General features: G+C 61.1%; 201 protein-coding genes, 6 tRNA genes, 3 other RNA genes and 1 riboswitch (2 of these 211 running past the window's edge). Of the genes, 101 read left to right on the top strand and 109 right to left on the bottom strand.

Going from position 1 to position 226,720, the window contains the following annotated elements; translation table 11 throughout:
* Nucleotides 1-252: the 5' portion of an iron response transcriptional regulator IrrA gene (gene irrA / locus CRO18_RS02415; protein WP_076485270.1), read on the bottom strand. 165 nt of this gene lie to the left of the window's left edge; the window shows 252 of its 417 coding nt (coding positions 1-252); its start codon is at nucleotides 250-252; its stop codon lies beyond the left edge, outside the window.
* A 154-nt stretch (nucleotides 253-406) separates the two neighbouring features.
* Here irrA and fabA point away from each other — a divergent pair, with 154 nt between their 5' ends.
* The 3 genes from fabA to CRO18_RS02400 are packed head-to-tail and all read left to right on the top strand — an operon-like array spanning nucleotide 407 to nucleotide 2,973.
* Nucleotides 407-916: a bifunctional 3-hydroxydecanoyl-ACP dehydratase/trans-2-decenoyl-ACP isomerase gene (gene fabA, locus CRO18_RS02410; protein WP_097080926.1), complete on the top strand. Its 510-nt coding sequence runs from the start codon at nucleotides 407-409 to the stop codon at nucleotides 914-916.
* 23 nt (nucleotides 917-939) lie between these two features.
* The gene (gene fabB, locus CRO18_RS02405; protein ID WP_076485272.1) at nucleotides 940-2,169 is read left to right on the top strand and encodes a beta-ketoacyl-ACP synthase I; all 1,230 of its coding nucleotides are present in this window, start codon (nucleotides 940-942) and stop codon (nucleotides 2,167-2,169) included.
* A gap of 15 nt (nucleotides 2,170-2,184) precedes the next feature.
* Nucleotides 2,185-2,973, top strand: coding sequence for an enoyl-ACP reductase (locus CRO18_RS02400; RefSeq protein WP_076485273.1), 789 nt, complete (start codon nucleotides 2,185-2,187; stop codon nucleotides 2,971-2,973).
* A gap of 28 nt (nucleotides 2,974-3,001) precedes the next feature.
* Here CRO18_RS02400 and CRO18_RS02395 read toward each other — a convergent pair whose 3' ends face one another.
* Entirely contained in the window at nucleotides 3,002-3,604 is a 603-nt protein-coding gene (locus CRO18_RS02395; protein ID WP_076485274.1) for a hypothetical protein, read from the bottom strand.
* A gap of 61 nt (nucleotides 3,605-3,665) precedes the next feature.
* Between CRO18_RS02395 and CRO18_RS02390 the strand changes: the two genes are divergently transcribed.
* On the top strand, nucleotides 3,666-4,508 hold the full coding sequence (locus tag CRO18_RS02390; RefSeq protein WP_097080925.1) for an alpha/beta fold hydrolase: 843 nt from the start codon (nucleotides 3,666-3,668) through the stop codon (nucleotides 4,506-4,508).
* On the opposite strand, the gene CRO18_RS02385 is transcribed toward CRO18_RS02390, so the two are convergent.
* From CRO18_RS02385 to CRO18_RS02350, 8 genes are all read right to left on the bottom strand, one after another.
* On the bottom strand, nucleotides 4,498-7,833 hold the full coding sequence (locus tag CRO18_RS02385) for an efflux RND transporter permease subunit (RefSeq protein ID WP_097080924.1): 3,336 nt from the start codon (nucleotides 7,831-7,833) through the stop codon (nucleotides 4,498-4,500). The genes CRO18_RS02390 and CRO18_RS02385 overlap by 11 nt on opposite strands.
* A gap of 13 nt (nucleotides 7,834-7,846) precedes the next feature.
* Entirely contained in the window at nucleotides 7,847-9,325 is a 1,479-nt protein-coding gene (locus CRO18_RS02380; RefSeq protein WP_097080923.1) for an efflux RND transporter periplasmic adaptor subunit, read from the bottom strand.
* Between the two features lie 97 nt (nucleotides 9,326-9,422).
* The gene (locus CRO18_RS02375) at nucleotides 9,423-10,466 is read right to left on the bottom strand and encodes a sugar-binding transcriptional regulator (RefSeq protein WP_249275969.1); all 1,044 of its coding nucleotides are present in this window, start codon (nucleotides 10,464-10,466) and stop codon (nucleotides 9,423-9,425) included.
* Nucleotides 10,427-11,899 carry an FGGY family carbohydrate kinase gene (locus CRO18_RS02370; protein WP_097080922.1) on the bottom strand — a complete coding sequence of 491 codons (1,473 nt, stop codon included), beginning with the start codon at nucleotides 11,897-11,899 and terminating at the stop codon, nucleotides 10,427-10,429. The genes CRO18_RS02375 and CRO18_RS02370 overlap by 40 nt, the downstream gene beginning before the upstream one ends.
* 276 nt (nucleotides 11,900-12,175) lie before the next feature.
* Nucleotides 12,176-12,748, bottom strand: a complete 573-nt coding sequence (locus tag CRO18_RS02365; protein WP_097080921.1) for a membrane integrity-associated transporter subunit PqiC — start codon at nucleotides 12,746-12,748, stop codon at nucleotides 12,176-12,178.
* A 3-nt stretch (nucleotides 12,749-12,751) separates the two neighbouring features.
* Nucleotides 12,752-14,860, bottom strand: coding sequence for an MlaD family protein (locus CRO18_RS02360; protein WP_143128589.1), 2,109 nt, complete (start codon nucleotides 14,858-14,860; stop codon nucleotides 12,752-12,754).
* Complete coding sequence (locus tag CRO18_RS02355; protein WP_097080919.1) at nucleotides 14,857-15,489, bottom strand: paraquat-inducible protein A; 633 nt, start codon at nucleotides 15,487-15,489, stop codon at nucleotides 14,857-14,859. The genes CRO18_RS02360 and CRO18_RS02355 overlap by 4 nt, the downstream gene beginning before the upstream one ends.
* Nucleotides 15,462-16,115 (bottom strand): paraquat-inducible protein A, encoded by a 654-nt coding sequence (locus CRO18_RS02350; protein WP_097080918.1) that lies wholly within the window; start codon nucleotides 16,113-16,115, stop codon nucleotides 15,462-15,464. The genes CRO18_RS02355 and CRO18_RS02350 overlap by 28 nt, the downstream gene beginning before the upstream one ends.
* A gap of 121 nt (nucleotides 16,116-16,236) precedes the next feature.
* On the opposite strand from CRO18_RS02350, the gene CRO18_RS02345 reads away from it, so the two are divergent.
* From CRO18_RS02345 to CRO18_RS02325, 5 genes are all read left to right on the top strand, one after another.
* Entirely contained in the window at nucleotides 16,237-17,160 is a 924-nt protein-coding gene (locus CRO18_RS02345; RefSeq protein ID WP_143128588.1) for a DUF6635 family protein, read from the top strand.
* Nucleotides 17,161-17,271: 111 nt separating this feature from the next.
* A complete protein-coding gene (gene lsrF, locus CRO18_RS02340) occupies nucleotides 17,272-18,150 on the top strand; it encodes a 3-hydroxy-5-phosphonooxypentane-2,4-dione thiolase (protein ID WP_097080916.1) in 879 nt (292 codons plus the stop codon).
* Nucleotides 18,151-18,314: 164 nt separating this feature from the next.
* Nucleotides 18,315-20,876 (top strand): bifunctional diguanylate cyclase/phosphodiesterase, encoded by a 2,562-nt coding sequence (locus CRO18_RS02335; RefSeq protein ID WP_097080915.1) that lies wholly within the window; start codon nucleotides 18,315-18,317, stop codon nucleotides 20,874-20,876.
* Nucleotides 20,873-21,862: a sugar-binding transcriptional regulator gene (locus CRO18_RS02330; protein WP_170952533.1), complete on the top strand. Its 990-nt coding sequence runs from the start codon at nucleotides 20,873-20,875 to the stop codon at nucleotides 21,860-21,862. Before CRO18_RS02335 ends, CRO18_RS02330 begins: the two co-directional genes overlap by 4 nt.
* A 122-nt stretch (nucleotides 21,863-21,984) precedes the next feature.
* Nucleotides 21,985-22,061, top strand: a tRNA-Asp gene (locus CRO18_RS02325).
* A gap of 44 nt (nucleotides 22,062-22,105) precedes the next feature.
* Here the strand turns inward: CRO18_RS02325 and CRO18_RS18560 are convergent.
* Nucleotides 22,106-23,308 carry a leucine-rich repeat domain-containing protein gene (locus tag CRO18_RS18560; protein ID WP_143128587.1) on the bottom strand — a complete coding sequence of 401 codons (1,203 nt, stop codon included), beginning with the start codon at nucleotides 23,306-23,308 and terminating at the stop codon, nucleotides 22,106-22,108.
* Between the two features lie 106 nt (nucleotides 23,309-23,414).
* On the opposite strand from CRO18_RS18560, the gene CRO18_RS02315 reads away from it, so the two are divergent.
* Nucleotides 23,415-23,491 (top strand) — tRNA-Asp (locus tag CRO18_RS02315).
* A gap of 73 nt (nucleotides 23,492-23,564) precedes the next feature.
* The gene (locus CRO18_RS02310) at nucleotides 23,565-24,830 is read left to right on the top strand and encodes a glutamate-5-semialdehyde dehydrogenase (RefSeq protein ID WP_097080912.1); all 1,266 of its coding nucleotides are present in this window, start codon (nucleotides 23,565-23,567) and stop codon (nucleotides 24,828-24,830) included.
* A gap of 108 nt (nucleotides 24,831-24,938) precedes the next feature.
* Here the strand turns inward: CRO18_RS02310 and CRO18_RS02305 are convergent, their stop codons facing one another.
* The gene (locus CRO18_RS02305; protein ID WP_245826515.1) at nucleotides 24,939-25,574 is read right to left on the bottom strand and encodes a histidine phosphotransferase family protein; all 636 of its coding nucleotides are present in this window, start codon (nucleotides 25,572-25,574) and stop codon (nucleotides 24,939-24,941) included.
* Between the two features lie 25 nt (nucleotides 25,575-25,599).
* Here CRO18_RS02305 and CRO18_RS02300 point away from each other — a divergent pair, with 25 nt between their 5' ends.
* The 3 genes from CRO18_RS02300 (at nucleotide 25,600) to CRO18_RS02290 (ending at nucleotide 27,565) form a co-directional block, all read left to right on the top strand.
* Nucleotides 25,600-25,779 carry a DUF3553 domain-containing protein gene (locus CRO18_RS02300; protein WP_076485026.1) on the top strand — a complete coding sequence of 60 codons (180 nt, stop codon included), beginning with the start codon at nucleotides 25,600-25,602 and terminating at the stop codon, nucleotides 25,777-25,779.
* 149 nt (nucleotides 25,780-25,928) lie between these two features.
* Nucleotides 25,929-26,714 carry a GNAT family N-acetyltransferase gene (locus CRO18_RS02295; RefSeq protein ID WP_097080911.1) on the top strand — a complete coding sequence of 262 codons (786 nt, stop codon included), beginning with the start codon at nucleotides 25,929-25,931 and terminating at the stop codon, nucleotides 26,712-26,714.
* The gene (locus CRO18_RS02290; RefSeq protein ID WP_097080910.1) at nucleotides 26,711-27,565 is read left to right on the top strand and encodes a 1-acyl-sn-glycerol-3-phosphate acyltransferase; all 855 of its coding nucleotides are present in this window, start codon (nucleotides 26,711-26,713) and stop codon (nucleotides 27,563-27,565) included. The genes CRO18_RS02295 and CRO18_RS02290 overlap by 4 nt, the downstream gene beginning before the upstream one ends.
* On the opposite strand, the gene CRO18_RS02285 is transcribed toward CRO18_RS02290, so the two are convergent.
* Both CRO18_RS02285 and CRO18_RS02280 read right to left on the bottom strand, forming a co-directional pair.
* Nucleotides 27,547-27,765 (bottom strand): ribbon-helix-helix domain-containing protein, encoded by a 219-nt coding sequence (locus CRO18_RS02285; protein WP_076485023.1) that lies wholly within the window; start codon nucleotides 27,763-27,765, stop codon nucleotides 27,547-27,549. The genes CRO18_RS02290 and CRO18_RS02285 overlap by 19 nt on opposite strands.
* Nucleotides 27,762-27,947, bottom strand: a complete 186-nt coding sequence (locus CRO18_RS02280) for a DUF4169 family protein (RefSeq protein WP_076485058.1) — start codon at nucleotides 27,945-27,947, stop codon at nucleotides 27,762-27,764. Before CRO18_RS02280 ends, CRO18_RS02285 begins: the two co-directional genes overlap by 4 nt.
* A gap of 111 nt (nucleotides 27,948-28,058) precedes the next feature.
* On the opposite strand from CRO18_RS02280, the gene CRO18_RS02275 reads away from it, so the two are divergent.
* Nucleotides 28,059-28,502 (top strand): GNAT family N-acetyltransferase, encoded by a 444-nt coding sequence (locus tag CRO18_RS02275; protein WP_097080909.1) that lies wholly within the window; start codon nucleotides 28,059-28,061, stop codon nucleotides 28,500-28,502.
* An 81-nt stretch (nucleotides 28,503-28,583) separates the two neighbouring features.
* Here CRO18_RS02275 and fumC read toward each other — a convergent pair whose 3' ends face one another.
* The 11 genes from fumC to CRO18_RS02220 all read right to left on the bottom strand — a co-directional run bounded on the left by fumC (nucleotide 28,584) and on the right by CRO18_RS02220 (nucleotide 42,803).
* Entirely contained in the window at nucleotides 28,584-29,978 is a 1,395-nt protein-coding gene (fumC, locus tag CRO18_RS02270) for a class II fumarate hydratase (protein WP_097080908.1), read from the bottom strand.
* A gap of 89 nt (nucleotides 29,979-30,067) precedes the next feature.
* Nucleotides 30,068-30,649 (bottom strand): hypothetical protein, encoded by a 582-nt coding sequence (locus CRO18_RS02265; protein WP_097080907.1) that lies wholly within the window; start codon nucleotides 30,647-30,649, stop codon nucleotides 30,068-30,070.
* Between the two features lie 40 nt (nucleotides 30,650-30,689).
* The gene (locus CRO18_RS02260; RefSeq protein WP_076485019.1) at nucleotides 30,690-31,157 is read right to left on the bottom strand and encodes an SspB family protein; all 468 of its coding nucleotides are present in this window, start codon (nucleotides 31,155-31,157) and stop codon (nucleotides 30,690-30,692) included.
* A gap of 254 nt (nucleotides 31,158-31,411) precedes the next feature.
* Nucleotides 31,412-32,158 carry a phytochelatin synthase family protein gene (locus CRO18_RS02255; protein ID WP_097080906.1) on the bottom strand — a complete coding sequence of 249 codons (747 nt, stop codon included), beginning with the start codon at nucleotides 32,156-32,158 and terminating at the stop codon, nucleotides 31,412-31,414.
* Between the two features lie 111 nt (nucleotides 32,159-32,269).
* Nucleotides 32,270-32,623: a transfer-messenger RNA gene (ssrA, locus tag CRO18_RS02250) on the bottom strand.
* 20 nt (nucleotides 32,624-32,643) lie between these two features.
* A complete protein-coding gene (locus CRO18_RS02245) occupies nucleotides 32,644-33,087 on the bottom strand; it encodes a YaiI/YqxD family protein (RefSeq protein ID WP_076485017.1) in 444 nt (147 codons plus the stop codon).
* A 130-nt stretch (nucleotides 33,088-33,217) separates the two neighbouring features.
* Nucleotides 33,218-33,691, bottom strand: a complete 474-nt coding sequence (locus CRO18_RS02240; RefSeq protein ID WP_076485057.1) for a YbhB/YbcL family Raf kinase inhibitor-like protein — start codon at nucleotides 33,689-33,691, stop codon at nucleotides 33,218-33,220.
* Between the two features lie 194 nt (nucleotides 33,692-33,885).
* On the bottom strand, nucleotides 33,886-35,553 hold the full coding sequence (locus CRO18_RS02235) for an alpha/beta fold hydrolase (RefSeq protein WP_097080905.1): 1,668 nt from the start codon (nucleotides 35,551-35,553) through the stop codon (nucleotides 33,886-33,888).
* Between the two features lie 183 nt (nucleotides 35,554-35,736).
* A complete protein-coding gene (locus CRO18_RS02230) occupies nucleotides 35,737-37,623 on the bottom strand; it encodes a cation:proton antiporter (RefSeq protein WP_097080904.1) in 1,887 nt (628 codons plus the stop codon).
* Nucleotides 37,624-37,795: 172 nt separating this feature from the next.
* A complete protein-coding gene (locus CRO18_RS02225; protein WP_097080903.1) occupies nucleotides 37,796-41,353 on the bottom strand; it encodes a hypothetical protein in 3,558 nt (1,185 codons plus the stop codon).
* A 166-nt stretch (nucleotides 41,354-41,519) separates the two neighbouring features.
* Nucleotides 41,520-42,803, bottom strand: coding sequence for an O-acetylhomoserine aminocarboxypropyltransferase/cysteine synthase family protein (locus CRO18_RS02220; protein WP_170952532.1), 1,284 nt, complete (start codon nucleotides 42,801-42,803; stop codon nucleotides 41,520-41,522).
* 199 nt (nucleotides 42,804-43,002) lie between these two features.
* Here CRO18_RS02220 and CRO18_RS02215 point away from each other — a divergent pair, with 199 nt between their 5' ends.
* Nucleotides 43,003-43,629, top strand: coding sequence for an outer membrane protein (locus CRO18_RS02215; protein ID WP_170952531.1), 627 nt, complete (start codon nucleotides 43,003-43,005; stop codon nucleotides 43,627-43,629).
* 18 nt (nucleotides 43,630-43,647) lie between these two features.
* On the opposite strand, the gene CRO18_RS02210 is transcribed toward CRO18_RS02215, so the two are convergent.
* Nucleotides 43,648-44,643: a hypothetical protein gene (locus tag CRO18_RS02210; protein ID WP_097081097.1), complete on the bottom strand. Its 996-nt coding sequence runs from the start codon at nucleotides 44,641-44,643 to the stop codon at nucleotides 43,648-43,650.
* An 81-nt stretch (nucleotides 44,644-44,724) separates the two neighbouring features.
* Between CRO18_RS02210 and CRO18_RS02205 the strand changes: the two genes are divergently transcribed.
* Nucleotides 44,725-45,138 carry a hypothetical protein gene (locus CRO18_RS02205; protein WP_249275968.1) on the top strand — a complete coding sequence of 138 codons (414 nt, stop codon included), beginning with the start codon at nucleotides 44,725-44,727 and terminating at the stop codon, nucleotides 45,136-45,138.
* Nucleotides 45,139-45,195: 57 nt separating this feature from the next.
* Here the strand turns inward: CRO18_RS02205 and CRO18_RS18755 are convergent.
* Nucleotides 45,196-45,279: transfer RNA gene (locus tag CRO18_RS18755), tRNA-Tyr, on the bottom strand.
* Between the two features lie 110 nt (nucleotides 45,280-45,389).
* On the opposite strand from CRO18_RS18755, the gene rlmB reads away from it, so the two are divergent.
* Both rlmB and CRO18_RS02195 read left to right on the top strand, forming a co-directional pair.
* On the top strand, nucleotides 45,390-46,175 hold the full coding sequence (gene rlmB, locus CRO18_RS02200; RefSeq protein ID WP_097080901.1) for a 23S rRNA (guanosine(2251)-2'-O)-methyltransferase RlmB: 786 nt from the start codon (nucleotides 45,390-45,392) through the stop codon (nucleotides 46,173-46,175).
* A 186-nt stretch (nucleotides 46,176-46,361) separates the two neighbouring features.
* Entirely contained in the window at nucleotides 46,362-46,781 is a 420-nt protein-coding gene (locus CRO18_RS02195) for a CoA-binding protein (RefSeq protein ID WP_097080900.1), read from the top strand.
* A gap of 34 nt (nucleotides 46,782-46,815) precedes the next feature.
* Here CRO18_RS02195 and CRO18_RS02190 read toward each other — a convergent pair whose 3' ends face one another.
* The 11 genes from CRO18_RS02190 to CRO18_RS02140 all read right to left on the bottom strand — a co-directional run bounded on the left by CRO18_RS02190 (nucleotide 46,816) and on the right by CRO18_RS02140 (nucleotide 57,411).
* Nucleotides 46,816-48,000, bottom strand: coding sequence for a DegT/DnrJ/EryC1/StrS aminotransferase family protein (locus tag CRO18_RS02190; protein ID WP_097080899.1), 1,185 nt, complete (start codon nucleotides 47,998-48,000; stop codon nucleotides 46,816-46,818).
* A gap of 92 nt (nucleotides 48,001-48,092) precedes the next feature.
* Nucleotides 48,093-49,400 (bottom strand): FAD-binding oxidoreductase, encoded by a 1,308-nt coding sequence (locus CRO18_RS02185; protein ID WP_097080898.1) that lies wholly within the window; start codon nucleotides 49,398-49,400, stop codon nucleotides 48,093-48,095.
* Nucleotides 49,401-49,403: 3 nt separating this feature from the next.
* A complete protein-coding gene (locus tag CRO18_RS02180) occupies nucleotides 49,404-50,771 on the bottom strand; it encodes a glutamine synthetase family protein (protein ID WP_076485007.1) in 1,368 nt (455 codons plus the stop codon).
* A gap of 38 nt (nucleotides 50,772-50,809) precedes the next feature.
* Nucleotides 50,810-51,430, bottom strand: a complete 621-nt coding sequence (locus CRO18_RS02175) for an FMN-binding negative transcriptional regulator (RefSeq protein WP_097080897.1) — start codon at nucleotides 51,428-51,430, stop codon at nucleotides 50,810-50,812.
* Between the two features lies 1 nt (nucleotide 51,431).
* Nucleotides 51,432-52,109 (bottom strand): type 1 glutamine amidotransferase, encoded by a 678-nt coding sequence (locus tag CRO18_RS02170; protein WP_097080896.1) that lies wholly within the window; start codon nucleotides 52,107-52,109, stop codon nucleotides 51,432-51,434.
* An 87-nt stretch (nucleotides 52,110-52,196) separates the two neighbouring features.
* Nucleotides 52,197-53,528, bottom strand: a complete 1,332-nt coding sequence (locus tag CRO18_RS02165; protein WP_097080895.1) for a glutamine synthetase family protein — start codon at nucleotides 53,526-53,528, stop codon at nucleotides 52,197-52,199.
* A 3-nt stretch (nucleotides 53,529-53,531) separates the two neighbouring features.
* Nucleotides 53,532-54,365 carry an ABC transporter permease gene (locus tag CRO18_RS02160; protein WP_076485003.1) on the bottom strand — a complete coding sequence of 278 codons (834 nt, stop codon included), beginning with the start codon at nucleotides 54,363-54,365 and terminating at the stop codon, nucleotides 53,532-53,534.
* A complete protein-coding gene (locus CRO18_RS02155; protein ID WP_097080894.1) occupies nucleotides 54,362-55,243 on the bottom strand; it encodes an ABC transporter permease in 882 nt (293 codons plus the stop codon). The genes CRO18_RS02160 and CRO18_RS02155 overlap by 4 nt, the downstream gene beginning before the upstream one ends.
* Nucleotides 55,244-55,287: 44 nt before the next feature.
* Entirely contained in the window at nucleotides 55,288-56,010 is a 723-nt protein-coding gene (locus CRO18_RS02150; protein ID WP_097080893.1) for a transporter substrate-binding domain-containing protein, read from the bottom strand.
* A gap of 27 nt (nucleotides 56,011-56,037) precedes the next feature.
* Complete coding sequence (locus CRO18_RS02145) at nucleotides 56,038-56,826, bottom strand: ABC transporter ATP-binding protein (RefSeq protein ID WP_097080892.1); 789 nt, start codon at nucleotides 56,824-56,826, stop codon at nucleotides 56,038-56,040.
* A gap of 135 nt (nucleotides 56,827-56,961) precedes the next feature.
* Complete coding sequence (locus CRO18_RS02140) at nucleotides 56,962-57,411, bottom strand: TerB family tellurite resistance protein (protein ID WP_097080891.1); 450 nt, start codon at nucleotides 57,409-57,411, stop codon at nucleotides 56,962-56,964.
* A 127-nt stretch (nucleotides 57,412-57,538) separates the two neighbouring features.
* Between CRO18_RS02140 and CRO18_RS02135 the strand changes: the two genes are divergently transcribed.
* Nucleotides 57,539-58,165, top strand: coding sequence for a TetR/AcrR family transcriptional regulator (locus CRO18_RS02135; protein WP_076484998.1), 627 nt, complete (start codon nucleotides 57,539-57,541; stop codon nucleotides 58,163-58,165).
* Nucleotides 58,166-58,307: 142 nt separating this feature from the next.
* Here the strand turns inward: CRO18_RS02135 and CRO18_RS02130 are convergent, their stop codons facing one another.
* From CRO18_RS02130 to CRO18_RS02110, 5 genes are all read right to left on the bottom strand, one after another.
* Complete coding sequence (locus CRO18_RS02130; protein ID WP_097080890.1) at nucleotides 58,308-59,150, bottom strand: cytochrome c1; 843 nt, start codon at nucleotides 59,148-59,150, stop codon at nucleotides 58,308-58,310.
* A gap of 18 nt (nucleotides 59,151-59,168) precedes the next feature.
* Complete coding sequence (petB, locus tag CRO18_RS02125) at nucleotides 59,169-60,482, bottom strand: cytochrome b (protein ID WP_097080889.1); 1,314 nt, start codon at nucleotides 60,480-60,482, stop codon at nucleotides 59,169-59,171.
* An 11-nt stretch (nucleotides 60,483-60,493) separates the two neighbouring features.
* Entirely contained in the window at nucleotides 60,494-61,054 is a 561-nt protein-coding gene (gene petA / locus CRO18_RS02120; protein WP_076484995.1) for a ubiquinol-cytochrome c reductase iron-sulfur subunit, read from the bottom strand.
* A 217-nt stretch (nucleotides 61,055-61,271) separates the two neighbouring features.
* Nucleotides 61,272-61,982, bottom strand: a complete 711-nt coding sequence (locus CRO18_RS02115; RefSeq protein WP_097080888.1) for a response regulator — start codon at nucleotides 61,980-61,982, stop codon at nucleotides 61,272-61,274.
* The gene (locus tag CRO18_RS02110) at nucleotides 61,979-62,479 is read right to left on the bottom strand and encodes a MarR family winged helix-turn-helix transcriptional regulator (RefSeq protein ID WP_076484993.1); all 501 of its coding nucleotides are present in this window, start codon (nucleotides 62,477-62,479) and stop codon (nucleotides 61,979-61,981) included. The genes CRO18_RS02115 and CRO18_RS02110 overlap by 4 nt, the downstream gene beginning before the upstream one ends.
* Before the next feature lie 146 nt (nucleotides 62,480-62,625).
* Here CRO18_RS02110 and CRO18_RS02105 point away from each other — a divergent pair, with 146 nt between their 5' ends.
* A complete protein-coding gene (locus CRO18_RS02105; protein ID WP_076484992.1) occupies nucleotides 62,626-63,495 on the top strand; it encodes a branched-chain amino acid aminotransferase in 870 nt (289 codons plus the stop codon).
* Nucleotides 63,496-63,638: 143 nt separating this feature from the next.
* On the opposite strand, the gene CRO18_RS02100 is transcribed toward CRO18_RS02105, so the two are convergent.
* The 11 genes from CRO18_RS02100 to CRO18_RS02045 all read right to left on the bottom strand — a co-directional run bounded on the left by CRO18_RS02100 (nucleotide 63,639) and on the right by CRO18_RS02045 (nucleotide 72,232).
* Complete coding sequence (locus tag CRO18_RS02100; protein WP_076484991.1) at nucleotides 63,639-63,833, bottom strand: hypothetical protein; 195 nt, start codon at nucleotides 63,831-63,833, stop codon at nucleotides 63,639-63,641.
* A gap of 99 nt (nucleotides 63,834-63,932) precedes the next feature.
* Nucleotides 63,933-64,853 (bottom strand): DMT family transporter, encoded by a 921-nt coding sequence (locus CRO18_RS02095; RefSeq protein WP_308811418.1) that lies wholly within the window; start codon nucleotides 64,851-64,853, stop codon nucleotides 63,933-63,935.
* Between the two features lie 70 nt (nucleotides 64,854-64,923).
* Complete coding sequence (gene queG, locus CRO18_RS02090; protein ID WP_249275984.1) at nucleotides 64,924-65,961, bottom strand: tRNA epoxyqueuosine(34) reductase QueG; 1,038 nt, start codon at nucleotides 65,959-65,961, stop codon at nucleotides 64,924-64,926.
* Between the two features lie 33 nt (nucleotides 65,962-65,994).
* Nucleotides 65,995-66,660, bottom strand: a complete 666-nt coding sequence (locus tag CRO18_RS02085) for a glutathione S-transferase family protein (RefSeq protein ID WP_076485054.1) — start codon at nucleotides 66,658-66,660, stop codon at nucleotides 65,995-65,997.
* Between the two features lie 73 nt (nucleotides 66,661-66,733).
* Nucleotides 66,734-67,072, bottom strand: a complete 339-nt coding sequence (locus CRO18_RS02080; RefSeq protein ID WP_097080886.1) for a TfoX/Sxy family protein — start codon at nucleotides 67,070-67,072, stop codon at nucleotides 66,734-66,736.
* The gene (gene recR, locus CRO18_RS02075; RefSeq protein ID WP_097080885.1) at nucleotides 67,072-67,683 is read right to left on the bottom strand and encodes a recombination mediator RecR; all 612 of its coding nucleotides are present in this window, start codon (nucleotides 67,681-67,683) and stop codon (nucleotides 67,072-67,074) included. The genes CRO18_RS02080 and recR overlap by 1 nt, the downstream gene beginning before the upstream one ends.
* 1 nt (nucleotide 67,684) lies before the next feature.
* A complete protein-coding gene (locus tag CRO18_RS02070) occupies nucleotides 67,685-68,029 on the bottom strand; it encodes a YbaB/EbfC family nucleoid-associated protein (protein WP_076484986.1) in 345 nt (114 codons plus the stop codon).
* Nucleotides 68,030-68,045: 16 nt separating this feature from the next.
* A complete protein-coding gene (locus CRO18_RS02065; protein ID WP_097080884.1) occupies nucleotides 68,046-69,824 on the bottom strand; it encodes a DNA polymerase III subunit gamma/tau in 1,779 nt (592 codons plus the stop codon).
* Between the two features lie 496 nt (nucleotides 69,825-70,320).
* Nucleotides 70,321-71,244, bottom strand: a complete 924-nt coding sequence (locus CRO18_RS02055) for an alpha/beta hydrolase (RefSeq protein ID WP_097080882.1) — start codon at nucleotides 71,242-71,244, stop codon at nucleotides 70,321-70,323.
* Between the two features lie 154 nt (nucleotides 71,245-71,398).
* Nucleotides 71,399-71,495, bottom strand: an RNA gene (ffs, locus tag CRO18_RS02050) — signal recognition particle sRNA small type.
* 44 nt (nucleotides 71,496-71,539) lie between these two features.
* Entirely contained in the window at nucleotides 71,540-72,232 is a 693-nt protein-coding gene (locus tag CRO18_RS02045; protein ID WP_097080881.1) for a metal-dependent hydrolase, read from the bottom strand.
* 167 nt (nucleotides 72,233-72,399) lie between these two features.
* Between CRO18_RS02045 and gatC the strand changes: the two genes are divergently transcribed.
* The 8 genes from gatC to rpmG all read left to right on the top strand — a co-directional run bounded on the left by gatC (nucleotide 72,400) and on the right by rpmG (nucleotide 77,567).
* Nucleotides 72,400-72,687, top strand: a complete 288-nt coding sequence (gene gatC, locus CRO18_RS02040; protein WP_076484981.1) for an Asp-tRNA(Asn)/Glu-tRNA(Gln) amidotransferase subunit GatC — start codon at nucleotides 72,400-72,402, stop codon at nucleotides 72,685-72,687.
* A complete protein-coding gene (gene gatA / locus CRO18_RS02035; RefSeq protein WP_097080880.1) occupies nucleotides 72,684-74,162 on the top strand; it encodes an Asp-tRNA(Asn)/Glu-tRNA(Gln) amidotransferase subunit GatA in 1,479 nt (492 codons plus the stop codon). Before gatC ends, gatA begins: the two co-directional genes overlap by 4 nt.
* 11 nt (nucleotides 74,163-74,173) lie before the next feature.
* Nucleotides 74,174-74,845 (top strand): hypothetical protein, encoded by a 672-nt coding sequence (locus CRO18_RS02030; protein ID WP_097080879.1) that lies wholly within the window; start codon nucleotides 74,174-74,176, stop codon nucleotides 74,843-74,845.
* The gene (locus tag CRO18_RS02025; protein WP_097080878.1) at nucleotides 74,842-75,531 is read left to right on the top strand and encodes an N-acetylmuramoyl-L-alanine amidase; all 690 of its coding nucleotides are present in this window, start codon (nucleotides 74,842-74,844) and stop codon (nucleotides 75,529-75,531) included. The genes CRO18_RS02030 and CRO18_RS02025 overlap by 4 nt, the downstream gene beginning before the upstream one ends.
* 53 nt (nucleotides 75,532-75,584) lie before the next feature.
* Nucleotides 75,585-75,983, top strand: an RNA gene (gene rnpB / locus CRO18_RS02020) — RNase P RNA component class A.
* An 87-nt stretch (nucleotides 75,984-76,070) separates the two neighbouring features.
* Nucleotides 76,071-76,457 (top strand): DUF302 domain-containing protein, encoded by a 387-nt coding sequence (locus CRO18_RS02015; protein WP_076484977.1) that lies wholly within the window; start codon nucleotides 76,071-76,073, stop codon nucleotides 76,455-76,457.
* Between the two features lie 77 nt (nucleotides 76,458-76,534).
* Nucleotides 76,535-77,245, top strand: coding sequence for a tellurite resistance TerB family protein (locus CRO18_RS02010; protein ID WP_097080877.1), 711 nt, complete (start codon nucleotides 76,535-76,537; stop codon nucleotides 77,243-77,245).
* A gap of 154 nt (nucleotides 77,246-77,399) precedes the next feature.
* Nucleotides 77,400-77,567: a 50S ribosomal protein L33 gene (rpmG, locus tag CRO18_RS02005; RefSeq protein WP_011750518.1), complete on the top strand. Its 168-nt coding sequence runs from the start codon at nucleotides 77,400-77,402 to the stop codon at nucleotides 77,565-77,567.
* 56 nt (nucleotides 77,568-77,623) lie between these two features.
* Here the strand turns inward: rpmG and CRO18_RS02000 are convergent, their stop codons facing one another.
* The 5 genes from CRO18_RS02000 to CRO18_RS01980 all read right to left on the bottom strand — a co-directional run bounded on the left by CRO18_RS02000 (nucleotide 77,624) and on the right by CRO18_RS01980 (nucleotide 84,550).
* Nucleotides 77,624-78,349: a hypothetical protein gene (locus CRO18_RS02000; RefSeq protein WP_097080876.1), complete on the bottom strand. Its 726-nt coding sequence runs from the start codon at nucleotides 78,347-78,349 to the stop codon at nucleotides 77,624-77,626.
* A 56-nt stretch (nucleotides 78,350-78,405) separates the two neighbouring features.
* The gene (locus CRO18_RS01995; RefSeq protein WP_097080875.1) at nucleotides 78,406-81,480 is read right to left on the bottom strand and encodes an efflux RND transporter permease subunit; all 3,075 of its coding nucleotides are present in this window, start codon (nucleotides 81,478-81,480) and stop codon (nucleotides 78,406-78,408) included.
* Entirely contained in the window at nucleotides 81,477-82,445 is a 969-nt protein-coding gene (locus tag CRO18_RS01990) for an efflux RND transporter periplasmic adaptor subunit (RefSeq protein ID WP_143128586.1), read from the bottom strand. Before CRO18_RS01990 ends, CRO18_RS01995 begins: the two co-directional genes overlap by 4 nt.
* A gap of 73 nt (nucleotides 82,446-82,518) precedes the next feature.
* Nucleotides 82,519-83,595: an efflux RND transporter periplasmic adaptor subunit gene (locus tag CRO18_RS01985; protein WP_076484972.1), complete on the bottom strand. Its 1,077-nt coding sequence runs from the start codon at nucleotides 83,593-83,595 to the stop codon at nucleotides 82,519-82,521.
* Between the two features lie 106 nt (nucleotides 83,596-83,701).
* The gene (locus CRO18_RS01980; RefSeq protein ID WP_097080872.1) at nucleotides 83,702-84,550 is read right to left on the bottom strand and encodes an SDR family oxidoreductase; all 849 of its coding nucleotides are present in this window, start codon (nucleotides 84,548-84,550) and stop codon (nucleotides 83,702-83,704) included.
* 218 nt (nucleotides 84,551-84,768) lie between these two features.
* Here CRO18_RS01980 and CRO18_RS01975 point away from each other — a divergent pair, with 218 nt between their 5' ends.
* A complete protein-coding gene (locus CRO18_RS01975) occupies nucleotides 84,769-85,479 on the top strand; it encodes a response regulator (protein ID WP_097080871.1) in 711 nt (236 codons plus the stop codon).
* On the opposite strand, the gene CRO18_RS01970 is transcribed toward CRO18_RS01975, so the two are convergent.
* Nucleotides 85,446-88,124 carry an ATP-binding protein gene (locus tag CRO18_RS01970; protein ID WP_097080870.1) on the bottom strand — a complete coding sequence of 893 codons (2,679 nt, stop codon included), beginning with the start codon at nucleotides 88,122-88,124 and terminating at the stop codon, nucleotides 85,446-85,448. The two genes, CRO18_RS01975 and CRO18_RS01970, sit on opposite strands and share 34 nt — an antisense overlap.
* Nucleotides 88,121-89,569: an ABC transporter substrate-binding protein gene (locus tag CRO18_RS01965; RefSeq protein ID WP_097080869.1), complete on the bottom strand. Its 1,449-nt coding sequence runs from the start codon at nucleotides 89,567-89,569 to the stop codon at nucleotides 88,121-88,123. Before CRO18_RS01965 ends, CRO18_RS01970 begins: the two co-directional genes overlap by 4 nt.
* Before the next feature lie 67 nt (nucleotides 89,570-89,636).
* Here CRO18_RS01965 and ptsP point away from each other — a divergent pair, with 67 nt between their 5' ends.
* From ptsP to galU, 8 genes are all read left to right on the top strand, one after another.
* Nucleotides 89,637-92,120 (top strand): phosphoenolpyruvate--protein phosphotransferase, encoded by a 2,484-nt coding sequence (ptsP, locus tag CRO18_RS01960; RefSeq protein ID WP_097080868.1) that lies wholly within the window; start codon nucleotides 89,637-89,639, stop codon nucleotides 92,118-92,120.
* A gap of 10 nt (nucleotides 92,121-92,130) precedes the next feature.
* Nucleotides 92,131-93,075 carry a 1-phosphofructokinase gene (pfkB, locus tag CRO18_RS01955; RefSeq protein ID WP_097080867.1) on the top strand — a complete coding sequence of 315 codons (945 nt, stop codon included), beginning with the start codon at nucleotides 92,131-92,133 and terminating at the stop codon, nucleotides 93,073-93,075.
* Between the two features lie 26 nt (nucleotides 93,076-93,101).
* A complete protein-coding gene (locus CRO18_RS01950) occupies nucleotides 93,102-94,838 on the top strand; it encodes a PTS fructose-like transporter subunit IIB (protein ID WP_097080866.1) in 1,737 nt (578 codons plus the stop codon).
* A 509-nt stretch (nucleotides 94,839-95,347) separates the two neighbouring features.
* Nucleotides 95,348-97,615 carry a formate C-acetyltransferase gene (gene pflB, locus CRO18_RS01945; RefSeq protein ID WP_170952529.1) on the top strand — a complete coding sequence of 756 codons (2,268 nt, stop codon included), beginning with the start codon at nucleotides 95,348-95,350 and terminating at the stop codon, nucleotides 97,613-97,615.
* 8 nt (nucleotides 97,616-97,623) lie between these two features.
* On the top strand, nucleotides 97,624-98,415 hold the full coding sequence (gene pflA, locus CRO18_RS01940) for a pyruvate formate-lyase-activating protein (protein WP_097080865.1): 792 nt from the start codon (nucleotides 97,624-97,626) through the stop codon (nucleotides 98,413-98,415).
* A 270-nt stretch (nucleotides 98,416-98,685) separates the two neighbouring features.
* On the top strand, nucleotides 98,686-111,855 hold the full coding sequence (locus CRO18_RS01935; protein ID WP_097080864.1) for an Ig-like domain-containing protein: 13,170 nt from the start codon (nucleotides 98,686-98,688) through the stop codon (nucleotides 111,853-111,855).
* 270 nt (nucleotides 111,856-112,125) lie between these two features.
* Nucleotides 112,126-113,973: a right-handed parallel beta-helix repeat-containing protein gene (locus tag CRO18_RS01930; RefSeq protein WP_097080863.1), complete on the top strand. Its 1,848-nt coding sequence runs from the start codon at nucleotides 112,126-112,128 to the stop codon at nucleotides 113,971-113,973.
* 227 nt (nucleotides 113,974-114,200) lie between these two features.
* Entirely contained in the window at nucleotides 114,201-115,115 is a 915-nt protein-coding gene (gene galU / locus CRO18_RS01925; protein ID WP_097080862.1) for a UTP--glucose-1-phosphate uridylyltransferase GalU, read from the top strand.
* Between the two features lie 71 nt (nucleotides 115,116-115,186).
* On the opposite strand, the gene CRO18_RS01920 is transcribed toward galU, so the two are convergent.
* The 7 genes from CRO18_RS01920 to CRO18_RS01890 form a co-directional block, all read right to left on the bottom strand.
* The gene (locus CRO18_RS01920; RefSeq protein ID WP_097080861.1) at nucleotides 115,187-116,362 is read right to left on the bottom strand and encodes an alginate lyase family protein; all 1,176 of its coding nucleotides are present in this window, start codon (nucleotides 116,360-116,362) and stop codon (nucleotides 115,187-115,189) included.
* Complete coding sequence (locus tag CRO18_RS01915) at nucleotides 116,359-117,765, bottom strand: HlyD family secretion protein (RefSeq protein WP_097080860.1); 1,407 nt, start codon at nucleotides 117,763-117,765, stop codon at nucleotides 116,359-116,361. The genes CRO18_RS01920 and CRO18_RS01915 overlap by 4 nt, the downstream gene beginning before the upstream one ends.
* A gap of 116 nt (nucleotides 117,766-117,881) precedes the next feature.
* A complete protein-coding gene (locus CRO18_RS01910; protein ID WP_097080859.1) occupies nucleotides 117,882-119,450 on the bottom strand; it encodes a glycosyltransferase in 1,569 nt (522 codons plus the stop codon).
* Nucleotides 119,447-120,700 (bottom strand): right-handed parallel beta-helix repeat-containing protein, encoded by a 1,254-nt coding sequence (locus CRO18_RS01905; RefSeq protein ID WP_097080858.1) that lies wholly within the window; start codon nucleotides 120,698-120,700, stop codon nucleotides 119,447-119,449. The genes CRO18_RS01910 and CRO18_RS01905 overlap by 4 nt, the downstream gene beginning before the upstream one ends.
* Before the next feature lies 1 nt (nucleotide 120,701).
* The gene (locus CRO18_RS01900; protein ID WP_097080857.1) at nucleotides 120,702-121,031 is read right to left on the bottom strand and encodes a hypothetical protein; all 330 of its coding nucleotides are present in this window, start codon (nucleotides 121,029-121,031) and stop codon (nucleotides 120,702-120,704) included.
* Nucleotides 121,032-121,223: 192 nt separating this feature from the next.
* A complete protein-coding gene (locus CRO18_RS01895; RefSeq protein WP_170952528.1) occupies nucleotides 121,224-122,558 on the bottom strand; it encodes a glycosyltransferase family 4 protein in 1,335 nt (444 codons plus the stop codon).
* A gap of 391 nt (nucleotides 122,559-122,949) precedes the next feature.
* Complete coding sequence (locus CRO18_RS01890; protein ID WP_083952120.1) at nucleotides 122,950-123,681, bottom strand: sugar transferase; 732 nt, start codon at nucleotides 123,679-123,681, stop codon at nucleotides 122,950-122,952.
* 760 nt (nucleotides 123,682-124,441) lie between these two features.
* Here CRO18_RS01890 and CRO18_RS01885 point away from each other — a divergent pair.
* Nucleotides 124,442-125,062 (top strand): type VI secretion system-associated protein TagO, encoded by a 621-nt coding sequence (locus tag CRO18_RS01885; protein WP_097080855.1) that lies wholly within the window; start codon nucleotides 124,442-124,444, stop codon nucleotides 125,060-125,062.
* Between the two features lie 46 nt (nucleotides 125,063-125,108).
* On the opposite strand, the gene CRO18_RS01880 is transcribed toward CRO18_RS01885, so the two are convergent.
* Nucleotides 125,109-125,735, bottom strand: a complete 627-nt coding sequence (locus CRO18_RS01880; RefSeq protein ID WP_097080854.1) for a sulfotransferase family 2 domain-containing protein — start codon at nucleotides 125,733-125,735, stop codon at nucleotides 125,109-125,111.
* Nucleotides 125,736-125,753: 18 nt separating this feature from the next.
* Nucleotides 125,754-127,262, bottom strand: a complete 1,509-nt coding sequence (locus CRO18_RS01875) for a lipopolysaccharide biosynthesis protein (RefSeq protein ID WP_170952527.1) — start codon at nucleotides 127,260-127,262, stop codon at nucleotides 125,754-125,756.
* Nucleotides 127,263-127,503: 241 nt separating this feature from the next.
* Here CRO18_RS01875 and CRO18_RS01870 point away from each other — a divergent pair, with 241 nt between their 5' ends.
* The 14 genes from CRO18_RS01870 to hemP all read left to right on the top strand — a co-directional run bounded on the left by CRO18_RS01870 (nucleotide 127,504) and on the right by hemP (nucleotide 143,633).
* A complete protein-coding gene (locus CRO18_RS01870; protein WP_170952526.1) occupies nucleotides 127,504-128,685 on the top strand; it encodes a glycosyltransferase in 1,182 nt (393 codons plus the stop codon).
* Nucleotides 128,682-130,049 (top strand): O-antigen ligase, encoded by a 1,368-nt coding sequence (locus CRO18_RS01865; protein ID WP_097080851.1) that lies wholly within the window; start codon nucleotides 128,682-128,684, stop codon nucleotides 130,047-130,049. Before CRO18_RS01870 ends, CRO18_RS01865 begins: the two co-directional genes overlap by 4 nt.
* A gap of 7 nt (nucleotides 130,050-130,056) precedes the next feature.
* Complete coding sequence (locus CRO18_RS01860) at nucleotides 130,057-131,265, top strand: glycosyltransferase (protein WP_097080850.1); 1,209 nt, start codon at nucleotides 130,057-130,059, stop codon at nucleotides 131,263-131,265.
* Nucleotides 131,266-131,269: 4 nt separating this feature from the next.
* Complete coding sequence (locus tag CRO18_RS01855; protein ID WP_097080849.1) at nucleotides 131,270-132,502, top strand: polysaccharide biosynthesis/export family protein; 1,233 nt, start codon at nucleotides 131,270-131,272, stop codon at nucleotides 132,500-132,502.
* A 16-nt stretch (nucleotides 132,503-132,518) separates the two neighbouring features.
* Nucleotides 132,519-134,774, top strand: a complete 2,256-nt coding sequence (locus tag CRO18_RS01850) for a Wzz/FepE/Etk N-terminal domain-containing protein (RefSeq protein WP_097080848.1) — start codon at nucleotides 132,519-132,521, stop codon at nucleotides 134,772-134,774.
* Between the two features lie 11 nt (nucleotides 134,775-134,785).
* Nucleotides 134,786-135,601 carry a sulfotransferase domain-containing protein gene (locus CRO18_RS01845; protein WP_097080847.1) on the top strand — a complete coding sequence of 272 codons (816 nt, stop codon included), beginning with the start codon at nucleotides 134,786-134,788 and terminating at the stop codon, nucleotides 135,599-135,601.
* Between the two features lie 369 nt (nucleotides 135,602-135,970).
* The gene (locus tag CRO18_RS01840; RefSeq protein WP_097080846.1) at nucleotides 135,971-138,814 is read left to right on the top strand and encodes a calcium-binding protein; all 2,844 of its coding nucleotides are present in this window, start codon (nucleotides 135,971-135,973) and stop codon (nucleotides 138,812-138,814) included.
* Nucleotides 138,815-138,871: 57 nt separating this feature from the next.
* Entirely contained in the window at nucleotides 138,872-140,179 is a 1,308-nt protein-coding gene (locus CRO18_RS01835) for a UDP-glucose/GDP-mannose dehydrogenase family protein (RefSeq protein WP_097080845.1), read from the top strand.
* Nucleotides 140,180-140,412: 233 nt separating this feature from the next.
* Nucleotides 140,413-141,540, top strand: coding sequence for a patatin-like phospholipase family protein (locus tag CRO18_RS01830; protein WP_097080844.1), 1,128 nt, complete (start codon nucleotides 140,413-140,415; stop codon nucleotides 141,538-141,540).
* Between the two features lie 70 nt (nucleotides 141,541-141,610).
* On the top strand, nucleotides 141,611-141,952 hold the full coding sequence (locus tag CRO18_RS01825) for a zinc ribbon domain-containing protein YjdM (RefSeq protein WP_076484944.1): 342 nt from the start codon (nucleotides 141,611-141,613) through the stop codon (nucleotides 141,950-141,952).
* Nucleotides 141,953-142,072: 120 nt separating this feature from the next.
* Nucleotides 142,073-142,270 carry a PLDc N-terminal domain-containing protein gene (locus CRO18_RS01820; protein ID WP_076484943.1) on the top strand — a complete coding sequence of 66 codons (198 nt, stop codon included), beginning with the start codon at nucleotides 142,073-142,075 and terminating at the stop codon, nucleotides 142,268-142,270.
* A gap of 74 nt (nucleotides 142,271-142,344) precedes the next feature.
* On the top strand, nucleotides 142,345-143,121 hold the full coding sequence (locus CRO18_RS01815; RefSeq protein ID WP_097080843.1) for a hypothetical protein: 777 nt from the start codon (nucleotides 142,345-142,347) through the stop codon (nucleotides 143,119-143,121).
* Nucleotides 143,122-143,283: 162 nt separating this feature from the next.
* Nucleotides 143,284-143,460, top strand: coding sequence for a hypothetical protein (locus CRO18_RS18750; RefSeq protein WP_170952525.1), 177 nt, complete (start codon nucleotides 143,284-143,286; stop codon nucleotides 143,458-143,460).
* Nucleotides 143,457-143,633: a hemin uptake protein HemP gene (gene hemP / locus CRO18_RS01810; RefSeq protein ID WP_076484941.1), complete on the top strand. Its 177-nt coding sequence runs from the start codon at nucleotides 143,457-143,459 to the stop codon at nucleotides 143,631-143,633. Before CRO18_RS18750 ends, hemP begins: the two co-directional genes overlap by 4 nt.
* A 61-nt stretch (nucleotides 143,634-143,694) precedes the next feature.
* Here the strand turns inward: hemP and CRO18_RS01805 are convergent, their stop codons facing one another.
* The 3 genes from CRO18_RS01805 to CRO18_RS01795 all read right to left on the bottom strand — a co-directional run bounded on the left by CRO18_RS01805 (nucleotide 143,695) and on the right by CRO18_RS01795 (nucleotide 144,645).
* Complete coding sequence (locus CRO18_RS01805; protein ID WP_076484940.1) at nucleotides 143,695-143,970, bottom strand: DksA/TraR family C4-type zinc finger protein; 276 nt, start codon at nucleotides 143,968-143,970, stop codon at nucleotides 143,695-143,697.
* Between the two features lie 103 nt (nucleotides 143,971-144,073).
* Complete coding sequence (locus CRO18_RS01800) at nucleotides 144,074-144,427, bottom strand: YbjQ family protein (RefSeq protein WP_076484939.1); 354 nt, start codon at nucleotides 144,425-144,427, stop codon at nucleotides 144,074-144,076.
* Nucleotides 144,428-144,571: 144 nt separating this feature from the next.
* Nucleotides 144,572-144,645 (bottom strand) — tRNA-Gly (locus CRO18_RS01795).
* Nucleotides 144,646-144,758: 113 nt separating this feature from the next.
* Here CRO18_RS01795 and CRO18_RS01790 point away from each other — a divergent pair.
* Together CRO18_RS01790 and CRO18_RS01785 are read left to right on the top strand one after the other, a co-directional pair.
* Entirely contained in the window at nucleotides 144,759-147,530 is a 2,772-nt protein-coding gene (locus CRO18_RS01790; RefSeq protein ID WP_097080842.1) for a glutamine-synthetase adenylyltransferase, read from the top strand.
* 16 nt (nucleotides 147,531-147,546) lie between these two features.
* A complete protein-coding gene (locus CRO18_RS01785) occupies nucleotides 147,547-147,816 on the top strand; it encodes a hypothetical protein (protein WP_076485048.1) in 270 nt (89 codons plus the stop codon).
* 31 nt (nucleotides 147,817-147,847) lie between these two features.
* Here the strand turns inward: CRO18_RS01785 and eda are convergent, their stop codons facing one another.
* Together eda and edd are read right to left on the bottom strand one after the other, a co-directional pair.
* Complete coding sequence (gene eda, locus CRO18_RS01780) at nucleotides 147,848-148,498, bottom strand: bifunctional 4-hydroxy-2-oxoglutarate aldolase/2-dehydro-3-deoxy-phosphogluconate aldolase (protein ID WP_076484938.1); 651 nt, start codon at nucleotides 148,496-148,498, stop codon at nucleotides 147,848-147,850.
* A 103-nt stretch (nucleotides 148,499-148,601) separates the two neighbouring features.
* Nucleotides 148,602-150,428 carry a phosphogluconate dehydratase gene (edd, locus tag CRO18_RS01775; RefSeq protein WP_097080841.1) on the bottom strand — a complete coding sequence of 609 codons (1,827 nt, stop codon included), beginning with the start codon at nucleotides 150,426-150,428 and terminating at the stop codon, nucleotides 148,602-148,604.
* Between the two features lie 246 nt (nucleotides 150,429-150,674).
* Between edd and CRO18_RS01770 the strand changes: the two genes are divergently transcribed.
* The 6 genes from CRO18_RS01770 to pgi all read left to right on the top strand — a co-directional run bounded on the left by CRO18_RS01770 (nucleotide 150,675) and on the right by pgi (nucleotide 157,078).
* Complete coding sequence (locus CRO18_RS01770) at nucleotides 150,675-151,322, top strand: DUF6778 family protein (protein ID WP_097080840.1); 648 nt, start codon at nucleotides 150,675-150,677, stop codon at nucleotides 151,320-151,322.
* An 85-nt stretch (nucleotides 151,323-151,407) separates the two neighbouring features.
* Nucleotides 151,408-152,613, top strand: coding sequence for an RSP_2647 family RNA methyltransferase (locus tag CRO18_RS01765; RefSeq protein WP_097080839.1), 1,206 nt, complete (start codon nucleotides 151,408-151,410; stop codon nucleotides 152,611-152,613).
* A complete protein-coding gene (locus CRO18_RS01760) occupies nucleotides 152,613-153,173 on the top strand; it encodes an RSP_2648 family PIN domain-containing protein (RefSeq protein WP_097080838.1) in 561 nt (186 codons plus the stop codon). Before CRO18_RS01765 ends, CRO18_RS01760 begins: the two co-directional genes overlap by 1 nt.
* Nucleotides 153,174-153,324: 151 nt before the next feature.
* Entirely contained in the window at nucleotides 153,325-154,800 is a 1,476-nt protein-coding gene (gene zwf / locus CRO18_RS01755) for a glucose-6-phosphate dehydrogenase (RefSeq protein WP_076484933.1), read from the top strand.
* Nucleotides 154,797-155,468: a 6-phosphogluconolactonase gene (gene pgl / locus CRO18_RS01750; protein WP_097080837.1), complete on the top strand. Its 672-nt coding sequence runs from the start codon at nucleotides 154,797-154,799 to the stop codon at nucleotides 155,466-155,468. Before zwf ends, pgl begins: the two co-directional genes overlap by 4 nt.
* Nucleotides 155,468-157,078, top strand: a complete 1,611-nt coding sequence (gene pgi, locus CRO18_RS01745; protein ID WP_097081094.1) for a glucose-6-phosphate isomerase — start codon at nucleotides 155,468-155,470, stop codon at nucleotides 157,076-157,078. The genes pgl and pgi overlap by 1 nt, the downstream gene beginning before the upstream one ends.
* 177 nt (nucleotides 157,079-157,255) lie before the next feature.
* On the opposite strand, the gene CRO18_RS01740 is transcribed toward pgi, so the two are convergent.
* Nucleotides 157,256-158,485 carry an MFS transporter gene (locus tag CRO18_RS01740; RefSeq protein ID WP_097080836.1) on the bottom strand — a complete coding sequence of 410 codons (1,230 nt, stop codon included), beginning with the start codon at nucleotides 158,483-158,485 and terminating at the stop codon, nucleotides 157,256-157,258.
* Between the two features lie 63 nt (nucleotides 158,486-158,548).
* Between CRO18_RS01740 and CRO18_RS01735 the strand changes: the two genes are divergently transcribed.
* The 3 genes from CRO18_RS01735 (at nucleotide 158,549) to CRO18_RS01725 (ending at nucleotide 160,634) form a co-directional block, all read left to right on the top strand.
* The gene (locus CRO18_RS01735; RefSeq protein ID WP_097080835.1) at nucleotides 158,549-159,181 is read left to right on the top strand and encodes a DNA-3-methyladenine glycosylase; all 633 of its coding nucleotides are present in this window, start codon (nucleotides 158,549-158,551) and stop codon (nucleotides 159,179-159,181) included.
* On the top strand, nucleotides 159,178-159,840 hold the full coding sequence (locus CRO18_RS01730) for an alpha/beta hydrolase (RefSeq protein ID WP_097080834.1): 663 nt from the start codon (nucleotides 159,178-159,180) through the stop codon (nucleotides 159,838-159,840). The genes CRO18_RS01735 and CRO18_RS01730 overlap by 4 nt, the downstream gene beginning before the upstream one ends.
* A 194-nt stretch (nucleotides 159,841-160,034) precedes the next feature.
* Nucleotides 160,035-160,634: an HNH endonuclease gene (locus CRO18_RS01725; protein WP_076485046.1), complete on the top strand. Its 600-nt coding sequence runs from the start codon at nucleotides 160,035-160,037 to the stop codon at nucleotides 160,632-160,634.
* A 151-nt stretch (nucleotides 160,635-160,785) separates the two neighbouring features.
* Here CRO18_RS01725 and CRO18_RS01720 read toward each other — a convergent pair whose 3' ends face one another.
* Genes CRO18_RS01720 through CRO18_RS01710 form a run of 3 tightly spaced genes read right to left on the bottom strand, consistent with a single transcriptional unit; the run spans nucleotide 160,786 to nucleotide 163,790 of the window.
* A complete protein-coding gene (locus CRO18_RS01720; RefSeq protein ID WP_076484927.1) occupies nucleotides 160,786-162,324 on the bottom strand; it encodes a tripartite tricarboxylate transporter permease in 1,539 nt (512 codons plus the stop codon).
* 9 nt (nucleotides 162,325-162,333) lie between these two features.
* Complete coding sequence (locus CRO18_RS01715) at nucleotides 162,334-162,765, bottom strand: tripartite tricarboxylate transporter TctB family protein (RefSeq protein ID WP_097080833.1); 432 nt, start codon at nucleotides 162,763-162,765, stop codon at nucleotides 162,334-162,336.
* A gap of 59 nt (nucleotides 162,766-162,824) precedes the next feature.
* On the bottom strand, nucleotides 162,825-163,790 hold the full coding sequence (locus tag CRO18_RS01710; protein WP_076484925.1) for a tripartite tricarboxylate transporter substrate binding protein: 966 nt from the start codon (nucleotides 163,788-163,790) through the stop codon (nucleotides 162,825-162,827).
* A gap of 110 nt (nucleotides 163,791-163,900) precedes the next feature.
* On the opposite strand from CRO18_RS01710, the gene CRO18_RS01705 reads away from it, so the two are divergent.
* Genes CRO18_RS01705 through CRO18_RS01695 form a run of 3 tightly spaced genes read left to right on the top strand, consistent with a single transcriptional unit; the run spans nucleotide 163,901 to nucleotide 167,020 of the window.
* A complete protein-coding gene (locus CRO18_RS01705) occupies nucleotides 163,901-164,590 on the top strand; it encodes a response regulator transcription factor (protein WP_076484924.1) in 690 nt (229 codons plus the stop codon).
* Nucleotides 164,583-165,971 carry a sensor histidine kinase gene (locus tag CRO18_RS01700; protein WP_170952524.1) on the top strand — a complete coding sequence of 463 codons (1,389 nt, stop codon included), beginning with the start codon at nucleotides 164,583-164,585 and terminating at the stop codon, nucleotides 165,969-165,971. The genes CRO18_RS01705 and CRO18_RS01700 overlap by 8 nt, the downstream gene beginning before the upstream one ends.
* Nucleotides 165,968-167,020, top strand: a complete 1,053-nt coding sequence (locus CRO18_RS01695) for an ABC transporter substrate-binding protein (protein ID WP_097080831.1) — start codon at nucleotides 165,968-165,970, stop codon at nucleotides 167,018-167,020. Before CRO18_RS01700 ends, CRO18_RS01695 begins: the two co-directional genes overlap by 4 nt.
* Nucleotides 167,021-167,090: 70 nt before the next feature.
* Here the strand turns inward: CRO18_RS01695 and CRO18_RS01690 are convergent.
* Nucleotides 167,091-167,167 (bottom strand) — tRNA-His (locus CRO18_RS01690).
* 140 nt (nucleotides 167,168-167,307) lie between these two features.
* Here CRO18_RS01690 and CRO18_RS01685 point away from each other — a divergent pair.
* A complete protein-coding gene (locus CRO18_RS01685; RefSeq protein WP_076484921.1) occupies nucleotides 167,308-167,529 on the top strand; it encodes a DUF6324 family protein in 222 nt (73 codons plus the stop codon).
* A 396-nt stretch (nucleotides 167,530-167,925) separates the two neighbouring features.
* Here CRO18_RS01685 and CRO18_RS01680 read toward each other — a convergent pair.
* A tRNA-Gln gene (locus CRO18_RS01680) sits at nucleotides 167,926-168,000 on the bottom strand.
* 100 nt (nucleotides 168,001-168,100) lie between these two features.
* Between CRO18_RS01680 and CRO18_RS01675 the strand changes: the two genes are divergently transcribed.
* Nucleotides 168,101-169,288, top strand: coding sequence for an NAD(P)/FAD-dependent oxidoreductase (locus CRO18_RS01675; protein ID WP_097080830.1), 1,188 nt, complete (start codon nucleotides 168,101-168,103; stop codon nucleotides 169,286-169,288).
* Between the two features lie 30 nt (nucleotides 169,289-169,318).
* Here the strand turns inward: CRO18_RS01675 and kdsA are convergent, their stop codons facing one another.
* The 3 genes from kdsA to CRO18_RS01660 are packed head-to-tail and all read right to left on the bottom strand — an operon-like array spanning nucleotide 169,319 to nucleotide 172,737.
* Nucleotides 169,319-170,152, bottom strand: coding sequence for a 3-deoxy-8-phosphooctulonate synthase (gene kdsA / locus CRO18_RS01670; RefSeq protein ID WP_076484919.1), 834 nt, complete (start codon nucleotides 170,150-170,152; stop codon nucleotides 169,319-169,321).
* Between the two features lie 13 nt (nucleotides 170,153-170,165).
* A complete protein-coding gene (locus tag CRO18_RS01665) occupies nucleotides 170,166-172,100 on the bottom strand; it encodes a capsule biosynthesis protein (RefSeq protein WP_097080829.1) in 1,935 nt (644 codons plus the stop codon).
* The gene (locus tag CRO18_RS01660; protein ID WP_076484917.1) at nucleotides 172,084-172,737 is read right to left on the bottom strand and encodes an ABC transporter ATP-binding protein; all 654 of its coding nucleotides are present in this window, start codon (nucleotides 172,735-172,737) and stop codon (nucleotides 172,084-172,086) included. Before CRO18_RS01660 ends, CRO18_RS01665 begins: the two co-directional genes overlap by 17 nt.
* A gap of 171 nt (nucleotides 172,738-172,908) precedes the next feature.
* On the opposite strand from CRO18_RS01660, the gene CRO18_RS01655 reads away from it, so the two are divergent.
* The 11 genes from CRO18_RS01655 to CRO18_RS01605 all read left to right on the top strand — a co-directional run bounded on the left by CRO18_RS01655 (nucleotide 172,909) and on the right by CRO18_RS01605 (nucleotide 184,416).
* Nucleotides 172,909-173,517, top strand: coding sequence for a uracil-DNA glycosylase family protein (locus CRO18_RS01655; protein ID WP_097080828.1), 609 nt, complete (start codon nucleotides 172,909-172,911; stop codon nucleotides 173,515-173,517).
* A complete protein-coding gene (locus CRO18_RS01650; protein WP_097080827.1) occupies nucleotides 173,504-174,301 on the top strand; it encodes an SseB family protein in 798 nt (265 codons plus the stop codon). Before CRO18_RS01655 ends, CRO18_RS01650 begins: the two co-directional genes overlap by 14 nt.
* 75 nt (nucleotides 174,302-174,376) lie before the next feature.
* Nucleotides 174,377-175,807 (top strand): FAD-binding oxidoreductase, encoded by a 1,431-nt coding sequence (locus CRO18_RS01645; RefSeq protein ID WP_097080826.1) that lies wholly within the window; start codon nucleotides 174,377-174,379, stop codon nucleotides 175,805-175,807.
* Between the two features lie 60 nt (nucleotides 175,808-175,867).
* Nucleotides 175,868-176,941, top strand: coding sequence for an FAD-binding protein (locus CRO18_RS01640; RefSeq protein ID WP_097080825.1), 1,074 nt, complete (start codon nucleotides 175,868-175,870; stop codon nucleotides 176,939-176,941).
* On the top strand, nucleotides 176,941-178,224 hold the full coding sequence (gene glcF, locus CRO18_RS01635; RefSeq protein ID WP_097080824.1) for a glycolate oxidase subunit GlcF: 1,284 nt from the start codon (nucleotides 176,941-176,943) through the stop codon (nucleotides 178,222-178,224). The genes CRO18_RS01640 and glcF overlap by 1 nt, the downstream gene beginning before the upstream one ends.
* Before the next feature lie 57 nt (nucleotides 178,225-178,281).
* The gene (locus tag CRO18_RS01630) at nucleotides 178,282-179,058 is read left to right on the top strand and encodes a serine protease (RefSeq protein ID WP_076484911.1); all 777 of its coding nucleotides are present in this window, start codon (nucleotides 178,282-178,284) and stop codon (nucleotides 179,056-179,058) included.
* 147 nt (nucleotides 179,059-179,205) lie between these two features.
* On the top strand, nucleotides 179,206-179,688 hold the full coding sequence (locus CRO18_RS01625; protein ID WP_097081093.1) for an Hsp20 family protein: 483 nt from the start codon (nucleotides 179,206-179,208) through the stop codon (nucleotides 179,686-179,688).
* 129 nt (nucleotides 179,689-179,817) lie between these two features.
* Nucleotides 179,818-180,999 (top strand): MFS transporter, encoded by a 1,182-nt coding sequence (locus CRO18_RS01620; RefSeq protein ID WP_097080823.1) that lies wholly within the window; start codon nucleotides 179,818-179,820, stop codon nucleotides 180,997-180,999.
* 111 nt (nucleotides 181,000-181,110) lie between these two features.
* Entirely contained in the window at nucleotides 181,111-182,133 is a 1,023-nt protein-coding gene (locus tag CRO18_RS01615) for an aspartate-semialdehyde dehydrogenase (protein ID WP_076484909.1), read from the top strand.
* 113 nt (nucleotides 182,134-182,246) lie between these two features.
* On the top strand, nucleotides 182,247-183,848 hold the full coding sequence (locus CRO18_RS01610) for a DUF4139 domain-containing protein (RefSeq protein WP_097080822.1): 1,602 nt from the start codon (nucleotides 182,247-182,249) through the stop codon (nucleotides 183,846-183,848).
* A 154-nt stretch (nucleotides 183,849-184,002) separates the two neighbouring features.
* Entirely contained in the window at nucleotides 184,003-184,416 is a 414-nt protein-coding gene (locus CRO18_RS01605) for a hypothetical protein (protein WP_097080821.1), read from the top strand.
* A gap of 291 nt (nucleotides 184,417-184,707) precedes the next feature.
* On the opposite strand, the gene CRO18_RS01600 is transcribed toward CRO18_RS01605, so the two are convergent.
* Entirely contained in the window at nucleotides 184,708-185,154 is a 447-nt protein-coding gene (locus tag CRO18_RS01600) for a hypothetical protein (protein WP_139327825.1), read from the bottom strand.
* A 54-nt stretch (nucleotides 185,155-185,208) separates the two neighbouring features.
* Entirely contained in the window at nucleotides 185,209-185,859 is a 651-nt protein-coding gene (locus tag CRO18_RS01595; protein ID WP_076485044.1) for a carbonic anhydrase, read from the bottom strand.
* 148 nt (nucleotides 185,860-186,007) lie between these two features.
* Between CRO18_RS01595 and CRO18_RS01590 the strand changes: the two genes are divergently transcribed.
* The 3 genes from CRO18_RS01590 to CRO18_RS01580 all read left to right on the top strand — a co-directional run bounded on the left by CRO18_RS01590 (nucleotide 186,008) and on the right by CRO18_RS01580 (nucleotide 188,687).
* Nucleotides 186,008-186,388 carry a hypothetical protein gene (locus CRO18_RS01590; protein ID WP_139327824.1) on the top strand — a complete coding sequence of 127 codons (381 nt, stop codon included), beginning with the start codon at nucleotides 186,008-186,010 and terminating at the stop codon, nucleotides 186,386-186,388.
* Nucleotides 186,389-186,459: 71 nt separating this feature from the next.
* On the top strand, nucleotides 186,460-187,863 hold the full coding sequence (locus tag CRO18_RS01585) for a M17 family metallopeptidase (RefSeq protein WP_097080819.1): 1,404 nt from the start codon (nucleotides 186,460-186,462) through the stop codon (nucleotides 187,861-187,863).
* Entirely contained in the window at nucleotides 187,860-188,687 is an 828-nt protein-coding gene (locus CRO18_RS01580; protein WP_097080818.1) for a C40 family peptidase, read from the top strand. Before CRO18_RS01585 ends, CRO18_RS01580 begins: the two co-directional genes overlap by 4 nt.
* A 2-nt stretch (nucleotides 188,688-188,689) precedes the next feature.
* Here the strand turns inward: CRO18_RS01580 and CRO18_RS01575 are convergent, their stop codons facing one another.
* Nucleotides 188,690-189,037 carry a DUF2794 domain-containing protein gene (locus CRO18_RS01575; protein ID WP_076485043.1) on the bottom strand — a complete coding sequence of 116 codons (348 nt, stop codon included), beginning with the start codon at nucleotides 189,035-189,037 and terminating at the stop codon, nucleotides 188,690-188,692.
* A 334-nt stretch (nucleotides 189,038-189,371) separates the two neighbouring features.
* Between CRO18_RS01575 and CRO18_RS01570 the strand changes: the two genes are divergently transcribed.
* Nucleotides 189,372-189,806 carry a cytochrome c gene (locus tag CRO18_RS01570; RefSeq protein WP_170952523.1) on the top strand — a complete coding sequence of 145 codons (435 nt, stop codon included), beginning with the start codon at nucleotides 189,372-189,374 and terminating at the stop codon, nucleotides 189,804-189,806.
* A gap of 36 nt (nucleotides 189,807-189,842) precedes the next feature.
* Here the strand turns inward: CRO18_RS01570 and CRO18_RS01565 are convergent, their stop codons facing one another.
* The 6 genes from CRO18_RS01565 to parE form a co-directional block, all read right to left on the bottom strand.
* Entirely contained in the window at nucleotides 189,843-190,190 is a 348-nt protein-coding gene (locus tag CRO18_RS01565) for a hypothetical protein (RefSeq protein WP_245826510.1), read from the bottom strand.
* A gap of 96 nt (nucleotides 190,191-190,286) precedes the next feature.
* On the bottom strand, nucleotides 190,287-190,982 hold the full coding sequence (locus CRO18_RS01560) for an ATP-binding cassette domain-containing protein (protein ID WP_097080816.1): 696 nt from the start codon (nucleotides 190,980-190,982) through the stop codon (nucleotides 190,287-190,289).
* The gene (locus tag CRO18_RS01555; RefSeq protein WP_097080815.1) at nucleotides 190,966-192,510 is read right to left on the bottom strand and encodes an ABC transporter permease subunit; all 1,545 of its coding nucleotides are present in this window, start codon (nucleotides 192,508-192,510) and stop codon (nucleotides 190,966-190,968) included. Before CRO18_RS01555 ends, CRO18_RS01560 begins: the two co-directional genes overlap by 17 nt.
* On the bottom strand, nucleotides 192,486-193,475 hold the full coding sequence (locus CRO18_RS01550) for a thiamine ABC transporter substrate binding subunit (protein ID WP_097080814.1): 990 nt from the start codon (nucleotides 193,473-193,475) through the stop codon (nucleotides 192,486-192,488). The genes CRO18_RS01555 and CRO18_RS01550 overlap by 25 nt, the downstream gene beginning before the upstream one ends.
* Nucleotides 193,476-193,511: 36 nt before the next feature.
* Nucleotides 193,512-193,612, bottom strand: a riboswitch (TPP riboswitch).
* A 96-nt stretch (nucleotides 193,613-193,708) separates the two neighbouring features.
* Nucleotides 193,709-195,661, bottom strand: a complete 1,953-nt coding sequence (locus CRO18_RS01545; RefSeq protein WP_170952522.1) for a Hint domain-containing protein — start codon at nucleotides 195,659-195,661, stop codon at nucleotides 193,709-193,711.
* 261 nt (nucleotides 195,662-195,922) lie between these two features.
* A complete protein-coding gene (parE, locus tag CRO18_RS01540) occupies nucleotides 195,923-197,881 on the bottom strand; it encodes a DNA topoisomerase IV subunit B (RefSeq protein WP_097080812.1) in 1,959 nt (652 codons plus the stop codon).
* Nucleotides 197,882-198,058: 177 nt separating this feature from the next.
* Between parE and CRO18_RS01535 the strand changes: the two genes are divergently transcribed.
* The 5 genes from CRO18_RS01535 (at nucleotide 198,059) to CRO18_RS01515 (ending at nucleotide 202,000) form a co-directional block, all read left to right on the top strand.
* Nucleotides 198,059-198,937, top strand: coding sequence for a TIGR01459 family HAD-type hydrolase (locus CRO18_RS01535; protein WP_097080811.1), 879 nt, complete (start codon nucleotides 198,059-198,061; stop codon nucleotides 198,935-198,937).
* 124 nt (nucleotides 198,938-199,061) lie between these two features.
* On the top strand, nucleotides 199,062-199,502 hold the full coding sequence (locus CRO18_RS01530; protein ID WP_097080810.1) for a MaoC family dehydratase: 441 nt from the start codon (nucleotides 199,062-199,064) through the stop codon (nucleotides 199,500-199,502).
* A gap of 36 nt (nucleotides 199,503-199,538) precedes the next feature.
* On the top strand, nucleotides 199,539-200,462 hold the full coding sequence (locus CRO18_RS01525; protein ID WP_097080809.1) for a bifunctional riboflavin kinase/FAD synthetase: 924 nt from the start codon (nucleotides 199,539-199,541) through the stop codon (nucleotides 200,460-200,462).
* Nucleotides 200,463-200,504: 42 nt separating this feature from the next.
* Complete coding sequence (locus tag CRO18_RS01520; protein WP_076484894.1) at nucleotides 200,505-200,951, top strand: YcgN family cysteine cluster protein; 447 nt, start codon at nucleotides 200,505-200,507, stop codon at nucleotides 200,949-200,951.
* Nucleotides 200,951-202,000 (top strand): low specificity L-threonine aldolase, encoded by a 1,050-nt coding sequence (locus tag CRO18_RS01515; protein WP_097080808.1) that lies wholly within the window; start codon nucleotides 200,951-200,953, stop codon nucleotides 201,998-202,000. The genes CRO18_RS01520 and CRO18_RS01515 overlap by 1 nt, the downstream gene beginning before the upstream one ends.
* A 111-nt stretch (nucleotides 202,001-202,111) precedes the next feature.
* Here the strand turns inward: CRO18_RS01515 and CRO18_RS01510 are convergent, their stop codons facing one another.
* A complete protein-coding gene (locus tag CRO18_RS01510; protein WP_076484892.1) occupies nucleotides 202,112-203,131 on the bottom strand; it encodes a ribose-phosphate pyrophosphokinase in 1,020 nt (339 codons plus the stop codon).
* Between the two features lie 114 nt (nucleotides 203,132-203,245).
* On the opposite strand from CRO18_RS01510, the gene CRO18_RS01505 reads away from it, so the two are divergent.
* Together CRO18_RS01505 and CRO18_RS01500 are read left to right on the top strand one after the other, a co-directional pair.
* Entirely contained in the window at nucleotides 203,246-203,845 is a 600-nt protein-coding gene (locus CRO18_RS01505; RefSeq protein ID WP_097080807.1) for a 2-hydroxychromene-2-carboxylate isomerase, read from the top strand.
* Nucleotides 203,845-204,657 (top strand): alpha/beta fold hydrolase, encoded by an 813-nt coding sequence (locus tag CRO18_RS01500; RefSeq protein ID WP_097080806.1) that lies wholly within the window; start codon nucleotides 203,845-203,847, stop codon nucleotides 204,655-204,657. The genes CRO18_RS01505 and CRO18_RS01500 overlap by 1 nt, the downstream gene beginning before the upstream one ends.
* Nucleotides 204,658-204,683: 26 nt before the next feature.
* On the opposite strand, the gene CRO18_RS01495 is transcribed toward CRO18_RS01500, so the two are convergent.
* From CRO18_RS01495 to CRO18_RS01485, 3 genes are all read right to left on the bottom strand, one after another.
* On the bottom strand, nucleotides 204,684-205,748 hold the full coding sequence (locus CRO18_RS01495; protein WP_076484889.1) for a 5-(carboxyamino)imidazole ribonucleotide synthase: 1,065 nt from the start codon (nucleotides 205,746-205,748) through the stop codon (nucleotides 204,684-204,686).
* Nucleotides 205,741-206,226, bottom strand: coding sequence for a 5-(carboxyamino)imidazole ribonucleotide mutase (gene purE, locus CRO18_RS01490; RefSeq protein WP_097080805.1), 486 nt, complete (start codon nucleotides 206,224-206,226; stop codon nucleotides 205,741-205,743). Before purE ends, CRO18_RS01495 begins: the two co-directional genes overlap by 8 nt.
* A gap of 81 nt (nucleotides 206,227-206,307) precedes the next feature.
* Entirely contained in the window at nucleotides 206,308-206,538 is a 231-nt protein-coding gene (locus CRO18_RS01485; protein ID WP_076484888.1) for a YdcH family protein, read from the bottom strand.
* A gap of 215 nt (nucleotides 206,539-206,753) precedes the next feature.
* On the opposite strand from CRO18_RS01485, the gene CRO18_RS01480 reads away from it, so the two are divergent.
* The 3 genes from CRO18_RS01480 to CRO18_RS01470 all read left to right on the top strand — a co-directional run bounded on the left by CRO18_RS01480 (nucleotide 206,754) and on the right by CRO18_RS01470 (nucleotide 208,011).
* Nucleotides 206,754-207,167: an Hsp20 family protein gene (locus CRO18_RS01480; RefSeq protein ID WP_076484887.1), complete on the top strand. Its 414-nt coding sequence runs from the start codon at nucleotides 206,754-206,756 to the stop codon at nucleotides 207,165-207,167.
* 9 nt (nucleotides 207,168-207,176) lie between these two features.
* Nucleotides 207,177-207,416 carry a DUF1150 family protein gene (locus CRO18_RS01475; protein ID WP_097080804.1) on the top strand — a complete coding sequence of 80 codons (240 nt, stop codon included), beginning with the start codon at nucleotides 207,177-207,179 and terminating at the stop codon, nucleotides 207,414-207,416.
* Between the two features lie 115 nt (nucleotides 207,417-207,531).
* Nucleotides 207,532-208,011 carry a cytochrome b gene (locus tag CRO18_RS01470; RefSeq protein WP_097080803.1) on the top strand — a complete coding sequence of 160 codons (480 nt, stop codon included), beginning with the start codon at nucleotides 207,532-207,534 and terminating at the stop codon, nucleotides 208,009-208,011.
* A gap of 48 nt (nucleotides 208,012-208,059) precedes the next feature.
* Here the strand turns inward: CRO18_RS01470 and CRO18_RS01465 are convergent, their stop codons facing one another.
* The gene (locus CRO18_RS01465) at nucleotides 208,060-208,914 is read right to left on the bottom strand and encodes a glycosyltransferase family A protein (protein ID WP_143128584.1); all 855 of its coding nucleotides are present in this window, start codon (nucleotides 208,912-208,914) and stop codon (nucleotides 208,060-208,062) included.
* Nucleotides 208,915-209,114: 200 nt separating this feature from the next.
* On the opposite strand from CRO18_RS01465, the gene CRO18_RS01460 reads away from it, so the two are divergent.
* Complete coding sequence (locus tag CRO18_RS01460; protein ID WP_097080801.1) at nucleotides 209,115-209,582, top strand: hypothetical protein; 468 nt, start codon at nucleotides 209,115-209,117, stop codon at nucleotides 209,580-209,582.
* Nucleotides 209,583-209,675: 93 nt separating this feature from the next.
* On the opposite strand, the gene CRO18_RS01455 is transcribed toward CRO18_RS01460, so the two are convergent.
* The 7 genes from CRO18_RS01455 to CRO18_RS01425 all read right to left on the bottom strand — a co-directional run bounded on the left by CRO18_RS01455 (nucleotide 209,676) and on the right by CRO18_RS01425 (nucleotide 216,082).
* Nucleotides 209,676-210,026, bottom strand: a complete 351-nt coding sequence (locus tag CRO18_RS01455; protein ID WP_076484882.1) for an H-type lectin domain-containing protein — start codon at nucleotides 210,024-210,026, stop codon at nucleotides 209,676-209,678.
* 124 nt (nucleotides 210,027-210,150) lie between these two features.
* Nucleotides 210,151-210,549 carry a F0F1 ATP synthase subunit epsilon gene (locus CRO18_RS01450; protein ID WP_097080800.1) on the bottom strand — a complete coding sequence of 133 codons (399 nt, stop codon included), beginning with the start codon at nucleotides 210,547-210,549 and terminating at the stop codon, nucleotides 210,151-210,153.
* Nucleotides 210,550-210,560: 11 nt separating this feature from the next.
* Nucleotides 210,561-211,979 (bottom strand): F0F1 ATP synthase subunit beta, encoded by a 1,419-nt coding sequence (gene atpD / locus CRO18_RS01445; protein WP_076484880.1) that lies wholly within the window; start codon nucleotides 211,977-211,979, stop codon nucleotides 210,561-210,563.
* 21 nt (nucleotides 211,980-212,000) lie between these two features.
* On the bottom strand, nucleotides 212,001-212,873 hold the full coding sequence (locus tag CRO18_RS01440; protein ID WP_076484879.1) for a F0F1 ATP synthase subunit gamma: 873 nt from the start codon (nucleotides 212,871-212,873) through the stop codon (nucleotides 212,001-212,003).
* 21 nt (nucleotides 212,874-212,894) lie between these two features.
* Nucleotides 212,895-214,424: a F0F1 ATP synthase subunit alpha gene (gene atpA / locus CRO18_RS01435; RefSeq protein WP_076484878.1), complete on the bottom strand. Its 1,530-nt coding sequence runs from the start codon at nucleotides 214,422-214,424 to the stop codon at nucleotides 212,895-212,897.
* Nucleotides 214,425-214,985 (bottom strand): F0F1 ATP synthase subunit delta, encoded by a 561-nt coding sequence (locus CRO18_RS01430; RefSeq protein WP_170952521.1) that lies wholly within the window; start codon nucleotides 214,983-214,985, stop codon nucleotides 214,425-214,427.
* A 338-nt stretch (nucleotides 214,986-215,323) separates the two neighbouring features.
* The gene (locus tag CRO18_RS01425) at nucleotides 215,324-216,082 is read right to left on the bottom strand and encodes a class I SAM-dependent methyltransferase (protein WP_076484876.1); all 759 of its coding nucleotides are present in this window, start codon (nucleotides 216,080-216,082) and stop codon (nucleotides 215,324-215,326) included.
* A gap of 60 nt (nucleotides 216,083-216,142) precedes the next feature.
* Between CRO18_RS01425 and gloB the strand changes: the two genes are divergently transcribed.
* From gloB to rpsD, 5 genes are all read left to right on the top strand, one after another.
* Nucleotides 216,143-216,913: a hydroxyacylglutathione hydrolase gene (gene gloB / locus CRO18_RS01420; RefSeq protein ID WP_097080799.1), complete on the top strand. Its 771-nt coding sequence runs from the start codon at nucleotides 216,143-216,145 to the stop codon at nucleotides 216,911-216,913.
* Nucleotides 216,914-216,976: 63 nt separating this feature from the next.
* On the top strand, nucleotides 216,977-218,056 hold the full coding sequence (locus CRO18_RS01415) for an HPP family protein (RefSeq protein ID WP_139327823.1): 1,080 nt from the start codon (nucleotides 216,977-216,979) through the stop codon (nucleotides 218,054-218,056).
* Nucleotides 218,057-218,226: 170 nt separating this feature from the next.
* Nucleotides 218,227-220,545 carry an ATP-dependent Clp protease ATP-binding subunit ClpA gene (gene clpA, locus CRO18_RS01410; RefSeq protein ID WP_076484873.1) on the top strand — a complete coding sequence of 773 codons (2,319 nt, stop codon included), beginning with the start codon at nucleotides 218,227-218,229 and terminating at the stop codon, nucleotides 220,543-220,545.
* Between the two features lie 42 nt (nucleotides 220,546-220,587).
* Nucleotides 220,588-221,571: a M23 family metallopeptidase gene (locus CRO18_RS01405; protein ID WP_170952520.1), complete on the top strand. Its 984-nt coding sequence runs from the start codon at nucleotides 220,588-220,590 to the stop codon at nucleotides 221,569-221,571.
* A gap of 195 nt (nucleotides 221,572-221,766) precedes the next feature.
* On the top strand, nucleotides 221,767-222,387 hold the full coding sequence (rpsD, locus tag CRO18_RS01400; protein WP_076484871.1) for a 30S ribosomal protein S4: 621 nt from the start codon (nucleotides 221,767-221,769) through the stop codon (nucleotides 222,385-222,387).
* 152 nt (nucleotides 222,388-222,539) lie between these two features.
* On the opposite strand, the gene CRO18_RS01395 is transcribed toward rpsD, so the two are convergent.
* The 4 genes from CRO18_RS01395 to CRO18_RS01380 form a co-directional block, all read right to left on the bottom strand.
* Nucleotides 222,540-224,054 (bottom strand): tripartite tricarboxylate transporter permease, encoded by a 1,515-nt coding sequence (locus tag CRO18_RS01395; protein WP_097080797.1) that lies wholly within the window; start codon nucleotides 224,052-224,054, stop codon nucleotides 222,540-222,542.
* The gene (locus CRO18_RS01390; RefSeq protein ID WP_097080796.1) at nucleotides 224,054-224,566 is read right to left on the bottom strand and encodes a tripartite tricarboxylate transporter TctB family protein; all 513 of its coding nucleotides are present in this window, start codon (nucleotides 224,564-224,566) and stop codon (nucleotides 224,054-224,056) included. Before CRO18_RS01390 ends, CRO18_RS01395 begins: the two co-directional genes overlap by 1 nt.
* A 66-nt stretch (nucleotides 224,567-224,632) precedes the next feature.
* Nucleotides 224,633-225,631: a tripartite tricarboxylate transporter substrate binding protein gene (locus tag CRO18_RS01385; protein WP_097080795.1), complete on the bottom strand. Its 999-nt coding sequence runs from the start codon at nucleotides 225,629-225,631 to the stop codon at nucleotides 224,633-224,635.
* Between the two features lie 179 nt (nucleotides 225,632-225,810).
* Nucleotides 225,811-226,275 carry an Lrp/AsnC family transcriptional regulator gene (locus tag CRO18_RS01380; protein ID WP_076484867.1) on the bottom strand — a complete coding sequence of 155 codons (465 nt, stop codon included), beginning with the start codon at nucleotides 226,273-226,275 and terminating at the stop codon, nucleotides 225,811-225,813.
* Nucleotides 226,276-226,388: 113 nt separating this feature from the next.
* Here CRO18_RS01380 and putA point away from each other — a divergent pair, with 113 nt between their 5' ends.
* Nucleotides 226,389-226,720, top strand: the 5' portion of a protein-coding gene (gene putA / locus CRO18_RS01375) for a bifunctional proline dehydrogenase/L-glutamate gamma-semialdehyde dehydrogenase PutA (RefSeq protein ID WP_097080794.1). The gene runs 3,016 nt beyond the window's last position; 332 of the gene's 3,348 nt are visible here — the first part of the coding sequence; its start codon is at nucleotides 226,389-226,391; the stop codon falls past the right edge of the window.

The raw sequence follows: 226,720 nt of genomic DNA, 5'->3' as shown, positions 1-226,720 counted from the left end.
GCTGCGTCCGGCGTCTACGGTGATCTCATGCATGATCCCGGCATCGCAGAAGGCGCGCAGCGTGTTGTAGACGGTGGCCAGTGACACTTTCTCGCCCGCTTCGAGGGCGGAGGCATAAAGCCCCTCGGCTGTTACATGGCGATTATGGCCATCGCCCACCAGCAAAGACGCCAAAGACATGCGCTGCCGGGTCGGCCGCAAACCGCCAGCCGAAAGCCAGCGCAGACCGCGTTCCTGTTCGATCGTCTTCATGACATCTCACCCCTACGCTACCTGTAACTAATATAAGAACAAGTAGAACCCAAAAACAACGAGATTCTGACGCAGCTTTCCGCCAGGGGCGGCCCTTGCGCGCCCGGTAAGGGGGGTGCTAGAGGGGGTGAACAAAGTCAAGGGGGGAAAGCCGATGTCAGCCTATCCGACCAGCTTCGGCAAGGAAGATCTGCTCAAATGCGCGCGTGGTGAGCTTTTTGGGCCGGGCAATGCCCAGCTGCCCGCACCGCCGATGCTGATGATGGACCGTATCACCGAGATCTCGGGCGATGGCGGTCTGCACGGCAAGGGCCATGTTGTGGCCGAGTTCGATATCACCCCCGATCTGTGGTTCTTTGACTGCCACTTCCCCGGCAACCCGATCATGCCGGGCTGCCTTGGCCTTGATGGTCTGTGGCAGCTTACGGGTTTCAACCTTGGCTGGCGTGGCTGGCAAGGGCGGGGCTATGCGCTTGGCGTGGGCGAAGTGAAGCTCACGGGCATGGTGCGCCCCGATCGCAAAATGCTGACCTACAAGGTCGATTTCACCAAAGCCCTGCAAACGCGGCGGCTGACGATGGGCGTCGCCGATGGTATCGTCGAGGCTGATGGTGAAGTGATCTACGTGGTCAAAGACATGAAGGTCGCGCTCTCCGAGAGCTGACCCCGAAATTACAGGAGGCCCCCATGCGGCGTGTCGTTATCACCGGTCTGGGCATCGTCAGCCCCATTGGCAATAATGCCGAGGAAGTCACCGCAAGCCTGCGCGCCGGGCGCTCGGGCATTGTTTTTGCCCCCGAATATGCCGAGCGCGGCTTCCGCAGCCAAGTGCATGGCGCGCCGCAAATCGTGCTCGAAGACCATATCGACAAGCGCAACCTGCGGTTCATGGGGCGCGGTGCGGCCTATAACTTCCTGTCGATGGAGCAAGCGATTGCCGATTCGGGGCTGGAAGAAAGCGATGTGTCGAACCCGCGCACAGGCCTGATCATGGGCTCGGGTGGCCCCTCGACCTCCAACTTCTTTGATGCGCACCAGATCGTTGTGCAAAAAGGTTCGCCCAAGCGGATGGGCCCGTTCATGGTGACGCGCTGCATGTCGTCCACCAACTCGGCTTGCTTGGCGACGCCCTTCAAGATCAAGGGTGTGAACTATTCGATCACCTCGGCTTGCTCCACCTCGGCGCATTGCATCGGCAATGGTGTTGAGCAAATCCAAATGGGCAAGCAAGACATCGTCTTTGCGGGCGGCGGCGAGGAACTCGACTGGACGCTGAGCTGCCTGTTCGACGCGATGGGCGCGATGTCGTCGAAATACAATGACACGCCGACCACCGCGAGCCGCGCCTTTGACGTGACGCGCGATGGTTTCGTGATCGCGGGCGGCGGTGGCGTTGTGGTGCTTGAAGAGCTTGAGCATGCCAAAGCGCGCGGCGCGAAAATTTATGCCGAAGTCACCGGCTACGGTGCCACCTCGGATGGCTACGACATGGTGGCCCCCTCGGGCGAGGGTGGCGAGCGCTCGATGCGCCTTGCCATTGGCACGCTGCCCGAAGGCCGCAAGATCAGCTACATCAACGCGCATGGCACCTCGACTGTTGCGGGCGACGTGACCGAGGTGGAAGCGGTGCGCCGCGTCTTCGGTGAAGGCAATGTGCCGCCGATCTCCTCGACCAAATCGCTGACCGGGCACAGCCTCGGCGCGACCGGCGTGCATGAAACGATTTACTCCCTGCTGATGATGCAGGGCAAATTCATCACCGGTTCGGCCAATGTGACCGAACTGGACCCGGCGATCAAACCCGAGGAAATCTGCACCGAAACGCGCGAAAACGTCGAATTCGACTCCGTGCTTTCCAACAGCTTCGGTTTCGGCGGCACCAACGCCACGCTGGTGATGAGCACCTATCGCGACTGATCTAGCAGGTTTGACATGGCGGATTTGATGAAGGGCAAGCGCGGGCTTGTCATGGGCGTTGCCAACGAGCGCTCGATTGCTTGGGGCATCGCCTCGGCTTTGGCCGCAGAAGGGGCAGAGCTGGCGTTCTCCTATCAGGGCGAAGCGTTCGGCAAGCGGGTGGAACCGCTCGCCGCCTCGGTGGGCGCGTCTTTGCTCGTTGATGTGGACGTGAACGACGATGCCTCACTTGATGCCGCCTTTGCGAAGCTGAAAGAGGAATGGGGCACGATTGATTTCGTGGTCCATGCCATCGCCTATTCGGACAAGAACGAACTGACGGGGCGTTTCATCAACACCTCGCGCGAGAACTTCAAAAACTCGCTGGCGATCTCTTGCTACAGCTTCATCGACGTGGCGCGCCGCGCCTCGGAACTGATGCCCGAGGGCGGTTCGCTGATCACGCTGACCTATGGCGGCTCGAACCGGGTGACGCCGTTCTATAACGTGATGGGTGTGGCGAAAGCGGCGCTGGAAAGCGCTGTGCGCTATTTGGCAAATGACCTTGGCCCGCAAGGCATCCGCGTCAATGCGATCTCGCCCGGCCCGATGAAAACGCTCGCGGGTGCCGCCATTGGTGGTGCGCGCAAGACCTTCCGCCATACCGAGGCAAACAGCCCGATGCGCGCCAATGCGACGCTCGAAAGCATCGGCGGCACGGCGGCTTATCTGTGCTCAGATTACGGGGCGTGCACCACGGGCGAGGTGCTGATGGTCGATTGCGGCTACCACGTGTTGGGCATGCCGCAACCGGAAAACATCTAAGCGAAATGGGCGCCTTCGGGCGCCCTTTTTAATCGGTGTCTTGGTCCAAATCGCGCAACGCGCGGCGCAGTTTCGGGCTTTGCTTTTGGAACCCCTCGGCGTCGCCGAAATCGCAGAAATTGCCGTAATAGGGATGCACGCCCTTCACCCGCTGGGCATGTTTGATCGGGCACCAATATTGTTCGGTCCGCGCGGCGACCTCGCGCACATAGGACACAACGCCATTGCCATAACCGCAATACATGCAGTTCACCTTCTGCACGATGTTGAGATAGGCAAGGTTCTGGCGGTCAATCACCACATGATCGCGCCGTTTCACCAGTGCGATGCCGTAAACCGGAAAACAGACGCGCTGATAAATCGTCACGAACAGGTCCAGCAGCACAAACGGGATGAAGACCGCATAGATAAAGGGGGCGGTCAGCACCACCAACAGCCGGGTGCGGCGCAAAAACAACCACCATCGCACCCGTGCCATACGGTGCGCATCGCGCACGCCTTCTTCAAACTCGATCCGGCCTTGGGTGAAGCGGTAGCGCCATTGCGCGCGGCTTTGCTCCCAAGCCTCTTCGACCTGCGCCTCTATCTCGGCAAGGCGCGCTTGCAATTGTTCTAGCCTGTTGTCGCTCATGGTTTTCCCCGCCCCAGTCGCTATGATGGCGTGATAATGCGCGCATCATGGGGGGAAGGCTATGGAGTTGCAGCAGTTTATCGCGCCCGATGGGGCAAAATTGGTATGGCGTGATCAGGGCGAAGGCGCGGCGCTGATTATGTTGCCGGGGCTGACGCGCACGGGGGCCGATTTTGACTATCTGCTGCCGCATCTGCCGGGTGGGCTGCGGGTGATCCGCCCCGATTATCGTGGCCGGGGTGGCAGCGATTGGACAGGGGCCGCCAGCTACACCGTGATCCAAGAAGCCGCCGATCTGGTGGCGCTGATGGATTATCTGGGGCTCGAGAAGGCGGCGCTGCTGGGCACCTCGCGCGGCGGGATGATCGCTATGTATATGGCGGCGTTGCCCGAGATGCGCGCGCGGCTGTCGGGCATTTGTCTCAATGATATTGGCCCGGTGATCGAGCATGACGGGCTGATGCGGATTTTTGATTATCTGGGCCGCAATCCGGTTGCCAAGACCTATGCGGAACTTGCTGAGGCTTTGCCGCGCCTGATGGCAGGCTTTGCCAATGTGCCCGCCATCCGTTGGGCCGAAGAGGTTACGCGGCACTACCATGAGACCGCGCAGGGGCTGCGTATCAATTACGACCCGGCGTTGCGCGAGTCTTTCCTTGCGGCCTTTCAGGGCGGCAAGGTGCCAGCGGCTTGGCCGCTTTTTGAGGCCTGCACGGGCCTGCCTTTGGCGCTGTTACGGGGTGCGAATTCAGACCTGTTGAGCCGGGATACGGTGGTCGAAATGCGCCGCCGCCGCCCCGATATGCTGTTTGCCGAGGTGCCCGACCGCGCGCATATCCCGTTTCTTGATGAGCCCGAGAGTGTTGCGCTCATCCGTGAGTGGCTGGCTCAGATCAGCGCCTGAGCCTTGGCGCCAACCCACCCCAAAGCGCCATAAGCGCCGCCGCCAAAACCGAAAGGCCCACCGCAGCGGCCAAGAAACTTGCGGTGCCCAAACTGCCCGCTTGCAACCATACCCAAGCGAGCATGGCTTGCCCCACAACCACGGCCCCCATCGCCCCCCATAGCCCTTGCCGGACAGCGGCGGGGCTGTGCGGCGCTTGGGCTAGCCGCAGCGCGGTTTTCAGCGCCAGCGCGGCATCATGGCGGATCACCATCAGTGCGGGCACTAGCGTCAGCACAATAAAGAACCCGGTGCTCAGGCCATAGACCAGCGTCACCACCGTGGGTTTGAGAAACAAAGATTGCCGACTTTGTTCAAACATCAGCGGCGCAAGTCCCAAGACGGTGGTGAGTGTGGTCAGCATAATTGGGCGTAGCCGCTCGCGCGCGGCGATGCGCGCGGCCACCGCCATCGGCAGGCGTTTGGCATAGTCTTGGATTGTGGTCACCAAGACGATGGCATCATTGATAATGATCCCCGACATGCCGATCAGCCCGATGATCGTGAAAAGCGACATAGCAAGGCCAAAGTCCAGATGCCCCCAGACCGTGCCAATCAGCCCAAAGGGGATCACGCTCATCACAATGACCGGCGTGGTCCAGCTGCCAAAAATCCAGCCGAGCACGAGGTAAATGCCCAAGATACACATGGCAAAGCCCAAGATTGCCTCATCCAAGAAGGCATCTTCTTGCAGCGCCAGCCCGCCCAGATCCCAGTCAAGGTTGTAGCGTTCCGCGATGGTGGGCAGGATATCGTTTTGCAGTGTGCGGGCAATTTCGCTGGCGCGTTCGGGATTATCTTCCGACAAAGCGCCTGTGACGGTGATCAGCCGCCGCCCGTTTTCGCGGTTTACGGTGGAAAAGGCGATTTCGCTTTTGGCCGTCACGATCTCGCCCAAGGGCACATAGGCGCCCGCTGGGCTGCGCATCAGGGTGGATTGCAGGAAATCGGCGTTTAGTTCGGCCTCGGGCACGCCCACCTCAATCGCTGTGGTGCGGGTGCCTGCGGGAAACTCTGCCGCTGTGATGCTGCCCAGCCGGGCGAACAGTTCCGCCCCAACGGCTTCGGTGGAAAAGCCAAGCGCCTCGCCTGCGGGGGTGAGCGTCAGCGTGACATCGTTTTTGCCATAGGGCAGGCTGTCTTGCAGCCCCGTCACTTCGGGAAAGGCGCCAAGCGCGGCCATCAGGTCTTCGGCGGCGGCTTTGAGGGTGAAACTATCCGCCCCATAGAAATTCACCGAAAGCGAGTCACCCCCGGGTCCCATGCCCTGCGTGCGGAAGTTCAAGATCGCCAGACCGGCGGGGCGGTTGAGTTCTTGCTGCACCTCGCGCACAAATTCGAGCGCGGTGAAATTGCGTTCATCCGCCCCTACAAGGCCAATGTCGATGGCGCCCAGCGTGTCTGGGTCCATCGTTTCTTCGCCGGGCAGGCCCTTCGCGGTGGTGCCGCCCACTTGGGTCAGCGCATGCACCACCGGGTTGATGCCGCTTTCGGCCTCGTGCCGTTTGGCCACCACATCGACCGCGCGGGCCAATTCGCGGGTCATTGCGCGGGTTTCTTCGCGCGTCGCGCCGGGCAGGAAGGCGAAGTTGCCGCCGACCGAGCCGCTTTCTGGCGCGGTGAAGAAGGTCCAGACCACCTCGCCGCGCAAGATCATCGCAACCGAGAAAGACAGCACCACGATCATGGCTGCCGCCACAAGGTAGCGCAGCCGGATCACCCAGCCGATCAGCGGCTCAAATACCCGCACCGCCATCACGTCAAAGCCTTGGTTGAACCAAGTGCTGGGCTTGTCATACCAGCGCGGACGGTCACTGGCGGCGAGCGCGTGATACATGTGATTGGGCAGGATCAGGAAGCTTTCGACCAGCGAGGCCAAAAGCACCGCCGAGACAACAAAGGGAATGTCGATGATCAGGCTGCCAAATTCGCCGCCCACGAACAAAAGCCCCAAGAAGGCCAAAACCGTGGTGGTGGTGGAGCTAAAGACCGGGCCCAGCATCCGACGCACCGCCTGCACCGGCGCCGAGGCGGCATCCGCCCCGCGATGGCGGTAGCGAAAATCGGCATGTTCGGCCACCACGATGGCATCATCGACCACGATGCCAAGCGTGATGATCAGCGCAAAAAGCGACATCATATTGATGGTCAGCCCCATCGCATACATCGCGCCAATGGCCGCCAGCATCGAGACGGGAATGCCCATCGCCACCCAAAGTGCGGTGCGCGCCGACAGGAACAAAAAGAGCGTGCCGAGCACCAGAACAAGCCCGGTCAGGCCGTTTTGCATCAGCACATCCAGCCGGTCGGTGATGTCTTGCGCACGGGTGTTGACAAGTCGGATGTCCACCCCCTCGGGCAATTCGGGGCGCAGGCTCTCTGCCAAGGCGCGCACCGCGGCCTCGATCTTGATCGCATCGCCTTCCGAGGTGCGATCCACCCGGATCAGAACCGCAGGTTGATCGTGCAGGTAATAGGCGCGCTCCGCATCGGCGCCGGTGACCGAAACCTTCGCCACATTGCGCACGTAAAGCTTGGAGCCATCGGGGTTGGTGCGCAGCACAAGGTTGCGAATGCGCTCTGCTTCGCGCGCCTCATCGCCCGCGCGCAGCCGCGCGGCACTTGCCGCCATATCGCCTGCGGGGCGCGCCTCCACTTGGCGGGCAATCGCGTCAGCAATATCGCGCAAGGTGATGTCATGGCGCAGCCGCGCCAGCTCTGGCACCGAAACCTCGATTTGCGGGGCCGCGACCCCGGTGATGGTGGTGCGGGTGATCCCGGCGCGAAACAGCCGCGCCACGAAATCATCGCCCAGACCCGCCAATTGATCGGGCGCAATCGGGCCAGAGATCACCACATCGGTGACCTTGTCCTTCCAAACCCCGCGCCGCACCACGGGTTCTTCGGCGGTATCGGGCAGGGTTTTCACCGTTTCGACGGCGGCTTTCACATCCTCGGTGGCCCGCGCCATATCCCAGCCGGGTTCAAGCGTCAGGGTGATCGTTGTTGCGCCTTCTTTAGAAATAGCGGCGGAACTCACCACCCCCTCAACGCCCTGAAGGGCCGGGTCCAAAAGAGCAACAACGGCATTATCAAGCTCTTCGGGGCCTGCGCCGTCCCACTCCACGCTTACGGTGACCGTGTCGATCACCACATCGGGAAAGAACTGCGAGCGGATCTTGGTGGTGGCAAAAAGCCCAAGCGCCAGCATCACCACCATCAAAAAGGTGGCGGCGGTGGCGTGGCGGGTGAAATAGGCAAGAATGCCGGTGTCGTTGCGCTCCATCAGCTTGCCCCTGTCACTGGCTTTCAGCCATTTTGGCTTCAAACTTTTCGACCGTGGCGCGTGGGACCGCCTCGCGGCTGAGTTCCTCTAGGAACTTCTCACGCATTTCAGGTTTCATCGTGGCGCTGGCTTCGATGAAGGCAATGATCTTGGCGCGACGTTCGGGCTCTAGCGTGACCGTCTCCGCCGCTGGGGCAGGCGCCGGGGCCGCACCGGGCGCAGGCGGCGGGCCGACGGGGGTGACCTGAATACCCGCCCCCAATTGCAGCGCGCGGCGTTCCACATAGCTGCGGCCAAAGGGCACCTCGCCCACGATCAACGTATCGCCTTGCTGGCGCAGAAGTTTCGCTTGCACCTCTTCCAGCCGGTTGCCTTCGCCCAAAAGCAAAATGCGCCCATCGGCAGAGGCCGCCGCCGCCGGGATCACCGCGACATTGCTGAGCGGTTTTTCCGCCACCTCAACACTGACAAAATCACCGGGGCGGATTTGCGTCGGGTCCGGCTCAATCAGCCGCGCATAGACGAGCCGCCCCACTTGCCCGGTGCCGGTTTCGGCGCCGGCGCGTTCCAAGGTGGCTTGCCACGTGCTGCTTTGCTGCCCGCTTTGCGCCCGGATCGTTACTTCTGCTTTGCGCAAATTGCCTTGCCCATTCAAAAGCCGCGAAAACTGGGTGTTGGTGACGCGGAAAGCCACCTCAAGGGCTGCCGGGTCCAGAAGGCTCGCCAGTTTTTCGTTGGCAGAAACCAGCCGCCCCTCGACCGCCGCCACCTCGGTGACTTGGCCCGCGAAAGGCGCGCTCACCGTGGCATCGCGCAAGGCGCGTTCAGCCTCGGCCAGCGCGATTTTGCGCCGATCAAGGGTGATTTCGGCTTGGGCAAGCCGCGCCTCATCCCCGGCGACAATTTGCAGGCGGTTCACCCATGTTTGTTCGGCGGCGGCTTTGGCAAGTTTCGCTGCTTCCAGATCGGCTGCGGTAGAGACGCCCCGATCCGCCAAGCCTTGCTGGCGGGTGGCGGCCTCGGCCCGAATATCGCGTTGCTCTTGCGCAACAGCGGCTTCCATCCGCGCCAGTTCCAGCGCAGAGCCTGCCTCGGCCAGTTCGGCTTCGGCCTCGCGCAGGTCATTCGCGGCGAGTGCAACCGCACTTTCGAGACGGGCCGGGTCAATGCGGAATAGCAATTCGCCCGCTGCAACCGCTCCGCCATCGCGGAAATTGGGCGAAAGCTCCACCACGGTGCCCGCCACCGCGCTGCGCAATTCAAGGCTACGGCCACTTTCCACCAAACCATAAGCGGTGATGATTGGCGTCACCTCTTGCGCAACAAGCGGGGCAACGGTGACCGAATAGGCGCGCTCGCGCGGGGTTTTGCCGGGGGGCGTGATGCGCGGGCCGGTCGCGGCGCTGTAGATCATATTGCCAGCAACCAACAGCAGCGCGAGGCTGATGCCCCCGATTACCACGCCAAAGGCGGCCCGATTGATGCTTTTCACGATGCGCTCCTGAACTTTCCGACCCGCGAAAAGGATAGGCGGGGTTCAGGGCTTTCTCCAAGGGGGCTTTGATGCAGGAGTGATATTTATTTTGATCTTAGAATGTGTCGGCGAGAGCCGCGGTCTCGAGCCCTTCGTGCGCCAACAGCCGTGCGGCTGTGAAGCGATCGGTCACCAGCACGTCAATCACCCCGGTGCGCAGCGCGCCCGCAATCGCCGCGACTTTGCTTGGCCCCCCGGCCAAGGCCAGCACCCGGTCCACCTTTTGCAGCGCATCAAGCGGCATCCCGATCACACGTTCATCAAGCGCGGTGATCACGGGCTGGCCCTGCGCATCAAAGAAGCGCAGCCCGATGTCGCCCACCGCGCCCGCCTCGGCCTCTTCTTGCAATTCGGGCGCGGAGAAAACGTTGCCCGAACGCGCCAGCATTCGCGAAGGTTCGATGCTGCCGATGCCGATCACCGCTAAAGTGACGCGCGAAAACAGTTCCAACGTTGCGCGGACGTAAGGGTCAGAGATCATCGCGTCTTTCGCCGCGCGCGATTGCGCCACGCCCGGCGCGGCCAGCAAGCGCGGTTCCGCGCCCGTGAGTTTGGCAAGCCGGGTGGTGAGTTGTGTCGCCTCAGATTGCATCGCGGGGGCCCCCATGCCGCCCAAAATCTGCACCACAAAGCGCGCTTTGGGGCCTTTGAGCGGATGGATGTTGTCGACCATTTTCAAGATGGTTTCTGACCAGCTGGAGACGCCGATGACCTCATCTGCCTGCATCGTGGCTTCCAGAAAATGCGCCGCCGCCTCGCCAATGCGCGCCATGATCGCCCCATCGCGCTCTTCCGAGCAGGGGACGACAATGGCCTCATGTAGCCCAAAATGGGTGCGCAGCGCGCCTTCTAAGGCGGAATAGGTGCCCGGTGGCGCAACAACTGTGGTGCGCACGATCTCTTCTTCGACCGCGCGTTTGAGCATCCGCGAGACGGTGGCTTGCGACACCCGCAGATGTTTGGCGATCTCGGCCTGACGTTTCTTTTCGACGTGATACATCTGGGCAACACGGGCGATCATCCGCAATTCGTTGCTGCGCGACACCGGGGCGGGCTCCGTCAGGTCCGCGCGGTGGCGCGCCGGATCGCGCTGCCCCATGTGGCCAGTGCCTCGGCTCGCTTCTCGGAGGGCATCTGCGGGGCAAGCGCCGCATCATGCGGTTCAAGCTGCGCCACGGTTTCAAGGTCCGGCCAAAGCCCCACAGCAAGACCCGCGAGATAGGCCGCGCCGCGCGCCGAGGCATCGGGGCTTTCCGAGGTGGTGACCGCATGGTCGATAATGTCGGCCACCATCTGCATCAGCTTACGGTTCTGGCTCGGGCCACCATCAACGAAAAGCCGCCCGATCTCTTGGCCGGCATTGGCGCGCACAATCTCGAACACGTCATTGACCTGATAGGCGATGCTTTCCACCGCCGCGCGCGCCACATGGGCGGGACCTGCGCCGAAGGTCAGGCCCGAAATCAGCCCGCGCGCTTCGCTGTCCCAATGCGGCGAGCCAAGGCCCACATGCGCTGGCACGAGCGAGACACCGAGGGTCGTATCCACGGTTTCCGCCAAAGCGATCAACGCATCCACCGAGGGCAGGCCCAAAAGATCAGCCGTCCAAGGCAGGATCGAGGCAGAGACCAAGATATTGCCCTCAAACGCATAGGTGATCTGGCCCGCATATTTCCAAGCGATCGTGGTGGTGATGCCTTTGGGCGGTATGACAAACTCGGGCACGGTGGTCATGATCGAAGAGCCGGTGCCAAAGGTCACTTTGCCATCGCCTGCCGTATGCGCGCCATGACCGAAAAGCGCGGCATGGCTGTCGCCAATCGCGGCCGCGACTGGCAGACCATCGGGCAGGCCGGCTACACCACTGGTGGTGCCAAAGACGCTCGCACTGTCATAGACATTGGGCAGCATCTGCATATCAACGCCGAAGAGCGCGCAAAGCTCCGCATCCCAAACGCCTTCGGCAATGTTGAACAATTGCGTGCGCGCGGCATTCGATGCATCGGTCGCATGCACGGTGCCACCGGTGAATTTCCAGATCAGCCAGCTGTCTACCGTGCCGATGCAAATGTCCTCCGGGGCGCGGCCTTGGGCATGGTGTTCCAACAGCCAGTCGACCTTTGTGGCGGGGAACAGTGGGTCAAGCGGCAGGCCGGTGCGGGCGATCACCTGGTCTTCTTTGCCCGCGGCCTTGAGCGCCTCGCAAGCGGCGGCAGAGCGGCGGCATTGCCACGTAACCACGGGGCCGAGCGGTGCGCCCGTGGCGCGATCCCAGATCAGGATCGACTCGCGTTGGTTGGATATCCCAATCGCCGCAATCTCGTTGCCCGGAGCCTTTGCAAGGCAGGCGCCAATCGCCGCAACCGTTGCGGCCCAAATCTCTTCCCCGTCTTGTTCCACCCAGCCCGGCTGCGGGTGGCGAATGGGCACCGGCTGCGACCCCGTGGCGAGCACCGCACCGGTTTCGGAAAACAGGGCCGCCTTGGAGTTGGTGGTGCCTTCATCAATGGCAAGGATCGTGCGCGCGGTCATGGCCGGACCTCAAAATTTGCGGGCGAGGGGGTGGACGGGCCGCGCCGCTCCCGCAGCGGCGCAGTGTCATGGCTGCAAGGTGCGAAGTGTCTTGCGGCGTTGAATAAAAATTCCACCATAACTAGGCATTCGCGCAGCCAAGCTGTCAAGGCGCCAGCGCGGGGAATTATTTGGCCAAATCTGTGCGGCGGTTGTGGTGAGTGGAATTGGTTGCCTCGGCACAAGGCATGGCCAAGCGCCCGCGAGACGCGGGCGGTTTGGTACTTTATTTGTGAATTAGTCGAGCGCCGCGATCTGGCGGGCGAGTTGTTGCAGTGCCCGCGCTTGGGCGGCGGCCACGGCGGCGGGGCCTTGGCCCTCAAGCGGGACAGAAATGTTGAAGCTGCGCGCTACATCGCGCCCCGCGCCCATCACAGGGGTCACAAAATACTGTCCGCTCAGGTGAAAAAGCCCGTCCGCCCCGGCCAAAATCTGCGAAACGCGGATGTTCAATTCGCGGTCGGGCCCTTGGCTCAGCGGCCAAGGTTCGGGGACCGCCGTCGCCCCGCTCAGCGCCGAGATTTGCCCCGCCAGCACGCGCGTGACCGCCGCAGCAGGCGCATCGGCCCAAAGCGCATCGGGCTGGGCGCGCAGCGCGCCATCGGCCTCTTGCATCGTGACTTCGGGCGCGGTGGCATATTGTGGCAGCACGACCTCGCGCAGTTCCACCCGGCCCAAACGGTTGGGAAGCTCTTCACCGGGCAAAGGCGGTTCCACCAGATAAAGCGCCGAATTATCTCCGCAGCCAGCCAGCGTGCCGCAGACCAGAAGGCTCAGGATCAGGGTCTTGGTGCCAAGGGGAAATGTCATGTCTTACCGCCCGAGAATGATGGATTGCGGATTGCGCTGAATCATTCGGATCAGCGTGTCGAAAGAGGCGGCGGTTTTGCGCAATTGGCGCAGGGTCGCCACCGTCTCGGTGTTGAAATCAGACCGCTCACCATAGCTGGCCAAAACGCCATCCAAATTGCGGATCACCCGTTCCAGCTTGGTGGTCAGGTCTGGCAGTTTGGTGCTGGCCTCGGCCACCGCATCGGCGGCCTCGCGCGCCGAGCCAAGGGTTTGGTTCAGGTTTTCTGTGGCGCCGCCTTGCTCAAGATCTTTGAGCATGACGGTGAGCGCATCCAAAGATTCAGTCAGAGATTTTGGCAGCGCTTCCATATCTGCCGAAGAGGCAAGCTTATTGAGCGAGGCGGACAGATCAGCGGCGTTTTGGGTGATTTCTTGCAATGGCAGCGTCTTTGCCGTTTCGCCAATCTCATTGAGCGTATCAATCAGCTTGGGCACGCCTGCCACGCTGTCTGTCACCGCCTGCGCGGCTTCGCTTGCTGTGGTCATGGCGCCGGTAATACTGTCCACCGTGCCCGCTTCGGCAAGATCGGCCATAAAGTCGCCGGTTTCCTCCAGCGCTTTGCGCAACGCGGCGGGGGCGGCTTGCAGATCGGGGGAGCTGATCACCCCACGCGCATCCTCGACAAGACCCAAGATTGCGCCGGGCACTTGTTGCGTTTCTTCCTGCCCGATCAGCTTCGTCGTGGTGTCGAGCAGCGAGATGGTCGAATCCATCACCTCTTCGATTGGCAGGGCATTGATACGCGCCAAAACACCCTCGGCTGAGGCCGAGAAGTCGGAAATGTCCGGGGCGGTGGTCGGCAGCACCGGGTTTGGCTTGGCATCAAGGTCGATGCTGGCGGGTTCAGCATCTTTCACCGCGACCAGTTCGACCACGAGCGAGCTGCCCAAAAGCCCGCTGCTCGCCACCCGTGCACGCAGGTTCTTTTGGCTGACCTCTTCCGAAAGCAGCGCGAGCACCGCCTCCGTATCGCTTTTGCGCGGTAAGCCCAGCCGTTCGGGCGTCACCGCAAAGTCGACGCGTTGCACCACTGTTTCATCGCCCTCGGTCCCGGTGACCGTTTCGATCCCGATATTGATGATCTCACCGACTTTCACACCGCGCAGGTTGACCGGATCGCCAAGCGCCAAGCCACGGATGGAGCCATCAAGCCGGATCGAAAGCGCGACGCGTGCCTCTGCCGTATCGGCAAAGATAGAATCGCGGGCGGTTTCTTCGTCGGGAAAGATCGGGAACGAGGGGCTGTCGCCGAGTGGGGCGCCGCCAGTGACAAGCGTGTTGAACTCCACACCGCCTTGGATCAGCGAAGACAGGCTGCGCACATTCAGTTTGACGCCCGAAGCCCCAAGCGAGACCGAAAAGCCCGAGGTGTTCCAAAACAGCGTCGAGGAGGTGAGCCGCTTGTCATAAGGTGCCTCGATAAAGGCATTGATCCGCACCCCATCGCCGGTGGGGTTGACGCGCAGGTTGCGCAACTGGCCAACCTTGATGCCGCGATAGAGCACCGGCGCGCCTTCGATCAAAGAGCCGCCATCCGGTGCGGTGAGCGTGATCCATGTGCCCGAGCCCGGCGTAACGGCGAGCGGTGGCGTTTCCAGCCCCTTAAAGACGGCAGGCGGAGGCCCGGCAAAGCGTTTATCCCACAGCCCCTCAATAAAAACGCCCGACAGAACCGTATCGAGCCCCGAAATCCCGCTAAAGCCAATCTGCGGGCGCGCGAGCCAAAACTGCGCTTCGCTGTCAATATGCGCGGCCATGTCTTGATCTACGCGCACGGTCACAAGGGCGGCGGTCAGGTCTTCGGTAAAGCCCACCTTCTCGACCTTGCCGACCACGACTTGGCGATATTTCAGCACGGATTGTCCCGGCACCAGCCCGGCGGCATCAGAAAAGGTGATCTGGATCGGCACGCCCCGGTCGTGGAAGGTTTTCCACGCGACCCCAAGCGAGACGATCAAGGCCAAGATCGGCACCACCCAAACGATCGAAAATCGGCTCAGCCAAGAGGCCGGGGCGGCGGTGATCTCGGGCTGCGCGGGGGTGGAGGGCTGGTTTGGGTCGATACTCACGCGCTTGGTCCTTGGTCTTTTTCCCAAATCAATCTGGGGTCGAAACTTTGCGCCGCCAGCATGGTGAAGGCGACCGAAAGGGCGAACAGGGCGGCGGCTGGGCCGGGATGGATACTGACCACATAGCCCAGTTGCACCAGCGAAGACAGGATCGCGACCACGAAAACATCGACCATCGACCAGCGGCCGATGAAATCCATGATCTCAAGCAGTCGGTGTCGGCGGTGGCTGGAAAGCCGCGCATGGCTGCGCAGGCTGAGCGCCAAAACCGCAATCGCGATAAATTTAGCCATCGGCACCACGACAGAGGCGCCAAAGACAATGGCGGCCACGCCATAGGCATGGTGGTGAAGAAGCTCGACCACACCGCCAACAATGGTGTTTTCGGCCGTGCCGGTGGCCACGGTGGCGGTGCGCAGCATTGGGTAGAGGTTTGCGGGGATGTAGCAAATGACCCCGGCGGCCAACCATGCCCAGACGCGCTGGAGGCCGAAGCCGCGATTGGGCTCTAGCCGCCCGCCGCACCGCGGGCAGATGTGGGTTTGTCCGTGCGAAACCCGGCCACAGGCGCGGCAGCCAATCAGCCCGGCGGCTTTGGCGGTTAGCGTGGGGTGTCGAGCGCTTGCCATAGGGTCCAATCGCAAATGAGATTGTCTTTCACGGTGACCACCACCACCAATAGGCCAAAGGCCCAAAAGGCGGGGCCGAGTGTGACTGTGGCAAGGCCCGCCAATTTCACCAGCGCCACCACAGCGCCCACAACGAAAATCTCGGCCATCGACCAAGGTTGAATGGCTTCAGCAAAATGCATTGCGCGGCGGGCTTGCGGCCACGGACGGTGGCCTTGGGAAAGGGGCCAGAGCGTATAGATCAAAAGTGTGACACGCAGCATTGGCAACACCACGATCAGTGCCATCACCGCCACGGAAAGCGGCAGCAAAAGCCCATCCGAAAATGCAAGCGCCGCGTCAAAGATCGAACTGGCATGGCTGATGCCGCCTGCCGAGATTTGCAAAAACGGAAAGAACACCGCCCCCACCATCAAGATCGCAACGGTGAGCGAAAGCGCGATCACCTTGGCAAAGATCTGTTTGCGCGGCGCGTAAAGCAGGTGGTGGCAGCGCGGGCAGCGGCAGCGCGTTTCGGAGGTGAGATCGGGAACGCTCATGAGCAAGTCGCAGGCTGGGCAGGCGACCAGCGTTTCAAGCGGGGGCAATGCCGCTTGGGCCGTTGCAGGGGTGTTCGGTGCAGACATGGGGAAAGTGTAGTGCGCGGGCAAGGTCTCGGAAAGGGGTTTGCCGGGCTTCCATCTGGCGCGTGATGGATTACTTCTTTGCCATGGGCCGGATGGGCTGGCCCTTTTAGGAGCGCCGCCGGTGTCTGCTGTCGTGGAACAGACGAGCTATTTCGCTGAACGGCGCGCCCGTGTTGCGGGTTTTGTTGCGCAGCATTTGCAGGGGCGCGGCAGTTTTCGGCTGCACGGGGCCGCGTTGGGCGCAGATGTTGTGCGCGCGCCGATCAATATTGTCCTCTCGCCGGTGCTTTTGTTGGTGCGGGCCGCGGCGCTGTTGCTGGACCGATTTGGCGCGTCGCAAGCCGCGCAATGGTTCCGCGCGCGCCCGATCTTGCTGCGCACTGCTGTTTCGGCACGGGTTGAGGCCGCGCTTTTGCGTGATTTGTTGGAGGTGCCTCTTGGGGGCGACGCGACGCCAGCGCGCCATGAGATGACGGAAGCGCTTTGCGGTGCGCACCCGCTGGGGGATTTGATCCGCCACCATGGGGAGGATGCGCCTTTGGTGGCGCAGCGGGTGATGCGTGCGGTGGGGGAATATACCGGCACCCGCTCTGCGGTGGCCGAGGGCACAACCGCCTTGTTGACGCTGGCGATTGGCGGGCTTCTCTTTCACGCGCTGACACCGGGGATGATTTCGATGGCCCCCGATGTGGCCGAGGCGGTCTCAACCGAAACAGCGGTTTCCGCCTTTCCCTTGGGCGCGGCCTTGGGCGGGGTTTGGTATGGTCTGTTCCCGGCGGCACCGCCCGTTTGGATGATTGTCACGACCGGGCTTGCCCTCGTTTGCCTTGGTGCGGTGGTGGCGAGTTTTGCGGGGCTTTTGGCTGATCCGCTGCAAGCCGCACTTGGTCTGCATCGCCGCCGCTTGATGCGCTTGCTCGATACGGTGGAAAGCATCGTGGTGAGCACGAAAGAACGCCCCTTTGTGGCGCGCGAGCATTTGTTCGTGCGGGTGTTCGATTTGTGGGATGCGGCGCTGTCCGCCTTGCGGCTTTTTAAGGGGTGATGGGCGGGCGATAGGTCGCAGCCAGATCGGCGCTTGGCGCGGCTGTGGTTCTAGGAACGCTAGGGCAAGGGCGCTATCTTCGCGCCGAATTTGACCGAAAAGGAACCCCTCATGGCCGATCTCGACGACATCAAGGAAGGCAAGGATTTCGGGCTCGACCAGCCTGCCGACCTGCAAGGCTTCTACCTGAAAGGGGCCGCGCATTACGATTGGGGGATGAAGAACCGCCTGAGCCGCATCTTCAACCCGAAAACCGGCCGCACGGTGATGTTGGCCTTTGACCACGGCTATTTCCAAGGCCCGGCGACGGGGCTGGAGCGGATGGACCTCAACATTTTGCCGCTCGCCGATTACGCCGATGTGCTGATGTGCACCCGCGGCGCGTTGCGCTCGACCATTCCGCCGACCAACACCAAACCGGTGGCGCTGCGTTGCTCGGGTGGCAACTCGATCTTGACCGAATTGTCGAATGAAACCGTTGCGGTGGAAATCGAAGATGCGATCCGGCTGGGCGCCTGCGCGATGGCGGCGCAGGTCTATATCGGCTCGGAATACGAGCATAAATCGATCACCAATGTGCTCAAGCTGATCGACACCGGCACCCGCTATGGCATCCCGACGCTGGCGGTGACGGGCGTGGGCAAAGATATGGCGCGCGATGCCCGCTACTTTGGCCTCGCCACCCGGATCGCAGCGGAATTGGGCGCGCATTATGTGAAGACCTACTTCGTCGAAGAAGGGTTCGAGAAGGTCGCCGCTGGCTGCCCGGTGCCGCTGGTGATCGCGGGCGGCAAGAAGCTGCCGGAACTCGAAGCGCTTGATATGGCGTATAAAGCCATCGACCAAGGCGCGGCGGGCGTTGATATGGGCCGCAACATTTTCCAATCGGACGCGCCGATTGCGATGATCCAAGCGGTCAACAAAGTGGTGCATGAAAACTTCACCGCCAAGGAAGCCTATCAACTCTTCCTCGATCTGAAAAACGCCTGAGGCATAAGAGATTTCAAGCATTTCGCCCGGTCCGCAATGCGGGCCGGGCTTTTATATTTCGGCGCCGCGTTTCGCCCTGCTTCGAGGCGACGCAATAGGCTAGTGATGCCGAGAAAAATCACCGCCGCGCGCAAAAGTAGATTTAACTTATTTATTCTCGCCCTATGCGCGATTCGTTGCTAAGCTCGGATGTCTTGAGTGGAGATCGTGACACAGTGGCTTCGCACAACCGCCATCAAGATTTGTATCCGCGCGCTTGCACCATGGTTTGTGCGGATGCTGTCGCATGGTCTTTACGGCGCACCGCTGAAGGCGGCGCGGTGCTGGTGACTGGCGCTGGTGCGCAGCCCATGCAGTTTTCAGATTTCGCAAAATGGTTCGTGCCGGATGATCGGGCGCAGGTCTTGGCCTTTCTTGAGCGTGAGCTTGCGCAAATGGATGCGCCGATGGTTCAGCGCGCGCCAGACCGCCTGATGGGGCGGATGCGCTGGAACGGCGCGGGCGATGAAGCGGTGCTGACGAGCCTTGAAATTTCCGGTCGGGAATTGCCAGGGCAGGGAATGCTGCTGCGGCTCGATACTTCGTTCGATGCGACGCGCGCCAATCTTGACCGGATTGGGGTCTCCCCGGCGATGGCATGGTCGATCACCTATCCCGATCGCGGCTTTGAAGTGGCCGAGAGTTGGAAGGCGCGGCTTGGCTATGCCCCCGAAGATCTGCCCGATTTCAGCCTTGAGGGTTGGGCCGCGATCAGCCACCCCGAAGATGTTGCCGCCTTTGAAAGTGAGGCGGTGCAGACGCGGTTACGTGCGGGCGAGCCGTTTCAGCTTTTGTCGCGGATGCGGCATCGCAATGGGGCTTGGATCAGCTTTCTTTCTTTTGGGCGCGCCGTGCGCTGGGACGCGCAAGGCAATGTCACGCAGGTGATGGGCTGCGATTTGGACATGACCGCCTTTTCGGTGATGGAAAACGCCCTTCTGCAAGAGCGCGAGCGGCTCGCCCATGTGTTGGAGGCGCTCCCGTCCGGCAAGGTGGTGCTGGATGCCGAGGGGCAGGTGGTGTTTTCCAACCCAGAGGCCTCTGCCCTGCTCGACATCGGCCCGTCGAAATTCATGGGCCACAATTTTGCGGCGCTCCTGCAGCTTGAAGAGGGGCGCGAAGATTTTGAGGATGCGCTGAAAGATCCGGAGACGCTCGGCAGTTTGCGATTGCACCGCAAACGCGCTGGTCGGCGTCAAGTGCTGCAAGTGGACCTTGCGCCCATGCCGGACCCGAATGACCATGAGCGGGTTCTCGTTTCCCTCAATGACATCACGCAGCTTTTCGATCTGCAGCGCCAGTTGGAACAATCCATCGAGAATGCGCGGTTCATTGCGACCCATGATCTGATGACGGGGCTGCCAGATCGCTATTTGGCGATGCGCGTGGTGGATGAGCATATCCGGCGGCTGGAAAGCGCGCATGAGGAACCGGAGGCCAATCAGCTTGCGGTTCTGTGTATCGAATTCGACAATTTCCGCCTGATCAATGACACGCTAGGCCATGAAACCGCGGATCAGCTGATCAAATCGGCGGCGAAGCGGTTGGAGGTCGGGCTGCCCGATGGGGCGGTTCTGGCGCGGGTGAATGAAGGCGAGTTTGTCGTTTTGCTGCCGGGCGCCGATGCTTTGGCCGCTGAATCGCGCGGCTGGGAGATTGTGCGTGCCTTCGCCCGGCCGCTGCATCTGCCACAGCGGCATTTCTTCCTGACCGCCTCGATCGGCGCAAGCCGTTACCCCGACGACGGTCAATCCGCCGAGGCGCTGATGCGGGCGGCAGATATGGCGATGCACCGCTCGCAGGCGCGGGGCCGCAACACTGTGACGATGTTCAGCCGCGAGATCGGCGGGCAATTTGAGCGGCGCAGCGCGGTCGCACAGGCCCTGCATCGCGGGCTTGAGGCGGGGCGGTTTGAATTGTTCTTGCAGCCGCAGTTTGATGTGACGCATGGCATTGAACTGGTGGGGGCCGAAGCGCTGTTGCGGCTGACCGATGCAGAATTGGGCCCGATCTCGCCGGGTGAGTTTATTCCGGTGGCGGAGGTGGATGGGCTGGTGGCGGCCATTGATCTGGATGTGATGCGGCTTGCGGGAGCGATGCTGACGGGCTGGGCCGCGCGCGGTATTGATTTGCCGATTGCGATCAACCTCAATGCCGCGACGCTGGATGAACCCGGCCGCGCCGATCTGCCCGAGAGGTTGATGCGCGCGGGGCTAAGCCCGACGCAGGTGATGATTGAACTGACCGAAACTGGGCTCGCCGCGCCCATTGCGCAGCGCAAGCGCAACTTGCGGCGGCTGGAAGAGGCGGGCTACCGCATCTCGGTCGATGATTTTGGCACTGGTCAATCGGCCTTGGGGGCTTTGCAGCATCTGCCGGTGGCCGAGTTGAAAATTGACCGTTCCTTCGTGCAAGCGTTGGATGGGGAAGAGCCTGCCCGCGCCCTGGCAATTGTGCGCGCGATCCTTGCGATGGCCGAATCGCTTGGTTTGCACGCCATCGCCGAAGGGGTGGAAACCGAACGCCAATTTGACATGCTGCGGGCCGAAGGATGCACGCTGATGCAGGGCTTCTTGCTCGGGCGCCCGGTGGATTTGCGCAGTTTCGAGGCGATGTATCTGCCGCAGCAGCGCGCGCGGGTGGGGGCACAACTGCGGGGCTTTCGCGCCGGGAGAGATTTTGCATGACCTCTCCTCCGCATCGGTTAAGCCGCCCCGACACCCCCGAATCGCGCGCACGCTGGCTCCATGAGGTCGGTGGGCTCACTGTTGAGGAAATTGGCTGGCGCTTGGGTCTGCCCGCCGAAAAGGTCAAATCTCTGCTCGAAAAAGGGGAGTCCGAGGCGGTCTTGATCCCCGGGGGAATGGCGGGTGCGCGTTTGTTGCGCCACCTTAGCAGGCGATTGCGGACGGTTTACGGGCTGTCTGGCGTGCATTTGGCGCCGTTTGCCCCCGGTGAAACCGACCCGATCCCAGCGATTGCCAGTGTCGCCGCGCGCTGGCTCACCCGGCTTGTGAAATCCTCTGATGCGCCCAAGGTGGTGGGGCTGTCGCATGGGCGGTCCTTGGCGGCAATGGTGCGCGAGTTGCCCGAGATGCGTGCGCCAGAACTGCGCTTTGTCTCGCTTTTGGGGGAACTCACGCTGTCCCACACCGCTTATCCGCATGTGGTGATGAACTATCTCGCGCAGCGTTTTGGTGCGCAGGCCTTCCCCTATCCGGCCACGCTCTACGTCACCACCCCCGAAGAGCGCGCCGAATTGATGCGCATGCCGGTGGTTGCCAAAGTCACCGATATGGCGCGCGTGGCTGAGGTGTGGATTGTGGGCATTGGCCGCCCGAGCGATGCCAACCAGCTTTTGGGCACCGGGATGATCTTGCCCGGATGCTTGCACGAAATTGATCAACGAGGCGCGGAATGCGAGATTTTGGGCCGCTTCTTTGATGGGCGAGGGCAGGAGTTGACCACCTCGCTCGCGCATCGGACGCTTTCGCCGCTGCCGCAAGATTTTGCGGGCCGCCGCATTGTCGGGCTGGCAGGGGGCCCCGAGAAAGTCGCGCCAATCCGGGCCGCTTTGCGCGGCGGGCTGGTGCAGGAACTGGTCACTGATACCCGCACGGCGGTGGCGCTTTTGGACCCGACAGAGCATTCCACCTACGCGCTTTTGCTCTAGCATTCGGGCCGCAATCGCAGCGGGCAGAAAAACCTGCATCTTTTCGCTTTCTGGTGCTTGACGGGGGCGCGCGGGATGCGTAGAAGCCCCCTCACGCCCGAGCCAAGGCTTGGGAGAAATGCGCGGTTGTAGCTCAGTTGGTTAGAGTACCGGCCTGTCACGCCGGGGGTCGCGGGTTCGAGCCCCGTCAACCGCGCCACTTTCCAAAGCCCCTGCCTCGGCGGGGGCTTTTGGTTTTTGGGGTCAGGATTTTGGTAATCGCCCCGTGACGGTTAGGAAAGCTTGCACCAACGGGTGTTCTGCCCCAAGAAAATAAATCGCCGCCGTGGGCACACCGACGCCGATCAGCCCGATGGTGCCAACCCCGGCCGCCGTGCCCAGGCTCTTGCGATAGGAGGCCATGAAACCATCTTTCTGCGCCAGAAGTTCGGCGGCCTCGCGCGCCTTCTCGGCGTCTGCCAGTTGCGTGGTCAACTTGTCCACGACGGTTTCAAGATGCGCGATGCGTAGGCGCAGCAGGGTTTCTTCGCTCTGCGCATCGGCCCGGTCGCGCGCGATGGTCTCGAGCACATCGCGCACTTCGAGCATCACCTGCAACACCGGGGCGAGTTGGTTGCCATGGGTCGCGGGCACACCCTGCAAGGCCTCGGTGATCTGCGCGGCGAAACTGGCCGCCGAAACCCGCGTGATGGTGGCATGACGCAACAGCGCCCGGATTTGGGCTTCGGCAGTGCGCACCGCAGGCGGTGCGGAGGGCGCCCCGCCGATCCATTCGGGCGGTTTGCCGTCGGGGCGGGCCTTGGGCAGATAGGGCTCGGGCCAGGGCGGCAGGGTGTTGAGATAGGCGAGAGTTTCGCGGGCGCGCTCCGCATTCGATTTTATACCGGACAGTCGCATTAGCTCTACATCAGCTTTGCAAGCCGCAGCGTCTGAATACACCAGTCCCGGACTGAATTGCTCGGCAGCAGTAAGCTTGGAAAGCGAACGCAGTGGGCGCATATCTGCGACGAGAGACCGGTTTAGGATCAAGTCTCTAAGCGAAGCTAGACCTGAGATGGGGGATAGGTCTTCAACCCGAGTTTGGCCGATGAACAGTGAGGTTAGGTCTACAAAGCCACTTAAAGTCTCAATATTTACCACCGAGGAACCATAAAGCGAGAGCGTGCGCAAGCGCGTCAGGCCTTCAATTGTAGATAGGCGCTTAACTTTTGTGTATTCGAGAAGAAGTATTTGAAGCGTGGCGTGTTCGCGTAGCGGCGTCAAATCAGCTACCCGAGTGTGGCTAAGGTCGACAGACCTCAATTCGGGAATTGTGCAGACCTCCTCAGGTATCTTTTTTAATTCCCGAAATCGCCCCATGGATAGGTGGAGTTCCCTCCTCCCCTCCCGCTTCACTCGCGCGATCTCTTCGACCGCCGCCGCATACGCCTTCTCCGCCGCGCTCATCCGCTCCTCCACCCCTTACGCGCCCACCTTCGCGCCAGCTTCCCTTCGCGGCAAGCGCATTCCCGCTTGACGCCCCCTTTGCCAGCGGCTATTCCCCGCCCATCGCGCGGTTGTAGCTCAGTTGGTTAGAGTACCGGCCTGTCACGCCGGGGGTCGCGGGTTCGAGCCCCGTCAACCGCGCCACTTCCCCCCCCTCATCTTTGCTGGACGCTCCCGGTTTGCTCGCGTATCACCGCCGCAACCGGAGGGATTGACGATGCGCGATGAGCTGGATGCGAAAAACCTGATCGAGCAAATGGGCGCGGCGGCGCGTGCGGCGGCGGCGGAACTCGCTTTTGCCAGTGCCGAGCGCAAGCACGCGGCCTTGATTGGCGCGGCTTATGAGGTTTGGGAAAACCGCGAAAAGATCATGGCCGCCAATGCCGAAGACCTTGCGTATGGGCAAGAAAAGGGGCTGAGCCCGGCGATGATGGACCGGCTCAAGCTCGATGAAGACCGTATTCGCGGCATTGTGGACAGCCTGCGCGCGGTGGCCGAGCAGCGCGACCCGGTGGGCGAAGTGATTGCGGAATGGGATCAACCCTCGGGGCTGCATATTCAGCGCGTACGCACGCCGCTTGGCGTGATTGGGGTGATTTACGAATCGCGCCCCAATGTCACCGCTGATGCCGGGGCGCTTTGCCTCAAGGCGGGCAATGCGGTGATCTTGCGCGGCGGCTCGGAAAGTTTCCATTCCTCGCGCGCGATTCACGCTTGCATGGTGGCGGGGCTGAAGGCCGCCAACCTGCCCGAAGCGGCGATCCAGCTGGTGCCGACGCGCGACCGCGCCGCCGTGGCCGAGATGCTGCGGGCTGTCGCTTATATCGACGTGATCGTGCCGCGTGGTGGCAAGGGGCTGGTGGGCCTTGTGCAATCCGAAGCGCGGGTGCCGGTTTTTGCGCACCTTGAAGGCATTTGCCACGTCTATGCAGATGGCGCGGCGGATCTGGAAAAGGCACGCAAAGTGGTGCTGAACGCCAAGACCCGGCGCACCGGAATTTGTGGCGCGATGGAATGCCTGCTGATTGACCGCAAGTTCTACGAACAACATGGCGCGGTTTTGGTGGAAGACCTGCTCAAAGCGGGTGTTGAAGTGCGCGTGAGCGAAGACCTAGCGGGCGTGTCGGGCACCGTTCCGGCCGCCGCCGATGATTTCGGGCGTGAGTTCCTCGATATGATCTGTGCGGCGAAGCTGGTGGATGGTGTCGATGGGGCGATCGCGCATATCCGCGAATATGGTTCGAACCACACCGACGCGATTTTGACCGAAGATGATGCCGCTGCGGCGCGGTTCTTTGAGCGGCTTGATAGCGCGATCTTGATGCGCAACGCCTCGACCCAATTCGCCGATGGTGGAGAGTTTGGCATGGGGGCGGAGATCGGCATCGCCACCGGCAAACTGCATGCGCGCGGCCCGGTGGGGGCAGAACAGCTCACCTCGTTCAAATATATCGTGCGCGGCGACGGCACGGTGCGCGGCTAAACGCAAAGGAGGGCGGTCTTGCGCCCTCTTTCATGCCTTCGACTTTGTGAAAATATCCCGGGGGTGAATTACCCGTGAGGGCAAGAGGGGGCAGCGCCCCCATCTCCTTTAGAATGTGATCTCGGCGGTGGTCTCGGTCACGTCCCAGTTCACGCGGCGGCCTTGATGGCCCGCTTCACGCGGCAAAAGCGCAAATTGCACCTGTGCGGGGCTCACTGTCACAAGGCTGCCCGAGAGCCGCGACCAAAGGTCCGGGTCGGCTTTGGTGCGCTTGGTTTGCGCAGTGAGTTTCCATTCGCCGCCTTCTTCGCGGATCACCACCTCGCCGCCCCAAGGCAGCGCGGGTTCGAGGCACAACAGCCCCAAGAAGATCAGCTTGACCAAGCGGCGCGGATGATCGCCCGAGGCGAGCCAGTGATATTGCAGCCGCCCGCCGCGCGAAATTTCCTCCAGCACAGCCAAAATCTCGGGCGTGCCCAGCCGCTGCTCGGCACTGGCCTGCCCAAAAGCGATGCGGAAGAACTTGATGCGCGCATTTGCCGCGCTCACGCTTTCGGAGATCAACTGCACTTCGGGGCTGGAGCCCAAACCCGACATGGCAAGCAATTCGACCCCGTTGCCGATTGCGCCCAAAGGGCTGATAAGGTCATGGCAGAGACGCGAGCCCACAAGGGCCACGAGATCGGCATCGATCATGCCATCATCGGCGTTCGGAGCAGGGATCATGGTCGTATCGTGCGGCATTTCAGTTTTCCCAGATGGGGGCAGGATGAACGAATTTTTGGAACCGGGGATGCTCGTGACAAACCCGCAGGCACCCGATTGGGGGCTGGGGCAGGTGCAATCGCGCATTGGCGATAAGGTGACGGTCAACTTCCAACATGCTGGCAAGCAGGTGATTGATGGACGGCGGGTTCAGCTTTCTCTCGTTATCGAGGGGCAAGGTTGACAAAAGGTTAACACTTTCCTGCTTGGTTAACAGCCTCGGCGGCGGAGCGCTTATTGCAGGCGTTCCGTACCGTCACAGCAGTGGGATGGGGCATTGATCGGCCCCAAAGGGCCCCCTACATCGGGGGAAACAGAAAACAGGGTGGAACCATGACAGTGGCAGCACTGGCCTATGAAACACGGCTTGCGAGCGATGCACGCGACATCCGTGCCTCGCAACGGCTGCGCTATCGGGTGTTCGTGGAGGAATTGGGCGGCGATGGGCCGCTCATCGACCATGAAAACCGCCTTGAAGCCGATGAGCTTGATCCCCTTTACGATCACCTGATGCTGATCGACCCGACCAAAGACCCCGATGATCTGGACCGGGTTGTGGGGGCCTACCGGCTGTTGCGCTCTGACCGGGCGGCAGAGGTGGGGCGGTTTTATTGCGATGCCGAATATGATCTGGCGCCGTTGCGGGCCTCTGGCCGGCGGCTCTTGGAACTGGGCCGCTCTTGCGTGCATCCTGACCATCGCGGCGGGGCCGCGATGCTGATGCTGTGGAATGCGCTGGCCGATTATGTCTTGGCGCATGAGATTGATATTCTCTTCGGTGTCGCGTCCTTCCATGGCACCGATATTGAGGCCTTGCGCGCGCCGCTTTCTTGGCTGCACCACCACCATCTTGCGCCCGAAGCATTGCGGCCCCGTGCGCAAGCCGCGCATTTCCAGCGCATGGATTTGGTGCCTATGGCCGAGTTGGATCGCCGCGCGGCCATGGGGCAAATGCCCAACCTCATCAAAGCCTATTTGCGACTTGGCGGCTTTGTGGGGGAGGGTGCCTATGTGGACCACCCATTTAATACGACCGATGTGCTTTTGTTGATGGATACCAAGGCGATGTCAGAAAAACACCGCGAGTTTTACACCCGACGTGCGGAGGGGCGGGGATGACCCAGCCCAAACGCGCGCCCCAAACCCCATTGTGGATGGGCGGCGAGCCCCCGGTAGAACCGCCCAAAAGCGCGGCGGATAAGTTGCGTCTGGGGCTACGCGGCCTTGCGATTGGCCTGCTGCTGAGCGGTGGTCTGGTTGTGCTGTTGCTCTTGCGGCTGATCGAGCGGCCAATCCACGGCGCGGCGCGGCCTTGGACGCCGAGCCTCACGCGCGTGGTCTGTCGCCTGACGATCGCCATCATCGGCATCCGCTACAAAGTGCGCGGCACGCCAATGCACCACATTGGCGCAGTGGTGGCCAATCATTCCTCTTGGCTTGATATCTTCGCGCTGAATGCCTGCCAAAGGGTCTATTTCGTCTCCAAAGAGGAGGTGGAGCGCTGGCCCTTTGTGGGCTGGTTGGCACAGGCCACTGGCACCGTCTTCATTCGCCGTGACCCCCGCCAAGCCAAGGCGCAGCAAGCGGTGTTCGAGGCGCGTATCCGCGCTGGGCATCACCTACTGTTCTTCCCCGAGGGCACTTCGACCGATGGGCTGCAAGTGCTGCCGTTTAAAACCACGCTGTTTCAAGCGTTTTATACGCATGGGCTTGATCGGGTGATGCAAATCCAGCCCGTCAGCGTGATCTACCATGCGCCCCAGGGCGAAGATCCGCGCTATTACGGCTGGTGGAGGGATATGGCCTTTGCCACCCATTTGGCCAAAGTGCTGGCCGCGCCGCGCCAAGGCGAAATTGAGGTGGTGTTTCACGATCCACTGAATGTGGCCGATTACCCCTCGCGCAAAGAACTTGCGGCGGCCTGTGAGGTGGCTGTGCGCGCAGGCGTGGATCAAGCCCTGTCGCGGTAAAAGCGTAGCACCTCAAGCCGGATTGCGGTGGCAAGGCCGGTTTCTTGGCCACGGGCAGCGTCTATTTCGCGCGCAAGTTCGTTGATGCCAAGGCCACGGTGTGCGGCCAGCGCCTTGAAGCCCGCCCAGAACTCATCTTCAAGCGAGACCGAGGTGCGGTGCCCGCCCAAGGTCAGCGAGTGTTTGCGCGGGCGGCTCATGTCTCGTCGTCGTCGCGCTTCGCGCCATCAAGCAGATCACGCGCCTTTTGCGCCTGCGCTTCCTCAAGTTGCTTCTGCGCCTTGGTGCGGCCGAACTTGGCGGCATTGGCATCGGCCTTCGTGCGCGCCTCTTGGCGCGCTGCGGCTTTGCGAAAACGGTTGAGGTTGATGATCTCGGCCATGCGCGCAGCATCGCACGGGCGGCGGGGCTGCGCAATCCGGGCAGGGAATGACCGCTTTGCGCGCTTGTGCCCGCCGCGCGCGTGCTGTTCCATAGCGTAAAGGAGTGCGCCATGACCCTGACCATTACCCCCGTGACCGAGGCTGACCGTGCTGATTGGGAGGCGCTGTTTCGCGCCTATGCGGATTTTTACAAAACAGAGGCCCGCGCGGCAGAGCCGCAGGTTTGGGAGTGGATCCAGTCGGAAACGGAACCCTATTGGGCCGATATCGCGCGTGACGAAACGGGCCAAGCGCTGGGCTTGGTGCAATATTCGCTCATGCACCGCTCTTTGTCAGGCGGCATGGTGGTCTATTTGAGTGACCTTTTCACCGTGCCGCAAGCCCGTGGCAAAGGCGTAGGGCGCGCGCTGATTGACCATGTAAGAGCCTTTGCGCGCGACCGTGGCTACAGTTCGGTACGCTGGCTGACCGCAGAGAACAATGAAGCGGCGCGCAAGCTTTATGACAGCTATGCCCCGGCCTCGGGCTTCATTCTCTATTCCGTCGCGCCCTAGCGGTTGAAGCTTGGGCAGAGACCATTCCCCGGCATAAAAAGGGCGGCCCGAAGGCCGCCCGATATTCCGGTGTAACAAGGATCAGCCTTTCGGGCCGATCATATCTTCCGGGCGCACGATCTTGTCGAAAGTCTCGCCATCAACATAGCCAAGCGCGATAGCTTCTTCGCGTAGGGTGGTGCCGTTTTTATGCGCGGTTTTGGCGACTTTGGTGGCCGCATCATAGCCGATGGTCGGCGCAAGTGCGGTCACCAGCATCAGGCTTTCTTTCATCAGCTTGTCGATGCGCGCAGTGTTGGCTTGGGTGCCAACCACCATATTGTCGGTGAAGGCCGATGCCGAGTCGCCGAGCAATTGCATGGATTGCAGCACGTTATAGCTCATCATCGGGTTGTAGACGTTCAGCTCAAAATGGCCCTGGCTGCCCGCAAAGCCAATCGCCGCGTCATTGCCCATGACATGGGCGCAGACCATCGTCAGCGCTTCGGCTTGGGTCGGGTTCACTTTGCCCGGCATGATCGACGAGCCCGGCTCGTTTTCCGGCAAGATCAATTCGCCAAGCCCCGAGCGCGGGCCGGAGCCCAGAAGCCGCAGGTCGTTGGCGATTTTAAAGAGCGAGGCCGCCACGGTTTTCAGCGCACCCGAGAAGAACACCATCGCATCATGCGCGGCGAGCGCTTCGAATTTGTTCGGCGCGGTCACAAAGGGCAGATCGGTGATCTCGGCGATTTGCGCGGCAATGCGAGTATCCCAACCCACTTTGGTGTTGAGCCCAGTGCCAACGGCGGTGCCGCCCTGCGCGAGTTCGTAGATATGCGGCAGCGCCAGTTTCACGCGCTCAATGCCGCGCTCGACCTGTTTCGCATAGCCCGAGAATTCTTGGCCCAAGGTCAGCGGCGTCGCATCTTGGGTATGCGTGCGGCCAATCTTGATGATGTCTTTGAACTCTTCCGATTTCGCGACCAGCGCGGCATGGAGTTTTTCGAGCCCCGGGAGCAGCACATCGCGCGCTTGCATGGCAATCGCCACATGCATCGCGGTCGGGAAAGTGTCGTTCGACGATTGCCCCATGTTGCAATGGTCGTTCGGGTGGACGGGCTTTTTCGAGCCCTTCTCGCCGCCGAGCATTTCGATCGCACGGTTCGAGATCACCTCGTTTGCGTTCATATTCGACTGCGTGCCCGAGCCGGTTTGCCAGACAACCAGCGGGAAGTTGTCGTCAAACTTGCCCTCAATCACCTCGGTCGCAGCGGCGGCGATGGCATCGGCAATCTCGGGCGCCATATCGCCTTGCGCTTTGTTCACGAGCGCGGCGGCTTTTTTGATCACGCCAAGCGCGCGGATGATCGGCACCGGCTGACGTTCCCAGCCGATCGGGAAATTCATGATCGAGCGCTGCGTTTGCGCGCCCCAATATTTGTCGGCGGGAACTTCAAGCGGGCCGAAACTATCGGTCTCGGTTCTGGTCGCAGTCATCCTGGGCCTCCATGATGCGAAAAACTCCCGCGCGTTCTAGGACGGCGGGAGTATTTTTGCAATTGGTATACGAGGGTATACGGGCCAGCTTAAGCCGCGAGCGGGAAGGCGCGAGCGCCTGCGCAAAGCGGATGGTCGGCCAAAAGCTCGGCCAATGCGGCCTCCACATTGCGGATCGCGCGGCAGTGGAAGTAAAGCTCAGTCGTTTTGTCAAAGTCGCGTTGGCCCATGAAGCGCCCGCCCGAACTGATCTTGTGGTTGATCCGCTCCAGCAGCTCATCGGTTTTATGCTCGGCTTTCACCGCATCGGGCAGGCCCGCCATGTCGAGTTCAAGCACCAGCACTTGGGTCGATCCAAAGCTGCGCAGTTCTTTGCCGTCGTCATCGGTGAAAACGGACCCACGCGGCGCACCAAGCGATTCAAAATGCGGCACGAGCCGATCCATCAGCTTTTTATCGAGCCCCTTGATCTGCATCGTCACGGTGCAGCCCGTCACGCGCCCCGCCGCTTCGCCAACCGACGTGCCACCTGTGACCGAGCCCACGCCCCAAGAGGCAAGCGCCTCTTGCACCGGGCCGTCATAACGGGCGGCGCGTTGGGCATCTGTCAGGCAAGTGGGCAAGTTGGCGGTGACCGTGACGGTCTTTTGCGGCTTAAGGAAGCTAAACATCTGGGAGGCCGTTGTTTGCTGAGGTGTTGATTTGAAAAAACTATTTGCGGAACTTGTCTAGGCTCACCACTTCCGCCTCGGTCCGGGGTTTGTCCTCGGCGGTTTCGCTGATTTCGAATTCTTCGTCTTCTCCCTCTTCCTCGTCGTCATCGGAGTCTTGCGATTCGAAGCGCAGGCCAAATTCAACTGAGGGGTCGACGAAGGTGTGGACCGCATCAAACGGGATCCAAAGCGGCTCGGGCTGGTTGCCGAAATTGAGTGTGATCCCAAATCCTTCATCGGTCACATGCAGGTTTTCAAACCAATGCTGGATCACGATGGTCATTTCTTCGGGGTAACGTTGGCGCAGCCAATCCGCGATATCCACCTTATCGGCACGGGTGTCGAAGGTGATGAAGAAGTGATGCGCGCCGGGTAGGCCATGCTCGGCCACCTCGCCCAAAACAGTCTGGATGAGGCCGCGCATCGCGCGATGCATAAGAGTGCCATAGTCAATCGAACGCGTCATGTCAGACCTTTCCTTTGCGCACAGCATAGGGGATTTGCCGGGCAAGGAAAGGGGGGAAGCGGGGCGGAAAGTCGCGCTCTGGGCTCCCTTTTGTGCGAAAGGCAATTCCTTTCCCAGCAAGCGCCACGCGATGCTGTTTTTGATGGCGCTTCACGCGTCAGATCGGGGGATCGGGCCGCTGCGTCGCGCGCTTTGGATCAGGGCGGCCCCGATATGGCCCGGAGCCGCGGCTTGTTTTTGATCTGCGCAGCCTCTCAACGTGACAGACGCACCAGCCCGCCGGTTTGGCCGGCAAGCACCCCCTGATCTTCGGGGGCGGGGCGCGTGATGGCGGTGAGCAGGACCGGAACCGGGGTCCAATACGGGACATACCATTCCTGATCGACCTCAAGAATCAGCACGCGGTCGCGGGACGCGTCATAAGCGCCCACAAGCGAGACATGCGGCCCGTCCCAATCGCCAGTGACAACGCCTTGGTTGAAATAAACCATCGTCACATCATCGGCAGAGGCTTCATTGGCGGCAAGGCGCGCGCGGAGTTCGGCGAGCGCCTCTGGCTCGGGCATCGCACCGGGGGCGCCGGGGTGGAAGCTGTCGATCGTTATTTTAAGCCCGAGCGCTTCGGCCGCTTTGCCTGCATAAAGGCTCAGTTCGTCAAATTTGATCCCGTCGCCCTCTTCGGCAGAGATTTCGCTCCAATGCGCATCGCCCACCTTTTCAAGCAATTCGGGCTGGCGGATCACCGTGTCTTCGGCATTCGGGGGCAGGCCCGCAAGCCCGGTCACCGCAGCGGTGATCGAGGCGACGCCGCAGGCCGAAGAGGTGAACTGGGGTTTCACGAACGGAAAGAAGGCCCAGAAATCGGGCGCGGGCGCCTCGGTCAGATAGGCATGATCAAGGGTGATCGGCACGGCATTGGGGCCAAGTTTGGGAGGCGGTGTTTCCTCGGCAAGGGCTGGAAGCGCGAGCAGGGCGAGAGAAAAGGCAAAAACGTATCGCATCGTAATCTCCGGTGGGTCTGAGAGAGACTGAAACCGGGCCGATAGAGGCGCAAGCGCAAAGCGGTTACGACCCGCGAGCTGTCCGAAAATATGGGGTAACTGCCTGATAAAAGTGCAGGTTTCTGTTGCCAGGCACCTGCGAGCCCCGCCTTAAGCGGCTAAGCGTAAGGACTTAAGTTTCGGTTACCCGAGCTGCTTACGCAGCCAGAGCCACCGGAGCACGGTTGTCGTTGGCAACTGTACAATTTGCACCGATAACGGTGGTCGCTCACCGGGACAAAGCCATCACCTTTACACGTTCGTCGATCCTATTTCGGCCCCATGTGCCCCCAACGAGGGATTTTGGTGGAGCCGCCGGGTACCGCCCCCGGGTCCGATCCGCTTATTTCGTGCGCGTTTATGCCCATAGTCCGAGTTACCCCGAACAAGCCCAATTTAGGGCCTGCGGCGGCGGGCTGCAAGGGGCGGCGATGGGGATCGGTGGATCAGCGCTTCGCGCGGCGCAGCGCGCGGTCTAGCGCATCAAGAAAACGCGACCTGTCGGCTTTGGTGAACCCCCGCCCGCCGCCTTGCAGAAACGGGTTGGCAGAGCGCAGATCGGCCATCAGATCGCGCATCGCGAGAATATTGCCGATATTGTCGGGACCGAGCACTTCGCCATCGGGCTTAAGCACTTGCGCGCCTGCTTCCACGCATTTGGCGGCCAAGGGAATGTCGGCGGTAATCACCACATCGCCGGGGCCCGCACGTTCGGCGATCCATTTGTCAGCCTCATCAGGGCCCTGTGGCACGATCACCGTTTGCACCAGCGGATTTTGTGAGGGGCGGATGCCGCCGTTAGACACGACCGCCATCGGCACCGAAAGCCGTGTTCCCACGCGCTCCACTTCGGCTTTCACCGGGCAGGCATCGGCATCGACATAGATCATCCTTTGGGGCCTTTTGCTTGTTTGCCTCGGTCTGCCCGAATTTTGGCAGCGGGGTCAAGCACGGCTCCGAACAACGGCCCCGCAGAAGGGTCGGTTTCTGCGGGGCCTAGGCGATCAGAGCGCGGGGCTATCAGCGCCCGTAGGTCGCCGTAAAGGAGGCGCTGTCGAGCGAAGAGGTATGGGCAAAGAAGCCCACCACAGCGCCAGAGGCCGTTTCATCAATGCCGAGCTTTTCTTGCGGCATGGCATAAACGGTGAACACGTAGCGGTGCGGGGTGTCGCCTTCCGGCGGGCAGGGGCCGCCCCAATCATTGGCGGAATAGTCATTGCGGGCTTGCATCGCGCCTTCGGGCAGCGCGCTTGCAGCGCCTTGCGGCAATTCGGTCACCGAAGCGGGCAGGTCAAAAACGGCCCAGTGCCAAAAACCCGACCCGGTCGGCGCATCCGGGTCATAAACGTTCACGATATAGCTGTTGGTGCCCTCCGGCGCGCCTTCCCAAGCGAGCGCGGGCGAGGTGTTCGGGCCGGTGCAGCCGAAACCATTGAAGACGAAAGCATCACCGATCGTGGTATCGGGCGCGATGTCGGCGGAGGTGAGGGACATTTCCGCGTGCAGCGGAGCGGTCAAAAAAAAAGCGAACAAAGCACTGAAAACGGATTTCGACGCAAAGGAAGACATGGCGTAGCTCCTGAATGGGTTTGCGTAAGCCGCCGGGGAGGAGGCTTGTGTGCAAAAGCTAAGCCAGCTCGCGCAGCGGGTGCCATTCCCCCGTTGGGGGATTGACAGCACTGCAGCGCTTAGTTGCGTGCGGTAAGTTCTGACAAGCGCGCAAAAAGCCGCGACCAATGGCTGAAGAACACGAATTGGCCAGCGTTTTCATAAAGCTCGAAGTCGATCCACGGGTAGTCTTCGCGGAACTCGGCAATCGTTTCGGGCGGGGCAATTGGGTCCGTCGTGCCGTTGATGAAGATCACCGGGAACCGGTCACGCGCCGCCTCGACCGCTGGGCGCCAATCGCCGCGCGCGAAGATACGCATTTCTTGCGCATAGGCCTTGTGAGCAAGGTGACGGGGCGAGAGCGCGACACGTGTGCCATCCAAAATGGCTTCTCGGGCGGCCGGATCTTGCATCAGCGCCAAATCAGGCGGTGATCCCGCATAGACTTGACGCACAAATTCCGTGCGCCCCACCCGCGACGCGAAGTGAAATCCGCCCTGCGCAACAAGGGGGATCAGCGAAGGGGTGTAATAGGCCGTGCCGACGACAAAGCGGTGCCATTTGTCCATGCGGCTGTATTGCGCTTTGCGGGTGACGGGCAGCACCCCGCTAAAGGCGATCAAGCCGCTTACACGTTCGGGGTAGGCGCGGGCGAATAGGAAACCCAGAAAACTGTCGTTTTCCAGTGTGATAATCGGCACCTGACGCGCGCCCTCTTGGATCAAGATCGCGCGGATATCCTCAAAGATGCGGTTTGGCACTTCGGCGTCATCCGCGGGACTGGTGTTGCCATAGCCCGGGCGGATCGGGACGATGACTTTCAGCCCGCGCCGCTTCGCCTCTTGCTCTGCGGCCACGGGCCAGCGGCAAAAGCCAAAAGTCCCATGGAAGAATAGCACAGGCACCCCCTGCGGGTCGCCAAAGCAACGATAGGTGATCCGGGGGCCTTCGGTCTCTAGCTGCACCTCATCGCAGAAATAGGGCAGATAGGCCGCTTGCGGGGGGGCGGCTTTCGGCAGATGTTGTGGCGGCAGCGAAATATCGCGCCAAAGCGCGGCACTCATCAACGAGAGTTCTTGCTGCGAGGCGGCCCCGGTTTTCGTCAAAATCCGCTCGATTTGCTTTTTCACCGTTTCCGGGGAAACATGGCGCTGCTGTGCGATCTCTTTCCGGCTTAAACCTTGCAAGGAGAGGCGCAGCACATCCCCCTCAGCTTCGGTCAAATCGAAGCTTTCGGCCAGTTCTTCTGTGAGCCGTGCTTGGCTTGCACGATCAAAAAGCACCGTGAAGCTGCAATCTTCTGCCTCTTCAAACCGCACCGGAATGCGCCGCATCACAACATTCGACAGCATCGCATTTGCCGCCTGCGCGCGCGGCCATTCGTTGGCGCCCCCAAGCAAGGTTGTTGCGCGTGGGTTTGCATGGAGCACTTTCCCCGTGGAGGAAAGAAGCAGGGCGGGAAGATGCCGGTAAAGGGTGAAAAGCCGCGCAATTTCCGGGTAGGGGCCAGAGGAGTCCAAAATGCTGCCCGCCTGCGCAACGTGGCGGCTAGCGCCTTGCGGGTCTTGTGGCCCCCCAAGATGATCAATCCGCGCAAGCGATTGCAGCCCGATATCGACAAGCCGCTCATATTGGTCGGGGTTGAGCGCAGTGTGATAAATTTCACCGATCAGCGCATCGGGAAGCGGGCCACCGATTGGCTCGGGCGGCATCGTGCGGCTCCAACGGTCCGACGTTTCCTCGCGCATCTCTAAACCCTCCGAAACCGTCCATCGGTCCCGTGTGCTTGTTTCGCCTTGTTGGGGCGGGTGTGGCGCCGGCAGAATCGCGGGCCATTACCAACTTAGAGTATAACCGAAACAAGGCCGTCTCAACCAAAGCCCAACGTCAAGTGACAGACACTTTATGACGCAGTGCCGAGGGTTTAGGCGTTAACCTTCTTCGATCACATCGGCATCTTGCGGGGCTTTCCCGTCGCCGCGCCGCCGCTCTGCGATATGGGAGGTCATCTGGCTTTCGAACACGGCATTGAGTTCTTTCAACCGGTCCACATAGGCGCGGTTGCGCTCCACCGGCACGCCCGGTTGCCAGACCTCCGCCAGATCGCGCACCGAAGACCGATCCAGCTTCCAAAACATCCGCTCAAGCTCATGCGCCTCATAAGCGCTAAGCCCGACGTTTTCCAAAACATAGCGGCCTGCGCGGCAAGAGCCGTCGAACATTTCACGCACGATGTCATTCGCGCCCGCGGCATAAAGGTCGTAAACGTGGTAGCGATCGCGCGCGCGGGTGATGATATGCAGATCAGGCCGTGTTGAGCGGGCATAGGCCACAAGTTCTGTAGTGGCCTTCTTGTCATCAAGCGCCACCACAAGCACCCGCGCTTTTGAAAGCCCTGCAGCGGCAAGCAGTTGCGGGCGCGTCGGGTCCCCGTAATAGGCTTTGAAGCCAAAGGTGCGTAGGCGCTGCACTGTGGGCAAATCGGAATCGATCACCGTGGTGGCAAAGCCCGACATCGTCACCATCCGGTTCACCACCTGCCCAAATCGGCCCGCCCCGGCGATGATGATCGGGTGATGTTCGTCGACGGTATCCGGGTCAGGCCCCACGCCCGGATCGACGCGTTTCGAAAGCCGCTCATGCAGCAAGAACAGCACCGGAGAGATCAGCATACTCAGCGCGATCACCAGCAGCACCTTTTCCGCAACCGCTGGGGGCAAAATGCGCTGTGCCGTGGCGAAAGAGACCAAGACGAGCGAGAATTCCCCCGCTTGCGCAAGGCCGAAGGCAAAGAGCCAACGATCCGAACCGCGCAGGCCAAAAAGCCGCCCCAAAACATAAAGAATGGCGGATTTCAGCGCCACAAGGGCCACCACCAAGGCAATGATCTTCAAGGGGCCCGCAAAGAACACCTTCAGGTCGATGCCCGCGCCGACTGCGATGAAGAACAGCCCCATCAACAGGCCCTTGAAGGGTTCGACATTGGCTTCAAGCTCATGCTTGAACTCACTGTCCGCCAGAACAAGACCCGCGAGGAAGGTGCCCAAAGCGGGAGAAAGCCCGACAAGGTTCATTAGCGAGGCAATGCCAACCACAATCATCAGGGCGACAGCGGTATGCACCTCCGGCAGGCGGGAGGCTTGAACAAAGCGAAACAGCGGTTGGATCAGGAAATGCCCGGCCATCACAATCAGCCCGACGGCGCCAAAAGTGATCAGGGTCATGCCCCACGCGGGCAAGGCATCAAGCCATTGCGCGGCGAAGCTGTGCCCCGCCATATCGCCCCGCGCCAATTCCCGCGCGCCGGGCAACGCCAAAAGCGGCAGCAGCGCTAGCATTGGGATTACGGCAATGTCTTGCATCAGCAGCACCGCAAAGCCAGAGCGCCCGCCTGCCGTTTGCATCAATCGTTTTTCGTTGAGCGTTTGCATCACGATGGCGGTCGAAGACAGGGCCAAGATCCCACCAAGGGCGATGGCCGCGCGCGGCGGTTGGCCAACGGCCAGCGCGACCGCCGCAACCGCCGCAATCGTGATTAAAAGCTGTAAGCCGCCCAGCCCGATCAGCTTGTCACGCATCGACCAAAGCGCGCGCGGGTTCATCTCAAGCCCGATCAGGAACAGCATCATCACCACACCAAACTCGGCGAAATGCTGCAGGTCATGGGCCTCGTCTGCGACAAAGCCAAAGATGGGTCCGATGATGATCCCGGCCAGCAAATAGCCCAGCACCGAGCCAAGGCCGAGCCGCGTGGCAAGGGGAACGGCCACCACCATGGCTGTCAGGTAAAGTGTGGCCTGTAAAAGGAAGTTTTCCATCGGGACTTGTCTTTGAGGCCCGCCAACGGCTTATTCCGGGCAGCTGCGGCAGGGCGGAAACGCGAGAATACCCCTAGCGTAGCGCAAAGCGGTGACGGAACAAGGACAAAGGCTTCAGATAATGCGTTAGATCACAACGCATTGAGTCGGCCCGATGGTGTGAGGGGGCCGCTTAGCCGCCCCGCAGCAGTTTGAGCACCAAAGTCCGGTTGCCCTTTTGGTAGCTGAGCTGGCTATCCCCAATTGCGACCACCTTGCCGCCATCAAGCCGATCGCCGACTTTGACCTTGTAAAATCGCCCGTTTGGCATCCGGACCAGCGCGCTGCGGTTGCGTTGTGTGCCGTAAAGGCCGATCAGGCTGACCTCGCCGAGATTGAGCGCATTGCGCTGCGTCGCCTGCTTGGCAACCGAGGCAGAGGTCGGCACGCGTGGCGCGGCGCGGGTGGGCTCCGGTTCGTCAACTTCCTCGGGGCCGGGGATGCGCGTCGGCGCGGGCGGCGGAGAGGGAGAGGTGCGGGGCGGTGCGGCGGCTGCGGTCTGTTGCGGGGGCTCGGCGGCAATTGCCGCGGCCAAGGCCCGCTCCACTGCAGCGCTGAAGTTGCGCGGACGCGCCTGCGGGCGGCGCGATACGGCCAAGGCGGTTTCCGAGGCATTGGGGAAGGGTTCCGCTGCCGCGATCTCTTCCGGTTCCGCAGGGGCACGCGCTGCTGCGGCAAGCTGCACAACCGAGTCTGGGCGCGGCTTGGGTTGCGCTTTCATCACAATGGCGGCTTGTGCCGTGCTGAGCCGTGGGCTTGGCCCAATCAGCGTGCCCTGTTGGCCGGGGTTGGCTTCGGGCTGAGGTGCGGGGCTTGGTTCAGGCTCGGGAACAGGTTCCGGTGCCTCGGTCGTGGGCGCGGGGGCTGCTGCGGGTTCTGGTTGCGCGGCTTGCGCGGCGCGGACCACGGCCTCAGGGCGCGCTTTCGGGCGAATACGTTCCATCGCTTGCAGGCGGCGCTGTTCGGCGGCGCGCGCAGCCTCCACCGCCGCGGTCACCGAGGCCGGGCGCGGGCGCGACACCCGTGGCGGCTTGCCGGAGTAAAGCGTGAAGCCGCCCGGCGCGGGAGTGCCTTCCGGCGTTGGCACAAGCTCGGAGCTCGCCTCGGCCATCGCAGGGGCTTCGGGCGCAACGGGCGTGGGTTCTGTCGGTTCTGGTTCAATCGGCGGCAGCGCGGTCGCCAAGGCGCTGTGCAGCGGAGCAGCTTGCGAGCCCAGCGGAGCGAGCGGTTCCAGCCCGGGCACAACCGTGCCAGAGGAGGAAAGCGCACTTTCAATCGGTTCGGCGGGGGCCGCCACTTCGGGGGCAGGCTCCTCCGCGACGACGGCTGCGGCCGGTTCTTCCGGCGGGGCTGTTTCTGCGGGGGGCGCGACGATCTCTGGTTCGACGCTCGCCACTTGCTCGGGCTCGGCCTCCGGCGTCTCTTCCACGGCTGGCGGATCTTCAACCGGTGCGGGCGCCACCTCTGCCTGCGCTTCGATTTCGGCAATTTGCGTGCGCGCTTCTTCAACCGTCATCGGCGCCGCATCCGGCGCGGGTTCGGTGGGGGCGGGCGTTGCAACGGTCACCTCGGGTTCGGCCGGTGTCTCGGGCGCATCGCTGCCAAGATAGCTTGACCAGAGCGCTGCCAGCGCCATCACGCCAATCAGCCCGGCCATCAGGGTCACGCCCAGATATTTCGGCTTGCCACCGACTTGCGGCGGTTTCGGGCCACCAAAAACGGTCTTTTCTGGGTCAATGCCCTCGGGGTTCTGGCTCGGTTTGATCTCGACGCGTGGGCGATTGCTGCGCGCTTCGGCCAGCGCTTTGCCGCGCGCCAAAGCCTTGCCCGCACCACTGCTAAGCGCGGCCCCACCAAGCGCGGCAGTGCGCAGGCCAGCATCAGCGACCTTGCCGGCCACTTTGCGCAGCTTTTCCCCGGTGCCGGGGCCAGTGGTGCGATCTTCTTCCCATGGCAAAGACAGGCCCGGCGCGGTGACCCCAGCCTTGCCCATCGCTTTGTCTTGCGGCGCGCGCGGAGTGAGCGGCCCCAAAACCGGAGGTCTTGCGCCATCCTCGCGTCCGGTCGCACCGCTGAGCGCCCGCGAAATCGGCGGCTTCGCGGGGGCCGATTTGGTGGCTGTGGGGCGTGGCGCAGTCGGCACAGCGGCAGGCGCTTTCGGCCCCGGCGGCTGCGGCGCAGGGCCAATATCCGCAACGATCGAATCGAGTGTGTCGCGCGGCTGCGGACGCGGTTGCGCCCGCATGGGTTTGAGGGTGGGCTCTTGCGTTTCCAAAGCGTCAAGCACCGGCGCAAGCGGCGGCGTGTCTGTTGACTTGCCTGCCTCTTGTGGTTCGGTATCTTCAATCGGGGTGGAAGCGGTCGGTGCGTCGGGCGCAACCGTGTCTTCCACGACTTCCGGGGCGGACGCTTCCTCGGCGGTTTCCGCCCTTAAGCCATCTTCGGCTGCGCTATCGGTCGCCGCCGCATCCAAAGGCGCGTCCGGGGCGATATCCGTTTGCGGGACCACTTTCGACCAATCGAGTGTCGAGAGATCAAGTTGTGAAAGATCAACTGTTTCCGCGTCCGGGGCCGGTTCCGGCCGGGGGGCCGACGGTTCTTCTGTCAGTTCCGGCTCTGTGGTCTCGGGAGCGGCCTCTTCGGCAATGGCCTGCTCGTCGGGTAGGGCCCCTTCCGGTTCAGGGGCTTGCGCCGGTTCTGCGGCAAGCTCTGGCGCGTCTGCGTCCGTGTCGGGCGCAGCCTCTTCGATCGGCGCTGTTTCGCCCTCGGTTATCTCAAAAGGCTCTTCCGGAGCGAGGTCCTGCAGTTCGGAACCATCATCCGCTTTCGCAATGCCTTCTGGCGCGTCAGGGGGAAGTGTATCCGCGCCCTCGGCTTCCTCTGGGGGGGCGTCCTGCGGTTCTTCGGGCTCCGATTCCGGTTCGGGATCGGCGTCGTCGACCGGAGCAACATCCGCCTCTGGTTCCGGCGTGTCGGCCTCTGCCTCCGGCGTTTCTTGCGGCTCGGGGGAGGGCCCTTCGTCAAACGCTTCTGCGCTTGCGGCGATCATGTCTTCCGCAGGTTCAACCGCGTCGCTTGCGCTTTCTTCGACGGAGGGTACCGCGACCGCTTCGGGTGCCGCATTGGCGCGGGCCGCAGCGAGAAGCGCAGCAAACGGCAGCGGGTCTTGATCCCGTTCAATCCGAGCGCCCGCAGACAGATGCGCAGGCGCGACCGATGTCGGGCCGAACCACGGTTCCCCCGCGAATTGCCCGGCTTCTGGAATGGCCACAAAGCTTACCGGGGCGAAACCGCGATCTTCCGCGAACGCCTCTGCCTCGGCCAAAGTTTCGCGCGCAACCACAGCGACTTGCACCACGTCGCCATGGCCCGACCAGTCAAAGACCAGATCTTCAACAGCATAGGGGGTCAGCCCCTCTAGCGCGGCGGCAATCTCTTTGCGTCGGGTTGCGGCATGGGGGCCGGGGGCGGTGATCTCTGTGTAGAGGATTTGCGAAGCAGGAATGACAAGCTTCGTCGTCACCGCCTTGTTGCCCGCCCGCGCTTTGGCTTCACGACGCAGCGCGCTGAGTTGGTCATTGAAATCTTCGGCGTCCAGCGCCACTTCGCCGAGCAGTTCCCAACCGGACCGTGCCCGGAACAATAGGCCAATGCCATCATGCGAAAGATTTAGGGCGAAGTTCGGTTTCATCCGCGGGGCTTACCACATCACAAAGAGGCGTCGAAATCGGCTATAGCTCGGTCCCCTTTGGTAAAGCAGAAAACCGCATATGAAAAGCCGCCCACCGGTTCGTGATCAGCGCACCGGCGCCAAATCGCGCCCGAAACCGCGCGGAAACGGTTTCGGGCGATTTTGTTCAGGCCGTTGCGGCGCTCAGCGCTTGGTCCAGATCGGCAATCAGATCAGCGGCGTTTTCAATGCCGATAGACAGGCGCACCACATTGGGGGCGGCGCCTGCTTTGACTTGCTGCTCTTCGGTCAATTGGCGGTGCGTGGTCGAGGCCGAATGGATGATCAGCGAACGCGCATCGCCAAGGTTGGCCACATGACTGAAAAGCTTGAGATTGTTGACAAATTTCACGCAAGCCTCGTAGCCACCTTTCACCGCCACGGTGAACAGTGCACCCGCCCCCAGCGGGCAAAGCCGGGTGGCGCGCTCATGCCAAGGCGAGCTTTCAAGGCCCGCATAGGTGACAAATTCGATCCGCGGATCGTTTTCGAGCCACTCGGCCACGGCTTTGGCATTGGCGACGTGCTTTTCCATCCGCAGGCTGAGCGTTTCGAGCCCCATCAGCGTGTAATGCGCGCCTTGCGGGTTCATCGTCATGCCCAGATCGCGCAGACCCACAGCGATGGAGTGGAAGGTGAAGGCCATCGGCCCAAGCGCTTCGTGGAATTTGAGCCCGTGATAGGCCGGTTCCGGGGCCGAAAGGCTCGGGAATTTGTCGCTCGCCGACCAATCAAACTTGCCCGAATCAATCACCACACCGCCGGTCACGGTGCCATTGCCGGTCATGTATTTCGTGGCCGAATGCACCACGAGCGTCGCGCCATGTTCAATCGGGCGGCACAGGTAGGGGGAGGCCAGCGTGTTATCAACGATGAGCGGCAGGCCCACTTTATCTGCCACCGCCGCAACCGCGGGCAGGTCGGTCACATAGCCGCCGGGGTTGGAGATCGATTCGCAGAAGATCGCGCGGGTGTTTTCATCCACCGCCGCTTCAAGCGCTGCCAGATCATCAAAATCGACAAAGGTGCACGACCAGCCAAAGCGTTTGATGGTTTGGCTAAATTGGGTGATCGTACCGCCGTAAAGGCGCGTCGAGGCGATGATGTTCAGCCCCGGCCCCATCAGCGGGAAAAGCGCCATGATCTGCGCCGCATGGCCAGAGGAACAGCACACCGCCCCCGCGCCACCTTCCAGCGCGGCCACGCGCGAAGCGAGTGCTGAAACGGTGGGGTTCGTCAGGCGCGAATAGATATAGCCCACCTCTTCAAGGTTGAACAAACGCGCCGCGTGGTCGGCGTCTTTGAAAGCATAGGCCGTGGTTTGGTAGATCGGCGTCTGCAACGCGCCAGTGGCTGGGTCAGGCGCGGCCCCGGCGTGGATTTGCAGCGTGTCGAAACGATGATCGGTCATCAGGGTCTCCGTAAGTGACTGTGCGCAACCTATCGGCGACCGTTTCGGGCGGCAACGGTATTCGGGATTGAGCCCGCTCACGTCCTGGTGCGGCTCTGGCCTTTTGCGCCTTCATTCGTTAAGACCGCCGCGGTTTTTAGAACGATTTCGCGGCGCGTTTGGCGGCGTGCGGTTACAGAAAACAGATTTAGAGGCGATGATGAAAAAAGTTATGGCAGTGCTGGCAGCACTGGTGGTGGGCACGCAAGTGCAGGCGCAAGAGGCAGCGCAGGTTTCTTGGCAGGGCGCCTATCTTGGCGCGGAAATCTCGCATGATCGGGCCGCGTTTGATCGGGTTTTCCACACAGGGGAGGTAACCAGCGAATGGGACGTGAGTGGCACCTCTTTGGGGATGATCGGTGGGTATAACTGGCAGCGCGGTGCCTTTGTCTATGGGGTTGAGGTCGGGCTTTTCACCCGCGACATGCGCGGCAATGACAATGGCATTGCCTTAGCCCTAGATGCGACGGACATGAACCAAGCGGCGGAACTCGGTCTGCGGATGGGCTATGCGAAGGCGCGCAATCTTTATTACGTCACCGTGGGTCGGCAATGGTCCAAGGGCGCGTGGCAGGTCAACACCACGCAAGTCGCGCATACGTTTAAAGCGAGCTATCTTGGTCTTGGGGTGGAACATGCCTTTGACCAGCATCTGCGCTTGCGCGGCGAGCTGCGCAGCACCGATTATGACACGTTCAGCTTCGTGCCGCCGGGGGCCCCTATCGCTTGGGAATATGCTGCTGATCCGCGGCCCGAAATTCGCTTGGGCCTGACCTATCAGTTCTAAGCAGAGACAGCGCGGGGCTTAGCGCAGCCAAAGCCCCGCGCGTTTGATCGTGTTGCGGATCACCTGCTCGCGTTTTGGCAGGTCATCGCGGTCAAATTTAGCCCGAAGTTTCATGCCCTTGCCTTGGTAGATCAGCTTCTTGGCGGGCTCGTGCAGTCGCAAGATCTTTTTCACCTTTTGCGGCATCACCGCCGCTTCCAGCGCGGCCACGGCAGCATCGCTTTCACGCGCATAAAGCAGCGGTAAGGCGCGGTAATGGCAACTCACCGCACCATCGAGCCCATCAAGTTCCGGCCCCGGACGCCCGCCGCCAAAGGAATGGATCACCAAGGGCAAAGCCACCTGATCGAGCCACGGGTCAAGCGATTGGCTGGCCAATTCTTCGGGTGTGTCCCAGCGGATCGCATGGGCGTAATGTAAGAACCGCTTGCCAAAGCTTGGCGCATCGGCGCCAAAGAACCAGCCTGCATTGAAGTAAAGATAGCGCCGCCAATATTCATCGGGCTGGCTGAGGTCGAGCGAGCTTTCAAAGTCGAGGTCGAACTTATCGTAAAGGCTCTTCCAAATCTCCCTGTAGCCGACCTTGTAAAGTGGCGGCTCGGGCCAAGTGCCTTCACGCCGCATCGAGGCGGCAGGGCGGTTGAAATCAAACCCCACCGAAGAAAGCGGGCCTAGGAAAACCGTGTCGGTATCAAAGAAGACGAAGGGCCCTTCCGGCAGCGCGGCCATCGCTTCGATCTTATTGCCGTGCGGGTAGCTTTCGCCGAAGTGGCGGTTTTCAAACGGCAGGATTTCCACGCCGTTTTCTGTCAGAAACGCGCGCACCGGATCAGAGATTTTCACCGGGCGGGACCAGCGCGCGCCGGTGGGCTCCATCGCCAGCAACCGGCCCTTGAAGTCCGGATTTGCGGCGCGGAAGCTAGCGGTGAAAATCACCGCTTCATATTCAAGCCGCCCCGCCTGCACGACGAAGAAGACATTGGGGGATGGACCGGTGCCCGATTTCCTTGCCATGATGTTCCGGCTGCGCCTCATATTTTCTTCAAGACATAAGAGGTTTTGGCGCAGCGTGAAAGCCATGCGATGGGGGAAGCGATGCGAAAGATCCTTTTGACGGCGCTGATGGGCGGTTTGACGCTGGCAGGCGCGGCTCATGCCCAGCAATTCACCACTGCCGCCGAGGTGCGCCCGATTTTGGCCGCGACCAAGGCGCAATGGGTCGCGGTACGCGAATATGACGGGCAAGATTTGGTCTATTTCACGCAGCTGCTCAGTTGGCGCTGCGGCTTGAGCCAGATCTTTTATGGGCTGAATGACGCCCCGCCCACGACGCCATTTTTCATGGAAATGTGCCATGAGGGCACGCCCGCGCCCAATGCGATTGAGACCGATGCGATCTACATCACGCAGCCGCTTGGTTCGGTGCAAAACATCCGGCTGCGGCTCCTGTATGATGATGGTACGGAAGAAGAGGCGATCTTTGCCCGCCCGCAGATTTTGATGCGCTAGGCCCAAACGAAAAACGGAGCCTTGCGGCTCCGCTTTCGCACCCTTCCCGAGGGGAAGTGGTGGGTGACCCTGGAATCGAACCAGGCGTGGGTCTCCCCGGCGGAGTTACAGTCCGCTGCCGCACCTTGCAGCTCGTCACCCGACGAGGGCGGGGTGTAGCGAAGGGGCCGGGGGGCGTCAAGCGGGTTTTTCGCGCCCCCCTTGCCAAAAGGGCGCAGGCAGCGCACAGAGGGGCGAAACGGGAGCATGCGATGAAGAAACCGTCTTGGGTGATCGATAAAGAACGTGCCAAGCGCGCGGCGGCTGCGGAAACGCTGTGGCTGTTTGGTTTGCATGCGGTGCGCGATGCGCTGATGAACCCGGCCCGTGAAAAACTGCGGCTTGTCTTGACCAAGAACGCCTCTGACAAGCTCGGCGAAGCGATTGCTGCGGGGGGGCTTGAGCCCGAAATCGTTGATCCGCGCAAGTTTGATACGCATGTGCCGCTCGGGCCCGATCAGGTGCACCAAGGCGCAGCGCTGGAGGTCAAACCGCTTGATTGGGGTAAATTGGGCGATGTCGCGCTGCAAGGGGCTGGTGCGCCGCTCGTTGTGTTGCTTGATCGTGTCACCGACCCGCATAACGTGGGCGCGATTTTGCGCTCGGCCGAGGTGTTTGGCGCGCGCGCGGTTGTGGCGCCGCATCGCCATTCCGCCCCCGAAACCGGGGCTTTGGCCAAAACCGCCTCGGGCGCGCTGGAACGCCAGCCCTATTTGCGGGTGGTGAATTTGGCCGATGCGATGCGCGAGTTGCAAGATATGGGCTATGTGCTTTTGGGGCTGGCAGGCGAGGCTGAGATGAGCTTGGCCGAGGGGCTGGCACAGGCAGGCACGCGACCGATTGGCTTGGTGCTTGGCGCCGAGGGCCCGGGGCTGCGCGAAAAGACCCGTGAAACCTGCGATATGCTGGTGCGCATCCCCTTTGCCACCGACTTCGGCTCGCTCAACGTGTCAAACGCAGCGGCGATTTCGCTTTATGCGGCGGCGCAAAGGGCGTGATCACGAAAGGGCGATTGGAGCCTTTTCTTGCCCTGCGACCCTTTAACACGCCTTTTACATACCTATGTCTGGATGGTGAGGCGCGGCTAGGAACCGCCGCGCTGACGTCACTGTCCCTCGTTCCGCACTTTCGCGCCCGGACCCTTAGTGGTTCGGGCGTTTTTTCTTTGGCCAAGGAAAACGACCATGAATGACGCCGATCTGCGCGAAATCTTTCAAGAAACCAAGGTGATCGCTGTCATTGGCTTTTCGGCCAACCCCAATCGCCCCTCGCATGAGGTGGCCGCTTGGCTGCAAAGCCGGGGCTACCGGGTGATTCCCGTCAATCCGGGGCTGGCGGGGCAAATGCAGCTTGGGGAATTGGTCTACGCCGATCTCACCGCGATTCCACACGAGATTGCGGTGGATATGGTCGATATTTTTCGTGCGCCGGAGGCTGTGCCGGGGATTGTCGAGCAGGTTTTGACCGCGCGGACCGAGGTGAAGACCATTTGGATGCAGTTGGGCGTTGTGCATGACGCGGCGGCAGAGGCCGCGCGCGCGGTTGGCAAGCGCGTGGTGATGGACCGTTGCCCCAAAATTGAGATGCCGCGTCTTGGGCTCTAACGTGGCGCAGGGGGGCGTTGCCCCCCTTACCGGATCAGCCTTTGACGACCGCCGCCGCCTCGACAATCGCATCGGCGATAAAATCAAGCTCGGGGCGGGTGAGCCGTGCGGGCAGGCGCGTGTCGCAAGCGCGCATCAGCATTGCACGGGTTTTCGGCAGATCGGGCAGATCGCCCAAAAATTGCCAGTTCCAATAGGCACGCGCATTGTCTTGCGAGAGCCCAAAGACCGAAACGCCCACGCCGCGGGTTTTGGTTTCGTCTTGCAACTGGCGCGCTTCGGCATCGGTCCATTCGCCCACAAGGTTGAATTGCAGGCTATCGGGCGCGCGGGTTTCGGGACCAAGCGGCGGCGGCACATCAAGCCACGGGCTCTCATTGAGTTTCGCGGCGACATAATCGTGGTTTGCCAACCCATCGCGCACGCGCCGCGCCACTTCACCCAATTGCGGGCGGATCACGGCAGCAGAGAGGTTTTGCATCCGCGTGTTGTAAAGCGGCAGCTTGTTTTGCCAATGCACAAAGCTGTTTTGCAGCCCCGGATGTTTCTTCCAGTTATGCTCATAAGCGCCCGACATGATAATCGCGCGCGCGGCCAGTTCCGGGTCGTCGGTCACCAAAACGCCGCCTTCGCCCGCGTTCACCAGCTTATAGCTTTGGAAGCTGAAGCAGCCGATTTTGCCAATCGTGCCGATTTTCTCGCCATGCCAAAGCGTGCCAAGGCTATGCGCGGCATCTTCGATCACCGGCACGCCCGCGGCATTGGCCAGTTCCATGATTGCATCCATATCCGAGGTATGGCCGCGCATGTGAGAGATCATCACCGCGTCGATCGTGTCGTCAAACTTGGCGCGGAAATCCTCCAGATCAATGCGGAAGTTTTCGCCCACTTCGACCAGCACGGGCACACAATCAGCGTGCACAATGGCCGAGGGCACAGCGGCAAAGGTGAAGGCCGGCACGAGCACCCGCGCGCCGCGCGGCAGATCCAGCGCCTTGAGCGACAGGAACAGCGCGGCGGAGCAGGAGGCGACGCAAACCGCGTAGCGCACCCCCATCAATTCGGCGAATTCGGCCTCAAGCTTCGCCACCGGCGCATTGTCAGAGGTGTAGCGGAACAGGTCTCCGCTTGCGAGCAACCGTTCGATCTCGGCGCGGGCGGCTTCGGGGATCGGTTCGGCGTCGTAGCAGTTTGGGGCGGTCAATCCATCACGCGGCATGTTCAGCTTTCCTGAATGTGACATTCGGAAAAGCTTTAAAAGCTGCGCCGCTTCGGGCCAAGTGAAAGTTTGACGACGCGGCCAGAAGCCGCTTAAAACCCGATCTTGTCGCGCAGCGAAAACCAGCTCATTCCAGCGACCAAAAGCGGCCAACGCAAAGCGCCGCCGCCGGGGAAAGCGGGCTGGGGCAGACGGGCCATCACGTCAAACCCGTCACCGGTTGCGGTGATTGCTTCGGCCATCAGCTTGCCCGCATGGAGCGCCAGCGCCACGCCATGCCCAGAATAGCCCGAGGCCGAGAGGCAATTGGGCGCGGGGCGATGAAAGCAGGGCATCCGGTTGACGGTGATCGCCAGCGTGCCGCCCCAAGCATGGGTGATTTTGACACCCTTCAGTTGCGGGTAAATCTCTTCCAGCGGTTTGCGAACCTTGGCGGCAATATCGCGCGGGAAGCGGTAGCTGACCGTTTCGCCGCCGCCAAAGATCAACCGGTCGTCATGGAGTCGCCAGTAATTGACGACGAATTTGAGATCATGCGCGGCGATATCGAGGGTAAAGACCTCTTTCGCGCGCGCCCCCAAGGGTTCAGTGGCGACGATGTAATTGTTGATCGGCATCACCCGCGCGGCGATTTTGGGCTCTAACCGGTCAAGGTAACCATTCGCGGCCAAGATCACCTGATCGGCGATCACATGGCCCTGTGCGGTTTCGACCCTGCTTGGGGTGTTGGCCGTCGCGCCGTGGATAATGTTTGTGACGGGCGTATTTTCATAAATCACTGCCCCCGCCGCCTCGGCCAAGCGTGCGACCCCGAGGCAAAGGTTAAGCGGATGCACATGACCCGCGCCATGATCCAAATCGCCGCCGATATAGACGGGGGAGGGGATCAGCGCTTGCGTTGCGGTCCTGTCGAGCGGTTCGATCTGGTCATAGCCATAGTGTTTGGCCAGATGCTCGGCCTCTTCATGCAGCCAACGCACCTCTGAGACTTTGCGCCCGGTATGTGCGATGCCGCGATGGGTCGGAACGCCTGCATCGTCGGCCAGAGAATAGGTCAGCGCTTTCGCCTCTTCCGCCATGCCCCAAAGCCGCCGGGCAACCTCTTGCCCCGCCATTTTCTCCAGCGTCGCCATATCAAGCCGTTGACCCGAGCCGATTTGCCCGCCATTGCGGCCCGATGCGCCAAAGCCCGCGCGATGCGCCTCAAGCACCACGACACGCCGACCCGCCCGCGCCAAATGCAAAGCGGCGGAAAGCCCGGTGTAGCCTGCTCCCACCACGCAAACATCGGCGCGGGTTTCGCCTTTCAAGCTGGGGCGTTCAGGGGCCGGATCACGGGTTTCGGCATAGAAACTTGCCGGATATTGCCCGGCGCGGTCATTGGCGAAGAGCAGGTTCATGGATCACACATTGAGCAGAAGATGCTCACGCTCCCACGGGCTGATGACCTGCAAGAATTCCTTGTATTCATTGCGCTTCACCGCTTCATAAACGGTGCAGAATTCGACCCCGAGCACCTCGCGCACCGGCGCGCTATCGGCAAAAATATCAAGCGCATCGCCAAGGTTGTAGGGCAGGTCACTGTCGCCCATATAGGCATCGCCCAAACATTCGGGGCTGGGCATTTTCTTCTCTTTCAGCCCGATGTAACCGCAGGCGAGCGAGGCGGCGAGGCCAAGGTAAGGGTTGCAATCCATCCCGGCGAGCCGGTTTTCCAGCCGCCGCGCCTCGGGGCTGGAAATCGGCACGCGCAGCCCGGTGGTGCGGTTGTCGCGGCCCCATTCAAGGTTGATCGGTGCGGCAAAGTCCGGGATGTAGCGCCGATAGCTGTTCACATAGGGGGCCAGCAGCGCGACCACGGCGGGCAGGTGCGTTTGCATCCCGGCGATGAAATGCAAGAATGCCTCGCTCTCGCCGCCATCGGGGTTGGAGAAAATGTTCTGCCCGGTTTCCATATCGATCACCGATTGGTGGATATGCATGGCTGAGCCCGGCTCGCCCTCGATCGGCTTGGCCATGAAGGTGGCAAAGCAATCGTGGCGCAGCGCGGCCTCGCGGATCAGCCGTTTGAAGTAAAAGATCTGATCGGCCAGTGCGACCGGGTCGCCATGCGCTAAGTTGATCTCGACCTGACCCGCGCCGCCTTCTTGCAAGATGCCATCAATCTCAAAGCCTTGCGCTTCGGCAAAGTCATAGATGTCGTCGATCACTTTGCCATATTCATCGACCGCCGACATCGAATAGGCCTGTTTGCCCGCCGCGCGCCGCCCTGAGCGGCCCATCGGCGGGATGATCGGTTGGTTTGGGTCGAGGTTGCGGGCAACCAGAAAGAACTCCATTTCCGGCGCAACAATCGGCTTGAGCCCTTCGGCCTCATAAAGGCTCACGATCCGCTTCAGCACGTTGCGCGGGGCCACGGGCACGGGGTTGCCCTGTTGGTCGTTCACATCATGGATCACTTGCAGGGTAATGTCGTTGGTCCAAGGCGCGGCCGAGGTGGTGGACCAATCCGGGGTCAGCACCATATCCGGTTCGGTGAAGGCGCCCATCGGGTTGTCGGCCCATTCGCCGGTGATCGTTTGTAGATAGATCGAGTTCGGTAGGTAGAACCGATCTTGAAAGGCGAATTTGGAGGCGGGCATCGCCTTGCCGCGGGCCACGCCCGCAATATCGGCGACGATACATTCCACCTCATCCAAGCGGCGGCCTTCAATGTAATCTTGCGCGGCTTGCGGGATGAGATCGGTCCAATGGGTAGAAATCTGAGACATGTCTTTCGCTTTCCGGAAATGAGGAGGGGGGCGGACAGTCAGTCTGTAGGGTCGGGCATCAGCCGGGCGAGCGGGTCGCCTTCTGCCATCAGCCCCGCGCGCACGCCTGCGCGGTCGGCGGCCGTGCGGTTTTGGGAAAGCTTTAGCTTGCCCTCCATCGCGGTGATCGCGATCTCAAGCCCGGTGATGCCGCGCAGTTGCGCGGTGATAAACTCGGGCGGCGCATCAGAGACCGCCCAAGGTTCCGTGCGTTCGGCTTCTTGGTGGGTGGTCAGCGCAGCGATCTGGTCGCGCAAGAACGCGTCATCCGTTATCAGCCGCGCGGTGCCGCGCACCTGAACCATCGCATAATTCCATGTGGGCACGACCCGATGATGCTCTGCCTTGGTCGGATACCAACTGGGGGAGACGTAAGCTTCGCCGGGTTGAAAAACCACAAGCACCTGCGGTGCGGCGGCCAGTTCGGCCAGTTGCGGGTTCGCCTTGGCCAGATGCGCGCGCAATACCTGCCCGGTCTCGGTTTCCACCAATTGGAACGGCACCGGCCCCGCCATAATTCCGCCCGGACCGGAACTGATCAAAAGCCCCAAAGGATGCGCGGCAATCAGCGCGCTCAGCGCCTCCGCATCGGTTTCGGCAAAGGCGGGCAGGCGATACATGCTAGCCCTGCCTTTGAAAGAAGGCCGCGATCCGGGCGGCGATGGCTTGCGAGTCATTGCCTTGGCCCAGTTTTTCGCGCGCCTCGGCCATAAGTGAATCGGGTACAACGCCGGGGCCGCGGGTGGTCATCAGCCCGTCCACGAAATCATCTTTGAATTCGGGGTGGGCTTGCACGGTAAAGGCGGTATCGCCGTAGACCAGCGCGGCATTGGCGCAAAAGTCGTTGCAGGCAATGACCTTTGCCTCTTCGGGAAGCTTGGTGACCTGATCGCGGTGCCATGCGTTCAGGGTGATCGTTTCGCCGCCGAAATCGTAGCTTTGCGGCCCCACGGCCCAGCCCCCTTCATAGCGTTCGACCTTGCCGCCCATCGCCTGTGCGATGATCTGATGGCCGAAGCAAATCCCGACCAAGGGGATATGGGCGGCCATTACCTTGCGGATAAAATCTTCCAGCGGGGGGATGAAGGCATGGTCTTCATAGGCCCCATGGCGCGAGCCGGTGATCAGCCAGCCATCGCATTCATGCAGATCGTTGGGGAACTGCATCTGCTCAACATTATAGGTGACCAGATTAAACCCATAGGGCGCCAAAAGCGCCACGAACATATCGGGGTAGTCACCCGCTGCCTCCCGCAGTGGTTCGGGAGATTGGCCTGTTTGCAGGATACCGATGCGCATGGGGGTCTCGTGATTGGATAGGGGAAAGGTAGCCCCGCGACAGACGCGGGGCAAGGGGCAGGCCGGTTGGTCCGGTTCTTGATGGGCTTAGACGGTGTCGAGGTAAAGCTCGGTTTGCTCTTCCTCAGAGAGTTCAGCCATGTAGTGCAGCTCTTGGCGCTTGGTCATCAGGAAGTTCTCGACCAGCTCTTCCTCGAACACACGGCGGATGATCGGGCAATTGGCAAAGCTGTTGATCGCCATATTCCATGTCGCGGGGAGCTGCGGCAGGCCAAGCGAATAGGCATTGCCGATAATCGGGTCTTCCGGGGTCATTTCATCTTCAATGCCCACCAGCGCCGCCCCCAAGATCGCCGCAATCATCAAGTAGGGGTTCACATCGCCCCCTGCCACGCGATGCTCAATCCGCCGTGCGGCGGGGCCAGAGGCCGGAATGCGCAAAGCGGCGGTGCGGTTTTCATAGGCCCATCCGATCCCCGTGGGCGCATGGGCATTGGGCACCAGCCGGGTGAAGCTGTTTTGATGCGGGGCAAAGACGAGCGTTGAGCCCGGCAGCGCCTCAAGGCAGCCCGCCACCGCTTGGCGCAGCGCATCCGAACCTTTGTCTGAGCCATCGTTGAAGATGTTCTCGCCCGTTTCATCCAAGATCGAGAAATGGGTGTGCATGCCGTTGCCGGCCCACATGTCATAGGGCTTCGCCATGAAGCTGGCGGCGAAGCCATGCTGACGGGCGAGCCCTTTCACCAGCATTTTGAAAAGCCATGTGTCATCGGCCGCCTTAAGCGGGTCCGCCTGATGCATGAGGTTGATCTCAAACTGCCCCGGCCCCGCTTCGGAAATCGCCGTATCGGCGGGAATGTCCATCGCCTCGCAAGCCTCATAAAGCTTGGTGAAGAACACATCGAACGCATCCAGCGCGCGCAGGCTAAGCGTTTCCCCACCCGAGCGACGCTTGCCCGAGCGGGGCGAGGGCGGCACGCGCAGGGTTTTGCCGGAATCATCGATTAAGAAGAACTCAAGCTCGGTCGCCACCACCGGGCGCAGACCCTGTGCGGCATAGCGATCCACCACGCGGGCCAGCGCTTGGCGCGGGTCACCCGCATAGGGCCGCCCATCCATATGGTGCATCCAGATCGGCAAAAGGGCAGTGGGCGCCTCAAGCCACGGCATCGGTAGGAAGCCGCGTTCTGTCGGCAGCAACAGGCCGTCGCAATCGCCCGTTTCAAAAACGAGCGGGCTTTCTTCGATATCCTCGCCCCAGATGTCGAGGTTCATCACCGAGAAGGGAAAGCGCGTCCCCTCACTGAAGACCTTGCTTGCAAACCGCGCCGGAATCCGTTTGCCCCGCGCCACCCCGTTTAAATCTGCCGCAGCCACACGAATGGTGCGTACCTCGGGGTGTTCTTTGAGCCAGTCCATGTCTCACCTGATGATTTGCGGCCTGATCCTCAGCTTGGGGCGGTGTTGGCCCGGAAGGTGGCGGTTCAGACGGCGGTTGATGATCCCAAACAGCCCGATCAGCGTCAGTGTCACCAAGATGAAGTAGAAGGCGGTGATCGGGTAGGGGATGAAGGGGTTGAAGGTCTTATCAGCAAAGAACTTCGCGTAATAAAGCGCATCGCCGCGTTGCTGGAAGGCGGGGAAGCCGGAGAAGTAAACCAGCGTCGTGGCGTGAAAGAGAAAGATCGCTTCGTTGGTATAAGAGGGCCAGGCGAGCCGCAGCATCGTTGGCCAAAGCACGCGGCGGAACTTGCTCCAGCCGGTGAGTCCATAGGCATCGGCTGCCTCGATATCGCCTTTCGGGACGCTTTGCAGCGCGCCATAGAAGATTTCAGCCGAGTAGGCCGAGGTGTTGAGGAACAGCACAAAGAGTGCGCCGGCCCAAGCCTTGGTCGTCCATGCGGTTTCAATGGTGATGCCAAAGACATCAATGCCCGCTTTGGGCAGCATCACCAGCAATTCATACGCCAAGAAAAACTGGATGAAGAGCGGCGAGCCCCGGAACACAAAGATGAACAGTTCCGCCGGGCGGCGCAGCACAGCGCTGGGGGCTGCTTTGGCCAACGCGAGCCCGGTGGCGAAGAAGAAGCCAAACAGAAGCGCCAGCGTGCCAAAGTAGATGTTCCAGATCAGACCAGAGCCGATCAGCGTGAACTCATGGCACAGCGTAAAATCGGTGCGCGGCAGCAGGCGTTCGCCATAGCCAAGCGAGCGGAATGCGTAATCCGCAATAATCTGGGTGCAGCTATCGCTCATGCCGCGGCCTTCCGTTGTGCTTCGCCTGCCATCGTGGCCTGCCCTTTGGAGAGCCGCGCCGAAAGCCGATCCAGCACCCGTTCCGAGAGTTTCGTCATGCCAAGATAGAAGACCAAAAGTGCCAGCACATACCACACGCGCCAATCTGGGTGCGGGTAGTCATAAAGCTGCGATTTCGTCGCCCCCAATTCGCGCGCCCAATAGACGATGTCTTCGACGCCCAGCAGGAACAAAAGCGGCGTGGCCTTAATTAGGATCATCCAAAGGTTGGAAAGCCCCGGCAGCGCATAGGTCCACATTTGCGGAATAAGCACGCGGCGGCGCACCTGCGCGGGCGACATCCCATAGGCTTCGGCGGTTTCAAGCTGCGCGCGCGGCACCGCATTCATCGCGCCGTAAAGCACGTTCGCGGCAAAGGCGCCAAAGACGATCGAAAAGGCGATCACGGCCAGCGTAAAGCCATAAACCTCGTGCCAGATTTGGGGCGAGGTGGAGAGCGGCAGTTTCGCGGCGGCGCAAACGCTGAATTCGTTATTGGCCCAAACGGGCGTTCCATCATGCGGGCATTTATAGAGATAGCGCAGATATTCGAGCCCTTGGTCCATCACCACCGGCACGAAGAGGAAGAACACGATATCGGGGATCCCGCGCACCATCGCGGTATAGGCTTTGCCAAACCAGCGCAGCGGCAAGACGGGCGAGCGTGCGGCAATTGCCCCGCCAAAGCCAAAGGCAAGCGCCACAGGGGCGACGATGGCCATCAGGGCCAGCACCACAAAGAATGAGCTATAAAACGCAAGGTGCTTGCCTGTGGTCAGGTAGCACAGCAGCCAAGACAGGCCTTCGAGGGTTTTGGGATCAGCGCAGGTATCGAACATCGTGCCTAAAGGGGGGCGCGAGGTTTCCCTCGCGCCCTCTCAAATCAGAAGGTGGCGGCTTCGTCGCCGAACCATTTGACGATCATCTCGTTGAGCGAGCCGTCGGCTTTCATTTCCGAGATCACGGCGTTGAATTTCTCTTTCAACTCGGTGTCGGATTTGCGTAGGCCGATACCGATGCCACCGCCGAGCGGCACATCATCGCCGCTCCAAACCAGATCGCCGCCTTCGGTGACGAAGGGCGCGAGCGCGTCTTTATCGGCGAAGACCGCATCCGCTTCGCCGTTTTTCACGGCCGCGACGGTGTCATCAAGCGTGTCGAATTCCAAAAGGGTCGCGCCCGATTTGGCAACGTAATCGGCTTGGATCGTGCCCACTTGCGCGGCAACCACGCCACCCATCAGGTCAGCATCGGCCGAGGCGGCTGCATAAGCCGAAGCTGCCGGCGGATAGTAGTTTTGCGTGAAGTCGATCACTTCTTGGCGCTCATCGGTGATGCTCATGCCCGCGATGATCGTGTCATAGTTGCCCGAAAGCAGGTTCGGGATGATGCTGTCCCAGTCATTGGTGACCCATTCGCAGGTCAGACCGGCTTTTTCGCACAGCGCATCGCCCAGTTCGCGCTCGAAACCTTCCACTTCATTCTTGTCGTTGATGAAGTTGTAGGGAGGGTAGGCACCCTCGGTGCCCATACGGACAACGTCGTTCGCAAAGGCGGTGCCCGCGGTCAGCGCAAGCGCGGCAGCGGTCAGGATCAGCTTCTTCATGGCTCTCTCCAAAGTTGGGGTCTTCACTCAGGCCGGCGCGGTGGCCGACAGGAATTGTTGCAGGCGCTCCGATTTGGGCGCGCCAAAAAGGGTTTCGGGCGGGCCTTCCTCTTCGATCAGGCCCTGATGCAGAAACACGACATGGTCAGACACTTCGGCGGCCAAGCGCATGTCATGGGTCACAAGGATCATCGTGCGATGTTCGGCGGCGAGGTCTTTGATCACCTTCACCACTTCTTGCTGCAATTCGGGGTCAAGCGCGGAGGTCGGCTCATCAAACAAAAGCGCTTCGGGCTGCATGCACAGCGCGCGGGCAATCGCGGCGCGTTGCTGTTGGCCACCCGAAAGCTGCGCGGGCCAGTTATCGGCTTTGTCGCCAATGCCGACCTTGGCCAAAAGGCTGCGCGCGAGCGGCTCCACCTCGGCGGGTTTTCGGCCCAGCACTGTGACCGGCGCCTCCATGACGTTTTGCAAGATCGTCATGTGGCTCCAAAGGTTGAACTGCTGAAACACCATCGAAAGATTGGTGCGAAACCGCGTGACCTGCGCGCGGTCAGCGGGGCGGCGGGCCAGCCCCGCGCCTTGCCAGCGCACGGGTTCGCCCGCAAAGACGACTTCGCCTTGCTGGCTGTCTTCCAGCAGGTTGCAGCAGCGCAAAAGGGTGGATTTGCCCGAACCCGAAGAGCCAATGAGCGAGACCACATGGCCCTTTTCGGCCCGGATCGACACGCCCTTGAGCACCTCTAGGGGCCCATAGCTTTTGTGCAGGTTGCGGATTTCAATGACGGGGGCAGTTTGGGTCACGGGGTCTGTCACGGCTCGGCTTCTGTTTGTCCGGTCGGTCAACTTGGCGCGATTTTTGAGCCGAATGCAACGGCGAGTTGGTCTTTCCCCAAGGGTAAGCGCCAAAAGGACAGGCAAGCGCCGCAACTTTAGGCGCCGAACAGTGGTTCAGCCGCGCGCCGCCACCACCCGCTGCCGCGCCAAGCCCGAATCGCGATCATTGACGCCCAGCAAATTGGCGGCGAGCCGGATCAGCGCATCTTCTTCGGGGGCGCGTTCATTATCGGCCAAGGCGACGTCCCAAAGCGCCTCAATCACGCCGATTCGGTCCTCATAGGCGATCTTTTCCTTGAGCGCGCGTGTGAAGCGCACCGTGTCGGGAGCCTCTGCCTCTGCGGCCTCGGCGCGTTCGCGCAAAGCCGTCGCTTCGCCATGGCCCAGCCCGCGCCGCGTCGCCAGGACCTGCTCGATATGTTGGCGTTCATCGGCGCCATAATGGTTGTCAGAGCGGGCCAGCCGCACCAAAAGCGCCGCCAGCGCCAGTTCGGCATCTTCCGCCGTGAGCGGATCATGATGCGGTTGCGGGTCGGCCAGAAGGCTGGAGAGGAATTTGAACATGGCCTCAGTTTAGCGTCTGCAAGGGCCGGGACAAGGCCAGCTCCGATCAGAACCTTGCGATACCGACCATTGGATGCCTTGTCGCTTATGGCGCTGCCGGGCTATTGTGGTGGCGAAGGGATGTTGCATGACAAAGGAAACGAGCACGATCCGCAAAGGCCGTAAGTTCGATCAGGTGATCGAAGGGGCGCGTAAGGTTTTCTTGCGTGACGGATTCGAGGGCGCCTCGGTCGACGACATCGCGCGCGAGGCGGGCGTGTCGAAGGCAACGCTCTACAGCTATTTCCCGGATAAACGTCTTTTGTTTATGGCCATCGCCACGGGTGAATGCGAACGCCAAGCCGATGAGGCGGTGGAGTTTATCTATGCCGATGAAAAGCCGGTGGCGCAGGTGCTGCGCTATGCGGCTGGCGCGATCATTGATTATTTGCGCTCCGATCTGGGGCGGCAGACATACCGGCTGTGCGTCGCGGAAAGCGACCGGTTCCCGGAATTGGGGCAGCAGTTCTATGCCTCGGGGCCGCAATTGGTGCGCGCGCGGCTGGTGGAATATCTCAAAACCGCCGTGGCGCGGGGCGAGTTGGTGATTGAAGATTACGCCTTGGCCGCCGATCAATTCTCGGAATTGTGCAAGGTTGAAATCCACAACTGCCTTGTCTGCGGTGTGATCCATGAGGTGACGGACGAAAGCCGCCACCGGATCATTGAGGGCGCGGTCGAAATGTTCTTGGCGCGTTACGGCGTACGCGGCTGAAACCTCTGATTGGCTTGAGCGTTTGTGGCCTCGGCGCTTGCCGGGGCCTTTTCTATGCTGGGGACGCATGTGAGATACCGCAGCCTACAAATAAAAACGCGCCCCGAAGGGCGCGTTTTCTTATCTCAGGCTCGGGAACGGCTTAGTGGCGTTTGCCTTTGTAGGGCGCCCAGAGCCGTTTGTTGGTGAGATAGAGCAGCACGGTCATCAGGCCGAGCAGCAGAACCGCCACGAAGCCCATTTGTTTGCGCGCCATCATCTTCGGTTCCGCAGCCCACATCAGGAAGGCCGAGACGTCATAGGCCATCTGTTCGATGGTGGCCGGGGTGCCGTCGTCGTACTCCACTTGATCTTCCACGAGCGGCGGGGGCATTTGCGCCCAGCTACCATGGGTGATCTTCACGCCATTGGCGTCCTTACAGCTGTCCGGCACGCCGCCAACTTGGAAGGTGTGGTTGTAGTAGTAACCGTCGATCCCATCCGGAGCACATTCCGGGTTTTCTTCGAAGCCGATGATGTAGTTGTAGAGGTATTCCGGACCGCCCATGCCCTTGAAGAGCTGGTTCAGGCCGAGGCCGTTCGGGCCCATAAAGCCCGCACGCGCTTTCGCCATCACCGAGAGGTCCGGGCCCATGCCGTCACCAACACGTTCGGGGAACATGTCGGATTCTTTACGGTCACGCTCTTCGTCGGTTTCCGGGTCCAGCACACCGTCCAAGCCAGCGGCGTATTCACGCACGAAGGCCGGGTCGAGTTGCGGGCCGCCATCATCGGCGAGCGTGCGGATCGGCACGAATTTCATGCCGTGGCAGGCCGAGCAGACTTCCGAGTAGACTTGGAAGCCACGACGCAGTTGGTCCACATCGTAGGTGCCGAACGGACCTTCGAAGCTGAAGGCAACGTCAGGCACGTTGTGGTCGACGGCCATCGCACCACCAGCGCTAAGCATCAGCGCGGAAGCAGCAGAGATCAGAAGCTTTTTCATGATTTCAGTCCTCTTCTCTCACTCGGCCGGATTGCCGTAATGGCTGTTGTAATCTTCCTCAATCGTCGCCGGCATCGGCGTCGGTTTTTCGATCGCGCCAAGCAGCGGCAGGATCACAAGGAAGTACGCGAACCAGTAGGTCGCCCCGATCAGCGAGATCCAGTCATACGGGAACTCGGTCGGCATCGCCCCCACCCAAGTAAGCAGGATGAAGTCGCCAACCAGCAGCCAGAACCACAGTTTGAACTTCGGACGATAGGAGCCCGAGCGGACTTTCGAGGTGTCGAGCCACGGGGCCAGCGCCATCGCGATGATCGCGCCGAACATCGCGATAACACCGAACAGTTTGGCGTCAACGACGCCGAAGGTGATCCCGTCAACCAGAGCCACAGCCCAAACGTCGGCGGTGAAGGCGCGCAAGATCGCGTAGAACGGCAGGAAGTACCATTCCGGCACGATGTGTGCAGGCGTCGAAAGCGGGTTCGCTTGGATGTAGTTATCCGGGTGGCCGAGGTAGTTCGGCATGTAAGCCACGACCGCGAAGAACACGACCATCACCAGCGCCAGCGCGAACAGATCTTTGATCACGAAGTAGGGCCAGAAGGGCAGGGTGTCTTTCTCGGCTTCTTCTTTCGAACCGCGACGCACTTCAACACCGGTCGGGTTGTTGTTGCCCGTGGTGTGGAACGCCCAGATGTGCAGCGCGACCATAGCCACGATCACGAAGGGCAGAAGATAGTGCAGCGAGAAGAAGCGGTTAAGCGTAGCGTTGTCGACCGCCGGCCCACCGAGCAGCCATTCTTGCACGCCAGGGCCAAAGCCCGGGAACGCACCGAAGAGGCCGGTGATAACGGTGGCGCCCCAGAAGGACATTTGCCCCCACGGAAGCACGTAGCCCATGAACGCGGTGCCCATCATCAGCAGGTAGATAACCATACCGATGACCCAGGTGATTTCGCGCGGCGCCTTGTAGGAGCCGTAGTAGAGACCACGGAAAATGTGGATATAGACCGCCAAGAAGAACAGCGAAGCGCCGTTGGCGTGGATGTAACGCAGCGCCCAGCCGCCGTTCACGTCGCGCATGATGTGCTCGACCGAGGCGAAAGCCAGATCGACATGCGGGGTGTAGTGCATCGCCAGCACGATGCCGGTGACGATTTGCAGCACCAGCGTGAAGGCAAGGACGATCCCCCAGATCCACCACCAGTTCAGGTTCTTCGGCGTGGGGATCATAATGGTGTCGTAAATCAGGCTGACGATCGGCATACGATCATGCAGCCACTTTTCGATGCCCGTTCTGGGCTCGTAATGGTCGTGCGGAATTCCGGACATGTGTCTTCCCCTCAGCCCAGCTTGATGGTGGTGTCGTCGACGAAGGCCGCCAGCGGGATATCAAGGTTCCGCGGCGCCGGGCCCTTGCGGATACGGCCAGCAGAGTCGTAGTGCGAGCCGTGGCAGGGGCAGAACCAGCCACCGAAATCACCCGAAGCGCCGCCCATCGGCACGCAGCCGAGGTGGGTGCAAACGCCGATCATCACCAGCCATTCGCCGGCTTCGTCCAGCGTGCGGTTTTGGTCGGTCGCTTCCGCGCCGGGTTTGTTGGCGTTTTCAGCCGATTTGTCGCGCAGCGACGAAACCGGGACCGAACGCGCAAGGTCGATGTCTTTTTGATCGCGGCGACGAATGAACACCGGCTTGCCGCGCCATTTCACGGTCAGCTGGGTGCCCACTTCAACGCTCGACACGTCAACGAAAATCGACGCGAGCGCTTTAACGTCTGCTGAAGCGTTCATTTGGTTGATCAGCGGCCAAACGGCCGCGCCCGCCACCACGACACCCGTCGCGGCGGTAGCATGATAGAGGAAATCCCTCCGAGTGCCTTCGTAGTCTTCTGCGTGGGACACGAGTCTTCTCCCTTCCCGAGCCTGGATTTCAAGCCGATGCGCCGTTGCAGGCCGCTTCTGGGGGCGGCCTGCCATGCGTTCCGTTTAACGCCGACGCCCTTGTCAGTCCAGCAGACAATCACAATGGGGTGAGGCGAAAAGCCGCAACTTCCCCCGATTCGCGCTTTTTTGTCGCTGCCTCATGGGGTTGGCTTGGCGCGTGTTGCCGTTTTAGTGGTCAGTCCGGTGCGAGCATATACCCAGCACCACGCACTGTCTGCAGGTAGCGCGGTTCGCGCGGATCGGGCTCGATCTTGCGCCGCAAGCGGGTAATCTGAACGTCCACCGCACGGTCGCCCGCCCCTTCTTCCGAACTGGCGGAGCGATCCCGGCCCAATTCATCAATCAGATCGGCGCGGCTGATCACTTCGCCCGGATGCGCCGCAAAGATCCGCATCAGTGCGGCCTCGGTTGCGGTCAGCCGCACTGCGGCATCCCCTTGCCACAACTCGCCCCGCTCAATCTCATAGCGCAGCGGACCCAGCCCCAAAAACTTCGGGCCAGAGGCGGTGGTTTCCGGCACGCGACGCAAGATCGCATTGATTCGCAACAATAATTCTTTGGGCTCAAAGGGTTTGGGCAGATAGTCGTCCGCGCCTGCCTCGAGCCCCTCGATCCGGTCGCGGGTCTCGCCGCGCGCGGTCAAAAGCAGGATCGGGGTGGACATTTTCGTGCGCAGATCGCGCGTCAGGCTCAGCCCGTCTTCGCCCGGCATCATCACGTCCAGCACGATCAGGTTGAATTCGAGCCCGGCGAGCAGCTTGCGCGCATGCGCCGCATCGCGCGCGGCAGTCACCAAAAAGCCATTGCGCGCCAAGAACTTGTGCAAGAGCCCCCGGATTCGCTCGTCATCATCGACGATCAGCAAATGTGGCGCATTGGCGCTCATGCTTCATCCTTCAGCATCTGGTAGTGACGGTGCAGATCAGGGTCCATCATCGCCTCAAGCACCTGCCGGAACCCGGCCACCGCTTGTGGCCCTGCCGCACGATAGGCCGCCCGCATCCGCCCGCGCTGCGCTTTTGAAAGCTCGTGCTCCAACTCCGCGCCAGCCTCGGTCAGGTAAAGGTTCCGCTCGCGCTTGTCGCGGTTGCCCACCCGGCTCTCTACCAGCCCATCCTCGATCAAGGTCCGCAGCACCCGGTTCAAGCTTTGCTTGGTGACGCCCAGAACGGAAATGAGCGTTGTCACCGTCAGGCCGGGTTCGCGGTTGATAAAGTGGATCGCGCGGTGATGTGCGCGCCCATAATTGTGCTTTTCCAGAATCCGGTCCGGATCGGCGGTAAAGCCACGATAAGCAAAGAACATCGCCTCGATGCCTTTGCGCAATTGTTCGTCGGTCAGAAACAGGAGCGTTTCGCCCCCAGATGCCCCGGTCTCGGCCATGTGATCCTCGCTTTTGATCCTTTTAGGGCAGTCTTGTTGACTTTCCAAGAATCAATTGTTACCGAGACCGGGAAGTTGCGCAACTTTCTGACCTGTTCTGGCCCGTTTGGCGCAACTTATGACAATTTGGGCTCAAGGAGGGCAGCATGGACGGCGCATATGATGATCGTGATGGTAAGATCTGGATGGATGGGGAAATGGTCGAATGGCGCGATGCCAAGGTCCATATCCTGACCCATGCGCTGCATTACGCCTCGTCGGTGTTTGAGGGCGAACGCTGCTACAATGGCAAGATCTTCAAAGGGGTGGAACATTCCGAACGGCTGCGCAAATCGGCGCAACTGCTGGATATGGAAGTGCCCTATTCGGTCGAAGAGATCGAAGCCGCGAAATACGCGATGCTGGAAGCCAATGGCTGGAAAGACGCCTATGTGCGCGCCGTGGCATGGCGTGGCGCGGGCGAAGACATGGGCGTTTCGGCGCGCAAAAACCCGGTGCGCATGGCGATCGCGGGTTGGGAATGGGGCAACTATTATGGCGATGCGAAGATGAAGGGCGCCAAGCTCGACATCTCCAAATGGCGTCGCCCTGATCCGCACACCATTCCGTCGGCGGCCAAGGCGGCGGGTCTTTACATGATCTGCACCATGTCAAAACACGCCGCCGAGGCGAAAGGGTGCTCGGACGCGCTGATGATGGACTATCGCGGCTATGTCGCCGAGGCGACCGGGGCGAACGTCTTCTTCGTCAAGAACGGCGAAGTGCACACGCCGCTTCCGGATTGCTTCCTCAACGGCATCACCCGCCAAACGGTGATCGCCATGCTGAAGGAAAAAGGGATCACCGTCCACGAACGCCATATCGAGCCCGTGGAACTGGCGGGTTTCGAGCAATGCTGGCTCACCGGCACGGCCGCCGAAGTCACCCCGGTGGGTCAAATCGGGGACTTCCACTTTGAGGTGGGCGCACTTACCCGCGATATCGCGGAAAGCTACGAGAAACTCGTGCGCGCCTAAGCGGCTGGCCGCTGATCAGCCCCTTTCGGGGTCGCAAAGGCGAAATTTGCTACGGGGGCACGCCAGAGGCGTGCCCTTCTCCCAATTCGGCCCACCCTTGGCAGTGCGGGCCGATCTTCCTGCGAGGTCCGATTTGGGTCGGATCAGTCTTCCGCCTTGGCTTCTTCGCGCGCGATGCGCACAAATTCCCGCACTTTCGCGCCGGAACGATCTTCCGGGCGTTGGCTCAGTTCTTCCACGGCGGGATGCACGCCTGCTTTGCGGTCCATATCCACATATTGGGCGGTGCGGGTGCCTTCAGCCTTTGGCTCGGCATGGTCGATGATGTGACGGGTCATGTCTGCCTCCTTCAGCTTCATCTTTGACAGATTAGCACCGAATCGGACCTACGTCATTGCTCTGGGTCATATTGGGCCGACAAATCGTTGCGAGACGACTCAGCCCTGCGGCGTGACCGCTTTACGCGCCCGCTTGCGCTCCAGCCCCAGCCGATGTTCGCGCCAGATGATCATTACGCCCGCGAAAATGATCAGGCCCGCGCCGCCCAGCATCCAAAGCGTGGGCACTTCGTCAAAGAACCAATAGCCGATCCCCAGCGCAAACAGCATCGAGACATAGTCAAATGGCGCGACGATCGAAGCATCGGCAAAGCGGTAAGATGAGGTCAGGAAAATCTGCCCCAAGCCCCCCAAAAGCCCGCAAGAAATCAGCAAAATCGCCTCCCGCGGGCCGGGCATCACCCAGCCAAAGGGCAGGCTGATGAGCGAAAGCCCCGCCGAGGTGATGGTGAACCAAAACACAATTGCCGAGGTGCGCTCGGTGGCGACCATTTTGCGGATGAACACTTGCGCCAGCGCGGCAAAGGTCGCCCCCATTACGGCAAGCACTGCGCCCAAAGCCTCTACCGGGTTATCGCCGCTCACACCGCCCAAACGGGGCCAGAGCACGATCAGCACGCCCACCAGCCCAAGGCTGACCGCCGAAAGCCGATAGGCGCGCACGTTCTCGCCCAAAAACATCGCCGCAAAGATCACCACCAAAAGGGGCGCGGTGTAGCCAAGCGCGGTGACCTCGGGCAGCGGTAGCAGTGCAATGGCGGCAAAGTTGAGCCCCATCGCCGTGGTGCCCGCGACGCCGCGCCAAACATGGCCCATCGGGCTTTTGACTTTGAACCCTACGCGCAATTCGCGCCGCCAGATCAGCCACGCCAAAATCACCGGCAGCGCGAAAAGCGAGCGGAAGAAGACCGTTTCGCCGGGCGGCACATGCGGAGCGACCGCTTTCACAAGGCTCGCCATCGCAATAAAAAAGAGAACCGACAGAACCTTGAGGGCAATGCCGGTGACGGGGCTCGGCATCGGGGCCGGGCTGGAAGGGGCGGTTGGGCGCATGGCGCAAACCTAGCGATCCGCACGCCGGGGGAAAGGGCTATTGCGGCGTTTTGCCCGCAAGGCAGCCATGCGCCCAGCGCGCGGCCTCTGCCACGGTTGGGTCCGGGTCGTCCAACAGGGCCTGCACCGGGGGCAGAAGTGCTGCCAAGCCAGAATTGCCCGCCGCATAAAGCGCATTGCGCACCATCCGGTTGCGACCGATCCGCTTGATCGGGCTTCCTGCGAAGCGCGCGCGGAAGGCGGCGTCGTCAAGGGTGAGAAGCTCCGCCAGCGGCGGCGTGCCGTGACGATGCGCATAGCCGATATCCTGCGCGGCAACGGCGAATTTGTTCCATGGACAGGCGGCGAGGCAATCATCGCAGCCATAAATGCGGTTGCCCATCAACGGGCGCAACGCTGGGTCGACCGGCCCATGATGTTCGATGGTCAGATAAGAGATGCAGCGCCGCGCGTCGATCCGGTAGGGCGCCGGAAAGGCCCCGGTGGGGCAGGCGTCCAAACAGGCGGTGCAAGATCCGCAATGGCTGACCTCGGGTGCGTCGGGGGGCAGATCAAGCGTGGTGAAGAGCGCGCCTAAAAACACCCAATTGCCCAGATCGCGCGCCAAAAGGTTGGTGTGCTTGCCCTGCCAGCCCAAACCCGCCGCCTGCGCCAGCGGCTTTTCCATCACCGGGGCAGTGTCGACGAAAACCTTGATCTCGCAAGGCTCTTGCTCAATCAGCCAACGCCCCAACCGTTTCAGGCGGCGTTTCACAAGGTCATGGTAATCCTTGCCCTGCGCATAGACCGAAATCGCGCCGCCATCTTTTACCTTGGTCGCGGCGCGCGGGTCTGTCTCGGGGCTATAGCTTTCCGCCAGCATAATGACAGAGCGCGCTTCGGGCCAAAGGGCTGCCGGATCGGCGCGCCAATGCATCCGCTCTTCCATCCAGCGCATTTGTCCGTGGTGCCCGGCCTCGACGAACCCTGCAAGCGCCTCTGGCAAATGCGGCACCGCATCGGGCCGGGTGATGCGCGCCTTGGCAAAACCCTCAAAAAGGGCGCGCTCTACCAGCCGTGTCTTCAGATCTTGCAGGTGCGCCTCCGCTGTGCCGTGCCGCTGATGCGCTTAAAAATCCAGTTCCGCATATTGCGGCGAGGGGGGCATGCCCGGCAATTGGTCTGCCAAAAGCGAGCGGAAGGCCGGGCGCGATTTGATTTTCGCATACCATTGCTTGACCACTTCCGAGCGATGCCAATCCACATCCGAGATGTAATCTAGGCAACTCATATGCGCGGCGGCGGAAAAATCGGCCAAGGTCATTACATCCCCCGCCAGCCAACGGCGCTGATCTAAAAGCCAGCCCATGTAATCAATGTGGAACTTGATCGCCGCCAAGCCTTCCTTGATCGTCTTGCTGTCGGGGTAGCCTTTTTTCTGCACCTTCTTCCAAACGCGCTCGCCCATCACCTTGGTGGTGACTTCGCTGTTGAACTTGTCATCAAACCACGCGCAGAGGCGGCGCACCTCATAGCGCGCCTCGGGGTCGCGCGGCATCAATTGCGGGTCCGGTACGATTTCGTCAATGTATTCGCAGATCGCCTGACTTTCGGAAAACAGCCGATTGTCATAGCGCAGCACGGGCACCTTGCCTGCAGGGTTGCGGCGCGTGAATTCGGTGCTTTTCTCCCAGTAACGCTCTTCGACCAGTTCCACTTCGATCTTCTTTTCCGCCAAAGTCAGGCGGACCTTGCGGCAAAAGGGCGAAAGGGCAACGTGATAAAGGCGGTTCATCTGCAACATCCAAAACAGCTTTTCCCCCTGATACCGAGGGGGGCGAGGTGGATCAATGCTTCTTGAGAAGGGGTTAACCCTCCCCTTTGGGTTTGCGCGCCTTTGGCTTGGGCATCGGGAGATGGGTTTCCATCAACGAAATCAGGCCCCACAGCCAATCGCCATCTTCCCATTGATCGGCGCTGATCCGGAAATGTGGCTTCGCCCCTTTGTAGGGCGGGGCTTCTTCGGGCGCGCCCAAATAGGCGGCCGCCTCGGGCAAGTGCTTCACAAAGAGCGTGTCATCGCAAATGAGCGCGACCATCTTGCCGCCCGCATAAACCCCATATTCGCCAAACATTTTGCGCGCGGTCACGCCACGCCCCTCAAGCTGCTCCAGAAAGAAAGCGATGGTTTCAGGGCTTGTGGCCATCACAAAGCCCGTCGGGCGCGCAGCGCTGCCGAAATCGTGCCATCATCAAGATAGTCAAGCTCGCCGCCAATCGGCACGCCTTGCGCCAGTGAGGTCACACTGGCCCCGGTGCGCTCTAGCGCTTCGGCAATATAATGTGCAGTGGTTTGGCCTTCGACCGTGGCATTGAGCGCCAAGATCACCTCGGTCACATGCTCCGCTTCCACCCGCTCGATCAATCGGGGAATGCCCAGTTCTTCCGGCCCCACAGCATCAAGCGCGGAAAGCGTGCCGCCCAAAACGTGGTAGCGTCCCTTGAACGCGCCACCGCGTTCCATTGCCCAAAGGTCGGCCACATCTTCCACAACGCAAATCTCACCGGTGGCGCGGGCGGGGTTTTCGCAAATCTCGCAAGTGCCGCCCACGGCGATATTGCCGCAAACCGGGCAATCGCGCGCGGTTTCGGCGACGCGGGCCAGCGCCGCCGCCAAAGGGGCCATCTGTCCCTCCCGGCGGCGCAACAAATGCAAGACGGCGCGCCGCGCGGAGCGGGGGCCAAGCCCCGGCAGCCGCGCCATCAGCGCGATCAGCGCCTCGATCTCGTCGCGGCCCCCGCCAGCCCCCAAGCTCATCTTAGCCCGGGAAGTTCATATCGGCGGGCAGGCCCAGATCGCCCATCAGCTTGCGCTGTTCTTCACCGGCTTTGTCTTGCGCCCGGGCTTGTGCGTCTTTCACAGCGGCGATGATCAGATCTTCGACCACTTCCTTTTCCGAAGGCACAAAGATCGACGGATCAATTTCAAGCCCGGTCAACTCTCCCTTGGCGGTGACGCGCGCCTTGACCAAACCGCCACCGGCCTCGCCTTCCACGATCATCCGGCCAAGCTCGTCTTGCAGTTGCAGCATCCGCTCCTGCATTTCCTTGGCGGCTTTCATCATTTTGGCCATGTCACCCAACTGGCCCAAACCCTTCAGCATTACTTTCTCCTCAATGTTAGTTGTCCTCGAAAGGATCCCATTCGTCTTCCACCTCTGGCAGCGCTTCGGCGGCTTGTTCAGCCTCTAGCTCTGCGGCGAGGGTGATCTGTTCAAACGCGGCTTGCGGGAAGGCGGCAAAGATCGCCTGCACAACCGCGTTTTCGGCCCGCGCCTCGGCCTCGGCAGCCAGTTTCGCGGCATTTTCACGCTCAAAAATCGTCGGTTGCCCGCCCTCAGAGACCACCGAAACGCCCCAACGCGCGCCGGTCCAGCCTTGCAGGCGTTGCGCAAGGGTCTGCGCCAAGTCGCGCGGCGCATCGGGGGCAAGCTCAAACTCGATCCGGCCGGGGGCGTAGCTTACCAGCCGCACGCCGCGCTCCACTTGGTGCCGTAAAAGCCCGTCGCGCATTTTGGCGATCAGTTCGACCACATCTTCAAACTTGGCATACCGCGCCAAGGCCGAGGCTGCAGGCTGCACGGCCAGCGCTGCTGAGCCAGACATATGCAAAGGCCGCCCGCCAAGCATATGCCGGGTTGTGGCTTCGGCGCGCGGGCCACCACCGCCCCCGCCCCCGCCCCCGCCTTGCGCCGGGCCCGCGCCCCCCGCAGCACCGGGGCCACCCATCACCTTGCGCATCAGCGTTTCCGGGTCGGGCAGGTCTGCCACATGGGTGAGCCGAATAAGCGCCATTTCCGCGGCCATCATCGCGTTTGGTGCGCCCGCCACCTCTTCAATCGCTTTCAATAGCATCTGCCAAAACCGGCTGAGCACCCGCATCGGGATCGCCGCGGCAATCGCTTGGCCGCGCGTGCGTTCCTCGGGCGGCACGGTCGGGTCATCGGCCGCTTCGGGGGTGATTTTGATCACCGAAACCCAATGGGTGATTTCCGCAAGATCGCGCAGCACGGCCATCGGGTCCGCGCCATCACTATATTGTGCGCCAAGTTCGGTCAGTGCGGCAGCGGCATCGCCCTTCAGGATGTGGTCGAACAGGTCCAGCACACGGGCGCGATCGGCCAGCCCCAGCATCGCACGTACCTGATCGGCGGTGGTTTCGCCCGCGCCGTGCGAAATGGCTTGATCGAGCAAAGACATCGCATCACGAACCGAGCCTTCGGCGGCGCGGGTAATCAGCGCCAGAGCATCTTCGGCGATTTGCGCATTTTCCAGCCCGGCCACCTTTTGCAAATGCGCAATCATCACCTCAGGCTCGATGCGGCGCAAATCAAAGCGTTGGCAGCGGCTAAGCACCGTCACCGGAACTTTGCGAATCTCGGTCGTGGCGAAGATGAATTTCACATGCGCCGGCGGTTCTTCGAGCGTTTTCAAAAGCGCGTTGAAGGCTGAGGTCGAAAGCATGTGCACTTCGTCGATGATATAGACCTTGTAGCGCGCAGAGGCGGCCCGGTAGTTCACGCTTTCAATGATCTCGCGAATGTCGCCCACCCCGGTGCGCGAGGCGGCGTCCATTTCCAGCACATCTACGTGCCGACCTTCGGCAATCGCCTTGCAGTGTTCGCATTCAAGGCAGGGCTCGGTCGTTGGCCCGCCGTTCCCATCGGGGCCGATGCAGTTAAGGCCCTTGGCAATGATCCGCGCGGTGGTGGTTTTGCCGGTGCCGCGAATCCCCGTCATGATAAAGGCTTGCGCGATCCGGCTTGCCGCAAAGGCGTTTTTCAGCGTGCGCACCATCGCCTCCTGCCCGATCAAATCGGCAAAGGTGGCGGGGCGGTACTTGCGGGCAAGAACCTGATAGCCCGAGGGGTTTTGCGCGGGGCTTTCGGCGTCGGTCATGGGCGCTCCTGAATTGCTCGCGCAGTCTAGCGAGGCGGTGGGCCAAGTCAAACCGATGCCGCGGGGCGCCGCGCTATGCGCGCGGCGCGTGTTTAGGCGGAAGTAAGGCTCGGGAAAATGGGTCCGAGCCAGCTTGTCTTACTGGTCAATCGTAGCGCAGCCTTTTCTGGCGGCCATGCAGCGCGCTTTGCAGCTTTGCTTTGCTGCGCTGCTCGCCGTCGCGGAAGATCCGCCCAAACACTCTTGTTCGCATACGCCGTAAGCGCGGCAATCTTTCGCAAAGGCGTTTTGTGCGCCAAGCAACGCCAAAAGGACCGCCGCAGCGGTGAGAGAGATCGTCTTCATTGAGTGCCTCCTTGAGTGCAGATAAGAAAGTCTGCACAGCGCGGGGCATACGCGGTGCAGATGCGGGTACCAAACGCCTGCCCGCGCGAAGGTGCAACTTAGGCAGATTGTCGCGGTTTGGAAGGTGCTTCGGGTCTTGCTCGGCGCCGCATCAATCTTGGCGCGTGTTCTTTGTAACGCCAGCTTCCGGAACGCGCGTGAAGGAGAATTGCTTGGCTGCGGCTTGGTCAAACGTCACAAGCCTGTCGACCGCAACGCCAAGCGCCTCATCGGGCGTGAACCCGATTTCCCCGTGTAGCAAAGTGTCGCTTTCAATCAGCGTAATTTCGTCGCCCAAGCGCGCTTTGAGCGCGCGGATCGAGCCGATTGGCACGCGGCTATCCTCAGGGCCATGCAAGGCCAGCACCGGCGCGGTTCCCGGTTTTGCAAAGCGTCCATAGGCAAAGCCGCCTGAACTGATCATCGCAGAGCGCACGGTGAAGGGCTCAATCCGCAATTGTGGCAGCAGATAGAGGGCATTAAGCGCGGAAATCGCTCCGGCCGATGACCCGGCCCAGATGATTTCTTTGCCCAAGCCTCGGGAGGGCCCCTCTTTTTCCAGCCAGCGGAGTAAAGCTCCGCAATCTTCGACCACGGCCAAGGCGCGATCACGCTGGAAGATTCGTTGCATCGGGTCTTCTGTCGCAGCGGCCTCGGCCACGAGGTCACGCATGAGCCGCCGCATTGGCTTTTTGAGAAGGGGGCGCTGACGGTGTAGCCGATAATCGGGGACGGCGACGGCGTAGCCGTGGCGCACGAAATGCCCGGCAATGACACTATGGAGCTTTTTTTCGCGCGATCCTGCGATGAAGCCGCCCGCATGCAGCCAGATCACCACGGGCCAATCGCGGCCTGTTTTCGGACGGTAAAGGTCTACGGCGATGGGGAGCGGCCCGGTTACGCAGGGCTGTTCTGCATAGATGGCAGTCTCGACCTCGAAGAGCGGTTGAAGCGCTTCCAATTCGCGCTGAAATGCCTTCATGCGCTTCAGATAGGCGAGTTTCTCCGCGCTGATGTTTCGTTGCGCAGCGCCCATAGAACCGCCCCAAGCAAATGCCACTTCCGCGAGACGGTTCGAAAACGTCTAAAGAACATCTATCGGCGGGAATGGCACGAGACAAGCGTCGCGTTTCCTGATGCGCTAATGCCAACGCCAAGGGTTTCAAGCCGAAGTCGAAATGCGATGGGAGGGTGAGAGGCTGGACAGCGACCCAAGCGGGGCTCGTTGCGGCTGCTTCCTTCCGGACCTGACCGGGTTGGCGAGGCGCTCGCCCGCGCCAACCTCTCGCGGCGTCATATAGTCGTCACGCCGCTCCCTTGCAACCCTTGGATCACAGGCTGATCGCTTCCATCACCTGCGGCTCAATCACCCGCACATCCGGCAGACCTTCCACCAGTGCCGCCGCTGATTGCTCCAGCAGCGGGAAGGTGCGGTAATGGCACGGGATCACGGTCTTGAAATTGAAGTATTTCTTCGCTGCCCAAGCAGCGGCGCGCATATCCATGGTGAAATGGCCACCGGCAGCAAGAATGCCGATATCGGGTTGGAAATATTCGCCCATCCACTGCATTTCCGAGCTGATGCAGGTGTCGCCCGAAAGGTAGATCACATGGCCTTCGCCCGCGATCATATAGCCCGACTCGGCGCCCGCATAGATCGGCCCGGTCGGCCCGCTGATTGACGAAGAGTGCATCGCAGGCACCATCGTCACCTTAGCGCCGCCCAGATCAACGGTGCCGCCTTTGTTGAAGCCAATGCCGTCAATGCCGTCATGCGCTTCCCAATGGCTCACGATGTCGTAAATGCCGACGATCGGCACATTGAGTTCTTTCGCCAAGGCCAGCGTATCGGCGGAATGGTCGCCATGGCCGTGGGTGAGCAGAATATGCGTGGCCCCGGCCAGCGCTTCGGCGCGTTTTTCGGCTGGGAACACCGGGTTGCCGGTCAGCCAAGGGTCAATCAGGATTACGGCGTTTTCAATTTCAAGACGAAAGCCGGAATGGCCTAGCCAAATCAGGTTCATGTCATCCTCTTTCTGTTGCTTCAACGAATCTACTGCCCCGAAAGCTAGCGTGGATATGTGACAAGGGAAGGCGCGCAGGCGTCACAGGGGCCAGTTAAGGACGCTGTGCTTGAAAGCCTCCGCCCCGGACGCTAAACCCGCATCCAGACAAGCGGAGACACCCACCCATGTCCATCGACATTGATACCGCCCGCAAGGTGGCGCATCTGGCGCGCATCCGCGTGGCCGAAGACGACCTGCCGAAACTGGCCGAGCAACTCTCGGGCATCCTGACCTTCATGGAACAATTGAATGAGGTGGATGTGGAGGGCATCGAGCCGATGACCTCCGTCACGCCGATGCGGCTCAAGCGCCGCGTCGATGAAGTGACCGACGGCAGCTATCCTGAGAAAATTCTCGCCAATGCCCCCGATGCCCGCGAGGGCTTCTTTGCCGTGCCGAAGGTGGTGGAATGAGCCTGAACAAACTGACCATTGCCGCCGCCCGTGACGGGCTGAAAGCGGGCGAGTTCACCTCGGTCGAGCTGACCGAAAGCTGCCTTTCGGCGATTGAGGGCGCGGATGCGCTCAATGCCTATTGCGCCAAAACGCCCGAGATCGCGCTGGAACAGGCGAAAGCCGCCGATGCGCGGATTGCGGGCGGTGATGCGCCTGCGCTATGCGGCATTCCGCTCGGCATCAAAGACCTGTTCTGCACCAAAGGTGTGGCATCTCAGGCGGCCTCGCGCATTCTTGAGGGCTTCAAGCCGGAATACGAATCCACCGTGACGCAAAACCTGTGGGATGCGGGCGCGGTGATGCTGGGCAAGCTTTCCATGGACGAGTTCGCCATGGGCTCCAGCAACGAGACCGCCTGCTACGGTCCGGTCGTGAACCCGTGGAAGGTCGATGATCGCCAGCTAACGCCCGGCGGCTCGTCTGGCGGTTCGGCAGCGGCCGTGGCCGCTGACCTGTGCCTTGGCGCAACCGGCACCGATACGGGCGGCTCAATCCGCCAGCCCGCGGCCTTCACCGGCATTGTGGGCATCAAGCCGACCTATGGCCGCGTGAGCCGTTGGGGCGTGGTGGCCTTTGCTTCTTCGCTCGACCAAGCGGGTCCGATGACCAAATCGGTGCGCGATGCGGCGATCATGCTCGGCACGATGGCCTCGAATGACGCCAAGGACTCGACCTGTGTCGATTTCCCGGTGCCGGATTTCGAAGCGGCGTTGACGGGCGATATTCGCGGCAAGAAAATCGGTATCCCGAAAGAATACCGCATGGACGGGATGCCCGCCGAGATCGAGAAGCTGTGGAACGATGGCGCGGCGATGCTGCGTGATGCCGGGGCCGAGATCGTCGATATCTCGTTGCCGCACACCAAATACGCGCTGCCGGCTTATTACGTGATTGCGCCGGCGGAAGCCTCTTCCAACCTCGCGCGCTATGATGGCGTGCGTTACGGGCACCGCGCCCATCTGGGGGCGGGCGAGGGCATCGTCGATATGTATGAAAAAACCCGCGCCGAGGGCTTTGGCCCCGAGGTGCAGCGCCGGGTGATGATTGGCACCTATGTGCTGTCGGCGGGCTTCTATGATGCCTATTACAACCGCGCGCGGCGCGTGCGGGCGCTGATCAAGCGCGACTTTGATCTCGCCTTTGAGGCGGGCATCGACGCGATTTTGACCCCTGCGACGCCCTCATCGGCCTTTGGTCTTGGAGAGATGAAAGACGCCGATCCTGTCGAGATGTATCTCAACGACGTGTTCACCGTGACGGTGAACTTGGCGGGTCTGCCGGGCATTTCGGTGCCGGTGGGGCTGGATGCCAAGGGCCTGCCGATGGGGCTGCAACTCATTGGCCGCCCGTGGGGTGAAGGCGATCTGCTCAATCAAGCTTTGGTGCTTGAGAAAGCAGCAGGTTTCACCGCGAAGCCTGAGAAGTGGTGGTAAGGAGCCGCGCAATGCGCAAGCTGTTGGTGTTTTCTGTTCCGGTTTTGGCTTTGGCCGCCTGCGATCCTCCGGTGCCGAATTCGGCGGCGGGCGTGGGCTTTGGTGACTATCAGACCTATTTGCACCAACGCGAGGCGGAATTGCGGGGCCAGCCTGCAGCGGCCGCCCCGGCCCCGGCGCAAGCTGTGGCGCCAGGTGGGGCCTATGGCACCACAGGCTATGGGGCAACGCCTGTCACCTCTGCGGCGGGGCAGGCGGAAGCTTCGGCCCCAATGGCGACGACGGCCTCGGATGGCACGATTGGGGCCGATACTTTGGCCGCGCTGCGGGCCACCTCTGCCACCGAGGCTCCGGCCGCGCCCGCGGCGCAAGACGCCGGGGCACCACTTGATGCCATGGCCCCTGCGGCCGATCCGGTGGTGACGCGCGGGGCGACAGGGCCGAACCTTGCCGCCTATGCGCTTTCGGCAACGAATGCGCCGGGGCAGCCGGTTTACAAGCGGGGCGGCTTCAAGCTGATCAAGACCGAGCGCGCCTGCGCGAAATATGTCTCGCCCGATCTGGCGCAGATGGCGTTTTTGGAGCGTGGCGGCCCGCAAAAAGACCCGGGCAACCTTGACCCCGATGGTGATGGGTTTGCCTGTGGTTGGGACCCGCGTCCGTTTCAGGCGGCGCGGCAGTGACAATATCCCCCGCTTCGCCCAACTATTCCGAGCGGCGCGGGGGCGCGCAGCCTGAACTGATCGTTTTGCACTATACCGGCATGGAAAGCGCGGCGGCGGCGCGTGCGCGGCTGTGCGACCCTGCGGCAGAAGTTTCCGCCCATTGGCTGATTGCCGAAGATGGGACGGTTGAGGCTTTGGTGCCCGAAGCGATGCGCGCTTGGCACGCGGGCGCGGGCGCTTGGGCGGGGCGCGAGGATGTGAACTCCCGTTCGATCGGCATTGAACTGGCCAATACTGGCAATGCGCCCTTTCCCGAACCGCAAATGGCCGCGCTGGACCGTTTGCTGAAAGAGATTATGGCGCGCTGGGCGATTGTGCCCGAGGCAGTGATTGCCCATTCCGATATGGCGCCGGGCCGCAAGATCGACCCCGGCCCGCGCTTTGATTGGGCAAGGCTTGCGCGCCAAGGGTTGGCCGTTATGCCAGAGGCCGGTGGCATGGCTCCGCCCGTGGCCGAGGCGGGCTTCATGGCAATGGCGGAAACCTTTGGCTACCCGGAAGCCCCCTTTGAGGTGCTGCTCGCCGCATTTCGGCTGCGGTTCCGGCCCCGTCACACTGGCCCGCTCGATGCCACCGATATGGCACTGATCACCGATCTGGGCCTGCGATTTGGGGCTGATGGTGGCTCTTGGCGCTCTAGCTAGGCACCTTTACGCCCATTGACCTTTGCGCCCTTCGCGGCGTAAGGCAGGCGCGCGCGGAGAACTGGATGACCGCGGCGGCCCATAGCTCCGTTTTGCGGATAGCTGGGCGGTCGAGGAAAGTCCGGACTCCATGAAGCAACGGTGCCGGGTAACGCCCGGCGGGGGCAACCCTAGGGAAAGCGCCACAGAGAACAGACCGCCCTCGCTTGCGGGGGTAAGGGTGAAACGGTGGGGTAAGAGCCCACCGCGGGCCTGGTAACAGGAACGGCACGGCAAGCCCCACCGGGAGCAACGCCGAATAGGGACCACGCGCCAGCGCAAGCTTGGCAGGGGAGCTTCGCCCCGAGTGGTCCGGGTTGGCGGCTAGAGGCTGTGGGCAACCGCAGCCCCAGAGGAATGGTCATCCAGGGGGCAACCCCGGACAAAATCCGGCTTACAGGTTCTCCGCGCATATCTGCTTCGTGATCGGGCTTGACGGTTCCCACCCTTGAAGGGCGCGCCTTCTGCGCCACCTCTGGCTGGAACAAGGGAGGCCTGCCATGAGCTACACACTCAACCGCCTATTGGAAAACACCCCGTTTGACGAGGCCGAGGCGCGGACCCGTTCGGCGCTGGCTGAGCGCGGCTTTGGGGTGATCACCGAAATTGATGTTGCCGCAACGATGAAGGCGAAGCTGGACCGCGAGATGACGCCTTATAAAATTCTGGGTGCCTGCAACCCGCCGCGCGCCTTTGCAGCGCTTCAGGCAGATCCGCGGATTGGCGCGATGCTGCCGTGCAATGTGATTGTGCGCGCGGTTGAAGGGGGTGTGGAGGTCTCTGCCGTCGATCCGGTTGCCTCTTTCGCTGAGGTCGAGGCAGAGGGCGCGCGCGCCATCGCCGCTGAGGTGCGCGAGATTTATGTCGACCTGATCGCCAACCTCTAACGCGCACAGAAACCGTTGGCCTTTGGCCAGAATGCGCGCAGTATTCACCTGCGTTTCAGTTCATATTGGGGGGAGAGATGAGTTTCGTCAAAACACTCGCCACGCTGGCGGTGGGCTTTGCCGCCGCGAAAGGCGTGCAAAAGTTTCAGCAAATGGGCGGCATGGACGGTATGAAAGACGCCCTGCGCAAAGCCGATCAGCCCGGCGGTATGGCCGAGCAGATGGGGGCTTTTGCGCAGCGCATGGGCGTGCCCGGCGGCAAAGAGGCCGTGCAGGATATGTTCGCCAAATGGGCGCCCCAAGCCGCCGCGATGACCGAGGCCGCCGAGGCAAATTTTGGCAAAATGATGGGCACCATGACGGGCGCGGCAACGACCGGGGCCAAGAGCCTGTCGGATATGCTTGGCGCGGCGATGGCGGATCCGATGGTGGAAGCCTCTGCCGAATCGCAAGCCAAGCTGATGATCCGCGCGATGATTCAGGCGGCCAAAGCCGATGGCGTGATTGATGAAGAGGAAAAGGCCGCGATTCTTGCACAACTCGGCGATGCGACCGAGGAAGAGATCGCGTTTGTGCAGGCCGAGCTTGATGCGCCGATTGATATTGACGGGCTGGTGGCCGAGGTCGGCGAAGCGGCGAAGATGCAGGTCTATACGGCTGCAGTGATGGCGATTTCGGTCGATACAGAGGCTGAAAAACGTTATTTGGCCAATCTAGCGGCGGCTTTGGGGGTGAATGCGGAAACCGTGATGCAGGTGCATCGCAGCCTCGGCAAGCCGCTCGTCTAAGCCGCGCGACAGGGCCAATGGCGATCCGGGTGCGGGGAGATGCGAAAAAACACCGCCAGCCCCGCCTTTGCGGTTGACTCCGGAGCGCGGCTGGCTAAAAGGCGGGCTTCAAGGATTTGCGGGTACATGGGTGCCCGACGCTGGGAGACTGAAAATGGCGAAGCCGACGACGATCAAGATCCGTCTGAACTCGACGGCGGGCACCGGGCACTTCTATGTGACCAAGAAGAATGCCCGCACCATGACGGAAAAAATGACCGTGAACAAATACGATCCGGTCGTGCGCAAGCATGTCGAATACAAAGAAGGCAAGATCAAGTAAGATCAGCCCCTTCTCGGGTTCAAGGCCGTCCTTCGGGGCGGCCTTTTGCTTTGCGCTTAGACCAGCAAAAGCAAGGTCAGGGAAAAGGTGCCCACAAAGACCGCGCCAGCCAGCACCCATGGGGTGATCGCCGTGCCGGGCAGGGCGTCCGGCGGCGGTGGGTGCAATGCCACGTCGCGCCGTGTTTCCGCCCGTTCGGGGGCGGTATCTTCCGGTGCTTCGTCCACCTCTAGGCTGTCTTCATCCATGTTTGCCGAGCCGTTGGCGCTATGATGGCCATGAAGCGTTTGCGGCAGATGCGGGGCTTTGGGGTCGAACGTATCGTCGGGGGTGTGATCGGTGGCGGCAGCGGGCGCATCAGGGCGCGGCTCAGATCGGCGCACCGGATGGGGCAGGGCGCGGGTTGCGGCTTGCTGGGCCAAAAGCGCTTGCAGGGGTGCGGTTTCCATCCCCAACATTTGCGCGGCCACAAGCGAGCCCGGGGCGGCGGTGCTGGCGCCTGGTTGGGCGGCGGTGGCGCCACTGGCAAGGGTGGTTTCGGGGAGGGGCAGCGTGGCGCTGCCCGCGCGGGTTTGCGCAGCTTGTGCCGGGTTTTCCGCTGTAGGCGGTGGCGTGCTGGGCGGCGGCGCGCCCGAGGCCGGGCGGCTTGGCTGTTGTGCGGTGAGTGCCTGCGGAAGGGCGTGTTGCGCGCGCGTCTGTGCCGCTTCGGCCCCATGCGGCAAGGGCAGGGGCGTGGTGCCGGGGGTAGTCGGCACGGTGGTCGTTGGCACGGGCGTTAGCATGGCAAGCCTCGGACAAAGCGAATATCCAAGGGTTGCAGAAAAGGGTGAACAGAGGGTTAAGCCCCTTCTGACACAGGCTCTGGCGGCGCTTCTTCGCTCTTCGGCGGCGGCTTAACGCCAAACACAACGCAATAAAGCGCAGGCGCAAAAACCAGCGTGATCAGCGTGCCCGCGATGATCCCGCCCATCATCGCAAAAGCCATTGGCGCCCAAAATACCTCCCGCGAGATTGGAATGAGCGCGAGCGAGGCGGCGGCGGCAGTCAGCAAAATCGGTCGGGCGCGGCTGTCGGAGGCTTCAAAGACCGCGCGCCAATGGCTGTGCCCTTTTTCGAGCAGGTCTTGCACCTCCGCCATCAAGATCAGTGAATTGCGGATCAAAATGCCCACCAGTGCCAGCACCCCCAAAATCGCCACAAAGCCAAGCGGCTGGGCGGAGGGAAGCATCGCCGCCACAACGCCAATCAGCCCCAAGGGCGCGACGGCGAGCACGATGAACATTAGCCGGAAGCTTTGCACCTGCACCATCACCAAGGTCAGAATCACCAGCACCATCAAGGGCACCACCGCAACAATCGGGGCTTGGCTCTCGCCGCTGCTTTCGGCTACGCCGCCGGGCTCGATTTTGTAGCCAGCGGGCAGGGTTTCGAGTTGCGCGGCAATCTTGGGAGCCAGATCGGCGGTGATCGTGGCGGGCTGGTTGCGGCCCGTGACCGCCGCTTTCACGCTGATCGTGGGCACCCGGTTGCGGGCATGCAAAACCGGCGGCTCCATCTGCCAATCGAGATGCGCAAAACTCAAAAGCGGCACCGGCACGCCGGAAGGCGAGGGCAGTTGCAGCGAGGAAAGCGAGGCCAGCGAGGTGCGGTCGGCTTCTGCGCCGCGCGCGACCACATCCACCAAGGTCTGACCATCGCGCAATTCGGTGATGGTGACCCCCTCAAACAGGGTTTGCAGCGCTTGGGCGACATCTTTTTGCGTTAGCCCCAATTGGCGCAGGCGTTCTTGATCCAGCACCACCCGCGCCACGCGCACGGGCTCCCCCTCGTCAATGGTGATGTTCGAAAGGCGCGGATCATCGGCCAGCACTTTGGCCAAACTGCGCGCCTCAGCCAAAAGCCGGGCGCGGTCTGGCCCCATGATCCGGTATTGCACCGGCTTGCCGACGGGTGGGCCCAACTCAATGAGCTTGGTGAAGACATCGACCCCAGCCATATCGCGGCTTTGTTCCTCTATCGCGGCGCGCAGCGCGTTGCGGTCTTCAAGTCCGGCGGTCATCACCACCATTTGCCCCATGAAGGGGGCAGGCGTGGGTGTGTCGAGCGAGAGCAAAAAGCGCGGCGCGGAGCGGCCCACATAGGTTGTCCAATATTGCGCCTCGGGCCGGGTGGCGAGCCAGGCATCCAGTTCGGCCATCGCCGCGTCGGTTGCCGCAATGGCAGAGTTTTGCCGCATCGTGACATCAACCAGCAATTCGGGCCGATCCGAGGCCGGGAAGAACTGCTGCTCAATATGGCGCATGCCGTAAAGCGCACTTCCAAACAGTAGAACCGTGGCGAGGATGGTGATCCATTTCGCCCGCATTGCGGCGCAGAGCAGCGCGCGGAAGGCTCGGCGCAGCGGGCCGGGGCGCGGGTCGTGATGCGGCAGGTGTTTGGGCAGCACAGTGGCCCCGATCAGCGGCGCAAAAAGCACCGCCACCACCCAACTCAGCATCAGCGAAATTGCGATCACATAGAACAGCGAGAGCGTATATTCCCCCGCTTGGGAGGAGTTCAGCCCGATGGGGATGAACCCCGCCACCGTCACCAAAGTGCCAGACAGCATCGGAAAGGCGATTGAGGTCCACGCATAGGATGCCGCTTTGGCGATTTTATCCCCCGCCTCAAGCCGCGCGATCATCGTTTCAATCGCGATCATTGCATCATCGACCAAAAGCCCAAGCGCGATGATCAGCGCCCCAAGCGAGATGCGTTGCAGGGTGACCCCCATCGCATCCAAAATCACAAAGGTCAGCGCCAGCACCAACGGGATCGACATTGTGACCACCAGCCCCGCGCGCCAGCCCAGAGAAATGAAAGAGACTAGCAAAACAATCGCCACCGCTTCGGCTAAAGCGCGCAGGAAGTGGTTCACTGAATCCTCAACCACCTTGGGTTGGTCGGCGACTTTGTGCAATTCGATCCCGACGGGCAATTCGGTGGCGATCCGGTCCATCAGTTCGGTCAGTTCCGCGCCGAAGTCGAGGATATTTGCGCCTTGCTTCATGCCGATGATCAGCCCCACCGCGGGCTGGCCATTGTAGCGGAATAATGAAGACGGCGGGTCAGCAAAGCCCGCGCGGACTTCGGCCACATCGGCAAGGGTGAAGAAGGTGTCATCCACCCGCAAGGGCGCGGCGGCCAAATCCTCGGCACCCGCAAACCGCCCCGACATGCGCACCGCGATCAACTCATCCGCCGTGCGGATGATGCCCGAAGGGACAATCGCGTTTTGCGCCGCAAGCGTTGCCAAAACCGTGCTTTGATCCAGCCCCAAAGCGGCCAGTTTGCGGGCGGAAAACTCGACATGCACCACCGGGTCTTGGGTGCCAATAAGCTCCACCTTGCCCGCCGCAGGCAGCGTCAGCACGGCGGAGCGCACCTCTTCCACCCGGTCTTTGACCTCTTGCGGGCTAAACCCATCGGCGGTGAAGGCGTAAATTGAGCCATAAACATCGCCAAAATCATCGCTGATCGCATAGCCCGCAAATTCCGCAGGGAATTGCGGGGTCAGATCCGACATCATATTGCGGATCTTCAGCCATGTTTGGGTGACGGCAGCCCCGCGTGTTTCCGGCGTTAGTTCCACATAAACCACGGCGCGGCCCGGAAAGGTTTCAGAGCGGGTGAACTTGAGGTTCTCCAGCTCCTGCATCTTCTTTTCGATCCGGTCGGTGACCTGTTCGCGGGTTTCTTCCGCCGTGGCGCCGGGCAGCACCGCGGTGATGAACATCACCTTGATGGTGAAGGAGGGGTCTTCCTCGCGCCCAAGGTTGACGTAAGACAGCACCCCCGCAACGATCGAGACGATGATCATGTACCAGACCATCGAGCGGTGGCGCAGAGCCCAGTCGGACAGGTTGAAACTCATGGGCTGACCCTCGCGCCAAGCTCTTTGCCTTCGGAAACGGAATGAATGCCGCGGATCAAGACCTCATCGCCTTGCGCGAGGCCTTCGGTTATCACCACACGGGGGCCGATTTGGCGCCCCAGTGTCACGCGCACCGCTTCGGCGCGCCGTGCGGGGCCAATGCGCCAGACCTTGGTTTGATCGCCCTCTTCCCAAAGTGCGGCGCGGGGCAGGGTGAGAAGCCCGGCTTCGGGCATTTCGAGCCGGGCAGAGACAAGCGCCCCCAGCCGGAACCCGCGCCCGGCATTATCCAGCGCGATGCGCAGACGATGTGAACGGGTCGAGGCATCGGCCACGGGCTCAATCAACCGCAGCCGCCCCTCGGTTTCGAGTGCATCTTCATAGCGGGTGCAAACGGTAAAGCGGGCCGCGTCGGGCAGCACCGCCAATACCTCATCAGGCACGTCAATCACCGCTTCGCGGCCTGCGGCGGTGGCGAGCCGCAAAACCGGGGTGCCGGGAGAAACCACGGTGCCAGGTTCGGCCAGAATAAGGCTGACAACGCCATCCTCCGGTGCGGTCAGCGTGCCAAAGGCTTCTGCATCGCGGGCGCGGGTAAGGTCGGCCTGCGCGGCCTGCACGCTGGCTTTGGCGGCAGTATCATTGGCTTGCGCCGCTTCCAGTGTTGCTTCGGGCGCGACACCGCGCCGATGCAATTCGGTCGCGCGCGTGAGACTTTGCGCGGCGAATTCGGCCTGCGCTTTTGCGGCTCGAAGTGCGGCCTCGGCGGCGGCGACATCTTCGGCCAAGGTGATCTGGTCAAGCGTGGCCAGAACTTGTCCCTTGGTGACGGTATCGCCAAGGTTCACAGGCCGCGCCCCGATCCGGCCCGAGGTCTGAAAGCCAAGCGTGGTTTCTACCTCGGCGGCGATCACGCCGGGGAATTGGCGCGCGGTCATTGCGGCATCGGTGACAATCTCGCTCACCACTGGGCGGGGGGGGCGATTTCTTGCGCCTGCGCGGCCAGTGGCAGCGCGAGCAGCATCAGCAAAGCCCGGATCATTGGGCGCCCTCCTGCATCACGACACGGCCAGGATAAAGAAGATGCGCCCCTTCGGTCACCACCAACGCCCCCTCGGACAGCCCTTCGGCCACCTCAATCTGATTGTCGGTGTAGCGCAGCACCCGTATGGGGGTGAGTTGCGCGCGGCGGGTTTTCGGGTCCACCGTCCAAACAGCGGGCTTGGCCCCTTGGCGCACGAGCGCCGACCAAGGCAGCGCCATCGCAGAGCCGTAGGGCAGATCGACCACACTCACCACCGCCGTGCCCAAGCCCGGCGGCTTTTCACCCGGAGCCCCTATCAGCTGCGCTTTTACCCGCACCGTGCCACTTTCGCCCGCCACGAGGGGCGCAATCTCTGTCACTATCGCCTCGCGTTCTGGGCCGGTGCCCTCGACCGGGCGCAGAGTAACAGTCCGGCCTTGAAACCGATCTAGCGCGCTGAAGTCTGGCACATAAAAAACCGCCTCGCGGGCACCGTCGCGCGCAATGGTTAGCACGGTTTGCGCGGCACCGACGATCTGGCCGGGTTCGGCATCGCGCTCAGTGACAATGCCATCGGCGGGGGCGCGCAGTGTGCAATCTTCCAAAGCCTGCTGCGCCTTGGCAAGGGCCGCGCGGGCCTGATCGCGTGATGACCGGGCGGACAAAGCGGCCTCTGTCGCGGCATCCAAGGCCGCTTGCGTGGCCGCGCCGCGTTCAGCCAGTTCTGCGGCGCGGGCGCGCGCTTGCTCGGCTTGCACCAGCATCGCTTCGGCGGCGGCATCTTGCGCTTGCGCAGCACGGAGCGCGGCGGCGGCTTGTGTCGGGTCGAGTTGCGCTAAAATCTGCCCTTCGGCAATGCGCATGCCGACCTCTGCCGTCAGGGTCAAAATCCGCCCTTCTGCGCGAAAGCCCACGGGCACGGCTTCGGCTGCGGTGATCGTGCCGGAAAGTTCCACATGGAAGAACACCGGTCCGGTATGGGCAGTGACGATCTGCACGGCCAAAGGCGCCTCGGCCAGAACGGGCGGCGCTGCTGCCAACCAAAGCGCAACGCCAAGGGCGGCGAAACGGGAACGATAGGCGCATGGCATGGATCGTGCTCTCCTGCTCGGGTCTTCCCTTGATTTCGGATTTTTGCGATTCGGGAAAGGCTTGCGCCTGTAACCGGGACAAATGCGCGTCATCACAACGGTGGCTTTATTCTGCCCGCGCCTGTGCGGCGAAATGATCGGCAAGCGTGTGGGTGCCATGACAGGCGCCAACCATATCCATCCCCATCGCAGTGAGAAAAAAGCGCGCGGGCTCGCCAATATGCTTTGGCGTGAGCGCAGGCACAACCCGCACCGCCAAGAGACGCAGCGCATCGGGCAGATGCGTGATCCGCGCGGGGCGGTGCAGCGCGTCAAAGGCCAAATGCGCCAGTGCATTATGGGTGAAGACCTCCGGCCCTCCGACATCCAACCAAGCCGTGCCCGCGGTTGTGGCGTCAGCCGTGGTAGAAGCAAGATCCGCGCCGTGGATTGGGTTGATCTTGTGATCGCCCGCGCCAAAAAGCCAAACCCGCCCACCTTTGGCCATGGTCAGAAAATCAGACATATCCGAGAAAAAGCCGCTTGGCGCGATCACGGTGGAGGCGATGGTGGAGGCTTGCAGCGCGTCCACAAAAGCGATTTTCGCCGCAACCCCCGGGACATCGCGCATCTTATCGGCGTTGAGCACATGCACATAGGCAAAGCGCGTCACGCCTGCGCGTTCCGCCTCGCGCAAAAGGTTCAAGTTGGCCCGATAGTCGACATCGCGATAATTCAGCCCATCCTTTTGCCGGGTGATCCCAAGGGCAGACACAGCCAGATCCATCCCTGTCATCAGCCCGGTCAAGGTTTCGGGGCGGGTGGCCTGTGCTTCAACAAGGCGATCCGCGTCCAGATTGCCTGCGGTTTTCGCGTTGCGCACCAAGGCGGTGACATGAAAGCCCCGTCGTTTGTATTCGGCGCACAGGTGCCGACCAAGATAGCCAGTCGCCCCGGCGATGAAGACATTGGGCATAAGCGGTCCGTTGCGGTTCTGCGCGGATGGCCCTTGGACCAGCGCGCGTTGACAAAGGCGGTTTCAAATAGGGGTGCCTCAAGCTTAGGCCATGTGGCGTGTGGTGCAACCCTTCGGGGCGGTATGGTGCTTTGAAAGGCAGTGGCGGGGCGCCGCTTGGCCCATTATGATGCCGCCTGAACGGGCGCGCGGGAGGCGCGTGGGAGGACCGTCCGCAGATGACCAAGATCCTGATTGTCGACGACGATCCAGATGTGCGTGACCTTGTCCGCTATGAGCTTGAGGCGCGCGAGTTTGAGGTGGTTGAGGCCGCCTGCGCGGCTGACGTCGCCCCACAACTCAGCCCGGTGCCGCCGGATTTGATTTTGCTTGATCTGCGGCTGCCCGATCAGGATGGCCTTGCCCTCGCCAGCCGTTTGCGGGCGACCTCAAGCATTCCGATCATTATGCTTACAGGTCTTGGCGGCGATGTGGATCGGATCGTGGGGCTGGAGATGGGGGCCGATGATTATGTCGTCAAACCCTTCAATCCGCGCGAATTGGTGGCGCGGATCAAGGCGGTGTTGCGCCGAGCGGGGGGCGCTGCGGTGCCCGCCGATTTGGCCGACCACGACCGTCGCGGCTTCGCGGGATGGGTGATTGACCTTTCGGCACGGAGTTTGGAAACGCCAGCGGGCCAGCCCGTGGCGCTTACGAACGGGGAGTTTTTGCTGCTTGAGGCCTTCGTGCGCGCGCCCAAATGCGTGCTCAGCCGCGATCAGCTTTTGGAACGTACCCGATCCGATGGTGGCGAGGTGTTCGACCGCACGATTGATGTGTTGATCTTGCGGCTGCGGCGCAAGATCGAGCCCAATCCGCGCGCGCCGCAACTGATCCGCACCGAACGCGGCGCGGGCTATGTGCTCGATGCCGATGTGCGGCGTTTGTAATCTTCTAGGCTGACTTGGACGGCTGCGGCCAGAACCTCTTCCGGCACCGGTTTGCGCAGCAGGTTTGGCAGGTCTGCCCCTGCCTTGCCCGGCGCACCAGAGGTGAACAGCACCGGCAGATCGGGGCGCAGGTCATGCGCGCGCGCGGCGAGCGTTTGGCCATCAAGGCCGGGCATGGCGAGATCGGTATAAAGCAGATCAATCTCGGGGATTTCTTGCAGCAGTTCCAGCGCGGTGGCGCCATCGGGCGCGGTCACCACGGCATGGCCCATGCCGCGCAGCTGGTCGGCGGTGATTTCCAAAAGGTCCGCATCGTCGTCCACGGCCAGAATGCAAGCCTCGCCCGCCTCTGCCGGGGCCATAACCACCGGCGCGCGTTCCGGGCTGACGGGCAGGCGTAACGTGACCCGCGTGCCCTTGCCGGGGCTGCTATCAAGCGTGAGCGTGCCACCCGATTGCTGCACGAACCCATAGACCATGCTGAGCCCGAGCCCGCTGCCCTTGCCTACGGGTTTGGTGGTGAAGAAGGGCTCCAACACCTGCGGAGCAATTTCGGGCGGGATGCCGCTGCCCGTATCGGCCACGGTCAAATCCACAAAGCCCGGCTCTGCGGCGCGGGTGGTGATGGTGATCTGGCCCGCGCCCTCCATCGCGTCGCGCGCGTTCACGGCCAAATTCATCAAAGCGTTTTCCAATTGGCCGGGGTCCACCCGCACGGCGGGCAGGTCTTCGGCCAAATCGGTGATCAGCGTCACGCCAGAGCCAAGGCTTGATTGCAGCAAATCTTCCATGCCGCGCACCAATGTCTCAAGCGCGACATCCTCGGGCGCAAGGCGTTGGCGGCGTGAAAAGGTCAAAAGCCGGTTGATCAGCGCTGCGCCGCGATTGGCCGCCGACAGCCCCCGTTCCGCGCGCGCTTGCAGCGGCGGCACCTCGGCCAATTCGCGCATCAAGATGTTGAAGTTGCCAATGATCACCGCAAGGATGTTGTTGAAATCATGCGCAATGCCGCCCGTTAGCTGCCCCACCGTTTCCAGCTTTTGCGCGTGCAGCAATTGGCTTTGCGTGGCCCGGCTTTCGGTCACATCCATATGGATCGTCGCAAAGCCGCCCTGTGGGATTGGGTTAGAGCGCAGTTCCAAAACCCGGCCCGAGGGAAAGCGCAATTCATGCCGTTCTGACAGTGTCAGCCGTTCGTGGGAAAGTGTATCCAAATCAAGCGGAGTGCCATCGGGGGTGAAGGCCTGCACCCCGCGCGCCTCGAGCTTTTGGTTCAGCATTTCAATCGAGGGCTCGCCCGATAGTTCAGCCTCGGTGAAATCATGCAGCCGCAGATATTGCGGGTTGAAAGCAACAAGGCGGCGCTCACGGTCAAAGACCGAGAAACCGTCTTTCATGGTTTCCAGCGTGGCAAGCAGAAGGTCAGAACGCTCGGCCAATTCGCGGTCGAGCTTTTCGACTTGGGCGGAGTTTTCTCGGAATACGGCGAAGGCCCGGGCAAGGTCGCCAATTTCGTCGCGCCGGTTTGCACCGGGCACCTGCGCATCGCGCTCCCCCGCTGCGAGCCGCGTCATCGCGCGGGTAACGCCGGCCAAATTGGTGCTGAGCGGGCGGATGACCAGCACGTAAGATACGCCCCCTGCGACCAAGATCACGCCCAAGGCAATGGCCGCAAATTGCGTGGTGCGGGCCAAGATCGTGTCGCGCAATTCTTGTGTGACCGTTGCTGTGGTGCGGCTGGTGGCCAGCACCCGCTGGTCGACCAAGGCTTTCAATTCGGCTGCCCGGGCCCCCGCTGCGGCGAGAGCCGCCTCGGCCCGTTCGCGCGCAGCAATCTCGGCACTTTGGAGCGCGAAAAGACCGTCAGGCCCGATCTGTGCGCGGTAGCGCGCGACGGCGGCCTGAAAATCTTGTTGCAGCCCGGCGGGAAGGGCCGCGCCCGTGCTTTCCAACTCGCCCAAAGTGCGTAAGTAAGCGGCGCGGTTTTGCGCGAGATCTAACGCTTTGCGCGCGGTGGTGGCCAGCAGCAGTTCCGAGGTGGCCCGCCCGGTGAGCCGTTCGGCGGCCAACAGCGGCGCTTGGCTGCGCACGGCGGTGCGGTAAATCTCGGGTTCCGGCAGCGTTTCGCCCGTGGTGATTGCGGCGACGGCCAAGATCGAGGGACCAATGATCTGGCGCATCGAATCCTCAAGCGCGAGCATCCGCGTGCGTTCAGCCTCGCGTTCGGCGGCGACCCCGCGCAATGTTTCAAGTGCGCGGCGCAGGTCGGTCAACCGTTCCGAAAGGGCGCCGGATAGGGCCAGAATTTCAGCGCTATCCCAGCCCGTCTCACTTGGGTCGGCACGCAAAGCAGCGGCTTGCGCGGTGAAAGCGGCCAAATCCGCCTCTACTGCCTGCTGCGCTTCGGTTAAGGCGGTTTCTGTTCCGGCGGCGGCAAGGCTTGCGCCGCGCTGTTGCAGCCGCTCGCCAATCCGCGCAAGCCGCAGCGCGGCTTCCATCGCGGGCACATCGCGCCCGGTTACCGTTTCAGCGGCGGTGCCAATCTCATCAAGGGCGCGGATCGCGGCAATACCGGCCAGCCCCATCGCGAGGGTCGAGAGCGCGACGATCAGCAAAAGCCGCCCTTGGATGCCTCGCCATCTCATGGCTGCGCCTCCTCAAGCCCCATTGCTTCGCGGTAATGGCGGCGCTGGCTCGTGCGGCCCAGCCGGTCTGTGATACGGTCCCATTCGGCGGCGGCTTCGTGGAGCGCTTCCTCTGGTGTCATCTCTTTCGCCAACACCTTGCCAATACGGGCATCGAGCGCCTCCATATAGGCGGGGTAGCCGGGTAGGCGCAGGTCTTGCGCAGCATGGGGGGCATTCAGGCTTTCGCGCAGCACGCGAAGGTAATTTTGCGCGGCGCGTGGCCCCATCAGCGCGGCCCAGCCTGTGGCGTCGTCGAGTTGCGAGAGCCGATAGGGGTTGAAGCCCGAGGCGCCCGACATCACGTCACGCGCCGCACGTTCGGGCGCGGCCATATAGGCAATGAAGTCCCATGCTGTTTGCGGCTGTTGCGCCCCACGCGGCACGGCGGCAATCCAGCCGCCAAAGGCCAAGAAGGGCACCGATTGCGGGGCGGCAAGCCTGTCCCAGCTTTGTGTTTGCGGGTTCCAAACCTGATCCGCGCCGGGCAGAGGAAAAAAGCCCACTTTGTCTGCCACGGTTGAAGCCTTGGGGTCGGTGGCCAAAACGCCAATGTCAGACCAATCAAGCGCCATCGCGCCTTGCCCGGCCGCAAAAGCGGTGCGCACGCCGTGGCTCGCCAATGGCCCGCTCTCATCCACCCCCGTCGCCACGGCGGCGAGGTAATCGCTGAGCGCGCGCTGCCAGGCGGGGTTGTCGATTTCTGGCGTCATTGTTTCCGGGTCAAAGAAGAAATGGCCCGGATGATCGGGGTGGGCGGTATAGGCGGCGGCATGGCTGAAAAGCGACCAAAGCCGCTGGCCGTTGCTGGCAGAGGCTTCAAGCGTGCCCGCAAGCGGTTGGCCCTCTGGCCCACTGCGTCCCACAAAGAAAGTGGCGATCCGGGTGTAATCTTGCCACGTTTGCGGCGGCGCGAGGGGCGTGCCTGTTTTGGCCAAATAATCCGCGCGCGTTTCTGGATCTTCAAATAGATCAAGGCGATAGGCCCCCATATGCAGATCGCCATCGAGCGTCACCGCCATCCATTGCCCGCGCCAGCGCATGAGGCCATCGCGATAAGCGGGGTGGATGCCTTGGACCAAAGGCCCTTGCACCAAAGCCTCGGGCACCGGTTGCAGATAAGCCGCGAAATCGGGCAGCCAATCGGCGGGAAAAATCAGCAGATCGGCGGGCACTTGGCCCGTCACAAAGCCCATCATGATCTCGCCATAAAGCGCATCAAAAGGCCGAGTGCGGACGGTGACCGCTTGCCCGGTCTCTTGCGAGAAGCTTTGCCCATGTGCAAGCGCCGGCCCCGCAATTGGCCCGCCATCGCGGGTCAGCACCTCTAGGGGGGCTGCCGCCACCGGCAGGGCCAGCAGTGCCAGTATTACAATTGTTACAAAGCGCATCGCGATCTTGGACATACTGTGTTCATCTGGCCCCGGTCTTCTTCCGTCAAGAGCATCGCACAGAGCGTGCCAAGGAGGAACCATGATACCCCTGACAAGCGAACTCGTGGCGATTGGCAAGACCGCGACCGACAAGGCCGATGCGATTGCGCAGGCGGTGGATTTGTTGACGGCAGCGGGCAAGATCGACCCGCGTTATGGCGCCAGCATGATGGGCCGTGAGGCCGTCGCCAATACGTTCTTGGGAAATGGAATCGCGATCCCGCACGGATTGCCGAAAGACCGCGATCTGATCTTGGATACCGCCATTGCCGTGGTGCAATTGCCCGGCGGTGTGGAATGGGGGCCGGGCGACCGCGCGCGGCTGGTTGTGGCGATTGCCGCGAAATCTGATGAACACCTGCAAGTGCTGAGCAATCTCACCGATGTGTTGGGGGATGAGGCCGAGGCCGAGCGTTTGGCGACCACCACCGACCCGGCGGTGATTGTCGCGCGGCTCACGGGGGCGGAAATGCCTGCCGCAGCGCCCCAGCCTGCGGTGGACGATTTCGCCCACGGCTTTGATGCCGTGGTAGATGGCGCGCATGGGCTGCACGCCCGCCCCGCCACCACGATTGTTGAAATTGCCAAAGGCTTTGAGGCCGAGATCCGGGTACGTCATGGCGCCAAGACCGGCAATGCGAAAAGCTTGATTTCCCTTCTGAACCTTGGCGCGGCGCAGGGCGCGGCTTTGCGCATCAGCGCCGAAGGCCCGCAGGCAGAGGCGGCGCTGGCCGCGCTGCAAGCGGCTTTCGGGGAAGGTTTGGAAAAGGAAGAAGACACCGGTGCGGCGGCCCCCGAAGCCACGGCACCCGGTCTGACGGGGGCGATGGCCACCCAAAGCGCGTATGAGGGCCGTCTCCTCCCCGGCGTTTCCTCCTCGCCCGGTTTTGCCATCGCTCCCGTCTTTAAATTTGCCCGTGATGAAGTGACGTTTGCCGAGAATGGCGCGGATGCAGGCACCGAGCGGGGCGCGCTGGAAGCGGCGCTGAAAACCGCTTGGCATCAGCTAGAAGAGCTGCATGACGAGGTGTGGAAGAAATCTGGCCCCGCGCGGGCCGCGATTTTCCGCGCGCATCAGGAGTTCTTGGAAGACCCGGAAATGCACGCTGCCGCTGAGGCGCTGATCGACCAAGGTCGCAGCGCGGCTTTTGCGTGGCATGCTGTTTACACCGAACGCGCCGATATGCTCGCCGCGATGAAAGACACCGTGCTTGCGGGCCGCGCGATTGATCTGCGCGATGCCGGGCTGCGCGTGTTGCAAGAACTGGGCGAAGTGAAAAGCGCCGAGGCGCATTTGCCCACCGCGCCTTGCATCCTTGTCGCCGATGATCTGACGCCGTCTGATACTGCGCGGCTTGACCCGGAACTGGTGCGCGGGCTTTGCACCGCTGCGGGCGGGCCGACCTCGCACACGTCTATCATTGCGCGTTCGCTGGATATTCCCGCCGTGGTGGGGGCAGGGGCCGCCGTGCTTGATCTGCCCACCGGCACGCCTGCGCTTTTGGATGGGGCGGCTGGCGTTTTGGTTGCCGCGCCTTCTGAGGCAGACATCGCCCGTGCCAAGGCGGCGATGGAAGCTTTGGCTGCTGAGCGTGATGTGGAAGCCCGCGAGCGCTATAAGCCCGCGCTCAGCCCCGATGGCGCGCGCGTGGAAGTGGTGGCCAATATCTCTGACGTGGCCGAGGCCCATGCGGCAGTGGACGCCGGGGCCGAAGGCGTGGGCCTGTTGCGCACTGAGTTTCTGTTTGTGAACCGCGAAGCCCCGCCGAGCGAAGACGAGCAGGTGGAGATTTATTCCGCCATGCTGGGCGCGATGAATGGCTTGCCGATCATCATCCGCACGCTCGATGTGGGCGGCGATAAGGAAATCCCCTATCTGCGCATGCCGGTCGAGGAAAACCCGTTCCTAGGCGAGCGCGGCATTCGCTTTTGCCTCTCGCACGAAGACATTTTCCGCACGCAACTCCGCGCGATCTTCCGGGCATCGGCGCATGGGCCGGTGCGGATCATGTTCCCGATGATTGCGATGGTCTCTGAGCTTGAGGCGGCCTTGCGCATTGCCGAAGAGGTGCGGGCAGAGGTGAGTGCCGCGCCCGTCGAAATGGGCATCATGATCGAGATCCCCTCGGCGGTGATGATGGCGCGCGAACTGGCCGAGAAGGTCGATTTCTTCTCAATCGGCACCAATGACCTCACCCAATACGCGCTGGCGATGGACCGGATGCACCCGGTTTTGGCCAAGCAAGCCGATGGTCTGCACCCGGCCGTGTTGCGGCTCATCGACCAAACCGTGCGTGCCGCCGATGCGGCGGGCATTTGGGTGGGCGCTTGTGGCGGCATCGCGGGCGACCCGCTGGGCGCGCGCATCCTTTCGGGCCTTGGCGTGCAGGAGTTGAGCGTCTCGATCCCCTCTGTGGCGGGTGTGAAAGCCGTGCTGCGCCGCGCGCCGATGGCGGAAAACCGCGCCTTGGCGGAACGCGCCTTGGCGGCGGCCGATGCCGCGACCGTGCGGGCGCTGGCGTAAGGAGGCGAAGATGCAGCCGACCATTGCCACTGTTTCGCTTAATTCCGCGATCGACCAGACCGTGACCGTGCCGCGCTTTACGGTGGATGCCGTGAACCGCGTCGAAGCGGTGCAGGTTGATGCGGGGGGCAAAGGGGTCAATGTGGCCTCCTTCCTTGCGCATTTTGGCCATGCCACGGCGGTGGCGGGGCTTTTGGGGCGCGAGAATGACGCGATCTTTGCGCGCCATTTTGAACAAGCGGGCATCCGCGATGCTTGCACGCGCTGCGACGGCGCGACCCGGACCAATGTGAAGATCGTGGACCCGGTCTTGGATCAGGTGACCGATGTGAACCTGCCCGGTGTGCAGGCTGGGCCTGAGGAACTGGCTTCGGTTTCTGGCACCTTGGCGGGTTTGATGGCGCGGGGGCTCACTTGGGTGGGGCTTTGCGGCAGCTTGCCCGCAGGGCTTGGCGCAGACAGCTATGCGCGCTTGGCGCTGCAAGCTCGCGCGGGTGGCGTGAAGGTGGCGCTCGATACATCGGGCGCGCCGCTTGGGCCCGCTTTGGCGGCTTGCCCCGATATCGTCAAACCCAATGCCGAAGAGTTGGGCGCCTATCTTGGGCGCGAATTGACCACGCTTGCCGATGTGCAAAGCGCGGCGCGCGATCTGGTCGCGCAAGGCGTTGGGCTTTTGTCTGTTTCTATGGGGGCGGCTGGGGCCGTGCTGGTGCGCGGCGATGAGGCGGTGCACGCCCGTCCGCCGCGCATCACCGTGGCCTCTACCGTGGGCGCGGGCGATGCGATGGTCGCCGGCCTCATTCATGCCGCCACGCTCGGCCTTGATTTGGCCGAGACGGCGCGGATTGCCACCGCCTTTTCCCTTGGCGCGCTCGGTGAAATTGGCCCGCGCCTGCCCGCGATTGCGCGCATCGAAGCGCTGGCGCGGGATGTTGAAATTACCGCGCTGGGCTGAGCCTGCGCGTCATTCGGGAGGATCCCATGTCGAAGATCGTTGCCGTGACGGCCTGCCCCACAGGCATCGCGCATACCCATATGGCGGCCGAAGCGCTGAGCGCCACCGCTGCGCAAAAAGGCCATGACATCCGCGTTGAGCGGCAAAGCTCGCAAGGCGTGCAAGATGCCTTGCAGCCCGCCGAGATCGCGGCCGCCGATGTTGTGGTGATTGCCGCCGATATTCATGTCGATGAGGCCCGCTTCACCGACAAACCCGTTTACCGGACCACGCCGAGCCGCGCCATCACCCAGACGGCGGCGCAACTCGACGCGGCCCTAGCCCTTGCAGGAGAGGAGAGCTCGCAAATGGCAAATCCAGCAACCCCCGGTACGTTGAAGGTGGTGGCGATCACCTCTTGCCCGACCGGTATTGCCCACACTTTCATGGCGGCGGACGCCCTGAAGAAAGCCGCCACTGCGCGCGGTTGGGAAATTGCGATTGAAACGCAAGGCTCGGTTGGCTCGCAAAACACGCTGACCGAGGAACAAGTTGCGGGCGCAGACCTCGTGGTGATCGCGGCCGATACCCATGTCGATGACGCCCGCTTTGGTGGCAAGAAGGTCTATAAAACCTCGGTTGGTGCGGCGGTAAAAGGTGCCGCCAAAGTGCTTGATGCCGCTGTGGCCGAAGGCGAAGTGCTGGGCCAAAACTTGGCCGATACGGTCGATGCGCTCAAAGCGAAACGTGCCGCGGCGCGCACCGGCCCCTATCAGCACCTGCTGACCGGCGTGTCTTACATGCTGCCGCTCGTTGTGGCGGGTGGTCTGCTGATCGCGCTTTCGTTCGTGTTCGGTATCAAAGCCTTTGAAGAAGAAGGCACGTTGGCGGCGGCGCTGATGTCGATTGGTGGCGGGGCCGCCTTCAAGCTGATGGTGCCGATCCTTGCGGGTTATATCGCCTATTCAATCGCCGACCGCCCCGGCCTGACGCCCGGCCTGATTGGCGGGATGCTCGCCGTGAACCTCAACGCCGGTTTCTTGGGCGGGATCGTTGCGGGCTTCTTGGCGGGCTACGTAGCGCGCTGGTTGCGCGACGCGATCAAGCTGCCGCGCACGCTCGAGGGGCTCAAACCCGTTTTGATTTTGCCGCTGCTCTCGACGCTGATCACCGGTCTGATCATGGTCTATGTGGTGGGCGAACCTGTCGCCGCGATCTTGGCCGCGATGACCTCGTTCCTGCAAGGGCTGGGCACGACAAATGCTGTGGTGCTAGGGCTGATCCTTGGGGGCATGATGGCCGTTGATATGGGCGGGCCGATCAACAAAGCCGCTTACACCTTTGCCGTGGGCCTTTTGACCTCTGACACTTATGCACCGATGGCCGCCGTGATGGCCGCTGGCATGACCCCGCCGCTTGGCCTTGCGCTTGCCACCTTGGTTGCGAAGAACCGCTTTGCGCCGGAAGAACGTGAAGCCGGTGGCGCTGCTGCGGTGCTTGGTCTGTCCTTCATCACCGAAGGTGCGATCCCTTTTGCCGCGAAAGACCCGGCGCGGGTGATCCCCTCGATCATCGTGGGCTCGGCTGTGGCGGGTGCGCTCTCTATGGTGCTTGGCTGCCAACTCATGGCCCCGCATGGCGGTATCTTCGTGCTCGCCATCCCGAATGCTGTGACCCATCTGGGTGCCTATGCGGCTTCGGTTCTGGCCGGCACGCTTGTCACCACCGGCATGTTGATCGTGCTGAAAAAGCCGCTGCGGGACGGTGTCGCGGCAACCGCGTAAATCCTGCAAACCACTCACGAGACCAGACGGTCCTTAGGGCCAAGGACCAGACGGGCGGGGCGCGGCGCAAACCGCGCCCCGGCATGTGTCAAAGGTCTGAGAATCCCTCTAAAAGCGCCGTTTTTTTGTGCACCGACAAAGGGATAGCGGGGCGATTGGTCTCGCAACGATCTGTCGCAGGTGGGGTCCTGCGCAAAAGATTATTCTGGCAGATTACATTCTTACGTCTTCAGGTGGGGATTGGTAACATTCTTGTCATTCCGTAACCGCAACCCCGCCCCGCGTTCAGGTCTAACCTTTTGAATTTTCGTAATTATATTGAATGACCCTTGGTCAAGAATTCTTGCTTCACTGGTCTGTTTAAGTTACCAAAATGGTATCTGAAGGTCTTTCCCTCGAGTTCCTCAGAGCAGTCACTGCCACGATTGGCTCTTCGGCACGACCTTCCCCTCTCACCGACCGCTCAGGCCGTAACGGGCGTATGCCGCCCGGCTGGAAAGGACTGCCAAATGAATGCCTTCACCGATACTTCGATCAGCCCCTCCATGATCGATCCTTGGGAGGGCTTCTCGGCAGGGAACTGGCGCACGAGCATTGATGTGCGCGGCTTCATTCAAGAGAACTACACCCCGTTTGAAGGTGATGCCGGGTTCTTGGCGGGGCCGACGGCGCGGACCAAAAAACTCTGGGACGACATTGCGGCGCTTTTGAAGCTGGAGCGCGAAAAGGGCGTGCTGGATGTGTCGGCCGACCGCCCCTCGAGCATTACCGCGCATGATGCGGGCTATATCGACCGCGAGAATGAACTGATCGTTGGCTTGCAAACCGATGCGCCGCTCAAACGCGCGATCATGCCCAATGGCGGGCTGCGGATGGTGGAAACGGGCCTTAAGGCCTATGGGTTTGAACCCGATGCGACCGTGTCCGAGATTTGGACGAAATACCGCAAGAGCCACAACCAAGGCGTCTTTGACACCTATTCTCCCGACATCCTCGCCGCGCGGAAATCGGGCATCATCACCGGGTTGCCCGATGCCTATGGCCGGGGTCGGATCATTGGCGACTATCGCCGCGTGGCGCTATACGGCATCGACACGCTGAAAGCTGCAAAACTGGCCGAGTTCCGCGAACTTGATGATGCGGTCTTTGATGAAGACACGCTGCGCCTGCGCGAAGAACTGTCTGAGCAATTCCGCGCGCTGGAAGAGCTGCGCGAGATGGCGAAGAAATACGGCGTTGATCTTTCTGGCCCGGCCAGCACGGCGCGCGAAGCGGTGCAGGCCACCTATTTTGGCTATCTGGCGGCGGTGAAGGAACAAAACGGCGCGGCCATGTCGATTGGCCGGATCTCCACCTTCCTTGATATCTACATCGAACGCGATTTCGCGGCGGGCCGTCTGGATGAAGTGGGCGCACAAGAGTTGATCGACGATCTGGTGATCAAGCTGCGCATCATCCGCTTCCTGCGCACGCCCGATTATGACCAGCTTTTCTCGGGCGACCCCACTTGGGTCACCGAAGCGATTGGCGGCATGGGCGAAGATGGCCGGACGCTGGTTTCCAAAACCTCGTTCCGCGTGCTGCAAACGCTTTACAACCTCGGCCCGGCGCCGGAACCGAACCTGACCGTGCTTTGGTCGGTCAACCTGCCGCGCGGCTTCAAAGATTTCTGCGCGAAAGTGTCGAAAGACACTTCGGCGATCCAATATGAAAACGACGATATCATGCGCCCGAAATGGAGCGATGATTACGGCATTGCCTGCTGTGTGTCGGCGATGCGGATCGGCAAGCAGATGCAGTTCTTCGGCGCGCGTGCCAACCTTGCCAAGGCACTTCTTTACGCGATCAACGGCGGGGTGGACGAGAAATCGGGAGTTCAGGTTGCCAAGGGCCTGACCCCGATCAGCGCCGATGTGCTGGACTATGACGAGGTCGTTGAAAAGTTTGATCTGGCGATGGATTGGCTGGCGCGGACCTATGTCAAAGCGCTGAACGCGATCCACTACATGCACGACAAATACGCCTATGAGCGGATCGAAATGGCGCTGCATGACCGCGATATTTTGCGCACGATGGCGACCGGGATTGCGGGGCTGTCGATTGTCGCGGATTCGCTTTCGGCGATCAAAAACGCCAAGGTCAAAGTGATCCGCAACGAGGAAGGCTTGGCCGTCGATTTCGCGATTGAGGGGGATTACCCGGCCTTTGGCAATGATGATGACCGGGTGGATGACATCGCGGTCTGGGTTGCCGAAACCTTCATGAAAAAGGTCTCGGGCCAGCCCTATTTCTACCGCAACTCGGTGCCGACGCAGTCGATCCTGACGATCACCTCGAACGTGGTCTATGGCAAGAAAACCGGCAACACCCCCGATGGCCGCCGCGCAGGCGAGCCTTTCGCGCCGGGCGCCAACCCGATGAACGGGCGTGACAAGAAAGGTTTTGTGGCTGCGGGTGCTTCGGTTTCGAAACTGCCCTATGCCGCCGCGCTGGATGGGATTTCTTGGACCGCCAGCGCCACCCCGGGCGCGATGGGCCATACCGAGGCCGAGCAGGTGGCGAACCTTGCCAATTGCTTGGATGGTTTCTGTGCGGCGGAAGGCTTCCACGTCAACGTCAACATGTTGACGCGCGAAACGCTGGAAGACGCGATGGAACACCCCGAAGCCTATCCGCAGCTCACCGTTCGCGTGTCGGGCTATGCGGTGAACTTCGTCAAGCTGAACCGTGCCCAGCAGCTTGACGTGATCAGCCGTACCTTCCACGCCAGCATGTAAGAGAGACGATGACTGCCCCCCTGCCGCAGACCCAATTCGAGCCGCCGCTTTGCGACCCGCATGATGCCGCGTGTCATGGCTTCTTGCATTCGCTCGAATCGGGGGCGGCGGTGGATGGCCCCGGCATGCGCTTTGTGTTCTTTTTGTCGGGCTGTCAGTTCCGGTGCCTTTACTGCCACAACCCGGATACGTGGAAGCTGCACAATGGGCGCCGGGTCTCGGTCGATGATCTTCTGGGCGAAGTGGGGCATCTGGCGCGGTTCTTGAAATTCGCGGGCGGGGTCACCTTTTCGGGCGGCGAGCCGATGATGCAGGCCGAATTCGTCAACGCGACCGCACGCGCGATCAAGGAAAAATATGGCCTGCATATCGCGCTGGATACGCAAGGCCATCTTCATGACCGTGTGGCAGATGATTGGTTCGACCCGATCGACCTTGTCATGCTTGATATCAAGCATATCGACCCCGCGCGCCATCAGGCGCTAACCGCGCAGGCGCTGCAACCGACGCTTGATTGTGCCGAGCGGATGGTGCGGCTCGGCAAGCAGATGCGTATCCGCTATGTGCTGGTGCCTGGCTGGACCGATGCCGCTGACGAGGTGGCGCGGATGGCGGATTACGTTGCCGGGCTTGGCCCCTCGGTCGAGATGGTCGAGGTTCTGCCGTTCCACCAATTGGGCCAATCGAAATGGGCGCAATTGGGGATGACCTACCATTTGGAAAACACCCCAACGCCAACGCCCGGTGCGGCGGACGCGGCGCGCGAGATTTTTCGCGCACGCGGGCTCGCAGCCTGCTGAAGGCACCCTTTCGACAGTTTCGTAAACCGTGTGCGTAAGGCCCGGTTAGGATCGCTTATGCGCCATGACTGACGGGAGAATTTCTGCGCGTCCATGCAGTTCTCCCCCCTGCGCGCCAAAGCGAAATTTGCGCCATTGGGTTCGATAAAGTTCCTTGGGGTAAGCTTTTTGAAAAAATATTGCGAAAATGAGCAAATTTGACTAAAGTTTAGGCATAAATGCGCGCCCACTGAAGTGTTTTAGAACAGCCATTCTGTGGAGCGCCAAGCCATGTCCAATGGTGAAATTGAATTTAATGCCGCCACCCTTCGTTTTGAAGCCGACCTTTATGAGGACATTGAGGTCACGTCTGCATTGCTAAAGCCGAACGATGTCGCGGCCCCGGTTTTTGAGCTTCTCAGCACCACATCGCATGGTGTTCTAAAGATCGAAGGCGGTGACTACACGTATACTCCGAGTGCAGATTACTACGGTGAAGATACATTTACGTATCGGGTTCTGGACGGTAGCGACGAAGCTGCGCGCTACACGATCTACCTGAATGTTGCCTCGGTGAATGACGCGCCGGAAACGTCGTCTGTCGCGCGCACGACGGCTGAAGAGGTGGCAATCTCTGGCCTGTTGACCGCTACGGATGTTGAAGGGAACGCTTTCAGTTTTGCCCTTGATAGAGCCCCCAGCAACGGCACGGCGAGCATTTTAGCAGGTGGGAACTACACCTACACTCCGAATGAAAATTTTGTCGGGACAGACCGGTTCACCTACACTGTGACCGATAGCGAGGGCGGCGTGACCTCGGCGGAGGTGACGGTCGAGGTCACCGGTATCAATGATGCCCCGACGAATGTGGGCACCGATTTGCTTGGCGATGCGGCGATGTTGCGTGGCGGCTCGGTTGGCCTTGATCTGTCGGGGATTGAACTGGCCGATGTGGATGCGACGAGCGCCTCGGTTGGGACGCTGACGCTGAACGCAACACCCGGCGCGGGAACGTTGAGCATTGGCGGTGATGCCTCAGCCCTGACGGTGACCGGCGATGGTTCTGAGGCGCTGATCCTGACAGGGACGCTTGCCGCCTTGAACAGTTTCCTGTCGCGACCTGATGCGGTGATCTACACCGACACAAGTGGCACTGCGGGAACGATTTCGGCCAGCTACAGCGATGATGGTGCAAGCGGCTCAGGCGGGGCGCTTAGTGTCGATCTTGGTGGTTTGCAGGTTGCGTTTAACACGGCGCCGGTCGCGCAAGATACCAGCTTTGCCGTGAGCCGCAATGGCACGCTGAATGGCCAGCTTTTGGCATCTGATGTCGATCACGATACGCTCAACTTCGCCACGGAAACCGGGCCCTCGCGTGGCACGCTGACCCTGCAGGCAGACGGTAGCTTTGACTATGTGCCCTATGCGGGTTTTTCGGGAACCGATAGCTTTACTTATACCGTGAGCGATGGGTTCTCGGTCGTTAGGGCAACGGCGGTGGTGACCATTTCGGCGACTGCCACGCCCCCGACGGTGATCAATGAAACCGGCACAACAGATGAAGATGCGGCGCTTTCAGGGCGGCTTGATGCGTTTGACCCGAATGGTGGGACGCTGGCATTTGCATTGGCAGCAGGGGGCGCGCCGACACATGGCACGGTCGAGGTGTCGGCAGATGGTCACTATCGTTACACGCCGGACGCGGACTTTGATGGCGAGGACGGATTCACTTTTGTTGTAACCGGGGCGGCTGGCCTGCCGAGCTATGGGACGGCGACGATCACCGTACGCCCGGTGGAAGATGCGCCGGTGGTTCAGGCTGAGAGTTTCTCGCTGATTGAAGATGGGAGCCTTGCTGGGCAGCTGGGCGCGACGGATGCCGATGGGGATGTGCTGGTTTACAGCGTGACCACCCTGCCCAGTTTAGGCAGCCTTGAACTCAATCCCGACGGCAGTTTCATCTATACGCCGGACGCAAACGCCAATGGCATGGATAGCTTCAGCTATGAGGTCAGCGACGGGACAAGTGCCATTCCGGGGACGGTCTCACTCACCATTGCGCCGCAAGATGATGCCCCCGTGGCTGATGATCTAACCGTTGGTGGGCCGGAAGATACGGTCATCAACGGCCAGCTTACAGCGCAAGATGGGGATGGGGATGCGGTAACTTGGGAGCTGGCCGCTGGGTCGGAACCTGCCTTTGGGACGCTCAATCTGTCTGAGGATGGCAGCTTCACTTATACGCCGGATGCAAACGCGAACGGCACCGAAGTGCTGACCCTAACCGCGCGGGATGGGGCGCTTTCAGATACAGCCACGCTGACGATCCATGTCACCCCGGTCAATGATGCCCCCGTTGCCGTGGCTGACCCAGATCAGGAGATGCAGGAAGATAGCACCGCGATCTTTGATCTTGCGGGCAATGACACCGATGTCGATGGCGATGCGCTGATGATCATCGCGGTGGAGGCGCTGCATGGTGTGGCAGAAATCACCGCGGATGGCCAAGTGCGCTACACGCCGGAGGCGGACTATTTCGGCCCCGAAGTGATCAGCTACACAATTTCTGACGGACAGGGTGGCACGGATACCAATAGCGTCCAGATCAATATCCTGTCGCGCCCGGAAATCATTTATGAGGGCACGGAGGGGGATGACACGTTCGAAATCCGCGGCACTGATGGGCGCTTGGCGGGTTTTTACGGGGGAGGTGGCACCGATACGGTCGTCAACGCCGGGCGCATTTGGGACAAACTGAACCTGACCGGGACGGTTTTTGACAGCATTGAAACGCTCGATGCCCAAAATGGTGTGATTGTTGTCGATCGCGATGGGGCGATGGACCTCTCTACCCTTGGCCAGTTGGTGAATGCCCGAAGGATCGAGGGGGACCGCGGCAACGAAACGATCACCGGGTCGCAGCAGGGCGACGTGATCAGGGCGGATCGCGGCGACGATCAGGTGTTTGGTGCGGGCGGTGATGACCATCTCTCAGGGGAGGAAGGTGCCGATAGGCTGAGCGGCGGCGAAGGCGCCGACACGCTTGTTGGCGGCGAAGGGGCCGATGCTCTTGATGGCGGTGCGGGGGACGATCAGTTCCTTGTGGCTGGGTGTGACGGGCGGGACGACACGGTTTCTGGCGGTACAGGTTATGACATCGTGCGCAATGCCAAGCGCGGCGGCTACCTCGACCTGACGGGCGCAAGCTTTGAAGGGGTGGAAGAGATCGACGCCCGTGGTGGTTGGATCCGTGTCAGCAATGGCGCGCTTGATTTGCGTAGCGTTGAGACGCTCCGGGATGTGCGTGGGATTCTCGGCACCCATCGCAATGAAGTCATTGGCGGATCGCGTGGGGATGATCTCATTGATGCCGGGCATGGCTGGGATGTGGTTTTAATCTCTGGTTCGGTGGCGGATGCTTCGATCTCGAATATCGGTCGGGGGCGGGCGATCGTCGAAAGCCTCGAAGGGGGGCGCGACCAGCTTTATGGCGTCGAGGAACTGCGCTTTGACGACTACACCTTGTTCCTTGATGGGCGGGACAATCTGCCCTTCGGTGCGCCGGATGCGGTGACGATTGGCGAAGATGCCGCGCAGAGCTTTGCTGTTGATCAGTTCCTTGCCAATGATTTTGACATTGGCGGTGGGCCGATTGCGATTACCGGTGTCTCGGGCGGGACATGGGTCACCGCCGCGTTTGATGGCAGCGCGATCACGCTTAACCCCAATGGGGCCTTTGAGGCACTTGGCGCGGGGCAAAGCGCAGAAGATACGATGACCTATCAGCTTTCGGATGCTGCGGGGCAGACTGTGTCGGTTGCGGTGACGGTCACTGTAATGGGCGCCAATGATGCACCGGTGGCAGTGGATGATCGGGCGGATCTGGCCGAAGGCACTTTGGCCTCAGGCAATTTGCTCATCAATGACACCGACATTGACACCGGTGATGCCCTGCAGATTGCGGGGCTCGAGGGGGGCACGGCCACGGCCGAAGGGTTCACGCGCAGCTTTGCCTCGGGTGCGGTTTTGGACCTTGCTGCCGATGGCACTTTTACCTTCACCGCCGGACCGGGCTATCAAAGCCTTGGTGTGGGGCAAGAAGCCGTGGAAACCGTCACTTACACGGTGGCCGATGCACATGGCGCAACCAGCACTGCCACGCTGAGCCTGCATATCGCCGGGTTGAACGATGCCCCGGACGCCGCCGATGACGATGGCTTCATCACCACCGCGCGCGGCAGCATCGAAGTGGCCGCGGATGGGGTTCTGTCCAATGACACAGATATTGATGCAGGCGATCAGCTTGTCGTCTCTGGTGTGTCCGGTGGCGTGGAAGAAACCTTCTTCATTCTAGAAGCTGGCGTGCTTGTGGCGAGGCAGGGGTTCACCACCACGGGCAGCGCGGGGGGCACTTTCGCGCTTATGGCCGATGGCGCATGGCGGTTTGAGGCCGGGCAAGATTTCGATGATCTGGCCTTGGGGGAAAGCCGCCTCACCTCGATGGAATATACGGTTTCCGATGGCCATGGGGGCACGGATACTGCCGTGCTCAGCGTCCTTGTGACGCCTTCGAGCTACGGGAGTGAAAACGTTGATCCGGCCGATCTGCCCGATGAAAGCGAAATGACCCGGATTGCGATCTCGGGCACGTTCGAACAGATGGGTGGCGTTGATGTGCTGGGTGAACTGTTCGCCCGGCTTGATGACAGTGTCGATTTCGATCTGGCGAGCTTGCTGGATATGGACCTGATCGATATCGATACCCGGATCCAAGTCAGTTATGGACCGGATACGGGGTTGAATGTCGATATCACCGACAACAACCCCGATAGCACGGCAATGCTTTCTGGCTTTGGCGCGGAGTTGGATGCCGCTGCGGATTATCTGACAGGCTTTGCCAATCCGATCCTAACCGCGCCAATCACGCCGGTCTATTTCGGTCCGACGTTTGAGATTGATGCGACGATCATGGCGAAGCTCGGGTGGGATATTGATCTGCCCTCGCTTGGGCGCACGGCGATCTTCCAACCGATTGAGATTGATCTTTTGGTGCCCGATAGCCCGGTGCAGGCATGGCAGAATTTTGTGCTTTGGTCTGACAATCTGGTCTCGCTTTCGCCCACCACGGTGCTGCAAACCGTCGGCATTGGCGACATCACCATTGATGCGGGCTATGGGCTGACCGATTTGACCGTCTCCAACGTGGGGCTTTCGTTCGGGACGCAAGATTTCCTTGGATTGGATATTGATGGGCTGGCAGAAGGCTTTGTTGGCCTGAACCACGAGTTCAATCTGCTTGCGGCCTTGGGCGTTGACGAAGATGGCGCCGGTATGGTGTCGGAGATTTCGCTATCTTTCGAAGATGTGCTCGACGGGCTGATTGAGGCAGGGATTCCCGAGTTCTTCAAGCTCGTTTCGGATTTCGTCAATGATCCGTCCAGCGCCACGATCACGGCACTTGGCCGATACATTCAAAAGGCCGTTGGGATCGTCGCGAGCAATGCCGCCACGACTTACAACGTGGGCGGCGCAGAGTTGAAACCCTCTGAGTTGCAAGCCCTGAGTGACCGTGCGCGTTTCAATGATTTCGACATTTGGGATGCGGATGGGCGTGGGCTCTTCACGCTTGAAACGCCCGAGGGCGAGACAATTCATGTCACGGCGGATCTGGTCAATGTGGTGATCGAGACCACGGGGATTGATGGGGCCGTTGGTACTTTGCGTCAGCTGTTGACGGTGGATGGCTTCACCCCCATCGAAGGTCTGACGCTGACCGCCGATCTGCCGATTGGCAATGTTGATGACATTGAGGGTTTCGTGAATGACGGCGAAGGCACCGTCGATACAACCGCTCGTGCAGGCACCAGCGAGATCGAGGTGACACAGATCACCCGCTTGGCGGGTGTCAGCTTCGATTATGAAAAATTCGCTCCTGCGGTGGTGCGGATTGCGCTTGATAAAGCGACCGAGGCGGGGCTTGAGGCCGCGAAGGCGCAGCCCGAACTGATCCCGATCATCATCGGCGCGAATATCGCGGCCAATGCGGCCCTGATCATGTCCGAAGAGGCGCAGAAAACCGCCGAAGAAGGGTTCACTTTAAGCGCGGAAATCAAGCAGACCGAATTGGTTGCCGAACTCACCAATGGGGTTGGCGGTCTTTTGAACAGCGTCGCCGGTGCGATCAATAGCTTGCTCGGATTGTCTGGGAGCAATGCGATCCCGATGATCGCGGAAATCACGGCGGAGCAACTTGAGACTTCGCTCGATACGATCATTGACGGTTTTGCGCAGGACCTTGTGACCTTGTTGAAAGGAATCACTGGGGCTGCTTCGGAGGTGTTCGACTTCATTGCGAACGATCCGACCTCGCAGGCGATCATTGAGACGCTTGGTGGTATTGGGGACATCGCGGCCGCCGGGATGACGGGGATCATCAATACCTTGCGCTGGCTGGTGAATACAGCCGCTGATGTGTTCCATATCGATGTGGGGCTTAGCCCCGTCCTCAGCATCTTCGACAATCTCTTGGATATCGCCGAGGCTGGCCCAGAGGCCATTTCAAATATTGAAGTTTTCATCCGCGACATCGTCACAGGTGCGCGTGATTACTTTGCCCAAGTTGGCGACGATATCGAACTCGGAATCAATACCTTTGCCGATTTCGTCAAAGATTTGGCGCGCGGGATCGACCTGCAGCTGAGCACCGATTTCGATCTGATCGATTTCGTGATTGAGGCAGGTATCGACCTTGTACAGGTGGCGCGGTTCGACCCCGATGAGGTGCAGGTCACCTATATGATTGACGGTGTCGAGGTGACGGGCAGCTATGATGAAGCGGCGCAATTCTTGGCCGCCGGGGCTCCGGGCGATGTGCTCAATGGAGAGGTGGCCTATAGTTTCTCAGGCGCGGTAGATTACGATTATATCCTGCGGCTTGATATTGCTCCGACACTTGAATTGTACGGCTTTGATATTGCCGGCTCGCTTGGTGTTGGCGACGGGTCTGCCAATTACGATCTGGATTTCGACTATGCCGCGATCAAGCTCACCGATGATTTCACGCTTGAAGATTTGGGCTCGCTGAACTTTGGCGAAGCCTTTGACGATGCTCTGCTTGAACTGCCCTTCGGCCTGTTTGAAGATGTGGCGAATGTGGTCGTCGATGAAATCCGCGAAAGCTTTGGCGAACTCGCCGGACAGACGACCGACCTTGATTACAACGAAATCCGGCTCTTCACGCTGGAGGATGTTGAGATCGGCGCGGATCGTTTCACGCAGGTGGTCAGCAACTTCCAAGTGGAGATCGGCGGTGCGATTGATAGCACCGCACTGCGCTTCTCGGCCGCGCCGGGGCTGCAAGTCTCTGGTACTGCGCTGATTGATGCCCTGACCGAAGCGCTTGCGAAGGTTGAGGGCAGCGCTGCGAATATCGGGCGGTTGATGCCGCTTGACGGTGGTGGGGCGATGGCCGTTGGTGCCAACGGCACCGTTATCTTTGATGCAGAGGGGGATTTTGAGACCCTAAATGAAGGGGAAGAAACGACCCAAACCTTCCGCTTCACGGTGACAGGGGCCGATGGTACGCCCGAGGTGCGCGAGGCAGAACTGACCATTGTCGGCGTGAATGATGCGCCGGTCGCGATTGCGGATGCCGCAACAATGGTCGAGGATGGTACGCTCTCCTTTGATCCGGCCGCGAATGACAGCGATGTTGATACCGCCGATGCCGGGCATCTGACCGTGGTGGCTGCAACTTGCCCCGACGGTGCTGTCGAGGTCAGCGCAGAGGGGCTCGTAACGTTCCGGCCCGCTGCCGATTTCAATGGGACGACCATCATCTCTTACACCGTGGCCGATCCGCAAGGGGCGACCGCCGAGGGAACAGCGACGGTCACCGTGACGCCGGTAGGCGATATGGTGCGCGCCGCCGATGATGTGTTGACCGTGTCCGAAAACGGCACCGCCAGCCTTGATGTCACGCTAAACGACATTGAAGTGGACGGCGAAATGGTCACGATCACCGGGTTCACGCAGCCTAGTGCGGGGCAACTCACGCAAATTTCGTCGACCGAACTGGCTTTTGACCCGGATGGTGACTTTGAATACCTCGCGGCGGGGGAAACGGTCGATGTGACCGCCGATGTACAGGTGTCTGACGGGGTGGATGGTGTTGCGACCTCGCGGCTCACGATCACTGTTGTCGGTGAAAACGATGCTCCCGTGGCCTCTGACGATCAGGTGCTGGTCGCCGAAGACGGCTCTGTGACCATTGATGTGCTTGCCAATGATACGGATGTTGATGGGGATGCGCTTACGGCAACCGTTGTGGCCGCTGCCGCGCATGGCACCGTCAGCGCGGGGCCGGGCGGCACGCTGATTTATCGGCCCGATGCCAATTACCATGGCGAAGACAGCTTCTCCTACGAGGTGTCGGATGGGCATGGGGGTAAGTCGCAGGCGGTGGTGCAAATCACCGTTGACCCTGAACCTGAGGACACCGTGCAAGGTACAGCGGGCGATGATGTCTTCTCGCTGAACTATAGCGATGGCTTCTTGACCCTGTTTGAGGGCGGCGAAGGCTATGACCTGATCCAAAGCGCGCGCAGTCGGGGGGATTTGCTTCTGGGTGAGGCGGAATTTGCCTCGATCGAGGAGCTTGACCTGCGGGGCGGCAGAATTCACGTCAACCGTGATGGGTTCTTGGACCTTTCGAGCATTGGCCTTGTGCAGGGGGTTGCCGCAATCGTTGGGGATCGCGGTGATGAGAGCATCACCGGGTCGCAGCAAGATGATGCGATCTACGGCGGTTTTGGCGATGATGTTTTGGCCGGGATGGCAGGTGATGATCTTCTGGCGGGCGAACGCGGTTCCGACCAGTTGCTTGGCGGCTCTGGAAACGATTGGCTGGATGGCGGTTGGGACGACGACACCGTGGTCGGCGGCGAGGGCGATGACACATTGGTCGTCTTCAATCGCGCTGCCGCAAATGACGTGCTTGACGGTGGTGCCGGTTGGGACGTGCTGCGCAACGATTGGCGTGGGAACTTCATTACCTTTGATCATGCAACGATCACCAATATCGAGCGACTTGAAATGCAGGGCGGGCGTATTGAGCTTGCGCGCGATGGTGTGCTTGATCTTGCTTCCGTTCTTGAAACGGATGGTGTGATCCGCATTCGCGGTGATCGTGGTGCTGAAACGATCATTGGCACGCAGAGTGCGGATGAGATCGAAGCCGGAGAAGGCGCCGACTATGTCGATGGGCAGGGAGGAGATGATACCTTCTTCGCGGCGGGGACCAACCTGCGCGGTGATACGATCATCGGTGGCACGGGCTTTGACGTTGTGCAGAACAACGCCTCTTTCCGCTTCTGGTGGAATGATCTGAACATCACGGGCACGGTTTTCGAGGACGTGGAACTGTTTGCCGCGAATGGCGCGCGTCTGCTTGTTGACGCGGGCGGGAGTGCCGATCTGTCGACCTTAACCGAGCTGCGCGATGTCCGCGGGATTTGGTTGAATTGGGGCGATGAAACCGTTGCTCTAAGCCTTGCCGATGACGTGGTCTATGGCGGTGACGGAACCGATACGGCTGTGATCGCGGGCTCTGTTTTCGATACGGCGCTGACGCAGATCAATGCAAACACTTGGCGCTTGGATGGGCCTGGCGGCACCGACTGGCTGCATGACGTCGAAAGATTGGTCTTTGATGATCTGTCACTCTTCATTGATGGCACCAATAACGCGCCGGTGACACGTGCGGATGCTGCGCGTGTGTTGGCTGATGCGACGCTCGATATTGCGGACCTTTTGGCCAATGACCTTGATCCCGATGGCGATGCTTTGCATGTGATTTCGGTTTCGTCTGACGAAATCGGGGTGAGCTTTGCTGATGGCGTGGTGACGCTTGATCCCGAAGATCGCTTTGTCGCCTTGGGGGCAGGGGACGAACAACGCGTTTTGGTCACCTATGTGGTCGCCGATGAGGCGGGGGCCGAAGCCGAAGGGCAGCTTTGGGTGACGGTTGTCGGTGTGAACGATGCGCCGGTGGCCGGCGATGACAGCGACATGACGGACCAGAACACCGCGATCAGCGGCGATCTGTTGGCGAACGACACCGACCCGGATCTGGGGGATACGCTGTCCATTCAGGCGTTGAATGGCAATGTTGCGGCGATTGGTATGCCGGTCTTGTTGGCCTCGGGCGCACTCGTGGTGCTGCAGGCCGACGGCAGCTTTGCCTATGATCCTAATGGGGCCTTCGCCTGGCTTGGTGAAGGGGAGAGCGCCGAAGACAGCCTGAGCTACACTTTGGCCGATGCGCTTGGTGCAACGGCAGAGGGGGCCTTGCGCGTGGTCATTACCGGGGAGAATGATAATCCCGAAGATGGCGATGAAGGCTATGCGACAAGCGCGCACCGCACATTGAGCGTAGGGGCTGCAGCGGGGCTTTTGGCCAATGGCGCTGATCCGGACATGGGCGATTTGCCCGGTGTCGCAGCGGGGACTTTTGCAGGCAGCGCTGGAGGCATTTTCACCCTCAATACGGATGGCAGCTTCAGCTTTGCGCCGAACAATGCCTTTGGCGACCTCGCCCCCGGCGAAACCCGCGACACCGTTCTGAGCTATAGTGTGACGGATGGCCATGGCGGTATTGACACATCAACGGTGACGGTCACCGTCACGGGGGCCACCGCGCCCATCGAAATCACGGATCCGGTTGACTCTGTCATCACGCAAGTCAGCGGTACCTTCCGCCAATATGGCGGGGTCGATGTGGCGACCTATTTCATCGAGCAAATCGGGGCGATGGCCGGGATTGATCTGGATAGTCTGCTCGACTTTACGCTGATCGACATCAACAAGCTCTTCACGCTGTCGATTGACGCCGATGGCAACCTGACCTTCGGTGTTGAGGATGTCGATCCGCCCAATGGCGCGCTCGAAGATTTCTCGCAAACGGTGATTGATGGTGTGGCCGAGGCTGCCAGCTTTGTGGATCAGTTCTTGCCACTGGATCTGGGGCCGCTGACCTTCACCCCGGTCTTTGACGCGCAATTGGGGCTGGACCTTGAGTTTGGCTGGGATATCGACCTGCCGACGCTTGGTAAGACCAATATCAGCCAGCCGGTGACGCTGGAACTGAGCACGCCCGAAGAAGCGGCCGAAGGTGTTGCCGTGCGGCTCTCTTCGGGCAATCTGGTCAGCCAATCGCCAACCACGACGACCGAGGGGATTGGGCTTGGCCGTTTTGCGGTGCAAGCGGGCTTTGCTCTGCCCAATACGCAGATCAGCAATATCGGTCTGTCGCTCGCGTCCGGCGATTTCCTTGATTTCGATCTTGATGGGGTTGTTTCGGGGGCGCTGTCGCTTGATCGCACCTTCGATCTGGGGGAATCGCTCGAAACGGTGAAAGAATTCCTGCTCGACAGCCTTGAAACGATCATGGAAGCAAGCGGCGTCGAACTGCCGGTCGATATCAACAAAATCGCCAGCACGCTGTTGGCGCTCGATATCGGCAATATGATCGAGGGGTTGTTCTCTGGCGATGTGGACTTTGCCCCCTTGCTGAGCGCTATCGACAGCGGGGATGCTGCCAAAGTCTTTGACGAGACTTTGAACCTGATTACGACACTGTCTGAAAATGGCGAAAATGTCGGGGACGACATCGCTATCGCAGGGGCTACGGCCAGTGCGCGCGATATCTGGAACCTTGGTCGCCGCGCGATGTTCAATGAGTTTGACGACTATCGCGATGATGGCACCGGGGTCTTTATCCTCAGCGACGAAGATGGCGAACCTGTGGAGGTCACCGCTGAAGCTGTCTTTGGTGTGATTGATGCCAAAGAACTTGACGTGAAAGCCGATACGCTGGTGTCGATCCTAAGCGGTACCGGTATTTCCCCGATTGAAGGGATTTCGGTTGCCGTCGCTGCGCCGATCGGAAATGCCGAGCAAATCGAGGGCTTTGCTGACACGGCAGATGGGCGTGACACCGATGACCGTGATGGTCTGCAACAGATCGAAGTGCGGCAGGTCACAAGGTTGATTGATGTCGATGTTGACCTCGAGGGCGTTCAAGAAGGGATCATGGATTTCTTTGTGAAGGCGATCATGGGTGTGTCCGACGTGACCGGAACAGGCGCCGGAACGACGATGAGCCCGGCGCAGTCCTTGCTCACCTCAATGGCGATGCAACGGGAATACATGGCCACACTGGAAGATGGCTTCCGTTGGGATGTCGCCGTGCAGCCAGCGGAATTGGTGACCGCCACGGTGAACGGGCTTTTTGATGGGATCAACGCCTTTGGTGAAACCATCGATTCCGTGATCCCGGGCAATATCTACACGCCGCTGACGCATCTTTCGACCGATCAGACGCTGGATACGATCGACGCGATCATTGACGCCGCGCAGCAGGCTTTGGGCGGTGCCTTCGACGTGATTGAAACTTTGCTTGCGGCTCCGGCGCAGGTTGTCCGTGAATTTGTTTCCGACCTGCTGGAAGCAGCCGAATCGGGCATAGATAGCGTTCTTGAGGTTGTTAAAGGGATCTTGCAAGGTGCAGGCAGCACGATCGAAGGGCTGATAAAGGTTCTTGAAGGCGTGCCACATATTGCGGTCGCTGGGCCGTTCCTTGAATGGGCTGTTGCTGGTCCGCTGGCGCTGCTTAAAAGCGTGGATTCGGCAATAGATTCGCTGCAAACAGGCGTGTCGTCGCTGCGTGATTTTATCGAAGATGTTACGGGTTTTGTGAATGATTTGTTGGGCTTCGATGTCGGAAGATTTGTCGATACAGCGCTTTCGGATATCGGCGGCTTCTTGAAAGACGTGGCCCATGGCGCCGAGATGAATATGGAGCTTGGCTTTGATCTGTTCACGGCAGAGCTTTCGGCAGGGCTGGAGCTGATCCAGATCGCGAAATTTGATCCGGATGAAGTGACCGTGACCTATACCTTGGGCGATGTGAGCACCGAAGCCGCTTTGGGCGAGGAAGTCACACTCGCGCCGAGCGGTGTTGCTGGCGATACGGTTGCGGGGACGGCCGAATATCACTTCTCGGGCGATGTAGATTATGAATATCGCCTGAAACTGGACATCGATCCGAACTTCACCTTCCTTGGTGTCGATCTGTCGGGGGCCTTTACCGTTGGCGAAGATGGCAGGACGGTAGAATTCTCGACCGAATATGCCCTTGCCGCGCTGGGCGAGCATGAATTGAATGAGGATGGCTCGCTGGATGTTTCGTCGCTGTTCGATGAGGCGCTGATCGAATTGCCCTTCGATTTCGCGGCCGAGATCGTTCAGGAAGTGGCCACCAATATCGTAAACAACCTCAATCTGCCGGGCGGCATGGGCTTTGATGAGGATGAGTTCATTCTGTTCCAACTCGATGATATCGAGATCCCGGAAGAGGAATTCACCACCATCATCACCCCGTTCGAGATTGATATTATCTGACGTTGGTCACTGTATTGGTACTTTGGGGGCGCGGGTTTCGGGACCTGCGCCCCAATTTTGTGCGATTGCCTGCTTGAGAAAAGGGCAATTGCCTATGGTTCCGTGCAGGTGCCTTCTCCGCGATCATTCGAGTGCCTTAGCGCTTTTTTGACGGGCGTCGCTCATCTTTTTTGCCCGCAAAAGCTCAGGAAAGGCGCATGTAATCCACATATTTGTTAAACTTCGTTAATCGCCTTGCGCCCTCAAATTGCCCGAACAGAAAGTCGTGCCATGTCTGATATCTATGTTTCCGCCGGTGCCGCCGAGGGGGGCGATGGCAGTGCGGCGCGCCCCTTTGCCACCATCCAAGCGGCGATAGATGCGGCGCAACCGGGCGATACGATCTTGGCTGGTGCGGGCGAATATATTGAAAACGTGACCTTTCGTAACAGCGGTGCGGAAGGGGCTCCGATCAAGCTCGTGTCCGCAGATGGCCAAGGTGCGGCGCTGATCCGGCCCGCCGATGCGGCGGCAGATACGCTGGAGATTGCCGGGGCCGACTATATCGAGGTTTCCGGTTTCGCGCTGGTGGGCAGCGATGATTCGACCCGGCAGGTCGTGCATGTCCATGGCACAGACAGTGGGACCAACTTCGCCTCCAATGTGGTGATTGCAGATTGTCTTATCGAACGCGGGGCTGGCGACGGGATTAAGCTTTCAAAAGCTGAAGATGTCACGCTCAGCGGCAATGTGATCACCGGGGGCGGCCCGACCGAGGCCGGAATAGACTGCGTTGGGGCCAACCGTGTTGTGATTGAGAACAACACGATCACCGATAGCCCCTATATTGGGATCATGCTCAAGGGCGGTTCCACCGATCTGATTTTGCGCGGCAATACCATCACGGGCGCGGGCCATACGGCGATTGAGGTCGGCGGCTACACGGCCGAGCAACACTATCCCCCCGGCTTCTTTGACAGTGGCAGTCAGTGGGAAGCAGGTAATGTGCTTTTGGACGGAAACACCATCACAGACAGTGGCAACGCGGCGCTGCGGGTGATTGGGGCGCAGGGGGTTTTGGTTTCCGGCAATACAATGTCAGGCACCAATGCGGTGGTGAAAATCGATGATTCCAGCCTGTATCATGAGACGTGGTATGCAACCGATATTGGCTTTGTCGGCAATACGATCCCGGATGGTTGGCTGATCGACCGTTCTGAGCAGGCGGTGATTTGGACGGATGCCGAGGCTGGGCAGGCCTATGAAGACTGGACCGAGACAACAGCGGCCGTCACGACGGTCGCCGATCCGGCCCCCGTAAGCGACCCTGACCCGGTGACCGATCCGGTGGAGGTTGCGCCCATCACGGGGACCGGGAATTCAGATGATTTGCGCGGCACCGATGAGGCCGATGTGATCGAAGGTCTTGGCGGCAATGACAAGATTGAGGGTGAAAAAGGCGATGATTTGATCTCCGGCGGCAGTGGGGATGACACGATCCGCGGCGGCGAGGGCGATGATACCATCCTTGGCGACAACGGACGGGACCGGCTTGAGGGCGAAAACGGCGCGGATATGATCGCCGGTGGCGGCGGGGCCGATACGCTGAAAGGTGCCGATGGCAATGACCTCTTGCAAGGCGATGACGGCAATGATCGCCTTGAAGGCGGCGATGATGACGACACGCTGGAAGGCGGAGACGGCTCAGACCTTTTGCGCGGCGATAATGGCGATGATCTGCTTGATGGCGGAGAGAGTTCCGACACGCTGGAAGGTGGCGCGGGGGACGACACGCTGATTGCGAGCGCGGGGTCCGATACGCTCAAGGGCGGCGGCGGTGCAGATGCCTTTGTGTTCACTGCAGATTTGGCGTTCAGTTCTGAGCGGTTGACAGATTTTGATGCCCGCGACGGCGACCGGATTGTGCTCACGGGCTTTGGTGAGTTGATCGACAGTTTCACCGATCTCGACACCAATGCGAACGGCATTTTGGATAATGGAGATGCCTTGATCCGGGTGTCCGGGGGGCGAACCTATATCGACCTCTCGGCGCAATATGGAGATGCCGCCGGGGAAGATGTGATCCGCATTGATGATGATGGTCTTGATAGCCTCGCCTTCTTATTTGCCTTTGGCTGACCCTTCCGTTGGATAGGCAGGAGCCCCTGTTTGCGTATCACATCGTCTAAACTGTTCATGAAGTGATCGAAAATGGCGCATTTCTTTGGACAAACGGGCAGCGTTTCAAAAATAGGTATATGGAAAGCCTAATTTCGATTGCCTCGTGGGACGAAACTGAGGGCCCTGGGTTATAATTCGTAAAGGCAAGAGACTCGCAGCATTCCTTCCGCAATGAAAGGCAACGCATGCAACGTAAGGTCAAAAAGGCGATCTTCCCGGTCGCTGGTTTGGGAACCCGGTTCCTTCCCGCCACCAAGTCGATCCCGAAAGAGATCCTGACTCTGGTGGACCGCCCACTGATCCAATACGCCATTGATGAAGCGCGGGCGGCAGGGATTAAGGAATTCATTTTCGTCACCTCGCGTGGGAAATCCGCGCTGGAAGACTATTTCGATGATGCGCCCGAGCTTGAGGCGTCTTTGCGCCGCAAAGGCAAAACCAAGCTTCTTGAAACGCTTAGAACCTCCAATATGGATTCTGGCGCCATCGCTTATGTCCGGCAAAACCAGCCGCTTGGTCTTGGCCATGCCGTTTGGTGCGCCCGGCGTCTGATTGGCAATGAGCCGTTCGCGGTTTTGTTGACCGATGACGTCATCGCGGCAGATAAACCCTGCTTGCAGCAAATGATCGAAGCGCATGCGGAAACCGGCGGAAATGTCGTTGCCGCGATGGAAGTTCCGCCCGAGCAAACCGCCTCCTACGGCGTTTTGGATATTGCCGAAGATATGTCCTCGCTCGTGCGCGTGAAAGGGATGGTTGAAAAACCCAAACCTGAGGAGGCGCCTTCGAACCTTGCGGTGATCGGGCGTTATATTCTGACGCCCAAGGTGATGCAGAACCTCAACAAGAAAAAAGAGGGCGCGGGCGGTGAAATCCAACTGACCGATGCGATCGCCGAAGAGATTGCCGTTGGCAATCCGGTCTATGGCTTCCGCTTTCGTGGTCAGCGCTATGATTGCGGCTCCAAAGCGGGGTTCTTGCAGGCGACGGTTGCCTTTGGCTTGGCGCGCGATGATTTGCGGGAGGAGTTCAACGAATTTCTGCATGAAATGATCATTGAGCGCGAGGCATTGCGCGTCGCTCGGACTGTAGCCGAGTGATCTGCCCCCAAGTGCAAAAGAAGCCGCGCAATTCGCGCGGCTTTTTGCGTATTGGATCGAGAAGGCCGGACCTAATTGGGCATGAAAAGCAGTGTCAAAGATCCGCCAAGGCCACGATTGTAAAGCGGGCGACGCTCTTGCAGCAGGTCATTGACCCGCGGGTCATCGACCCGATGCGCATAGGGTTCCAGCCAAACCAAAAATTGGGGGTCCCGTTCCATTGGGGTGATCTGCTCCCCCGAGCCGCCATGGGCAAGAACAACCTCGGGCGTGATGATCGCATCAAGCGCGCGCCCCGCAATGTCGCCCAGCCGCGCTCCATGTGTGCCGCGCATCGCATAGGCATCATAGCCTTGTGACTCGAGCAATTCGGCCAGAAAAACAAGGTAAAGCGTGGCGAAGTTTTGATAATGCGCGGCCCGCCGCCCGCGCATCATTTCCAGCTTGAGCCAACCATCGGCCGTGGCCAAATCTAGCGCGGTCAGATAGGCGCGCGCACCATACTGAAACAGCGCATCGTCCTCGGCCATGATGCCGATGATCGCTGCGTAAAGGCCGCGACGGTAGAAGTGGTTGTTGCAGCAAGCCGTACTCGGCAGGCCGCTGATTGCGGAATGTCCGCGCGCAAGGCGTACCATCCACGCGTCGATTTCGGCCAGATCATCTTGCCGATCTGGCAGTTGATCACGCACCATCGAAAGCGCGAAGGCCGCCGCGAAAAGCGCACTTTCCACCGTGTACCAAGCCTGCGGTTCATCCGGGCTATAGCCAAAATTCTCAAGCGCCTTTTCTTGCGCCCATTTGCTCAGCAGATCGACAAGACACTGGGCGTGGTAGTCATCCTCCGCCACCAGCTGCGCATTTGCCAAATTGCTCACCGTTTTTTCAAAGCCGATGAACACCTGCACCGCATCCCGCCAGCCGGCGCGATCAACATAGAACCCGGGCACGGTAAAACCGGGCTCGGGGATTGGCAGGGCCATCGCATCGCGGCAACTCATTCCGAATTTTGCGCTGGCAATCTCGTCCAGAAGGAGCGGGGTGCTTGCCGTTTTCAGGGCCGCGCGGCGCGCGGGCAAATCCAAGAAGCTCGCCGCCGGATTGGTGAACTTAAAACGAGAGACATCCACCGCTTCGCGCACTGGAAAGACAGAGGCGCCGGTTGGTCGCGGGGCGGTGGTTTGGCTTTCGAGCGGGGTGGGAAGAAGCAGCATTGCCAAAAGCGCGGCCTGAACGTGCCCCCTCATGCGCCCGACCCAAACAGCCGTGCAATCAGGGAATTGCGGCGCAGTACGACTTCGAGCGGTTGCCCGATTTGCGCGGCATCAAGTGGCTGGTCCGCCTTGAGCAGAACCGAGGCCAGCGTGTCTTCGCGCCGCAGCCTGTCTGGAAAGCCAAAGCGGGGTTGTGCATCTGGTGTGAGGGTGATCCGCTCGATTGTTGCGTGAAACGGCGCCCCCGAAATCGGGGTAACGACGGCTCCGCCTTGGCCCACTGCCAGATTGCGCGCATCGGCCACAGGCACCAAGGTCTCGATCCGCAAGGCCTCCGGGTCGGCACGCGTCAGGGTCATCACCAGATCACCGGCCAAAACCCATGCCCCATCTTCTTGATACCACTGCACGATGCAGTCACAGGGCGCATAGGCATCAAGCGCGGTTTTGCGCATTTCAAGCGCGCGTTGGCGGGCCATGAGCAGGGCGCGGGGTTCCGCTTGGCCGACGGCGGGCTCTCCCGCTGCTGCGTTGACGGAAGCTGGTCTGGCTTCTGCGCCCGCGGCAAAGGCCAGATCACCATCATCAGAGGCGAATTCCAGAGTATCTAGTGAGGCGAGGGAAAACGCGGGTTGCAGGTAGCCCGGCGCGGCGGTCGGCGGCGTGTCCTGGTGCGGTGCTGTGGCCACGCCGCCTCCCGAAGCTGAAGCAATCGACAACGCTTCCAGCTTCGCCGTTGTCTCGAACCTTTCGGTGTCGAGCGCATCGACAGAGATTGAATAGAGCGGTGCATCGCGCGTCACGCGCGTGCCCACCGCAGTGATCCGGCTTGAGACTTGCCCCATTTCCGGCGCACGCAGATCAAGCCGTGCAGCCGTGACGGTGGCAAAGCGCGCAGGTACAAAAACGGCATGGTCGTAAAGCGCGGTGGCAATGAAACCTAGAGCCCCAAGGATCACCGCAAACGACAGACCCAGCGTCAGCAGATTGCGTCCACGCGTGGTGTTTTGCTCGGCGCCGTCGGTCGTTTCTGCAAAGGTCGGATCGTCGGAGCGGTCCAATAAATCGCTGGGCGAAGCAACAAGCCCCGCGTGATAGCTGCGAATGATCCGGCGCAGCGCCTCACGATGCGTTGGGGCGAGGTTTTCAAAGGCAAAGGTCAGCGTTGGGTCCGACGCTTCCATCCCGTGCTGGCGCAAGATTGCACGGGTTTTGACCTCAAAAGTGAAGCCATGCAGGTTGATCCGCAGCAGCGCTTGCAGGCTTTCGCCGGGTTTGGGCAAGGGCGGTATGTCGCCGCCTTCTTGCGCCGCCGGGGCGGCATAGACGGTCATTTCATCAAGTGTGAAAGACACGCCTTCATGCACAGTATTGTCGAAAACGACGAAGAAATTCAGATGAACGGCCCGGCTGCGCAGCGGCGAGCGGCCCAACATCTCTACGCGTGGCAGCGCCTCAGGGTGAGAATGGTTGTGTGTATTCATCCTTTGGGGTCTCGCATCTGGTTGCGGGTGGCCCCGAAGCCGTGGGCCACCGGATCAAAGGGGAGGGATCAAAGTCGCAAAAGGCGTGCAATTTCCGTGGTTGTGCCGGGGCTCACATCGGTGATCACGCCGATCATCGTGCCGACCGCGAGCGCAAAACAAGCGAGCGTTGCGGCATGCAAGGCCCAACCGGTCGTGCGGGAGAGCCGATCTGCACGGCGGGTTTTGATCGCTTGGCGGGTCCAGCTTTGGCGATCGAGGTGGTAGGTCAGGACCGATTTCAGCATCCCGCCCCAGACTTGGTTGTAATACATCAAGAAGGGCCAGCTTGGGTGGAAGCGTCCGTAATGGGCCCCCGCCATCGCCGACATGATGCCCCGGGTCACGAAGGCCAGCGCCAGATAATAAATCGCAAAGACGGGGCTATAGTAGAAGCACAGGAACAGGGTTGAGATGGGGCCGGTCAGCGCGGTCCAGATTGACAAGCGCTGATCAATCAGCGCCCACCAAACAAAGGGCCCGACGCGGCGCGGGCCGAGCCCAATAGCGCGGCCATTCGCGCGCAGCATATTTCCAAACCAACGCGTCATCAGTTTGCTGGATGCCGGAAAGAATTTTCCCGGAGCAGGAAGCGCCTCAATCCCGGTGGCATAGACATCGGGCAGGTAGAGCATCCGGCGGCCTTCACAAAGCACCTGAAACCAAGTGCTTTTGTCGTCTCCGGTCAGGAAGGTGATCTCGCCATGGCGCCAATGCGAGATCCGGTCGGCCTCGACGCGCTGCACAAAGGCTTCCGAAGTGGCGATTTCTGCCCGAAACAGAGAAAAGCGCCCCGTCAAGACGAGCAAGCGTTTCGACAATGCCATCGAGGCCATAAGCGCGTGGCGCTGCGCGAGCCGCAGCGCGAACCACTGTTGCGCGATCGGCGTGCCCGTGACCTCGGCACGGTTGTTGGTGGTGATCGCATCCAGTCCCGGATCGGCCAAGAAAAATGGCAGTGATTTTGAAAAAGCGTCGGGCGCCAAAACCACGTCCCCATCCATCAAGGTCACAATGGCACCGGGCGGCAGGGCATCGCGGGAAATCGCCCGAAGCGCCTCTGAAATGGCGCGGCGCTTGCCCTTGCCGTCTTGGAACTGCGCGTGAAAACGGATCTGCGTCGGTGCGCCGAGATCAGCATAAACCCGGTTGAGAATGCGCACATCGCGATTTGACGTGACGGAGGCGATGATCGTGGTCGGGACATCCGCATTCAACGCGGCGCGGCATAGGCCCCGATAGCATCGCTCGATCATCTGCGGGCTCATGCCGTATGACAGCACGACCACGTAAAGATGCGGCACGCTTTTGTAAGCCGCGGCGGCTGTCGCGCGGGCTTGCAACCGCGGATAGACCCGATGCAAAAAGATCAGCGCGCGGATCTGATGCAGGCTCCACCAGCTGTAGCGCCAAGCCGCAAGCCCGCCCAGTGTGAGGAAGAAAAGAACTGTCCCGTCCGGGCGGGGCAGGGTCAGTGCCGTGCTCCACAATGCGGTGGCAAGCCCAAGGTACAGCGCCCACCAATGCCAAATATCGGGCTGTTCCCATAGCCGATGATGTAGGGGCGATGTGAGACGGTGTTGCGGGAAGTCGCTCATGAGAACCTCACCGTTTGCCCATCCCAACTGGCCAGACCGGTGATCGCTCGGCCATCTAACAGCACGTCGCGCAGCACCACCTCGCCCGGTTCGCCGGCAAGAAAGCTCCCGCCGCCAGCGGTGTCGATCTCTCCGCCGATCAGCGTTGCGCGCCGCTCTGTTGTATCGGGGCCCTTGCCCAAGCGGATCGCGGCACTGCCTGCCCCAGCGATCAAGTGACAATCCGTCAAGGTTGCCTGACCGCCAAGCCACATACAGGCGGCAGCATTGCGCGCCCTTGGGCGCATGGCCGTCATGGTCACACGGGTCAGTTTGTTGTTTGGGTTGTTGCGCCAGATGCGCACGCCATATTTGCAGCCATGCATCGAGCAATCGGTCATCTCAATGCCATCGCATTTCAGGTCAAACCCGGCATCGCCCATATTCACCGCGTGGCAGTTAAAGAACCGCGCCGCGCGGGTTTCCTCTTCTAACACAATGCCATCGCCCTGAACGTAACTTGATCCGCGGGCCTCGGCATCAATCGCGCTGACCGCATTGCGTAGGGTGACGTTTTCAAAGCGCAGGTTCTCCCCCGCAACGACCGAGATGAGTTGTAAAACGCGGGTGCCGCCGCCATCGGTGAAACCGGCATCCAGCCATAGATCGCGTAAAACCGCATTTGACAGGCTGTGAAACCGCGCGAACCCGCGCCCAAGCCCGAGGGCGGAGCAATTCTCAATGCAAAGCCGGGTCAGGTTGGTGCCGCGCGTGGTTTCGATAACGCGCCCTGCATGGCGCAGGTGCAGATCGCGGAGGGTCAGGCTATCGAGCGCCCCTTCGAGCAACAACAGGCCATTTTGCGGTGCGCCCTCGGCGACTGGTCCAGAGAGCGTGAGATATGAAGCATCCACGAGGCGCAGAAAGGGCGGCCCCTCTAGGTCTGGGTTGGTGCGGCTTGGCCATCCTGAACCGCCCCGCCGGAGTTGTGCCCAGCCGTTTGCAGGGTTGGCCGGGACCAGCGTGCCCTCGCCGCCGATAAAGCCGAAGCTGATCGCAATGGGGCGGCTTGCAAGTCCCGAGCGGCGCAGCACCGCTTCCGTCTCGCGCCAAAAAAGCGGTGTCTCTCGGTCTCGGGGAAAGCCGATCAGCAACTCGTCATCGGGCTCAATCGCAGCCAGTGCGGCTTCGAGGGCGCTTAGCGGCATCGCGTCTTGCCAACTGTGCCCCGCTCCGCGGCCCGCGCCGGAAATGTGGATTTCGCGTCCCATCTCAGCCCTCCTGCCGTTCCAGCATGAGGCGGCGCCAATCTGTTGATGCGGCGGTGCCCGTCGAGATCCAGACCTGTTGCGCGGTCACGTCCACCCAAAGCGCACCAAGCAGAGGCGGCGTTCCTTGCGGCGGTCCATCGGCCAGATGGCGCGCGACCCACTCGCCCGGCCAACCTCCGTTTGGCTGCGTTGCGCGCGCCGCCGAGGCGCTTGCCCGAGCCAAGGCGGCTGCGAGTTCGGCAAAATTCGCATTCACCTTCTCAAAAGCGCTGCGCAGGCTTTCCCCGGTGCCATCATCTGGTGTTTTGCCGATCTCGATACGTTCAACCAATACTCATCTCCATAAGCTCGAACAGGCGGCGCGAACTATCAGTGCGCAGCATGGCGGGAATTGGAGGTGCCGCCTTTGCCTCCGCCGAACGCAAGGGTGCGGCTGAGACGCATAGCAGGGCGATACCGCCTTTGAGCGTGCTGCGACGGCTGAGCCGCAACGTGTTCTGTGTGTGGCCGGCCTTTGCCGCCCTCATGCGGTTTCCAAGCGCGCATAAAGCGCATGGGTGTCGCGGGCGATGGCGCCCCAGTTGAACGCAGCCAGCAGGTCGCGATGCGGCATCTCATTCCAGCGCGTGCGTAACACTTGCGCCAGCGCAGAGATGTTGCCTTTCGGGAAGTAATGATCCTGCTCTAACCCAAGGTCACGGTTGGCCGTGATGTCTGACAGCAGCACCGGCGTGCCGATGGCAGAGGCTTCCAGTGCCACGATAGGCAGTCCCTCGTGATGCGAGGCCAAAACGAACAGGCGTGCCCCTTTCATCAGCGCGGCGACGCCCTCATGCGGCACAGAGCCGGTCATCACGACCCGATCTTGCAAGCCCCGCGTCTTGATAAGCGCGGCCAGTTCTTTGTCGTGGTCTGAGCCGCCGTTGCCGCCTGCAATCACCAGTTTTGCGGGTAGATCGGTGCGGCCATAGGCTTCGATCAGATCCGCGAAGCCCTTTTCGGGCACCAGACGCCCAACCGACAGGATGTAATCTTGCCCACGGAGGCCGAACTGTGCGCGCCATTCCTCGGGCGTGCGGGTGGCCGAATTTGACGTGGTCAAGATGTGATCCGCGCCATTCGGGATGTAATTGATCGCCTCCGCCTTGCTTGGATAGTCTTCGCGCAGGCGCTCAGCTAAAGAGGCCGAAACCGCAATCACCGCATGGCTGGAGGACACCCCGAGCCGCTCTCCGGATTTCAGCACGAATTTCGCAAACCGGTTCCATTTCGCGCGCAGGAAATCATCCCCGTGATGGGTCAGCACAACACGCAAACCGATGAGGCGAGCGAGCGGCGCAAAGAGCCCGGGGCCAATTCCATGCAGATGGATCATGCCGGCACCAAAGCGAAACCGCGCTGCAAGAACCCCAAGAAATGTGTTCGAGATGGTTTCAAAGTAGCGGTTTTGCGCGGCCGCCAAGGGCATCACATAGAGGTTCTGCGCGCACACACGTTTCGCACGGCCGATTGTTGGGCGACGGCCAACCACCACGAATTGCTGCTCGGGACGCAGGTCAGCCAAACGGGGGTAAAGTTGCTCGCAGTGCGTTTCGATGCCGCCGGGAACGTCGGGAATTCCACGAAGCCCGACCACGCAGGTGATCTTCGGGCGCCCCGTTGCGCGCACGGGCTCACGTTTGATCTCGGACTTTTCATTCCGCGGTTCGGTCGGACGCGCAGGTTTGCGGCGCAACGGATCACTTTGGCACTCTTGCGATTGGTTGCGCGAGAGTGTCAGCACATCGGGCTCGGCCATCGCCTGAACGCTCTGCGACGTGGAGCGCGAAAGAAAACTCGCCAGTTTGGACTTCAGCATTATCGGTCCTTTCCAACCGAAAAGTCCGCGGCCGAGCACAAAAGAAACCGTTGTGTTAAAACGGAGAATGCGCCAAGCTGGGTTTATTCGGTCGATATTTGATTCAGAGCTTCCGTGCTGGGAAGCCGGTTCATTCTGGTCTTGGTCGTCGGATGGGCGCGCACCTTTTGCGCGACACGAAAGGCATAAAGAACCGGACCGCATGACGCTCATGTTCATGCAAGTTACCGAACGCCATGACAAAGCCATCCCTGCCAAAAAGGCACGGCCCATCCTGTAGTCGTCTTGAAGGATATGCTTTTCTGAGGGTCAGTTAATTTGTTTCTGGTGGCCTATCTCCTTTTTGGTCAGGTGGTGGCTGGGCAAAATTCTTAACCCGACGAGGGGCGGCTTAGTATCCCGAGCCGCGCCCAAACTCTTTCGACAAAGTGCCGAAAACGATCTTGAGATCCCCCCAAAAGCTCGCTGTGCGCAGATATTCTAGGTCATGATCAAGGCGCCCGCGCGCCGCTTCATAGGTGTCTGTTTCTCCGCGATAGCCGCGCACCTGGGCGAGACCGGTGATCCCCGGCAAAACGGCGTGCCGTCGCATGTAACGGTGATCAAAATCCTCGTAACGCACGCCTGCGGCGATCATGTTGGGCACATGCGGGCGCGGCCCGACAATCGACATCGTACCTTCCAAAACATTGAGGAGTTGGGGCAATTCGTCGATTGAGGTGCGCCGCAAAAAAGCGCCGACGGGGGTGATCCGAGGATCGCCCTTCACCGTTTGCTGCACCCCGGAGCTGTCGCTCAGTTCGGTGCGCATGGTGCGAAACTTGTAGATTTGGAACGGCGTGCCCTTCCGTCCATACCGATTTTGCCGAAAGAAAACCGGGCCTGGGCTGGTCAGTTTGATCGCCGCCGCGCAGCCAAGAAGCAAGGGCGCAAGCATGAGAAGCCCTGCCGAGGCCGAGACGATATCAAAGCTGCGTTTGGCACGATGATAGGCCGCGTTACGGCGACTTTGACGGCGCCGCCCCGGGCGCGGTGGCGCCTGATGGACCCACGCAGGCTGAGCAATCGATGCGCGCGCCGGATTGCGCGGAGCGATATCGAAGCCCACGAGGGTCGCCGCCATGAAGGTCGACCGTCTTGAACTGCGCTTATGCTTGCGCGGTTCAATGACAGGGTGATCGTTATGATGTATTTCTGGCGTCGCCGGACGATTTCGGTCCGATGAAATATAAGTCTCTACTGCCTCGGCTTTCGCCGAGACATTTTGAAAGTCCCGCATAATTCAAGCGTCTCCCGCATGCTCACAGCATCATGAAACCAACCCCTCTCCCAAGGGGGGGCGCGTAGCTATGGCTCCATTGGCCGATTGTGATTGATGCTCGATCTGAGAAACAGATCACCCCTTACAGAACCTACCGAAGCCCATTTGCCATTGGCTCGTCGGAGGCTGGCGCAAGTCTTTACCCACTCACTCGCGTTAACTGACGTTAACACAATTCCGGTTCCAAAATACATATTTTCCTGGAGAAGGGGGTTCGGGTCGTGAACGAAAGTGGAACGTTTTCTGTTTTTGATTAAATGATCATCAATAATAGGCCTATTCATGGCGCTGCGTTCTTTCTGCAAATTACGGGGGCCTGTCCTTTTGGATAGGATGCTTTCTTTTTCACGGCGGATTGAAACGAATCGTTCAGCTTGCTGTCAGTGCCTTATTTTGTTGATCATTTCGAGAGCCTGTCCGTTTCGGCCTGATCCGCCAAGACTGACGAAAAAGACGGCGTAGAGAAAAATCGCTATGCTTTTGGTTGACTAAGTGTCGCGCCAATCGCTGTGCTGCGGCAAGATGAACTCAGACGACGCCTGAACCCAAGCAGGAGATCAAGATGACTCGGACCCTCTCGTCACGCAGCGCGTTCCTTCGTGAGTTTAACTCGGCTTGTGGTCGGGCCGCTCTCGTTTTGACGCTCCTATGTGTTTCGTCTGCCATGATGGCAAGCGAAGCCGCGGTCGAGGGCACAAGCTGCCAAGACATGGACGTGCCTTGTCGTGTCGGGGAGATGGACAACTGGGCGCTGATTGATACGCCCGCGCAAGGCGACACGCCCGCCGCCCTGAGCGTTGGGATCTATTCAGATGCGCCGGTGAGCACGCTCTTTGACCGACAAGATTTCGCGCGGCTCAGCGTGACCTGTTCCGAGAACCGGACGAGCCTTCGGCTGCGGTTTCCCGGCAATGTGCTGAGTGATGTCGCTGACTATGGGAAGGTTATGGTGGGCCTTGATAACGAAGACCCGCGCGAGGTTCTGTTTAGCCGGGCAGAGACGGATGATACGCTGGGGCTGATGATCGGTTCACAAGCCGTGCCCTTCGTGGTGCAGCTCATGGGGGCGCGGTCGGTGCAGCTTTCCGTGACCTCGCTCGCGGATCGCACGCTTGAGGCTTCGTTCTCTTTGGCAGGGTTAGGGGCCGCGATGGTGCCGCTCCGGCGCGCGTGCAATTGGTGAGCCCAATCTAACTAAAGACTCGCGCGCGTGCGCGCGCAAATCTTCTTTATGCGTCTTCTTGTGGTTGGAAGCTGTCTTCCGCATAGCCAAAGCGCTCAAAATCTTCACGGTAGAAGTCATAGATCAGTTTTGCCGTCTGTGGGTCCATCGCGGTGGCGCGTTGCTTTGACATGTTCGTGCGCGGAAGGGCGGCAGCTTCAACGCCCGCAAGCGCGCTTAACCGCTCCATCAACTCCTCCTGCTGATCCTCAAGCCGAAAGGCCTCCGTCCCGGCAATGCTGAACGCGCTCTGAGGGCGGATATGGTTGGAGTAGACATAGGGGTTGCGGCGGTATTGCGTGAAAACCCACCGCACCCAGCGCGCAAAGCCCGGTTCGGGCAGGTGCCGCCAAGGGAAATGGCGATGCCCCATCCGGTAATTGTATTCGCTGAGTAACCGCGCGTAGGGGTTGCGGGTCACGCAAAAGGAGTAGTCGAAGAAGTCGGCTGAAAACAGCGTTTCAATCAGTTCGCCGTGGAAGTGCTGTGGCACACAGGGCAGGTGCAGATGATTTTGCTTCATCCGCAAAGACTCCCCCGATTGGGTGGACAGAAAGCTCTCGATCGACGTGCCCCCGGCCTTGGGGATGTGAAGAAACAGCACGTTCTTTTGGGCAAGGCGGAAAATCGGCATGTGGGAAACTCCTTGAACTCAGCTTTCGCGCGCAAAGCGGCGCAGGGCAGGGATCAATTTCAGAAGGGGGGTGCGTTCTGGGCCGAGGCGTTGCGGGGCGAGTCGAAGCAGGCCCAGATAAAACAGCACGCACATCAGCCCGAGGGCGATCAATACGACAAGGGCTGGGGTTTCGATGGCAAGGAGGCCCAGTCGCGCCAAGCTCAGTATCGTTGCCAATGCGAGCCCCCAACCCGCATGGCGCATCAAAGCGGCACGAATGGTTTGCAAGGGCATGCCAAAGCGCAGGCGTAAGATTGCAAGCCCCAGCGCAAAGCACCCAATCACCGCAAGGCTCACCCCGGTTGCAACGCCCGGCAGCCCCCACTGTGCGCCGATCAATGCGCCCGCAAGCACCATTGCCGCATAGCTCCATTGCCAAAGCGCGCCAAGATAGACATGCCCGGAGGCGCGCAGCAACGTGCCCGTGAACTTATAGGCCGTACGAAAGAACAGGGTGGCGACCATGACCTGAAACGGCACAACGGCTGGCCCCCATTGTGGCCCCATCAAGACCAAGATCACCTCTGGCCCGGTGATCAGCAGATAGACGCTCAAAGGGATCTGGGTCAGCGCGCAGAGCCCGACCGCCATCGCATAAGCGCGGCGCAACCGCTCGGTATCGTCTTGCAAATGGGCAAGTGCTGGAAAGAGCACCTTGTCAGCCATGCTGCCCACAAGGTTCGCTGGCTGCGCCAAAAGCAGATAAGCACGCGAGTAATGCCCAAGTGATGCCGAACCCAGATATCGCCCAACGACGAAGTAATCGAGGTTGAGCGCAAAGTAGTTGCCGATCTGGGTCAGTGAAACACCAAAGCCGAAGCGAAACATCTGCCGTAAACAGCCAAGGTCAAAACCAAGTTTGAGCCGATAGCCCGCGAAATGGATGTTTAAAAGGGCCTGCAAGGTGGTCTGGGCGATCTGCCCGCCGACCAAGGCCCAGCCCCCAAAGCCGAATTTGGCGAGCGTAATCGCGACTGCTGCATACCCAAAAAGGTAGGAGCCCACCGCAACCCCGGCCAGAACCTTAAAGCGGCTCTCGCGTTGCAGCAAAGCTTCACTGACGAGCCCCGTGGACTGAACGATGAAGAGGGCGGCGAACACCTCAATATAGGGGCGCAGTCCGTCGATGGCGTAAAACCGCTCCAGCGGCCCGGCGAGCGCGAACACGATCAAGGCCACGATCAAACCTGAAAGCAGCGTCGCGGCGGTGGCAGAGCGAATATGCGCTTCGGTGAGCGTTTGCGATTGCACAACGGAAGGCGCGATCCCGATTTTGCCAAATACATCGGCCAGCGTGACGATGGTCAGCGCCGCGCTGACCACACCAAAAGCCTCGGGCACCAGAAGGCGCGAGAGCACCATCAGCACCAAAATCTTCAGTACGGCCTGCACGCCGCCACCCGAAAACATCCAGAGGAAGTTCTGCAGAGCGCTCGGGCCGAGGGCTTTTCTCGGCGCTTGCGCCTGCCCGAGTGATTCGGTCATTTCGTCTCCCCTTTGGCTCTCAGTCTCCCGTCCGCGGCGTAAATTGTGAACCAAAGATGCGCAGTTCTGGGGCGCGAACCGGTGAAATCCCATAATTTTGCAAAAAATATTGCCGATTAGATGCATATTTTGTTCGCAGAACTTGCGGGAACGGCCGGTTCAGCCAATCCTTTAAGCAATCAGGGGAGAAGCGTTCACCATGGTTTCGGGACTGCCTCCGAAATCCGGCGACGCGTTCGATATGAGCAGCAACCTTTTGAAAGGTCAGATGTTTTCTGGCCCTAGTAAGGTTGTGCCTAAAGCTCTCAGCGGGCGTGGGTCGGATGCTGTCTGGCTTTATGTCGCAACCCTTTCGGGCGGCGGTGCAGAGCGGGTCTACCTTCGATTGGCCAATCACTATGCCCAAACCGGGCGTGTTGTGCGGCTGGTCGTCAATCGCGCGGAAGGGCCGTTGGTGCCACTGGTGGCACCGGGGGTTGAACTGGTCGAGCTTGGCGTGGGCCGGGCTTTGGCCGCTGTGCCACGGCTCGCATGGGCGCTGATGCGCGAGCGTCCGGCGGCGTTGATCTCGGCGCTGACGCTCAGCAACCTTGTCGCTGTTTCCGCCGTGCAACTGGCGCGGGTTCTGGGCGGTGCGCGGGTGCGCGTTTTGATCAGTGAGCGCAATGAGCTGACACGCTTCACCGCGCAAATGCCAAAGCTCAAGCGTATCTTGGTGCGCGCGGCGGTGCGTTTGCTGTATCCGCTGGCAGATAAAATCAGCGGTAACGCACAAGGTGTGGTCGAAGATCTCGCCGCGCGGCTGGGGCGAAATCCGGCAAGTTTCCCGCTTTTGTCGAACCCGGCCCCTGAAAGCGATCAGATTGAAGCTGCGCGCTTAGCGCCTGTTCCGCACCCTTGGTTGGCCGAAGCTGGGCCTGTCGCGGTGGCGATGGGGCGGTTGGTGGATCAAAAAGACTACCCGACCATGTTGCGTGCGGTGGCGCAGGCTGATCCGAAGTTACGGCTAATCATCTTGGGCGAGGGGCCGAGAGAGGCGGCTTTGCGGGCCCTTGTGGCCGAACTCGGGCTCTCGGCGCGGGTAGATTTCGCGGGCTTTCAGATGAACCGCTTCGACTATCTGGCCCATGCCTATTTGTTCTTGCTGTCGTCGCGGATCGAAGGGTTCCCGAATGCATTGATCGAGGCGGTGGCCTTTGGCGTTCCTTGCGTGGCGACCGATTGTGCCGGGGGCGGACCGAAGCAAATTCTTGGCGTGGCGGTTCCACAGGCGTTGGTGCCTGTGGGCGATCACGCTGCAATGGCGCAGGCGATCAATGCGATGCGCGCCGAGCCTCCGGCGCCCGAAACTTTGGAAGCGATTGCGGCGCAATACCGGATCGAGGCGATTTCCGAGCGGTTTTTGCAGGAAGTGCTGCCATGACGCCGATCTCGCAAAAGGGGCGCGCAAAAGCGCGACTGTCGGACGGGCTGGCTTTTGCCGTTGCGGTGTCGGGGATCTTTTACATGACCGGCTCGCTGGTGGTGACGCTGACGCCTTCGGGCGCGTCGAGTTCTGGCAAAGTGCAAGCGCTGGGCGCGGCTTTTGGGCTTTGGAGCATGATCGGGCTTTGGGCGCGACCCGGAGCGCTGAATCGGATTGTTATGCTCTATTGGCCCGCGCTGCTTGCGCCGGGGCTGGCAGTCGCCTCGCTTCTATGGACGGTTGATCCGGCGCTGTCGCTGCGCCGAGCGGGGGCCTTGATGCTGACCACCGCTTTCGCGCTTTGGTTGGTAGAACGGTTTCCCGCACGGGTGTTGTGGCAAATTCTGGCGACGGCACTGGCGGTCACGGTGCTTGCGAGCCTCGCTACAGTATTTCTGCGCCCGCAGATCGGGATTCATCAGGCCTATGATGCTTTGGGCGAACAGGCCGCTCATGCGGGCGATTGGCGCGGCCTCTATTTCCATAAGAACGATTTTGGCCGGATGATGGCCTATTGTTTCATGCTGTCTTGCGTTTTGCTTGTGGCGCGGCCGCGTTGGCGTTGGTCTATGGGGCCTATTGCTGTTTTGGCGCTTCTTGGCGTGGCGGGATCCACCTCTGGGCAGGCGGCATTCCTGAGCGTGCTGATGCCCGCGCTGCTTTTGTTCGGCCTTGCGCTGCGGCGGGCCAGCGCGCGAGGGCGCGCGATGCTCGTGGTGATTGCCGTTCCCGTCACCCTCTTTTTCGCGCTGGTTTGGCAGGTGCTCTTTGCAACCGTGCTCGAACTTCTGGGCAAAGATCCGACCTTGACGGGGCGGACAGAGATTTGGGGCGGGGTTCTCGCCGCGTTGCGCGGAAACTTGGCCTTGGGCGGCGGTTTTGGCGCGGGTTGGGATATTGTGGGCGACAAGCTTTTTGCCCTCACAGCAATCTCGGTTGGCCATGCGCATAATGGCTTTTTGGACCTGATGACGGATCTTGGCGTTGTTGGGCTTGGGCTTTTGCTTGGCCTGATGGGCTGGCTGCTGCTGGTGGGCTTGCGTGACTTTTTCGGGGCCAAAGACCCGATGCTTGGTTTGCTGGCCGTCGCTGTGTCTCTGTTCGCGCTGGTGGGCAATTGGGCCGCGTCTTTCTTGCTTTTGCACAACAGCCTTTATTGGGTCTTGCCTGTGGTGCTGATCGCGCATCTGCGGCGGCGCTATTGCCCATGGGGGCATATCGTACAGCCCGTTGCGCCCTTCTCTCGGTCTTCCATGTCTTTGCTTGTGCCGCATATGCCGCGCTCGCCCAAGGCGGGGCGCTTCCCGCCGCTTGCCCCATGAGGTTTCCATGAACCAGATGCGCATTCCCGATCTGCCGCCGCTGCCGCCGCGCAAAATCACCTTTCTGATCAACTCGATGGAAGGCGGAGGGGCCGAGCGGGCCATGGCCAACCTGATTGGTCACCTGCTACCGCATTTGCCCGATTGTCGGGTGGAGCTTATTTTGCTTGATGATCTGCCGCGCGCGCAGGTGCTGCCCGAGGGGGTGCGGGTGGTCACGCTCGATGGCGGCGGCTCGATGTTGCGTTCGGCGCGCGCCTTGGCACGCTACTGGCTCAAGGGCGGGGCGCCGGATCTGTGCATCAGCTTCTTGGCGCGGGCCAATTGCCTCAACGCGTGGTTTGCGCAGGCAACCGGGCATGAGGCGATCATTTCCGAGCGTGTGCAAACAAGTGCGCATCTCGCCTCTGCGCGCGGGGCGGCGGTTTTGCGGCTGATCACCCGGCTGAGCTATCCACGTGCGGCGGCTGTGGTGCCGGTTTCGCAAGGGGTGGCGCTGGATCTGGAGCGCAATTTCGGCGTGAAATCGGCACGGATGACGGTGATCGGCAATCCGATCGACGCGGCGCATCTGCAACGCCTTGCCTTGCAAGCGCCGGCGATCGCTTTGCCGAAGCGGTATCTGCTGGCGATGGGGCGGCTGGTGACGAACAAGAACTTCCCGATGTTGCTCGCCGCCTATGCCAAGGCCAATCCAAAAGCGGATTTGGTGATCTTAGGGGAGGGGTCAGAGCGCGCAGCGCTTACCAAGCAGATTGCGGCGCTTGGGCTGACCGGGCGGGTGCATTTGCCCGGTTTTGTGGCCAACCCTTACCCCGTGATCGCGGGTAGCGATTATCTTGTGTCTGCCTCAAACGCCGAGGGTTTTCCCAATACGTTGATTGAGGCGATGGCACTTGGGCGCGCCGTGGTGGCGACGGATTGCCCCTCGGGTCCGGCAGAGGTGCTCGGAGGAGATGCGCCGATTGGGTCTGGGCGCGCGGTGCGGGCCGCGCATGGGGTCTTGTGCCCGATGAATGACTCGCAAGCGATGGCCGAGGCACTTGGCTGGCTGGAAGACGTTGCCCTGCGCACCACGCTGGCTGCGCAGGCCCAAAGCCGTGCGCAGGATTTTGGCGTTGATGCTGTGGTGCACCGCTATCTCGGGCTGATCCATGCGGCTTGCCCGCGTTTTGCGGCAGCCTCACCCGATGCGCTGATTGGAAAAGGAGATTGAGATAATGCCCCCCTTGGTCCTTCGGTCTTGTTGTTTCGTGCCGTTTGAAAAGATCCCGCGCGCGGTTGAGGCGGCCATTCTGTCTCTTGCTCTGGGGGTGACGGCTCCGCTTACTGCGCAAGCCGAAATGGCCCCCGCCACTGTGATTAGTTATCCGCTTGCGCCGGGCGATGTGGTTCAGATCGATTTTCTGGCCCAGCCCGCCTATGGCCGCGAAATGCGGGTGGAGGCAGACGGGCAGGTGGATGTGCCTTTGATTGGCCCGGTGCGCGTGGCTGGGCGCTCCATTGCCGAAGTGCGGGCGGAATTGCCTGTGCTGCTTGCCGGGCAGGTGATCCGCTCCCGTGGTGGCAGTGGCGATGAGTTGATCCCGGTGCGCCCGGAGGAAGTCGCGCTTAAAGTGGCGAAGTATCGCCCGGTTTACATTGATGGAGCAGTGCGTGACCCCGGTGAGATTGCCTTTGATGTGGGCATGACCCTGCGCGAGGCTTTGGCCAAGGCGCGGGGGATTGGTGTGCCCACGACCCGCGCGGCCACGCTGAACGGGACGACGGAAACCGATCTTTTGGCAGAGCTTGCGGCGACTTTGGCCGATAAAGCCGTGGCGCAAGCGTTGCTTTCCGGTGCGGATGAGCTCGACACAAGCGCGCTTGCAGCTTTGCCGATCCCGCAAGACCGGCGTGAGGCCCTGATCACCCGCGCTGAAGCACGGCTCGCGGCTGAGGTGAAACGGCAAAGCCTTGCAGATCGCGGCGATGCGCTGCTGCTCAAAGGGGCGGAAGATCGCATCGTCGATGCTTTGCGCGCGAAGGAAGGGCTTTTGCAGATCGCGCTCAACGAAGAAACAAATGTGCAGCGGATTGAGGCCTTGGCGCGCCGTGGTGCGGCCTCTGGCGATGCCCTCACCGCAGGCAAACGTGCATGGTTGCAGGCCCTAGATCGGGTGAGTGCCGCGCAAGCCAATGCCGTCGAAGGGCAGTTGAGCCGCCGGGAATTGGAACAGGCGAACGCCGAAGGGCAATTGAAGCGCCGGATCGAGCTCATGACGGCGCTAGATCGGCTCGACACCACCGAGGCGCGCTTGCGTGACAAGCTGGGCTACCTGCTCAATCCAGGCGTAGGCGCTACCGCTTCGGGCATTTTGATTTATCGCCGCGGCGCCGTGTTCGACGCAGCTTATGACACGCCGTTGATGCCGGGCGATACGGTTGCCGTGCCGCGCGCAGCACTTCAGTGATCGAGGGAGACAGCCAATGCAACTCGACCAGATGGACCCCTATGGCACGCCCCGCTACGTAGAACCGGCGGTGCCGCTGTTTGACTTTGGTGGCGTGATGCGGATTTTGCGCCGTCGCTTCCTTGGGATCGCCCTGTTCACCGTCTTGGCGATGGTGCTGGGCTACGCCGTGGTGAAACTGCGTGCACCGCAATACCAAGCGCGGGCCAGTTTGTTGTTACAGCAACAAAACGTGCAGCCCTTTGGACGCGATGGTATTTTTACCGCGACGAAATTCGATAACCCGATGATCGAAAGCCAATTGCAGGTGCTGCGTTCGCAGATGTTGCTGTCGCAGGTGGTGAGCCAATTGCGGTTGGACCAAAGCGCGGCCTTTGTAGACCCGCCGCCCTCGGCGCTTGGGATGCAATTGGAAGTGTTGATGTCCAAGGCCAAGGCCGGTCTGGGCATTGCGCCCGCCTCCGCCGCCCCGATCAGCGAGGCGAAACGGTTCGAAGCGGCGGTTGCAAAGTTGCGCGAAAGTGTGTCGGTCAGCCGCAATGGGCTGACGCAGGTTCTGGACGTTTCCGTGACCACGGGCGCGCCGGTGCTATCTGCAGAAATCGCCAATGCTATTGCGCAAACCTATGTGGAAGGGCGTTTCAGCGAGCGCCGCGATACGGCAGCCGAGGCCTCTGATTGGCTCAATGAGCGGATTGCGGATCTGAACCGTTCGGCAGCCTCGGTGCAGGCGCATATCGCGCAATTGGGCACGCCCAATGATGAGGATGTAACGGCCTCTAGCGTGACGATGCCGAACCCCGATACGGCCTTGGCCGGTTTGCGCGATGCCATTTCCGCGCGGATCGAGGCAGAAAACCGGCTCGCGCAAATTGAGGCGGCTTTGGCCGCGCCGCAATTGCCCGCGAGCCTTCCCGATTTGGTGCAAGATGCGCAGTTCAGCACGTTGAAGGCGCAATATGGGTCTGCACTGGCGACGGGCGATGTGGATACAACCGAGGCGCTACAAGATGAGCTTCGGGCGGCTTTGGTCGTTGCGCGTGACCGGGCAACCGTGGCACTGAGTAGCTCGCGTACCGCTGAGGCCGAGGCGCGGGCCTTGGTGACGCAAAGCCGTGGCGTTGGGGCTTCGGGGGGCAGTTCCCTGCAAGAAGCACAGCTAAGCAGCCTTGAAAGCGAGGCGCGAATCTATCGCGAGATGCACGAGCGTTATTTGGAAAGTTACCTTCAAACGGTGCAGCAACAGGGGTTTCCATCTGCCGATGCGATGGTGATTGGGCCTGCTGTGGTGCCAGATGCGCCATCCGGCACTGGGGCGATGCGGGCGATGTTGCTTGCAGGCGTGCTTGGGGCGGCATTTGGCGCGGGTTCGGCGTTTTGGCGTGAAAATGGCGATCCGGTGGTGCGCAGTCGCGCGGCGCTGATCGAAGCGACGGGAACGCCGGTTTTAGGGCTCTTGCCCGCAGGGGCAGAGGCGCGCCGCGCCTCGATCACGGGGCTGGCGATTGACCCGCCGCGTCGCGTCGACAAAACCGGCTCAAATGTGATGGTGCTGTCTGCAAACCATCTGTCGGCGGATATGGTGACCAGCGAATTGGCCGTGACCTTGATGGCGCCGCGCTCCGCCTATGCCGAAACGATCCGTCGCATTCGCGTGGCCTTTGAAGATCATCTTGCCACGCAACCGGCACGGGCAGGGGGGCATGCCATTGGCTTTGTGTCAGATACCTCCTACCCAGGGCGCTCAATGGCGGCGATCAACTATGCGCAAATGCTGGCCGTGGGCGGGCAGCGCACGGTGTTGGTCGATCTGGATTGGAATGCCGCTTGGTTGACCCATCGGATTGCGCCGCAAGTGGAATTGGGTGTGCCCGATTTAATGCGCGCTGGCAGCAAGATCGCGTCTGAGCGACTGTTTTGGCTTGATGATCGTTCGGGGCTGCATTTCTTGCCCAACCGGGTCTTGGATCACAGCAAGGGCGTTGATCCGGCGGTGTTCGACACGCGCAACCTCGCGCAAGTGATCGAAATGCTGCGTGGTCAGTTTGATCAAGTGGTGATCGACTTTTCCGGCTTGGGCGAAACCGTGGAGGCCGCTGCTGTCAGCGACGTCTTGGATGGCTATGTGATTTGCGCGGAATGGGGCACGACGGAGACGACGGCGTTGAAGCGTGCGTTGCAAGGCACCGGGTTGGCGCGCGGCAAAGTGGTGGGTTCGGTGATGACCGGGGCCAATGAAGAGGCACTTTCGCGCTATGAAACACTGGCCTGAGGGGGACGACGATGCTTCCTGACGTGATTTTTGTCGGTCCGACAAAATGCGGCACCACCTGGATTGATGCCTATCTGCGGACCCGCCCCGAGGTGGTTTTGCCGGAAAAAACGAAGGAAACCTTCTTTTTCGACAAGGTCTTTTCGCGCGGGGTCGAGTGGTATCGGGCGCAGTTTCCCGACCGGGACGGGATCCGGGTTGAGGTGGCACCTTCGCTTTTTCATAAACCCGAGGCACGTGCCGCGCTGCTTCAGACCGCGCCGAAAACGAAGGTGGTGATCATGTTGCGCGATCCTTGGGACCGTGCCGTTTCGCATTATTTCCACTATCGCAAGGCTGGCGAGGCGCGGCTGCCGCTTGCGGAAATGGCCCAGCGTTTCCCGGATGTGGTCGAGGCGAGCCTGTTTCACAAACATGCGCAGGCTTGGGAAGAGGCGTTTCCCGGTCAGGTCAGTTATCTCTCTTATGCGCAACTGCGCACCGATCCCGATGGGCTTTGCGCAGCTTTGTGCGAGGTGATGGGGCTTGATTATGTCGCGCCGCCCGGCAGCCTATCGCAGCGCCAGGTCAATGCCGCGGCCGTGCCGCGCAATGCGCTTGCCGCGCGCATGGGGCGGCGCAGCGCGGAATGGCTCCGCCGGGCCGGAGCGCATCAGGTGGTCAATGTGCTGCGCCAGACCCGGCTGAAGAAGTTGCTCTTTGCTGGGGGGCAGGTTGAAGGGGAGCGGCAGGCGGTGCGCGCTCAGGTGAGCACGTTGGGGATGATCGCCCCCGATCATGCGCAGATGCGCGACTTCCTTGCCGCGCGGGGCGAGGTCCGCCCCTGAGGTAAATCGCCTTCGTTGTTTCTGCATCGGCAACAAATGGCCGCAGCTTGAGAAACAATATTGACGCGCCATCTGCCCAATCATCGGCAGGTGGCGCGTTTTTGCATGAATAGTGGGCAGTCGTGGCCGTTGCCGAAATAAGGGGCTGTTTTCTTGTCTGTGCGGCCCTCTGGTGGTGATCCTTTAAGTACTTGAAAATATTTCAAAAATTATGATTTTTGGCTTTCGGTGAGTTTCTGCCTCATCAGAGGCGCGAAAATTAGGGCATTTGCCTAGTGGATTTTTGCCCACGAATCGGACAGGCTAATTGGCGAAGGAATGCTTTTTTGTCGGCTCAAATGCTGACTGAAACCGCATTCCGGAGTTTCCATGTTCGATATCACGCAGCCCTATCACGGGGACCCGAGCCTTCCGAGCCCGGAGGTCATCTCGCTGCCCGACGCGACGGAGCAGCTGAGATTCACCGATGCCTCAGGCACGTTTCTTGGTCAGATCCTGATCGAGACATCGGGCAGTACAACACTTTACAATTTCTATGATGCCGATCTGACCCTTTTGGGCAGTGTCAGCGAAAAGGTGGTTGGCGATACCACGCGCATTGAGGTTTACGATGCTGCGGGCAGCTTGCTTTCGCGCGAGCGGATCATTGATCGCAGCGATTACACTTTGCATGAGCATTGGGATGGAACGGGCGCCTTCACCGGGGCGGAAAAGTACATCCACACCGCCAAAACGACCGGTGTTCAGATTTATGACGTGGATTGGAACCTTGTTTCGGCGCATTTGGAGGTGACGGAACCGGGTCGCACGCAGGTGGCAGATTATGGCCCAGGTTGGTCGGTGATCTACCGCGAAACCACGACCACTTCGGGCAATGTCACCACGACGGTGATCGAAGAAAACGGCGCGGGCAATATCACCGGCGGCACGCGGGTGACGGAAGCGGGTGACTTCACGCTGACCGAGTATTTCGGCGCGGGTTGGGTTGTGACCGGATATGAAAAAGCAATCCACACCGCGACCACGACCGGCATTCAAGTTTACGATGGGCAAGACAATCTGCTCTCGGCGCATCTGGAGATCAACGAACCCGGTCGCACGCAGGTGGCCGATTATGGCGCCGGCTGGTCGGTGATCTACCGCGAAACCACGACCATTTCCGGCAATGTCACCACGACGGTGATCGAAGAAAACGGCGCGGGCAATATCACCGGCGGCACGCGGGTGACGGAGGCGGATGACTTCACGCTAACCGAGAATTTCGGCGCGGGCTGGATCGTGACCGGATATGAAAAAGCGATCCACACCGCGACCATGACCGGCATTCAAGTCTATGATGGGCAAGACAATCTGCTTTCGGCACATCTGGAGATCAACGAACCCGGTCGCACGCAGGTGGCCGATTATGGCCCCGGCTGGTCGGTGATCTATCGCGAAACCACGACCATTTCGGGCAATGTTACAACTACGGTGATCGAAGAAAACGGCGCGGGCAATATCACCGGCGGTACGCGGGTGACGGAGGCGGATGACTTCACGCTGACCGAGCATTTCGGCGCGGGTTGGGTTGTGACCGGATATGAAAAGGCAATCCACACCTATGGGACGACGGGCCTCCAGATTTACGACGCTCAGGACAATCTGATTTCGGCGTCTATGGAGATCTACGAACCCGGGCGCATGCAGTTTGCCACCTATGGGCCAGACTGGTTCGTGATTTATCGCGAAACCACGACCACCTCGGGGAATGTTACCACGACGGTGATCGAAGAGAATGGCGCCGGGAATATCACTGGTGGCATGCGCGAGACAGAAGCCGATGACTTCACGCTGATCGAGTTTTTCGGCCCAGGTTGGGTGGTCACCGGGTATGAAAAGTCCATTCATACTGAGACGACGACCGGCTACCAGATCTATGATGCGCAGGACAATCTGATTGAGGCGCGTCTAGACATCACCGAACCTGGTCGCACGCAGGTCGCGCAATATGGTCCAGACTGGTCGGTGATCTATCGCGAAACCACGACCACGTCGGGCAATGTCACCACCACGGTGATTGAGGAAAACGGCGCGGGCAATATCACTGGCGGCACGCGGGTGACGCTGGCGTCCGGTTTCACCTTGGTCGAGACCTTCGGGGCCGCTTGGGTGCTGCTGGGCTATGAAAAGCAGGTCCATACCGACACGAAGACCGGTGTGCAGATTTATGATGCGCAAGACCAGCTTGTCTCTGCGCATCTGGTGATTGAGGACGGTGGGCGCCATGTGGTTGAGGATTACGGCGCCAATTGGGAACTGATCTCCCGCCTTGCCACGACCACCTTGGATTACAAGGTCACGACAGAGTGGATCACCGGCAAAGATGCTGATCTGCAATGGCGCACGGTGATTTATGGCGACACGCCCGAGTTCGAAAACCGGTTTGAGGTTTTCGAGGGGGACGGTGATTTCATCGGCACCAATGCGCGCGACAAGATGATCGGCGATGACGGGAACGATAGTTTCTACGGCGGGGCGGCGGATGACACGCTGACCGGCGGAAATGGGAATGACTTCCTGAGCGGCGGTGACGACGATGATAAGCTTGTCGGCAGCCGCGGCGAAGACACGCTTGACGGCGGCGACGGCGATGACCGGCTTGAGGGCGGGGCGGATAATGACCTGCTTGAAGGCGGTGATGGAGCCGATGACATGAGCGGCGGCACTGGGGCTGATACGCTTGGGGGAGGCGATGGGGCCGATACGCTTGCAGGCGGGTCAGGCAATGACCTGCTGGAGGGTGGGTCAGGTGATGACACGCTGGAAGGCGGTGCCGATGATGACACGCTGGAAGGTGGCGCCGGGCAAGACATGCTGGACGGTGGGTCGGGCGAAGATCGGCTGATTGCCACGGGGGATGGCGACACGCTCACCGGCAGCGGGGATGCGGATGTTTTCGTCTTTACGGCTGGCCCAGATAGGGGTTCGGGTCTCGATGTGATCACCGATTTCGACGCGGGCGAAGACCTGATTGATCTGAGTGCTTTCGCGTCAGGGAGCGCCCTAAGCTTCTTTGGGGTGGGGGCCGTTTCGACGCTTGGCGCGGTTTACTACACGGTGGCGGGCGATGACCTGATCGTTTCGCTGGAGCTTGATGGCGTCATTGGGGCTGATTTCAGCTTCCGGCTCGAACAGATCGCCAGCCTCGCCAGCACCGACTTCATCTTGAGCTAATTGATTTTAAGGCGGGTGCGGTGCCCGCCTTCCTTCCTCGTAAAGGAGCAAGACTGCATGAAAATTGCAATGATTGGAACCGGTTACGTGGGCCTTGTGTCGGGTGTGTGTTTTTCCGACTTTGGCCATGACGTGATCTGCGTCGATAAGAACCTCGAAAAGATCGCCATGCTGGAACGCGGTGAAGTGCCGATCTATGAGCCGGGGCTTGATGCGCTGATCGAAAAGAACGTCTCTGCCGGGCGGTTGTCTTTTACTGCCGATCTTGCAAGCGCTGTGGCCGATGCTGATGCGGTGTTTATCGCGGTGGGTACGCCATCGCGGCGGGGCGATGGCCATGCCGATCTCACCTATGTTTTCGCGGCCGCCGAAGAGGTGGCGCAGTCGATCACCGGCTATACGGTGATTGTCACCAAATCCACCGTGCCTGTGGGCACCAACCGGCGGGTGGCCGAAGTGATGGCGGCGGCAAACCCCAAGGCAGATTTTGATGTGGCCTCTAACCCGGAATTCTTGCGCGAAGGGGCAGCGATTGACGATTTCATGCGCCCTGATCGCGTTGTGGTCGGGGTTGAAACGGATCGTGCGGCACAGGTGATGGCGGCGGTCTATCGCCCGCTTTATCTGCGCGAATATCCGGTGATCACCACCGATCTGGAAAGCGCGGAGCTGATCAAATACGCCGCCAATGCGTTTTTGGCGACCAAGATCACCTTCATCAATGAAATCGCCGCGCTTTGTGAGCGGGTGGGCGGCAATGTGAAAGAGGTCGCCCGCGGAATCGGCCTTGATGGCCGGATTGGCAACAAGTTCCTGCATGCAGGGCCGGGCTATGGCGGTTCCTGCTTCCCGAAAGATACGCTGGCACTTGCGCGGATTGGCCAAGACAATGCCTTGCCGATGCGGATCGTGGAAACGGTGATCGACCTCAACGAAGCGATCAAGCGCCGGATGGTGACAAAAATCGCCGATCTGGTCGAAGGCGGGCTTGCGGGCAAAACCGTTGCGGTGCTTGGGGTGACGTTCAAACCCAATACGGATGATATGCGCGACGCGCCCGCGCTAACGATCGTGCCGGCATTGGTGGGTGCCGGGGCGATTGTGCGGGTTGTTGATCCGCAGGGCCGCCGCGAGGGGGAACATTTGTTGCCCGCTGTAGATTGGTTCGAAGACCCCTATCATGCCTGCGAGGGGGCCTCTGTCGTGGTCGTCTTGACCGAATGGAACGAGTTCCGCGCGCTGGATCTGTCGCGTTTGGCAAAAACGATGGTGACGCCCGTGATGGCTGATCTGCGCAATGTCTATTCGCCGGAACTGGCGAAAACGGCGGGGTTTGCCAACTACAGCGGCGTCGGGATCGGCTAAAAAAGCCAGCGCAGCATCCACCAATTCCGTGACTACCTTGCCTCGCCCTTTTGGGCGGGGCCTTCGCCGTCGTGTCGCCTGCGCGCTCTCGCCGCAGGGGCGATGGTCTGGACAGTATGGGCTCGGGCGGCGTTAACTTATGCGGGGTGCGATTTCGCCCAACAATACCACTGAAGACGAGTCAATCGGCGCCGGGCTTCCGCGCGCATCACCTGATCTTTTGGGGGTAAGCCATGCCATTTGGACGTGAAGGACTGCAAGACGGGATCGGGCTCGCGCTATCGGGCGGCGGGTTCCGGGCCGCGTTATTCCACCTTGGGGCGCTGCGCCGCTTGGTTGAACTTGGTGTGTTGACGAAGTTGGATCGAATTTCCTCGGTCTCGGGCGGCTCGATTGTGACTGGGCGCTTGGCCGAAGTTTGGGAGGAATTGACCGCCGATCCGACCGTGGCCAATTACGAGCGGTTGGTGGGCGATCCGATCCGCAGCTTTTGCGAAAGGTCCATTGATATTCCCGCGATTTTGAAAGCGGGGGCGAACCCGTTTTCCTCTGCCGGGCAGATGCTGGAAAAAGCCTATGCAGAACAGCTGATCACCAAAAGCCTTGATGCTTTGCCTGATCATCCGGTGTTCATCTTCAACGCGACCAATATGCAAACTGGGCGCAATTTCCGCTTTTCCAAGCGCTATATGGGCGATTGGCGGATTGGGCTTTTGCCGGACCCGCTTTTGCCGGTGGCGCGGGCGGTGGCCGCGTCTTCGGCGTTTCCGCCCTATTTCTCGCCGATCACGCTCAAAGATCCGGGGCCGTTTGAGGCTGTTGAAGGAGCCGATTTGAACAACAACCCGGCTTATACACGTCAGATCCGGCTGGCCGATGGTGGGGTCTATGACAATCTCGGGCTAGAAACGGTCTGGAAGCGTTGCCGCACGGTTTTGGTCTCGGATGCGGGAGCCCATTTCCAGCCGGACCCGAAACCGGGCCGGGATTGGCTCGCGCAGGCGATGCGGTCTTATGACATCGTAACCGACCAGTCGCGCGGGCTACGCAAGCGTTGGCTGATAGAGCAATTCATCGCGGGCGCGGCCGAGGATGGCACGGCGCGGACTGGCACCTATTGGGGGCTTTCGACCGATATTGCCAATTATGGGCTGGGCGATACCCTTCCCTGCAAGCCGGAGGTCACTGCAGAGCTTGCAAAACTGCGCACCCGGCTCAACCATTTTACGGATCGCGAGCAGCGCATGTTGATCAACTTCGGCTATGCGCTGACCGATGCTGCCGTGCGCCGCCATACGCCTGACATTGTCGAAGGGCAGATGCCCGCCATCTGGCCCTATCCGGCCTATGCCTTGGGGTAATGCAAACGCCTTGCGCGCCTGCGACGATGTTTTGCTGGTGCGCAAGGCCTGCGCGCGCTAAGGGGGCGGCATGAGCGATACCTTGCCCCCGTGCCCCGAATGCAACTCCGCCTACACCTATGAGGCGGATTCCCTGCTGGTCTGCCCCGAATGCGGGCATGAATGGTCCCCCGCTGCGGCGGGCGAGGGCGAAACGGTGGTGCGCGATGCGGTTGGCAATGTGCTGGCCGATGGCGACACGGTGACGGTGATCAAAGACCTGAAGGTCAAAGGGTCGTCCACCGTTGTCAAAGTGGGCACTAAGGTGCGCGGTATTCGGCTGGTGGATGGCGATCACGATATTGATTGCAAGGTTCCCGGTATCGGCCAAATGGGGCTAAAATCCCAATTCGTGAAAAAAGTCTCGGAATAACCGCGGCTTCTTTCCTGATCGCTTAATCCTGCGCGCAAAGCTACATGCGCGCGGAACCTTTTTGCATCCGCTGCGTTTTCTTTCCAACGCCCCAACGGGATTTTGGAAAGGAGATCGACGATGGACTTTCTCAATATTACAAGCCTCGGCGCCTTTGCGCTTTTGGTGCTTGATCTGTGGGCGCTGGTCTCGGTGCTTGGGTCGACCGCCTCGACGGGCCAAAAGGTCTTCTGGACGCTTCTGATCCTGATCTTGCCGCTTCTTGGGTTCCTCATTTGGTTGTTTGTCGGCCCGCGGTCGAGTGCGCGCACCGTGTAACCGATGAACGGGGCTTGCCGGATCAGTCTGGCACCCCACCTATATAAAGCCTGCCGATAGCTAAGGAGCCTGCCATGAGCCAAGCCGCTTCCGACAGACAGACCCGCGCCCGCGACGTGCTGATCCCACTTGCTTGGATGACAGCCGGTCTCGCTTTGGGGGCCGTGGCGATTTTGCGCCGCAAAACAACGCCAACGCCAGAGACCCCACGACCAGAAACGATGGCGCGCTGGGAAGATGATGGCGGTCGTGTCGCGGACCCGGCAGAAAGCAGCGCAGAGCCGACCGCCGAACCGCTTGGCGCCAATCTTGACGAGGACTGGGCCGCGCAGGCCGAGGCCGCGCGCAATCTAGCGCGCGAACGGTTGCTGCATCTTTACGAAGAAGGTCGCGCCACAGCCGAAGCCAAGGCAGAGGTCGCGGCCACGATGGCGCGGTCTTTGACCGAAGCCTTCCGCGAAGGTTTGGCCGATTTAAGCAACGAGACCGCTGAGCGGATTGCCCGTGCGCGCGAGCGTAACTGGGAAGAGTTGGAAGAAAAACGCGCCGCAGCGCGTGCCCGCGCGACCGAATTTGCGGGGGCGGCAGAGGAAACAGTCGAAGCGGTTTCCAGCGCTGTCGCGCGAGAGGCGGCACGTGCGCGCGAAGGGGCGCGCAGTTTTGCCCGCAAGGCGGATGCCGCCGCGCAGGAAGGCTCTAACCGTTTTGCGGAAAGCCTTGATGAAGCACTTAATGCGGCTGAAGCAGCCCTTCGTCGTGCCGCGAAAAGGGCATCGGAGCAGACACACGCTGACTCTGACGTTGTGCAAGCGACGTCTTCGGACTCTGCGGCACCTGAGCAAAAAACCTAACCATTTCTGCGAACGATCCTCATTCGCTGCGCCCGTATCTTGGCGGAGATCCGCAAGATACGGGTGCCTCTCGTTGCGCACTAATACCTGAGTGAAAAAATCACCCTTTACATATCCGAGTGAATCGGTCAGTTTATTTCTATCGAGACCGAGGAGCCTATCATGACCCCTGCCGCCCATCTTTCTACTGCCGCGCCGCATATGGCGCCCGAGCAAGCTGCACTGGACCCTTTTGGCCTGAGCGACCTGATCTCTGCCCTCTGTAAGGGGGCGGCGCAGGGGCATTGGAGTTCGGCGGGCATTGAAGCGTTGATCGACCGGGTGGAGGGGCGCGTATGACCGTCTATCAATCTCTCGGCCCGGACGCGCCTTTGGCTGGTGCAACGCCTGTCCCCCCCGCGCATGATGCGCGCAATCTGACTAGGGGCGGCAACTTGGCGCAGATCGCGCTCGACGGACAAATCTATACCTTGCGTATCACACGGCAGGGAAAGCTGATCTTGACGAAGTAATCCCCCGACAAGATCGCGTCTCATCGCTGAACTTGGGGGCCGGAGCATCCGGCCCCCCTTTTCATTTCAACTGGCTGTCCTTGGAGCCGCGCCGGTTGATCCCGGCGCGCGGGTTGCGGGCGCGGGCGGCATCGCGTTCTTCGGCGCAATCGCGGCACAGTTTCACACCGGGCAGGGCTTGGCGGCGCGCCTCGGCGATGGGTTCGCCACATTCTACGCACTCATGCGCGCTTTCGCCCACGGGCTGGCGCCGCGCGGCCATTCGCTTGAGTTCATCTTCGATCGACGCGTCGATCTGATCTTGCACCGCGCCATCGCGCGCCCATCCACCGGCCATGAATTGCCCTCCGTAACAGAATTTTGGCAGAGCAAAATGGGCGCGTCAAAGCGTGAAGCGACGCATTGGCCTTGGCGCGCGTCAGTACAAAGAACGAGCAGGCTTACTCGATCCGCACCGCCGTGCCAGAGGCCACCAACAGGATCATATTCCCGCTGTTGCTGAGCTCGGTGTAATCCAGATCAACCGCGACAACGGCATTGGCGCCAACAAGCCACGCTTCGCGCTTAAGCTCATAAAGCGCCGTCTTGCGGGCATCGCGCATGGTTTTTTGCACCGCTTCCGACCGGCCGCCCACCACGTCGCGCACCGCCGCGAACAAGTCTTTGAAGATGTGCATGCCAAAGGCACATTCTGCGGTCACAATCTCAAAACGCTGGGTGATGTTGAGGTTCGGACAGGTCTCGGTTGTCAACATGACGGCTTCGATTTCGTCAGCCTGCTGTTTGGGGTCCATTACGTTGCGCCTTTTTATGTTTCGCCACGTCCTGTCTTGCCGCTCGGGCAAGGTGACCACTCAAGCATAAGCGGCATATCCCATTGCGCAAAGTGCGTTTCGCGCAATCGCCCCTCGCGATGGCGGGTGGTCTATCTGGGGGATTGGAGCGGGTGACGGGAATCGAACCCGTATCTCTAGCTTGGAAGGCTAGGGTCTTACCATTACACAACACCCGCGCTGGTTGGGGTGATACAACCCTGCTCGCAGCCATGCAAGGGGGCAGGGATGTCGCGGGCCTATGCCCCGCATGGGTCATTGACGGTTGGGTTGCGGTGGCTACTGTGGCGCCATGAGTTTCGCAGCCAGCCTGACCCGAGAACCAATTGCTTTTGACCCCAGTCGTGGCGCCGATGTCGCCGCGTTCTACGGTGATTTTGCGCCCGAAGTGAAAAGCCTGATCAAGGGCACAGCGGGCTGTTCGCCCTTCCTTGCGGGGCTATTGGAGCGAGAGCAAGATTGGCTGAAGCTGGCGCTGTCCGGCGATCCGTTGCAGGCCTTCGGGGAGGAAATCGCCCGCCTCAATGAGGTTGCGCTGGACGTGCTCAATGTCGAGTTGCGCCGGGCGAAACGCCGGGTCGCCCTTTTGGCCGCGCTTTGCGACTTGGGGGGGGCTTGGTCACTTGAACGGGTGACTTGGGCGCTGACATTGCTTGCCGATACGGCGGTTACCGTGTCGCTCAAGCGTTTGGTGGCGGATGAAATTCGCCGCAATAAGCTGCCCGGAAAAACGGCCGATGATGCCGAAACCGCTGCGGGTATGGTCGCACTGGCGATGGGAAAGATGGGGGCCTATGAACTCAACTACTCCTCTGACATCGACCTGATTTGCCTGTTTGACGAGGCGCAATTCCCGCCGGATGACCGGATGGAAGCGCGATCCGCCTTTATTCGTGTGACGCGTAAAATGGCGGCGATGCTCAATGACAATACCGCCGAGGGCTATGTCTTCCGCACCGATTTGCGGCTGCGTCCCGATGCGTCTGTAACGCCGGTGTGCATTTCGATGGGGGCGGCAGAGCTTTATTACGAGGCCGAGGGGCGCACATGGGAGCGTGCCGCCTATATCAAGGCGCGGCCCTGTGGGGGCGATCTGGCGGCGGGCGAGCGGTTTTTGAAAACGCTCACCCCCTTTGTGTGGCGCAAGCATCTAGATTTTGCGGCGATCGAAGATGCGCATGACATGCGCTTGCGCATTCGGGCGCATAAGGGGCTTGGCGGTCGGATCGACGTCCCGGGTCACAACATGAAGCTGGGGCAAGGCGGTATCCGCGAGATCGAGTTTTTCACCCAGACGCGGCAGTTGATTGCCGGTGGGCGCGACCCGGAATTGCGCGACCGCACCACCGTGGGTGGGCTTGCCAAGCTCGCTGTAAAGGGCTGGGTGCCCACCGACGTGGCGCGGGAATTGACCGATCATTACCGCGAACATCGGGAGATCGAGCACCGCATCCAGATGGTGAACGATTCCCAGACCCAGCTTTTGCCCGCTGCAGAAGAGGGTCTTACCCGGATCGCGAATATGATGGGCGAAGGGGATTTGGCCGCGTGGAGTGCGCGGCTCAAGGGGCGCTTGGAGCGGGTTGAGGCGCTGACAGGAGCCTTTTTTGCACCGGGGGCTGAGGCCGCGCGCCCTGAATTAAGCGAGACCGAGGCTGGGATTGTTGACGGCTGGCGCGCTTACCCGGCACTGCGGTCGGAACGTGCGCAGGGGATTTTCCGCCGTATCGAGCCCGAGATTCTGGGCCGAATGCGGCGCGCGGCTTGCCCGGAAGAGGCGCTCCGTCAGTTTGACGGTTTTTTGGCGCGCTTGCCCGCTGGGGTGCAGCTTTTCGCACTGTTTGAGGCCAACCCGCAACTGATTGACTTGATCGTCGATATTTGCGCCACCGCGCCCGGATTGGCCGCACATTTGAGCCGCAATGCGGGTGTGTTGGATGCTGTTCTGGGCGGCTCGTTCTTTGAGGCTTGGCCGGGGCAGGCGAAGCTTCAAGAAGACCTCTCGGCGCTTTTGTTCGCAACGGCGGATTACGAAAAGAAGCTTGATGCTGCGCGGCGCTGGGCGAAAGAGATGCGCTTTCGCGTGGGCGTGCATCATCTGCGCGGGCTGGTGGATGCGTCCGAGGCGGCCAAGCATTATGCCGATATTGCGGGCGCGGCGGTGGCCGCGCTTTGGCCGCAGGTGGGCGCGGAATTTGCTCGCAAGCATGGCCCCGCGCCGGGGCGGGGCGCGGTGGTGTTGGGTATGGGCTCGCTTGGGGCGGAACGGCTCAATGCGGCCTCCGATCTTGATTTGATCATCATCTATGATGCGCAAGGCGCTGAAAGTTCGGATGGCCCGAAGCCCTTGGCAACACGGCCCTATTTCGCGCGGCTGACGCAGGCTTTCATCACCGCGCTGACCGCGCCCACGCCCGAGGGGCGGCTTTACGAGGTGGATATGCGGCTGCGGCCCTCGGGTCGGCAAGGGCCGGTCGCGGTGTCTTTGGAAAGCTTCCGCGCGTATCAAATGGACGAGGCTTGGACTTGGGAGCATTTGGCGCTCACGCGGGCGCGGGTCTTGGTGGGCGACAGCGGCCTGGGTGCGGATGTGGAGGCGGTGCGGCAAGAGGTTCTGGCGGCAAAAGGCAGCGCAGAAAAGGTGATGCCCGATCTGGCGCAGATGCGGGCGCGCATTTTTGCGGCGAAAGCCCCCGATGGTGCTTGGGAGGCCAAAATTGGCCCGGGTCGGTTGCAAGACATTGAACTGCTGGCGCAAAGTTTTGCGCTGCGTGCCGGTGAAAGTGCGCGTCGTGTTGAACCACAGTTGCGGCTTGGCCCCCGTCATAACTTCATCACCAAAGAAGAGGGCGAGGTTTTGGCCGCCGCCTATCGGTTCTTGTGGCGTTTGCAGGCCGGAGGGCGGCTTTTGACCGACCGCCCCTTGGATATGGAGGCGATTGGCGAGGGCGGGCGCGCATTTTTGCTACGTGAGGTCGATGAAGACAGCCTTGAGACCCTTGTCGAAAGGCTGGAGCGCACCACATCGCAAGCTGCGCAAATCGTTGAGAGGGCGCTCAATTAGGATGGGACGTGCCGTGATGACCTTGACCGAGGCTGACCCGAAAGGGCTGATCCGCGAAAGCTATAAGATCGAAGGGATCGGCGATGCCGAATGCCGCTCGATCTTTTTGGATTGGGCGCTGAGCCTAGCCAAGGATGCCGATCCGGCCGAGGCGATGCGAGCGGTTTTGGCGGCGTATGGGGCCGATCCGGCGCATCCGATGAGCGTGGTTTTGGCCGAGGGTCTGACACGCGAGCAAGCTGCGCCCTCACGGCGCGGTGGGCGTGCCGGGCGGATGAAGGGCTAGCCCGGCCAAGCCGGGCCGCCCTTACAAATCTTTAGGCTTTGGCGCGCGAAAGCGCAGCGGCTTCGCGGGCAAGATCTTCGATCCCGGCCCAGTTGCCTGCATTCATCATGCCTTGCGGCGCCACCCACGAGCCACCTGCGCACATCACATTGGGCAGGCTCAGATAGTCGCGCGCGTTTTGCAGGCTCACCCCACCCGTCGGGCAGAAGCTCGCTTGCGGCAGCGGCGCGCCAATCGCTTTGAGCGCGGGCGCCCCGCCCGAGGTCGCGGCGGGGAAGAATTTGAGCATGTTATAGCCGAGTTCGAGCGCATACATCACCTCGGTGGCGGTGACGGCGCCGGGCAAAAGCGGCAGGCCTTCATCTTCGCAGGCTTTCACGATGCTATCGGTCAGCCCCGGGGCCACGCCAAAACGTGCGCCAGCAGCTTTTGCGGCCTTCACATCGGCCGGGCTGAGCAGCGTGCCCGCGCCCACGATGCCCCCTTCTACATCGACCATCGCGCGGATCGCATCCAGCGCGCAGGGCGTGCGCAGCGTCACTTCGAGGGCGGGCAGGCCGCCTTTCACCAGCGCTTGCGCGAGCGGCGCAGCATGGGCCACATCGGCCACCACGATGACCGGAACGATAGGAGCCATTGCGCAAATTTCGCGCGCGGCGGCAGATTGGGCGGCGGGGGTCATAAAAGCCTCCTGTCAGAGTTAGGCATGGCTCGGCCCTACACAGGGGACCGGGCACGGCACGAGATTTGCTGTCATAAAGACGTAAAACGCGCGCGGGGGGAAGTCATAGAACGCTGCTGGCGCCCGATGTCGCGGGGCCGACATTGCGGCGGAAGGTTTCAAAAAGCTCGCGCCCCATCCCATGCGCATTGGCGCTGAGGTCGGGTTGCGCGGGGGCGCGGGTTTCAAACCCTTCGGTCAGGCAATCAAGCGTGCCTGCAACAGCATCAAGGCGCACAATGTCACCATCCAGCAACTTGGCAATGGGGCCAGCACAGGTGCCCTCGGGCGAGACATGAATGGCCGCAGGCACTTTGCCAGACGCCCCCGACATCCGCCCATCGGTCACCAGTGCCACCTGCAGCCCGCGTTCTTGCAGCACCGAAAGGGTGGGAGTGAGCGAATGCAATTCGGGCATGCCATTGGCCTGCGGGCCTTGGAACCGCACGACAACCACGGTGTCGGTGGTGAATTCCCCGGCTTTGAAGGCGGTTTTCACGGCCTCTTGGTCATGGAAGATGCGTGCGGGCGCTTCGATCACATGGCGCTCGGGCGCGACGGCAGAGACTTTGATCACCCCCCGCCCAAGGTTCCCCGCAAGCTGTTTCAGCCCGCCGGTCGCGGCGAAACCTTCGGCCACGGGGCGCAGGATTTTGTCATTGAGGCTGTCTTCCGGGCCTTCGACCCACGTCAGCGCGCCATCAATCAGCTTCGGTTCTTTGGTGTAATCGGCCATGCTATCGCCCCACACGGTGGTGGCATCGGCATGCAAAAGCCCCGCGCCCAGCAAATGACGGATCAAGAATTGCAGCCCGCCCGCCGCATGGAAGGCGTTCACATCGGCCAAGCCATTCGGATAGACCTTCGCCATCAGCGGCACCACGCTCGAAATGTCGTCAAAGTCTTCGAGGTCGAGATCAATCCCCGCCGCACGCGCCATTGCGGGCAAATGCAGCACAAGGTTGGTGGAGCCGCCCGTTGCCATCAGGCCCACAAGTCCGTTCACAAAGGCGCGCTCATCCAGCACCCGCCCCGCCGGGCGGAAGCTGTTGCCAAGTGCGGTGATTTCGGCAGCGCGTCTTGCCCCGGCGACGGTGAGCGATTGGCGCAGATCGGTGCCGGGGTTCACGAAGCTCGACCCCGGCAGATGCAGCCCCATGAATTCCATCAGCATTTGGTTGGTGTTGGCGGTGCCGTAAAAGGTGCAGGTGCCCGGCGCGTGATAAGAGGCCATCTCGGCCTCCATCAGCTTGTCGCGGCCCACCTCGCCGGTAGCGAATTGTTGACGCACCTTGGCTTTCTCATCATTGGGCAGCCCCGCGGGCATCGGGCCGGAGGGCAAGAACACCGCCGGAATATGCCCAAAGGTTGCCGCTGCCATAATCAGGCCCGGCACGATCTTGTCGCAAATGCCAAGGTAAAGTGCCGCGTCAAAGGTGTTGTGCGAAAGCGCGACGCCCGCAGACAAAGCAATCACATCACGCGAGAAAAGGCTCAACTCCATGCCCGGCTGGCCTTGGGTGACGCCATCGCACATCGCAGGCACGCCGCCTGCCACTTGGGCTGTGGCGCCAATCTCACGCAGGGCTTCCTTGATCCGCGCCGGGTAGTCGCCATAGGGCGCATGGGCCGAGAGCATATCGTTATAGGCGGTAACGATTCCCACATTCGGGGCGCGGCCCTTGGCGAGCGCGTCTTGGTCTGCCCCCATCGCCGCATAGGCATGGGCTTGGTTGCCGCAGGTCAGATGCGCGCGGGCTGGGCCTGCCGCAGCAGCCGCATCAATCCGTGCCAAATAGTCAGCGCGCCTTGCGGCGGAACGGGCGCGAATGCGCTCGGTTACGCGGGCAAGGGTGGCATTGAGCGGCGGCAGATTGGCAGGTTCGGTCATGGCATGGTCCGGCGTTGCGAGGACGAAATTGGCGCGAAAGAAGAGATCGCGCCGGATGTGGTCTGTTTAGGGGGTTAGCGCTAACAAATCAATCCTTCGGGCGGGGCGCCACAGGGACGCGGTTTGGGGGCATTGCGGCAAATCCCTTTCAGGATGCGCTTTTCAGGCGCTAAATTATACGATTTGAAGCAATTTTTCGCCACATTCGGGGATCACCTTCGCGTCAACCAGACACGGAGGATCCCGATGCGTGTGTTTCCTATCGCTGTTGTGAGTGCTTTGATTGCCCTGAGCGCCTGTGGCGCCCCCGAACCCGCCTCGCGTGCGGCATCTGATACGCTTGGTTTGCGCCCCGTTGCCGTTGCTACGGCCACAGTACCGATTATGACGCCGCGGTGGAATGTGCAGGCGGTGCAGGTGGAGGTGCCGCGCAGCTTGCATGTGTCCGAGGCGAACCTGTTGTTTCCGATTGCCGATATCGTCTGGCGTGGCGATGCGCGTGGCGACCGCTATGAGCAAGTCGATGCGATTGTGACCGATGCCGCGACGCGCGCCATCTCGGGTATGACCAACGGCCAGCCGGTGGTGGTCGAAATCACGATGAAGCGTTTCCATGCGTTGACCGAGCGGGCCCGTTACACGGTGGGGGGCAGCTATGGCGTGAAAATGGATATCGCGCTGCGCGATGCCAACACCGGTATCTTGATCGACGGGCCACGGGCACTTTCTGTGGGGTTCAAAGCCTCTGGCGGTCAAAAGGCGATTGAGGAAGAGGCGCGGGGGATCACCGAAAAGGTGGCGATCACCAACTACCTTACCGATTATCTGCGCGAAGAACTGTTACGCCCGCTGCCAATGCCGGTGGGGAGCGACCGGATTTCGGAAGCGAACTGAGCGCGCGAGGTCTCGCGAGGCTTTGCAAGAGGCCGGAACGCAGATAGAGGGGGCGGCAACGCCCCCTTTCGCCTATGAGGCACCGATGTCTGATCTTGAGCCGAAATCCCGCCCCGTTGTGCGGCTGCGCCCGAAAGCCGAGGCCCGCGCCATCCGACACGGCTTTCCGTGGGTCTATGCCGATGAGTTGGTAACCGACCGGCGCACGCAAGCCTTGGCACCGGGTGTGATTGCCACGCTGGAAGATGCTGAGCGGCGCCCGATGGCGACGGTGACGGTGAACCCGAAATCCAAGATCATCGCGCGGGTGTTGGAGCGGGATGCCGACGCCGTGATTGACCGCGCTTGGATCGCGGCGCGGATTGCGCGCGCTTTGGCCCTGCGCGAGCGGCTTTTTGAGGCGCCGTTCTGTCGGTTGGTTCATGCCGAGGCCGATGGCCTGCCCGGGGTGATTGTTGATCGGTTTGGTGATGTGGCTGTGGTGCAGCCCAACGCCGCTTGGGCCGAAACGATGATCGACGATCTTTGCGCCGCGCTGATGGAGGTCACGGGCGTGACCACGGTCGTCAAAAACGGCTCGGGCCGCGCGCGCGGGTTGGAAGGCTTGCCCGAAGAAACGGTTGTGATGGCGGGCGAAATCACCGCCCCCGTGCCCGTGCCGATGAATGGCGCGATTTACATGGCCGATGTGATGGGCGGGCAAAAGACCGGGCTCTTTTATGATCAACGCCCGAACCATGCCTTTGCGGCGCGGCTTGCCGGGGGCGCGCGGGTTTTGGACGTGTTTTCCCATGTTGGGGGCTTTGCGCTTGCCTGTTTGGCGGGCGGCGCGGCAAGCGCGCTTTCGGTCGATGCCTCTGCCGCCGCGCTGGAATTGGCCACCAAAGGGGCCGAGGCGATGGGGCAGGGGGATCGCTTTGCCACCCGAAAGGGCGATGCTTTCGCCACGCTTGAGGCTTTGCAGGCAGAAGGTGCGCAATTTGATGTGGTGATCTGTGATCCGCCCGCTTTTGCGCCAGCCAAACCCGCGCTTGAAGCCGGGCTGCGCGCCTATGAGCGTATCGCGCGACTGGCCGCGCCCTTGGTGGCACCGGGCGGCTATATTGTTTTGTGTTCGTGCTCCCATGCCGCCGATCTTGTGCAGTTCCGCAACGCCTCGGCGCGTGGGCTTGGCAGGGGGGGGCGGCGCGCGCAACTGCTGCACACGGGCTTTGCCGGGCCGGACCATCCGATGCTGCTGCAGCTGGCGGAATCGGCCTATCTTAAATCGCTCTTCTTCCGGCTGGATTGATGCGGGCCGCGCCGCAAAAAGCTCTGCTCGATGCTTGTGTGCTTTACCCCACGGTGATGCGCGAAATCCTAATCGGTTGCGCGGCAGAGGGGCTGTATCAGCCGCTCTGGTCGGACAGGATATTGGAAGAATGGGCGCGCGCGGCAGCGCGGCTTTCTGCGGGGGATGAAGCAATGGCGCGCGGCGAGGTGGCGGCCCTCAAGGCGCGCTTTCCGAAGGCCTCTGTACCACCGCGCCCCGGTCTCGAATCGCGCCTGCATCTACCCGATGAAAACGATATTCACGTGCTGGCGGCGGCCATCGCCGGGGGCGCAGATGCGATCGTGACGCAAAACCGATCTGACTTTCCGCGTGGCACTTTGGCGGCAGAGGGGCTGGATCGGCTCGATGTCGATGCCTTTCTGTTGGCGCTAATTGCCGATGCGCCCGAGGCTGTTGCGCGGGTGGTCGAGGCCGTGCGGGCGCAGGCCGAGGAGCTTTCTGGCCAGCCACAGCCCTTGCGCGGGTTGCTTAAACGCGCCCGCCTTTACCGTGTGGCGAAAGCGCTCGAGGCAAATTGATTGCTTTCCGCAGCGTCAAAGCGCTTTGAGATCGCGCAAGCGCGCGCTAGACTTGTGTTGGGCGTCGCGGTAGACATCATCCTTGTTACCGCTAACATCTGGCGCCAACCGCGAGGAGGGGCCAGTCGTGCCAAGAATCGGAGCAAGCCCCATGGTATCGCGTGTTATCCCGGTTGATCCTTTCGACCTTGTGATCTTTGGAGCCACTGGCGATCTTGCCCAACGCAAGATTTTGCCCGGCCTTTACCGTCGTTTTCATGCAGGCCAAATGCCGCAAGGCGCGCGCATCATCGGTGCCGCCCGCTCTGCGATGGAGCCAGAAGCGTTTCGCGAACAGGTCCGCAAAGCGATTGCCGAGTTTGTCGACCGCAGCAAAATCGACGCGAAGGATGTCGAGACCTTCCTTGAATGCATCGACTATGTGCCCGTGGATGCCATGGGCGAGGGCGGCTGGGCCGAACTGAAGGACAAGGTTCAAGACGGGCGCGTGCATGCGTTCTACTTCTCGGTTGCACCGTCGCTGTTTGGGCCGCTGGCTGAACGGCTCAATGAACATGGCATTGCCGATAGCGAAGCACGGATCGTGGTGGAAAAGCCGTTTGGGCGCGACCTCGCCTCTGCCAAGGCGCTGAACGCGACGCTCGCCGCGCATTTCGAGGAGAGCCAGATTTACCGCATCGACCATTATCTGGGCAAAGAAACGGTGCAAAACTTGATGGCGGTGCGCTTCGCCAACATCCTGTTTGAGCCGCTTTGGAACGCCCAATACGTTGATCATGTGCAAATTACCGTGGCGGAAACCGTCGGCGTGGGCGGGCGCGGCGCTTATTATGACAAGTCAGGCGCGATGCGCGACATGGTGCAAAACCACTTGATGCAGCTTTTGTGCCTGATCGCGATGGAGCCGCCCTATCACTTCGACCCCGATGCGGTGCGCGATGAAAAGGTGAAGGTGATCCGGGCGCTGCAACCCGTTTCGCCCGCCGATATTGTGCGCGGCCAATATGCGGGGGTGAAAGCCTCTGAGACGCGTGCCGCCCAGCCCGGCTACTTGGAAGACAGCGAAAATCCCGACAGTCGGACCGAAAGCTATATCGCGCTCAAGGTGCATGTGGCGAACTGGCGTTGGCAGGGCACACCGTTCTATCTGCGCACCGGGAAAAAGCTGCGCGGGCGCGCGAGCGAAATCGCCATTACCTTCAAAGCGCCGCCGCATTCGATCTTTGACGAGGAGGATGCCAGCTGGCCCGAAAACGTGCTGGTGATCCGGTTGCAACCGAATGAGGGGATGAACCTCAAGGTGATGATCAAAGAGCCCGGCCCCGGTGGCATGCGTCTGGTGCAAGTGCCGCTCGATATGTCTTTTGCCGAGGCTCTGGGCGAAGAGGGCACCGATATTCCTGATGCTTACGAGCGGCTGATCATGGATGTGATCCGCGGCAACCAAACGCTCTTTATGCGTGGCGATGAGGTGGAGGCCGCTTGGGCCTGGACCGACCCGATCATCGCGGGTTGGGAAGCGCGTGGCGATCGGCCCCGGTCTTATGATCCGGGTTCCTCGGGCCCCGAAGATGCGCTGATGCTGATGCACCGCGATGGCCGCCGCTGGCGGGAGATCCGCGAATGAGCTTTGTGGAATATCCCGACCGCGAATTGATGATGGTCGCCTTGTCAGACCGGATCGCCAGCCAATTGCGCCGCGCGCTTGAGGTGCAAGAGCGCGCCACGCTTTGCGTGCCCGGCGGCACGACGCCCGGCCCGGTCTTTGATGTGCTCTCGGAGCTCGAACTCGATTGGGCGCGGGTAGATGTGCTGCTCAATGACGAGCGTTGGGTGGGAGAAGACAGTCCCCGCTCCAATACTGCGCTTTTGCGCGCGCGGCTCTTGCGCAACAAAGCTGCCGCCGCGCGGCTTGTGCCGCTTTACGCCCCTGCGCCGCATCCCGAAGACCGGCTGGAGGAACTGTCTGAAGGGGTGCGCGGCGCGTTGCCCTTGACGGTTTTGGTGCTGGGTATGGGGGCGGATATGCACACCGCCTCGCTCTTCCCCGGTGCCGATAAGCTCGAAGAGGCGCTATCTGACACTGCGCCCGAGGTTATGGCGCTGCGGGCCGAAGCGGCGGGCGAGCCGCGTATCACCCTCACCGCGCGGGTTTTGCGTGAAGCGATGCATTGCCATATTGTGATTACTGGCGCGGAAAAACGCGCTGCCATCGAACGTGCCGCCAGCCTGCCCGAGATCGAGGCCCCGGTGCGCACGGTCCTTCCTATTGCAACGATCCATTGGGCCCCATGATGAACCGTTTTGACCCCCTGCTTTCCCATGCCGCCACCGTCAAGGATCGGCCTATCTTGGACCTTTTCGCCGCCGATCCGTCGCGGGCCGAAAGCTTCTCGGCTGAGGCGGGGCCGTTCCTGTTTGATTACTCCAAGACCAATATCGATGCCGATGGCATGGCGCTTTTGCTGGATTTGGCCGTGCAAACCGGTGTTGCCGCCCAGCGCGATGCGATGTTTTCGGGTGAAAAGATCAACGAAACGGAAGGCCGCGCGGTGCTGCACACCGCTTGGCGCAGCGTGGAAGACAGCATCTTGGTGGATGGCGCCAATGTCATGCCTGCGTTGCGCGACACGCGCGCCCGGATGCAAGAATTCGCCGCCGCCGTGCGCGAAGGGCGCTACAATGGCCAAGGCGGCACCATTACGGACGTGGTCAATATCGGCATCGGTGGGTCGGACCTTGGCCCGGCGATGGCCTCGCTTGCCTGCGCCGCCTTTGCCGATGGGCCGAAGCTGCATTTCGTTTCCAATGTCGATGGTGCGCATATCCATGACACGCTCGCGGGGCTCGACCCGGAAACGACGCTGGTGATTGTGGCCTCGAAAACCTTCACCACGATCGAGACGATGACCAATGCCGAAAGCGCGCGGCGCTGGATGGCTGAGGTGGTGACCGAGCCCGCCAAGCAATTTGCGGCCATTTCCTCGGCCACCGACCGCACCGCGACCTTTGGCATTCCCGCAGAGCGGGTCTTTGGCTTTGAAGATTGGGTGGGCGGGCGCTATTCGGTCTGGTCGCCGATTGGACTGAGCCTGATGATCGGCATCGGCCCCGACCTCTTCGATCAATTCCTGAGCGGCGCGGCGGCGATGGACGAACACTTCCGCACCGCGCCTTTCGCCCACAACTTGCCGGTGCTTTTGGCGTTGGTTGGCCTTTGGCACAATCAGGTGCTCGGCCATGCAACCCGCGCGGTGCTGCCTTATGAACAACGGCTTGCACGTCTGCCCGCTTACCTGCAGCAGCTTGAGATGGAGAGCAATGGCAAGCGCGTCGCGATGGATGGGAGCGATCTGCCCTACCATTCCGGCCCCGTTGTCTGGGGCGAGCCGGGCACCAACGGTCAGCACGCGTTTTACCAGCTGATCCACCAAGGCACGCGGGTGGTGCCCTGCGAGTTTATCGTCACGGCAAACGGGCTGGAACCGGATCTAGATCACCAGCATCTTTTGCTGATGGCCAACTGCCTTGCGCAATCTGAGGCGCTTTTGCGGGGCCGTTCGTTTGCAGAGGCGACGGAGATCATGCGCGCCAAAGGGCTGGAGGGGGCAGAGCTTGACCGCCAAGCCCGCCACCGCGTGTTCCCGGGCAACCGCCCCTCGACGACCTTGATGTTTGATCAACTCACCCCCGCCACCTTGGGCGGCCTGATCGCGCTTTATGAGCACCGGGTGTTTGTGGAGGGCGTGGTCTTGGGCATCAACAGCTTTGACCAATGGGGGGTGGAGCTGGGCAAAGAGCTCGCCTTGGCGCTGGCACCGGTGCTGGAAGGCACGTCGGATGGGGCGGGTAAGGATGGTTCTACCCTGCAACTCGCCGCCCGTCTTCGCGCTTTGCGGGGGTAAGGAAGGGGGCGCCGCCTCCTCTGGCCCTGCAGGCCATTCACCCCCGGGATATGTCGACCAAGTCGAAACCGCCGTTTTAGAAAAGGGCGCTCTATTTGGGCGCCCTTTATCTTCGACTTTGTGGAAATACCCGAAGGGGCTCCCCCGATGGGGCGCCCGCGCGCGGTGAAATTGGGTTTAACGCGTTTCCTTGGGCCGAAGGGCGAGCCAAATCAATGCGCCGCCTGCAAGCGTGAGGAATGGCAGCATCGCCATATTCACCGCTTGCCAGCCCGCCGTCGGATCGCCTGCCGAGGAACAATTCATCAGCCCGCCCGATGAAAGCGAGGCGAGGAACACCCCGCCAAAGACCACGAAATCGTTCATGCCCTGCACATGGCCGCGTTCTTCGGGGCTATGGGCGGCGCTCAGCATTGCCGTGGAGCCAATAAAGCCAAAGTTCCAGCCAAGCCCCAAGAGCATCAGCGCGAGGTAGAACTTCTCAAGGTCCATCCCCGTCAGCGCCACCGCTCCCGAGGCAGCGAGGATGAAAAGCCCAATCCCCACGATCACCTCGCGGCCAAAACGCGCGATCAGATGCCCGGTGAAGAAAGAGGGCAGATACATCGCCATCACATGGGCGGAAACGATATTGGCCGCATCGGTTGTGTCATGGCCACAGCCCACCACCGCCAAAGGCGTGGAGGTCATCACAAGGTTCATCAGCGCGTAAGAGACCATGCCGCAGATCATTGCCACGGCAATTTGCGGGTCTTTGAGCAACTCCAACCGCGTGCGGCCCACATGATGCACGCCCTTCGCCCGCCGCCCCGGTGCGGGAATGCGCAAAAAGGCAAACAAGATCGGGCCAAGAATGTTGATGCCAATGATTGCCAGATAAGTGGCCAGAAATGGCACCACCATCGCCTGCGCGGTGAGTTTGACGAGCTGCGGGCCAATGATCGCCGCCGCCAAGCCCCCGGCTAGCACCCAAGAGATCGCCTTGGATTGCGCCTCAATCGGCAGGCCATCGGTCACGGCAAAACGGTAAAACCCCTGCGCGGACATGTAGATGCCAGCAAATACGCCGCCCAAGCAGAACAGCGCGAAAGACCCGATTTGCAGCGCATAGGCGGAAATCGCGGCACCAATGGCCCCGGCAAAGGTCGCCAGAATGAACCCGGCGCGGCGCCCAAAGGCCGCCATGAATTCCGACATTGGCTGCGCGGTCAACACCGAGCCCAACACGATGAGCGAAAGCGGCAACGTGGCCCAGCACGGGTCGGGCGTGAGCGAAGCGCCCGCGAGCCCCCCCACGGTGAAAATCATCGACATTTGCGCGCCCAAAAACGCCTGCGCCGCGACCAAAACGATCGTGTTGCGCCGAGCGTCGGGCGAGGGGGTCGTGGAGCCGGAAGTCTGTGTCATGGCTCAGCCCTAGCGTGGCCGAAGGGGGCTGGCAAGCGGGCGCGAAAGCGGGCAGGGTGGGGCATGGTCGGACGTATCATCGAAACCGAAGAAGATATGGCAGAGGGCGCGGCGTGGTTGGCCCAAGCCGAGCCGCGTTTTGCCGAGGTGCTGGCGCTCACTGGCCCTTGGCCCTTGCGGCGGCGCGAAGACGGGTTTGAAGCGCTGCGCGATGCGATTTTGGGCCAGCAGGTGTCCACCGCGGCGGCGCGCTCGATCCGGCAAAAGCTGATTGATGCGGGCTTTGGCGCGGCGGAGGCTTTGGCCGAGGCGCAAGAAGACGACCTGCGCGGGTGCGGGCTTTCGCGGCAAAAGGTGCGCTATGTGCAAGCGCTCGCCCGTTCCGGGATTGATTTTGCCGCCCTGCGCAGCCTGCCGAATGAGGACGTGATCAACACGCTCTTGCCGCTTCCGGGGATTGGGCGCTGGACGGTGGAGATGTATTTGATGTTCGCGCTCGGGCGCGCCGATGTCTTTGCGGTCGATGATCTGGCTTTGGCAGAGGCGGCGCGGATGCTGTTTGATCTGCCCGAACGGCCAAAACGCAAGGAATTTGGCACGCTTGCTGCATGCTGGTCGCCGTGGCGGGCGGTTGCTGCGCGGGGGCTTTGGGCCTATTACGCAAAGAGAAAAGAACGCGAGGGGGTGGCTCCATGACACGTGAAATGAAGCTTGGGCGGGTGGCGCCTAAATCCGGCAATGTGAAATCGGCCGTGATCTTTCTGCACGGCTATGGGGCGGATGGGGATGACCTTCTGGGCCTTGCCGAACCATTGGGCGAACATCTGCCCGATACGCTCTTTTTGGCCCCTGACGCGCCCGAAGAATGCATCACCAACCCGTTCGGGCGGCAGTGGTTCCCGATCCCGTGGCTTGATGAATCCTCGCCCGAGGATGCCGCTGCGGGCCTTGCGCAAAGCTCCAAAGATTTGAACGCCTTCCTTGATAAGGTGATGGAAGACGAGGGGTTGACCGCGTCGCAAATCGTGGTCTTTGGTTTTTCTCAAGGCACGATGATGGCGCTGCAAGTGATCCCGCGCCGGGCCGAAGCCTTTGCCGGGATCATTGGCTTTTCGGGCCGACTGTTGCGCCCCGATGCTTTGGCCGAAGAAGTGCTGACCAAGCCGCCCGTTTTGCTGGCGCATGGCAACACCGATCAGATCGTGCCGTTTTCCGATCTGCAAAAAACCGCAGAAGCCCTGCAAGAAGCAGGTTTCCAAGTTTATGCCCATGTGATGGAAGGCACCGGCCACGGGATCTCGCCCGGCGGACTGGGGACGGCGCTGTCCTTCCTTTCGGAATATCTGCCAAGCTAAGCGCCGCTTTGCCCGTTTCGCGGGCATCTCGTCACGCGCGTGTTGCAAAGTCATGCAAAGCCTGTGCCCGAGCAGGGGGCTCGCAGATTGCGGGTCTTGCTCTGTGGCGAACGCCATATATAGTTATACCACGGCAGGAGCGGAGCGCTTCTCCGCATCGCTGCCCGCAGATGACAGGCGGAAGGGGCATGGCCATGCTCGATCACGGCGACAGGAGCGACTTTCGAACACATTTTGTGCGCGAGCCATCGGCCTTGCGCCGTCACCCGGCACTGGTGCTCAACGCCGATTTTCGCCCGCTGAGTTACTACCCGCTGTCGCTTTGGCCTTGGCAGGAGGCGGTCAAAGCGGTCTGCCTCGACCGGGTCACCATCTTGGCCGAATATGACGAGGTGGTGCGGTCGCAAAGGCAAAGCATACGCATCCCCTCTGTTGTGGTGCTCAAAGAATTCGTCAAACCCCAGAAGCGCGTGGCCTTCACGCGCTTCAATCTTTTTTTAAGGGACGGTTTTTGCTGCCAATATTGTGGCGCGAAGGGGGATTTGACCTTTGACCATGTGATCCCGCGTTCCAAAGGCGGCGTGACCAGTTGGGAAAACGTGGTGGCGGCCTGCGCGCCGTGTAACCTGAAAAAGGCCAACAAATCGCTCAAAGCCTCGGGCCTGCGGCTGCGCCAACCCGCGCGCGAACCGAATGCCGAAGACATGCACCGAATCGGGCGACGCTTCCCGCCGGGGCACCTGCATGAAAGTTGGATTGATTTCCTGTATTGGGATGCCGAATTGCAGGCGTGAAGCTTGCTGATTGGGCGAGTGCTGCGGGGACATATCTCCCCAAATCACGAGGTGTTTTGCGCAAGTGCCAGCCCATCAGGGCGCTGCATTGCATGGCAAAAACGATGTAGCGACCCGAGCCTTGTAAGCGCGGGCCGCCACATCTGTTTGATCAATCGGTGATCGCGCCTTCTTCATCGCCGCGCTCATGCATCCGGGCTTTGACGATGCGCCCGATAAACAGCGGCAGTACAAATCCCACAATCGCCACGGTCCACAGGCCAATCGCGAGCGGGCTGCCCACCAGTGTCCAGTAATCGCCGTTGGAAATTGTCACCGCGCGGCGCAGGTTGTTTTCCATCGTGTTGCCCAAAAGCGTGCCAAGGATGATCGGCACCAGCGGCACATCAAGCTTGCGCAGCACCCAGCCCAGAACCCCAAAGCCGATCATCACCAACAGATCGAAGGTCGAGCCTGAAATGCCATAGATGCCGACGAAAGAGATCATCGCCACGACCGGCATCAAGATGCGCGGTGGGATCAAAAGCACGCGGGTAAAAATGCCAACCATGGGGATGTTCATCGCTAACAGCATGAAGTTGGCAATGAAAAGCGCTGCGATCAGTCCCCAAACCACATCGGCGTTGTTTTGGAACAAGAGCGGCCCCGGCGTGATATTGAGTGAAAGCAGAACTGCAAGCAACACGGCAGTCGTGCCAGAGCCAGGCACCCCCAGCGCCAACATCGGTACCAAAGCCCCCCCGGATGCAGCATTGTTTCCCGCCTCAGGGGCGGCAACCCCGCGCGGATCGCCTTTGCCAAAGGTGCCTTCGCGGTCGACCAAGCGCTTTTCCACCGAATAGGCGAGGAAAGAACCCAGCGATGCGCCAGCCCCCGGTAGAACACCGGCGATAAAGCCAAGCCCAGAGGCGCGAAGCATACTGCCGAAGGTCGACTTCAGCATCGACCAAGGCGGCGTTAGGCGCCCCACTTTGATTGAACGACCGCCTGCAGCCGAATTACCATGATGGTGCTCAAGGAAGATAAACACCTCCGAGAGCGCGAAAAGCCCCACGATGGCGACAAGGAAATCGAGCCCGTCATAGAGATGGACTTCACCAAAAGTCAGCCGCGGCACGCCGGTTTGGGTGTCGACGCCAATCACTGAAAGGCCAAGACCCAGCATTGCGGCAAAAGCGGCTTTGGCTTGGTTGGTCGAAGAGACGCCGCCCAAAGTGGCAAAAGCGAGCGCGAAAAGCGCGAAATATTCCGCCGGGCCGAACAGAAGAGCGAATTTCACCAAGATCGGCGCGAACAGGATCAGCCCCCAAGTGGCGATGAAGGCGCCCACAAAGCTGGCAATACCCGAAAGCGAAAGTGCCTCGCCCGCCAAGCCTTTCTGGGCCATCGGATACCCATCAAGGCAGGTCATCATCGCCGGTTCATCGCCCGGAATGTTAAGCAAGATCGAAGAGATCCGCCCGCCATACATGGCCCCATAATAGACGCTTGTGAGCAAGATCAGCGCAGGCGTCGCCCCAAGTCCCAGTGAGAAAGCGAGCGGGATCAAGATCGCGACGCCATTGGACGGCCCAAGCCCGGGCAAAGCGCCCATCATCGTGCCAAGGAAGGTGCCCAACAGCGCAAGTGCAAGGTTTTGGAAGGTCATCGCGGTGACGAAGCCATCCCCGAGAGATGCAAGAATATCCATTGGGGTGCCTCAGAAACCGAAGGGGCCGCGCGCGAGCGACAGGCCAAGGAGGAGATGAAAGATCACATAGATCCCGACCGCGGTGCCCACGCCAACAAGGCCTGCTTGCCAAAGGGGGGATTGGAGGCGCCACGATAGATAGGTGGTGGCAAGGGTGGTGGCGAAGACAAAGCCCAACATGTCCAGCGCTTCGACATAAAGCACCATCACCACGACCGCGGCGAGAATTTCGACAAATCGGCCAAGGCTCGGCCAAACTGGTTCCGGCCCGGGACGCACCAAAATGGCGAACGAGGACAGGCCCAAAAGGGAGGCGATCAGCAGCGGAAAGGTCTTGGGCCCGACCGTATCCGACAAAAAGCTTTCCTGAATTTGCAAAGTTCCCCAAGCGAAGAAAATCGCCAACATGAGCCCAAAGGCTCCAAAGATGCGGTCACTCATCTGTCCCTCCCACAAGATTTTGGGGCGCGGCAAGCGCGAGGTTTGCCGCGCCGGGTGCCTTAGCGCAGGATGCCGATTTCTTTCGAAATCTGTTGGATTTGCGCCACCGAGCTGGCAACGAACTCTTCAAACGCTGCGCCTTGCAGATCGAGCGGGGCAAGGCCATTGGCCGCCATCACTGTTTTCCATTCGTCTGAGGCATAGAGCGCGCCAATGTCTTCGACCCAAGTGTTATAGGCCGCATCGGTCATCCCGCCGGGGGCATAAAAGCCGCGCCAGTTCGCGCCGATTGCATCCACACCTTGTTCTTTCGCGGTCGGAAAATCGGCAAAGGCTCCCGGAAGCCGTTCCGGCGCGAGCACCGCGATCACGCGGATATCGCCCGAATCGACAAAGCCTTTGGCTTCGGAAATATCGCCGGTAAACGCTTGCACCGAGCCCGCCAGAAGCTGTGTCACCGCCTCGCCACCGCCATCAAAGGCGATGTATTTCACGGTGCGCACATCGTCGATGCCAAAGGCATTGGCCGCGATCAGCACCTTCAGGTGGTCCCAGCCGCCGACAGCCGAGCCCCCCGCAACCGAGACCGAGGTCGGGTCGGTTTTAATTTGCTCAAGCAGTTCAGGAAGCGTTTGGATCGGGCTATTCGCCGATACCGCGATCACGCCGTAATCGGCGCCCACGGCGGCGAGCCAGCGCACTTGATCCATCGTATTGCCCGGGTACGCGCCTTGGGCAAGCCGAGTCGCCGTGGCCGAAGAAGCCGCCACAATCAGATCGTTAGCGTCGCCGCGCTTATTGACCACCTCAGCAAAAGCCACGCCGCCGCCGCCGCCTTCAAGGTTGGTGACCTGCATCGTTTCATCGATCAGCTTAAGGTCTTGCAGCATTTTGCCCACCTGACGGCAGGTGAAATCCCAGCCACCACCGGGGCCCGCCGGGGCGATGCATTCCGATGCCATTGCACCGGTTGCAAAAGTCAGCCCCGCGACGGTCGCCGCCGCGCGCACAAGTTTGAAAGCCATTTTTGTCCTCCACTTTTTCATCCAGCGCCTCCCGCACCGGATTTGTGCGCCCTTGATAGCGCTTGAACCTGTCAAAAACCTGTCACAAGCTTTCCGAGAGAGGAGGGCTCATGCGCGTACTTCTGGTTGAAGATGCCGAAGACTTAGCCGAAGCCACGCAACGCCGCCTTGCGCGGTCCGGTATGGCTTGCGATTGGGTGACAACATTGGAGCAGGCGCGCGCGTGCCTTGATGTGCAAGGCTATGATGCGCTGATCTTGGACATCAACCTGCCCGATGGCAGCGGCACGGACCTGTTGCGCCAGATGCGCAGGGCCGGGAGTGCGACACCGGTGGTCATGCTCACAGCGCAATTCTCGGTAGATGATAAGCTTTCGGCCTTTGCGCTTGGTGCCGATGATTATCTGATCAAACCGTTCGATCACCGCGAGTTGGAGGCGCGATTGCATGCGATCTTGCGGCGCGAAAAGGCAGATCGCTCGCCCGAATTGGTCATCGGCGCGCTTAGCTACAATCCTACCAGCGGGCTTGTGCAATTAGCGGGGCAACCGCTGGAACTGGCGCGGCGTGAATTTGCGCTTTTGGGTCTTTTGATGCGCAATCGGGGGCAGGTTTTGTCCAAGAAGCGCCTGTTAGAGGGCCTTTATGGGTTCGATGACACCGTGGCGGGGGAAAACGCGATTGAGCTTTATGTTGCACGGTTGCGCAAAAGGCTGAGCGGAAGTGGGGTCGAGATTCAAACCCTGCGCGGGCGGGGCTATCGTTTGGACGCCACAAATGAGGTCGCCAAAGATGCGTGAGGCGGGGGCCGCGTCTTCACGGCCTTTGTCTTTGACGGCACGGCTGGTTGTGGGGCTCTCGGCACTGTTGCTGATCGGGGGCTTGATTCTGTCGCTCGCGGCTTTTGCCTATGGCCGGGCAGCGGCACGCGATGCCTTTGATCGTCTTCTGGTGGGGGCCGCGAATGACATTGCCGCCTCGATCTCGATCGTCGATGGGGTGCCGGTTGTCGATCTGCCGCTGTCGGCGTTTGAGCTCTTGGGGCTCGCGCAAGAAGATCGCATCGCGTATCAGGTGCTTGGCCCGCAAGACACTGTTCTGACCGGTTATGATCTGCTGCCATTGCCGCCTGAAGGGCAGGGCGATGTCGCCTTTTATGATGCCTCCTTTACCGGTGATCCGGCGCGCTACATTCGGGTGACGCGACGCTTTGCCGAGCGGCAGTTTTCGGGTGCCGTGCAGGTGATTGTGGGCCAAACCACGCATGCGCGCACCGAATTGGCGCTTGATATCACGCGCAACGCGCTGGCGGGGCTGGTCGTTGGTGGGGTAGCTATCATGACTTTTGCGGTCTTTGTGGTGCGCCAAGCGCTGCGCCCGCTCAACCAGCTGGCGGCAAGTCTGGCGCTGCGCGACCCGCGAGACTTGACCCCGATTGATGCCGCCGTGCCTCCAGAGGTGGATGCGATGGTGCAGGCAATCAACGGATTCATGGGGCGGCTTAATGGTCAGTTCCGCACGATGAAAAACCTGATCAGCGATACCGCGCATCAATTGCGCACCCCGGTGGCGGCCTTACGGGCGCAGGCTGATCTTGCCGCGGGAGAGGAGGATGCCGGCGCCCAAAAGGCGATTGTCACCCGACTGCATGGTGGCACGGTTCGACTGAGCCGCTTGCTTGATCAGATGCTCTCGCGTGCTTTGGTGATTCATCGCGGTGGTGCGGCGAGGCGCGAGCCCATTGATCTGCGTGATATTGCGCTTGATGTTTTCGACGATGCCGATCCGCGCCATGTCGCCCCCGAGGCTGAGGTGCATCTTGAGATTGGTGAGGCTCCGGTCACGGTACTGGCCGATGGGCTGTCTTTGACCGAAGCGGCCAAGAACCTGCTTGGCAATGCCCTCGCGCATGGCACAGCGCCGATTACGATTGGGGCCGATCAAAGCCTGCTGGGCGCGCGGCTTTGGGTGCGAGACGTTGGGGCGGGGCCTTCGCCCGCGCTTTTGGCGCAGTTGGGAGAGCGGTTCGCCACCGGGGCGGCAGGACGGGTGCGCGGTAGCGGCTTGGGGCTTTCGATTGCACAGGCCGTGGCGGAGGCGTTTGACGGCGAACTTCAGGCCGAGAGTGGGCCAGAGGGATTTTGTATTGCCATTGTCCTGCCGCCGGAGCCGGAACCATGATCCAAAAGCTTCTCATCGGATTGTCACTGCTTGGCGGGGTCTTCGCCGCGTCGGTTCATGCGCAAGAAGCGGTTGCGCATTTCGGCGCACAAGGGGCAACCCGTTCAATCACTTTGCGCACAACCACCGATATTGCCGTGCTGGCCCCGACGATGCGGGACTTTCTGGCAAACCGCCCCGACCTCGCCCTGCGCTATGAGCAATGGGGCTCGAATGACCTCTATGCGCTTACGGAGCTTGATTGCAAAACGGGCAGGCCCGGCGCGGATATCGTGATTAGCTCAGGCGTGCATCAGATGGTGAAACTGGTCAATGATGGCTGTGCCGTCAGTTGGGTTTCGCCGGAAACACAGGCCTTGCCCGATAGATTACGCTGGCGCGATCAGGTCTGGGGGATTTCGCGTGAGCCAGCGGTGATCGTTTACAATCGCAACCTCGTGCCCCCAGAAGATGTTCCAGATAGCCGGTTCGATCTTTTGGATCTGCTCCGCCCCGAAGGCTCGCGCTATGGTGGACGGGTGGCGACCTATGACATCGCGGCCTCTGGGCTCGGCTTTCTTTTTGCATTTATGGATAGCCAAGAAGCCTCAACCTTCGGTGCGCTGATGGAGGCCTTCGCCCGTTCTGGTGCGGTTGCAACCTGCTGCTCTGCAGAGATCATCGGCGGCGTGGCCACTGGAGACTATCTTATCGCTTACAACGTGTTAGGCTCCTACGCGATGCAGGCCGCGCGCAGCGATCAACGGTTGGGAATTGTTGCGCCTGCAGATTACACTTTGGTTTTGTCGCGTGCAGCCATCTTGCCCGGGACGGAAGCCAATCACGACGCCGGGGATTTGCTCGATTTCATCTTGTCCGAATCTGGACAGCGCTCAATGGCCAAGGTTCATCTGGCCAGTGCGCCCTCGGCCCCCTTGCCGGGTGCGGATCGCGAAGAAGATGACAGCCGCTGGCGCTTGATCGAACTAGGGCCGACCTTGCTTGTCGCGATGGATCAGATGAAAACGGCTGGTTTCCTTGCCCGCTGGCGCGCTGCGATCGGAGAATAGGGGCGGTGGCCTCTTGCCACGCAGCCTTAGGTCTCGCTGTGCGGAACAAGTAGAAAATCTTCTGGGAGGATGGTACCGCCTCCCCGGCTCGAACGGGGGACCTCTGGATCCACAATCCAGCGCTCTAACCAACTGAGCTAAGGCGGCACTGAGGGGGCGTTTAGCGGCTGGCGCGGGGGATTGCAAGAGGGAACCCGCGTGGATTTGCTGCGTAAAATTGGCGAAGCGCTTGCCCCCCGCGCAGGCTTTGGCTAGGCCCAAGGAAGAAAACCGCATCGGAGGCGAAGATGGGGATCAATGACGAAAACGAAATGATGGGCGATTTGCAAATTGGCCCGACCGATCAGGGCATGGTGCGAATCTATCTTTCCGGCGAAGGGTTTGACGCGCCCTTCGATTTTGACCCGGAAGAGGCCGAAGAAATTGCCGAGGAATTGATGGCCGCAGCAGAGGCTGCGCGCGAGATTGCCGCAGGCGCCAAACGCGGTAAGCCGAAGGGGAAGCGCTAGGCCGCCGCCAATCGCGATAGGGAGTTGCGGCTTTTTGTATCGTCTCGGAGCCGCCTCCCTAAATGCGCTGCGTTCTTGCGTAAGGTCGCAAGATAAATCCGCAGCGTATCTCGTAGACGGCGGAAGCAGGCCCGGCCCAGATCCGTCGTTACCAACACGGGTAATGCTTCCGGATAAACGTGGGCGATCTGGCGTAGCAAAATTCGCCCGTTCCGAGTGCAAAGCTAGCTGACGGGGTCATAGACCGCTTCTTCGCTCAGGCATCCCTACGAAAAGCGTCTCCGTTTCCCCGCGAGGCTGGGCAAGCTCGTGTGGAAACGCCTGTAAAACCTGCATCCAGACACTACTGGCCTTGCAAAACAACGCTTCTCAACCAAAGGTTATTTCCGGGAGAGTTGGCTGGGGTGCCAGGATTCGAACCTGGGAATGGCGGTACCAAAAACCGCTGCCTTACCACTTGGCGACACCCCAACTCTGTGCGGCGGTGTTTAGCCAAGCGCGTCGGGGGGCGCAAGAGGAAAATTCGCGAAATGCATTGCGTTTTTCTGCGCCCACAGGCAGGGACGAAGGCATGGACACTTATGACGCAATTATCCTTGGCGCCGGGGCTGCGGGGCTTTTCTGTGGGGCCGAAGCGGTGGCGCGTGGGCGCCGTATCGCGGTGCTCGACCATGCCGCGCGCCCGGGCGAAAAGATCCGCATTTCCGGCGGAGGGCGGTGCAATTTCACCAATCGCGACCTGACGCGCCAAAATGCCACGGACCGGTTTGTTTCGGAAAACCCGCGTTTTGCGCTTTCGGCGCTGAGCCGGTTCACCGCTGCCGATATGATCGCACGGGTCGACGCGGCGGGGATTGCTTGGCACGAAAAGCACCTTGGACAGCTGTTTTTCGATGGTAAGGCGAGCCAGCTCGTCGATCTGTTGGTGGAGGGCGTGCAGGCCGGAGGCGCGTTGCGGCTGGGCACATCCGTCGAGGCGGTTCGGCAAACCGAAGCGGGTTTTGAGGTTATGACTTCCGAAGGCGTTTTGCATGCGCCCCGCGTTGTGGTGGCCACCGGGGGCAAATCAATCCCGAAGATCGGTGCCAGCCCCTTTGGTTATCGTTTGGCAGAACAATTTGGGCTGCGGGTGACGGAAACGCGGCCGGGGCTTGTGCCCCTGACCTTCGCTGAACAAGATTTGGCGCGCACAGCCCCGCTTTCGGGCATTGCGGTTCCGGCGCGGGTCACCCACGGCAAGCGCAGCTTTGACGAGGCGCTCTTGTTCACCCATCGCGGGCTTTCTGGGCCGGCGATTTTGCAGATTTCAAGCTATTGGCGGGAAGGGGACAGCCTCACGGTTGATCTGGCACCGGGGCGGGATATTGCTGCAGAGCTCGCCGCGATTCGGGCCGAGGCGGGGCGGATTGCCATTCACACCGCGCTTGCGCGCTTGCTGCCGGAGAAGCTCGCGCATCTGATTGTCGCAGAGGCGGGGCTCTCGGGGCGGCTCGCCGATCACGGTAATAAAGCCTTGGCGCAATTGGCAGCACAGGCGCAGGCCTGGCAGGTGCGGCCCGTGGGTTCTGAGGGATATCGCACGGCGGAGGTCACGGTGGGCGGTGTCGCGACCGATGAATTGGACGCGAAAACGCTTGAAGCCAAGCGCGTGCCGGGGCTGCATTTCATCGGCGAGGTGGTCGATGTAACGGGCTGGCTTGGGGGCTATAACTTCCAATGGGCGTGGTCGTCGGCTTGGGCCGCGGCGCAGGTCATTTAAACAAAAAGGGGGCTCTATGCCCCCTCTGCCTTATAGCCGGATCGGATCGGCTTTTGCCAGCCGGTCAAAGGCCATCAGCGTTTCAATGAGCTTTGGCATCTGATCGAGCGGGATCATATTTGGCCCATCTGAGGGCGCGGTATCGGGCGTTTCATGGGTTTCAATAAAGACCCCAGCAATGCCAAGGCTCACCGCCGCGCGGGCCATCACCGGCGCCATTTCGCGCTGACCACCCGAGGCGCCGCCAAGCCCGCCCGGCTGCTGCACCGAATGGGTAGCATCCATAATCACCGGGTAGCCCGTTTGCGCCATCCGCGGCAGGCCGCGCATATCCGCCACCAGCGTGTTATAGCCAAAAGAGGTGCCACGCTCGGTCAGCAAGATTTTCTCATTGCCCGTTGCCGCGACCTTACCGGCGACATTGTCCATATCCCACGGCGCAAGGAATTGGCCCTTCTTGATGTTCACCACTTTGCCGGTTTCGCCCGCCGCCAAAAGCAGATCGGTCTGACGGCATAGGAACGCGGGGATCTGGATCACGTCCACCACCTGTGCGGCGGTGCGGGCCTGCTCGGCATCATGGATGTCGGTCAGCACGGGGCAGCCGATCTGGGCACGCACCGTGTCGAGCACCGAAAGACCGGCCTCAATCCCAAGCCCGCGCTTACCGCTCAGGCTGGTGCGGTTGGCCTTGTCATAGCTGCCCTTGAAGATGAATTGCGCGCCAGCGGCGGCACAGGCCTTGGCCATCGTGTCGGCGATCATTAGCGCGTGATCGGTGCTTTCAAGCTGGCAGGGGCCGGCAATCACCGTCAACGGAAGGTCATTGCCGATCTTCAGCGGGCCGATCTCGATGGTTTTCATGCTTTCTCCGGGCTTAGCTCGACACCTGTTCGCGCAGGATCGAGGCTGTCAGCGACAGCATCAAGTAAATACCGGAAAAGATCAGGAAGGCCAGAAGGGTATCTTCAAAGGCACGCGGATAGGTGGGCTCATCGGGGGCCACGGGGCGCACGCCCATTTCAAGGTAGCGCACCTGTTTGTTGGCCTCGATCCGCGCCACTTCCATTTGCTGCGCGGCGGCAGACAGAAGGCCCTGACGGGTCTGCAATTCCGCTTCAGCGATCCGCAATTGCCCGGTGACGGCAGCGAGGGATTCGGTTGACCCCGTGCGCTCGGTCAATTGGCCGCGCAGGTCGGAAATCAGGCTTTCCAGCCGCGAAATATCGCCTTGTACCCCGGCAACGCGGGCTTGGTTCGGGCGTGGGTTGTCGAGCAATTGCCCGAGTTCGAGCCGCTTTTTCTGCAATTCGGTTTCAAAGGCTGTGACCTGCCCCATCACAGCGCTGCTTTCCGCCATCGGGTCCAGAATGCCAACCTTTTCTTGCAGGTCCAGCACCTTGGCTTGGGCCGCAAAGACTTTTGCCTCGGCATCTTCATAGCTTTCACGGGCACCGCGCATTTGGTCTTCGCGCAGCCGCGAGGTGAGCCGGTCCACTTGTTCTTCGGCGTAAGAAATCAGCGCCTCGGAAAAGGCCTTAGATACCTGCGGATCGGCGGCGACAACTTCCATCCGCACGATGCCTTCGGACGGGTCATAGCCAATCTTCACATTGCGCTTATAGACCTTGTAGGCGGCCTCATTCGTTGCATCGGGATCAAGCCGTTGCAGCGGGTCGATGCCCTCTTGCGCGAAATGCTCCTTGAAACCTTTGTCGGCCTCTAGTCGCATCATCGCATCGCGTGATTGCAAGAAGCTTTGCACCGTGACCGAATCTTGGTTGGTGGCGAGTTGCGTGCCGGAAAAGAGCGAGCCAAGGCCCGTCGCTCCGCCCATGCTATCGGCCTTTTGGATCACGAATTCGGTTTTAGTGGCATACATCGGCGTGGCGATGACGAAGTAATACCACCCGGCCAGAAGCGTGGGCAGGAAGACAAAAAACGTCAGGCGCGCGGCGAGCAGCAACAATTTGCGGCGGCGGCGTTTGGCGATGTCGCGTTGGATGCGGATGATCTCGCGGGCCCGGGCGCCTTCGTCGAGCGGCGGGGCGCCTTGCGGGGCGGGAAGTTGGCCGGGCGCCATGGTTTGTGGCAGTTGCACGCGGGTGTCGGCACCGGCGCCATCAAGGCGTGCGAGGGCCTTGGTCGTGGCCGAGCCGCGCCCGCCGACCACCGCCGGGGTGGCCGCTGCGGTGGCTTGCGCCACGGCTTCTTGATTGGATTTTTCAAGCGCCAGAAGTGCGCCGCGATCAAACGGGTCGATCCCGCGCCGACGTAGCATCAGCACCGCTTCAAAATCAGAGGTCGCTTCGACCCCGTATTTTTGCGCGGTCCGGCGGGCAAGGCGCAATTGCCGCCCGGTTAGCCCTTCGGCGCGGATCGCTTCAATGTCTTCTTCTGCGGTGCGCTCGTTCGGCCCCAAGACTTCGCTGCCCGGTCCAGCCGGGGCGGCGGTGGGAAAGCGTTCATCGCCGAAGCCATCGTCTTCAGGCTCAAAAAGGGCCTCCGGCGGTTCGGGGCGCTTTACGGCCGGGGGCTGGGGCGCGGGCTGTTGCGGATTGGCGTTTGCACGCGGCGCGGCGGCAGGCGCCGCCTGTTGTTCGCTTTGAGGATCTGCCGGTGGCGCCGGATTTTCCTCGGCGGTTTGCGCGGCGTGTTGGGCCGCGTTCAGCACCTCGCCACGCTTGGCGCGGCGGCGCAGCAGTTCCTCGACCGAATGCAGATTGGCCCCGGCTTTGGGCTGGGGGGCGGGCTGCGGGGCAGCACCGGCGCGACGGATGCGGTATCTGGCGGCCTTAGGCATGGTAGTCATACATCCGTTTCGCTTCTTCCAGAGTGTCGAACATGTAAAGCTGCCCATCGCGCAGCACCGCCGCAGAGCGGCAGAATTTCTCAAGTGTGCTCGGCTGGTGCGAGACCACGACAACCGTGGCATCTTTCAGCCGGTCGCGCAGGATCGATCCTGCCTTGCGGTTGAACTCGACATCAGTGGTCGAGGGCATGCCCTCGTCGATCAGGTAAATGTCAAATTCAAGCGCCAACAGCAGTGCAAAGGTCAGGCGCGACCGCATGCCTTGGCTGTAGGTGCCCACCGGCATGTCGAAATATTCCTCGATACCGCAGAGCCAGCGGCAGAAGGCTTCCACATAATCCGGGTCGAGCCCATAGAGCCGCGCGATATAGCGCACGTTTTCGCGGCCTGAATGCTTGTTGACGACGCCACCCATGAAGCCAAGCGGAAAAGACACCCGGCAGCTTTTGCGGATTTCGCCCTCGTCGGGCTTTTCCAGACCCGCCATCATGTTGACGATGGTGGTCTTGCCTGTGCCGTTGGGGGCAAGAATGCCCAAAGAATTGCCCAATTCGACACGGAACGACGCCTGATCCAAGATCACCTTGCGGCGCTTGCCCGTCCAGAAGGACTTGCTGACATTGTCGAATTCGAGCATGGCTCCTGTCCGGCCCGTGATTGTTGCCTGTTATCTGCCCACCATGGCGATCGTGACCTGAACTGGTTAAGATACCGCCTACGTTCGCTTTTGGGCGATATTATGTCCGAATGCGCGATCTTTCTACAATCCGCGCGATTTTGTTGCCGGGTGCGAAACGAAGAAGGCCAGATGCCGCCCGCTGAAACTGCCGAGAGGCTGATCGAAAGCATCACCGCTTGCAGGTTGTGCGCGGGGCGGTTTGCCGCCACGGCCACCGCGCATCAACCGCGCCCGGTGGTGTGGTTTCGCCCCGGCGCGCGGCTTTTGATCGTGGGTCAAGCGCCCGGCGCGCGCGTGCATGCCTCTGGCCGCCCCTTCACCGATCCGTCGGGGGATCGGCTGCGCGATTGGATGGGGGTAGACGAGCCCACTTTTTATGACCGCGACCGTATTGCCATTGTGCCGATGGCCTTTTGCTTTCCGGGCTATGATACCAAGGGGGCCGATCTGCCGCCGCCGCCACTTTGTGCGCAAACCTGGCGCGCGCGGGTGCTAGACGCTTTGGGGCAGGTGGAATGCACGCTTTTGGTCGGCGGCGCGGCAATCCGCTGGCACCTTGGGGAAAAGCGGCTCACGCAGGCGGTGATGGGGTGGAAATCGCAGGCGCCGCGCGTCTTTCCCTTGCCGCATCCGTCTTGGCGCAATACGGCTTGGCTCAAACGCAATCCGTGGTTCGCGGGCGAGGTTGTGCCCGCGCTGCGCGCCCGCGTGAAGGAGGTGCTCAATGACCCCATATGATCGTGCCCATGCGGCGATGGAAGCCGCCCCGGAAAACGAGGCTTTGCGGCTGGCGGTTTACGACCGGCTTGCCGATGCCGAACTGTTCGTGCTCTTGGAAGAAGAGCCCGTGGATGAAGACATCACCCCGCAAGTCTTTGCCACAGAAGACGGCGATTTCATCTTGGCCTTTGATCTCGAAGAGCGGCTTTCGGCCTTTGTCGGCGCGCCTGCCCCCTATGCGGCGCTGCCCGGTCGGGTGATCGCGCAAAACCTTTCGGGTGAGGGGGTTGGGCTTGGCATCAACTTGGGCGTCGCCAATTCCGCGATGCTTTTGCCGCCCGAGGCGCTTGAATGGCTGACTCATACCTTGACCCATGCGCCGCTAGCGACCTCGGCCACCCCGGTGGCGTTTGACGCGCCGAACCTGCCGCCCGCAGTGCTCGGCCTGCTGCTTCCGGCGTTTGAGGCGAAGTTTGACCAGCTTGCCGGGCTTGCCACCCATGCGCTGTTGGGCGGCGTGACTTATGAGGGCGGAGGGCGTGGCCACGTGCTCGCCTTTGTCGGCGCGCCCGAACCCGCGCAACCCGGTATTGCGAAAGCGATGGCTGAGGCGCTGGCGTTTTCGGGGCTTGAGGCGGGCGAGATTGATGTCACCTTCTTGAAAGAGGATGACGCGGCCACCGAAGTGCTGATGGAAAAGGCCCTGGTGTTGCATCTTCCCGAGCGGGTGGAGGAAGAGGTGCAGGAGCTTGGCCGCACGCCGCCCGGCATGGACCCGGACAAGCCGCCAATCCTGCGCTAAGGCGTCGCGCCGAGCTTTTCGTTGTGCGAATCTCCTCAATTGGTCATAAAGTTTGACCAGAGCGGAGGAGAAATCATGGATATGCCAGTTCCCAGCACTACGGTGCTGGCGCAAAAGACGCGTATCGTCAAAGCGTTGCGCAAGGCGCTGCCGCGCGATGCGGTGATTGATGATCCCGCCGAGACGCGCGCCTATGAATGTGATGCGCTCTCGGCTTATCGCTGTGCGCCCTTGGCCGTGGTGCTGCCGCGCACCACAGCCGAAGTCGCTGCCGCGTTAAAACTCTGCCATGAGATGGGCGTGCCGTTGGTGCCGCGCGGGGCAGGCACTTCGCTTGCGGGCGGCTCTATGCCCTCGGCGGATGCGGTGGTGCTTGGCCTTGCACGGATGAACCGGGTGCTTGAGGTCGATTTCGACAATCGCTTCATTCGGGTCGAAGCCGGGCGCACAAACCTTTCCGTCACCGGCGCGATTGAGGCGCAGGGCTGGTTTTATGCGCCCGACCCCTCCAGCCAGCTAGCTTGCGCGATTGCGGGCAATATCGGCATGAATTCGGGCGGCGCACATTGCCTGAAATACGGGGTGACGACGAACAACCTGATGGGGGTAACGCTCGTCACCATGCAGGGCGAGGTGGTCGAGATCGGCGGTCCTTATTGCGATGCGGGCGGACTCGACCTTTTGGGGGTCATTTGCGGCTCTGAGGGCCAGTTGGGCGTGGTGACCGAGGCCACGCTGCGCATTTTGCGCCAGCCCGAGGGCGCGCGGCCTGTGTTGATTGGCTATGCCTCGAACGAAGTCGCAGGGGCGTGTGTGGCCGATATCATTCGCGCGGGCATCTTGCCGGTGGCGATTGAATTCATGGACCGCCCCTGTATTGAGGCGACCGAGGCCTTTTGCCATGCGGGCTACCCCGATTGCGAGGCGCTCTTGATTGTCGAATGCGAGGGGAGCGCGGCCGAGATTGCCGAGCAATTGGGCCTCATTCGCCAAATCGCTGCGCGTCATAACCCAGTTGAGTTCCGTGAGGCGCAATCGGCCGACGAAGCCAAACGCATCTGGCTTGGCCGCAAATCCGCCTTTGGCGCGATGGGGCAAAAGGGCGATTACATGTGCCTTGATGGCACGATCCCGGTCTCGGCGCTGCCTGATGTGTTGCGCCGGATTGGCGAGATTTCGCAAGAGTTTGGGCTAGAGGTCGGCAATGTCTTCCACGCGGGCGATGGCAATATGCACCCGCTGATCATCTACAACGCCAACGAACCCGGCCAGCAGGAGCTTTGCGAGCGCATGGGGGCCGAAATCCTCAAACTCTGTGTTGAGGCGGGCGGCTGCCTGACGGGCGAGCATGGCGTGGGGCTGGAAAAGCGCGACCTGATGGAAGTGCAATTCGCCCCGGAGGATCTGGAAGCGCAGATGCGGGTGAAAGATGTGTTTGATCCGCAGTGGCTTTTGAACGCCGCCAAGGTGTTTCCGCTCCACGTCAGCGCCGCGCGGCGTGGCTAAGGCCGGGGGCGCTGCCCCCAGCCCCCCGGGATATTTAAGCAAAGTCGAAGGCAAAATGGCATGAGAGTGACGCGCGAAAGCGAATTGGCCGATGTGGTGCGCGAGGCCACCGGGCCGTTGCAAATCATCGGCGGTGGCACCCGGCCTGTGGGGCAGGGGGGCGGCACGGCGCTGCAAGTCGCCATTTCCGGCATTTCGCTTTATGAGCCGGGCGCGCTGACGCTGATTGCGGGCGCAGGCACGCCGCTGCGCGTGATTGAAGAAGCGGTGGCCGCCGAGGGGCAACGCCTGCCGTTTGAGCCGGCCGCATGGAACGCGCTTTTGGGCACCACAGGCGAAAGCACGATTGGCGGCGTGGTGGCGGCCAATGTGTCCGGGCCCCGCCGCATTCAAGCTGGGGCCTGCCGCGACAGCCTGATTGGCGTGCGTTTTGTTGATGGCACCGGGGCCGTGCTCAAAAACGGGGGCCGGGTGATGAAGAATGTCACCGGCTATGACTTGGTCAAGTTGATGGCGGGCTCTTGGGGCACTTTGGGGGTGCTGAGTGAGGTGGCGTTCAAACTGCTGCCCGCCGCGCCCGCGCAGGCAACGCTGGTGATGGATGTGCCGCTCGCAGAAGCGGCAAAGGTGCTTTCCCAAGCGCTTGGGTCGCAATTTGATACCTCTGGTGCGGGCTGGTTGCCGGGCGTAGGGGCAATCGTGCGGCTTGAGGGGTTGGCGGATTCGGTCGCCTATCGCGCGGGCAAGTTGGCGGAGGTTTTGGCCGCTTCTGCGCCGAAAATCTTGCGCGATGAGGGCGCTGCGCTTTGGCGCGACTTGGCCGAGGTGAAACCCTTGCAAGGCGCGCGCGGTGATCTGTGGCGGTTCTCGGTCAAACCCTCCGAAGGGCCCGAAATTGCCGCGCGGCTTGGCGGTAAAGTCGTGCTCGATTGGGGGGGGGGGCTCGTGTGGGCGCGTGTGGCCGAGGGAACCGATGCCCGCGCCCTTGCCGCGCCCTATACCGGCCATGCCACCTGCCTGAGCGGGGCCTTTGCGGCCTTTGAGCCCGAACCTGCGCCCGTGGCCGCCCTCAGCCGTGGCCTGCGCGCGCGCTTCGACCCCAAGGGCCTTTTCAACCCCGGAAAGATGGGCTGATGCAGACCTCCTTCACCAACGAACAATTGGCCGACCCCGAGATTGCGCGCGCCAACAAGATTTTGCGCGCCTGTGTGCATTGCGGCTTTTGCACCGCCACTTGCCCCAGCTACCAAGTGCTGGGCGATGAGCTTGATAGCCCGCGCGGGCGCATCTATCTGATCAAGGAAATGCTCGAAACCGGGCGGCCCGCCGATGCGCGCACCGTCAAGCATATTGACCGCTGCTTGGGGTGCTTGGCGTGCATGACCACCTGCCCGTCGGGCGTGGATTATATGCATCTGATTGACCATGCCCGGGCGCATGTGGAGCGCACCTATAAGCGCCCCGCCTTTGAGCGGTTCTTGCGCTTCGTGCTGGCCAAAACTGTGCCCTATCCGCACCGCTTCCGGTGGGCGATGCGCGGCGCGCGGCTCGCCAAGCCATTAGCTTGGGCCTTCCCCGATGCGCGGCTCAAAGCGATGCTGGCGATGGCCCCCGCGCAACTGCCCAAAGCCTCGAAAAACGACCGCGCCCAGACCTTTGCGCCCATCGGGCCGCGTCGCTACCGTGTCGCGCTGCAAACCGGCTGCGCGCAAAAGGCGCTCGATACCGATATCAACGATGCCACGATCCGGCTTCTGCGGCGGCTGGGATGTGAGGTGGTGATCCCCAAGAAATTGGGCTGCTGCGGCGCGCTTTCGCATCATATGGGGCGCGAGGCGGAATCGCACGCGCAAGCCGCCGCGAATATTCGCGCGTATCTGGCGGCGGGTGATCTGGATGCGATCATCATCAACACCTCGGGCTGCGGCACGACGGTGAAAGATTATGGCGTGATCTTTGAAGGTGATGCTTTGCAGCCGCAGGCCGAAAAAGTGGCCGGGCTCGCGAAAGACATCACCGAGTTTTTGCAAGCCATCGGCCTGCCGGAAGCCGCGCCGAAGGGGCTGCGGGTAGCTTATCATTCCGCTTGTTCGCTGCAGCACGGCCAGCAAATCAAAACCGCGCCGAAAGAATTGTTGCAACAGGCCGGGTTTGACGTGGTCGAACCGCTTGACCCGCATCTGTGTTGCGGCTCGGCGGGGACTTACAATTTGCTTCAGCCCGAGATTTCCGCCGAACTCAAGCGCCGGAAGGTTGACACGCTGGAGGCCACCGCGCCGCAAGTGATCGCGGCGGGCAATATTGGCTGCCTTGTACAAATTGGCTCGGGCACGCAGGTGCCAGTGGTGCATACGGTTGAACTGCTCGACTGGGCCTTGGGCGGGCCAAAACCGCGTGCGCTTGCGGCCTTGCCATAATCTTGCCGAACCCGCAGGCTAGGTGGAGCAAAGACCCGGAGGAACCGAGTAATCTTGATGCGCCGTCTCGCCCTTGCAGCCATCTTCGCGGCCCTTTGTGCCGTGCCGAGCGCCGCTTTTGAAAGCGGGTTGAAGCTGTTGTCCACCGGCACCGATAGCCGGGGATGGGAGGCGGTCGGGCGGCTTGACCTTGGCCATGGCAGCTTTTGCACCGGCACGTTGATCGCGCCCGATTTGGTGCTAACGGCCGCGCATTGCCTGTATGACCCTGCCAGCGGGCAGATGATTGCCGCAGGGGCGCTCGAATTCCGCGCGGGCTGGCGCAATGGTCGGGCGGTGGCCTATCGCCATGCGCGCCGCGCGGTGGCGCACCCCGATTACATTTACGAAGGTCCCAAGAAATTCGACCGCGTCGCCTTTGATCTTGCCTTGGTGGAACTGGATCAACCGATCCGCCTGCCACAGGTGCAGCCCTTCGCAACAGACACCGCGCCGGGGGAGGGAGATACCGTCGGCGTCGTCTCCTATGCCCATGATCGGGCCGAGGCGCCCGCGCTACAAAGCATGTGCAATGTTCTCAAGCGCGAAGGCGGGATTGTGTTGATGAATTGCGCGGCCGACTATGGCGCCTCTGGCGCGCCGATTTTTGCGATGCGCGGAGGGGTGCCCAAAATCGTCTCGATCGTGTCGGCCAAGGCGCATTTGCGCGGGGATGAGGTCTCGCTTGGGGCGATGACCGAACATTTGACTGATCTGCGTGCCGAGCTTGGCTTGCGCGCCCCCGCAACGCATGAAACCCGCCGCGTGGGTGGGGCAAAATTCGTGCGCCCTTAACGCATTTCGGGGTCTTGAAACCCGGATTTCCCTCTCCCAAATCTAGTGCATCGGGGTGCCATGACGGGCCCCGGCAAACCCGCCCGGCCCCGTTTGGGGCGGGCACATCAAAGCTAAACAGACATCGCTCAAGAGAGGATGACCAACATGCGTGCTTTCGACTTTTCGCCCCTTTATCGCGCCACCATCGGCTTCGACCGCGTTGCCGATATGATGGACCGGGTTTTGGCGGCCGATATGGCGCAGCCGAGCTATCCCCCTTACAACATTGAAAAAACGGACGAAAACGCCTACCGAATCTCGATCGCTGTGGCGGGCTTCGGCTCGGATGAGCTGAGCGTTGAGCTGCGCGAAGGCGCACTGATCGTCACCGGCCGCAAAGCGGAAGATGAGGATGGCCGGACCTATCTGCATCGCGGCATTGCCACCCGCGCGTTTGAGCGCCGTTTTGCGCTCGCCGATCACATGAAGGTGACCGGCGCAAGCCATACCGATGGCATGCTCAACATCGACCTTGTGCGCGAAGTGCCCGAAGCGCTGAAGCCGCGCCGGATTGAAATTGCGGGCCCCGCCGCGATCCGCACCAAAACCGTAGACACCATTCAGGCCCCCGAAACGCTCGACGCGTAATGGGAGCAACCTCCGCGACTGGGGCGGCCTTCGGGCCGCCCCTTTCGTTTGTGCCCCATACACTTGCCCTCTTGTCAGCGCGCGCGCCTCACGGCAGCTTGGCGCGATTGTGAAGGGCTTGGGGGGATCATGCGCCTGTCGATTGCATTCTTGGTGGCGGGCTATGTGCTGAGCCAGTTTTACCGCGCTTGTCTGGCGGTGCTGACGCCGGTCTTGAAAGAGGAATTGGGCGCAACCGCCGAAGATCTCGCGATCTCTTTGGGGCTTTGGTATCTGGCCTTCGCGGTCATGCAAATCCCGGTGGGCGAGGCGCTTGATAGGATCGGCCCGCGCCGCACGGTGGGGGTTTTGCTCGCCTTGGGCGGCGGCGGGGGCGCTGCGGCCTTTGCGTTGGCCAATGGCCCGATGGGCATTCACTTCGCGATGGTGCTGATTGGCATCGGCTGCGCGCCGGTTTTGATGGGCTCTTACTACATCTTCGCGCGCTCTTTCTCACCCGCGCTTTTTGGCACTTTGGCGGCGGGCGTGATCGGCGTGGGCTCGCTTGGCAACCTTGCGGGCGCGGCCCCCTTAGCGGCGGCTTTGGACGCTTTTGGCTGGCGGGCCACGCTTTGGGCGCTGACCCTCATCACGCTGTTGGTCGCCGCCGCGATCTTCACCTTTACCCGCGACCCGGAGCGGATCGAGGCGCAACCGGGGCGCAAAGGCTCGGTGATTGATATTTTCCGCCTGCCCGGCTTTTGGCTGATTTTGCCGCTGATCTTTGCCAATTATTCTGCCGCTGCCGCCATTCGCGGCCTTTGGGCGGGGCCGTGGCTGTCTGATCTGCATGGGGCCGATGCGGCGCTGATTGGCTCGGTCACCTTGGCGATGGGCGTGGCGATGGTGCTTGGCAACTTCGCCTATGGTCCGGCGGATAAGCTTTTGGGGACGCATAAAAGGGTCGCCATCTTGGGCAACGGGCTGTTGGCTTTGGCGCTTGGCTGGCTCGCCTTCGCGCCGGACGCGGGGTTGACGCAGGCGACGCTCTTGCTTGCTGCGGTGGGCTTTTTCGGCGCCTCTTTCCCGGTGCTGATGGCGCATGGCCGGGCCTTTTTGCCGCCGCATCTGGTGGGGCGTGGCGTGACCGCGCTCAACCTTGTCTCGATCTCGGGCGCCGGGATCGGGCTCTTTCTCTCGCGTCCGGTCTTTGCGCTGGCCTCTGAGGGGGGCGATCCGGTCACCGCTTACAGGGCGCTTTTCGGCTTTTTCCTGCTGCCAGTGGTCGTGGGGCTCGCGGTTTATCTGTTTTCTCGTCCGCATCCTGATTAAGCGCCCAAGACCGCGCGTTTTGGGCATCACTCGCGCGAAATTGCCGCGAATCCCTTTCCAAAGCGGGCGGTTTCAGCTACGTGGCACCGTTCTTTCGAGAAGGAGGCCTAGATGGGCTATAAGGTCGTCGTCGTCGGTGCCACGGGCAACGTTGGCAAGGAAATGCTGAACATTCTCGCCGAGCGCGAGTTTCCGGTTGATGAAATCGCGGCGCTGGCGTCGCGCAAGTCGCTGGGCACGGAAGTCAGCTTCGGCGACCGAACTTTGAAGACCCAAGACCTCGAGCAATTCGACTTCACCGGCTGGGACATCGCGCTCTTTGCGATTGGCTCGGACGCGACGAAAGTCTATGCGCCGAAAGCCGCCTCGCAAGGCTGCGTGGTGATCGATAACTCGTCGCTTTACCGCTACGATCCGGATATTCCGCTGATCGTGCCGGAAGTGAACGCCGATGATATCGTGCGCTACACCAACAAAAATATCATCGCGAACCCGAACTGCTCGACCGCGCAAATGGTTGTGGCGCTCAAACCGCTGCATGACCGCGCGAAAATCAAACGTGTTGTCGTCTCGACCTATCAATCGGTTTCGGGCACCGGCAAAGACGCGATTGACGAGCTTTGGGATCAGACCAAGGGCCTTTATGTCCCCGGCCAAGAAGTTGCGCCGAAGGTCTACCCGAAACAGATCGCGTTCAACGTGATCCCGCATATCGACGTGTTCCTCGATTCCGGTGAAACCAAGGAAGAGTGGAAGATGGTCGCCGAGACGAAAAAGATCGTCGATCCGTCGATCAAAGTCACCGCGACCTGCGTGCGCGTGCCGGTGTTTGTGGGCCACTCCGAAGCGGTCAACATCGAGTTCGAAGAATTCCTTGATTGGGAAGAAGCGACCGAGATCCTGCGTGAAGCGCCGGGTGTCATGGTGGTCGATAAGCGCGAAGCGGGTGGCTACATCACGCCGATCGAATGTGTCGGTGAATATGCGACCTATATCTCGCGTATCCGCCAAGACAGCACCATTGAGAATGGTCTGAACCTGTGGTGCGTGTCGGACAACCTGCGCAAAGGCGCGGCGCTGAACGCGGTGCAAATCGCCGAAGTGCTGGGCCAGCGCTGCTTGAAAAAAGGCTAAGCCGTCGTTGATCACGGCTGGCTAAGGAAAACGTGAGGGCGCCCATTGGGGCGCCCTCTTGCTTTTAGACCGGGCTGGGCAGACCCTATGCGCGTGAGCATAGGGAGGAGACCATGCCCAAACTATCTTTGATTTCTGCATTTATGCTGGCCGCTGCGCCAAGCGCGCTTTTTGCAGCGCCCACGGAAATTCCCGCGACGCTGGAGGCGGTGACCCTGTTCCCATGGGGGGCCCAAGTGACGCGGACCATCACCGTGCCCGAAGGCGCGCGTGAGGTTTTGGTGCCCAATTTGCCCGATCACACGTTGCCCGAGGCGCTGCGCGTGGCTGGCACTGGGGTGACTGTGGGCGCGGTGACATTGATTGATGAACGCCAGCCCGTCGCCGAAGATGTCACGTCTCCCGAATTGGAAGCGGCGCGCGAAGCATTCGATGCTGCGCGCGAGGCACTGGCCACGCAAGAAGATGCGATTGCCGCTATGAAAGCCAAGGTCGCTGCTGCAGAGGCGCAGGCCGCTTTCCTCAAGGGGCTCGATACCGCCAATACGCCGCCCGCGCAGGTGGTCGAACTTGCCCAAGCGGTGGCCACCGGGGTGCAAGCCGCAGAAGAGGCCCGCGTGGCTGCCGAGGCAGAGGTGCGCCGGGCTGAAGCGGGGCTGAAGCCCGCGCGCGAAGCGGTGCAAAAGGCGAAACAAGCGCTCAACGCGCTGCAAAACCCAGCCACGCAAAGTGATGCGCTGCTGATGAGCGTCGCCGGGGCGGGGCAGGTGACGATCACCACCTATGTCGATGCGGCGGGTTGGGTGCCAAGCTATGACATCCGGCTTGAGAGCGCGGCAGGCAAATTGGTCTTTGATCGCTATGTCTCGGTGCATCAAGCCTCGGGCGAGGATTGGACTGGGGTGACCCTGACGCTTTCGACCGCGCGCCCCTCGGAGCAATCTCAACCTTCGGAGCTTTGGCCGGATCGGCGCCGCATTGGCCCGTCTGAGCCGCCCGCGATGTCGCGCCAAGCGATGGGGAAATTGGCTGACTATGAAGAAATGCCGATGATCGAAGCTGCGCCTGCGCCCGTCGCCGATACGATGCAAATGGAAATGCAGGGCGAAACGGTCACCTATAGCTATGCTGGCGCGGTCGATATCCGCGACGGGGTTGAGGATTTGCGGCTCAAGCTTGACCAGTTGGAACGCCCGGTTGAGGTGCTGGCCGAGGCGGTGCCGCTACGCGACGATACCGCCTTTCGTGTGGCCGAAGGTGTGAACGGGGCCGAACCCATCTTGCCCGGCGAGGCGGTGCTTTGGCTTGATGGCGCCGTTGTGGGCACCGCCGAAATGCCCTTCACCGCAGCGGGCGATAAGCTGCGGCTTGGCTTTGGCGCGATTGACGGGCTCAAGCTCAAGCGGGTGATCCCAAGCGCGAATGAGGGCGACCGCGGGCTGATTTCGAAAACGAATGAGCGCAGCGAGCGGGTTGAAATTGCCGCCGAAAACCTGACCGACAAGGCTTGGGCCGTGCGCCTGATCGACCGTGTGCCCTATTCAGAACAGGAAGATCTTCAGATTACCCATACCGCCACACCGCCTGAAACCACGGCGAATTGGGACGATAAGCGGGGTCTTTTGGCGTGGGACTTCGATCTGGCGCCCGGCGCGGTGCAAAACATCACGCTGGAAACAACCATGCGCTGGCCCGCAGATCAAATGCTGCGCTGAGTTGAAGTAAAACAACTCTAAGTTGAGCGAATCGGCGGAACGCGCTACGTTTGCCTTAGGCCGAAGGCGGATCGGGTCGGATCCGCCTTCGGCTGAAAAGGCTCGTATCGCCCCGGCGGGTAGGTCCTTTAGCGGGGCTAGGGAGGCTCAGCCTATGAACCACGTAATCGATACACAAACCGACAAACGCAAATATGGGTTGTTCGGGGTCGAGAAGAGCGACATCACGCTCACGCTCATTGAAATGTCACCGAACACGTTCGGCCTTGCGTTCAACGCAAAATGGAGTGGCCTCGTCAGTGGCCATCAGGCCAGTGGTCCGTTTCAAGTGACGGGCAACCAGAACAAAATCGTGCATCAAGGCCCCGATATTCGCGTTGAGATCACGGATTGGTCGCTCGATCAGGCGCATCGCAAGCTTTCGATGCGGTGCCAGATTCACGTCGATCTGACGAAATATGGGCTTGGCACTGTTCTGGTTTATGACCAAGCGCTGTCGGGCACCTATGGCGCGATGACGCCGCAACAAATGCTGGCCGTGCTTACGCAGGCGATGGAACAAGCCTGAAGGCGGAACTGCGCCTGTAGTCTACGGCCGTTCATTTCACACAGAAGACGGCCGCAGGAAACGGATATTTCCGCCCATTTCTGTAAGATAAAACACGGCGCAGCGTGCCGCCAAAGGAGTGCTGCGCCTCTAAGTCCCTGTGTCCACGGGACCGAAAAGTCAGATGGCAGAGTCTCTCTGCCATCTTGAATAAGGCACCTGATCGAGGGCGTTCTGCGCGCGATCAGGTCCTGGCCCCTAGGTTCAAGGGGCCGCATGACGCCGCCATTCTGGCGGTGTGGCGGAAAGCCTTCAGGCAGCCCGCCCCGGTCGTCGCCCCGAGCCAGTTCGGCTGATCCCGTTTGTCGCAAGCCCCGCTTTGCGGGTGAGTGCGCCGGGGAAGGGGGCGCGGAATTGCAGCATGAGTTCGGCCAGCGAATGGCCGATTTCCTCGATCCAAAGCACGAAATGATCCGAGGGCCATTCGTGCAGGCCAAGCCGGTCATCATCGAGCCGCAGCACAAAGCCTGCCTTACGCAGCTTCGCTTGCAGGTCGAGCCAGCCAACGGCAGTTTCGAAGGCGGAGGAGATCACCGCCATATCGCTTTTGGGGACCACCGAAGGGGCCTCCGTCAGCGCGTCCGAAAGCGCGCGGCGGATCAGTTCGGCGGGCGTTTCTTCTTGCAGCCGAGCAGCCGCCTCGATCTTGGCGATCAAGGCAGTGGGCAAGCGGAGGGTTACGAGTCGGTTCTGGGTCATGAACCGAGATTCGCCCATTAAGCTTAAAAAGCGGTAAAGCGCGTTAAGCCTTTTTCACAGCATCTCGAAGATTTCGGTTTCGGGGTTGAACTGCCAAAGCGTCCCCTCGCCGATATCGTTCCAAAGGCCGTGCAGGCTCATGTCACCTGCCGCGACGGCGTCGCGCACGAAGGGGAAGGTGATCAGGTTTTCAAGGCTGATCACCACGGCTTCACGTTCAAGCGCGGTCACGCGCTCGGTTTCCGCGACATGCTGCACCCGCTCATAGCCCGGACGCAGCAGGTTCAACCAAGTGCCCACGAACGATGTCTTGTCTTCCAGGTGCGGCGCTTGGCCGGTGCAAAGGGCATGGCAACCGGCGACCCCGCCGCAGCCCGAATGGCCCAGCACAATCACATGCGCGACCTTGAGCGTGGTCACCGCATATTCGATCGCCGCAGAGGTGCCGTGGTGATCGCCATCGGGGTTATAGGGCGGCACGAGGTTGGCGATATTGCGGTGGATGAAGAATTCCCCCTCATCCGCGCCAAAGATCGAGGTGACATGCACCCGCGAGTCACAGCACGAAATCACCATCGCGCGGGGATGCTGGCCCTGATCTGCAAGGCGGCGATACCACGGGCGATTTTGCTCATAGGTGGTGGCGCGCCAGCCCTGATAGCGGTTCATCAGATAGGTGGGCAAGGGCCGCACATGGTCTTTCATCATCATCCCCATCGCTGCTTTTCGCTGAGATAGGGTGCAAGCCTAACAAATGCGAGGTTTTTTTCGCCGCCTCTCAACCTTTTCTTGAGGCTTGCAGGTCAGATTGGCTTTCGACCGTGGGGGTCAAGGTGCGAAAGCGGAGGCTGGGGTGAGCGCAATTGAAAAGCTGCGGATGGACGAGCCGGTGCGGCTCGATCCGGACCGCCTTGTGGTGATTTATGCGGAATTGGGGGAATTGGGCGCCGAGCGCTTGATTGCCGCCGCGATGGAAGACTTGGCCGTGCATCTGGTGGCGGCGCAATTGGCCGCGCAAGAAGGCCGGGCGGAACTGCTTGAGCGGGCCGCGCGCGAAATGGCGAAGCTTGCCGGGCAAGTGGGCATGGTGATGCTGACCCGCGTGGCCGAAGATCTTCTTTTGTGCGTTGAGCGCAAAGACAAAATCTCGCAAGCGGCGGTTTTGGCGCGTTTGGTGCGGATCGCGGAACGCTCGCTCACCGCTGTGTGGGATTTGCAGGATATGCGTATCTGATCCTGTCCTTCGGGGCTTGCAGGCGGTGTCGGGCGCGCTAGGCTTGGGGCAAATTGCCCGGAGTTGCCTCAATGACCGACCTGTTCCGTTTCCGCCCCGAAATGCGCTTTGCCGACAGCGGGGCAGAAGCGCTTCCTTTGTATCTCGTGACGCAAGGCGCTCCCCTCCCTGGGGGGCTGAGCGCTGCGCAGCAAGCATTTGCCACCGCGCAGGGCTTTACCGGCGCGGCGGGCAGCCTGTGTTTGTTGGCGGACGAAACCGGCGCGCTTGCGGGCGCGTTGGGGGGGATTGGCGGTGCCGAAAAACGCGCGCGGAGCCGGTTCACGCTTGCAGGCTTTGCCGCCAAGCTGCCTGCAGGCGCGTGGCAGCTTGCGGGGGAGTTGGAGGAGTTTGATCTTTCAACCGAAGCACTGGGTTGGCTGTTTGAAGGCTATCGGTTTGATCGTTATGCCGAGGCGAAAGCCCCCGGCGCGCGGCTTGTGGCACCTAAGGGTGTGGACGCCCATCGCCTTGAGGTGATGGCCGAGGCCGAGGCTTTGGCGCGTGACCTTGTGAACACCCCGGCCAATGATCTGGGGCCTGCGGAGCTTGAAGAGGCTGCCCGCGTGCTTGGCGCTTTGCATGGCGCTACGGTCACCGCCGTGGTGGGGGAAGAGCTTTTAGCTCAGGGTTATCCGCTCATTCATGCCGTTGGGCAGGCCAGCCCCCGCGCGCCGCGCTTGATTGATTTGCGCTGGGGCGATGCGGGGCCGGAGGTCGCGCTGGTAGGCAAAGGGGTATGCTTTGACACGGGCGGGCTGAACCTCAAACCCGGCTCCAGCATGGGGCTGATGAAAAAAGACATGGGCGGCGCGGCCAATACGCTCGCCACCGCGCATATGATCATGGCGCTGGGTCTGCCGGTGCGCTTGCGTGTTTTGCTCCCGGCGGTGGAAAATGCGGTTGCGGGTAACGCTTTCCGCCCCGGTGACATCTTTACCTCGCGCAAGGGGCTGAGTGTCGAGATCAACAATACCGATGCCGAGGGTCGGCTGGTTTTGGCCGATGCTTTGGCCGCAGCGGATGAAGAAGCCCCTGATCTGATTTGTTGCATGGCCACGCTCACGGGCGCGGCGCGGGTGGCCTTGGGGCCGGACCTGCCGCCGTTCTACACCGATGATGAAGACTTGGCCGAGGCGCTCGCTGCGGCAAGCCAAGCGAATGCCGATCCGCTTTGGCGGATGCCGTTCTGGGTGCCTTACGAGGGGATGATTGAGCCGGGCGTGGCTGATCTGGATAACGCGCCGTCGGGCGGTATGGCCGGGTCCATCACGGCCGCGCTTTTCCTGCGCCGCTTCGTGACCGAGACCGAGCGTTTCGCCCATTTTGACATTTATGCGTGGCAGCCAACCGCTGCGCCGGGCCGCGCAAAGGGCGGCTTTGGTCAAGGCGGGCGGGCGATTTGCGGCGCGCTCTCGACGCTGTTCGCGCTATGAGTGACGCGCGCCTGAGCCCGTTTTCGGGCCGCTTCGCGCTCGAAACCCTGCGTGGGCAGGTGGAAGCCGAAGCTTTTGTGCCGGGTGAACCCGCGCGCATTGGTACGTCTGTCGTTGACCTGTCCACCAAACCCGAGGGCGGGCGGGACCGACAGCTGCTTTACGGGGCTGAAGTTGTGGTGATTGAGCGGCGCGGCGAAAGCGCCTTTGTGCAGGCGCAAGCCGATGGCTATTGCGGCTGGATCACAGCGCAGGCCGTGGCCCCGCCAAGCCCCGCCACCCATGTAGTGGCAACGCGCGGCACGCATCTTTACCGTGAAGCTTCAATCAAGCGTGGCGAGCATGGCGCGCTGTCGCTTGGTGCGCGGCTCACGGTGCTCGATCAAGCGGGCGATCTGGCCCGCACGCCCGAGGGCTGGGTGCCCGCCAGACATTTGCGCCCGATTGATCTGCCCGAGACCGACCCCGTCTCGGTGGCCGAGCGGCTTTTGGGAGCGCCGTATCTTTGGGGTGGCAATGCGAGCTTTGGCATTGATTGTTCGGGCTTGGTGCAACTGGCCTATGCGCTTTGCCACCGCGCCTGTCCGGGCGACAGCGATCTGCAACGCGCAGCTTTTGGCGATTTCCTGCCCGAGGATACCTCCACCCAACGCGGGGATCTGTTCTTTTGGGCGGGGCATATCGCCATAGCCGTCAGCCCCGATCTGCTGCTCCATGCCAATGGCCATGCGATGGCGGTGGTCTACGAACCGATCGACGGGTGCTTGGCACGCATTGCGGCAAGCGGCGAGGCGCGTTGGTTTGGCCGTAAACGCCCAGTCTAACGTCAATCCACCGCGCGGATCAGCTTGCGTTCAATCACGCGCAGCACTTGCGCCAGTTCGTGGCCGCGTTTGAGCACCTGCCCCTCCGCCCCGATCAGCGCATATTGGCCTTGTTTGTTGCGCAGGCTTGGGCGCTTCTCGATCCGGTAAAGCGGGGTTTCTGCGGTCCGCCGAAAGATCGCAAAGACCGCGTGATCGCGCAAAAAGCTCATCGCATAGTCGCGCGCCTCGGTCATCGCCACCATGCGCCCATAGAGGCCAAGGATCGCGCCAAGCTCCATCCTGTCAAAAGCCACCTGCGCGGGCGCAGAAGAAGGCGGTGGAAACGGGCTTGGTGGTTGCAGCGTCATGACCAAATGGTGACACCGCCGAAGCAGCAAATCAATGCCCCGTGAAAAACGCAGTCTGCAGATATTTACCTTGCCTTGGTATGGCCCGAAAATGGTCTGAAAAATGTCTTTTAGCCAGCGAAGTTGCGCCTGCTTTTGCAGCGAAAAGGGAACGCAGCGGAAAACGCTGAAGCCCCGGTGGGCGGTCAACAGCCCCCACCCAGTTCGCTCACCGGGGCGGCTTTCGCACGATAGACCCCGTCCGCAAGGGCGGGGTTTTCGTTTTCGTGATCGGCTTTTGGTTGCCTTGCCGCAGCATTGCCCGCATCTTGCCGCCACGAACGAGGAGGCCCCGATGCACGCAAGACTGATCCCGATGATGGCCCTGAGCCTTGCCCTTGGAACCGCCGCCATCGCGGGGGAAGAGGCAAAAGACCCTGATGTGAAGGCGCGGATCGCGCTGATGCAGGATCTCAAGGCGCACACCAAGCTGTTGTCTGAAACGGCCAGCGGTAAAATCGCTTATGATGCTGAAAAGATCGAAGCGGTGATCGAGGCATTGCGCCGCGATGCGGACCAAGTTGGCCCTGCCTTCAAAGCGCCCGCCGATGATCCCGTTTCCGAAGCGCTGCCGATCATTTGGCAGGAACGCTCTGAGTTTCGCCTGAAGGTGAACCGGCTTTTGAAGGCCGCAAATGAGCTAAAAGGCGGATCGGCCAAAGATATCGCCGATACGCTAAACCCGGTTCAGGCCGCCTGCAAGGATTGCCACGGCCGGTTCAAGATGTAACCAGACCTTCTGGGCCGTGTGCGGTTGAGCTTTGGCTCAGCCGCAATCAATGTTGAAGATATTGCCGTTCACATCGAGCCGGAACACGATCCGTTGCGGATTATATTCCTGCGGCTCGATCCCACGCCATTCGACCACATTGATCGGGCGGGTGATCCCCAGCGTCGGGATGATGGCCGAAGGTTGCCCCAGCGCCGAAGTGTACTCTGCGGCGTGGCAGGTATCGGGTTCGCGCTCTTCCAAAGCTCCCAGTTGTGAAACCGGCGCCGTCATATGCGGCGTGGGCACGGGATCGGTCACCGGGGCGGGTTCGGGATTGGTGCAAGCAGAAAGCGACAAAGCGGCGGCCATCGGCAGCAAAAGGGCGAATTTCGAAATCATCATCGGTCCATCCGTTGGGGTGGCTAGCTGTTGAACCCGTTATACCGATGCACCAAGGGCTTGCAAAGGCACGGCTCGGTGAGGGGGCGCTGCTGTGCTTTATCGGCCAAGATAGGCCGCGAGTGCGGGCGGCGGGTCGGCCAACAGATCATCGGTGGGGCGGGGAGGCTGCGCGACACCATCGGCCAAAAGCACGGTTTCTGAGCAAAGCGCTTTGGCGTCATTTGGGTCATGACTGACCATGATCACCGTAGTGCCCTGTTCGTCGGCAATCTCGGCCACCAAAGCCAGCATATCGGCTTTCAGCGCGGGCCCAAGCGCTGCAAAGGGCTCATCCAGCAACAAGAGCGGTTTGGCGCGCAACAGGCATCGGGCCAGCGCCACCCGCCCCTGCTGCCCGCCCGAAAGCGACCCCGGCTTGCGCGCCCCCATCCCCGAAAGCCCAACGCGGTCAAGCGCCTTGGCAATACGCGCATGATCGGTCGCGCTAAGCCTTGGGCGGGGCGAGATGCCGAGCCCAAGGTTTTGCGCCACGCTCAGATGCGGGAACAAGTTTTGATCTTGAAACAAGATCGACAGCGGGCGCAGGCCGGGGGCCATCGTCGTGATATCTTCACCGTCCCACAGCAAGCGGCCCGAGGTTGGGTTTAGGAACCCTGCCAGCGTGGTCAGCAGCGTGGACTTTCCCGCACCCGAAGGGCCGAGGATCGCCGTGCAGGAGCCGCGCTTGAGGGTGAGATCGGCGCGGAGCCGGAAATTGTCTTGCTCGATCAGGAGCTTATCGAGGGTCAGCATGGGCTCCGATCCGGTCGAAGAGGGCGTAAAGGCCGAAGGTGAGGGCCATCAGCAAGCAAGCGGCTCCGGCGGCCTGATCCATTCTGTAGCTGCCCATCAGACTGTAGAGCGCGAGTGGCAAGGTTTTAATCTGACCATCCGAAAAAAGCGTGATTACGCCAAGATCGCCCATCGAAAAGGCGGCGGCGATCCCCGCAGAAAAGCCTAAGGGGCGGGCAAGCCGGGGAAGCGTGAGCAGCCTTAGCCGGGCAAAGCCGGTAAGGTTCAGGCTCGCGGCGAGCCGGTCATAATCGCCCTGAAGAGTGCGGATTTCGGGGAGCAGCAGCCGCACCGCAAAGGGCAGAGAGAGCGTGGCGTTGACGATTAGCGTCACTGGCAATGCGAGCGCGGTGGGTGCAACTAAGGGCCGGACAATCAAAAACAGCCCCGTCCCCAGCACCAAAGCCGAGGCCGTAAGCGGCAGCATCGCCACCGCTTCGGCCCAGCGCGCGCGCGGCGCGGCAAGGGCAAGCGGCAGGGCCAGCGCGAGGGTGAGCGCCGTTGCGCCGATTGCGAGCAAGATTGAGGTGAGGGCCGCGTGCCAGATCGAAGCGGGAAGCGTTGGGATTTCCCCAATGCCCCGCAGCGCAATGGCAAGCAGTGGCGCCAGCAAGAACGCCGCTGCGGTCAAAAGGGCAGTGGCGTCGATCACGCGGTGCAGGCGGCCGGGGGCTAAATTCGCGGGCAAAGCGCGGTCGAGCCCCGCGCCAAAAGCGCTGGGCAAGGTGAGCCGCGATGCGATGCCAAGGGCGACCAGCGCCAGCACAATTTGCAGTGCCGAAAGCGCTGCGGCGCGGCCCAAATCGGCCTCAAACCGGAAGGCTTGATAGATTGCCACCTCCAGCGTAGAGGCGCGCGGCCCACCACCCAAGGTCAGCGCCACGGCAAAAGAGGTCAGGCAGACAAGGAAAATCGCCAAGAACGCGCCGGGCAGGATGGCGCGCAGCATCGGGCGCTCCAACTGGCGGTGGATTTGCGCAGGCGGAAGGCCAAGTGACAACGCTAGCCGCACCCGTTCAGACGGGATCGCCTGCCAGCCATGCAGCAGCATCCGCGTGGCGAGCGGCAGGTTCAAAAACACATGCGCCACCACCACGCCTTGCGGCCCGTAAAGCGAAAGCTCCGGCAAGCCGAGTGCCGTGAGCCCACTATTGACCACGCCACGGCGCCCCAAAATCGCCAAAAGCCCCATCACGGCGACGATGGTGGGCAGCAAAAACGGTGCCCCCATCAGCGCGATAAAAAGCCCGCGCCCGGGAAAGCGGCGCCGATGCAGCGCGCGCGCCACGGGCACCGCCAAGGCGCAACTGATCGCCGCCGAAAGCGTCGCTTGCCAAAGCGTGAACCGCAGTGCCTCCAGATCCGAGGGAGCCAAAGCCGAAAGCCCCCCGGCGCGGACAATCACCGCACCAAGGGGCGCCAGCACCAGCGCGGCCACCAAAGTCGCCGCCAGCGCCGCCGGGATCATTTGCCGAAATTCGCGCGCCATTCCTCAACCGCCGGGCCGCGCAACGCCTCGGCCTCTTCTTCCGAATAGAAGAAGGTGGTTTCGGGGCGCGGTAGGGTGGCAAAACCTTCGGGCAGGAAGCCCGGCTTTTCTATCACCGGATAGGACCAGTTTGCGGTGGCGATCATGCCTTGGAAAGCGTCCGACAGGATATAATCCATGAACGCCTGCGCAAGTTCGGGGTGCTTCGCCCCTTTCAGTTGGGCAGCGAGTTCCGCGTAGAAATAATGGCCTTCGGGGAAGATCGCGGCGACCTTTGTGTCATCGCCCTCGGCGATGCGGTGATAGGCGGGCGAGGTGGTGAAGCTCAGCACCATATCCGCCTCGCCTTCGGTGAAAAGCCCATAGCTTTCGGACCAATCTTGCGTGACGGTCAGCACCTTTGGGGAAAGCTTTGCCCAAGCCTCGCCCGCTTTGTCGCCATAGATGTGCTTCACCCAAAGCAGCAGCGCGAGGCCCGAGGTTGAGGCACGCGGGTCTTGAATGGCGATCTTGTAAGCATGGGCAGGGGCCGCGAGCAGGTCGGCAAAAGAGGCGGGCGGATTGGCGAGCTTGGTGCGATCATAGATGAAGGCTGTCTCCGACCAATCAAAGGGCAAGAAAACCGCATCCTCCCAAGCGACCGGCATCGTCAGGCTTGCTAGGTCTTGACCATGCGGGGCGAATAGCCCGGTCGCCCGCGCACGTGCCGAAACATCGGTGTTGAGCCCAATCACCACATCGGCTTGGGTGTTTTCCCCCTCAAGTAAGATGCGCGGCAGAACATCGCCCGCGACAAATTTCAGATCGCATTTGCAAATGGCTTCAAAGCCTTCCTCGATCTTTGGGCCCGGGCCCCATTCCGAGGTGAAATATTCGGGCGCATAAACGGTGAGCGTGGGCATATCTTCTGCAAAGGCAGGCAGCGCCGCCAAAAGACATCCCGCAAGCATCAGAGGTTTGGTCATTTCTCTCTCCAATGGCCTGACGGGCGGGGTCAGGCCGGGAGAGCCCGGCACCTTCCCTCCGCCGGTCTTAACCGGTTCAGGTTCGACGGGTTCGCGCAAGCGCATCTCAGCCCAACTGGGCACCCCGAGGTGGAATCGGAAGATAGAGGGAACCGAGCGCGGCGCAAGCGCAAAGTGGTTTGGCTCGCGGCATCCGCGGATGCTCGGGACATTTGCACTAGGTCGAGAGCGGATCAGGCTGTGAGACGCCCGCCCAAAAGGTGGCGCAACGCGCGCCGCCGTAAGATCGGTTGCGCGGGCGGCCCATAGGCCGGTTCGATCGGTGCCAGCCCCAGCAGCCCCGCCGCAAGATCGGGGCGCAGGCGTAAAAGCCCCGCTTTGTCGGCAGGCGAAAGCGCGGCAAAGGCCATCGGGCCGGGCCAGAGGCTTTCGCTCCACACCCCTTCCGCACAGATCAGCGCATGGGTGGGCAAAAGCAGATGGTGATAAGATATGGCGCGGTTCGGCTGGAGCACACGCGCCAGATGGGGCGCAAATTCCGCCAGATGTTTGGCGCGCAAAAGCTGAGGAGTGCCGCCAATCTCCGCCAAAACCGCATGTTGGGCCGACACCCGCAAAGGTCGCGTATTCCCAAGCGCGTTGGCAAGAATCTCCACCGGGCGCAGCGCAACGCGGTTCGCGAGCGTGAGGGGTGCGATTGTTCGCCCTGCGGCCCATAGAACGGGTTGCGCGCCGTGGTCGCGAGTCAGCACCAAATCCCCCGGCCTCAAGCTTTCCACCTTGCGCGGCCCGGAGGGCGTGGCGATCTGCGTTCCCGCGACAAAGCAGGGAATGCCCATCGCATGCAGGCTGGAAGCGGAACTAATAGAGGCAGGTGCGACACCCGTCAGTAGCAATTGCTCGCCCGAGGGGAAGGTCAGGAGCGCATTGCCCGAGCCATCATCGGTCACAACCACGTCAAAGGCGCGGACCGTACCGCCCGTGCCGGTGCCGCCGGTGAGCGCGGAGGTATCCAATTGGTCGGTGGTTGGCCCGCTGCCAAGGCCCGTAAGGTCAAAATCGGTGACGGTATCGACCCCGTCGCCCGAGGTCATCGAGATCGTATCGGCCCCGGTCCCGGTGGTGATTGTATCATTGCCCAGCCCGCCGGTCAGGCTATCGGCAAAATTCGATCCGGTGAAAACATCATCGCCCGCACCGCCATCGACCGACACGCCCGATCCGGCGCCAGAGGCATTAAAGGTATCATCGTAATCGGTGCCGGTGATCGATTCGACATTGTTGAAACTGCCCGAACCGGTCGTGGCGTCAAAATCATAGCTCCCAGAGGTGACGCCCGACCAAGTGACGGTGACCCCTTGCGTGCTGGAACTGAACTCAATCGTGTCAGTCTCGGTGCCGCCATCGATATTGTCGAAATCGTCGGCATCGCTGATCAGGAACAGGTCGTCGCCCGCCCCGCCCGTTAGGTTGTCGCTGCCCGCGCCGCCTGAAAGCGTATCAGCACCGTCATCGCCCCAGATCTGATCATCGCCACTGCCGCCGGTGAGGCTGTCGTCCCCCGTGCCGCCATAGATCGCATCATTCTCTGTGCCGCCATCAATGGTGTCATTGCCCGCACCACCATCAATCGTGTCGTTGCCTGCACCCCCGTCGATGCTGTCATCGCCATCGCCGCCGTAAAGCGAATCCGCCAAGTTCCCACCAAGGATCGTCTGGCTGCTGTCTGGGTCGGTCGTCGGGTCGGAAATCGCCGAATAGCTGGGCCAAACGGCGGAACTGGTGCCTTCCACATAATCTGTGATCTGGAAGGTGACACCGGGGGGCAGTTCGGCATCGGCAATCAGCCCAATCCGCGAGCCACCGCTATCCCCCGTCCAGACATCCCAAACATGGACGGTTGAGCCATCGGGCAGGGTGAAGGTGGCTTCCCAGCCGATCCGGATCGTGCCGGAGTAAAGCGTGCTGCCCAGCGCATCGGTAACGGTGGCGGTTTGCTGCGTCGCATCTTGGATCGACCCGCTGCCACCCGAAAGCGTTGTGTCATCATCGGTGACGGTGAAGGTGATCGCATCGGTTGCGGCGTCAAAATCCGGGCTAATGCGGAACGTCGCGCCCACATTGGGCGCGCCACTCACCGGCACGTAATCGGTGAAATTGTAGCCCGTGAACGTATAGGTCGTCACCCAAGACCCCTGTGAAGTGCATGCCCCGCACGTTTCTGGATCGCTCAAAATCTCCAAAACTTGGTGAAGTCAAAAGGGTAAATGCTTTGTATTTTTGAGGTATTTGAAGCGCTTGAGGGTGAGGCTTGACGTTTAAGATGCGCTCACAACGCCACAAGCGCCCGAAATGACCCCAAGGCGCAAACGTCTAGACCAAGAGAGTTTGGGGTACGGGGCAGGACTATGCCATCGGCTGTAAGTTGGTTGTGTTGGGTTGCCCTCTCACACATCCAACTCTTCAACGAACCGGGCGTTTTCGGTAATATACTGGAACCGCAGTTCCGGTTTTTTGCCCATCAGCCGTTCCACCAGATCATCGGTTTCGCCCGCGAATTCGTCGTCAATCGTGACGCGGATCAGCTTGCGGGTGGCGGGGTTCATCGTCGTGTCTTTCAGGTCTTTGGCGTCCATCTCGCCCAGACCTTTGAAGCGTTGCACATCGATTTTGCCTTTGCCGCCAAGGCCTTTCTTGAGCCATTTCTCTTTTTCGGCCTCGTCGGCCACATAAATCCGCTTCGCGCCTTGGGTCAGGCGGTAAAGTGGCGGGCAGGCGAGGTAGAGGTGCCCTTTGTCGATCAGCGGGCGCATTTGGGTGAAGAAAAAGGTCATCAACAGGCTGGCGATGTGCGCGCCATCCACGTCCGCATCGGTCATGATGATGACCTTGTCATAGCGCAGATCGTCGACGCGGAACTTTGTGCCGAGCCCCACGCCAAGCGCTTGCGCAAGATCGTTGATCTCTTGGTTTTGGCCGAGTTTCGAACTTGCCGCGCCGAGCACGTTGAGGATCTTACCGCGCAGCGGCAAGAGCGCCTGATTGGTCCGGTCGCGCGCCATTTTGGCCGAGCCGCCAGCCGAGTCGCCTTCGACGATGAAAAGCTCGGTGCCCGAACGGTTCGTGGCCGAGCAATCCACCAGCTTGCCGGGCAGGCGCAGCTTTTTGGTGGCGGATTTGCGCGAGGTTTCCTTTTCCGCGCGCCGCCGCAGCCGTTCCTCGGCGCGCAGCACCAGAAAATCCAAGATCGCGCCAGCCGATTTCGGGTCCGCCGCGAGCCAGTTGTCAAAGTGGTCACGCACGGCGCTTTCGACCCATTTTGCGGCCTCTTCGGTCGAAAGCCGATCTTTGGTTTGCCCGACGAACGAGGGTTCACGGATGAAGATTGAAATCAGCGCGCAGCCGCCCGTCAGCATATCTTCGCGGGTGATTTGCGCGGCTTTTTTGTTGTTGGAAAGCTCGCCGTAAGCGCGGATGCCTTTCAAAATCGCGGCCCAGAAGCCCGTTTCATGGGTGCCGCCCTCGGGCGTAGGCACGGTGTTACAATAGGAATGGATGAACCCGTCGCGCACCGGGGTCCAGTTAATCGCCCATTCCACGGAGCCGGGCACGCCAAACTTTTCCTCAAAGCTCACCCGCCCCGCAAAGGGTTTGTCGGAATAGGTGGAGGCCCCGGTGAGCGTTTCGCCCAAAAAGTCTGCCAAGCCATTGGGGAAGTGGAAGGTCGCCTCCGTCGGCGTGTCGCCATCGGGGATCGCCGTTTTCCAACGGATTTCAACGCCCGAAAACAGATACGCCTTCGAGCGCGCCATCTTGAAAAGCCGCGCGGGCTTCAGTGTCAGCGAGCCAAAAATCTGCTCATCGGGGTGGAAGGTCACGGTGGTGCCGCGCCGGTTCGGGGCCGCGCCCAGCTTTTCCACCGGGCCTTGCGGCACACCACGCGAGAAGCGCTGTTCAAAAAGCTCGCGGTTGCGCGCGACCTGCACCACCATAATGTCAGAGAGAGCGTTCACCACCGATGAGCCCACCCCGTTCAACCCGCCCGAGGTCGAATAGGCTTTGTTGGAGAATTTGCCGCCCGCGTGCAGCGTGCACAAAATCACCTCAAGCGCGGATTTGCCGGGGAATTTGGGGTGCGGGTCGACCGGAATCCCCCGGCCATTGTCGCGCACCGTCACAGAGCCATCTTCGTTCATCTCTAGCTCGATGCGGTTGGCGTGGCCCGCCACGGCCTCATCCATCGCGTTATCGAGGATTTCCGCCACCATGTGATGCAACGCGCGTTCATCGGTGCCGCCGATATACATGCCGGGGCGTTTGCGCACCGGTTCGAGCCCTTCGAGCACCTCAATCGAGGAGGCGTCATAGGTTTCGGTCGGGGACGAAGAGAGAAGATCGCCGGCCATGCTGCTCGCTTTCTTTGGTGGTGGTGAACAAAACAGATACCGCAGCTTGGGGGGGCGGGGCAAGCACAGGTGGTGGTGCAGGCCCCGGCACAACCTTTGCCATTCTGTCGTATCAATGCCATAAGCTGCCTGCGCGCTGGGGCTTAAGCCCTGCGCCATACTTCCGAAAGGCCACCCATGACCCGTATCATCCGCTCGCTCGACGAAATTTCTGATCGTTATGACGCTGTCTTTTGCGATTTGTGGGGCTGCCTTCACAACGGCGTGCGCCCGTTTCCGGCGGCGGTTGAGGCACTGACCACGTTCCGCGCGCGCGGTGGTGCGGTGATGTTGCTGACCAACGCACCGCGTCCGGCAAAATTCGTGGGGGAGCAGCTGGATCGGATGGGCGTGCCGCGCGCTGTATATGATGGGATCGTATCTTCGGGCGACGCCGCGCAAGATGCGATGTTTGCGGGCGCGGTGGGGCAAAAGGTTTGGCATTTGGGGCCGTCGAAGGATGATGGTTTCTTTGAAGAAGTTCCTGCCGCTTGGGCGGGCCGCGCCATGATCGAGCGAGTCGATTTTGACGAGGCCGAAGGGATCGTTTGCACCGGTCCCTTCGATGAAGTGAACGAGGTGCCCGAAGATTATCGCGCCCGGTTCTTGGCGGCGAAAACGCGCGGTCTGCCGATGCTCTGTGCCAACCCCGATGTTGTCGTCGATATGGGCGATAAACGGATTTACTGCGCCGGGGCCTTGGCCGCGCTTTATGAGGAGATGGGCGGCAAGACGCTTTACTTCGGCAAACCGCATCCGCCGATCTATGATCTGGCGCGCCGCCGCCTGACGGAACTGCGCGAGGTGGATGACAGCCGCATTTTGGCGATTGGCGATGGTATCAACACCGATGTGGCTGGCGCGATGGGCGAGGGGATCGACGTTCTCTTCATCACCGGCGGGCTTGCGGCAGAGCAGTTTGGTCCCGATCAGGAAAACCCCGATCCGGATCTGTTGGGGGGGTGGCTCGGGGCGCGTCAGCAAGACCCGCAATATACGGTCGGCAAGCTGCGCTGAGATCTTTCGAGAAACTATATTGCGTCAAGGCTTTTTCTTGCGTTCTTAAATTGCGCTGCGCTTGCATGGTGGCTGCCGCCGTGTTATGCCGCAGTGCAACATGAACTCAGGCCCGGAGCGCCCCATGACCGACACGATCCAACGTGGCACGATCAGCATCGACCAACTTGAAGTCGGCATGAGCCGCTCGCTGACCAAAGAAATCACCGACCGCGATATCGAGCTTTTTGCCGAGGTTTCGACCGATCATAACCCGGTGCATTTGGACGAAGACTTCGCCAAGGGCACTATGTTCAAAGGCCGTATCGCGCATGGCATGCTGTCGGCGGGTCTCATCTCGGCGGTGATTGGCGAGCAACTGCCCGGCCATGGCACGATCTATATGGGCCAATCGCTGAAGTTCCGCGCTCCGGTGCGCCCGGGCGATGTGGTGACCGCCGAAGTCACAGTGGCCGCGATTGACCTGGTCAAGCGCCGCGTGACCCTTGAAACCCGCTGCCGCGTGGGCGATACGGTGGTCATCGATGGTGAGGCGCAGGTTCTGGCGCCCGCTGCCAAGAGCTAACGACACGGCCGGCGGCCTCGCCGGAGGCGGGGACGGATGCATAGTTATACCCACTGGACGGGCCTAGGGGCCGAGGCGCGCGGCGCCTCGGTGGCGATGGGCAATTTCGACGGGGTGCATCTGGGCCACCAGTCGGTGATCGACCTTGCGCGCACCGAGGCCCCTTTGGGGATCATCACCTTTGAGCCGCATCCGCGCGAGGTCTTTGCCCCCGATGCACCTGCCTTCCGGCTGATGAACGCCGAGGCCCGCAGCCACCGGCTGGAAAAACTGGGCGTCGAGCGGCTGTTTGAGCTGCCCTTCAACAAAGAACTGGCGGGGATGGAGCCCGAAGCCTTTGCCCGTGAAGTGCTGGCCGAGGGTTTGGGCGTTTCGCATGTGACCGTGGGCGGCGATTTCCGCTTTGGCAAGCGCCGCGCGGCGGGCACGGCGGAACTGATCGAACTGGGTCACCGCTACGGTTACGAGGTGACGGTCGCGCCGCTTTTGCACATTGATGGGGTGGAAGTGTCTTCCACCAATATCCGCCGCGCGTTGAGCGAAGGCCGCCCCGAAGATGCCGCGAAAATGCTGGGCCACCTGCACAGGATCGAAGGTGCGGTGCTGCATGGCGACAAACGTGGCAAGGGGCTGGGCTTCCCCACCGCCAATATGTCGGTCTCTGGCCTGCATCTGCCCAAGCTTGGGGTCTATGCCGTCAAAGTGGATGTGCTGACCGGCCCGCAGGCGGGCAGCTACCACGGGGCCGCGAGCCTTGGGGTGCGCCCGATGTTTGGCGAAAACACCCCGAATCTGGAGACTTTCATCTTCGATTTCGATGGCGATCTTTACGATCAGCACCTTTCTGTGGCGCTGGTGGCCTATTTGCGCCCGGAAATGAAGTTCGATGGGCTCGAGGGCTTGATGAAACAGATGGCACAAGATTGCGATCAGGCGCGGAAAATCCTCGCCAACGTCTGAGCCCCCTTTCCAATCTGCTTCGGTTTTGTCAGGTTGCGCGCAATGACCACTCTGCGCCCCAAATTCTGGACCTTGCCGCTCACCGCCTTGCGCCCCGCTGAATGGGAAGCGCTTTGTGATGGCTGTGGCAAATGCTGTCTCAACAAGCTCGAATATGAAGACACGGGCGAATTGGAGTTCACCCGTGTGGCGTGTAAGCTGCTCGATGGCGACACCTGCCGTTGCATGAGCTACCCCAACCGCCACGATTACGTGCCCGAATGTGTGCGGCTGACGCCAAAATCGCTCAAGAAAAGCGTCTATTGGATGCCCGTCACCTGTGCCTATCGGCTGCGGTGGGAGGGCAAGCCCCTGCCGGAGTGGCACTATCTGATCTCTGGTTCGACCGAGACGGTGCATGAAACGGGGCATTCGGTGCGCGGCTGGACGGTGTCCGAGGCCGAAGTGCCCGAGGATGACTGGCAAGACTACGTGATCGAGGATCTGTGATGCATTTCGCTTCCGACAATACCGCAGGCGTTGCGCCTGCGATCATGGCTGCGCTTTCGGCGGCCAATGCGGGCCATGTGGCCTCTTACGGGGCGGATGCACAAAGCAAAGCGGTGGTCACGCGCCTACGCGAGATTTTTGAAGCGCCAGAGGCGGCGGTGTATCTGGTGCCCACCGGCACGGCGGCGAATGCGCTTTCTTGTGCGGCGCTCACCCAGCCGTGGGGCGCGATTTTTTGCCATCGCAACGCCCATATCGAAGAAGACGAATGCGGCGCGCCCGAGTTTTACACCGGCGGCTCCAAGCTCGTGTTGGTCGATGGGGCCGATGCGAAAATGGACCCGCAAGCCCTGCGCCGCACGATCGCCCACACCGGGCGCGGGGGCATTCACAATGTTCAGCGCGGCATGGTCTCGATCACCAATGCGACCGAGGCGGGCGCGATTTACACGCCCAAAGAGGTCGCCGCGCTTTGCGCCGTGGCGCAAGAGTTCAAGCTGCCTGTGCATATGGATGGCGCGCGTTTTGCCAACGCTTTGGTCAGTGCGGGCTGCACACCGGCCGAGATGACGTGGAAAGCGGGCATCGAGGCGCTAAGTTTTGGTGGCACCAAAAACGGCTGCATGGGCGTGGAAGCGGTGATCTTGTTCGACCCCAAACGCGCGTGGGAGTTTGAACTGCGCCGCAAACGGGGCGGGCATCTGTTTTCCAAGCATCGCTTCTTGGCCGCGCAAATGGCGGGCTATCTGGAGGGCGATCTGTGGCTGGATCTGGCGCGCCACGCCAATGCGATGGCGGCAAAGCTCTCGGCTGGTATCTCCGCAGTTCCCGGCGCGCATCTGTTGCACCCGACGCAAGCGAATGAGGTTTTTGCGGCCTTCCCGCGCTCGGCGCACCGCCAACTTCATGCGGCGGGGGCAGCCTATTACCTGTGGCCCTTTGATCAGTCTTTGGAAGGCGAGGCGTCCGAGCCGCTTTCGGCGCGCATGGTGACAAGCTGGGCCACGACGGAAGAAGAGATCGCCACCTTTCTATCGCATCTGAAATAGGGCTTAGGGCAGGGCGAGCCGCTTGGCCGCCGAACCTCGGCTTGGCACCATGAAAAAGGCTCGGATCATCATGACCCGAGCCTTGCGCGATTTGGCAGTGCCTGTCCAGCCTTAGACGGTGGAGTAGAGCCCCTCGTAGATCGGCACCAAAGTGTCCGTCTCGAAGAGCGAACTGACCGAGGTGCCCGACCACGTGTTCAAGATCGCTTGGGCAAACATCGGCGCGGTAGGCACGATGCGGATATTAGGGGCGTTTTTCACCGCCTCGGTGGGCTCGATGGAATCGGTGATCACCAGCGATTTCATCACGGAGTTGGTGACGCGCTCAACCGCCGGGCCCGACATCACGCCGTGGGTGATGTAGGAATGCACCTCGGTCGCACCCGCTTCAATCAGCACTTCGGCGGCTTTGCACAAGGTGCCTGCAGTGTCACAAAGGTCATCAACGATGATACATTTCTTGCCGGTTACTTCGCCGATCACCGTCATGCCGGCGACTTCGCCCGCCTTTTCGCGGCGTTTGTCGACGATGGCGAGCGGCGCGCCGATGCGCTTGGCCAGTTCGCGCGCCCGCGCCACGCCGCCCACGTCGGGGGAGATCACCATCACATCGTCCAGCTGGCCTTTGAAATGGTGCAAGATGTCGAGCGCAAAGACCGGGGCGGCGTAAAGGTTATCCACCGGAATATCGAAGAAGCCTTGGATCTGCGTCGCGTGCAGATCAAGCGTCAGCACCCGGTCCACGCCCGCTTCGGTCAGCAGGTTTGCCACCAGCTTCGCCGAGATCGGCGTGCGCGCCTTGGCGCGGCGGTCTTGGCGGGCATAGCCGAAATAGGGGATGACAGCGGTGATGCGATCGGCCGAGGAGCGCTTGAGCGCATCGGTCATGATCAGCAGTTCCATCAGGTTATCGTTCGCCGGGTTCGAGGTCGGCTGGATGATATACATGTCTTCGCCGCGGACGTTCTCATAGACCTCGACAAAGATCTCTTGGTCATTGAACCGTTCCACGCGGGCATCGACCAAGCCGACAGACATGCCGCGATGCATGGACATCCGCCGGGCAATGGCTTGGGCGAGCGGGCGGTTGGCATTGCCGGAAATGAGCTTCGGTTCGGTCATCGCGGGCATCTATAGTCCTTTCTGGGGCGCCGGCGGAGAGGAGGGCACGGATTCGCCGGATTGCGCCTGCCTTATCACCGGGCTAGCCTGCCCGCAAACCTTGCACGACCGAGGAGCGATACTATGGCGCAGATTGATTACTTTTTCTCGGTGTTCAGCCCTTGGACCTACCTTGCGGGGGACCGTTTGGAGCAAATCGCCGCCAAACACGGGGCGACGATCACCTATAAACCGCTTGATCTGCTCACCCTCTTTGATCGCACGGGCGGCGTGCGGCCTGCGGCGCGCCACCCAAGCCGGATGGACTATCGGATGCAGGAACTTGAGCGCTGGTCAAAGCATCTGGATATGGAGATGAACTTCAAGCCGGTGGGCTATCCGCCCAACGGGGCGCCGGGCTCTTATGCGGTGATTGCCGCCCAAGCTGCGGGCGGTGGCGATTTGGGCGCTTTGGTGCGGGGTATTGCCCGCGCGGTCTGGGTCGAAGACCGCAACATCGGCGAAGATGATGTGCTGCGCGAAAAGCTGGAAGAGGCCGGGTTTGACCCGAACCTTGTCACCACCGGGCTTTTTACGGGCGCAATGGCTTATGAGCGCAATTTGGAAGAGGCGGTGGAGCGCGGGGTCTTTGGCTCGCCCTTCTACATTGTGGCCGAAACCGATCAGCGCTTTTGGGGGCAAGATCGGCTCGATTTCCTTGACGCGCATCTGGGCGCGCTTTGATGGCGCGCGCAACGCGGCTTGGCCACGAGATCAATTGGCAAGAAATCGGGCAGGGGGAGCGTCCGGCGCTTGCCATCCACTGCACTTTGGGGGCGGCGAGCCTTTGGGGGCCGGTACTTGATCCGCTGGCCGATGTGCTGACGACGACGGTGTTTGACCAACCCGGCCACGGGCACTCCGGTCCTTGGGAGGCGGCGGGGGCAGAACCCGGCGCCTATCAACGGCTGGTGACGCAACTGGCGGCGGGGTTCATCACCCGGCCTGTCGATCTGATCGGCCATAGTTTCGGCGCTTCGGTCGCGCTGCGTATCGCGGTGGGCGCGCCCGAGGCGGTGCGCTCGCTCACGCTGATTGAGCCTGTTCTCTTTAAATCGGTGGAGGGCAGCGCCGAATGGCGCGACCTGCGCGCCAGTCAGGACAATTTTGAAGCGATGATTGATGGGGGCGATTATGAAACCGCCGCCAAGGGCTTCATGCGCGATTGGGGGGCGGGTGTGCCGTGGGAGGCGTTACCGGAGCATCAGCGCGCGCGCTTTTGCGCGCAAATGCCGATGGTGCGCAACATCTCAAGCGCCAACTTTGAAGATCCGGGGCAGATTTGGCGCGCCGATGGGATTGAGGGGATCGACGCGCCGGTGATGCTGATCCACGGCGACCAAAGTCCGCCGATTGTTGCCAAAGTCTGCGCCGCGATTGCCGAGCGTTTGGCGGATGTGGGCACCGCTTGCATTCCAGGCGGCGGGCATATGCTGCCCGTCACCCATGCGCCGCAGGTCACCGACCTGCTCGCGATGAACCTAGAGCGCAGCTAGGGGCGGGGCAAAGCCCCGCTCCGCCGTTAGAGCACGCGGTTCACATGGCCCATTTTGCGGCCCGGCTTGGCGTCGGCTTTGCCGTAAAGGTGGATTTGCGTGTTCTTCGCTTTGGCGAATTCGGGCACGCGGTCCACATCATCGCCAATCAGGTTGAGCATTTCGACATCGGCATAGCGCCCGCCGTCGCCCAAGGGCCAGCCCGCAATGGCGCGGATATGTTGCTCAAACTGGTCAACCGCGCAGCCCGCTTGCGTCCAGTGACCCGAATTGTGCACGCGCGGCGCGATTTCATTGACGATCAGCCCTTCGGGCGTCACGAACAACTCCACCCCCAGCACACCCACGTAATCAAGCGCGTTGAGAATGCGCGCCGCAATCAGCACCGCATCCGAGCGTAGATTGGGCGAGATGCGGGCAGGTACGGTGGTGGTGTGCAAGATGCCCGATTTATGCACGTTCTCGCCGGGGTCATAGCAGGCAACCGCGCCATCAAGGCCGCGGGCGGCAATCACCGAAATCTCGGCCGAGAAGTTCACGAACCCTTCAAGCACCGCCGCGGCACCGCCCATCGCAGCCAAAGCTTCGGGGGCATCGGCCTCCGACATGATCCGGGCTTGGCCTTTGCCATCATAGCCAAGGCGCGTGGTTTTCAGGATCGAGGGCGCGCCGATTTGCGCCAGCGCGGCTTCAAGCGTGGCGGCGTCATCCACCTGCGCCCAAGGCGCGGTGGTCAGGCCGATTTCATTGAGGAAGCTCTTTTCCAAGATCCGGTCTTGGCTGATCGCAAGCGCGCGCCGCCCAGGACGGATCGGGCGCAGGCTTTCCAAAAGATCCAGCGCCGAGGTCGGGATGTTCTCGAACTCATAGGTGATGACATCCACCCCCGCCGCAAAGGCGCGCAGGCAGGCTTCATCCTCATAAGGCGCGGTAAAGACCCGCTCGGCCACATGGCCCGCAGGCGCCCCGGCACCCGGCTCATAGATATGGCATTTCAGCCCCATCCGTGAGGCCGCAACCGAAAGCATCCGGCCCAATTGGCCGCCCCCCAAAATGCCAATCGTGGCGCCCGGTTTTAGCATCTTAGTCATCCTGCGGTTCATCGGGGATCGAGGCGGAAAGTGCCTCACGCCACGCATCAAGGCGTGTGGCGAGATCGAGGTCTTGGAGCGCCAAAATGCCAGCGGCCATCAGCCCGGCATTCGCCGCGCCTGCAGCGCCAATCGCCATTGTCGCGACGGGGAAGCCCTTGGGCATTTGCACGATTGAATAAAGACTATCCACACCCGAAAGCGCGCGGGTCTGCACCGGCACGCCCACCACGGGCACACGGGTTTTGGAGGCCATCATGCCGGGCAAATGCGCCGCGCCACCAGCGCCTGCAATAATGACCTGCAGGCCGCGCTCTGCCGCCGTTTTGCCATAGCTCCAAAGCCGGTCCGGGGTGCGATGTGCCGAGACGATCTTCTTCTCATAGGCAATGCCCAGCTCATCAAGGATCGTCGCCGCCTCGCGCATGGTCGCCCAATCCGACTGGCTGCCCATGATGATTCCAACTTTCACGCCCATCCGGCCCCCCAAATTATGGAAACGGCACTATAGGCAGGTGATCTGTGGGAGCAAGGCCCCGGAGGGCAAGGCCTGACGCGTTTAGGCAATGATATCGGGGGTCAGCCGGTCTTCGATCCGCGCGATCTGGTCTTTCAGCGCAAGCTTTTGCTTTTTCAACCGCACAAGGCGCAACTGGTCTGGGTGCACAGCATCAATGAGCGCGGTGATCGCTTCATCGAGATCGCGGTGTTCGCGGCGTAGCACCTCAAGCTTCACGCGCAAAACCTCGTCTGAATTCATTTCCAAGGGCGTATCGCTATGGGCGTTCATGGCGGGGTTCCGGCAAAAGAGCACTGACAGGGGCCGGGCGAGTCGCCGACCGTTTGACGATTATAAGCGATTTCTGACATTTGCGCAGTTTTTTCACGGTTGACGAGAGCTTTGCCCCTCTTGCGTCCGGCGCGGCACACCCCATATCTTGAAGGCGAGGGCTGCCGGATCGCGGGGCCTTCTTTTGCAACGTCGCTTTCCAAAGGGCTTGCCAGATGTCAAAACTGAGCTTCGGCGCACATCCTTATCTTTTAGGGTTCGATCAACTCGAGCGCCTCGTCGAACGCACCGCCAAGTCGGGCTCCGACGCCTATCCACCTTACAATATCGAACAACACGGCGCGGATGAGTTTCGCATCACGCTTGCCGTTGCGGGCTTTGCTGAGGCCGATCTCGCCATCACCATGGAAGACCGCGCCTTAGTGATTCGGGGCCGTCAGGCTGAAGACGGGGCCGAGCGGATTTTTTTACACCGTGGGATTGCCGCGCGCGCGTTTCAACGTAGCTTTGTATTAGCAGACGGCGTTGAGGTCGCGGGAGCAGGGCTGGAAAACGGTCTCTTGCACATCGATCTGACAAGGGCACAGCCCGAGCCAGTGGTGCAGACGATTCCGATCAACAGAAGGTAAGGGGAAGTTATGGATCATAAATTCGATTTTGGCCCCGCAATGGGCGGTTCTGGTGACGAGCGTATTGTTTATGTGCGTCCGGTCGCGGTGTCTGACCTTCCGGCTGATATTCAAAAGCAGGCTGGCGGGTTGACCCAGCTTTATGCCCTGCACGATGCGAACGGCGAGCGCCTTGCCCTGGTGAAAGACCGCTGGATGGCCTTCCATCTTGCACGCGAAAACGAGGCCGTGGCCTTTAGCGTTCACTAAACGGCCCGCCTGATTTCAAAGTCTCACGAAAATGTGCCGCCCGCAGCTTGCTGCGGGCGCGAACTTTTTTGTGGCTCCCGGGTTGGGTTTGTGAACCCCCAACAAGGAGGCCGAGATGTCATCGAAAACAAAATACGCCCCAACCCAGATCGCGTTGCATTGGGTGATCGTGCTGCTGTTCTACTTTAATTACTTCGTGTCTGAGGGCATGGGGCGCGCCAATTACCAGCATAACAGCGGCCAGCCGGTGACGGGCTCGGTGGCGGAATGGCATATTCCGGTGGGGTTGGCGCTTTTGGGCCTGATGATCTTGCGTTTGTTCTTGCGGCTGCGCGATGGCGTGCCCGCACCTGCACAAGGGGGCGACCCGCGCTTTGCCAAACTCGCTGAAGCGCTGCATTGGGCGTTTTATGCGCTGTTGATCCTTGGGCCCATGGCGGGGGCGGCCTCTTGGTTCTTTGGAATGCGCAGTTTGGGAGAATTGCATGGACCGATGATGTCGCTCGCCTTCTTCCTGACCTTCGCCCATATCGGCGCGGCGCTCTATCACCAGTTCTGGTTCAAAGATAATCTGATCGCCCGGATGCGTGCCTAACACGCACCGAAGACGCCATGAGACGCCGGGCTGCTCGCCCGGCGTTTTCTATGCTGCAACCTCTTCGGGCACTTCTTTACGGCCGGGCCAAATACCGTAATGCTCGCGGAAATAATCAATGCAGGCGGTATCGGCATCAAGCCGTCCAACACCTTGATATTCAAACTCCAAAAGTCGTTCGGTATGATGGGCTTCATAGCCATCGCGGTGCGGTCGATCCCGTAGCATCATCCAGATCGGAACGTTCTTGCGAGCCATATGGCCCGAAAACCAAGGGTCATCGACGGTCCAAAGCAGGTCGGGAATGTCAAAAACTTCCTCCGGGAAAAACTCCGAACGCACCAGCGCGCCGCGATACGCCTCCAGCACATGCACATAGCCCGGCAAAGTCGCTAAAAAGGGTTTCGGACGGCGCTGTGCCAAATGCACCAAGCGCTGCAGACGGTAGCCGAGGCCCTTTTGTTGCCGATAGGCGCGCGGAAATAATGTGTCTTCGATAAAATAGCGGCTGCCTTTCGGCCGACTGTCGAAATCATATCCTTTGCCGACGATGCAGCAGTTGGGCTTTTCGCGCCGGGTCTCGAGAAAACGGCGCGCCCAATCGGGGGCATACTCCTGATCGTCATCGCAAAAGAGAATCTCGGTATCTTTGCCGAGATGATCTCGCAGCGTGGGAAGTAGCTTGGTGCCGGGCCCATAATCTTGTTCACTGATATGAACGGTAATGCCCTCGGGCAAGGTCGGCAGGCTTGGCACGATACCGGGGAAGCGGCGATAGCTACGCGCGATATTCAGGCGGATTTCGTCGATTTTTACGTCTTGGCGGAGCAAGTCGCGCAGGGTCGCACCTATCTGCGAAAAGCGTGGCGGGATCGTGGTCAAAGAAATGATGGTTGCGGGCATATTGGGGACCGAATGTAGAAAGTAGCGCACGGTTCCACGCGGCGACAAATCTTTCAAGATGGCGTCATGGCCATATACGCGGACTGGGGAGCGACGAGATGCCGGTAAATCTTTCTTTGCTCTGCGTCAAAGCACACTGTTTGTCGCAGGGCATTGCGGTGCTATCGTTCGCGGGATTTTTTTAATTTGAGGGGGAAGGCATGAGTCTGAAATCGAGTCTGACGCCGATCGTCGCCGGTTGGGTGTGGATCTCCGCCTGCGAATTTGGCATCAACTCCTACTGGCTCCAGAGCGAGTGGGAAGACTACTTTGGCGCGCTGGGCGTCGATTATCCCGGTGAACCGATGCAGCTTCTGGTTTGGGCCGGTTGGGCGCTTCTTTATGCCCTGTGCCTGCGGATGCTGCTGGTGCGCTTTGGCGGTCTGTTTGCGGGCCTCATCTCTTGGTTCATGGTGTTCGGTCTCATGTTCGTGGCGCTGGGCAACATCAACCTGATGACGCAAGATTTCCTCACCTTGATCGTGCCGGCGACGCTGGCCGAGGCGGTGAGTGCCGCGCTGGTGATGAATGTGTTTGTGGCGCTGAACCGATCGCGCGCGCGTGCGCGTGCCAAGGCGAAAGAACAAGCCAAAGCCGCGAAAAAAGCGGGGACGCCGGTCGCCGCCTAAGGCGGTGCGGTCAGGCGACGTCGCTAAGTTGCGTCTGAAACTGAAAAGCCTCCCCATTTGGGGAGGCTTTTTCATGCGCCTTGCGGCAAATACCTAGGAAATCTCCCAATCGTCTTCATGCGCACAGCCGCCAATCGCCAGCCAATCGGCGCGCACACGGGCCACGCGGGTGTCACCCCAGGTGCGAAACACAATCACAAACCCTTCGGTGGTGATCATGTCGGCGGAAATATCGACGCGCGGATTGTGCTTTTGGTCAATGTCCCACATCGACAGCGATACTTGCACTGCAGGAACTTCTCGAAAGGCTTCGCTAAACACCACGGCACGGCGCAATTCGCGCGGGCCTTCGCCCGTCCACATTGCGCCCCCATCTTGATAGTCGGAGAACAGCACAATCGAGCCTTGGGTGATGCCAACCCGCGTAGAGGAAAGTTTTTGCATGATCAGGGCACTCGTCCGCTTGCGTGTCTCGTCACGCTAATAGGTTACGAAGAAAGAAAAAAGACTAAATGAAAAAGCCCCGACGCAAGGCCGGGGCTTTTGATCTCATCCTCTGGCTTGCGCCTTAGAGGTTGATATGCGTGCCAAGCGCTTCCATGTCGGCGAGCATCTTGGCGGCGGCATCGGCCACCGACGGATGCGCCGCATCCAGCACTTTCTTCGCTTCGGCCACCATGTCGGCGTGGATCGCAGCGGTCAGTTCCGCTTTGGTCACACCGCGTTCGGCCAGAACGGTCACCGTCTCGCCCGAGACTTCGGCAAAACCGCCGGTGACGGCGAATTCCGAAGAGCCCTCGGCGCTGACCACGGTCAGGATGCCCGGCCGCAGCGAGAGGATGATGGGCGCGTGGCCCGGCATCGCCGTCAGATCGCCTTCCACGCCGGGAAGACGGACCTCGCGGGCCTGAACGGAAGCAAGCTTCCGCTCCGGCGAGACGAGATCAAACTGCATCGTATCGGCCATTATCGCCCCCCTTACGCCGCAGCGGCGAGGCGCTGGGCTTTCGCGATCACTTCATCAATGCCGCCGACCATGTAGAAGGCCGCTTCCGGCAGGTGGTCGTATTCACCAGCCACAACAGCTTTGAACGACTTGATGGTGTCTTCGAGCGGAACCTGCACACCGTCCGAGCCGGTGAACACTTTCGCAACGTCGAAGGGCTGCGACAGGAAGCGTTGGATCTTCCGGGCGCGGGCCACCGTCAGTTTGTCTTCTTCGCTCAGTTCGTCCATGCCGAGGATGGCGATGATGTCTTGCAGCGATTTGTAGCGTTGCAGCATCCCTTGAACGTCACGCGCCACTTGGTAGTGCTCTTCGCCCACGATTTGCGGGTCGAGGATACGCGAGGTCGAGTCAAGCGGGTCCACAGCCGGGTAGATGCCGAGTTCCGAGATCGCACGCGACAACACGGTCGTTGCGTCAAGGTGGGCAAACGAGGTGGCCGGGGCCGGGTCGGTAAGGTCGTCGGCCGGCACGTAGATGGCCTGCACCGAGGTGATCGAACCGGCTTTGGTCGAGGTGATGCGTTCTTGCAGCGCGCCCATGTCGGTCGCCAGCGTCGGCTGGTAGCCCACGGCCGAAGGAATACGGCCAAGAAGCGCCGACACTTCCGAACCCGCTTGGGTGAAGCGGAAGATGTTGTCGACGAAGAACAGCACGTCGGTGCCCGACTGGTCACGGAACTGTTCCGCGAGGGTCAGACCGGTGAGCGCGACGCGGGCACGGGCCCCCGGAGGCTCGTTCATCTGACCGTAGACCAGCGCCACTTTCGACTCTTCGAGGTTATCAAGGTTGATAACGCCCGATTCGATCATCTCATGGTAGAGGTCGTTGCCTTCACGGGTCCGTTCACCAACGCCCGCAAACACCGAGAAGCCCGAGTGCACTTTGGCGATGTTGTTGATCAGTTCCATGATCAGAACGGTTTTGCCCACGCCGGCACCGCCGAAGAGACCAATTTTACCGCCTTTGGAGTAGGGCGCGAGCAGGTCGATAACCTTGATGCCGGTCACGAGGATCTGGCTTTCGGTCGACTGCGCCGCGAAGTCCGGGGCGGGTTGGTGGATCGCACGGGCTTCGGTTTTCGCCACGTCGCCTTTTTCGTCCACCGGCTCGCCGATGACGTTGAGAATACGGCCGAGCGTCGCGTTGCCCACCGGAACGGTGATCGGGCTGCCGGTGTCGGTCACGACCGCACCGCGCACGAGGCCTTCCGAGGCGTCCATGGCGATGGTGCGGACGGTGTTTTCACCAAGGTGCTGCGCCACTTCGAGAACGAGGCGCTTGCCGTTGTTGGTGGTTTCAAGGGCGTTCAGAATCGCCGGGAGGCCGTCTTCGAACTGCACGTCCACGACGGCGCCGATGACCTGGGTCACTTTGCCTTTGCTTGCCATTTGTTTCTATCTCCGGTTCCGTCAGAGCGCCTCGGCGCCCGAGATGATTTCAATAAGCTCTTTGGTGATCGCAGCCTGACGCGAGCGGTTATACTCAACCGTCAGCTTGTCGATCATGTCGCCAGCGTTACGGGTGGCGTTATCCATTGCCGACATCTGGGCCCCGTTGAACGAGGCGTTGTTTTCCAGAAGGGCAGCGAAAATCGCCGTGGCCACCCCACGCGGCAGAAGCGCCGCGAGGATTTCCTGATCGCCGGGCTCGTAGTCATAGACCGTCGAGGCCGCGGAGGCATCCGTCTCGATCTGGGCAGGCACGATCTGCTGAGCCGTCGGCTTTTGCGAGATCACGCTTTCAAAGATCGAGTAGAAGATCGTGGCGACATCGAATTCGCCCGCATCGAAGCGACCGAGAATGTCGTCAGCGATATCCTGCGCGTTGGCGTAGCTGAGCTTTTTCACTTCGCTCAGATCGACGTGGCCGACGAAATACTGACCAAGGTCACGACGCAGCGCGTCGCGGCCTTTTTTGCCGACGGTGAGAATTTTCACCGTCTTGCCTTCGGCCAGAAGTTCGTTGGCCCGCGTGCGAGCGAGCTTCGCGATATTGGCGTTGAAACCGCCGCACAGGCCGCGCTCGCCGGTCATGACGACCAGGAGCTGGACCTTGTCGGAGCCGGTGCCGGCCAAAAGGCGCGGCGCCCCTTCGGACGAGCCCACCGCAGTGGCAAGGCTCGTCAGAACGGCCGACATCTTCTCGGCATAGGGCCGAGCCGCTTCAGCGTTTTCCTGGGCGCGGCGAAGTTTCGCCGCCGCGACCATCTGCATGGCTTTCGTGATCTTGCGAGTGTTCTTCACACTCGTGATCCGGTTTTTTAGGTCCTTAAGGCTGGGCATGTCCCTGTCCTTTCAGGCCAATCAAGCGAACGTCTTGGCGAATTCTTCGATCGCGGACTTCAGCTTGGTTTCGGCATCGCCCTTGATCTTCGGATCCTCGTTGGTGAGCCAGTCGAGGATGTCTTTGCGCGACGACCGCAGATAGGCCAGCAGGCCTTGCTCGAAGCGGCCGACTTCTTTCACCGGCACGGCATCGAGGAAGCCGTTGGTGCCCGCAAAGATCACGGCAACGATTTCGGCGTTGGTGAGCGGCGAATATTGCGCTTGCTTCATCAGCTCGGTCAGACGCGCACCGCGGTTGAGCAGTTTTTGCGTCGCGGCGTCGAGGTCGGAACCGAACTGCGCGAAGGCCGCCATTTCGCGGTATTGCGCCAGTTCCAGTTTCACCGGGCCAGCCACCGATTTCATCGAGTTGGTTTGCGCCGACGAACCCACACGAGACACCGACAGACCGGTGTTCACGGCCGGGCGGATGCCTTGGTAGAAGAGTTCGGTTTCGAGGAAGATCTGACCGTCGGTGATCGAGATCACGTTGGTCGGAATAAACGCCGAAACGTCGCCGCCTTGGGTTTCGATAACCGGAAGCGCGGTGAGCGAGCCCGAACCGAAGTCTTCGTTCAGTTTCGCCGAACGCTCGAGCAGGCGGCTATGGAGGTAGAACACGTCGCCCGGATAGGCTTCACGCCCCGGCGGACGGCGCAGAAGCAGCGACATCTGACGGTAAGCAACGGCTTGTTTCGACAGGTCATCATAGATGATCAGCGCGTGCATGCCGTTGTCGCGGAAGTATTCCGCCATCGCGGTCGCCGAGTAGGGGGCGAGGAACTGCATCGGCGCCGGGTCCGAAGCGGTCGCGGCCACGACGGTGGTGTATTCCATCGCGCCGGCTTCTTCGAGTTTCTTCACCAGCTGCGCAACGGTCGAACGCTTTTGGCCGACGGCAACGTAGAAGCAGTGCAGCTTGTTGCCGGGGTTGGCGTCGTTGTACGACTTTTGGTTCAGGATCGTGTCGAGCGCGATCGCGGTTTTACCGGTTTGACGGTCACCAATGATCAGCTCGCGCTGGCCACGGCCGATCGGGATCATCGCGTCCACCGACTTGAGGCCGGTCGCCATCGGTTCGTGCACCGATTTCCGCGGAATGATGCCCGGGGCTTTCACGTCGGCGATGCGACGCTCTTTGCCTTCGATCGGGCCTTTGCCGTCGATCGGGTTGCCAAGCGCGTCAACGACGCGGCCCAGCAGGCCTTCACCGGCGGGCACGTCCACGATCGCGTTGGTGCGCTTGACGGTGTCGCCTTCTTTAATGTCGCGGTCCGAACCGAAGATAACGATACCGACGTTATCAACTTCAAGGTTCAGAGCCATCCCGCGGATACCACCGGGGAATTCGACCATCTCACCCGCTTGCACGTTGTCGAGACCGTGCACACGCGCGATACCGTCACCAACGGAGAGCACGCGGCCCACTTCAGCGACTTGGGCATCCTGCCCGAAGTTCTTGATCTGCTCCTTGAGGATTGCAGAGATTTCAGCTGCCTGGATGCCCATTTATCCGACCTCTTTCATGGCGTTCTGGAGGGAAGCGAGTTTGGCTTTGACCGAGCTATCGATCATGCGCGAACCCAGCTTGACGATCATGCCACCGATGAGGCTTTCATCGACGGCGACGTTCAGTTTGACGGTTTTACCCGTTTGTTTGGCGAGCGTTGCGGCCAGCTTGTCAGCTTGCGCGGCGCTCAATTCACTGGCCGAGGTGACATCGGCCGTCATTTCGCCTTTGGCTTCGGCAATCGCGTCGGCCAGCCCTTTAAGGAGCTGCGGCAGCGCGAACAGGCGACGTTTCTGCGCCATCAGCTTCAGGCCGTTGGCCAGCGGCGCCGACAGGGCCATCTTGGCACCCAGCGCGGCAATCGCGGCTTCCTGTTGCGACCGGGTATAGACCGGCGAGCTAATCAGGTCGCGCAGATCGGCGGAGCCGTTCAGTGCGTCACGCAGCGCGTCAACGTCGCTCGACAAAGCGTCAAGCCCACCCGCCTCCTGCGCAAGATCAAAAATGGCCGTGGCATAGCGCCCGGCAATGGATGCAGAAATCGAAGCTGGTTCGGACACGTCCACCCTTCCGATGCTTTGCCTCCGCACCCCGGTTGGCAGTGGTGCCACCGGGGCAGAGGCCCCCCTGGAACGCGCAAGTCTCCCATGCGCGCGCCGCATTCGGGCTTGGCATTAGCAGAGCAATGTGACCCTCGCAACCATCTTGGCATACAGAATGTGAATGTACCGGGCACATTTCAGGCCAAGGTCGTAACTGTTAGCGCCATGCCTTGTGCGATGCGTTGCGATGGGGCCCTGCGCGACCCCTCGGCTCATGTACAAGTTGTGGTCTCTGCGCATGAACTTCGGGCATAAGTTGAAAAAGGCGATTCTCTCTGACTTCCCTTGAGGGGAGATTAGACCCGCCCGGCGACGGGCTTGGGGCTGCCTTCAAGGATCGAGAGTGGCTTCCGCACGGCTGCGCCAAGGCCAGAGCGACGGGGCGCATGCACCTGTTTGGATACCTCTAGGATCAGTACGCCTGCCGCCAGAAAGCCCGCCGCGCGCCCGCCGACCTTTTCCCACATTTCTGATGAGCGCAGCCAGAACCGCCGCTGCGACGGCGGGATATAAAGTGCCGCCGTTTGCCGTTCGGGCACAAATCCCGCGCGCCGCGCCTGCGCATCCAATTGCCCCGGCGTATAGGGGCGGCCAAAGCCAAATGGCGTGGTTTCCTGCGGCGCCCAAAGCCCGGCGCGGTTGGGCACAATAAAAAGCGCCCGCCCGCCAGGCCCAAGCACGCGCCAGCATTCTTCTAACAGTGCATCGGGGTGGTCAGACACTTCCAGCCCATGCAAAACGACCAGCCGATCCACCATGCCGGTTTCCAGTGGCCAGCGGGTTTCGTCGCACAAGACGGAGACATTGGGCTCGCCCGGCGGCCAAGGCATCACCCCTTGCGGTGCGGGCATCAGTCCAATCACCCGGCGGGCACTGGGTAGGTAGGGGCGCAAAAGCGGTACCGCAAAGCCAAAGCCTGCCACCGTCTGCCCGGCCATCCCGCTATGGGTCGCGGGCCATAGCTCCACCACTTTATCGCGCACCGATTTTTGGGCGGCACGGCCCAACTGGGTGCGATAATAAAAATCCCGCAGGTCGAGCACGTCGAGATGCATTGCAGTTTTGCCTTTCTTGGGCGTAGCTTGGGAACCATAGCGCAACAGACGCAAAACGCCATGACCCTCGAACTTCTGACCATTCCCTGCCTGACCGACAATTATGCCTATCTTTGGCACGATACCGCGACCGATACTGTGGTGGCGGTTGATGTGCCCGATGCCGTGCCGCTGATGCGGGTGCTGACGGAGCGAGATTGGCAATTGCATCACATTTTGCTCACCCATCACCACGACGATCACATCGCCGGGGCCGAAGCTTTGGCGCAGGCGACGGGGGCGAAGATCATCGGCGCTGCCGCCGATGCGCATCGCCTGCCGCCGCTTGATCACGCTGTGCGCCCGGGCGAGGTGCTGCCCCTTGGGGTGGAAGATGTGCAGGTGATCGGGGCCGATGGCCATACGCTTGGCCATATCGCTTATTACCTGCCGGGCGCGGGTCTTTTGTTCTCGGGTGACAGTCTGATGAGTTGGGGCTGTGGGCGGCTGTTTGAAGGTAGCCCCGCGCAGATGCACGATACGCTGACCCGCATGGCGGCGCTGCCGCCCGAAACGCAGATTTGTTCTGGCCATGAATACACGCTTTCAAATGGCCGTTTCGCACTGAGCCTTGAGCCCGATCATCCGGCGCTATTGGAGCGTATGGCGCGGTGCGAGGCGCTGCGCAAAGATGACCTGCCCACGCTTCCGGTGCTTTTGTCCGAAGAACTGCTGACCAACCCATTCCTGCGCGGGGCCGACCCGGCGTTGCGTGCGGCGCTTGGCTTGCCCGAGAGCGCGGACCCGCTGGCCGTCTTTACTGAGGCGCGTTCCCGCAAAGACCGGTTCTGAGGGGTGAGCAAATCCTCCCCCCTCCGGCGCTTATTGCGCGCGCTTGGTGCTTTTGGCCCGGCGATGGGGCGCCGACCTCTGGTTGAGATCCTGCGCCCCGCCATTGGTGTTGGTCTGGCGATGGCGCTCGCCGATATTGCCATCACCGCGCTGAATGGAGACCGCGCGAACGGGATATTTCTGGTCTCGGGCATTGCCTCCTCTTCGGTGTTGATCTTTGCGATCCCGAATTCGCCGCTTGCGCAGCCGTGGTCGGCATTTATGGGGATGGTGATTTCGGCAGAGGCTGCGGTGGCGGCCACCACCTTCTTGCCCTATCCCTTCGCGGCAGGGGCGGCGCTTGCCGGGGCGGTGCTTGGCATGATGGCGCTGCGCGCGTTGCATCCCCCCGCTGCGGGCGTTGCGCTTTTTGTGGTGTTGGAGGCGGAGGCCGGGCATCCGGTGCATCCGCTCTTTCCGGTGTTTCCCGTGGGCGCTTTGATGGCGGCGCTGATTCTGATCGCGCTGGTCTGGCACCGGCTCTTCAAGCAAAGCTATCCAAACCGGTTGCCGCGCGTTCCGGATGCACCAAACCCGGTGACCGGTTTGGATGAAGATGACCTAGAAGCGGTGCTGTTGGAATTTCGTCAATCGGCCAATATTGCCCCCGCCGATTTGGAACGGTTGACAGAGGCGGTGGCCGCGCGTTCGGCGCAAGCGCTTTTGGCCACGACCCCTGCGCGGGCGATCATGCATCCGGCTGTCACTGTGGGGCCTGAAATGCCGCTGCGCGAGGTGATCGCCCGGATGCGTGCGGCGCATCTGCGGGTGCTGGCCGTGGCGGATAGTGAGGGCAGCCTGCTTGGCCTTGTTGATCAGTCTCGCTTGATTGATGCGCTGGAGGCCGGTTTTGGGATGCCGGCGCGCAGTTTGCGGGCGATGGAGCCGCAAGCGGTCGAGCTTATGGACCCGCAGCCCAATCCCGTTTCTGCTGATTTGCCGCTCGCGGCCCTGCTCGCGCGTTTTGCGCGGCCCGGCGCGCCGCCTGTTCCTGTGCTGGATGGCGGGCGACTCGTTGGCATGGTGGGGCGCGCTGATCTTGTGGCCGCATTGACCAGTCGGGCACCGGGTTTTGCCCAAAGCACGCAGGAAAAAAATGCCTGATACACAGCGCCGCCACAAAGGCGGGCGGAATGCGGTGCGTTTGTTCACAATTGCAACAGCTTTGTGACCGGAGAAGAAAAAAGAGCGTTCAGGGCTTGAAGCGCGACAAAATCCACCGAAACTTAACCTTGTAACGCCAGGATCGGTATACCCCACGAAAGGAGCGCCGGATGCCCTCGTTCTCGACCACGCTCGAACAAGCAATTCACGCGGCTTTGGCCCTTGCCAACACCCGCAAACACGAACTGGCGACGCTCGAACACTTGCTTCTGGCGCTGCTTGATGAACCCGATGCCAGCCGTGTGATGCGCGCTTGCGGTGTCGATTTGGATGAGCTGCGTCAGACTTTGACGGAATTCATCGATGATGATCTCTCGACGCTGATCACCGAGGTCGAAGGCTCTGAAGCCGTTCCGACCGCCGCGTTCCAGCGGGTGATCCAGCGCGCCGCGATCCATGTGCAAAGCTCTGGCCGCACCGAAGTGACGGGGGCCAATGTGCTTGTCGCGATCTTCGCGGAGCGGGAATCGAATGCCGCCTTCTTCCTGCAAGAGCAGGATATGACGCGCTATGATGCGGTGAATTTCATCGCCCATGGTGTCGCCAAAGACCCGGAATTCGGCGAGCCGCGCCCGGTGATTGGCGCTGAGGAAGAGGTGAAATCCGAAGCCGCCCAACCGGGTGAGGCGAAGGAATCCGCGCTTGGCAAATACTGCGTGAACCTCAACCAGAAATCGCAAAAAGGCGATATCGACCCGCTGATCGGTCGCGCCGAAGAGGTAGAGCGCTGCATTCAGGTGCTGTGCCGCCGCCGCAAAAACAACCCGCTTCTGGTCGGTGACCCGGGCGTGGGCAAAACCGCCATTGCCGAAGGTTTGGCGCTCAAGATCACCCGTGGCGAAACGCCCGAAATCTTGTCGCATGCCACGATCTATTCGCTTGATATGGGCGCGCTGCTTGCGGGCACTCGCTACCGTGGTGACTTTGAAGAACGTCTCAAAGCCGTGGTGAAAGAGCTTGAAGATCATCCCGATGCGATCTTGTTTATCGACGAGATCCATACCGTGATCGGTGCGGGCGCGACCTCGGGCGGGGCAATGGATGCCTCCAACCTGCTTAAGCCTGCGCTGCAAGGCGGCAAGCTGCGCACGATGGGGTCCACCACCTACAAAGAGTTCCGTCAGCACTTTGAAAAAGATCGCGCGCTGTCGCGCCGGTTCCAAAAGATCGACGTGAATGAACCCTCGGTGCCCGATAGCATCAAGATCCTGATGGGGCTCAAACCCTATTTCGAGGAACACCACGAGGTGCGCTACACCAATGATGCCATCAAGGCGGCGGTGGAGCTCTCGGCGCGCTACATCCACGACCGCAAGCTGCCCGATAAAGCGATCGACGTGATCGACGAGGCGGGCGCGGCGCAGCACCTGCTGCCCGACAGCAAACGGCGCAAAACGCTGGGGGCGAAAGAGATTGAGGCCGTGGTGGCCAAGATCGCTCGCATCCCGCCGAAAAACGTCTCTAAAGACGATGCCCAAGTGCTGCGCGATCTGGAGAAAACGCTCAAACGCGTGGTCTTTGGTCAAGACAAGGCAATTGATGCGCTGGCCTCGGCGATCAAGCTTTCCCGCGCTGGTCTGCGCGAGCCTGAAAAGCCGATTGGCAACTACCTCTTTGCGGGCCCTACCGGCGTCGGCAAAACCGAGGTGGCCAACCAGCTTGCCAATACGCTTGGCGTGGAACTGCTGCGCTTCGACATGTCGGAATACATGGAGAAACACGCGGTTTCCCGTTTGATCGGCGCGCCTCCGGGCTATGTCGGCTTTGACCAAGGCGGGCTTTTGACCGATGGCGTCGATCAGCATCCGCATTGCGTGCTGCTGCTGGACGAGATCGAGAAAGCCCACCCCGATGTGTTCAATATCCTGCTCCAGGTGATGGACCACGGCAAGCTGACCGATCACAACGGCCGTCAGGTGGATTTCCGCAATGTGATCTTGATCATGACCTCGAACGCCGGGGCCTCCGATATGGCGAAAGCCGCGATCGGGTTTGGCCGCGAGCGCCGCGAGGGCGAGGATACCGCCGCGATCGAGCGCACCTTCACGCCGGAGTTCCGCAACCGTCTGGATGCGGTGGTCAGCTTCGCGCCGCTGCCGCGTGACACGATCTTGCAAGTGGTCGATAAATTCGTGCTGCAACTCGAAGCGCAGCTCATTGATCGCAATGTGCATATCGAGCTGACGCCGGAAGCCGCGCATTGGCTGGCCGAGAAGGGCTATGATGACAAGATGGGCGCGCGTCCGCTGGGCCGCGTGATCCAAGAGCACATCAAAAAGCCGCTCGCCGAAGAACTGCTGTTTGGTCGCTTGATGAAAGGCGGCGTGGTCAAGGTGGGCGTGAAGGACGATGCCATCGTTCTCAACGTCGAAGAACCCGGCAAGCCGCGCATTTCTGGCTCCAAGCCGCGGCTTTTGCCGGCTGACTAAAGGATGCTTGGGCTCCCGGTTCTCGGGGGCCTTTGCCCCCCAATGCGCCCCCGTTCCGGTATGCCGGGCCGAGGGCTTTTTGCTGTCTTGGGGTTGGCACTTGTGCCCGGTGGGGCAGGGGCTTTTGGCCTGCAATTGCCCGTGGACTGCACCTTGGGCGAGACCTGCTACATCCAGCATTATGTCGACCGTGAGCCGGGGCCGGGTGTGCGCGACTTTGGTTGCGGTACTGCAAGCTATGATGGCCACGATGGCACCGATTTCGCGCTGCCCTCGCTTGCGGCGATGCGGGTAGGCGTTGCGGTGCTGGCGGCTGCGCCGGGCCGGGTGCTGGGCTTGCGCGATGGCGAAGCGGATGGCGCTTATCTTTCGGGGCAAAGCGTCGCCAACAAGGAATGCGGCAATGGGGTGGTGATCGATCATGCCGATGGCTGGCAGACGCAATATTGCCACCTGCGGCAAGGCTCGGTCTTGGTCGCCGTGGGTCAAGAGGTTGCGGCGGGCGCGCCGTTGGGGTTGGTCGGCCTGTCGGGCTTGGCGGAGTTCCCACATTTGCATCTCTCGGTGCGCCATGAGGGGGAAGAACTGGACCCGTTCCTTCCTTCTGCCGCAGACAGCTGCGCCACAGACCCCACCGATAGCCTATGGCAAAGCCCCGTTCCTTATGTGGGCGGAGGGCTTTTGCGTGCGGGGCTGACCTCTGCGCCGCCCGATTATGAGGCGGTGAAAGATGGTGGCGAAAGCCCCGCGACTGTGCCCCACGAGGCACCTGCGCTGGTGGTTTGGGCCTATGGCTTTGACAGCCGCGAGGGGGACAGCCTGACCTTGCGGATCACTGGGCCCGCGGGCTTTGCCTTTGACCATCAGACGGTGTTCGAGAAGCCGAAGGCGCTCTTTATGCGCTATGGCGGCAAGCGCGCCCCGGCGGGTGGGTTCACACCGGGGGTATATAAAGCCGAGGTGATCTTGACCCGCGATGGTGCGGAACTGAGCCGTCAGACCCATATGGCGGAGATTCTGCCCTAAGCGGGTAAGTTTCCCCGCCCCAGCCGTTGACTCCCTGCCAGCGCCCTGTATAAGCCGCCCATCCCGGTGGCGAAAGCTGCCGGGCCTTTCATTGGTGTTGGTGGACCCCGCAAGGGGAAGCCTGTCGCCCAAAGCTTTGCGGATAAGGCTGCGGGAAAGGACAACGCCCTTCGTAACATAAGAAGGAGATCAGCGATGACCAAACGCACCGCTGCCAAGTACAAAATCGACCGCCGCATGGGCGAAAACATCTGGGGCCGCGCCAAGTCGCCGCTCAACAAACGCGAATATGGCCCGGGGCAACACGGCCAACGCCGTAAGGGCAAACTGTCCGACTTCGGTACCCAGCTCCGCGCCAAGCAAAAGCTCAAAGGCTACTACGGCGATCTGACCGAAAAACAATTCCGCCGCATCTACGCCGAAGCCGAGCGTGTGAAGGGCGACACCGGTGAAAACCTGATCGGTCTGCTCGAGCGCCGCCTCGACGCGATCGTGTACCGCGCCAAATTCGTGCCGACCGTCTTCGCCGCCCGTCAATTCGTGAACCACGGCCACGTGACCGTGAACGGCAAACGCGTCAACATCGCGTCGTACCGCGTCAAAGAAGGCGACGTGATCGCCGTTCGTGACCGTTCGAAGCAACTCGCTCTCGTGCTGGAAGCCGTGCAATCGGCCGAGCGCGACGTGCCGGATTACCTCGAAGTCGACCACAACAAAATGACCGCCACCTTCGTGCGCACCCCGGGCCTCAGCGATGTGCCCTACCCGGTGCAAATGGAACCGAACCTGGTGGTCGAATTCTACGCGAAGAACTGATCCTGTTCTTCGCCCCTCCAATCGAAAGGCCGCCCGTCTGGGCGGCCTTTTTCGTTGCGCGGTGTTTGGCTTATGCCCGGTTGGGCCGCGTAAAAGAAAACGGGCCCAACCATGCGGTGGGCCCGTTTCGGTTCCGGCGTGAGGTCGTAGGCTTAGGCGTCTTTCTTCGCGGCAGCTTTGCGCAGCTTGTTCTTCAACATCGGCCAGAGTGGCGTGGAGGTGAAGAAGATCGCCACCACCGCCATGAACAGCACCAGCGACAGCGGCGAGGTGAAGATGCCGTGGAACAGCCGCCCAAGGTCTTCGCGCTCTGAAATGATCGCGCGGCGCCAGTTATCGTCAATCAGCCGCGACAGGATCACGCCCAAGATCACCGGGCCAAGCTGATAGCCGTAAAGCTTCATGAAATAGCCCAGCACGCCAAAGCCAAGCATCCAATAGACATCGGTCAGCGCGTTATTCACGGCAAAAGCGCCGATGATCGAGAGCAGAAGGATCAGCGGGAACAGCATCGCGCGCGGCAGTTCCACCACCTTCACGAAGATCCGGATCCCGGTGAGGCCGAAGATCAGCATGAACACCGTGGCGAGCACAAGCGCGCCTAGAATGAACCAGAACATCTCGGGCCGTTCGATCATCAGCATCGGGCCGGGGTTCAGGCCGTGAATGAACATGGCGCCAATGATGATCGCAGTGACCGAGTCCCCGGGAATGCCGAGCGTCAGCATGGGGATGAAGGCACCGCCGACCGCTGCGTTGTTCGCGGTTTCGGGTGCCACAAGCCCCGCGCGCGCGCCTTGGCCAAAGGGCACTTCCGGGTTTTTGGTGACGCGCTTGGCGTGGTCATAAGACATCAGCGCCGCGATATCGCCCCCCGTGCCCGGCAGTGCACCGATGATCACCCCGATAAGCGAGGTCTGCACCGAAAGCGGCAGGAACTTCAGAACTGATTTCCATGAGGGGATCACGCGGGTGATCTTTTGTTTCACCGCAGGTGTGTTGATGTGTTTGAGCTGCATCAGCGCCTCAGAGACACCGAAAAGGCCGATCATCACCGCCACAAAGGAAATACCCCCCCAAAGCTCGATATAGCCGAAGGTGAAGCGTTCTTGTGCGGTGAGCGGGTCAAGCCCCACACAGCCAATGGTCAGCCCCAAAGCACCGGCGAAAACGCCCTTGATCAGGCTTTCGCCGGAGAGCGAGCCCACAAGCAAGATGCCAAGGATCGCAAGCAGCATATAGTCGCGCGGCTGGAAGCGGATCGCAAATTCCGACACCGCTGGGGCGGCAAAGCCCAAAACCGCAATGCCAATGAGCCCGCCCAAGGCCGACATGGTGGTGGAAAGGCCGATCGCCTCGCCCGCAAGCCCCTTTTTCGCCAAGGGGTAGCCATCGAGCGCGGTGGCAATCGCCGAGGGCGCACCGGGAATGTTGAGCAAGATCGCCGTGCGTGACCCGCCATAAACGCCGCCCATATAGATGCCGATCATCAGCGCGAGCGCGTCATACATCTCCCAGCCGAAGGTGAAAGAGATCAGGATCGACACCGCCATCGTGACCGAAAGGCCGGGGATCGCGCCAATATAGATGCCCGCAAAGGTGCCAGCCCCCACCAGCGCCAAAAGGCGCAGGTCGATCCATGTCATAAAGAAATGGGTGAAATCCATCACTTCGCCCCCCCGTTAAGAATGGAGCCGATATAGGCGAGGATTTCACGCTCTGGCACGATGCCCTCGGGCATCAGCACCGAGAAGACGAGGCGGAACACGACATAAACGAGCGCGAGCGAAAGCGCAGAGGTCAGTGCCGCACGCAAAGGGTTGCCGCGCGCCATCACCCAATTGGCAATCGTCAAGAACACGAAAGAGGTCGGCAGGAAGCCCACAGGCTGCAGTGCCAGCGCATAAAAGCCCATCAAGATGATGGTCAAAATCACCAGCCCCGGAAACACCGACTTCCAACCATGCACATCACTATGGGGCAACCGCAGCGTTTTGAACGTGATGATCGTCGAGGTGATCACCATCATGCCGGTGGCGAACATCGGGAAGCTGCCCGGTTCTGCCAGCCCCGAAAGGCCCGAGATTTGCGTTGCGGTGTAAAATAGGAACAGGCTGACCGCCACCATCAGAACGGAAAAAATCCGCTCGCCGGGCAGTCTGCGATTGGGGTCGTGCATCGGGGCCTCCTCGCAAGAGAACACCGCCCCCTTTTCGGAGGGCGGTGCATTTGGTTTATCGCACTATCAGGGGCGCGGAATGTCGAAATCTTCCGGGGATTTCTTGGCGATGCCCGCATCATAGACCAGCCACGAAGTCACAGACTGCCATTTCGCCATATAGTCTTTGGCCTCTGCGCCGCTCAGGTTGATCGGCAGATAGGCGCGGTTGTGCAGCAGTTCAACAAAGTCGGTCGCTTGCGCGCCTTCCAGATAGGCTGCCGAAAGCTTGGCCACCACGTCATCCGGCGTGCCCGCTTTCACGAAGACGCCGAAGAACGGACCCCACGGCAGGTATTTGCCGTAGCCCGGGAAGTCTTCGGTGATCGGCGGGATGCCCGGCAGGGCCTCGTTCGGCGTGCTGTCCACCAGCGCGATGACCTTGATCCGCTCCGCTTTGATCGCCTCAAGCGCGGCGCCCAGAACGGCGGGCATCACGTCAATGGCGCCCCCTTGCAGCGCGGTCAGCGCCGGGCCGTCACCATCGTAGGGCACGAAGGTCGCCGAGATATCAACTTCGGCATCCAGCATCGCGGTAACAACCGAGGGCAGGCCGCCCGGACCGGTCGAGCCGAATTTCACCTCTTCGGGGTTGGCGGCCATATAGTCGACCAGTTCCTTGAAGGTGTTGTAGGGCGCATCGGGGCGGGCCACCAGAATCGGCACGCCACGCGCAAGCAGCGCAACCGGCTCAAAATCGCTGTTATAGTCGAAATTGCCAAGACCCATGACCTTGTAAAGCATCGGGTTTTCGGCACCCATCAGCAGCGTGTAGCCATCGGCTTTCTGCGTCATGGTGAATTTGGCCGCAATCGCGCCCACGCCGCCGGTCATGTTTTGCATCACGACCTTGCCACCCAGAACCTCTTCGGCATGGGGCGTCACGGCGCGCATCACGGCATCGGTCGACCCACCAGCACCCCATTGGATGATGCCTTGGATTTCTTTTTCCGGATATTCGGCGAAAGCCGCGCCCGCTATGACCAGCGCCGCAGCAGAAACGGCACCAAACATTTTCAACTTCATGAGTTCTCCTCCCAGAGTCGCCTCGGCCCATTTAGTATGGGAACGGGGGGAGACTTCACGATTGGGAGAGGGGCGTCAAATGCTAAGTTGGTCGCTAACGTGAACTTCGTGTTAATTTTTGCCGATTCTCTGACCAGTTGGTTAGGTCAGAAGCAAATCCCTATCGTCAGGACGTTGGTTCACAGAATGGGCGCGTTCTGTTCGACCACGGCCTCCATCGCAACGTAACTCGATGTCGCAGCCACATGCGGCAGGGTCGAGATCGCTTCGCCCATGATCCGGCGATATTCGGTCATGTCATGGGCGCGGACTTTCAGCAAATAATCAAACCCGCCCGCGATCATGTAGCATTCCTCCACCTCGGGAATCGCGCGCACCGCGGCGTTGAACTGGGCCAATGCCTTTTCGCGCGTGTCTGTCATGCGCACTTCCACAAAGGTGACGTGGGTCAGCCCCAGCTTGCGCGGCGATAGCACCGCCCGGTAGCCGGTGATCACCCCCATCTCTTCCATCGCCTTGATCCGCGCTGCAACCGGGGTTTTCGAAAGCCCCACCTTGCGCCCCAATTCGGTGATCGCAATGCGTGCGTTTTCCACCAGCGCGTTCAGAATTTTGCGGTCGGTCGAATCAAGTAAGTCAGACATGGCTGTTTTGTGCCTCACGAATGTTCTGATCGTCTATCATTTTGCCAATGATTGGGCAAAACGTCCACGGGGTGCGGCGTATACTTTGGGAAACGCCCAAGGAGTGCGCGCCGATGATCCACCCCGTTCTCTCCCCCCTTGGCCCCGAGGCCAAATTCGCCCCTGAAGAGCAGGTTCTCGCCCGTTTAATCGCCGATTGGGGGCCGTCTGAAGGTCAGCTTGCCCGTGCCGTGGCGCGCGCGACCGAGCTTGTGACGCGGCTGCGCAGTGCTGGGCGTCTGGGGCTGATGGAACAGGTGATGGCGCAATATGCGCTGTCGAGCGCAGAGGGTGTGGCGCTGATGTGTTTGGCCGAAGCGCTGTTGCGTGTGCCCGATTCCGCCACGATTGATGCGCTGATCGAAGACAAGATCGCGCCCTCGGATTGGTCGCGCCATCTGGGCAC

This window comes from Rhodobacter sp. JA431, from assembly GCF_900217725.1.
Lineage (GTDB): Bacteria > Pseudomonadota > Alphaproteobacteria > Rhodobacterales > Rhodobacteraceae > Rhodobacter > Rhodobacter aestuarii.
This window is presented reverse-complemented; position numbering and strand designations above follow the sequence as displayed.

Bases quoted from the DNA above. Each gene is read 5' to 3' on its own strand.
- kdsA (WP_076484919.1), bottom strand. From the start codon at position 170,152: ATGAAAACCATCGAGATCGGCCCGCTGAAGATCGGCAATGACCTTCCG.
- CRO18_RS01625 (WP_097081093.1), top strand. From the start codon at position 179,206: ATGCGTGCTTTCGACTTTTCGCCCCTTTATCGCGCCACCATCGGCTTC.
- CRO18_RS01920 (WP_097080861.1), bottom strand. From the start codon at position 116,362: ATGAGGGGGCACGTTCAGGCCGCGCTTTTGGCAATGCTGCTTCTTCCC.
- CRO18_RS01610 (WP_097080822.1), top strand. From the start codon at position 182,247: ATGCCCAAACTATCTTTGATTTCTGCATTTATGCTGGCCGCTGCGCCA.
- CRO18_RS01640 (WP_097080825.1), top strand. From the start codon at position 175,868: ATGAGAGTGACGCGCGAAAGCGAATTGGCCGATGTGGTGCGCGAGGCC.
- CRO18_RS01455 (WP_076484882.1), bottom strand. From the start codon at position 210,026: ATGCAAAAACTTTCCTCTACGCGGGTTGGCATCACCCAAGGCTCGATT.
- CRO18_RS01380 (WP_076484867.1), bottom strand. From the start codon at position 226,275: ATGTCTGACTTACTTGATTCGACCGACCGCAAAATTCTGAACGCGCTG.
- CRO18_RS01450 (WP_097080800.1), bottom strand. From the start codon at position 210,549: ATGGCCGATACGATGCAGTTTGATCTCGTCTCGCCGGAGCGGAAGCTT.
- CRO18_RS01530 (WP_097080810.1), top strand. From the start codon at position 199,062: ATGACCGACACGATCCAACGTGGCACGATCAGCATCGACCAACTTGAA.
- CRO18_RS01980 (WP_097080872.1), bottom strand. From the start codon at position 84,550: ATGCCCAATGTCTTCATCGCCGGGGCGACTGGCTATCTTGGTCGGCAC.
- CRO18_RS01735 (WP_097080835.1), top strand. From the start codon at position 158,549: ATGGTCGGACGTATCATCGAAACCGAAGAAGATATGGCAGAGGGCGCG.
- pflB (WP_170952529.1), top strand. From the start codon at position 95,348: ATGAATGCCTTCACCGATACTTCGATCAGCCCCTCCATGATCGATCCT.
- CRO18_RS02070 (WP_076484986.1), bottom strand. From the start codon at position 68,029: ATGCTGAAGGGTTTGGGCCAGTTGGGTGACATGGCCAAAATGATGAAA.
- CRO18_RS01860 (WP_097080850.1), top strand. From the start codon at position 130,057: ATGAACCAGATGCGCATTCCCGATCTGCCGCCGCTGCCGCCGCGCAAA.
- CRO18_RS01605 (WP_097080821.1), top strand. From the start codon at position 184,003: ATGAACCACGTAATCGATACACAAACCGACAAACGCAAATATGGGTTG.
- CRO18_RS01495 (WP_076484889.1), bottom strand. From the start codon at position 205,748: ATGACTAAGATGCTAAAACCGGGCGCCACGATTGGCATTTTGGGGGGC.
- CRO18_RS02235 (WP_097080905.1), bottom strand. From the start codon at position 35,553: ATGCGCGAGGAAACGTCGGACCGTTGGAGCCGCACGATGCCGCCCGAG.
- CRO18_RS02240 (WP_076485057.1), bottom strand. From the start codon at position 33,691: ATGTCCCTCACCTCCGCCGACATCGCGCCCGATACCACGATCGGTGAT.
- CRO18_RS18560 (WP_143128587.1), bottom strand. From the start codon at position 23,308: ATGAGCGCGGCGGAGAAGGCGTATGCGGCGGCGGTCGAAGAGATCGCG.
- CRO18_RS01975 (WP_097080871.1), top strand. From the start codon at position 84,769: ATGACCAAGATCCTGATTGTCGACGACGATCCAGATGTGCGTGACCTT.
- CRO18_RS01475 (WP_097080804.1), top strand. From the start codon at position 207,177: ATGGATCATAAATTCGATTTTGGCCCCGCAATGGGCGGTTCTGGTGAC.
- CRO18_RS01440 (WP_076484879.1), bottom strand. From the start codon at position 212,873: ATGCCCAGCCTTAAGGACCTAAAAAACCGGATCACGAGTGTGAAGAAC.
- CRO18_RS01875 (WP_170952527.1), bottom strand. From the start codon at position 127,262: ATGACCGAATCACTCGGGCAGGCGCAAGCGCCGAGAAAAGCCCTCGGC.
- CRO18_RS01965 (WP_097080869.1), bottom strand. From the start codon at position 89,569: ATGTCCAAGATCGCGATGCGCTTTGTAACAATTGTAATACTGGCACTG.
- CRO18_RS01805 (WP_076484940.1), bottom strand. From the start codon at position 143,970: ATGGCCGGTGGATGGGCGCGCGATGGCGCGGTGCAAGATCAGATCGAC.
- pgi (WP_097081094.1), top strand. From the start codon at position 155,468: ATGAACCGTTTTGACCCCCTGCTTTCCCATGCCGCCACCGTCAAGGAT.
- CRO18_RS01725 (WP_076485046.1), top strand. From the start codon at position 160,035: ATGCTCGATCACGGCGACAGGAGCGACTTTCGAACACATTTTGTGCGC.
- gatC (WP_076484981.1), top strand. From the start codon at position 72,400: ATGTCCATCGACATTGATACCGCCCGCAAGGTGGCGCATCTGGCGCGC.
- CRO18_RS02130 (WP_097080890.1), bottom strand. From the start codon at position 59,150: ATGAAAAAGCTTCTGATCTCTGCTGCTTCCGCGCTGATGCTTAGCGCT.
- CRO18_RS01500 (WP_097080806.1), top strand. From the start codon at position 203,845: ATGGCGCGCGCAACGCGGCTTGGCCACGAGATCAATTGGCAAGAAATC.
- CRO18_RS01985 (WP_076484972.1), bottom strand. From the start codon at position 83,595: ATGCCATGCGCCTATCGTTCCCGTTTCGCCGCCCTTGGCGTTGCGCTT.
- CRO18_RS02015 (WP_076484977.1), top strand. From the start codon at position 76,071: ATGAGCTACACACTCAACCGCCTATTGGAAAACACCCCGTTTGACGAG.
- CRO18_RS01580 (WP_097080818.1), top strand. From the start codon at position 187,860: ATGAGTGACGCGCGCCTGAGCCCGTTTTCGGGCCGCTTCGCGCTCGAA.
- CRO18_RS01910 (WP_097080859.1), bottom strand. From the start codon at position 119,450: ATGAGCGACTTCCCGCAACACCGTCTCACATCGCCCCTACATCATCGG.
- CRO18_RS02275 (WP_097080909.1), top strand. From the start codon at position 28,059: ATGACCCTGACCATTACCCCCGTGACCGAGGCTGACCGTGCTGATTGG.
- CRO18_RS01550 (WP_097080814.1), bottom strand. From the start codon at position 193,475: ATGACCAAACCTCTGATGCTTGCGGGATGTCTTTTGGCGGCGCTGCCT.
- CRO18_RS01715 (WP_097080833.1), bottom strand. From the start codon at position 162,765: ATGAGTGACCGCATCTTTGGAGCCTTTGGGCTCATGTTGGCGATTTTC.
- CRO18_RS01585 (WP_097080819.1), top strand. From the start codon at position 186,460: ATGACCGACCTGTTCCGTTTCCGCCCCGAAATGCGCTTTGCCGACAGC.
- CRO18_RS01575 (WP_076485043.1), bottom strand. From the start codon at position 189,037: ATGACGCTGCAACCACCAAGCCCGTTTCCACCGCCTTCTTCTGCGCCC.
- CRO18_RS01405 (WP_170952520.1), top strand. From the start codon at position 220,588: ATGCGCCCCCGTTCCGGTATGCCGGGCCGAGGGCTTTTTGCTGTCTTG.
- CRO18_RS02280 (WP_076485058.1), bottom strand. From the start codon at position 27,947: ATGGCCGAGATCATCAACCTCAACCGTTTTCGCAAAGCCGCAGCGCGC.
- CRO18_RS02170 (WP_097080896.1), bottom strand. From the start codon at position 52,109: ATGCGCATCGGTATCCTGCAAACAGGCCAATCTCCCGAACCACTGCGG.
- CRO18_RS01700 (WP_170952524.1), top strand. From the start codon at position 164,583: ATGCGTGAGGCGGGGGCCGCGTCTTCACGGCCTTTGTCTTTGACGGCA.
- CRO18_RS01645 (WP_097080826.1), top strand. From the start codon at position 174,377: ATGGATATGCCAGTTCCCAGCACTACGGTGCTGGCGCAAAAGACGCGT.
- CRO18_RS02065 (WP_097080884.1), bottom strand. From the start codon at position 69,824: ATGACCGACGCCGAAAGCCCCGCGCAAAACCCCTCGGGCTATCAGGTT.
- CRO18_RS01830 (WP_097080844.1), top strand. From the start codon at position 140,413: ATGCCATTTGGACGTGAAGGACTGCAAGACGGGATCGGGCTCGCGCTA.
- CRO18_RS02355 (WP_097080919.1), bottom strand. From the start codon at position 15,489: ATGGCAAGCGCTCGACACCCCACGCTAACCGCCAAAGCCGCCGGGCTG.
- CRO18_RS01655 (WP_097080828.1), top strand. From the start codon at position 172,909: ATGCCGCCCGCTGAAACTGCCGAGAGGCTGATCGAAAGCATCACCGCT.
- CRO18_RS01695 (WP_097080831.1), top strand. From the start codon at position 165,968: ATGATCCAAAAGCTTCTCATCGGATTGTCACTGCTTGGCGGGGTCTTC.
- CRO18_RS02385 (WP_097080924.1), bottom strand. From the start codon at position 7,833: ATGGAGCGCAACGACACCGGCATTCTTGCCTATTTCACCCGCCACGCC.
- CRO18_RS02140 (WP_097080891.1), bottom strand. From the start codon at position 57,411: ATGTTCAAATTCCTCTCCAGCCTTCTGGCCGACCCGCAACCGCATCAT.
- CRO18_RS02395 (WP_076485274.1), bottom strand. From the start codon at position 3,604: ATGAGCGACAACAGGCTAGAACAATTGCAAGCGCGCCTTGCCGAGATA.
- CRO18_RS01595 (WP_076485044.1), bottom strand. From the start codon at position 185,859: ATGAAAGACCATGTGCGGCCCTTGCCCACCTATCTGATGAACCGCTAT.
- CRO18_RS02330 (WP_170952533.1), top strand. From the start codon at position 20,873: ATGACCTCTCCTCCGCATCGGTTAAGCCGCCCCGACACCCCCGAATCG.
- pfkB (WP_097080867.1), top strand. From the start codon at position 92,131: ATGCAGCCGACCATTGCCACTGTTTCGCTTAATTCCGCGATCGACCAG.
- purE (WP_097080805.1), bottom strand. From the start codon at position 206,226: ATGGGCGTGAAAGTTGGAATCATCATGGGCAGCCAGTCGGATTGGGCG.
- CRO18_RS02115 (WP_097080888.1), bottom strand. From the start codon at position 61,982: ATGAGCGCCAATGCGCCACATTTGCTGATCGTCGATGATGACGAGCGA.
- CRO18_RS01480 (WP_076484887.1), top strand. From the start codon at position 206,754: ATGTCAAAACTGAGCTTCGGCGCACATCCTTATCTTTTAGGGTTCGAT.
- CRO18_RS02185 (WP_097080898.1), bottom strand. From the start codon at position 49,400: ATGAACCTGCTCTTCGCCAATGACCGCGCCGGGCAATATCCGGCAAGT.
- CRO18_RS02055 (WP_097080882.1), bottom strand. From the start codon at position 71,244: ATGGGCGCTGCGCAACGAAACATCAGCGCGGAGAAACTCGCCTATCTG.
- CRO18_RS01395 (WP_097080797.1), bottom strand. From the start codon at position 224,054: ATGGATTTCACCCATTTCTTTATGACATGGATCGACCTGCGCCTTTTG.
- parE (WP_097080812.1), bottom strand. From the start codon at position 197,881: ATGGCCGGCGATCTTCTCTCTTCGTCCCCGACCGAAACCTATGACGCC.
- CRO18_RS02085 (WP_076485054.1), bottom strand. From the start codon at position 66,660: ATGAACCGCCTTTATCACGTTGCCCTTTCGCCCTTTTGCCGCAAGGTC.
- CRO18_RS02265 (WP_097080907.1), bottom strand. From the start codon at position 30,649: ATGTTTAGCTTCCTTAAGCCGCAAAAGACCGTCACGGTCACCGCCAAC.
- CRO18_RS02150 (WP_097080893.1), bottom strand. From the start codon at position 56,010: ATGAAGAAGCTGATCCTGACCGCTGCCGCGCTTGCGCTGACCGCGGGC.
- CRO18_RS01740 (WP_097080836.1), bottom strand. From the start codon at position 158,485: ATGACACAGACTTCCGGCTCCACGACCCCCTCGCCCGACGCTCGGCGC.
- pgl (WP_097080837.1), top strand. From the start codon at position 154,797: ATGAGCTTTGTGGAATATCCCGACCGCGAATTGATGATGGTCGCCTTG.
- CRO18_RS02095 (WP_308811418.1), bottom strand. From the start codon at position 64,853: ATGCCGAGCCCCGTCACCGGCATTGCCCTCAAGGTTCTGTCGGTTCTC.
- CRO18_RS02190 (WP_097080899.1), bottom strand. From the start codon at position 48,000: ATGCCGCGTGATGGATTGACCGCCCCAAACTGCTACGACGCCGAACCG.
- zwf (WP_076484933.1), top strand. From the start codon at position 153,325: ATGGTATCGCGTGTTATCCCGGTTGATCCTTTCGACCTTGTGATCTTT.
- CRO18_RS01845 (WP_097080847.1), top strand. From the start codon at position 134,786: ATGCTTCCTGACGTGATTTTTGTCGGTCCGACAAAATGCGGCACCACC.
- CRO18_RS01855 (WP_097080849.1), top strand. From the start codon at position 131,270: ATGCCCCCCTTGGTCCTTCGGTCTTGTTGTTTCGTGCCGTTTGAAAAG.
- rpmG (WP_011750518.1), top strand. From the start codon at position 77,400: ATGGCGAAGCCGACGACGATCAAGATCCGTCTGAACTCGACGGCGGGC.
- CRO18_RS01870 (WP_170952526.1), top strand. From the start codon at position 127,504: ATGAGCAGCAACCTTTTGAAAGGTCAGATGTTTTCTGGCCCTAGTAAG.
- CRO18_RS02245 (WP_076485017.1), bottom strand. From the start codon at position 33,087: ATGATCTATGTCGATGCCGATGCCTGCCCGGTGAAAGCCGAAGTGGAG.
- CRO18_RS02375 (WP_249275969.1), bottom strand. From the start codon at position 10,466: ATGGGGCAGCGCGATCCGGCGCGCCACCGCGCGGACCTGACGGAGCCC.
- CRO18_RS01465 (WP_143128584.1), bottom strand. From the start codon at position 208,914: ATGCCCGCAACCATCATTTCTTTGACCACGATCCCGCCACGCTTTTCG.
- CRO18_RS02110 (WP_076484993.1), bottom strand. From the start codon at position 62,479: ATGGCCGAGACCGGGGCATCTGGGGGCGAAACGCTCCTGTTTCTGACC.
- ptsP (WP_097080868.1), top strand. From the start codon at position 89,637: ATGATACCCCTGACAAGCGAACTCGTGGCGATTGGCAAGACCGCGACC.
- CRO18_RS01890 (WP_083952120.1), bottom strand. From the start codon at position 123,681: ATGGCGGCGACCCTCGTGGGCTTCGATATCGCTCCGCGCAATCCGGCG.
- CRO18_RS01825 (WP_076484944.1), top strand. From the start codon at position 141,611: ATGAGCGATACCTTGCCCCCGTGCCCCGAATGCAACTCCGCCTACACC.
- CRO18_RS01935 (WP_097080864.1), top strand. From the start codon at position 98,686: ATGTCCAATGGTGAAATTGAATTTAATGCCGCCACCCTTCGTTTTGAA.
- CRO18_RS01505 (WP_097080807.1), top strand. From the start codon at position 203,246: ATGGCGCAGATTGATTACTTTTTCTCGGTGTTCAGCCCTTGGACCTAC.
- CRO18_RS02030 (WP_097080879.1), top strand. From the start codon at position 74,174: ATGCGCAAGCTGTTGGTGTTTTCTGTTCCGGTTTTGGCTTTGGCCGCC.
- atpD (WP_076484880.1), bottom strand. From the start codon at position 211,979: ATGGCAAGCAAAGGCAAAGTGACCCAGGTCATCGGCGCCGTCGTGGAC.
- petB (WP_097080889.1), bottom strand. From the start codon at position 60,482: ATGTCCGGAATTCCGCACGACCATTACGAGCCCAGAACGGGCATCGAA.
- CRO18_RS02000 (WP_097080876.1), bottom strand. From the start codon at position 78,349: ATGCTAACGCCCGTGCCAACGACCACCGTGCCGACTACCCCCGGCACC.
- CRO18_RS01570 (WP_170952523.1), top strand. From the start codon at position 189,372: ATGCACGCAAGACTGATCCCGATGATGGCCCTGAGCCTTGCCCTTGGA.
- lsrF (WP_097080916.1), top strand. From the start codon at position 17,272: ATGGCCGATCTCGACGACATCAAGGAAGGCAAGGATTTCGGGCTCGAC.
- CRO18_RS01950 (WP_097080866.1), top strand. From the start codon at position 93,102: ATGTCGAAGATCGTTGCCGTGACGGCCTGCCCCACAGGCATCGCGCAT.
- CRO18_RS01785 (WP_076485048.1), top strand. From the start codon at position 147,547: ATGACCTTGACCGAGGCTGACCCGAAAGGGCTGATCCGCGAAAGCTAT.
- CRO18_RS02365 (WP_097080921.1), bottom strand. From the start codon at position 12,748: ATGACATTTCCCCTTGGCACCAAGACCCTGATCCTGAGCCTTCTGGTC.
- CRO18_RS01650 (WP_097080827.1), top strand. From the start codon at position 173,504: ATGACCCCATATGATCGTGCCCATGCGGCGATGGAAGCCGCCCCGGAA.
- CRO18_RS01850 (WP_097080848.1), top strand. From the start codon at position 132,519: ATGCAACTCGACCAGATGGACCCCTATGGCACGCCCCGCTACGTAGAA.
- CRO18_RS01520 (WP_076484894.1), top strand. From the start codon at position 200,505: ATGACCACTCTGCGCCCCAAATTCTGGACCTTGCCGCTCACCGCCTTG.
- CRO18_RS02100 (WP_076484991.1), bottom strand. From the start codon at position 63,833: ATGACCCGTCACATCATCGACCATGCCGAGCCAAAGGCTGAAGGCACC.
- CRO18_RS01425 (WP_076484876.1), bottom strand. From the start codon at position 216,082: ATGCATCTCGACGTGCTCGACCTGCGGGATTTTTATTATCGCACCCAG.
- CRO18_RS02255 (WP_097080906.1), bottom strand. From the start codon at position 32,158: ATGCGATACGTTTTTGCCTTTTCTCTCGCCCTGCTCGCGCTTCCAGCC.
- CRO18_RS01385 (WP_097080795.1), bottom strand. From the start codon at position 225,631: ATGAAGTTGAAAATGTTTGGTGCCGTTTCTGCTGCGGCGCTGGTCATA.
- CRO18_RS01970 (WP_097080870.1), bottom strand. From the start codon at position 88,124: ATGAGATGGCGAGGCATCCAAGGGCGGCTTTTGCTGATCGTCGCGCTC.
- CRO18_RS02155 (WP_097080894.1), bottom strand. From the start codon at position 55,243: ATGTTCGATACCTGCGCTGATCCCAAAACCCTCGAAGGCCTGTCTTGG.
- CRO18_RS01390 (WP_097080796.1), bottom strand. From the start codon at position 224,566: ATGCACGACCCCAATCGCAGACTGCCCGGCGAGCGGATTTTTTCCGTT.
- CRO18_RS02295 (WP_097080911.1), top strand. From the start codon at position 25,929: ATGACAGTGGCAGCACTGGCCTATGAAACACGGCTTGCGAGCGATGCA.
- CRO18_RS02400 (WP_076485273.1), top strand. From the start codon at position 2,185: ATGGCGGATTTGATGAAGGGCAAGCGCGGGCTTGTCATGGGCGTTGCC.
- CRO18_RS02290 (WP_097080910.1), top strand. From the start codon at position 26,711: ATGACCCAGCCCAAACGCGCGCCCCAAACCCCATTGTGGATGGGCGGC.
- CRO18_RS02350 (WP_097080918.1), bottom strand. From the start codon at position 16,115: ATGTCTGCACCGAACACCCCTGCAACGGCCCAAGCGGCATTGCCCCCG.
- CRO18_RS02010 (WP_097080877.1), top strand. From the start codon at position 76,535: ATGAGTTTCGTCAAAACACTCGCCACGCTGGCGGTGGGCTTTGCCGCC.
- CRO18_RS01600 (WP_139327825.1), bottom strand. From the start codon at position 185,154: ATGACCCAGAACCGACTCGTAACCCTCCGCTTGCCCACTGCCTTGATC.
- CRO18_RS01760 (WP_097080838.1), top strand. From the start codon at position 152,613: ATGCGGGCCGCGCCGCAAAAAGCTCTGCTCGATGCTTGTGTGCTTTAC.
- CRO18_RS02260 (WP_076485019.1), bottom strand. From the start codon at position 31,157: ATGACGCGTTCGATTGACTATGGCACTCTTATGCATCGCGCGATGCGC.
- CRO18_RS02180 (WP_076485007.1), bottom strand. From the start codon at position 50,771: ATGTCTCAGATTTCTACCCATTGGACCGATCTCATCCCGCAAGCCGCG.
- pflA (WP_097080865.1), top strand. From the start codon at position 97,624: ATGACTGCCCCCCTGCCGCAGACCCAATTCGAGCCGCCGCTTTGCGAC.
- CRO18_RS02370 (WP_097080922.1), bottom strand. From the start codon at position 11,899: ATGACCGCGCGCACGATCCTTGCCATTGATGAAGGCACCACCAACTCC.
- CRO18_RS02160 (WP_076485003.1), bottom strand. From the start codon at position 54,365: ATGAGCGATAGCTGCACCCAGATTATTGCGGATTACGCATTCCGCTCG.
- gloB (WP_097080799.1), top strand. From the start codon at position 216,143: ATGACCCTCGAACTTCTGACCATTCCCTGCCTGACCGACAATTATGCC.
- CRO18_RS01765 (WP_097080839.1), top strand. From the start codon at position 151,408: ATGTCTGATCTTGAGCCGAAATCCCGCCCCGTTGTGCGGCTGCGCCCG.
- CRO18_RS02195 (WP_097080900.1), top strand. From the start codon at position 46,362: ATGAATGACGCCGATCTGCGCGAAATCTTTCAAGAAACCAAGGTGATC.
- CRO18_RS01835 (WP_097080845.1), top strand. From the start codon at position 138,872: ATGAAAATTGCAATGATTGGAACCGGTTACGTGGGCCTTGTGTCGGGT.
- rpsD (WP_076484871.1), top strand. From the start codon at position 221,767: ATGACCAAACGCACCGCTGCCAAGTACAAAATCGACCGCCGCATGGGC.
- CRO18_RS02300 (WP_076485026.1), top strand. From the start codon at position 25,600: ATGAACGAATTTTTGGAACCGGGGATGCTCGTGACAAACCCGCAGGCA.
- CRO18_RS02080 (WP_097080886.1), bottom strand. From the start codon at position 67,072: ATGGCCACAAGCCCTGAAACCATCGCTTTCTTTCTGGAGCAGCTTGAG.
- hemP (WP_076484941.1), top strand. From the start codon at position 143,457: ATGACCGTCTATCAATCTCTCGGCCCGGACGCGCCTTTGGCTGGTGCA.
- fabB (WP_076485272.1), top strand. From the start codon at position 940: ATGCGGCGTGTCGTTATCACCGGTCTGGGCATCGTCAGCCCCATTGGC.
- atpA (WP_076484878.1), bottom strand. From the start codon at position 214,424: ATGGGCATCCAGGCAGCTGAAATCTCTGCAATCCTCAAGGAGCAGATC.
- CRO18_RS02390 (WP_097080925.1), top strand. From the start codon at position 3,666: ATGGAGTTGCAGCAGTTTATCGCGCCCGATGGGGCAAAATTGGTATGG.
- rlmB (WP_097080901.1), top strand. From the start codon at position 45,390: ATGAAGAAACCGTCTTGGGTGATCGATAAAGAACGTGCCAAGCGCGCG.
- CRO18_RS02205 (WP_249275968.1), top strand. From the start codon at position 44,725: ATGCGAAAGATCCTTTTGACGGCGCTGATGGGCGGTTTGACGCTGGCA.
- CRO18_RS01615 (WP_076484909.1), top strand. From the start codon at position 181,111: ATGGGCTATAAGGTCGTCGTCGTCGGTGCCACGGGCAACGTTGGCAAG.
- CRO18_RS02225 (WP_097080903.1), bottom strand. From the start codon at position 41,353: ATGAAACCGAACTTCGCCCTAAATCTTTCGCATGATGGCATTGGCCTA.
- CRO18_RS01705 (WP_076484924.1), top strand. From the start codon at position 163,901: ATGCGCGTACTTCTGGTTGAAGATGCCGAAGACTTAGCCGAAGCCACG.
- CRO18_RS01555 (WP_097080815.1), bottom strand. From the start codon at position 192,510: ATGGCGCGCGAATTTCGGCAAATGATCCCGGCGGCGCTGGCGGCGACT.
- CRO18_RS02175 (WP_097080897.1), bottom strand. From the start codon at position 51,430: ATGTATCGCCTGCCCGCCTTTGCCGAAACCGATGCGGAGGCGCTGAGC.
- fabA (WP_097080926.1), top strand. From the start codon at position 407: ATGTCAGCCTATCCGACCAGCTTCGGCAAGGAAGATCTGCTCAAATGC.
- CRO18_RS02285 (WP_076485023.1), bottom strand. From the start codon at position 27,765: ATGAGCCGCCCGCGCAAACACTCGCTGACCTTGGGCGGGCACCGCACC.
- CRO18_RS01620 (WP_097080823.1), top strand. From the start codon at position 179,818: ATGCGCCTGTCGATTGCATTCTTGGTGGCGGGCTATGTGCTGAGCCAG.
- CRO18_RS01930 (WP_097080863.1), top strand. From the start codon at position 112,126: ATGTCTGATATCTATGTTTCCGCCGGTGCCGCCGAGGGGGGCGATGGC.
- CRO18_RS01995 (WP_097080875.1), bottom strand. From the start codon at position 81,480: ATGAGTTTCAACCTGTCCGACTGGGCTCTGCGCCACCGCTCGATGGTC.
- CRO18_RS01560 (WP_097080816.1), bottom strand. From the start codon at position 190,982: ATGCTGACCCTCGATAAGCTCCTGATCGAGCAAGACAATTTCCGGCTC.
- CRO18_RS02215 (WP_170952531.1), top strand. From the start codon at position 43,003: ATGAAAAAAGTTATGGCAGTGCTGGCAGCACTGGTGGTGGGCACGCAA.
- CRO18_RS01685 (WP_076484921.1), top strand. From the start codon at position 167,308: ATGGGGATCAATGACGAAAACGAAATGATGGGCGATTTGCAAATTGGC.
- CRO18_RS18750 (WP_170952525.1), top strand. From the start codon at position 143,284: ATGACCCCTGCCGCCCATCTTTCTACTGCCGCGCCGCATATGGCGCCC.
- CRO18_RS01895 (WP_170952528.1), bottom strand. From the start codon at position 122,558: ATGCTGAAGTCCAAACTGGCGAGTTTTCTTTCGCGCTCCACGTCGCAG.
- CRO18_RS01840 (WP_097080846.1), top strand. From the start codon at position 135,971: ATGTTCGATATCACGCAGCCCTATCACGGGGACCCGAGCCTTCCGAGC.
- CRO18_RS01485 (WP_076484888.1), bottom strand. From the start codon at position 206,538: ATGAACGCCCATAGCGATACGCCCTTGGAAATGAATTCAGACGAGGTT.
- CRO18_RS01885 (WP_097080855.1), top strand. From the start codon at position 124,442: ATGACTCGGACCCTCTCGTCACGCAGCGCGTTCCTTCGTGAGTTTAAC.
- CRO18_RS01770 (WP_097080840.1), top strand. From the start codon at position 150,675: ATGCGTGTGTTTCCTATCGCTGTTGTGAGTGCTTTGATTGCCCTGAGC.
- CRO18_RS02045 (WP_097080881.1), bottom strand. From the start codon at position 72,232: ATGAACCTGATTTGGCTAGGCCATTCCGGCTTTCGTCTTGAAATTGAA.
- edd (WP_097080841.1), bottom strand. From the start codon at position 150,428: ATGACCGAACCTGCCAATCTGCCGCCGCTCAATGCCACCCTTGCCCGC.
- CRO18_RS01460 (WP_097080801.1), top strand. From the start codon at position 209,115: ATGAGTCTGAAATCGAGTCTGACGCCGATCGTCGCCGGTTGGGTGTGG.
- clpA (WP_076484873.1), top strand. From the start codon at position 218,227: ATGCCCTCGTTCTCGACCACGCTCGAACAAGCAATTCACGCGGCTTTG.
- CRO18_RS02135 (WP_076484998.1), top strand. From the start codon at position 57,539: ATGACAAAGGAAACGAGCACGATCCGCAAAGGCCGTAAGTTCGATCAG.
- CRO18_RS01675 (WP_097080830.1), top strand. From the start codon at position 168,101: ATGGACACTTATGACGCAATTATCCTTGGCGCCGGGGCTGCGGGGCTT.
- CRO18_RS01815 (WP_097080843.1), top strand. From the start codon at position 142,345: ATGAGCCAAGCCGCTTCCGACAGACAGACCCGCGCCCGCGACGTGCTG.
- CRO18_RS01415 (WP_139327823.1), top strand. From the start codon at position 216,977: ATGGGGCGCCGACCTCTGGTTGAGATCCTGCGCCCCGCCATTGGTGTT.
- CRO18_RS01820 (WP_076484943.1), top strand. From the start codon at position 142,073: ATGGACTTTCTCAATATTACAAGCCTCGGCGCCTTTGCGCTTTTGGTG.
- CRO18_RS02165 (WP_097080895.1), bottom strand. From the start codon at position 53,528: ATGGACTGGCTCAAAGAACACCCCGAGGTACGCACCATTCGTGTGGCT.
- CRO18_RS01535 (WP_097080811.1), top strand. From the start codon at position 198,059: ATGACCCGTATCATCCGCTCGCTCGACGAAATTTCTGATCGTTATGAC.
- CRO18_RS02230 (WP_097080904.1), bottom strand. From the start codon at position 37,623: ATGGAAAACTTCCTTTTACAGGCCACACTTTACCTGACAGCCATGGTG.
- CRO18_RS02210 (WP_097081097.1), bottom strand. From the start codon at position 44,643: ATGGCAAGGAAATCGGGCACCGGTCCATCCCCCAATGTCTTCTTCGTC.
- galU (WP_097080862.1), top strand. From the start codon at position 114,201: ATGCAACGTAAGGTCAAAAAGGCGATCTTCCCGGTCGCTGGTTTGGGA.
- CRO18_RS01710 (WP_076484925.1), bottom strand. From the start codon at position 163,790: ATGGCTTTCAAACTTGTGCGCGCGGCGGCGACCGTCGCGGGGCTGACT.
- CRO18_RS01525 (WP_097080809.1), top strand. From the start codon at position 199,539: ATGCATAGTTATACCCACTGGACGGGCCTAGGGGCCGAGGCGCGCGGC.
- gatA (WP_097080880.1), top strand. From the start codon at position 72,684: ATGAGCCTGAACAAACTGACCATTGCCGCCGCCCGTGACGGGCTGAAA.
- CRO18_RS01515 (WP_097080808.1), top strand. From the start codon at position 200,951: ATGCATTTCGCTTCCGACAATACCGCAGGCGTTGCGCCTGCGATCATG.
- CRO18_RS01880 (WP_097080854.1), bottom strand. From the start codon at position 125,735: ATGCCGATTTTCCGCCTTGCCCAAAAGAACGTGCTGTTTCTTCACATC.
- recR (WP_097080885.1), bottom strand. From the start codon at position 67,683: ATGAGCTTGGGGGCTGGCGGGGGCCGCGACGAGATCGAGGCGCTGATC.
- glcF (WP_097080824.1), top strand. From the start codon at position 176,941: ATGCAGACCTCCTTCACCAACGAACAATTGGCCGACCCCGAGATTGCG.
- CRO18_RS01470 (WP_097080803.1), top strand. From the start codon at position 207,532: ATGTCATCGAAAACAAAATACGCCCCAACCCAGATCGCGTTGCATTGG.
- CRO18_RS01915 (WP_097080860.1), bottom strand. From the start codon at position 117,765: ATGTTGGGCCGCTCGCCGCTGCGCAGCCGGGCCGTTCATCTGAATTTC.
- fumC (WP_097080908.1), bottom strand. From the start codon at position 29,978: ATGACTGCGACCAGAACCGAGACCGATAGTTTCGGCCCGCTTGAAGTT.
- CRO18_RS01800 (WP_076484939.1), bottom strand. From the start codon at position 144,427: ATGGACCCCAAACAGCAGGCTGACGAAATCGAAGCCGTCATGTTGACA.
- CRO18_RS01630 (WP_076484911.1), top strand. From the start codon at position 178,282: ATGCGCCGTCTCGCCCTTGCAGCCATCTTCGCGGCCCTTTGTGCCGTG.
- CRO18_RS02310 (WP_097080912.1), top strand. From the start codon at position 23,565: ATGCGCGATGAGCTGGATGCGAAAAACCTGATCGAGCAAATGGGCGCG.
- CRO18_RS01790 (WP_097080842.1), top strand. From the start codon at position 144,759: ATGAGTTTCGCAGCCAGCCTGACCCGAGAACCAATTGCTTTTGACCCC.
- CRO18_RS01905 (WP_097080858.1), bottom strand. From the start codon at position 120,700: ATGGGACGCGAAATCCACATTTCCGGCGCGGGCCGCGGAGCGGGGCAC.
- CRO18_RS02305 (WP_245826515.1), bottom strand. From the start codon at position 25,574: ATGCCGCACGATACGACCATGATCCCTGCTCCGAACGCCGATGATGGC.
- CRO18_RS01665 (WP_097080829.1), bottom strand. From the start codon at position 172,100: ATGACTACCATGCCTAAGGCCGCCAGATACCGCATCCGTCGCGCCGGT.
- eda (WP_076484938.1), bottom strand. From the start codon at position 148,498: ATGACCCCCGCCGCCCAATCTGCCGCCGCGCGCGAAATTTGCGCAATG.
- CRO18_RS01510 (WP_076484892.1), bottom strand. From the start codon at position 203,131: ATGCCCGCGATGACCGAACCGAAGCTCATTTCCGGCAATGCCAACCGC.
- CRO18_RS01720 (WP_076484927.1), bottom strand. From the start codon at position 162,324: ATGGATATTCTTGCATCTCTCGGGGATGGCTTCGTCACCGCGATGACC.
- CRO18_RS02105 (WP_076484992.1), top strand. From the start codon at position 62,626: ATGGACGGCGCATATGATGATCGTGATGGTAAGATCTGGATGGATGGG.
- CRO18_RS01730 (WP_097080834.1), top strand. From the start codon at position 159,178: ATGACACGTGAAATGAAGCTTGGGCGGGTGGCGCCTAAATCCGGCAAT.
- CRO18_RS01565 (WP_245826510.1), bottom strand. From the start codon at position 190,190: ATGATGATTTCGAAATTCGCCCTTTTGCTGCCGATGGCCGCCGCTTTG.
- CRO18_RS01660 (WP_076484917.1), bottom strand. From the start codon at position 172,737: ATGCTCGAATTCGACAATGTCAGCAAGTCCTTCTGGACGGGCAAGCGC.
- CRO18_RS02335 (WP_097080915.1), top strand. From the start codon at position 18,315: ATGCGCGATTCGTTGCTAAGCTCGGATGTCTTGAGTGGAGATCGTGAC.
- CRO18_RS02220 (WP_170952532.1), bottom strand. From the start codon at position 42,803: ATGACCGATCATCGTTTCGACACGCTGCAAATCCACGCCGGGGCCGCG.
- CRO18_RS01865 (WP_097080851.1), top strand. From the start codon at position 128,682: ATGACGCCGATCTCGCAAAAGGGGCGCGCAAAAGCGCGACTGTCGGAC.